Below are 224,833 nucleotides of genomic sequence, written 5' to 3'. Positions count from 1 at the left end.
GGAGTGCGCCAACTCAAAAGTGGTAATTCAATTACAGGCGGATACACCTTGGCCGGCGGGGTAACGATGGCCACTGGCTCTGTTGTTACCCTTGAAGCAGGACTTGCAGTTGCGGGCGTTACATCCGTTGTTCCCTTCGCTGGATGGGCCGCCGCCGCCCTTGTTCTCGTAGGAGTAGCCATCATTGCAGGAGGCCTCTACCTACACGCCAAGGCACATGAGCGCCTTCACAGCCCAATAGAACTGTGGGCAGCACGTAGTATCTTCGGCAACCGTATTAACGATGGAGAAATTCGCACTAAAATCATCTTGGACTATGAAAAAAAACTGCCTGCATTCCCATCGCTGCATGCAGAAATCAAAGCTTGGCATGACGAGCATTTTGGACCAAAGCTAATTTCAGCTGAGCAAGCTCTCACACTCGGCATAACCAAAGTCGATACAAGATGGAATCAAAACAATCACTGGTCTCCGCCAAACTGGACAGCTATCACACATAACGAAGTAGGCACATTTCAACCAACCGTTGAGTTCACAGTCCTGCTACCTGGCTTCAGGTTAGGCGTAAGCGAATGGTCAGGAAGCTTGAGCTCCCTCCATGATGACCAAGGAATGGACGTATTCCCAATTGCCCCGACCGGCCACATCGTAGGTGCCGGCCTGGTTCTGCATTTCGAGAACACGCTTACCAACCAAAAACATATCTCACTGCATCTAGCTTACAGCGCCAATCAAGGCCTGGACGAAGACAATGAGACCCTGTCAATTTTTCGTCTGGAGCGCTGATCATGGCAACCATCTGGATATTCAATTCAACGTCAGCTTCAGGGCATAAGCCCGCTATTGGCGGGCAAGTATCAAACTTATCAAAAAATACTTTATGCCTGCGAAATCCTTGGGTATCAGATTCTGTATTCATGGGGAAACTGTACTGCACAATGACCCTATCATTAATAATCGGCTTATATCCAAATCTATTTGATGGAGAATTTTTGGACTACTTTAAGTCCAACCCCATATTAATGTCCGGCTTCACACTCGCCCCCTTCACCTTCCTTCCCTTCCTTATCTATCGAATATATTTCATAAAACGCTTATCAAGTTTCTGCTTCAATCGTTCAACCCAAAAAATCTACTACCAACGTTTGAGCAAAGTACTCGTATTCGAATGGGCCAACACCGGAGGTGGCATCTTCAAGCGCACCGAATACGGCGGCTCCTCCTTCACCACCAGCTATGCCCTCGCCTTCGCCCCCCGCCGCGAAGACGGCAGCCTGCACCAAAAAGACTGCCTCTGGGTCGACAGCAACGAACCCACCGAACCCGGCGTCAAGCATGTGGCCGAAGTGTGGGAATACCTCCGCCACTTCATGGACCACGGCCCGAACAAACTCCCCCCGCCCGGTGAACCCAACTGGTGGCACAAGCCATTGCACGCCATCTGCCTGACCCCGGCAGAAGCCTGGCGCCACTATGCCCCCTGGCGAACCGGCGAGCCCGGTGAAATGCAGGGTAAAAAGAACTGGCAATTGCCGTTCTGGGCCGTGTTGTTCCCCTACAACCTCTCCGTAGCCATCTGTTGGTACGGCATCTGCCGCCTGTTCAACGTCCGAGCAGCGCCACCGCCACCCGAAGCATTTGAGGAGGCCCCAGCTCATTCAACCCAAAGGAAGCGTACATGAGCGACGCCTCCGTCAGTCGCGCCACCTCCGGCCCAGCCTGCAGCGCACGCACACCCATCCTGCCAGTGCGCTACGCCATCGTGCCACGCACCGCCGACGCCCCCGCCTGCCGCTATGCCGCTATGCCGATGCAGGCTTCAACCTGGCCTCTTTGCAAGCCAGCAACGATCATGACGCCTGGCTGGCGACGGCCGAATCCCAACACATCGATAACTCCTACAGCCTGGCAGCCGCCTTGGCCTGTTACGACCGCGACGAACGCACCTCCGCCCGCGGTCTGGAAATTTCACTGGCCTTGCTGATTCACCCGATGGGCCAGCCGACACCCGGCACCGAAGATCATGACCGACGCTTCAAACGCCTGGAGCAATGGCTGGACCAGCACGACAGCCCGCTTTACACCGCCTTGGCACCGTTCAACCCGTTCAAGGACAAAGCCGATTCGATCGGCACCTTGTTCGGCGCCAGCGACAACGTGATCGAAGGGCTGGCTGGTCGCTTCCCGGCCATGGCAGACATCACCGACCTCACCGCCCAGTCGGTCAATACCGTGGTGCTCAAGCGCCTGCGCGGGCAGACCCGCTGGGATGCCAGCCATGGCCTTCGGCGGCAGGTGCAGTTGGCAGCGCGTGAGGCCAATGCCGATAAAGCACTGGGGTTGTTGGCGGCGCGCTATCGCATCACCGAGCAGGCCATTACGGAAAATCCCTTTAGCCAGGAGGTGCAGCGGTATTTGAAGAGCGGCATGGCGCAGGTTGAAGAGATGAAAGCGTTGCGCATATCAGGAAGCCGCACGGTGTCCATCGAGCTGACCACCACTGCACGGGTGAAACCCAACTTCCTTGGGTTGCTCACTTCCGGGGGTGGGGGTGGTTTAAACGCGGGGATGCTGTGGTTCAACATCTTATCGCTCAAGACGGCCTACAACAGCCTGCAGAAGAGCGATGCACCGGAATACACCCTGGGGTTCGCTTCATCTGTTTTCGGGGTGATTGGTGCAGCGGCGGCGACATTGGTCAGCGTACGGGCAACGCAAAAGGCCGTCATGCTGAGATTAAGTGCCACAGCGCCGGGCATGGCCTTTGGCAATGGGATTATCAAGTTCTTGAGTAGCAATTTGTTTGCGCGTTTAGCCGGTTACCCGGCAATTGCATTTAGCTTGCTTTCTGATATCTCCAAAGCAAGGCGCCAGAGAGCGAACGGCAATCAAGCGGCTGCCGATTACACGTTGACTGGTGGTTTCACCATGGCTGTCGGTTCCGCTGTCGTCCTTGAAGCAGGACTTGCAATCGCGGGCGTGACATCGGTTGTGCCCTTTGCCGGATGGGCCGCAGCGGCCCTTGTCCTCGTAGGAGTAGCCATCATTGCAGGAGGCCTCTACCTGCACGCCAAGGCACATGAGCACCTTCACAGCCCAATAGAACTGTGGGCAGCACGTAGCATATTCGGTAATCGCATCAATGATGGAGAGTCGCACGCTGGCATCAACTTGGACTTTGACAAGAAACTTCCTGCTTTCACCTCACTGCAAACAGAAATTAAGGCTTGGCACAATGAACATTACGGACCCAAGCTACTATCCGCCGAGCAGGCCCTATCCCTCGGCATAACTAAAGTCGACACCCGATGGCATCAGAACAACCACTGGTCGCCGCCAAATTGGACAGCTATCACACATAACGAAGTAGCCACATCCCAACCAACCGTAGAATTCACAGTGCTGCTGCCTGCGTTCAGGCTAGGCGTAAGTGAATGGTCAGGAAGTTTGAGTTCCCTCCGTGACGACCAAGGAATTGACGTTTTTCCAATCAGCCCGACCGGCCACATTGTAGATGCTGGCTTAGTGCTACATTTCGAAAACACCCTAACCAACCAAAATCATGTCTCACTTCATCTAACCTACAACGCCAATCAAGGCCTGGACGAAGATAATGAGACCCTGTCAATTTTTCGTCTGGAGCGCTGATCATGGCAACCATCTGGATATTCAATTCAGGCTCAAGTTCAGGGCATAAGCCCGCTATTGGCGGGCAACTATCAAGCTTGTCAAAAACCACCTTATGCCTGAAAAACCCCTGGGTAACAGACTCAGTCTTTATGGGAAAGCTGTACTGTGCAATGACCATTGCGCTCGTTGTCTTCACCTACCCTTACTTACTAACCAGTGAAGCCTGGAACCCATACACCTTTAGTCATACCTTTATCCTCCTTACACTAATTACACCTTTCATCTTCCTCCCATTCTTAGCCTATCGAATATATTTCATAAAACGCCTATCAAGTTTCTGCTTCAATCGGTCAACCCAAAAAATCTATTACCAACGTCTGAGTAAGGTACTAATATTCGAATGGGCCAACACCGGAGGTGGTATCTTCAAGCGCACCGAATACGGCGGCTCATCGTTCAGCACCAGCTATGCCCTCGCCTTCGCCCCCCGCCGGGAAGACGGCAGCCTGCATCAAAAAGACTGCCTCTGGGTCGACAGCAACGAACCCACCGAACCCGGCGTCAAGCATGTCGCCGAAGTGTGGGAATACCTGCGCCACTTCATGGACCACGGCCCGGACAAACTCCCCCCGCCCGGTGAACCCAACTGGTGGCACAAGCCACTGCACGCCATCTGCCTGACCCCGGCCGAAGCCTGGCGCCACTATGCCCCCTGGCGAACCGGCGAGCCCGGTGAAATGCAGGGCAAAAAGAACTGGCAATTGCCGTTCTGGGCCGTTCTGTTCCCCTACAACCTCTCCGTCGCCATCTGCTGGTATGGCATCTGCCGCCTGTTCAACGTCCGAGCAGCGCCACCGCCACCCGAAGCATTTGAGGAGGCCCCAGCTCATTCAACCCAAAGGAAGCGTACATGAGCGACGCCTCCGTCAGCCGTGCTACCTCCGGGCCCTGTCTGCAGTTCACGCGTCCCCCCCTGACGGTGCACTACATGGCACCTTAAGCACCTTGGACTTCGGCAGTAAGGCAATTCCCTCAAAGACTGAGCCGACCTGCTACTTAACTAGAATCGATACAGCCAGAGCAAAAAGTGGCACTCTATTAATAAGTTTTCCACCAAACCAAGGCTTATCCGCCAACACTAATTCAACCTCAACCCTTCATGTCGAGAGGTAGCACTGTGGCCACAACATGGTTATTTAGCCCACACCAAAACACTTATATCCAACCAAAAATCCACGGACAGATCAGCAAAATAACCACTACATTAGCGCAGCTCAGAAATCCATGGGTTTCCGACTCAGTCTTCATGGCCAAGATGTATACCGCCACGATTTTAGCCATCGCGATTGTATCCTACACAGGATTTTTCACCCACTCAATCAATTACCAACAGGAAGGGGCATATGTATTTATTGCAATACAGCTCCTCGGACCATTTATTTTTACTCCATTCTTAGCCTACCGTGTTTTCTTAATAAAAAAACTTTCTGAAATATACCTCAACAGAGCCACCAAAAAAATCTATTACAAACGCATAAACACACTCATGGTTATTGATTGGAATAACACAAGAGGCGGTATTTTTAAACGCACAGAATTCGGCGGCTCCTCCTTCACCACCAGCTATGCCCTCGCCTTCGCCCCCCGCCGGGAAGACGGCAGCCTGCACCAAAAAGACTGCCTGTGGGTGGACAGCAACGAACCCACCGAACCCGGCGTCAAGCATGTCGCCGAAGTGTGGGAATACCTCCGCCACTTCATGGACCACGGCCCGGACAAACTCCCCCCGCCCGGTGAACCCAACTGGTGGCACAAGCCACTTCACGCCATCTGCCTGACCCCGGCAGAAGCCTGGCGCCACTATGCCCCCTGGCGAACCGGTGAGCCCGGTGAAATGCAGGGCAAAAAGAACTGGCAATTGCCGTTCTGGGCGGTGCTGTTCCCCTACAACCTGACCGTCGCTCTCTGTTGGTACTGTGTCTGCAAGCTTTTCAATGTCCGTGCAGCGCCACCACCGGCGGAGGCTTTCGAAGGTGGGCCCGCTAAGCCCGAATAGTCACCACCTGAAGTGGATAGGAAGAGAACGCTATGCGCCTGGATGGCAACGCGGCGAGACAGAATGAGGATAACGCCCAGATCAAAGGGCTGTAGGACGGCTCCTGGCCTATCGTCGGCAAGCCAGCGTCCACAGGTTCGGCACAAATCTCAAGAGTGGTGCAATACCTGTGGCGCTGGCTTGTCGGCGATGATTGGGCGCAGCGCCTGTCAGACGAACTTGGCCCGGGCCGCGTGCAGTTTCTTGTAGCTGTCGATCAGGCGCAGGTGGCGATCAAGGCCTTCGAGCTTCATGCTGGTCGGGGTCAGACCATGGAAGCGCACACTGCCGTCCACCGAACCCAATACCGCATCCATGCGCACATTGCCGAACATACGACGGAAGTTGGCTTCGTAGTCATCCAACTCCAGTTCGTCATCCAGCTGCACTTCCAGCACCACGTTCAGCGCCTGGTAGAACAGACCGCGGTCGACAGTGTTGTCGTTGAACTGCAAGAATGCCTCAACCAGCTCCTTGGCATCCTCAAAGCGTTTAACCGCGAGGCAGATCAGCAGCTTCAGCTCCAGAATGGTCAGTTGGCCCCACACTGTGTTTTCGTCGAACTCCACACCGATCAGCGTAGTGATGGTGGTGTAGTCATCCACATCGCAGTTGTCCAGGCGCTTGAGCAGCAGCTTCAGCGAGCGGCTGTCGAGGCTGTGCAGGTTGAGGATGTCAGCACGGAACGACAACGCGCGGTTGGTGTTGTCCCAGATAAGGTCCTCGACCGGGTAAATTTCCGAGTACCCCGGTACCAGGATGCGGCAAGCGGTGGCGCCAAGATTGTCGTACACCGCCATGTACACTTCCTTGCCCAGGTCTTCGAGGATACCGAACAGGGTCGCGGCCTCCTGCTGGTTGGAGTCCTCGCCGTGCCCGGAGAAGTCCCACTCGACGAATTCGAAGTCGGCCTTGGCGCTGAAGAAGCGCCACGACACCACGCCGCTGGAGTCGATGAAATGCTCTACGAAGTTGTTCGGCTCGGTCAGCGCGTGGCTTTCGAAGGTGGGTTGCGGCAGGTCGTTCAGGCCTTCGAAGCTGCGGCCCTGCAGCAGTTCGGTGAGGCTGCGCTCCAGCGCCACTTCCAGGCTCGGGTGGGCACCGAACGAGGCAAACACGCCACCCGTGCGCGGGTTCATCAAGGTCACGCACATGACCGGGAACTCGCCCCCCAGCGACGCATCCTTGACCAGTACCGGGAAGCCTTGCTCTTCCAGGCCCTGGATGCCAGCGAGGATCGCCGGGTATTTGGCCAGCACCTCTGGCGGCACGTCCGGCAGGCACAACTCACCCTCGAGGATTTCGCGCTTCACCGCGCGCTCGAAGATTTCCGACAGGCACTGCACCTGCGCCTCAGCCAAGGTGTTGCCCGCGCTCATGCCATTGCTGAGGAACAGGTTTTCGATCAGGTTGGACGGGAAGTACACCACCTGCTGGTCGGACTGGCGCACGAACGGCAGCGAACAGATGCCCCGCGCCGTGTTACCCGAGTTGGTGTCATACAGGTGCGAACCACGCAGCTCCCCGTCAGGGTTGTAGATCGCCAGGCAGTGCTCATCGAGGATCTCGGCCGGCAACGCGTCGCGCGGGCCCGGCTTGAACCACTGCTCGTTCGGGTAGTGCACGAACGGGGCGTTGGCCAGGTCTTCGCCCCAGAACTGGTCGTTGTAGAAGAAGTTGCAGTTGAGGCGCTCGATGAACTCGCCCAGCGCCGAGGCCAGCGCAGCCTCCTTGGTGGCGCCTTTACCGTTGGTAAAGCACATCGGTGACTGCGCATCGCGTACGTGCAGCGACCAGACGTTGGGCACAATGTTGCGCCACGAGGCGATCTCGATCTTCATCCCCAGCCCGGCGAGGATGCCCGACATGTTGGCAATGGTCTGCTCCAGCGGCAGGTCCTTGCCGGGGATATAGGTGCTGGTGTCCGACACCGGCATCAACAACCCCTGGGCATCGGCATCGAGGTTGTCGACCACTTCGATCACGAACTCAGGGCCGGTCTGCACCACCTTTTTTACCGTGCAGCGGTCGATGGAGCGCAGGATGCCTTGACGGTCCTTGTCGGAGATGTCCTCGGGCAGTTCGACCTGGATCTTGAAGATCTGGTTGTAGCGGTTTTCCGGATCGACGATGTTGTTCTGCGACAGGCGGATGTTTTCGGTGGGAATATCGCGGGTCTGGCAGTACAGCTTGACGAAGTAAGCCGCGCACAAGGCCGAAGACGCCAGGAAATAGTCGAACGGGCCGGGGGCCGAACCATCGCCTTTGTAGCGGATAGGTTGGTCGGCGATCACCGTGAAGTCATCGAATTTGGCTTCGAGACGGAGATTGTCGAGAAAATTGACCTTGATTTCCATGCGGGATTACCGTGATTTAAGCGTGCAAAACGAAATTGGCCGGCATTATCCGGGTTTTCGTTGCGCAAGTCCTGCTCAGCGCCACCCGCAGGCTTGATTTTTCGAAGCGGGCTTGCGTATTCCACCGAATTACTTGCCTGATCCTCTGAAGCTATCCCCGCCACCAGACCAGCGGTCATCCTCCTGTGCTAGCGTTTCTGCACCGGGGGACAACGTATTCCCCATGCAGAAACAACACAGCGACAACAACCGTGACGGGCAGGTGAAACCATGGAACTACGCATCAACCAGAAGACCTATCAGGTCGAGGCGGACGCCGACACGCCCCTGCTGTGGGTAATCCGCGATGACCTGGGGCTGACCGGCACCAAGTATGGCTGCGGCTTGGCTCAATGTGGCGCTTGTTCGGTGCTGGTGGACGGCAATGTGGTGCGCGCCTGCGTTACCCCCGTGGCCGGTGTGGTGGGGCGTGAGGTCACCACCATTGAGGCGATCGAGGCCGACCCCGTCGGTAAACGGGTAGTCACCGCCTGGGTCGAGCACCAGGTGGCTCAATGCGGCTATTGCCAGTCTGGCCAGGTCATGGCAGCCACGGCGCTGCTCAAGCACACGCCCAAACCTAGCGATGCGCAGATCGATGCAGCCATGGTCAACCTGTGCCGCTGCGGCACCTACAACGCCATCCATGCCGCCGTGCATGATCTGGCCCAGGGGGAGCAAGCCTGATGAACACGCCAGTCGATACGCCTGCCGAACTGCTCAGGCTGCAGCTGGGCGAAACGGTCAACCTGTCACGTCGGCGCTTTCTTGCGGGCACCGCAGTCGGTGCCCTGGTACTAGGTTTCGGCTTACCCATGGGTTCGGCCCGCGTGCAGGCAGCCGCCGCCGCGGCAACTGCGGAACGCGGCACCCAGGTGCCTGCTTTTCTGGAAATTCGCCCGGACGGCACGGTGCGCCTGCTGAGCCCCTTCATGGAAGGCGGGCAAGGCCCTTTCACCACCATGGCGCAGATTGTGGGTGAAGAGCTGGATGTCGACCCGGCCCATTTCGTGGTCGATAGCGCTCCACCAGGCGAAGCCTACGTGGTAATGGAGAACGGCATGCGCATCACCGGTGGCAGCATGTCGGTGCGCATGAGCTATCCGACCATGCGCCGCCTGGGCGCGCTCGCCCGGGGCATGCTGCTGCAGGCGGGCGCCGAACACCTGGGTGTACCGCTCGATGAGCTTTCCACCACGCCAGGTAACGTAGTACATACCACGAGTGGACGTTCCGTTCCTTACGGTGAACTGGCAGGTCGCGCCATGGACCTGCCGGTGCCCGACCCGGCCAGCGTCAAGCTGCGCGACCCCAGCCAGTTTCGCTGGATAGGAAAGCCCGTACGCCGCCTGGATGCCTATGACAAGTCCACCGGCAAGGCCCAGTACTGCATCGACATCAAGGTCGACGGCATGCTCCACGCTGCCGTGCAGCATGCACCGCGCCTGGGCATGACGGTCGGCAGCCTGCGCAACGAAGACCAGGTCAAGGCCATGAAAGGCGTACATTCGCTGCATCAGCTGCCAGGCGCCGTGGCCGTGGTTGCCGAACGCTGGTGGCACGCCAAGCGTGCAGTAGAGGCGATCCAGGTAGATTGGAAAGAACCGGCCGCCGACAGCAAAGTGCGACCGATGCCGGCCGATTTTTCCAGTGACGCCTGGCGCGAACACCTCGCGACGGTGCAAGGGCCGTCACGCGATGAAGAGAACGAAGGGGATATTGCCGGCGCCTTGGCCAATGCCAATACCAAGGTCGAGGCCAGCTACCACAACCAGTACCTGAATCATGCCCAGCTCGAGCCACCGTCCGCCCTCGCCCGCTTTAACCCGGACGGCAGCCTGGACGTCTGGCTGCCTAACCAGGCGCCGGACATGTTCCGTGACGACATTGCCAGGCGCACTGGCCTGACGCCTGCACAAATCAACCTGCATTCGCCGCTGCTGGGCGGCTTCTTTGGCCGCCACTTCCTGTACGACTCTGCCAACCCCTACCCGCAAGCCATTGCCCTGGCCAAAGCGGTTGACCGACCGGTGAAGCTTATCTGGAGCCGCGAGGAGGAGTTTCTACGCGATGTACTGCGCCCCGTCGCAGTGGTGAAGTTCCGCGCCGGGCTGGACGCAGACGGTATGCCTGTGGCGCTCGAAGCGGTAAGCGCCACCGAGGGCCCAACCGAGGCCCTTGCCGGCAAACAAGGGGAAAAGATCGACCCGACTGCGCTCGAGGGGCTGTCAGGCAAGTCCTACGCCATCGCCAACAAGCGCATCGCCCAGATCTATGTCAAAGGCCCGGCCATGCTCGGTTACTGGCGCTCGGTAGGTAACTCGCTGAACGACTTTTTCTACGAATCATTCCTGGACGAACTGGCGGACAAAGGTGGCAAGGACCCGTTTGAACTGCGCCTGCACCTGCTGCGCGACAACCCGAGACTGACCAACCTGCTGAACGCAGTGGCCGACTTGTCCGGCGGCTGGAAGCGCGGCCCGTTCACCGCCGAGGACGGCAGCAAGCGCGCACGCGGCGTGGCCATGGCGTCACCGTTCGGCTCGGAGGCTGCGGTCATTGCCGAGGTTTCAATCGATAACGGCCAGGTCAAGGTGCACGACATCTGGCAAGCCATCGACCCTGGCAGCATCGTCAACCCGGCGATCATCGAGCATCAGGTCAATGGTGCCGTCGCCCTCGGCCTGTCGCAGACGCTGGTGGAAGAAGCGGTGTACGTGGATGGCAAGCCGCGCGCACGCAATTACGACCTGTACCCGATCCTGCCGCCTTCGCGCATGGCCCGGGTGCATGTGCGCATTATCGAAAGCGGGGCGAAGATGGGCGGCATCGGCGAACCACCGTTACCCGCCGTGGCCCCGGCGGTGGCCAACGCGGTCGCGCAGCTCACCGGCCAGCGCGTGCGCAGTTTGCCATTGAGCCGCCACACCTTCAGCTGATCGCAAGGGACGCCTCATGACCCATCGTTTCGCAAGAACCGCCGGCTGGCTCGCGCTGCCGTGCCTGGTCGCGGCGGGCCTGCTGGCCTGGTATGTCACACGCGAACCTGCTTCGCCGTTTGCCGATGCGCAGGCCACTGTTGCCGACCCGGCGCTGGTCAGCCGCGGTGAATACGTGGCCCGGCTCAGTGACTGCGTGGCCTGCCATAGCCTGCCGGATGGCAAACCGTTCGCCGGCGGGTTGGAAATGGCCACCCCGCTGGGGGCGATCCACGCCACCAACATCACCCCTGACCGCGACAACGGTATCGGTAACTACACCTTGGCCGACTTCGACCGCGCCGTGCGCCAGGGTGTCGCGCCCGGTGGTCGGCGGTTGTACCCGGCCATGCCTTACCCGTCCTACGCCAAGCTCAGCGATGAGGACGTCAAGGCGCTGTATGCGTTCTTCATGCACGGTGTGCAACCGGCGCGGCAGGCCAACCTGGCCAGCGACATCCCCTGGCCGCTGAACCTGCGCTGGCCCATTGCCTTGTGGAACGGCCTGTTTGCCGCCACCAGGCCTTACACCGACAAGACCGGGCAGGATGCACAGTGGAACCGTGGCGCCTATATCGTCCAGGGCCCCGGGCACTGCGGCAGTTGCCACACGCCACGCGGCCTGGCCTTCAATGAAAAGGCGCTGGATGACAGCGGCAAGCCGTTCCTGTCCGGTGCACTGCTCGACGGCTGGTATGCACCCAGCCTGCGCGCCGACCACAACACAGGACTCGGGCGCTGGAGCGAGGCGGAGATCGCGCAGTTCCTGAAGACCGGGCGCAACCGGCATGCAGTGGTATTCGGTTCGATGACAGAGGCGTTCAACAACTCCACGCAATTCATGCATGACGACGACCTGGCCGCCATCGCCCACTACCTGAAGTCGCTGCCCGGCGACCCCAAACGTGACGGCGAGCCATGGCAATACCAAGCCGAATCGGTAGCTATACGGTTGGACAGCCCTGGAGCCCGCACCTACGTGACACGCTGTGCCTCCTGCCACGGCCTGGACGGCAAGGGCCAGGACAAGTGGATGCCGCCATTGGCCGGAGCGACCTCGGCACTGGCCAAGGAGAACGCCTCGGCAATAAATATCACACTAAATGGTTCGCAGCGGGTGGTGGCTGCTGGGGTGCCGGACGCCTATCGCATGCCGGCTTTCCGCGAACAGCTGAGTGATCAGGAGATTGCCGACGTGCTTGGCTTTGTGCGTACAGCCTGGGGCAACCAGGGTGGTGCGGTGGATGCGCAGGCGGTAGGCAAGCTGCGTGGGCATACCGACCCGGCCAGCAGCAGCCCCATCATCTTGCATATGCGTTGAATAGGAGAGGTACATGTACCGACACAAGGCTGCTCCCATAAAGACCGCGCAGCACTTGAGCTACTCTGTCACTGCCACCGCTCCAGGTTCTGTTTCAACCACTGCTCGGGCAAGGCCCCGCCAACGATCTTCGCCATCTCCCGCGCCAGCGCCTCACGCAGCGGTGGCCGGTTGCAGGGCGACTCTCGGGAGATTGCCAGGTACAACCCTTCACTGGACACGGGTGGCTGCAATACCTGCACAGTGGCTGCGATGCCCAACGTGCGCGCCAGCACCATGCCAGGAAACTGCTCGTACACCACGTAATCGCTGCGTTTGTGCATCAGCTTCTCGAACGCCTGTCTGGCACTGGGCACCGCTTCAAGGGTGAGATTGGCCGCGGCGTATTCATCGAACTGTTGGCCGTGGCTGTTGTTGACCAGAGTGCCACCCTTGCGGCCTTTGAGGTCGGCCCATTGCTGGTAGGCAAAGGCATTGTCCTGGCGCACCCAGATGACGCTGGGGGTACGCAAAAACGGCGGGGCGATGAAGTCCACATGCTGCCGGCGCGCTTCGGTCAGGAAGTACCCGGCCATCAAGTCGATCCGCCCGGTGCGCACTTCTTCCTGGGCTCGCGACCACGGCCCGGCGTAAACCACCTCTATGTCCAGCCCCAACTGCTTGCCCAGGTATTTGAGCAGGTCGGCATTGGCACCGATCAGTCGTTGAGGGTTCAGCGGGTCGCGCCACAGGTACGGGGGGTATTCCGGGTTGCCTGTGGCGGTCAGCCGTAGGCATGCATCATCCGCTGTTGCAGCCAGGGGCAGCAGTGACAGGCACATCAGGAGCAAGACGTGGCGAAAGCAACGCTCGATCATCTACGACCCTCGGCACATGAAACACCCGGCGATCCGGCGTAGTGGCCAAAGGCTGCCACCTGCCGTGGTCGCCTGCAGCTATCATCTGCGCGCTGTAGACAGTCTGGACCATCAGCAACCCGCAGACGAGCCTTTCATCGTCCCGTCGATAAATTTGCCGAAGGACACACAGTGAGCGCCTGCTCGGCCGGCGACAAACTGGGCTTTTCAGGCACCCTGCCGTCGCATCGCCAGGATCGCCGCGCCAAAACCGATAAAGGTGGTGCCCACCACCCTGTTCACCCAGCGCGACAGCGACGGCCGGGTCAGCACCCCCTTGGCCCGCGCAGCCAGGGCGGCATACGCACTTAGCGAAGTGAGCGACAAGGCCACGAAAATCCCGGTCAAGGTCAGGAACTGCGGCAATAGCGCAGCCCCTTGGTCGATGAACTGCGGAAACAGTGCTGTAAAGAACATGGTCGCCTTCGGGTTGGTCACTGCAGTGAGAAAGGCCGATTTGAACAGTTTCAGCGACGTAGGCCGCACCTTGGCCGCGCACTCTGCGGCACCCTGCTCCAGCATCGGGCTCTTCTTCAGCAGTTGGCGCGCCCCCAGGTAGAACAGATAGCCCGCCCCCAGGATCTTCACGGCATTGAACAGTACTTCAGAACTCGCCAGCAGTGCGCCTAGCCCCAGCATGGCTGCAGCCGACAAACAGAACAGGCCCGTGCCATTGCCCAGCGACGACCAGATCGCGCTGCGCTGGCCATGGGCAAGGCTGTTGTTGATAGCCATCAAGGTGGCTGGGCCGGGGCTGGCGATCGCGATGGCGGCGACCAGGGTGAATGCGAACAGCGAGTGAGAATCCATTTCAGGCTCGTCAGACAATCAGGTGAGGCTGCGTCTATTGAGCGCAGGTTCAGTCTGTATTCTGCCGCTTTGCCGCCTTCTTGACGATAGCCTTCATTCGCGTCGCCGCCCGCTGCACAGTGGCCATCTTCTCGGGGCGCTTCATGCCCCGCCATTTGCGGATTTCGTCACGGGTACGGCCACAGCTCACGCACAGCTCGCTGCTGAGCTGGCATAACGAGACGCAGGGGTTGTCGATGTCTTTGGCCATGCCACTACTCAGCCAGGCAGTTCTGCCCGCGCATGTTCGCCAGCGCTGTGGAACACCTGGCGCACTTCCTCGGCCTTGACCTTGGTTACCGACCTGGCTGCCAGCAACTCATCGACCACGCGCAAGCCCTGCTCCAGGGCTGTGGCGAGTTGATCAGCGTCGGAGGCGTCAGCGATATCACCCAGATAGGGAGCGATGAGGTACACGTAACGGTCCTGCAGCTTGAGCGCTTCCAGCGCGTCGAGGGCTTTCTGGAACCGATCGGCAGCGGCAGGGCTCATGCTCAATTTATCGAAATGAATCAGGCTCACACGGTCAGTGGCCATTATGACGAATCTCCGTTTCCTGGTGCGGCCAGGCCCGCAAGCAGCAGCACTTCTACGATGCTCGTATGTGTGGGCCCGGGTTATGGCCATCAGGGTACCAGAAGCCGAAGCAGAAAGGGCCACTGCCCCCAGAACTAAAAGTATTTGCCAAGTCGCGTAATGGACGCCCCACGACGTTATGGGGACATGAGCCGCTGTTTGCTGCACAGGATAATCCCGCCGGCAATCCACCCCGCCGAGGTCGTCATCGCGCTCGGCAGCCCACACAACAACAAGCCTGCGCGTTCAGGCAAGACACAACGGGGCCTCATCATTCATGGCAAAGGAACACATCCCCGAAACACTCGATCTTGGCGTCACAGACCCCTCGAAAACCGCAGAAGCCCGCCAGGACCGGCATTTCGAGGGCAAGCTTGACTGGATCGTCTTCGGTTTCACCAGCCTCCTGGCCATCGCGTTCGTGCTCTGGGGCTTCCTCAACCAGGCCAGCCTGGCCAGCAGCGCCTCCAGCGCGCAATCCTGGGTCATTCTCAATTTCGGCTGGTTCTTCGTGCTCACCTCCTCCCTCTTCGTGGTGTTCGTGCTGTGGCTGGCCGCAAGCCGTTACGGGCGGGTGCCGCTGGGCCGCGATGGCGAACAGCCAGAATTCCGCACGGTGTCCTGGGTAGCGATGATGTTCAGCGCCGGTATGGGGATCGGCCTGATGTTCTTCGGCGTGGCCGAGCCGCTGTCGCACTACATATCGCCGCCGCCCGGCTCGGCCAGCGGGCAGACCAGCGAGGCGATGCAGGTGGCAATGGCCACCACCCTGTTCCACTGGACCCTGCACCCTTGGGCCATGTACGCCATCGTTGGCCTGGTAATCGCCTACGGCACCTTCCGCCGTGGCCGCTCGCAGCTGATTTCTGCTGCCTTTCGGCCGCTGATCGGCAAGCACGCAAACGGCCCTCTCGGCCGCCTGATCGACATGATGGCGATCTTCGCCACACTGTTCGGCTCGGCCGCCTCGCTAGGCCTTGGCGCGTTGCAGATTGCCGGCGGCCTGGAATACAACGGCTGGATCGAAAGCCCGGGTAAACTGTTCTACATCTCGATCATCACCCTGCTGACCATTGCCTTCGTCACCTCGGCGGTGTCGGGCATCGGCAAGGGTATCCAGTGGCTGTCCAACACCAACATGGTACTGGCACTGGTGCTGGCAGTGTTCGTGTTCCTGGTCGGGCCGACGCTGCTGATGCTCAATCTGTTGCCGACCTCGCTCGGCATCTACATCAAGATGCTGCCGGAGATGATGGCCCGCACCAACGCCAGCGGCGGCGAGCAGATGAACAGCTGGCTGGCCGGCTGGACCGTGTTCTACTGGGCCTGGTGGATCTCCTGGACGCCTTTCGTGGGCATGTTCATCGCCCGCATCAGCCGCGGCCGCACCATTCGCCAGTTCGTGACCGGGGTGCTGCTGGTGCCAAGCCTGGTCAGCCTGGTGTGGTTCACCATCTTCGGTGGCGCCGCCATCGAGGCCGTGCGGGAGGGCGCCTTCCAGCTGGCCAACGGTGCGGTCAACAGTAACCACGCGCTGTACCAGTTGCTGGACAGCTACCCGCTGGCCTCGGCAACCTCGGTGCTGGTGATGATCCTGGTGGGCATCTTTTTCGTTTCTGGTGCCGACGCAGCCTCGCTGGTGATGGGCACGCTGTCGGAGCACGGCACCACCGCGCCATCGCGGCGCACAGTGATTTTCTGGGGCACGCTGACCGGTACGGTGGCGGCGATCATGCTGGCGATCGGCGACCCACGTAATCCTGGCGAGGCGCTGACCGGACTGCAGAACCTGACCATCGTCGTGGCCTTGCCATTCGTGGTGGTGATGGTACTGCTATGCCTGGCGCTGTACCGCGACCTGCGCAAGGACCCGATGATGCTGCGCCACCTGCGCGGCAACGAGCTGATCGAAAAGGCCGTGCTGTATGGGGCGGTGAAGCATGGAGAGGAGTTCTACATTGTAGTGCAGGAGAAGAAGGCATCGACCAAGACAGCGGCAGAGGCCGAAGTAACCAGCAACTGATTGCTTCAATCAGAAAACCACGGGCTGCCACGCAGCCCGATCACAGCACGAGGCCGCTGCTGCTGAAAACACAGGTCTGCTTCAACCTTTCAACGCCGCCTCTATCTTGGCCACATCGATCTTGCCCATCTGCATCATGGCCTCGAACGCACGTTTGGCCGCCGCTCGGTCGGGGTGGCTGATGGCTTCGATGAGGATGCGTGGAGTGATCTGCCACGAAATCCCCCATTTGTCCTTGCACCAGCCGCAAACGCTGGCCTCGCCGCCGTTGCCGATAATGGCATCCCACAAGCGGTCGGTCTCTGCCTGGTCCGCGGTACTGACCTGAAATGAAAATGCCTCACAGTGCTTGAAGGCCGCCCCACCATTGAGTCCCACGCAAGGAATGCCCATTACCGTGAAGTCCACGGTGATCACATCGCCCTGCTTGCCTGAAGGGTAATCGGCGGGTGCCTGGTGCACAGCGACCACCCGGCTATCGGGGAACGTTCGGGCATAGAAGTTCGCCGCCTCTTCAGCTTCGTGGTCATACCACAGGCAGATGGTGTTCTTGGCGGTCATGGTCTTGCTCCAAGATCGAAGGTGAGCCTTGAGTCTAGCCCCATAGCACCGGTGTACCGGTAACGCCTGACCAACTGATGCCAATGCATGGTTTAACCGCGACGACGCCGATTCAAAAAAAGGCGCCCCAAGCGGAGCGCCAAAAAATCCACCCAGACCAAAGGAGCAACGAGGTTGCCGAAGTGGAATCACAGAATTGACAACGGGTACTCCACGATCAGCCGCACTTCGTCCAGGTCCGACTCGAACGCCGTGGCCCGGGTGGTGGCCTGGCGAACCCGCAACGACAGGTCCTTGGCCGCGCCAGTCTGCACCACATACTTGACCTCGATGTCACGCTCCCAGCGTTTCTGGTCGGTCAGCGGGTTGCCCGCGACGTCGCGGCGCATGTAAGTGGCGTTGGCATTGGAGTAATCGGCATCGGTACCCTTGCCGTAACGTGTCATGAACGACAGCCCAGGTACGCCGTAGGTGGCCATGTTCAGGTCATAGCGCAGCATCCATGAACGCTCCTTGGGCGCGTTGAAGTCGCTGTACTGGATGGAGTTGTCGAGGAAGATCGAGTCGGACTGACGCAGGTAGTCGAAGTCGTCGTCGCCGTTGTTGCGCTGGTGAGTCAGGGCCAGGGTGTGAGCACCAAAGCGCACACCCAACTTGGCGCTCCAGATATCGTTGTCAAAGGCGCCCAGGCGCTGCTGCCCTTCATCTACAGCCTTGTAATAGTTGAAACCACCAATCAGGGCCAGCTCCCCGCTCAGCGGCCAGCTCAGGCTGGTGCCGACGTAGTACTGGTTCCACACGTCCTTGAGCCGGCTACTGAACAGGCTGACGCTGACATGCTCATTGAGCGTGTAGTCACCCCCGCCATAGGCGATCCACGGCGAATCGACCGGGCCGCCATAGAACGTGACGAAGTTCTCCCGCAGGTCGCTGGACATCGGTTGGCTCATGGCATGCAGACGCCCGGCTTGCAGGGCAAGGTCCTTGATGCTGGTGTTCTCCAGGGTCACCCCACGAAAGCTCTCCGGCAGCAGCCGCGAATCGCCAGCAGCCACCACCGGGTTGGCCGGGAACACATCGCCCACCTTCAGTACCGTGTCGAACAGTCGCACCTTGGCCGCGCCCCCCACCTTGGTGTATTCGTCACGTGCCTGGCCGTCGCGGTCAACCGGCAATACGTCGAAAGAACTGCGCCCGCCGTTGCGGCCGCCGCCAGTGTCGAGCTTAAGGCCAAGCATGGCAAACGCGTCCAGGCCAACACCTACGGTGCCCTGGGTGAAGCCCGACTCAAATCGGGTAATCACGGCGTGCCCCCAGGCTTCGGAGTAGCCGCTGTCAGGCTGTTTGCTCGGGCTGTGTGTCGGGGCCGCAGAATCGCGGTTATCGCGGTTGAAATAGAAGTTGCGATTAAGCACGCTGAGGGTACTGCCCGCCACGAATCCGTCCGGGCTTTCTTCTGCGGCAACAACCTGGCTGCCAACGCTGGCCAACGCCAGGCAAGCAGCCAATGTCAGGGGTGATCTACACGTCATCCGATAATCCTTGAACGTCGCATTTGTTGTTATGTCGGCGGGCCGAGATTGACGGCCCGCAGATAACGCCAAGGTGATCGGCGCATTACAATTGCGTCATCGGCAACGCAGCGCTCTGAGTGGAGTCCTGCAACATTCTGCAGATATTTCCGAGGTCAGGCAGTGAACCTGCTGACAAAAAAACGGTCTTTCGCTGACGGTCAACTCACCGACCGGTTCATCGGCCCAGCCACCGTGGCCTACTTTTTGTCCTGTTCCAGCGAATTCAGCGAAGACCCAACATGCCCGATTCCCGCCCAAATGCTTCCGCCCTCCCTGCCCTGCGCATCGGCCTGATTGCCGCCCTGGTGGGTATCGCCGCCCTCGCGCACGCTGAAGAGCCTGCCAGCGACGCACGCTGGGTCAGCGACAGCCTGAGCACCTACGTGCGCAGCGGCCCGACCGACGGGCACCGCATTGTCGGCACGCTCAAGTCCGGGCAGAAGCTGACCCTGCTCGGCAGCCAGGGCAATTACAGCCAGGTGCGTGGGCAGAACGGCGATGTGGTGTGGATCCTCAGCAACGACCTGCAGACGGTACCCGGGCAGAACGAACGCCTGCCATTGCTCGATGCCCAGGTTGCCGAACTGACCGGGCAGTTGAAGACCATCGACGACAACTGGAAGAACCGCGTGCAAGGGATGCAAGAAACACTTGATTCGCGCAAGCAGCTGATTGACGAGCTGGAGGCGCGCAACAAGGCACTGAACGAGCAACTCGATCAGAGCCAGTCGGACCTGCGCGATACCCAGGCCCGCCTGGGAGATGAGAACAAGCAGGTGATGATGCGTTACATGGTGTATGGCGGCAGCATCGCCGGTGCAGGCTTGCTGGCGGGGCTGATCCTGCCGGCACTGACCCGTGGGCGCAAGAAGAACGATCGCTGGTTCTGAGCTCGGCAAGGCGCTGGAACTGGAACGTGCAGGCCTGGCCGCAGGCCTTGCTATAGCGGAATAGTGGAGTCGTCCCTACAACAACCGTTCCAGTGCCTCCAGCACATACCCCGTGGCGCGCTCCACCTGCCCTTCCCGACAAGCAATCCCCAACTGCCGCCACAACCCCGGCCGCAGCGGTCGACGAGCAATGCGCCGGTCCAACTCGGCCGCCTCCCCCTCCTGCGGCAATAATGTCGCCCCATACCCGGCGCCGACCAGGCTCTTGATCGCATCGTTGTAATTCAGCTCGATCCGCGGCTCGGGGTACAACCCCGCCGCTGCAAACCACTCCCCGGTAACCCGCGACAGCTGGGTGGTGCTGTCGTTGAGAATCAACGCCCGTTGCGCCAGCCACACCGGAGTGATCCTGGCCGGTGGCTGCCAGTCGGCCGGCACATACGCCATAATCGGGTCGCGCCGCCAAGGGGTGACCGTCAATCCTTTACCGGCCACCTGCGGCAGGGCTACAAGGCCGATATCCAGTGTGCCCTCACGCAAGCGCGTGAGCGACGCCTGGGAGGTCAGCACCTGGACCTGCACATCGATCCCAGGGCGCTCCACACGCAGGCGCGCCAATGCCTGCGGCAGCAAATGGGCAATGGCACCGGTGGAGGCGCCCAGGCGCACACGCCCGGTCAACCCTTCGACCTGCCGGCGTACTTCGTCCAGCGCCAGGTCAGCGTCCGCCAGCAGGCGCCGGGCACGCCCCAGCAGTGTTTCACCGATGACGGTGGGCCGCACCTGGCCGCGGGTGCGGGTGAGCAACGGGGCGCCGATGCGCGCCTCCAGCTCAGCCACATGCAAGCTGATGGTGGGCGGCGCCAGGTTAAGCCGGCGGGCGGCCTCTGCAAAAGAGCCCAGGTCGCTGATGACCACCAATGTGCGGAGGCGGTCGAGGCTGATTTCGCGCATTGTCAGAGCCGGTCCTTTCGCGGGTAAACCCACAGGTTCACTACGCTTTTCAAAAAGTCATTCAGAGAACCTGAATATATTGATCATCATATTCAAATTTTCATTACCAAAGCTACGGGCGAGCATGGGCCATCTTTCCCCAACCGGACCCCGACCATGCATACCCCTGTTGTTTTCATCGACGGCGACCAAGGCACCACAGGCCTGCAGATCCATGCCCGCCTAAAGGGCCGTACCGATCTTCGCCTGTTGACCCTCCCCGAGGCCGAGCGCAAGGACCCGCAACGCCGCTGCGAAGCGATCAACAGCGCCGATATCGCCCTGCTGTGCCTACCCGACGACGCCGCCCGCGAGGCCGTGGCCGCAATCCACAACCCGCAAGTGCGAGTGATCGACGCCAGCTCTGCGCACCGCACCACACCTGGCTGGGTGTACGGCCTGCCGGAGCTGGACGAACAGCAAGCCGAGCGTATCGCGCAAAGCAAGCGTGTCAGCAACCCCGGGTGCTATCCCACCGGTGCCATCGCGCTGCTGCACCCGCTGGTCAAGGCCGGTTTGCTGCCTGCTGACTATCCGTTGAGCATCCACGCCGTCTCTGGTTACTCCGGCGGTGGTCGCGCGGCAGTTGAGCGGCATGAACAGCCCGGCGCCGCCAAAGCCCCTGCCCTACAGCTGTATGGCCTGGAGCTGGCGCACAAGCACGTACCGGAGATCCAGCAGCATGCGGGGTTGTCGGCGCGGCCGATGTTCATGCCCGGCTATGGCGCCTACCGCCAAGGCATCGTACTGAGCATTCCCCTGCAACTTCGCCTGCTGCCTGGACACATCAGCGCCGAGCAACTGCAAGCCTGCCTGGAACAGCATTACCAGGGTGCCCGCCATGTCCAGGTGATGCCCCTGCATCAGTGCGGCGCTGCGGCAAACCTCGATCCCGAGGCATTGAATGACAGCAATGACCTGCGCCTGGCGCTGTACGCCAACCCCGAACATGGCCAGGTGCTGCTCACCGCAGTGTTCGACAACCTGGGCAAAGGTGCCTCTGGTGCTGCCGTGCAAAACCTCGACCTGATGCTCGGTGCCTTACAGGCACACGGCTGATACGGCAAAACCGGTTAGACTGTACAACCCGCGCCAACACCGCGCGGGTTGTATTCTCATTCGCCGGAGCCCCCCCCAGATGTTCATCCTGAGCCGCCTCGACAGCGTGCCGCCCGAATCTTTCCAGAACCAGATCCGCGAGCTGGTCATTCACAATGTCGGCGAATTGAGCAGTGTCGCCATCGCCGTCGACAACCCGCTGTACCCGTTGTACCAGTACGGCGTCGGCATGGAAGTCCACCGGTACCTGCAAGCACTGGACGGCTCCCATGGCCTGGCCGTGGCGCTTACCCTGGCGCTGGATGCCGAAGCACCTGACCAGTTGCTGGGCTTTGCTCTTTCGCTGCCAGCCCAGGACGATGGGCAGGCCTGTGCATTGGCCTTTCTGGCCGTTTCCGCCAGCCATCGCCGCCAGGGCATCGCTCGTGCCCTGCTGGGCGACCTGCAGGCGCGCTATGCCTGTGTGGAGCTGAACGCCTTTGCCAAACAGGTGCCATGGTTCGAAGCGATGGGCATGCAAGTGGTGGCCGCCAATGGACCCCAGGTGCTGATGAGCAGTACCGGCCAGGCCAGTGGAGCGCTGATCGGGCGCCTGGACATTGCGCCGATCTATCAGACGGCTGAAGTGCTGCAGATTCACACCTATCTGCTCAACCAGCAGGGTGAGGATGCGATGATCGAAGCGGAGCAAATGCGCGATGAGCGGCTGGATGAACTGGCCGCTCAAGCCCGGGAATGTGTGCGTCAGCGCAAGACTGTGCATTGATTCAAGGGCCTGTTCGCGGGTATCAAGACCCGATGATTGCAATGACTCGGCGCGAACACTTGGAAAAGCCTCAGACAATGACAGCTTTGTCAATTGCCTTGTTACATTGAATGACTGTTCAACAATGATGGCCATATGGCATCATTCAAACAAAAAACATGCACGAGGGTGAGGCAAATCTACTAATCCGCAGCGCATCAAGAGCCTGGCGCCACCTCGGCGGCCCGGCTTTCCGGCCAGCTCCTGACGCCTGCACGCCACCGGCAAGGAGCTTTCCATGCAATTACGGAATTTGAAAATCGGCATTCGCGCTGCCAGCGTATTCGCCCTGTTGGGTATTCTGGTCCTGGTCATGGGCCTTATCGCACTTTACGAAACCCGCCAGATGGACAAGGCCACTGACGAGATCCGGCTCACCTGGATGCCCTCCGTGGTAGCACTGGGCGAGATCAGCAGCAACCTCGGGCGCGCCCGAGCCATCACCCTGCGCGCCGCGCTGGACGATAACCCCACCGAGCGCACACGCAACCTGCAGATGCTCGAAGGCATCAACGCCGAACTCCAGGGTGGTCTGAAGGACTACGCTGACACCCTCATCGCTGCCGACGACCCTGCTCTGTTCAACACATTCAATGACGCGCACCAGCAGTACCTCGAACTGCAGGTGAAAGTGCTGCAGAACATTGCCGCAGGGCGTATGGACGAGGCCAAGCAGCAGATCAGCGGCCCGCTCACCCAGCGTGCCGACAGCATGATGAAGGCTTTGGTGGCGCTGATCGACTACAACAGCAAAGGTGCCGAAGATGCCTCGCAGCGCAGCAGTGACGTAGCAGACGAAGCGTTCACGGCCATCATCTCTTCATTGCTTGTGATCATGCTTGCTCTAGCCGCTATTGCTATCGTGCTTACGCGCAGCATCGTGGCGCCCCTGGCCGATGCCGTGGCCGTCGCGGAACGGGTCGCGCTCGGCGACCTCACCCAGGAAATCCGGATTGTCGGCCGCGATGAGCCAGCCCTGCTGCTACGCGCTCTAAGCCGCATGCAAAGCAGCCTGCGCGATACCATTCGCAAGATTGCCGCTTCGTCCGACCAGCTGGCCTCAGCCTCGGAAGAACTGCACACCGTCACCGAAGACACCAGCCGTGGCCTGCACCAGCAAAGCGCGGAAATCGACCAGGCGGCCACGGCCGTCAACCAGATGACCGCAGCGGTCGAGGAAGTGGCAAACAATGCGGTCAGCACCGCCGACGCCTCGAAAGGCGCCGACCAGACCACCCGCGATGGCCGCGACCGGGTCAACCAGGCACTGGCATCCATCCAGCACCTGGTGGCTGACGTGAGCGACACCTCGGGCGAGATCGAACAACTGGCCAACAATGCCAACGAGATCAGCCGGGTTCTGGACGTGATTGGCGCGATTGCCGGGCAAACCAACCTGCTGGCACTGAATGCCGCGATCGAGGCTGCCCGCGCCGGCGAAGCGGGCCGTGGATTTGCCGTGGTGGCCGACGAGGTCCGCGCCCTCGCCCACCGTACACAGCAATCAACGGCGGAGATCGAGCAGATGATTGCTGGTATTCAGAACGGTACCGAGCGTGCGGTAACGGCAATGCACAGCAGCCAGGGGCGTGCCAGCGGTACGCTGGAAGTGGCACAAGGCGCAGGGCTGGCGTTGGAGGTGATTGCCGAGGCGATCGCCTCCATCAACCAGCGTAACCTGGTAATTGCCAGTGCTTCTGAGGAGCAGGCACAGGTGGCACGGGAGGTGGACCGTAATCTGGTCAACATTCGTGATCTGGCGATGCAGACGTCGGCGGGTGCCAATCAGACCAGTGCGGCAGCGCAAGACTTGTCGCGGCTGGCAGTGGACTTGAACGGGATGGTGGCGCAGTTCAAGGTCTGATCGGAAATGACAGGGGCTGCAAAGCAGCCCCTGTTACAGCAACGACAATCTATCAGTCGTTGACACTCACAACTCGCCCCGCCTTCTCGGCAGCCTTGCCGCGCGTCGCCAGGCAGTAATACAGCGGCACCGTCACCAGCAAGCCGAACAGCCACGACAAGTCGGCCCCTTCCACAATATTGGAATACGGCCCCACATACAGCGACGTGTTGGCAAAGGGCAACTGCACCAGGATGCCGCAGGCATAGGCAATGATCGCGTGGTGGTTGAAGCGGCCATAGATGCCGCCGTCAGCACTGAAGATCGAGGCGATGTCGTACTGGCCCTTCTTGATCAGATAGAAGTCGATCAGGTTGATCGAAGCCCACGGCACCAGCACCAGCAGCAGCGCCAGGATCAGGCCGATGAACTGGCCGATGAAGTCCGCCGAGGCATTCAGTGCCACCATCCCGCAGCCCACCAGAATGACCGAGGCCAGGATCACCCGTACCTTGACGCTCGGCGTCCACTCGGCCACGAAGGTCTGGATTGCGGTCACGATCGACAGCACCGCGCCATACAGGTTGAGGGCGTTGTGGCTGATGATGTTAAGCAGGAACAGCACCATCAGGATCGGGCCCAGCCAGCCGGTAGCCTGCTTCACCGCGTCCATTGCGTCAGTGCCTTGCGGGACACACAACACTGCCACTGCACCAAAGCTGAAGCACAGGATGGTACCCAGGGTGGCGCCCAGGTAGGTCGCCCAAAACGGTTTGGCAATGCCCACTTCACGCGGCAGATAACGCGAATAGTCTGACGTGTACGGCGAGAAGCTGATCTGCCAGATGGTGCCCAGCGACACGGTGGCGATAAAGCCCGACAGGTTGAACGCGCCGCGGCTGAAGAAGTCTGCCGGCAATTCCTGGATGAACATCATGATGAAACCGGCCAGCAAAGCCGAACCCATCACCCAGGTGCCGATGCGGTTGAGAATGTGGATGAAACGATAGCCGATCACGCCGATGGCAGTAGCGCTCAGGGCACCTATCACGATCGCGCCGGGCATCGGCACACTCGGGGCGATACCGTGGATGGTCTTGCCTGCCAGAACAATGTTGGAAATAAAGAAGCCGACATAGATCAGCGCGGTAAAGAACACGATCAGCAAGGCGCCGTAACGGCCGAACTGGCCACGGCTTTGCACCATTTGTGGAATGCCCAACTGCGGCCCCTGCGCAGAGGCCAGGGCGATGACCACGCCCCCGACCAGATGGCCCAGGACAATGGCTATCAACCCCCACAACAGGTTCAGGTGGAACACCTGGACCACCATGGCACCGGTGACGATGGGCAGTGGTGCAATGTTGGTACTGAACCAGAGGGTGAACAGGTCGCGCGCCTTCCCATGGCGCTCGGCAGGTGGAACGTAATCGACCGTGTGATTCTCGACAAACTGGTGCTGCGACGACGGTTGGGACATGGTTTTCAGCTCGAAAGGTCGTTTTTATCTTTGTAAGGAAACCGCATCTAGGCGGCCTCTCAGCTGCGGACCATATTATGGTATTCCAAACTTTTGACAACACTGATCCGCAGTAAAAAACGCCCGCTGATCCGCTTGCGCAACCCTGGCGGCAAACTACCTGATCGCTCAAGGCCACGATATACGTGGCCTTGAGCCGTCCATCGTGAAAAAGACGGGTTGAAAATTCCGCTTGCAAAATAGGTATTACGGTATACCATCAGACACATCAACGATAAAAACTGCGGACCACCGCAGCCCTTCAGAGGTACTCCCGATGATCGACGCAACTGTCTACAAGAACGTTCTGGGCTCCTTCCCGTCCGGCGTTACCGTCATCACCACCCAGGACGACGACGGCTCGGTCGTCGGCCTGACCGCCAGCGCCTTCTCCTCCCTGTCGATGGACCCGCCACTGGTGCTGTTCTGCCCCAACTACACCTCCGACTCCTACCCGGTACTGATCAAACAGAAGCGCTTTGCCATTCATCTGCTCTCGGGCGAGCAGCAGGCAGAAGCGTACGCGTTCGCCAAGAAGGGCAAGGACAAGGCCAGCGGTATCGAGTGGAGCCTGAGCGAACTGGGCAACCCGATCCTGGCCGGTGCAACCGCAGTGATCGAATGTGAACTGTGGCGTGAATACGAAGGTGGCGACCACGCCATCATGGTTGGCAAGGTGCACAACCTGATCGTCCCGGCAGAAGCACCACGGCCCATGGTGTACTGCCGCGGCAAAATGGCCAGCCTACCGGCCTTTGCCTGAAGCCTGCAATTCGACGCAGACCCCTGTGGGAGCGGGCTTGCCCGCGAACACCGGCGAAGCCGGTGCCACCCACCGCGTGTTCTGTTTCGCGGGCAAGCCCGCTCCCACACTGAAGCCCGCTTTACTGACGGGTAACAACAAGCGTTGAGGAAAAACCCATGAAATTTTCGTTGTTCGTGCACATGGAACGTTGGGATGAACAGGTCAGCCACCGCCAGCTGTTCGAAGACCTGACCGAACTGACCCTGATGGCCGAGAACGGCGGTTTCAGCACCGTGTGGATCGGCGAACACCACGCCATGGAATACACCATTTCGCCAAGCCCGATGCCACTGCTGGCCTACCTGGCCGCACGCACCGAGAAGATCCGCCTGGGCGCCGGCACCATCATCGCGCCGTTCTGGAACCCGATCCGCGTTGCGGGCGAATGCGCACTGCTCGACGTGATCAGTAACGGTCGTATGGAAGTGGGCCTGGCCCGCGGCGCCTATCAGTTCGAATTCGACCGCATGGCAGGTGGCATGCCCGCCACCGATGGAGGCAAGGCGCTGCGAGAGATGGTGCCCGTCGTGCGAAAGCTGTGGGAAGGCGACTACGCCCACGATGGCGAAGTCTACAAGTTCCCGACCTCCACCAGCGTACCGAAGCCGTTCAACGCCACGCCGCCTATGTGGATCGCCGCCCGCGACCCGGACTCGCACAACTTCGCCGTTGCCAATGGTTGCAATGTCATGGTCACCCCGCTGATGAAGGGGGACGAAGAAGTGCTGGACCTGAAGAACAAGTTCCAGGCCGCCCTGGACAACAACCCAGACGTGCCGCGCCCACAACTGATGGTGCTGCGCCACACCCATGTGCACAGTCCGGCTGATCCGGATGGCTGGAAAGTTGGCGCCCAGGCCATCTCGCGCTTCTACCGCACGTTCGATGCCTGGTTCGGCAACAAGACCACCCCGGTGAATGGCTTCCTGGAGCCGAGCCCGGAGTCGAAATTCGCCGAAGTGCCGGCGTTCAAGCTGGAAAACATCCGCAAGAACACCATGATCGGCACCCCGGAAGAAATCATCGCACGCATCAAGTACTACCAGGAACTGGGCGTCGACGAGTTCAGCTTCTGGTGCGACAACAGCCTGCCCCACGCCGAGAAGAAAAAGTCGCTGGAGCTGTTCATCAAGGAAGTGGTGCCGGCGTTCGCCTGAATTCCCATTGCCTGAAACATTGCGGGGCACAGCCCGCTCACGTGGCCTGCGTGAGCGGGCTTTTTTTGGGGTGTACGCCTTGAGTCTTGCGGAGTGGTCGAGATCGAGCGCCGCCCGCGCGGCGCATCGCGAGCTGCGCTCGCTCCTACGTTTGTTTCGGGCCAATTATTCCTGTGGGATTTGCGCGCGAACGCCTTGGCGCATGGCGCGATATCGCGTTGTACAAACAAGGCGGTCGCGCGCGCCTGTCACAGGCGTGACTGGCCCGAAACAAACGTAGGAGCGAGCGCAGCTCGCGATGCGCCGCGCGGGCGGCGCTCGATTTCGAATACACCACAACCCTCAAGGCATACCCGGCAGCCCCACCTTTCGTCCCCCCGCAAGAGAAATTTCCAGCCACCTCTTGCACAACAAATATTATGGTATACCATCAGACAACAAGAGCTGATAACCCTCACCAGGAGCCACCCATGAGTTTCGAAATCCGCAAGATCGTCACCTACTCCGAAGAGACCCGCATCGAAGGCGGCAAGGCCACCGACAAGCCGGTGACCATGGTCGGCCTGGCCGTCGTGATCAAGAATCCATGGGCCGGTCGCGGTTTCGTTGAAGATCTGAAACCGGAAATTCGCGCCAACTGCTCGGAGCTGGGTGCCCTGATGGTCGAGCGCCTGACTGCTGCCATTGGCGGCGCCGACAAGATCGAGGCCTACGGCAAGGCCGCCGTAGTCGGCGCCGACGGCGAAATCGAGCACGCCTCGGCCGTAATCCACACCCTGCGCTTCGGCAACCACTACCGCGAAGCAGTACAGGCCAAGAGCTACCTGAGCTTCACCAACAAGCGCGGCGGCCCAGGCACTTCGATCCAGATCCCGATGATGCAGAAGGACGACGAAGGCCTGCGTTCGCACTACATCACCCTGGAAATGCAGATCGAAGACGCCCCGCGTGCCGATGAAATCGTCGTGGTCCTGGGCGCAGCCGACGGCGGCCGCCTGCACCCGCGCATCGGTAACCGTTACATCGACCTGGAAGAACTGGCTGCCGAAAAAGCCAACGCTCAATAACAATAACCAAGACGGGCCGGGGCGTGGCGTGCTTACCCGCCGCGCCCGACCTTCAAGGAGCGCCCTCCATGATTCAGCCTGTCGCTGAACGCACACCTGGCGGCACCAGCTATCTGGCTGTCGGCCAGGGCCAACCCGTGGTACTGATCCACGGCGTGGGCCTGAACAAGGAAATGTGGGGCGGTCAGTTCGTTGGCCTGGCCAACGACTACCGCGTCATCGCCTACGACATGCTCGGCCACGGTCAAAGCCGCGTACCGGCTGCCGACACACCGCTGGAAGGCTATGCCGACCAGCTCGCCGAACTGCTTGACCACCTGCAAATCGCACAAGCCACCGTGATCGGCTTCTCCATGGGCGGCCTGGTTGCCCGTGCATTCGCCCTCAATTACCCGCAGCGCCTGGCTGCACTGGTCGTGCTCAACAGCGTGTTCAACCGTACCCCCGAGCAGAGTGCCGGGGTGATCGCGCGTGCTGCCCAGGCGGCGGAGCTGGGCCCCGACGCCAACGTCGATGCTGCCCTGGACCGCTGGTTCAGCCGTGAATACAAGGCTGCAAACCCGGCGCAGGTCGCCGCCATTCGCCAGGTGCTGGCAAGCAACGACCCGCAGGGCTACCACACCACTTATTCGCTGTTCGCCACCCAGGACATGTATCGCGCCAATGACCTGGGCAGTATCCAGGTGCCGACGCTGATCGCCACTGGCGAACTCGACTCCGGTTCGACCCCGGCCATGACCCGCCAGCTCGCCGCCTGTATTCCTGGTGCACAGAGTGTGGTCCTCGCCGAGCAACGGCATATGATGCCGGTGGAAGCACCGCGTGAAGTCAACAAGATGCTGCTGGACTTCCTCACCCAAGCCAGCACCCTCACCGAATCCGCCAAGGGGATTGTTGCATGACCCTCGTTCGTTTCCAGATGTGCATCGACGGCCAATGGCGCGATGCCCAGAGCGGCAAGACCTTCGACAGCCTCAACCCGGCCACCGCCCAGGCCTGGGCGCAGCTGCCCGACGCCGATGAAGCCGATGTGGAGCTGGCCGTTCAGGCCGCCCAGCGTGCCTTCGACAGCAAGGCGTGGCGCAGCATCACTGCCACCGCACGCGGCAAGCTGCTGCGTCGTCTGGGTGACCTGATTGCCGAGAACAAAGAGCACCTGGCCCAGCTGGAAAGCCGTGACAACGGCAAGCTGATCCGCGAAACCCGCGGCCAGGTCGGCTATCTGCCGGAGTTCTTCCACTACACTGCGGGCCTGGCCGACAAGCTCGAAGGCGGCACCCTGCCGCTGGACAAACCCGACCTGTTCGCCTACACCGTGCACGAGCCGATCGGCGTGGTTGCCGGGATCATCCCCTGGAACAGCCCGCTGTACCTCACCGCGATCAAGCTGGCCCCTGCCCTGGCTGCCGGCAACACCATCGTGCTCAAACCGTCCGAGCACGCCTCGGCGACCATCCTCGAGCTGGCCCGTCTGGCCCTTGAGGCCGGCTTCCCGGCCGGGGTGGTCAACGTGGTCACAGGCTTCGGCCCAAGCACCGGCGCGGCGCTGACCCGCCACCCGCTGGTGCGCAAGATCGCCTTCACCGGCGGTGCCGCCACCGCCCGCCACGTGGTGCGCAGCAGTGCCGAAAACTTCGCCAAGCTGTCACTGGAACTGGGTGGCAAGTCGCCGAACATCATCTTCGCCGACGCCGACCTGGACAGCGCCATCAATGGCGCCGTGGCGGGCATCTATGCCGCTTCCGGGCAAAGCTGCGTGGCCGGTTCGCGCCTGCTGGTGCAGGATGAAATTTTCGACGTATTCGTCGAGCGCCTGATTGCCCGCGCCAAGCGCATCCGCATCGGCAACCCGCAGGAAGACGCCAGCGAAATGGGCCCGATGGCCACCGCACAGCAGCTGGCTGTCGTCGAAGGCCTGGTGGCTGCAGCCAAGGCCGAAGGCGCCAAACTGCATATGGGCGGAAAGCGTGCCGACGTTGAAGGTGACGGCTGGTTCTACGAGCCCACCCTGTTCGAGTGCGACAGCAACGCGATGACCATCATGCAGGAAGAAGTGTTCGGCCCGGTCGCCGCGGTGATCCGCTTCAAAACCGAAGAAGAAGCCCTGGCCATAGCCAACGACTCGCAATTCGGCCTGGCTGCCGGCATCTGGACTCGCGATCTGGGCCGTGCCCATCGCCTGGCCCGTGACGTGCGTTCGGGGATCATCTGGGTCAACACCTACCGCGCCGTGTCGGCCATGGCACCGATAGGCGGCTTCAAGAACAGCGGCTACGGCCGCGAGAGCGGCATCGATTCGGTGCTGGCCTATACCGAGCTGAAGACCGTGTGGATCAACTTGTCCACCGCGCCGATGCCCGACCCGTTCGTGATGCGCTAGGAGGAACACAAGATGATCGAACCCGGCATCTACAAAGACGTGATGGGCTCCTTCCCGTCCGGCGTCACGGTAGTCACCACCCTGGACGCCGACGGCGGCATCGTCGGCATCACCGCCAGTGCGTTCAGCGCGCTGTCGATCGACCCGGCGCTGGTGCTGTTCTGCCCTAATTACGCCTCCGACACCTACCCGATCCTGCGCGACAGCAAGCAGTTCGCCATCCACCTGCTGTCCGCCGACCAGACCGCCGAGGCTTATGCCTTCGCAGGCAAGGGCAAGGACAAGGCCAAGGACATCGAGTGGCACCTGAGCGAGCTGGGCAACCCTCTGCTGGCCAAGGCCACGGCGATCATCGAGTGCGAATTGTGGCGCGAGTACGACGGCGGTGACCACGCGATCATTGTCGGTGCGGTGAAGAACCTGGTGTTGCCGGCCGAGCCGGTGACCCCGATGGTCTACCACAAAGGCAAGCTGGGCGCCCTGCCGCCTCTCGGCTGATATACCTTGAAGTTGGTGTTGGCCTCTTCGCGGGCTTGCCCGCTCCCACAGATTCCGGAACCTGTGAGAGCAGGCAAGCCCGCGAAGAAGCCAACACCGATGCCCCTGTTTTCAGGGGTCGCGCTAATCGTCTCACCCTCGGTTGCGGCCCCTGTTTTATGCCGGAGTACTGCACATGAGCAATGAAAAGTACGAAAAGGGTCTGAAAATCCGCACCCAGGTGCTGGGCGAGGACTACGTCAACCGCTCGATCCAGAACGCAGATGAGTTCACCAAACCGTTGCAAGAGCTGGTCACCGAGTATTGCTGGGGTCACGTCTGGGGCCGCGAAGGCTTGTCGCTGAAAGAGCGCAGCATGATAAACTTGGCCATGATTTCCGCGCTCAACAGGCCCCACGAGCTCAAGTTGCACATTCGCGGTGCCCTGCGCAATGGCCTGAGCCGTGAACAGATTCGCGAAATCCTGCTCCAGGTCGGCATTTATTGCGGCGTACCCGCGGCGGTGGACAGTTTCCGCCTGGCCCGTGAAGCGTTTGCCGAAGCCGATGCGGAGCCAACCCGTTAACAACGGGCTGTTCGAACCACTGCATGGAAAGCCTCGGTTCGGGGCATTCCGCGATGTTGGCGCAACAGCCTCATAAAGAGCGCACCTGATGAAACGCCAGCCACTCGACGACAGCTTCAAGGTCAACCGCAACCCCGTTACTCTGCGCGAAATCGTGCTCGACAAGCTGCGCACCGCAATCATGAACTTTCACCTGCTGCCCGGCGACCGCCTGGTAGAGCGCGACCTGTGCGACCGCCTCGGCGTCAGCCGCACTTCGGTACGCGAAGCGCTGCGTCATCTGGAGTCCGAAGGCCTGGTCGAGTTCGCCGACGCCAAAGGCCCGCGCGTGGCCATCATCACCCTGGAAGACGCGCGTGACATCTATGAGCTGCGCTGTGTGCTCGAAGGCCTGATCGTGCAGTTGTTCACCCTCAACGCCAAAGCCAAGGACATCCGTGCGCTGGAACGTGCGCTGGAAGTGAACCGCGAGGCACTGGAAGAAGGCGAGTTGCAACAGGTGCTGGATTCGGTACAAGGTTTCTACGATGTGCTGCTGGAAGGCTCTGGCAACCAGGTGGCGGCCCAGCAGTTGCGCCAGTTGCAAGCCCGCATCAGCTACCTGCGCGCCACCTCGGTATCGCAGGAAAACCGCCGTGGCGCCAGCAACCGCGAAATGGAAAAGATCGTCGAGGCCATCAAGGGCGGCGACCCGCTGGTGGCCCACCAGGCCTCGGTCGACCACGTCCGCGCCGCCGCCAAAGTGGCCCTGGACTACCTGCGCCAGAAGCAGGATGACAACGCCAAGGTGCGCGACATTGTCGAACCCCTGGCCCTGAAGGAACCACGCATAGGTCGCTGATCATGCCCAATGCCCCGCGCTACTGCCCGCACTGCACCACGGAACTGGCCCGGGGCATTCCCACAGGCGATACCCACGAACGCCTGCATTGCGCCGGCTGCGGTTACATCCATTACATCAACCCCAAGATCATCGCCGGCTGCATCATCGAGCGCGATGGAAAGTACCTGCTTTGTCAGCGCGCCATCCCGCCGCGCCCCGGCACCTGGACCTTGCCTGCCGGGTTTATGGAAGCTGGCGAAACCACCGAGCAGGCGGCGCTGCGCGAGGTATGGGAAGAAAGCGGCGTACGTGCGGACATCGTCTCGCCGTATTCGATCTTCAGCGTGCCAAAGATCAGCGAGGTGTACATCATCTTCCGTGCCATCGTCACCGAAGAGACCGGGCAGTACGGGCCGGAGACGCTGGCGTACAAGTTCTTCGAACCGGATGAAATCCCCTGGGATGAGATCTACTACCCGGCTATCCGGCAAATTCTCGAGCGCTACATCCTCGAGCGGCAGGCCGGGGTGTATGGCATTTACATGGGCAATGATGACACCGGCAAGGTGCACTTCATCCGCTAGCCTGTCCGGCCGCTTCGCGGGTGAACCTGCTCCCACTCGGATCGCGCAGTTGCAGAGGCTTGTGCAAGTGGCACAGGCCATCACAAAAGCCTCGCCAACGGTCTATTCTCGGTGCACCCTAAGGGCCTTGAGACAGAGGACCGGCAAAGCACATGGCTAGATGGCTAGACGGCGGCGGGCAAATGGCCGAACGCATCCGCAACCACGACTGGGCCAGCACTCCCCTGGGCCCGCTGGAACATTGGCCCGACGCCCTGAAAACCACGATGTCTCTGTGCCTGGCCTCGCGCTTTCCGCAGGCCGTGCTGTGGGGCCCGGACTTGATCACCCTGTACAACGATGCCTTCACCCCGATTCTCGGTCGCAAGCCCCTGGCCTTGGGCATCCCCTTCCGCGACGTGTGGCACGAAGCCTGGGATGAAATCAGCAGCATGGCGGACCGTGCGTTGGCCGGTGAAGCGGTGTACATCGAAGACTTCCCGCTGATGATCGACCGCAACGGAGGTTTGGAGCGGGCCTATTTCACCTTCTGCTACAGCCCGATTCGCGGCCATGATGGCGAGATACTGGGCATGCTCGACACGGTCACCGAAACCACCGCCAGCGTGGTCACCAACCAACGCCTGAACTTTCTCGATACCCTCGGGCGAGCCGTTACCGAGGCGGCCGAACCGGAGCACATCATGGCCATCACCACCCGCATGCTGGTCGAGCACCTCGGCCTGTCCGGCTGCGCCTATGCGGTGATGGACCCCGACGAGGACGGTTTCACCATCTGCGGCGATGCGGTGGCACCCGGCTCACCACGTCTGGTGGGCCACTATCACCTGCATGACTTCGGCCGCCTGGCGGTCAGCCGCCTGCGCAGCGGCCTGGCCCTGGTGATCAACGACAACCTGCGCGAACTGGCCACTGACGAGGCGGCGACGTTTCAGGCCATCGGCATTACGGCCACCATCTGCATGCCACTGATCAAGGGTGGCAGGCTGACCGCGCTGATGGCGATTCACGACCGCGTACCCCGGGCATGGACCGACTACGAGCAAGCACTTATCAGCGAAGTGACCGAGCGATGCTGGGCACACATACAACGGGCCCAGGCCCATGCCGAAGTGCGCGAAGCGATGGCGGCCCTTGAAGCGCTCAACACCACCTTGGAACATCGCGTCGAAGAACGCACCACTCAGTTGCTGCACACCGAGGCCGTGCTGCGCCAGGCCCAGAAGCTGGAAGCCATTGGCCAGCTGACCGGCGGCGTAGCCCACGACTTCAATAACCTGCTGACCATCATCCGCTCATCGCTGCACTTCCTGCAGCGCCCCAACCTGGCCGAGGAGCGCCGCGAGCGCTACCTCAAGACCATGTCCGACACGGTCGACCGTGGTGCCAAACTGACCGGCCAGCTACTGGCCTTCGCCGGCCGCCAGGCCCTCAGCCCGCAGGTGTTCGAGGCCGGGCCTCGGCTGGAGGCCATGGCCGACATGCTCGACACCGTCACTGGCGCGCGCATCCGGGTCGAGCTGCAGTTACCGCAAGCGCCCTGCCACATCCGCGCCGACCTCAGCCAGTTGGAAACCGCGGTGATCAACCTGATGCTCAACGGCCGCGATGCCATGGCTGGCGAAGGTGCCTTGCAGCTGCGCCTGCAGGCCGACCAGTGCCTGCCTGCCTTGCGCGGCCAGCCTTCGCTGCCTGGCCCGTTCGCGGCGATATCGGTGAGCGACAGCGGCGTCGGTATTGCCAGCGAATTGCTGGAGCGCATCTTCGACCCGTTCTTCACCACCAAGGCCCCAGGTGAAGGTACCGGGCTCGGGTTGTCGCAGGTGTTCGGTTTCGCCAAGCAATCCGGGGGCGATGTACAGGTGAACAGCATCCCCGGCCAGGGCACCACCTTTACCCTGTACCTGCCGCAGGAGGACTCACCTGCGGCCTTGCCCGAAGACGCCTCGGCCGGCAGCCAGCCGCAGGTACAGGGCGAGCGGCGACGAATACTGGTGGTAGAAGACAACCCCGACCTGGGCAGCTTCACGGCTCAGTTCCTCGAGGACCACGGCTACCAAATCAGCTATGCGCGGTCGGCAGAAGAAGCGTTGGCGCAGTTGACTGGCCCCGCAGGTGATTTTGATGCGGTGTTTTCCGATGTGGTCATGCCCGGCTTGGGTGGCCTGGCGCTGGCCCGCGAACTTCGCCGCCAGCGCCCGCAGTTGCCGGTGATCCTTACTTCGGGCTACAGCGAGGCGATTGCCGAAGGTGGGCACCAAGGGTTCACCTTTCTGGCCAAACCCTACTCGGCAGAACAGGTGTGCCAGGTGCTCGGAAAAGTACTCGGTCACTGACACCTTGCATCGCGATGGGCGATAAACGGCGCCGCGAAGCTCAAAACCACACTGCCAAGAGAAACCAACCCGGCCCCACGAAATCAGTTTATTTGCCCGACTATCAAGCCCAGGGCAACTGTAATCATCGCCATCCCCGACACCCGCCCGACCAGCTTTGCCGCTCCTGGCCGGGTGCTGAGCACAGCTTTGGCGCCATAGCCGACCAGCGTGTAGATCACCAGCGAACTGCATAGGTGGACCAGCCCCAGCAACAAGATCTGCAACGGCACGGGCCAGCTCGACTGCGGGTCGGTGAACTGCGGCAGCAGGGCCAGGAACAGCAGGAATACCTTGGGGTTCAGGCCGCTGACGCAAAACCCCTTCAACGCCCAGCGCGAGCCAGACTCCCCCGCGCCGCCCTGCCCGGCCGCCGGCAATGCCGGGCTGAGCAACAGGTTGCCGCCCAGCCACAACAAATAGGTGCACCCCGCCAGGGTCAGCAAGGTCAGCGCCAACGGGTGACCAGCCAGCAGGCTGCCAACCCCGGCCGCCACCACCAGCGTGGCCAGGAAATGCCCCGACAACATCCCCGCCACCGCTGGCATCACCCAGCGCCCGCGCATGCCGGCCGAGATGGCATAGGCCCAGTCTGCACCCGGGGTCATCACGAACAGCATCGACACAGCCCAGAACGCCGTCAGCACACTGATAGCCACTTGAATCTTCCTTATCTACTGCATTGGGATGTCGAAAGATTACGGATTTCGCTCGGGGATTTTCTTTCGTATATTTCCCCTTAGAATTCATGAATTGGAAGATTCTTCCCGATGGACAGAACTGATCGAAAAATCCTTGCCGAGCTGCAAAAAGACGGACGGTTGTCGGTAACCGAGCTGGCCGACCGCGTAGGACTCAGCCTGTCACCCTGCCATCGGCGCTTGAAGACACTGGAAGAGTCCGGAGCCATTCTGGGCTATCACGCACGGCTGGCACCGAGCGCCCTTGGGCTGAACTTTGCCGCGTTGGTATTTGTGACGCTACGCGAGGTGACCCGTCAGCCGGTGGCGGACTTTGAAACGGCACTGGCGCAGATCCCGCAGATTGTCGAAGCGCAGCGGCTGTTCGGCGACCCGGATTACCTGCTGCATGTGGTGGCCAAGGACCTGCCGGCGTTTCAGAAGCTGTATGACGAGCATCTGACCAGTATCCCCAATGTGAAACGCTTGAGCTCGACCTTGGTGATGAAGGAAGTGATTCAGGATCGGTTGTTACCCATGTAGCTGTTTCCTCTTGTGCCGGCCTCTTCGCGGGTAAACCCGCGCCTGCTGTAGGAGCGGGTTTACCCGCGAAGAGGCCTGCACAGGCAACCTTTCATCTGCCCTGAAAACGCGCACATCGCACCAACCCAGCCCACCGTGATCCGGTTGCCAACCCGCCGCCCCTCTACCCCAAGGCCTTCAGCCAGCTGGCACTCTCCTTGCTACCGTCACCCGCTTAAGCTTTTGTCAGCCTTAGGTTTTTTAAGGTTTATGGGTACATATTTACTAATTTCTCGTTATCCCCGCGCCCCTCATCATCGCTCCAACAAGAACGCGTCGCCCACCGCCGGCACGCCCCCGGGCAGTTCCCAATGCCCTACCTTGCCTTGGAGTCAGTCATGACCAGTGCAGCCAATTCGGCACCCCTGATAGAAAAACACACGATCGGCTACGTGCCCCCGCAAGACCGCCACGGAAAGGTAAGGGATCTATTCACGCTCTGGTTCGGCGGCAACATCGCGCCGTTGCCCATCGTCACCGGCGCGCTGGGCGTGCAACTGTTCCACCTGAACCTGGTATGGGGCATCGTCGCCATCCTTGTCGGCCACCTGGTTGGCGGGGTGCTGATGGCCCTGCACTCGGCCCAGGGCCCGCAAATGGGCATTCCACAGATGATCCAGAGCCGCGCTCAGTTCGGCACCCTCGGCGCGCTGCTGGTGGTGGTGATCGCAGGCGTCATGTACATCGGCTTCTTCGCATCCAACATCGTCCTTGCCGGCAAGTCACTGCATGGCGTGGTCGACGCCGTTCCGGTACCGGTGGGCATCGTCATCGGGGCGCTGGGCTCAGGCATCATCGGCATCATCGGCTACCGCTTCATCCACGTGCTCAATCGCATTGGCACCTGGGTACTGGGCATCGGTATCGTGGTCGGCTTCGGCTACATCTTCACCCATGTGCAGAGCGACGATTTCCTCACCCGTGGCAGCTTCAACCTGGCCGGTTGGCTGGCCACCGTGTCGCTGGCGGCGTTGTGGCAAATCGCCTTTGCGCCCTATGTGTCGGACTACTCGCGCTACCTGCCGGCAGATGTAAAAGTCAGCTCGACCTTCTGGACCACCTACCTGGGTTCGGCCCTGGGCTCAAGCCTGTCGTTCATCTTCGGCGCCGTGGCCGTGCTGGCGATCCCGGCCGGCATGGACACCATGGACGCGGTCAAGCTGGCCACCGGCACGCTCGGCCCGATCATGCTGGTGCTGTTCCTGCTCAGCGTGATCAGCCATAACGCCCTCAACCTGTATGGCGCTGTACTGTCGATCATCACCTTGGTGCAAACATTCGCCTACCGCTGGATCCCCACCGCCAAAAGCCGTGCAGTGCTGTCGCTGATCGTGCTGTCGGCCTGCTGCGTGGTAGCAGTGTTCGCGTCGGCAGACTTCATCGGCCATTTCGTTGACATGGTGCTGGTACTGCTGGTGGTGCTGGTGCCGTGGACGGCGATCAACCTGATCGACTTCTACGCCATTCACAAAGGCGACTACGACATCCAGTCGATCTTCCAGGTCGATGGTGGGATCTACGGGCGCTACAACCCGCAAGCACTGATCGCCTACGCTGTGGGGATCGTGGTGCAGATACCGTTCATGAACACCCCGCTGTACGTCGGGCCGATTTCCGAACACATCAACGGGGCTGACCTGTCGTGGCTGGTAGGGTTGGCGGTCACCTCGCCGCTGTACTGGTGGCTGGCGAGCCGTGACAGTGCCTACCGTCGTCGGCAGACCAGCGCCAAGTTGGCAGCGGTGGCTTAAGCTGCACTGGCCTGTTGATCCCGCAGACCTCTTGAAGGCGATATGTGTCGCCCTCAAGAGGCTCCTTGCCAATGCACCCGCCCTGTCAAAGGCTCATGTTTATCGACACGAACGCTGAACGGCCTGGTGCTGGCGAGAACATCGCCTGGTCGTTGCCCCCCCAGAAGAAGTTGTCGTACCAGACGTATTCGTATTCACGGTCAAACAGGTTTTTCACCTGCAGGTCGACGCTGGTCGACGAGGTGACACGGTAACTGACACTGGCGTCCACGACCACAAAACCGCCGTACTTACCCTGCTCGTTCAACTCGTCGATGTAGTAGCTGCCCTGCGCCCGCCCCTGCATACCGAACTTCCAGTCATCGTTGTACCGGTAGTCGACACCCACATTGCTGATGTAGCGGGGGGTGGAAAATACCTCTTTGCCGGACAATGACTGGCCGTTTGCAGCGTAGGCCTTGACCACCTTGGCCTCCTGGATCGCGTGGGACGCCCAAACCGTCCATTGATCGTCCAGCTGAGCACTGATCTGCATGTCCACACCACGCCGGCGTGTTTCGCCAAGGCCGACCGTGGTACCAGTGCTGGGCATGTTCGCGACTTCATCGGTCGCGTCCTGCTGCCAAAGCGCAACCCGCGCCTGAGCGCCCGGGAATGGCTGAAACTTGATGCCCACTTCCTTGCCGGTGTTGATCGACGGGTCGTACGAGGCTTGCCCAGGCACCCGATAAGCTGGCCCGCCAGAGCCCGTAAGGATCTGGAAAGTACGCCCCCAGTTGGCGTAAAGGTCGATCTCCGGCGTGAGGCTGTAAATTACGCTCAGCTTCGGCTGGCGGATCCAGCCATAATCCTGCAGGGATGCCTTGACGCCGCCGAGCGTCTCGCTGTTACCCGAAAACTTGTCGACGCGCATGGCAGGAATGATCTTCAGCGCGTCGGTCGGCTGAATGACCGCCTGCACATAACCGCCAATATTGCGCAGGGTGTAAGTGTCGTCGTTCTGCACACGTGCCGGCGTGGCGTCGAAATCGGTCGGGATCCCGTAGTTGTAGCGCAGGCGACGGTACTGGTTGTCCTGCTCCTCGTAGTTGATGCCGCCATCCAGCGTCAGCAGATCGTTAGCGCGCCAGGTCAGGTTGCTGAGCATCCCTCGCTGCTGTTCATCCCACTGCCGACGCTGGCGTGGCGCGTTGCCGGGCTGGTAATCGGTGAACGTGATGGTTCGATCATCGTTGTAGCTGTTGTAGTACAGCTTGCTGCTCAGGCTCAGGTCATCGTCAAGCTGCCAGTCGGCGTGCAGGCTCAACTGCTTCATGTCGCGATCGTCACCATCATTGGCGTTCTTGGCCGGCGATTGGGTACGGCTGGCGTGCAGTTGCTCGCGGGTGAGGAAGCCTGACTCTTGGGCCTGGTGGTGGTACAGGCGAGCGATCAGGCCGACACGGAAGTCTTGTTCGTCGTTGCTGACGAACCACTTGCCGCCGAGCGTGTATTTGTTGGATTCGCTGTGGTCGCGGTAACCGTTGCTGTCTTGCTTGGCGAGGATATAGTTCTGGGCGAAATTCCCCTCCTCGTGCCCGACCGCCAACTGCACTTCGCGCGTATCGAAGCTGCCGTAAGTCACACGGCTATCGACATAGTTTCCCCCCTGGCGGGTCGCGAAGTTGATGTTGCCGCCGATATTGTGCAGCCCATAGCGCGGATCGTTGGTACCGCGCACCACCTCGATGTACTCGATGTCCAGCGGGAAGATCATATCGATGAAGCGCTGGTTGCCACTGTTGACGTTGCTCGGCACACCGTCGATCAGGGTCTTGATGCCGTTGATGTAGCCCTCACCATTGAACGCGCGAAAAGTGACCTTGCCTGATTCGGCACCTTGCCCCGTTTCGGTCAGCTGGATGCCCGGCATCTGCCCCAACAACTGCCAGCTGTTCATCACATTTTTATCTCGCACCTGGTCGCCGCCCAGGACGTCGACCGACGTAAGCACATTTTCAGTGCTCAAGGCTGTACCGGCCGTTTGGGTGATATTCACTTCACCGAGGACGATGGTGGAGGTACCGGTCTGTTCGGCGAGGACTTCAGGTGTGAACATTGCCGTAAAGATGGCAAACGAGGCTGGGGTGAATCGCATGGAGGTTCCTGAGGCGGGGTTGAGTATGTTGGCGCACAGATAGAGGAGGCGAGATCTGCGTCTGCCTTAAGAAAAATATGTTATACCATAACAGTTAACTCGAGCGTATCGGGTTTTTGACCCGTTGATACTGACGCTCAACCTGCTCGACACGAACATTTTTATCAGCTCATCCGGTCGAGTCGGCGACCGTACGAACGCTATAGGCCTCCTTCCGGCAACAAGCTGCGATCAAACATGAACGCCCGGCCACCCTGCGGTGTGTACTGATACAGCTGCTGCGGCCTACCCAGCTTCGGTTGGTTCTTCTCCCCGGTGTCCCTCACCCACCCCAGCTCGCGCAAGCGCTCCAGGCGTTTGCGCAGCGAGGTGTTATTCACCGCCTGCCCCAAACACGCCTGCATCGCGCCTAATGCGTCCAGCACCGTGAACTTCTCTGCCAGCAGATACAGCGGCAAGCTGCTGTACACCGTCTTTGCCGCCAACCGATCGCGGGCGCGCTCCACCAGCAGGTTATGGTCGAACGGCAAGAGCACCTTGCGCGCCAATACGCTGTCCAAGTCGAAAAACGCCAATTGCTCACACTGGACGACCTCCCCCGGGTCCAGCAAGACCAGGTAATAGGTGCTGAGCGACCAGCCGCGCGGATCACGGAAGGCATTGCCCTCGGTGCCCACCTGTTCCATGTAGCAAGGCACAACCTGCGCTTTCTCGCGCAGCGCGCGTTCGGCAGCAGCTTCCAGGCTGATGTCAGGGGTACGGCCGTTGACGATCACACCGGGCAAGGCCCACTGGCCGGCATGGGGGTCGCGCTCACGACGGTGCAACAATACCTGCAGATGCTGCGCATCAGGGGCCAGACGCAGGGCCACGATATCGACGCTGGTCAGGACTTCAACTGTACTCACCGGGCTACTCCTTGTTTAGTGAGCCAATAATCCACCAGAGCTACTAAGTAAATCAACAATTGAACCTGTTATCTAGAACACTTGACACACTTATAGCACCAGATGAATTATATTGGTATTCCAGCAAGGAGAATCGCCATGAAGATCGCCAGTTTCGATGTCGACGCGCAGAACGGCTTCACCTCCAACGCGCCGCAGGAGCTTCCTGTTCCCGAAGGCGATGAAATTGCGGTTGACCTGAATACCATGGCATTGCGCGCCGACCTGCGCCTGGGCAGCAAGGATGCCCACCCGGCCAACGCCGCGTGGGTGGTCACCGACCCTGCACACATGCTACAGCCGCTGCAACTGGCCAACGCCGACCTTACCTGGGTCAGCCACTGCGTCCCCGGCACCCCGGGCTTCGAACTGCTACCCGGCCTGCCCGCCCCTATCGACTACGACTATTTCGTGTGGAAGGGGGTCGAACCCGATCTTCACCCATACGGCGCCTGCTACCACGACCTCGCCGAACGCCGTTCCACCGGGGTGATCGAGTACCTCAAGGTGCAGCAGGTAGGTGCAGTGATCGTTGGCGGTCTGGCCCTGGACTACTGCGTCAAGACCACCGCCCGCCAGCTGCGCCAGGCCGGCTTCCAGGTACTGCTGTACCTGCCAGCCTGCCGCGCGCTGACCCAGGCCGGCGCCATTGAGGCGTGCGGCGCCCTGGCCGCCGAGGGCGTGATCCTCTGCGGCGACGAGGCCGCCCTCGACCACCAGCTTGCCCTGATCAAGGAAGACCGCCCATGAGCAATAGTGTTTTCGGCCCACGCATTATCCAGAACCTGCTGGACACCGACTTCTACAAGATCACCATGATGCAGGCGGTGCTGCATAACTACCCCAATGCCGAAGTGGAATGGGAGTTCCGTTGCCGCAATGACGAAGACCTGTCCCCTTACCTGGCGGAGATCCGCTACCAGGTAGAACAACTGGCCGAGGTCACGGTCACCCACGACCAGCTGGCCTATCTGGAGAAGATCCCGTTCCTGAAACCGGACTTCATTCGCTTTCTCAGCTTGTTCCGTTTCAACCTGCGCTATGTGCAGGTGGGGCTGGACGGCGCCGGGCAACTGGCAATCCGCGTGCGTGGGCCATGGTTGCACGTGATTCTCTATGAAATCCCGCTGCTGGCGATCATCAGCGAGGTGCGCAACCGCTACCGTTATCGTGAGGTGATGCTCGAACAGGTCGGCGAACGGCTGTACCAGAAGCTTGACTGGTTGAAGGCCGAGGCCAGCGCCGATGAGCTGGCTGGCTTCCAGCTGGCAGACTTCGGTACCCGGCGGCGTTTCTCCTACCGGGTGCAGGAAGAGGTGGTGCACATCCTCAAGCACGACTTTCCGGGCCGATTTGTCGGCACCAGCAATGTTCACCTGGCTCGCGAATTCGAACTCAGGCCGCTCGGCACCATGGCGCACGAATGGTTCATGGCCCACCAGCAGCTCGGCCCGCGTCTGGTCGATAGCCAAGCCGCCGCGCTGGAATGCTGGGTGCGGGAGTACCGGGGGCTGCTGGGCATCGCCCTGACCGACTGCATTACCATGGACGCGTTCCTCGGCGATTTCGACCTGTACTTCGCCAAGCTATTCGACGGCTTGCGACATGATTCGGGCGACCCGCTGGCCTGGGCGGAAAAGGCCATTGCCCACTATGAACGGCTGGGGATCGACCCGAAAGGCAAAACCCTGATCTTTTCCGACGGGTTGGATTTTGCCAAGGCACTGGGGCTATACCGGGCGTTGCATAATCGGATCAATGTGAGCTTCGGCATTGGCACCCGGCTGACCTGCGACATACCGGGGGTGGAACCGATGAACATCGTGATCAAGATGACCGCCTGCAACGGGGCGCCGGTTGCGAAGATTTCCGACAGCCCGGGCAAGACACAGTGCCGGGATGAGAATTTCGTTGCCTATCTGAAACACGTCTTTCAGTTGAATTGAGGGTGTCTGTACTGGTCTCTTCACAGGCACACCCGCAGAGAGACCAGTACAATCAACCCACCTCCTGCATGGCAACACACAATTCAAGAAACCGCGAGGCAGCCCGCGAAGGCGTAGCCGCATGCGGCAACAGAATGGAAAAGCGCCGCACCAACGCCTGCGGCGCAACCTGCAGCCGGTGCAGCACCCCATCTTCGTGACGAATGGACATCGCCGAAACAAAGCCAACGCCCATCCCGGCCCGGACCGCCTCTTTTACCCCCTCAACGCCAGCAATCTCCAGCGCCACACGCATCGCCACGCCTTCACGGGCAAACGCCCGCTCGACAATCTGTCGCACGCCCGAGCCGCTTTCACGCAGTACCAACGGGTAATCGCCGAGCGCCGCCAGCATCTGCTGGTCACTGCCTGCCAAGGGATGCCCACGGGGCACAATCGCCACGATCTCGTCCTCGCGCCACGGCGTGACTTGCGTACCCAACGGCAACTCCTGCCCGGGCGGCCCCTCGATCAGGGCGATATCGACACTGTCCAGGGCGGCGACAATCTCCGCCGTATTGCCATGCGAGGTGCTGACCAGCACATCCGGATAACGCCCGTGAAAGTCGGCGATCAGGTAAGGCAGCAGGTAACTGGCGGGCGTGGTACTGGCGCCGATGCGCAAGGTGCCGCGCTCCAGCCCGCGCATGGCCTCGCGCAGCGCCTGGGCCTGGCGGAAGGTTTCGCGCAGGCGCTCGGCATGCGCCAGCAACTGCTCACCGGCCGCAGTCAGCCGCACACCGCGGCCGGCGCGTTGGTAAAGGGGTTCGCCAAACGCCTCTTGCAAGAGCTTGAGCTGGCCGGACACTGCCGGCTGCGACAGGTGCAGGGCTTGAGCCGCATGGCTGATGTTGCCGTGCTCGGCAACCGTGGCGAATGTTATCAGCTGTTCTGGGGTCATGATTCAAAAATATCAGCTAAGCGGATATTTGCCATCCTAAATTACGATTTTTTATAAGCTTATAACCAGATTAACGTAGGCCTTGTCGAAACACCTTTTCCGGAGGACTCACATGGCCACGGTTCCGTCCAACCCCGCCTTTGCCCCTACCCTCTCCACCCGAGGGCGGCTCAATGGCATCCTGTTCGTCGCGCTGTTCGCGGTCGCAGTCACGCAACTGGCGGCCATGCCCGCTATCGCCAACCTGGGCATCAGCCCGCTGATCGTGGGTATTGTCGCAGGTGCCTTGTATGGCAACGCGCTGCGTGACGGCGTACCGGCAAGCTGGGCAGCAGGTATCAATTTTTCCGCTCGCGGCCTGTTGCGCATTGCCGTGGCGTTCTTTGGTTTGCGGGTAAGCCTGCAGGAAATTGCCGAAGTCGGCTGGTCGGGGCTTGTCGTGTCGGTGCTGGTCGTCACCAGTACCCTGCTGATCGGCCTGTGGTGTGGCATGAAAGTGTTCAAGCTCGACCGCGATACCGCCTTGCTGACCGCCGCCGGCAGCGCCATCTGCGGCGCTGCCGCCGTGCTGGCATTCGAATCGGCGCTGCGCAGCGCCCCCCATAAAAGCGCCATGGCAGTCGGAAGCGTGGTGCTGTTCGGTACCTTGTCCATGTTCCTTTACCCACTGGCGATCAATGCCGGCTGGCTGCATCTGGATACCATGGGCGCCGGGCTGTTGCTGGGCGGCACTGTCCACGAAGTGGCTCAGGTGGTAGGCGCGGCCAGCAATGTCAGCCCCGAAGCCACGCACGTCGCCACCATCGTCAAGATGACCCGGGTCATGCTGCTGGTACCTGTACTGCTGGTGGTGGGCCTGTGGATCAGCCGTTCGCGCAAGGCTGGCCAGGCGCAGGGCAACGGGCGCATTGCCATGCCCTGGTTCGCTTTCGGCTTCCTGGCACTGGTCCTGGTGAATTCGCTACACGTGCTGCCTGGCAGCGTGACCCAGGCAGTTAACAGCCTGGACACCTTTGCCTTGACCATGGCCATGACCGCACTGGGAATGGAAACGCGCTTCAGCCAGATTCGCCAGGCCGGGCCACGGGCGCTGGCCACCGGGGCGATCCTTAACCTGTGGCTGGTTGGCGGGGGGCTGGCGATTACCCTGGGGGTGCAGAAGCTGTTGAGCTGACTGGAGACCGAGTCGGCTGCTTCGCGGGTAAACCCGCTCCTACAGGTGGGTGCTGCCCTGAAGACGGCAAGGCCCCTGTAGGAGCGGGTTTACCCGCGAAGCAGGCAGCTCGGTCTCAAGGTTTTTCCACGCCCCCCTCGTTGCCGCCCACATTTCTCGGTATGGTGGTGTCAAAGAAGGATGTTTTACCCGCACAGGAAAGACTTAGATGCCTCAACGCCATGTCATCAATGCATCCGTCAGCCCCAAAGGCAGCCTGGAAACGCTGTCACAACGTGAAGTGCAACAACTGAGTGAAGTCGGTACCGGTAGCCTTTACACGCTGTTCCGCCAGTGCGCCCTGGCAATCCTCAACACCGGCGCCCATGTCGACAATGCCAAGACCATCCTTGAGGCCTACAAGGACTTCGAGGTGCGTATCCACCAACAGGACCGCGGCGTGCGCCTGGAACTGCTCAATGCCCCGGCCGACGCCTTCGTCGATGGCGAAATGATCGCCAGCACCCGTGAAATGCTGTTCAGCGCCTTGCGCGACATCGTCTACACCGAAAGCGAGCTGGCCAGCCAGCGCATCGACCTGGAAAGCTCCCAGGGCATCACCGATTATGTTTTCCACCTGCTGCGCAACGCGCGCACCTTGCGCCCGGGCGTGGAGCCGAAGATGGTGGTGTGTTGGGGCGGCCACTCGATCAGCACCGAGGAATACCAGTACACCAAGAAGGTCGGCCACGAACTGGGCCTGCGCAAGCTGGATATCTGCACCGGCTGCGGCCCGGGCGTGATGAAAGGCCCGATGAAGGGCGCCACCATCGCCCACGCCAAGCAACGCATGCATGGCAGCCGCTACCTGGGCCTCACCGAGCCCGGCATCATCGCCGCCGAAGCGCCCAACCCGATCGTCAACGAACTGGTGATCCTGCCAGACATCGAGAAGCGCCTGGAGGCCTTCGTGCGTGTCGGCCACGGCATCATCATCTTCCCGGGCGGTGCTGGCACAGCGGAGGAGTTCCTGTACCTGCTGGGCATCCTCATGCACCCGGACAACCACGACCTGCCATTCCCGGTGGTGCTCACCGGCCCGCGCAGCGCCGAGCCTTATCTGCAACAGTTGCACGCTTTCGTCGGCGCCACCCTGGGTGAAGCCGCCCATCGCCTGTACGAAATCATCATCGACGACCCGGCGGAAGTCGCCCGGCACATGGTCGACGGCCTCAAAGCGGTCAAGCAGTTCCGCCGCGAGCGCAACGATGCCTTCCACTTCAACTGGCTGCTGAAGATCGAGGAGAGCTTCCAGCGACCGTTCGACCCGACCCACCAGGCCATGGCTGAACTGGACTTGCGCCGCGAGCTGCCGCCCCATGAACTGGCGGCCAACCTGCGCCGGGCGTTTTCCGGCATTGTCGCAGGCAACGTCAAGGACAAAGGCATCCGCCTGATCGAGGAACACGGGCCGTATCAGATCCACGGCGACAGCGCCGTACTGGACCCGCTGGGCCGGCTGCTGCAGGCATTCGTCGACCAGCACCGGATGAAACTGCCCGGCGGCGCGGAGTATGTGCCGTGCTATCAGGTGGCGACCTGACCACTCCGCTTTGCTGACGACGGGCATGGATGCCCGTCAAACGCGGGGGCCGGGTGACAGGAGCGCCTGTACGGATCACCCACATGGGTTTCATGAAAGCTCAGCCACCCAGGTGGCTCGCTCACTGGCGGAGTTCAACCATCGCCCGCTCGAAAAACCGAATGCTGTCGCGTCCCCCACGTTTGGACTGGTACAGCGCCACATCCCCCTGTTCGATTAACGCCGCCAGGCTCGCCGGCGGCTGATCGAACACGTTGGCACCAATGCTCAAGGTAACCGCCTGGGGCGTAGGCACAGTCTTGTCGGCGTAATGCTGGAACTGCTCACGCAGCCCACTTCCCAGTTCCATGACCCGTTCACTACTTGCGCCACTCAGCAAGATGACGAACTCATCCCCGCCCAACCGCGCCGCCAGCGAGCGCTCGGGCAGCGCCGTACGAATCATCTCGCTCAAGGCAATCAGCAATCGGTCGCCGGCTATATGCCCGTGCAGGTCGTTGACCAGTTTGAAGTTGTCGATGTCGATCAATAGCAATGCCCCGGGCTGCGCCGGGCTTACGTCCTTGAAGAAATGCCCCGCCCGCACCTCCAGCGCACGCCGGTTGTACAGCGCAGTCAGCGGGTCACGGGCTGCCAGCCGGGCAATGCGCTCTTCACGCCGGTAACGTACGGTGCCGGTCATCGACAAGGCAATCAGCATGATCGCCATCGCGCCTTCCACCAGCGAAACCTGAATGATCAGCCCGCCAAAGGTCGCCAGGTCAATCAGCGTGCCTGGCGTGATCGCGATGGCCGCCTTGGCCACATAGAACAGCCCATGGATCAGCAACACGTAGCGCAGTTGCACGGCGCCGACACTCAGCGATTTGCCATGTGGCCGCAGCAGGAAACTGGCCTTGAGCGTCAGCGAGGCCACCAACAACGAGTTGACCATCAACATCACCTTCGACCACTGCGGGCCCACGGGCAGCAGCAGCAAGGCGAACCAGACCACCACGATCATCAGCCAGGCGCGTGACAAGCGCTCCTGGGTGAAGCGCAGCACGCCGATCAGGAAAAACACGTGGGCCATCACCAGCAAGCCATTGGCGAACCAGATACCGATGAACAGCAAGCCGGCCCCGCGCAACAATGCCAGGGTGCTACCAACCGTAATCGTGGCGAAACCCGCACTCCAGTAAAGCAACGAGGTTTCGCGCACACTGCGCCATTCAATCGCCAGGTACAAGGCGGCCGCAGCGGCCAAAGCGACTGAAATAGTCAGCATCGTGGGTGGATCTAACGCCATATACGCATTGGCCTGTCTGGTTAACGGGAAAAGGCCCGACTGTATGCGATCGTGATCACGTTCAGAGGGGCCTTGCACGGTTGCCTGCACATTGTAATCCAGCCCCTGAAAAGGGCCGTGGGCAGCAATATCATAATGACATCAATGCGCGGTGCGCACCACTCTGGCCCTGTGGCTGGCTTGCCGGCGACAGGGCCAGTAGAGGCGACGTCAGAGCACCCGCTTGATCAATGGTTCCAACCGGCTATAGCGCAACCGACGCAGAAACTTGCGCACTTGCTTGGGATGTTCGGCCTTCTCCCCCAGCGCCTCTGCCGAACCGATTCTCGGCGCAAAGCGCCGCAGTTCGCTCAACTCCGCTTCCCGTGGCGCCAGCCATTGCCCCTGCGGGTCGTCGATCAGCAGGCCGTTCTCAAGGTCCAGGTTGAACCCGCGCGGGTTCAGGTTGTTGCCGGTCAGCAGCGAAAAACGCTGGTCGATCCACACGCCCTTGGCATGGAAGGTATGCCCGGGATCGTTCCAGATGCGTACTTGCAGCTGGCCACTGGCAATCGCGGCGTGGCGGCGGCGGGTGAAGGCGCGCAGGTTGTCCTCATACAGATAGGGCAATGCACCACTGGCACTGAACGGTTCGCCAGGGGCGATGTAGAAATCGTTGGCGGTACGGTCACCGACAATCAGTTCCACCCCAACCCCTCGCGCCAGGGCGTGGTCAAGTTCGCGCATCACGACCTGCGGCGGGTTGAAGTACGGCGTACTGATGATGATCTGCGTACGCGCCACTGCCAGCAAGGCGCACAGTGCCCGGTTCAGTGGATTGCCACGGCCCACACCCAGCAGCGGGATCACCTGCAGGCCCTGCCCCGTCACGCTGGCCGGTACCTCATAGGCCATGCGCCGCAGCCGTGCGCGCAAGCGCCGAATGTCGCCGCGCAAGCTGCGGGTAGAAGGTGGCGCCGGCAGGTCGAGGCGCGGTGTGGCAGTGTGATGCAGCAAACGATGCACCAGGCCGACCATGGCATCAGCCAGTGCCGGTGACTGGAACAGGTGGTAGCGGTCCAGGCGATAGCGGTCGAAACGGTGCAGGTAGACATTGTTCAGACTGGCACCGGTGTAGATCACGCAATCGTCGATGATGCTGCCTTTGAGGTGCAACACCCCGAACAGTTCGCGGGTCTGCACTGGCACGCCATGGATGGCGATATCCAGCCCGCGCAACTGGCGCTGGGCCTGGTACCAGGCAGCATTGCCCGGCTGACGCCCGGCCCCCAGCAGCCCTCGCCTGGCGCGGAACCAGTCGACCACGATGGTGATCTCCAGGCCTGGCCGCGCGGCTTTGGCCTGGTACAAGGCATCCAGCACTTCCTGGCCAGCCTCGTCCTCTTGCAGGTACAGCGCGACAATAACGATGCGCCGAGTCGCCGTACGGATGCGCTCGAACAGGCAGGCGCGGTAAGCCTTGGCATCGGGCAGCACCTGTATCGCTTCGGGGGGCATGGCGTAGCCTGACAAGCCCGCCAGCATGGATTCGGGGTTCACTGACGCTCACCTTCTCTGTGCAATCACTGTCGGCCCTGCCAGCCGGCGGGGCCATTCCTGGCCGCTGCATCCGGGGTGTATGATCGACCCCGCAACGACACATAACAACAAGAACCACGCGAGGCTCTGCTTTCTCACTGCCCCTGACCAACCAGGCCTCAGCTTGCACAGGAACAGCGCAATGGTCCACCCCGCTTCTGCAAACCTATCGCCGTCTATTGTAAAGGGTTGTTCGGCAAAGACCTTTGGCTTCCTGATTTTGCCCAATTTCACCACCATCGGCCTTGCGTCCGCGGTGGAGACCCTGCGCATGGCCAACCTGGCCGCGCGCAAGCCACTGTATCGCAGTGTGCTGATCGCCGCAGACGACGCGCCGGTGGTGGCCAGCAACGGCATGCGCGTGCTGCCCGACTACAACATCGCCAACGCCCCCGCGCTGGATGCCTTGCTGGTGGTCGGCGCCAACCCGATCGACCGAAGCCGTAGCAACCGCCCTCTGATCGACTGGTTGCGCCAACTGGCCCGCCAGCGCTTGCCACTGGGCGGTATCTGCACCGGTAGCTACCTGCTGGCCAAGGCCGAATTGCTCAAGGGTTACCGCTGCACCATCCACTGGGAAGACCTGCCGACGTTGCAGGCGCACTTCCCCGGTATCGTGATCTCCAGCCAGCTGTTCGAACTGGACCGCGACCGTTACACCTGCTCAGGTGGCGTGGCGGCCATGGACATGATGCTGCAACTGGTGGCCCGGGATACGGGCGGCCAGGACATCGCGGCCAAGGCCGCCGAACTGTTGCTGTGCGACCGCGTACGCGGTGAGCGTGAGCGCCAGCGTGTGCCGCTGCGCACCCTGCTCGGCAGCGCTCAGCCCAAACTGAGCCAGGTGGTGGCGATCATGGAGGCCAATCTGGAGGAACCGCTGGGGTTGGAGGAACTGGCCAGCCTCAACGAAGTGACCGTGCGCCAACTGGAGCGGCTGTTCCACAAGTACCTGCAGCGCACGCCCAGCCAGTATTACCTGGAGCTTCGGCTGTCGCGGGCGCGGGAGTTACTGCTGCGCAGTGACGTGCAAGTCCGTGAGGTAGCGCTGGCCTGCGGCTTCAGTTCGCCTGCGCATTTCTCCAAGAGTTATAGCCGGTTCTTCGGGCTGTCGCCTTTAGGGGAGCGGCGGCAGGCCTCTCTCCATTGAATGGGGTCATGTACTGGCTTGGCTGGCCTCTTCGCGGGCAAGCCCGCTCCTGCACGCACATCGGTGGTCCGACACAGGCCGTTGTAGGAGCGGGCTTGCCCGCGAAGGGGCCAGTGCAGGTCAACTAATCTTCAAGGGCCGCGTGCGCCGTCTCCCGACACATCAGCATGGCCACCAGCGCCACCAGTGCTGCCGCCAGCAAGTATCCTGCCGGGGCAAGCTTGCTGCCCGTCACCTGAATCAACCAGGTGGCAATGAACGGCGCAGTCCCGCCAAACAGCGAATTGGCCACATTGAAGCTCAGGGCAAACCCGCTGAAGCGCACCCGGGTCGGAAAGATTTCGGCCAGCAGGCACGGCAAGGTCCCGTCGTTCATCGCCAGCATCGCACCGAAAAGAATCTGGATGGCCAGAATCACCAGCAGCGGTTGCCCATCAAGCAGGCGGAACAACGGCACGGTCAACCCCAGGAACAACAGCGAGGCCACCACCAGCATGGTCTTGCGACCAAACTGGTCGGACAACCGTCCCATCAGGAAGATCAAGCCGATATAGGTGGCCAGCGACACCGTCGAGGCGATGAACGAGTCCCGCTCGCTCATGCCCATTTCACTGGACAGGTAGGTCGGCATGTAACTGAGCAACAGGTAGAACGCAACCGCATTCAGGCAGGTGACACCTATGCCGATCGCCAGGCTGCGCCGGTGCTGGCCCAGCAGTTCGCGCAGCGGCGTCGTGGCCATGCCGGCCTTGTTTTCCAGGCGCTGTTCCATCTCCAGGAACTTGGGCGTGTCCTGCAGGCTCATGCGGATATAGCGCCCTACCAGGCCGAACGGCGCCGCCAGCAGGAACGGCAGGCGCCAGCCCCACTCATGCAGGGCTTCACTGCTGAGCAGCTCATGCAGCACCGCGACGAACGCCGCACCGAACAACAACCCCGCCGCCGTGCTGGCCGGCACGATGCTGGTGTACAAGCCACGCCGCCCAGGCGGCGCATACTCGGCCAGGAACGCAGCGGCCCCGGCGTACTCACCCGAGGCGGAAAACCCCTGTACCAGGCGGATCAGCAACAGCAAGGCCGGCGCCCACAGCCCAATCTGCGCATAGCCCGGCAACAAGCCAATGCAGAAGGTAGATACCGACATGATCAGGATCGACCACGACAGCGCGTTGCGCCGACCGTGTCGATCGCCAAAATGGCCCCAGACGATGCCGCCCAGCGGGCGCACCAGGAACGACAGGGCGAATACCGCGAAGGTGGCCAGCAAACCGGTGGTCTTGTCAGTTTGCGGGAAGAAGGTGGCGGCGATGATGGTGGCCAGATAGCCGTAGGCGGCGTAGTCGAACCACTCGACGAAGTTGCCCATGAAGCTGGCCCGGGCGGCCTTGCGCAGCGCCTGGCGTTCGGCGTTGTGTGCGGGGCCGGCGATGGCGGACGGGTCAAGGGTGGTGCTGGACATGACGGGTACCCTCTGGTTCTTTTAATTGGAGGCAGGGTCTGGTGGTCATACGGGGATCTTGTTGTTGTCTGGGCCGGCCTCTTCGCGGGTGAACCCGCGCCTGCAAAAACGGTGAAATCCCCGCAGGAGCGGGCTTGCCCGCGAAGCAGCCGACGCCGATGCTTATTTGCGAATGATGTTGTGCTCCGGCCCATACGGGAACTTGGTGATGTTCTCGGCGCCGCTGTCGTTGACGATCAGGATGTCATGCTCGCGATAACCGCCAGCCCCCGGTCGCCCTTCAGGCAGCATGATCATCGGCTCGATCGACACCACCATGCCCGGCTCCAGCACGGTATCGATGTCCTCGCGCAGCTCCAGCCCCGCCTCGCGGCCGTAGTAATGGCTGAGCGTGCCGAACGAATGGCCATAGCCGAAGGTGCGGTACTGCAGCAGGTCGTGGCGCAGGAAAATCTCGTTCAGTTCGCGGGCGATATCGCTGCAGCGCATGCCCGGGCGCACCAGTTGCAGCCCGGCTTCGTGCACTTCGACATTGGCCTGCCACAGGCGCAGGTACTCGTCCGGGCAGTGGTCAAGGAACAGGGTGCGCTCCAGCGCAGTGTAATAACCGGCGATCATGGGGAAACAGTTGAGGCTGAGGATCTCGCCCTTGCCCACACGGCGGCTGGTGACCGGGTTGTGCGCGCCATCGGTATTGAGCCCGGACTGGAACCAGGTCCAGGTGTCCATCAGCTCGGCGTCCGGGAAGCGTTTGGCAATTTCGCGCACCATCGCCTGGGTGGCATGCAGTGCCACTTCGTACTCGGGCACCTGCTCACGCAGGGCCTCGACCACTGCCGCTCCGCCGATGTCGGCCACCTGCGCACCGTGACGGATAAGCGCCTGCTCCTCGGCCGACTTGATCATGCGCATACGCATGCACGGCGCAGCGATGTCCACCAGCTCGGCCTTGGGGTAGCAGGCGGCGAATTTGCCGTGGTTCTGCAGGTTCAGGTGGTCGTACTCCACGCCGATGCGCGAGGCCAGCGGCAACGCCTGCTGGATGGCGACGAAATAGTTGTCGCGCTGCCAGTCGGTGTAGACGATGTTGTCAGTGCCCACCGTGCGCCGCCAGGGTTGCCCGCCGTCGATATTGGCGCTGATCGAGACCACCTTGTCCTGGGTGATCACCAGCGCATAAGGGCGGCCAAACGAGCAGTAGAGGAAATCGCTGTAATAGTTGACGTTGTGATACGAGGTGAAGATTGCCGCCTCGATATCCTGCTCGGCCATATAGGCCCGCAGCCGGGCGTGGCGAGCAGCGTATTCCTGAGCGGAGAAGGTTGGTTGTACCTTGTCGCCATTGCGGATTTTCAGGGTCTTGGGCATTTGCATGGTCGGGGTTCCTTGTCGTTGTGAGCACGCTGTTCAGGCCGGCCGCCTGAGAAGCATTGCAACAGAACCGACGAGGACACTTTTGTATCTATCCGACCTGGAATTGGCGGGATGACCACTGGCCAAGGGGGCGCTGAGCGCCCCCCGCCAGGCAACGCTATTTCAGATCAAAGCGGTCCAGCTCCATGACCTTCTGCCAGGCGGCCACAAAGTCCCGGACAAACTTGTCACCGCCATCACTGCTGGCATACACCTCGCTCAACGCCCGCAACTGCGCATGCGAACCAAACACCAGATCGACCCGGCTACCGCTCCACTTCACCTGCCCGGTCTTGCGGTCGCGCCCTTCAAAGGTCTCGTTGTCCGCCGAGGTGGGTTTCCACTCCACGCTCATGTCCAGCAAGTTGCGGAAGAAGTCGTTGCTCAGCGTTCCCGGCTTGTCGGTGAACACGCCGAGGTTGCTGCCACCATGGTTGGCACCGAGCACGCGCAGGCCGCCGATCAGCACGGTCAGCTCCGGCGCGGTCAGGGTCAGCAACTGCGCCTTGTCCAGCAACAGTTTCTCGGCCTTGACGCTGTAACGTGCCTTGGTGAAGTTGCGGAAGCCATCGGCCAGCGGCTCCAGCACGGCGAACGACTCGACGTCGGTCTGCTCCTGAGACGCATCGACCCGGCCCGGGCGGAATCCTACGCTGCCGCTGTAACCGGCATCCTTGGCAGCTTTTTCGACTGCCGCGGTACCGGCCAGCACGATCAGGTCAGCCAGGGAAACCTTCTTGCCGCTGTTGTTGAACTCGGCCTGGATCTTCTCCAACACCGCCAGCACCTTGTCCACGCCCTGGTTTGCAGCCCAGTCCTTCTGTGGGGCCAAGCGCAAACGCGCGCCGTTGGCACCACCGCGCTTGTCGGAGCCGCGGAAGGTCGACGCGGATGCCCAGGCGGTGGAGACCAGTTCGCCCACGCTCAAACCCGAGGCCAGGATCCTGGACTTGAGGGTCGCGATGTCTTGCTCGCTGATCGTGGCTGGGTCGGCTTTGGGTAGCGGGTCTTGCCACAGCAACTCTTCATTGGGCATTTCCGGGCCCAGGTAGCGCGCCAGCGGGCCCATGTCGCGGTGGATCAGCTTGTACCATGCACGGGCAAAAGCATCCGCCAGCTGGTCAGGGTTTTCTTTGAAGCGGCGAGCGATTGGCTCGTAAATGGGGTCGAAACGCAATGCCAGGTCGGAGGTCAACATAGACGGTGCGTGCTTTTTACCGGGATCGTGTGCATCTGGCACCGTGCCTGCGCCTTTGCCGTCTTTCGGCCGCCACTGGTGCGCGCCAGCCGGGCTTTTGGTCAGCTCCCACTCAAAGTCGAACAGGTTATTCAGGTATTCGTTGCTCCACCGGGTCGGGGTGGAGGTCCAGGTCACTTCCAGGCCACTGGTGATGGTATCCCCGCCTTTGCCGGAGCCAAACGTGTTATGCCAGCCCAGGCCCTGCATCTCCAGGCCTGCCGCTTCCGGCTCGGGGCCGACGTTATCGGCGGGGCCGGCACCGTGGGTCTTGCCGAACGCGTGCCCACCGGCGATCAACGCCACGGTTTCCTCATCGTTCATGGCCATGCGGCCAAAGGTTTCACGGATGTCCTTGCCTGAGGCCACCGGGTCCGGGTTACCTTCCGGGCCTTCCGGGTTCACGTAGATCAGGCCCATCTGCACGGCGGCCAACGGGTTTTCCAGGTTACGCTCGGCTGACAGGTTGCGATTCTGCTCTTCGCCATGCTTGGCCGGCTCGGCCACCAGGTCACCCTGCCCTGGCGCCTGCGCCTTGGCCTGATCCTTGCCATAACGGGTATCGCCGCCCAGCCACTCCTTTTCCGAGCCCCAGTACACGTCTTCGTCCGGCTCCCACACATCGGCACGCCCGCCGGAAAAGCCGAAGGTCTTGAAGCCCATGGACTCGAGGGCAACATTACCGGTGAGTACGATCAGGTCGGCCCAGGAAATCTTGTTGCCGTACTTCTGCTTGATCGGCCACAGCAGGCGCCGGGCCTTGTCCAGGCTGACGTTGTCCGGCCAGCTGTTGAGCGGGGCGAAACGTTGCTGGCCAGAGCCCGCCCCCCCACGGCCGTCACCAATGCGGTAGGTGCCGGCGCTATGCCAGGCCATACGGATGAACAGCGGGCCGTAGTGGCCGAAATCGGCCGGCCACCAGTCCTGCGAGTCGGTCATCAGGGCGGTCAGGTCTTTCTTCAGGGCCTGGAAGTCGAGGCTCTTGAACGCCTTGGCATAGTCGAAGTCCGGGTCGGGGCTGGACTTGGAGGAATGCTGGTGAAGAATTCTCAGGTTGAGCTGGTCAGGCCACCAGTCACGGTTGGTGGTGCCGCCACCTGCGGTTTGATGGAACGGGCATTTCGATTCGTTCGACATCTGCGGGTACCTTTGGGTCGGTTATCCAGATTTCCGGTCTATGCCAGTGTTCTTTCAGCCGAGCGGGTGGGCTCGTACTACCCCTCATCAGGTGTACACGGGGCTTGCGAAGCTGTCACGCCGGGGGGCCACGGTCTTGCACACAGGTGCTGACGCGCTGCCCGGTCGCGGAATTCGCGGGGCCACGGGAAAGACTAGTCGAGCTTGGGCAGAGTTCTAATAGAGTGGCTGTTGGAGCCTGATAGGCTGGCTCTGTCAGGCACTGGCCTGTATCGGCCGCATCGCGATCAAGCCCGCGACCAGGCCGGCACATCCATACAAGGCACAAGGCCCGGCACCCTGCTTAAATACACAGCCATACCCTTTGCCCCGGACGCCGAGCCCTCATGAACCGCAACGACCTGCGCCGCGTCGACATGAACCTGCTGGTGCTGTTCGAAGCCCTGATGATCGAACGCAACCTGACCCGCGTCGGCGAAAAGCTGTTTATCACCCAATCCACCGTCAGCGCCGCCCTCGCCCGCCTGCGCGAGCTGTTCGACGACCCACTGCTGATTCGCAACGGCCGGGCCATGGAACCCACCCCACGGGCCCTGCAGATCTTTGCCGAACTTGGCCCGGCCATGGACGTGATTTCCGCCGCCATCAGTCGCGCCCGCGAGTTCGACCCGGCCAACAGCTGCAACGTGTTCCGCCTGGGGCTTTCTGACGATGCCGAGTTCGGCCTGTTTCCGGCCCTGCTGCAGGCCCTGCGCGAAGAGGCCCCGGAGATCAGCGTGGTAGTGCGGCGGGCCAACTTTCTGCTGATGCCCGGCCTGCTGGCCAGCGGCGAGATCTCGGTAGGCGTGAGCTATACCACCGACCTGCCGGCCACCGCCAAACGCCGCAAACTACGCGACATCGGCGTACGGGTGCTGCGCGCCGACGACCGCCCAGGGCCGCTGACCCTCGACGAATACTGCGCCCGCCCGCATGTGATGGTGTCGTTCTCCGGTGACATGAGCGGCAACATCGACCTCGATCTGGCCCGCATCGGTCGTTGCCGCAAGGTGGTGCTGGCGGTGCCGCAGTTCGGTAGCCTGCGTGCCCTGCTGCGCAACACCGAGCTGATCGCCACCGTGCCGGACTATGCCGCTTGTGCCCTCGCCGACGACGGCAGCCTGCGCGCCGACCCGGCGCCGTTCGACATCACCGAGGCCGAGCTGTCGATGGTCTGGAGCGGCGCCCAGGACAACGACCCCGCCGAGCGCTGGCTGCGCGACCGCATCCTGCAGTTCATGGCCACGCAGTGATGCCCTCTTCGCAGCGCAACGCTGCGCCTAACGGTCGTACAGCCTGAAGCACGCGGCTGCTATTTGCCGCGCTGCATCCACGCTGCACCGAGCCCGCTGAGGCAGATCACCAAAATCCCCACCAGGCTCAGGGTATCCGGCACCTGGCTGTACACCACGAAGCCGAGCAACCCGGCAAACACGATCTGGCAATAACTGAACGGCGCCAGCAACGCTGGCGCTGCATGGCGGAAGGCCTGGGTCAACAGCAGGTGCGCAGTCATGCCAAAGCCGCCCAGTGCCAGCATCAACAGAGCATGGTCCCAGCGCGGCACTTCCCAGAAGAACGGCACCAGCGCACTCATCGCCAAGGTGTTGCACAACCCTGCATAGAAGTTGCTGGTGGTCGGGCTGTCATGCGCCGCCAGAATGCGCGTCAGCAACTGATAGAAGCAGAAGCCCAATGCCGAACCGAACGGATACAGAATGGCCGGGGTAAACATCGCCCCACCCGGGTGCACCACTACCAGCACGCCAATAAAGCCCATCACCACCGCCACCCACTGCCCCACTGTCACTCGCTCTTTCAGCAGCGGCGCCGACAGCGCGGTGACCAGCACCGGGGCAAGGAAGTTGACGGCCGTGGCCTCCGCCAGTGGCAGGTACTGCAAGCCGGTCGTGAACAGCAGGCTGGTGCTCAGCAGGCTCAGGGCCCGCAAGGTCTGCAATACCGGCCGGCGGGTGCGCAACACGTTGAGCCCAGACTTGGGCAGGAAGATGCCGGCCATCAGCAACGTGTGCACCACATAACGCGCCCACACCACCATGACTATCGGGTACAGGCCACCCAGGAATTTGGACAAGGCATCGTGGCTGGCGAACAGGAACGTCGCCACCACCACCAACGCGATGCCGCGCAGGGGTTGGTTGACGCCGGACAGCGGTGTGCTGGAACTCATGGCTCTCTCGATGACGGCGCGGCAGCAAGCCGCGCCCGGGGAAGGATGCGCAGGCATTGCCCGGCGGATGTAACAGCTGGGATTCTAGAAGAGATGCCGCAGAATAAGGAAGTTCATTTGCCGCTTGCCCCGGCCAAGTGCAATTTCTGTTCGCTGATCGACCACTTTCCACCTGGCATGCATGGCCCGTGCACGGTTGATCGCTGACCATCGACCGACCCCTGCACCCGACAAGGAATTTACATGCAAAGGCTCACCACCCGCACCGGCCTGGACCTGCCCGCCATCGGCCTGGGCACCTGGCCAATGACCGGCAGTGAATGCACCCAGGCCGTGCGCCAGGCACTGGACGTGGGTTACCGACACATCGACACCGCCACCGCCTACGAAAACGAAGCGGCCGTTGGCCAGGCACTGCGCGACAGCGACGTGCCACGCGAGCAGATTCACCTGACCACCAAGGTCTGGTGGGACCGTCTGGAGCCCAAAGCCATGCGTCAGTCGCTGGAAGACAGCCTGCGCGCGCTGGGTACCGAACAGGTTGACCTGTTCCACATCCACTGGCCAGGCACAGACTGGGACCTGGCCCGCAGCATCGACACCCTGGTAGCCCTGCGTGACGAAGGCAAGGCGCGCCACATCGGCGTGGCCAACTTCCCATTGGGGTTATTGCGCCAGGTGGTGGAAACCCTGGGCGCGCCGTTGTCGGCGATTCAGGTGGAATACCATGTTCTGCTCAGCCAGCAACCTCTACTCGACTTCGCCCGCAGCCATGATTTGTTGCTCACCGCCTATACCCCGCTGGCACGCGGCCAGGCAGCGGCGCAGCCGGTGATCCAGGCGATTGCCCGCAAGCATGGCGTGCTGCCCAGCCAGGTAGCGCTGAAATGGCTGCTGGATCAGGACGGCGTGGCGGCGACCCCCAAAGCCAGCAGCCGCGAGAACCAGCTGGCCAACCTGGCCGCATTGACCGTACAGCTGGATGACGAAGACCGCGCAGCCATTGCCGGGCTGCCGAAAGACCAGCGCGTGGTCAGCCCGCCGTTTGCGCCGGACTGGAACAGCTGAGGCCGCCGCGCAAGTCACTATTCTTGCGTGATGACCTGCTTCAACCGCTCGCTCGCCGGTGCCGGCCGCCCGTAAAAGTAGCCCTGGAAGTGCGAACAGCCTTCCGCCGCGAGCCGGCGCATCTGCTCCTCCGACTCCACGCCTTCGGCCGTGGTCTTGATCATCAGGCTGTTGGACAGCTCGGTAATGGCGCGAATGATCGACATGGCCTCGCGGCTGTCGCACATGTCATGCACGAACGACTTGTCGATCTTGATCCGGTCGAAGGGGAACGAGCGCAGGTAGCCCAGCGATGAGTAGCCCGTACCAAAGTCATCCAGTGAAATGGACACGCCCAGGTCTTTCAGGGCGCGCAAGGTGCGCACGTTTTCCTCGCTGTTGCCCAGCAGCACCGATTCGGTAATTTCCAGCTCCAGTCGCTGCGGCGGCAGGCCAGAGTCGGCCAGCGCGAGGGCGACGGTATGCACCAGATCGCCGTTCTTGAACTGCACCGCCGACAGGTTGACCGACACCGTCTGCTCACCGTCCCAGCTGGCCGCCTCCTGGCAGGCCAGATTCAGCGCACGGTTGCCCAGCTCGTGGATCAACCCGGTTTCTTCTGCAATGGGGATGAAATCCATCGGCATGACCATGCCACGGGTCGGGTGTTCCCAGCGCAGCAGCGCCTCATAACCGGTAACGCTGCTGGTCTGATGATCGACTACCGGCTGGTAGTGCAGCTGCAACTGCCCCAGGTGCAGCGCTGTGCGCAGGTCGGTTTCCATCAGACGGCGCTGGCGGGCGGCAACGTCCAGTTCGACATCGAAGCATTCATAACGGTTACGGCCGTTACGCTTGGCCTGATACAGCGCCATGTCGGCATAGCCCAACAGCTGCTCCGCCTGGTCATTGTCATCAGGCGCGATGGCGATGCCGATGCTCACCCCCACCGCGAACTGATGCCCTTCGATCTGGAACGGCGGGCTGATGGCCTTGATCAGGCGTTGCGCGGTATTACATGCGGCATCCCGCCCCTCCAGGCCCGTCAGCACCACGGCAAACTCATCGCCACCCAGGCGGGCCAAGGTGTCGTGCTCACGCAGTTCGCGACGCAGACGCTTGCCCAACTCGCGTAGCAGCTTGTCACCGAAAGCATGGCCAAGGGAGTCGTTGATGTTTTTGAAGTTGTCCAGATCCAGGCACAGGGCAGCGGTCAGCTTGGCGTTTTCGCTGCCGCGCAACAGGGCCTGGCGTAACCGTTCGTGGAACAGCGTGCGGTTGGGCAGCCCGGTGAGCGCGTCATGGTGCGCCATGTGGTGGATCTGCGCATGGGCGGCCAGCTCTTCGGTGGCGTCTTCTGCCACGAACAACACGTAATCGGCCTGCCCCTCGCGGCTCTGGCTGAGCAGGGTACGGCTGCGCAGGGTGCGTGGACCACGGGCAGTGTCGACGCGGGTTTCGGCGGCGTGCCCCTTGGTACTGCGGGCACCACGCACGAATTGCTGCTCCAGGTAGTCACCGGCAGCCGGTGCCAGGCATTCCTTGGGCAACTGGCCGATCATGCTGCGCTGCGGCCCACCGAACAGGCGTTCGGCCTGCTGGTTGGCCAACAGGATGCGCTGGCTTTCCAGGTCCTGGACGATGACGCTCGCGGGAATGTTGGCAATGACCGAATCGAGGAACTGCGACAGCTTGGCCATCTCCTGGCTGTACTGCTCGGCCAGCTCTTTGGCCTGCAGCAGTTCGAGCTCCTGGCGGTGGCGTTCGGAAATGTCGCGGGTGACCTTGGCGAAACCCACCAGTTGCCCGGCATCGTCGTACACCGCTTCGATGACCACATGGGCGTGGAAGGCCGTACCGTCCTTGCGCAGGCGTGCGCCCGTTTCTTCAAAGCGTCCGGTGCTGCGCGCCTGCTCCAGGTTAAATGTCGGCAACCCGGCTGCGCGCTCGGCATCGGTGTAGAACACAGAGTAGTGCTGGCCGACGATTTCTTCGGCATGGTACCCCTTGGCGCGCTGGGCCCCGGGGTTCCAGTTGGCGACGATACCTTCAGGGGTAAGCAGGTAGATGGCATAATCCACCACGCTCTGGATCAATAGCCGGTACATGATGTCGGGGTTTGCTGCGAGCGACATGAACTTTACCTGAACTTTCGAAACGCATGAAAAGGGACCCCGGCAAGCGGCGGCCGGGTCTTGGAAAGCGATAATGGCATTATGCTTCCAATGAAAATTTTGTGAAGCAACTCACAAAAATGACGCTTCTCGTTATCAGGCCGAACGAAAGCGCACGCCCCCTCAATGGCGGGTGCCAGTCACCAGAAAATTGAGCAAGTCCGGCTCATCCCCCAAAGCGATAGCCTGCGCCGGCCGCGGCAGGCTCGCCAGCACTGCATTGCAGAAAGCCACGGCGGCCAGATCCTGTGCGTAGCAGCGCAGCAGCCAGTCGCCCTTGCCCCCCAGCAACTGCAACGCCACCGCCTGGCCGATGCCCTGGCGACGGTACTTCTTCAAGATGAACAGGTCGGCAAGCTCCTGCGCATCGATGCCAGGCAGTTCGCTGCGCTCGACCAGCACGAAGCCGGCGATGAACCCGTCTGCCAGCACCAGAAACGCGCCCCAGCCGTCGTCCTGCCAGTAACGTTGCAGGTGCTGCTCGTGGATGTAGAAGCGGCCATCCGCCTCGACGTCTTCCTGCTCCCAGTCGGAGGACTCGTAGCAATAGAACTGGTAGAGATTGCGGATCAGTGGAGCCTGGTCGATGGTGGTTGGCAGCAGCGCGAGGGGGAGCATGGTGTGGGGCCTGAGCAAAAGGACGATTCTAGATCACCAGGCCCTTGCAGCAAAAAGCCCGGGACCTCCCCGCACGGAAAGCCCCAGGCAAAATCACAGTGACACAACCTCGGGCTCAGCCCTCCTGCAACGCCCGCGGCCGATGGCTTCGCTCTTCGGCGTCAGGCGACTGGGCACCCTGCAAGCGGAAGTCGAACGACAGCTCGGCAAAGCGCTCGCCTTGCACGCCGCGGTCGCGCGCCGCCGCGGCATCCTCGACAAAACGCAGTTCGCCGATCAGCCCGTCACGGGTGGCATAGGCAAAGTCGTCCCACAGGTACTTGTCGCCTGCAAAGTTGATCTGCGTGGTCAGGTGGCGGTGCCCTGGAGCCGAGAGGAAGAAGTGCACGTGCGCCGGGCGCTGGCCGTGGCGGCCAAGCAGGTCCAGGCATTCCTGGGTTGGGCCTTGCGGGTCGCAGCCATACCCCGATGGCACGATCGAGCGCGCGCGGTAACGGCCCTCGGCATCGGTGATGATACGCCGGCGCAGGTTGAACTCGGACTGGGTCGAATCGAAGTACGAATAGGTGCCCTGGGTGTTGGCGTGCCACAGGTCGACGGTGGCACCGGCCAACGGCTTGCCGTTGGCATCGAACACCTGGCCCTGAAGGAACATCACCACGCCTGGGTCAGTGCCGTCGTCCATGCGCACTTCGCCCTGGGCCAGCGGCGCCCCGGCAACGTACAACGGGCCTTCGATGGTCCGCGGGGTGCCGCCGCCAAGGCCGGCTTCGGCATCCTTGGCATCCTGCAGCAGGTCGAGGAAGTGCTCGATGCCCAGGCCAGCAGCCAGCAGGCCCGCCTCATTACGGCCGCCCAGGCGGTTGAGGTAGTCGACGGCGTGCCAGAACTCGTCCTCGGTGATTTCCAGGTCTTCGATCAGCCGAGCGGTGTCCTGCAGCACGCGCAGAATGATCTGCTTGAAGCGCGGTTTTCCTTCGGCATGGTCCAGGCCAGCCACCTGGTTGAAGAAGGCTTGAATGTCGGCAGTGTGGGAAATTTTCACGGTCATCGTGCTTACCTCGTATTGTTCTTGTCAGGCATACAGGTGCGAATCAGCGATCGTCGCTGTGAATAGACGAGGGATGCCGACACAGGCCGTCGACCTCGATGTCCATGTACGGAAACAGCGGCAGCTGCATCAATGTGTCATGCAACGCCTCGACGCTGGGCACATCGAACACGCTGTAGTTGGCGTAATGCCCGGCAATGCGCCACAGGTGGCGCCAGGTGCCTTCACACTGCAGGCGCTGGGCCAGTTCCTTTTCATCAGCCTTGAGCTGGGCGGCCTTGGCCGGGTCCATGTCGACCGGCAGCTTCACGGTCATCTTTACGTGGAACAACATGGTTATCTCCTTGCTTGCTGATCAGCGACGGGCGAAACGCGCCAGGCGCTGTTCGTCCAAAGTCAGGCCAAGGCCTTGGGTATAGGGGATGTGCAGCTGGAAGTCGCGGTACTGCGGCGGCTCGTTGACAATTTCCTCGGTCAGCAGCAGCGGCCCGAACAGCTCCGTACCCCAGGTGAGCTGGCGCAGGGTGAGGAATGCATGGGCCGACGCCAGGGTGCCGATCGAACCTTCGAGCATGGTGCCGCCGTACAAGGCGATGCCGGCGGCTTCGGCGATCTGCGCAGTGCGCAGCACGGCGCGCGGGCCGCCATTCTTGGCGATTTTCAGGGCGAAGATGCTGGCGGCGCCGTCGGCGGCCAGGCTGAAGGCGTCCTCGACACTTTCGATTGACTCATCGGCCATGATCGGTGCCGGGCTGCGCTGGTTCAGGCGCACCTGGCCACCGCGGTTGATGCGCGAAATCGGCTGCTCGATCAGGTCGATGCCATTGTCGCCCAATACTTGGCAGGCGCGGATGGCCTGGGACTCGTCCCAGTACTGATTGACGTCGACCCGCACGCTGGCGCTGTCACCCAGCTCGCGCTTGATCGCGATCACATGCTTGAGGTCCTGCTCCACCGGGTTGGCGCCGATTTTCAGCTTGAACACGCGGTGCCGGCGAATTTCCAGCATGTGCTGTGCTTCGGCGATGTCGCGGGCGGTGTCGCCGCTGGCCAGGGTCCAGGCCACCTCCAGGCTGTCACGCACGCGGCCCCCCAGCAGTTCGCTGACCGGCAGACCCAGGCGTTTGCCGTGGGCGTCGAGCAAGGCGCTTTCGATGCCAGACTTGGCGAAGGTATTGCCCTTGGCCAGCTTGTCCAGCTTGAGCATGGCGGCATTGATGTTGTCTGCTGGCAGGCCGATCAGCGCCGGGGCGAGGTACGTGTCGATATTGGCCTTGATGCCTTCGGGGCTTTCGTAGCCATAAGCCAGACCACCGATGGTGGTGGCTTCGCCGATGCCTTCCACGCCATCGCTGCAGCGCAGGCGCAATACCACCAGGGTCTGCTGCTGCATGGTGTGCATCGCCAGCTTGTGCGGGCGAATGGTCGGCAGGTCGACGATAATTGCCTCTATGTGTTCAATCAGCGCGCTTGTCATTGTTGCCAGGTCCCGTCAGGTCGGGCTTTCAGTTGCAGGCCCGAGTGATGCGTTTACTTGATTGTTGAAGGATTGCGCGAGACCCTGACGACCGTCCAATATCAAATGAATCTCCCACCATACCCTGGAGGTCTGATGGAGCTGCGCCACCTGCGTTACTTCAAAGTCTTGGCCGAGACCTTGAACTTCACCCGCGCCGCCGAGCTGCTGCACATCGCCCAGCCACCACTGAGCCGGCAGATCAGCCAACTGGAGGACCAGCTCGGCACCCTGCTGGTGGTACGCGAACGTCCGCTGCGGCTGACCGAAGCCGGCCGCTTCTTCTACGAGCAGACCTGCACCGTGCTGCAGCAGTTGCAGAACATCAGCGACAACACCCGCCGCATCGGCCAGGGTCAGCGCCAGTGGCTGGGCATCGGCTTTGCGCCCTCTACCCTGTACACCGTGCTGCCGGAACTGATCCGCGAGCTGCGCCAGGACAGCGAGCTGGAACTGGGCCTGAACGAGATGACCACCTTGCAACAGGTGGAGGCGCTGAAAAGCGGGCGTATCGACATTGGCTTCGGGCGCATTCGCATCGACGACCCGGTGATTCACCAGCAGGTGCTGTGCGAGGACCCGCTGGTGGCCGTGCTGCCCAAGGGCCACCCCCTGGCGGGCAGCCCGCTCAGTCTGGCCCAGCTGGCTGGCGAAGCGTTCATCCTCTACCCGGCCAATCCCCGGCCCAGCTATGCCGACCACGTGCTGGCGCTGTTCGCCCACCACGGCATGAGCATTCGTGTCAGCCAGTGGGCCAACGAACTGCAGACCGCCATCGGCCTGGTAGCGGTTGGCGTCGGTGTGACCCTGGTGCCAGCATCGGTACAGCAGCAGCACCGTCCCGATATCGAGTATGTCGGCCTGCTTGATAGCGGCGCCGTCAGCCCCATCATCCTCAGCCGGCGCAAGGGTGATGTAAGCCCGATCGTGAAGCGGTGCCTGGCGTTGATCGAGCAACAGGCAATATGAACACACCATGCACCTTGTGGGGAGCGGGCGCGCCGGCGAACACGGGCAAAGCCCGTGCTATGCACCGGTTCTCCTGCTTCGCGGGCAGGCCCCACAGGGACTCTATAGCCCTGCCCCATTGCCTATGCGTGCCCCGTATACCCATCGGTATATGGATGTTCCCGATGATCTGTTTCATGCTCCGGCACGCGAATCGCGAAACGCCCGGGCTCAAGACAGTCAATCAAAAATCATCGGGAGTCGAACATGGCTGGACGTCTTAACGGCAAGGTGGCGCTGATCACTGGCGGTGCGGGTGGCTGCGGGCTAGCCGCATCGGAGCTGTTCGCGGTAGAAGGGGCAAGGGTAGGCATTGTCGACCTGCCCGGCAGCAAGGGCGCCGAAGTTGCAAGGCGATTGCGTGATGCAGGTTACCAGGCCATCTTCGCCGCCGCCGATGTCTCGGACGCACAACAAGTGAAGGCCGCGGTGGCGGCCGTAGAAGAGGCCTTCGGCCACATCACCGTGCTGATGAACCACGCGGGCATCCTGTCGGCCATGCCCTTCCTGGAAACCAGTGAAGAAGAATGGGACCGGATCATGGCCGTGAACGTGAAGAGCATGTTCCTGGTCACCGGCGCGGTGTTGCCGGGCATGCTCGCGGCCGGCGGCGGCAGTATCGTCTGCACTTCATCCATCTCGGCAGTGGTGGGCACGCCGATGGAGGTGCTGTATTGCACCAGCAAGGGTGCCACCCATATGTTCGCCCGGGCTATCGCTGTGGAGTTTCGCGACCGAGGCATTCGCGCCAATGCCATCTGCCCGGGCTTCATCGCCACCGCCCACGGCCTGCGCGAGATCGATATGTTGCGCAAACATGGCGTGGACGTCAGCGAACAGGCCATCGCTGCCGCCCAGGGGCGCTTGTGCCAACCCTCGGAAGTCGCCAGCGCAGCCTTGTTCCTGGCCAGTGACGACGCCAGTTTCGTAAACGGTGCGCACCTGTTTGCCGACAATGGCTACACCGCCCTCTGATTACAAGAACAACCGGCAGGAGAACGATGTGAGCACCTCTTCCAACAACATGCATATCAACGAATTCGGCCTTGAACACGCGCACTGGCGCAACTGGGCCGGTAACCAGTCCTGCATCCGTACAGCACGCGGGGCACCGGCCAGCGAGGACGAACTGTGCTCAATGGTCAGCCAGGCCAGCAGCAATGGCATGAACGTGCGCGTGGCCGGCTCGGGGCATTCCTTCACCCCAGTGGCACTGACCAATGGCCTGCACCTGACCCTGGCCAACATGAGCGGCGTACGCCATATCGACCACGAGAGGAAGCGCGTCACCGCTGCCGCCGGCACCACCATCAATGCCTTGGGCAAGACATTGCGTGCCGCCGGGTTATCAATGGTCAACCAGGGCGACATCGACAGCCAGTCGATTGCAGGCGCATTGACTACCGGTACCCACGGCACCGGTCTGACCCTCGGCAACCTGGCCTCGTCGATTGTCGGCATGAAGCTGGTGCAACCCAATGGCGAAATACTCGTGGTCGACGAAAGCACCCCTGACCTGCTACAAGCGGGTCGGGTGTCGCTGGGCGTACTGGGCATTGTTTCCGAACTGACCTTGCAGGTGACCGACAGCTTCAACCTGCACGAGCGCATCTGGCGCGAAGACTTCGAAAGCGTGATGGAAAAGCACGACGAACTGGCACGCAAACACCGCCACTTCAGCTTCTTCTGGTGCCCCTACGAGCAAAGCCGGCATTGCTATTGCCTACCCGATACCGCCGCCACCTCTACAAGCGGGCGCACCACCGATGTCTGCGAAGTGAAGGTCATGGACATCACCGGCCACCCGATCTGGGAAAGCGAGTTCGAGAAAGTGGCCTACAGCTCGGATGTGTACCCGATCGAGTACCTGCCCAACTTTCACGAGCTGGAATACGCTGTGCCGTTGCGCCACAGCAAGGAAGCGTTGCGGGCCGTGCGCAAGCTGATGCTGGAGGACTTCCCCAAGGCCATCTACCCCATCGAGTACCGCTTTACTGCCGGTGACGGGGCGTGGATGAGCCCATTCTTCGAGCAGGACAGCGTGACCATTTCAGTGTCCGGCCAGCCGGGTACCGACTACTGGGACTATCTGCGGGCGGTGGATCAGATCCTGCGTTCCTATGGCGCCAGACCGCACTGGGGCAAGCTGCATTTCCTGACGGGTGAAGATGTGAGTGCAATATACCCGCGTGCCGAGGACTTCCGTAAGCTGCGCCGCCAGCTCGATCCGCAAGGGATCTACCTCAGCGAGCACCTGAGTCCGCTGTTCAGGTGACCTGTACCTGATACAGCAAGGGGCTGCTTTGCAGCCCCTTGCTGTATCAGCCCTTGGCCAGATAATCGATAAACAGGCGAAACAGTTCGGCGTTGGATGAAATTTCCAGGCGCTGATAGATGTTGTGCTTGTGCACCTTTACCGTCCCATCGGAAATATTCAGCTGCCGCGCAATCGACGCATTGCTGTGCCCCTGTAACAACAACTTGGCGATAAGGCGCTGCGTTTCAGTCAGTTGCCCTTGCAAGATCTCTACGAAGGCGTCCTCCAGCACCACCCCCTCTGGTGCTGCGCGCAGGATATCAGCGTAACGCAATCGACAGTGCTGACCAAAAACCGAAGCCAGCAGCGGCGACATTGCAGCCAACAGGTCCATTTCTCCTGCACCGAAATCCCCGCTGCCGTGGTTGCGCATCAGCGAATAGACGATCGCCAACCGGGGCCGAAGGGGAATGATGAAGCCCACCTCATCCACCGCCGTCCCATAGTCGGACGACACGCAGGGGTGGATGTCCTTGGAAATGGCAAACCCTGAAGAGAAGAAGCAGTCAGGTGCCAGTTCGCTCATGCGCCATAGCCCGGCTGGGTGCTCGTTGACGCAAGCAACGTAGAACGGGTCAAGCAGGTAGCCGCCGCGCACGTAGGCGTTCAACGTACGCTCCGTGACCGTACGGTTGTACCCGTTATGCACCAGCAGTGCTGGTTGATTGAACTGGAACAGGTAGGCGCAACTCATGTCGAACGTCAGCTTGCTGCGCAGCCACGCATCCAGCGCCGGTCCCAGCTGTTCGCTGCCGATCGCCTCGATCACCGCTGCCAACTCGTTTGCCTCATCTTTTGTCATTGTTCACCACACGCTCATGCACCGAAGGCCTGCATGACCTTACCGCCTTGATCGGTTAAAAACACAAAATCCGGAGCGCCCAGGACGCTCCGGATTATGCGCATGACGCTTTTGCTCAGGACGGCTCGGCCACCCCCTTGCAGACACCTGCGGCAGCGTCCTGACGCCCCAACTCCTGCGCCTTGGGCACCGCCAGCCAACTGGCCAGCAGCATGGCGATCAGGCCGCCACTGAGTTTGCCTATCATCAACGGCAGTATCAGCGAGGGCTGGAAGTTGGCGGAGAAGGCCATGTGGTCGCCAAAGGTGAACGCGGCGCACACAGAGAAAGCGATCACCAATACCTTGTCCTTGGGCGGCATTTCGCTGACCAAGCGAAACATGGCCAGGATATTCGCCGAGGCCGCCAATACCCCGGCCGCACCGACACCAGACATGCCAAAGCGCGAGGCAACCCGTTCGATTGGCCGCGCCAGGAAGCGCTTGAGCAAGTGCACCATGGGGAACGCCCCGCACAGCATCAGGCCGATGTAGCCAGCAATTTCCAAGGCGCGAAACTGATCATCGGCATCGGCGATGATCGGCGCAAAACCCCAGCTGCCGAACAGGTGGCTGAACAGGCCGGTGAAGTACTGCACGATGGACGCTACCAGCACCAGAACCACGGCGATGTACATGAACTGGCCGAGCTTGAGGAACAGGTACACCATCAGTGTGGGGAAGTAGCGCAATGCTGCTGCCAGGGCAATGCAAAACAGGATCAACGGCATCAGGTTGCGCAGCAGCATTGCCCAGGTGAAGTGCAGTGCCTGGGTAGCGGCGCCAGTGGTAGCGATGTCCGGACGCACGCTCAGGCCAAGCGCCTGCATGGTCATGGCAATGATCATGATGCTCAGCGGAATGGTCAGCAGCCCGGCCATGATCCCCAGTGCCATGTACTTGTGGTCGGCCTTGCGCAGCATGGCCAACCCGACCGGAATGACGAAGATGATGGTGGCGCCGCACTGAAAGCCGGTGATCAGGCCTAGGATCCAGCCTTCCTGGCTTTGCGCCAGCGCTTTGGCTAACTGGTAGCCGCCCATGTCCGAGGCGATGAAGATGGGACCGGCGATGCCAGGGTCGGCCCCGATGGCCTGGAACAGTGGCGCGATCACATGACTGATACCAGCTGAAATGTACGGGATCGCCGCCATGATGCCGGCTACCGGGATAAAGATGGGGCCGATGCTGTGCAGGCCGGCGATGAACTCCTGGCCCAGTTCGCCTTCGGGGTTGTAGATGGATGCCAGGGCACCCAGTACCGCGCACACCATGATGACGTAGATGACATAGGTGCCGATGCTTTCCATTTGCCGCCTCATTTTTAGAGTTTTGGGTTGGCAGGACTGAAATGTAACGGGGCATCGTTGTTGTTATGGCTTGAGCATGGCGCGCCCCGTCGAGGGTTAAGCTATGCGGCAAGGTGCAGGGCTGTCCATATACCGGGAGGTATAGAAAATTGATCACCGCGTTACGCTAAGGATTTCCAGCTGATCACCGCGTAACCAGTCGATAAACCGTGCAAACAACTCCGATTGCGAGTTGATCTCAAGTTTCATGTACAGGTTCTTGCGGTGCATGCGCACGGTCTCCGGCGAGATACCCAGCTCCAGCGCGGTAGATTTCACCGAGTGCCCGCGCAAGATCATGTGCGCCACTTCCCGCTCGCGGTCGGTCAGCACCTGGCAGCCAAAGCTGTCGAACGCTGCCTGCAGGCTGCCACGCTCGGTTGATGCAGCGCCCGGTTCCAGGTTGTGCCGGGCATAACGCCCCAGCAGTTCGCGCACCATCGGCTCCAGCGCACGCAACAGGTCGACCTGCCCGGCATTCAGGCGCTTGCCGCTGCAGCCTTGGAACAGGCTCAGCGACAGCTTGCGGCCTGGGCTGAGGTCGACGATGTAGTAGCTGTCTTCACTGCAACCTGTACCCAGGTAATAGGCCTTGTAGTAGTCGCTTTCGAAGAAGTTGTCGGGGGCGATTTCCTGCAGGTGGTAGAAACCTTCGGCCAGGCCGCTTTGCACGGCAAGGCAGAAAGGGTCCAGCAGGTAGCCGGCACTGAAATAGCGCTCCAGCACGGCGGCCCGGTGCCGTTCGGGGATGCCTTGCTGGTACAGCAACTGCGGTGCCCGCCCCTGGCACTCAAGGCTGATCATCATCGACTCCACCTGCACCAACTGGCCGATGGCAGCGGCCACATACTCCAGCGCCTCGGGGGTTTCGCCATGGGCCAGGGCGCGTTGCAACGCCGCGTGCCACTGCTGCAGCGCGCCCATTGTGAGGGTAAGCGGGGTGTCGGGAGAGGCCTGGGTCATGCCCGGCAGTCTAGCCTGCCAGGCACGCCCGCGCACAGCCCTTTGCGCCAGGTTCATCGGCCTTGGTACAGGCCAAGTGCCGTGAGTTCACGCGCGGTTTCGAGGATGCACTGGCGCAGGGTCTCGACGATCTCGTCCACCTGTGCATGGGTGATGATCAACGGAGGCGACATCACGTTCAGGTGCATGATCGGACGCACCAGCAAGCCTTTTCCCTGCGCCTTGCTGTGGATCCGCTCGCCGATGTTCACCTCATCGGCGAACAGTGCCTTGCTGGCCTTGTTGGCGACGAACTCGACACAGGCCATCAGCTTCATGCAGCGCACATCCCCCACCAGCGGCAGCTCGCGCAGGCTCTGCAAACGTTGCTCAAGGTATCCCCCCACGTCCTTGACATGATCGAGCAGTTGCTCGCGCTCGATGATCTCGATGTTCTTCAGCGCCGCCGTGCAACACACCGGGTGGCCGCTGTAGGTGAAACCGTGGGTGAAGCAACGGCCCTTGCCCGGCTCGGCAATCACTTGCCAGATGCGCTCGGAAAAAATACACGCGCCCAGCGGCAGGTACGCCGAGGTCAGGCCTTTGGCGGTGGTGATGATGTCTGGGGTGACGCCAAACAGTTCCTCGCTGGCGAAGAAGGTGCCCAGACGCCCGAACGAGGTCACCACTTCGTCGGCGACGAACAGGATGTCGTAGGTCTGGCACAGCTGCCACATGCGCTGGAAGTAGCCCTCGGGCGGAATGATCACCCCGCCCGAGCCCATGATCGGCTCGGCGAAGAACGCCGCCACGTTGTCGGCACCCAGCGAAAGGATCTTGTCCTCGAACTCCGCTACCAGAAAGTCGAGGAACTCCGCCTCGTCCATGTCGTCTGGCGCGCGGTACGGGTTGGGGTTGGAGACGTGGTGGATCAGGTCGTGGTGGTAATCGAACTCCGGCACCCGGTCGGCGGCCTTGTTGCCAATCGACATGGTCAGGGTGGTGGAGCCATGGTAGGCGTTGTAACGGGCGATGATGTGCTTCTTGTGCGGCTTGCCGCGGCAGTTCTGGTAGTACTGGATCAGCCGGTAGGCCGTATCGACCGCGGTCGAGCCGCCCGTGGTGAGGAACACATGGTTCAAGTCACCCGGCGCCAGCTGCGCGAGCTTCTGGCACAGTTCGATGGCGACGTCGTTGGCCATGTCGGAGAACGGGTTGGAATAGGCCAGCTGGCGCACCTGGTCAGCGATGGCCACGGCCATTTCCTCACGGCCCAGGCCAATGTTGGTGCACCACATGCCGCCGACGGCATCGAGGAAACGGTTGCCATGGGTGTCGCGAATGTAGGCGCCCTCACCGGCGACGATGTTCAATGCACCTTGCTCGCGGTGCTCGTCGAACACATGGTAGCCGTGCATGTAGTGGGCCTTGTCGGCGTCCACCAGCGGGTCGTGGGCAATGGCGAATGCTTTGCTTGGGGTGGCCATGGGCAGCTCCTTGGCGGGAATCGTTGGGCGGTGTTCAGAAACCGGTCTTGACCGTGCTCCAGACCCGGGTGATGGCGCGCATGTCCTTCGGGCTCTGGGTTTTCTGTGCGAACAGCCGTTCGCGGGTGGGTGCGTCGGGGTAGATGGCCGGGTCCTGGCGAATGTCATCACGCACCAGCGCGGTAGCGGCAGCGTTGCTGTTGGCGTAGTGGATGTAGTTGGTGACCTTGGCCATGGTCTGCGGCTGCAACAATAACTCGATGAAGCGGTGCGCGTTGGCCGCGTGCGGCGCATCCTTGGGGATGTACAGGTTGTCGAACCAGATCAGCGAACCTTCCTGGGGGATGAAGAACGACAGTTTGATGTCCTTCTTCGCTTCCACCGCGCGGGCCTGGGCGGTGGCATAGTCACCGGACCAGGTCAGCGCCAGGCAGACATCGCCGTTGGGCAGGCTGGTGAGGTAATTCACCGAATCGAACTTGCGAATGTAGGGGCGGATGCCCAGCAGCAGTTGCTCGGCCGCCTTGAGGTCGGCAGGCGACGCGCTGCGTGGGTCCTTGCCCAGGTACTGCAGGGCCAGCGGAATGACCTCGGTGGGCGCGTCCATCAGGGTGACGCCGCAGTCGGCGAAGCGCGAGACGATCTTGGGGTCGAACAGCATGGCCAGCGAACCGATCGGCGCGTCGGGCATGCGCGCGGTGATCTTGTCGACGTTGTAGGTTACCCCCGAGCTGCCCCAGGTATAGGGCGCCGAGTACTTCAGGCCAGGGTCGTAGCCCTGCAGGTTGTTGACCACCTGCTGATCGAGGTTTTGCCAGCTAGGCAGTTGCTGCTTGTCCAGTGCCTGGAACACGCCGGCGCTGATCAGCGGGGGTACCAGCGCGGCATTGAGCATGACCAGATCGTAGCCGGAACGGCCGGTGAGCAGTTTGGTCTGTACCGTTTCGTAGCCATCAAAGGTGTCGTAGATGACCTTGATGCCGGTGGCCTTCTCGAAGTCGGCCAGGGTGGTTTCGCCGATGTAGTCGGTCCAGTTGTACAACCGTAACGTGTTACCGCTGTCCACCTCTGCCGCCTGGGCCAGGCTGGCGCCAGACGCCAGCAGCAGACCGCCCATCACCTTCAGTACCTTGCGCATGGCAACTCCATCGTGTGAGTGCTCCGGATCGAGCCGATGAGTTCACTATCGGTGGATTCGCCCAAGGGTGACATACCCCGAATGTGTGGGTAGCCGTATTTAGTGCTGCTCTCAGGGAACAACCGCTAATGCGTTGACTTAGCGAGGGCTCCAAAGGCTGGGCAACCTTCTGCAGGCTTACCGCCAGCCTTGAGAGCAGCGTGGGGTGTCAGCTGAGGGGGTACAACGCTTCATCGAACTGTGCCAGGCGCGGGAACACCAGAGGTTGGTCGTCCGAGAGCTGCTCCAGACGCTGCCGGTATTGCTGCAGAAAGTCCTGCCGCGCATCAGCACTGATGTACGGCACATGCCACGCCACGAACGGCGGCAGCACCTCGAACCCGACATAGGCCAGCGTGCCACGCAGAATCGGCCGCAGCATGTCTTCCAGCGGCCCGTGAATCGCGCCGTCGCCAAACATGTGCTCGCGCCCGCCCAGGGTCACGGTCACCAGCGCCCTCTTGCCGGCCAACCCGCCCTGGTCGTAGAAGCGCTTGCCGCCATAGCACACCCCCGACACCAGCACCCGGTCGATCCAGCCCTTGAGCATGGCCGGTGCCGAGAACCAGAAAATCGGGAAGTTCAACACCAGCAAATCGGCCCACAACAGTTTGTCCAGCTCCTGCTGGATGTCTGCGGCAAGGGCACCGCGCTTGACGCCCTGACGCTGCTCCAGCGCATACACGAGGTACTCGGGGTTCTCGCGCTGGGTAAAGTCATCGGCACTGGCCACCGGGTTCCAGCCCATCGAGTACAAGTCGCTGACCTGCACCTGATGGCCTTGGGCGCGAAAGGTTTCCACCGCCTGATCACGCAGGGCAGCCGTGAACGATTGCGGCTCGGGGTGAGCATGGACGATCAGTACATTCACAAGCATTCTCCTCACACAAAACAGGTTATCTTGCCGCAGTGGTTCAGCAGCACGCGCCTTCCTCCAGACCCAGGCGGCGCGTACGCTGGACAGTGTGCTCACGCATCATTCTGCCCGTGCATCAGTTCGCCGGCGCAGCGGGCAATGCGCTGGCAGGCATCGACCAGCGCCTCGTTGCTCAGCACCAGGCCCAGGCGAATATGCCCGGCAGCGCTAGGGCCGAATGCCTCGCCGGCGAGCACCGACACGCCCTGGCTGTCCAACAGGTAGTCGGCGAAGGCCTGGGCGCTAACGCCGGTTTCACGGATGTCGACCATCACGAACATGCCACCATCAGGCTTCAACGCCTTCAGGCCCGGGCAGCCGGCCAACTGCTCGCACACCAGGTCGCGCCGCTGGCGGTAGGCTTCGCGCATGGCGTCCAGTTCGGGCAACGGGTGCTCCAGCGCCACCATGGCGGCATCCTGGATGAAGTCCGGCAAACCGTAGAGCATGCACAGGGCGAGGTTTTCCAGATGCGTGGCCAGCGCTGTCGAACCAACCACCCACCCCATGCGCCAGCCGGTCATGGCATGCGATTTCGACAGGCTGTTCAGCGTTGCGGTGCGCTCGGCCATACCCGGCAGGCTGCCGGGGCTGACATGCTCGCCTTCATACAGCAGCTCGCTGTAGACCTCGTCAGAGATCAGCCACAGATCATGGGCAACGCACAGTTCGGCCAGCGCTTCCCAGGTGGCACGCGGCAGGCTCGCCCCTGAAGGGTTGTGCGGGCTGTTCAGGGCCAGGGCGCGGGTGCGCGGGGTAATGCACTCGGCGACGTCACGCGGGCACACGCGAAAGCCATTCTCGGGCTTGACCGGTACCGGCACCACCTTGGCGCCGCAGGCACCGAACACGGCCTCGTAAGTGACATACATCGGTTCGGCAACGATCACCTCGTCGCCTGGGTCGAGTATGCACTGGGCCACGCAGAACAACGCGCACTGGGCACCCGCCAGCACCGTCACCTGGTCGGCGCTCACCGCCTGGCCGCTGCGTTGCCGGTGACGGTTGGCGATGGCCTGGCGCAGCGCCAGCTTGCCGCGTACATCGGCGTAATGGGTATGGCCAGCGCGCAGGCTGTCGATGGCCGCCTCGACGATAGGCGCGGGCGTGTCGAAGTCCGGGTCACCCACCGACAGCAGCAGGATGTCCTTACCCTCGGCCTGCAGCGCCAGGGCGCGGTAGTGGATGTCCCAGGCCGCGGCCCCGTCGCCGGCGATGCGTTGGGTGAGCTTGGCGTAGCGCATGGCAATCTCCTTTCAATGGCAATTTCAGTCGACGAGCATCTTCGGGTTGGAACTGCCCCATACGGTGTACAAATCGGCGAGCAACGCGCCGTTGATTTCTTCCATCTCGGCCTGGGTGATTTCGCCCCCGGCCTGCTTGCCGAACAGCACCACTTCGTTACCCCCCTTCACATCAGGGAAGTCCGTGACATCGACCATCAACGTGTTCATCGACACCTTGCCCACGACCGGCACACGGTGGCCGTTGATCAGCACATGGCCCTTGTTGGTGAATACCCGGCGGTAGCCGTCGGAGTACCCGACCGTAATGTTGGCCAGGCGCGAATCACGGGCCAGGGTGAAGGTGCGGTCATAGCCCACGGTGTTGCCGGCCGGATAGCTGTGCACCGCCGCCACGCGCGATTTGAACTGCATTGCACGTTTGTACTCGGTACGCCCCGGCACGGTGTCGCCGAACAGCGCGCCCCCCGTTCGTACCATGTCCAGGCGCGCTTCCGGCACTTCCAGCGTAGCGAACGAGTTGGCGGCGTGCAGGGTGAGCTTGCTGCGGTCTAGCCTGGCGTGCTTGATCAACCAGTCGGTCTGCTCGTTGAATGCCGCCAGGCCCTTGCGTACATCGTCCTTGTCTTCCACGGCGAAGTGGGTCATCAGCGCAACCAGTTCGAGGTGCTTCTGGTCGGTGATCTGCAGCGCTTCACCGCGGCCGGACCAGGTGGCCATTTCCACCCCGTTACGGCTCATGCCGCTGGAGTTGAACGCCAGATGGATGCGCAGGGTCTTGCCATGGCGCGCGGCGATGGCATCGGCCTGGCGGGCGAACTCAGCGCTGCCCACCAGCTCTTCCATGTCGTACTGCAAGGCATCTTCCAGCTCGCTCAGGCTGGCCGCACGGACCCGCACCAGTTGCCCGGTGAAGCCGCTGGCGCGGACCACCCGGGCCTCCTCGTTGCTGGCCACCGCTACGCAGGGCACGCCCTGGGCGATGATCGACGGCATCACCAGACCGATACCATGGCCATAGGCATCGGCCTTGAGCACGGCGCACAGCCTGGACTTGCCAGCCAATTCAGCCTGCAGGGTGCGGATGTTGTGTTGCAGGGCGCTGGCACTGACCTCGACCCAGGCGTTGCTGTTTTGCACGGTCAGGGCGTTGGTGCCGTTGTCCATCGACAACGGGGGTGCCGCATACAGGGGGGCCTGGCCGGTGATCAGAAGTACCAGGGATGCAGCCAGAAGGGTACGGCGAAAGGGCATGGTGGTTACTCGTGTTCTTGTCGTTGTGCGCGCCTTAACAGACGCAGGTGTGTTTGAGTTCGATGAACGTCACGCCGGGTGTGGCGAAGCCGCTGGCCAGGTCGGCCTGCAACGCGTCCAGGTCGCGTGGCTGGTGCGTTGTGCAACCGAAGGCGCGGGCCAGGCCGATGAAATCCGGGTTGCGCGGTAGCACGCCGACCGGCTCGATATCCAGGCCGAGCATATCGTCGCGGATCTGGCCGAGGGCGTCATTGTTCCAAAGCAGTACCACCAGCGGCCGGTGCAGCTCCTCGACGGCAGTGGCCAGTTCCTGCGCGGTGTACAGGAAGCCGCCATCACCCACCAGTACCAGGCCGGGGCGGTGGTCGCTGGCGAACATGCCACCAATGCCGGCCGGCAGGCCGTAGCCGAGGGTGCCGTAGCCGGTGGGGTGTAGCCAGCTACGTGGTGCCCGGCTGGCGAAGGCGTAGTTGCCGGTATAGGCCAGCTGGGTCATGTCGCTACTGATGAAGGCATCGTCGGGCAGTACGGCGGCGATACGGTCCAGAATGGCCTGGTGCGTGGCCTGCAACGGGGCATGCCCACTGCGGATGGCCTGGCGCAGGTTGGCCACCGCCTCACTGGACTGAGCCGGGTCACGCTGAAGTGCGGGCAGGTGTTCGAGCAAACCGTCCACGGTTTGCCGGGCATCGCCCTGCAGGGCAATGGCACAGGGGTAGAAATCGTTGAACTTGCGCGGGTCGATGTCGACGCGCAGCAGCTCGCCGCGGATCGGCAGGCGCTCGCGCCAGAAGTCGGTGTCGGCCATTTCGGTGCCTACGGCAAGCACCACATCAGCCTGGCTGATCAACTGCCAGCCGGGTTCGACGCACAGGCTGGCGCCGGCATTGAGTGGCGCGTCTGGCGGCAGCAAGCCCTTGCCGGCCACGCTGGTGAACAGAGGCGCCGCCAGCCGTGCACTGAGTTGCTGCAACTGTTCAGCCGCGTGCAACGCGCCCCCACCGGCAATGATCATTGGCCGCTTGGCGGCGGCGAGCTTCAGGGCAGCCTGTTCGAGGGTTTCGCGGCACGGCTGGCCACGCCCCGGCCGGCGTACCACCTCATCACTCCAGTCCCGGCTGACCGATGCCGCCAGCACGTCCAGGGGCACCGAAATATGCACCGGGCGCGGTCGTTCGCTATCGAACACTGCCCAGGCACGCGCGATCAGCTCGGGCAAGTCGTCGCCCCGCAGGGCCACCGCAGAAAACGCAGTGATGGGCGCAGTCATCGCGCGCTGGTCCTGGGTTTCATGCAGGCAGCCCCAGCCCTTGCCCAGGCTGGCGGTGTGGTTGACGCTGGAAATCACCAGCATCGGCACCGAGTCGGCATAGGCTTGGCCGATGGGGGTGGCGACGTTGGTCACGCCGGGGCCGGTAATGACGAAGCACACCCCCGGCTTGCCACTGACCCGCGCATAGCCATCGGCCATGAAGCCGGCGCCCTGCTCGTGGCGGGTCAACACATGGCGAATGCCGCTGCCCGGCAGGCCACGGTACAGCTCAAGAGTGTGTACCCCGGGGATGCCGAACACGGTCTCCACGCCGTAGTTGGCCAACAACCGCACCAGCGCCTGGCCGGCAGTCAGGGTAAGGTCATTCATGTCGTTCTCCTTGCGCCTGGCCGAGGCGGATCAGCGCGTCGACCGCGGTGGTGCCATTGGCACCGACCATCAATGGGTTCACATCCAGCTCCAGCAACTGCCCGGCGTTTTCGCAGGCGTAATCGGCGACTGCGCGGATGGCCGAGACCAAGGCATCGAGGTTGGCGGCCGGACGGCCACGGAAGCCTTGCAGCAGGCCGGCACTGCGCAGGCTAAGCAGCGCCGCCCGGATGGCGCTGTCGGTAGTGGGCAGCAACAGGCTGACACTGTCCTTGAGCAGTTCGACCAGCACGCCGCCGGCACCGATCACCAGGGCCAGGGCAAAGTCGTGTTCACGCTTGATGCCCACTATGAGCTCGGCCAAGGGCGGCTCGGCCATGGGCTCGAGCAGTACCTGGTCGAACGCGACGTGCGGGGCGTAGGCAGCGATGCGCTGGCGCATCTGCACCAGTGCAGCTTGCAGGGCGCGGGCATCGCGCAGGTTCAACGCCACGGCGCCAGCTTCGGTCTTGTGCGGCAGCTGCGCGCTGACAGCCTTCAGTACCAGCGGGTAACCCACGCGGGCGGCGTCTGCCACGGCGCATTCGGGTGTACTCAGCACGCCCGCAGGCACGGGCAGGCCGAAGGCGCGCAGGGCCTGCTTGGATTGCCATTCGTCCAACAGTCGGCTTTCGCCCGTGAGGGCCTGGGGGCACAGCGGTACCCGCGCAGCCTCGCCCTGGTCCAGCAACCGCTGGCGGCTCCTTTGGTAAGCGACGATACGGCCCCAGGCCGCCAGTCCGTCTTCCACGCCCTGCAGGGCAGCGATGCCCCGTGCATGCAGGCGCTCACGCGCACTGGCAGGCAACAGTTCCGGGAAAGCCGAAGTGACGAAGCCGATCTTGCCGTGGCGTTCAACGGCATCGCAGTACAACCCCAGCAGCAGGTCGCATTCCTTGCGCTCGCCAGTGAACGCCGCCGGGTAGTCCAGCACCAGCATCGCCGCGCCCGCGGCGCCGCTCAGGGTGCTGTCGAGCATGCGTTGCAGGGCGGCCTCATCGCCCCAGATGGCAGTGGTGAAGTCCAGTGGGTTGACCAGGTTGGCATAGCGCGGCAACACCTCCGCCAGTGCCGCCACCTGCCCTTGCTCGAGCTTCGGCAGTTGCAACTGGTTGCGTTCGGCATAGTCGGCAATCAGCCCGGCATCGCCGCCTGAGCAGGCCAGCGCAACCAGCTCGCCATCTGCCGGCAAGCGTCCGCAAGCTGCGGCCTTGAGCGTTTCGACAAAGCTCACCGGGCCGCTGACGCGGATCACCCCCAGGCGCTGGAACAGGCTGTCGTACAACGCATCGGAGCCAGACAACGAGCTGGTGTGGCTGAGCGCCAGTTCAGCGCCGATCTGCGAAACGCCCGTCTTCAATGCAATGATCGGCGTGCCCTGCTGCAAGGCCTTGCACGCGGCGCGGGCGAAGCCCGGCACGTTCTTCAGGCCCTCCAGGTGCAGGCCGATGGCGGTTACCCGTGGGTCGTCGAGCAGTACATCCATCAGCTCGGCCACACCCAGTTGCGCCTGGTTGCCGACCGAGGCCATGTAGGCCACCGGCAGGGAGCGGTCGCTCATGGACAGGTTATAGGCGAAGTTGCCACTTTGCGTGAGGATCGCCACCCCCTTCTCCACCTGCTGGCCACCATGCGCCACCGGCCACAGGGCGGCACCGTGCAGATAGTCGAGCAAGCCATAGCAGTTGGGGCCGAGCAAGGCCATGTTGCCGGCGACGTCGAGCAGGCGTTGCTGCAACTGGTAGCCCTCCTCCCCGCTTTCGGCAAAGCCAGAGGCATAGCAGATGGCGCCGCCGGCCCCGCGAGCAGCCAGCTCGGCAACACACTGCAGGGTCAGCTCACGGTTGGTGGCGATGAATACTGCGTCCGGGGCGTAGGGCAAGTCGGCCACCCGTGCCACGCAGGGGATGCCTTCGAGGCTTTCATGCTGCGGGTTGACCAGCCACAGCTCACCGGCAAAGCCACCTTCGGCGCATCGCTTGAGCGCCCGCGCCATGCTGCGCCCGCCGATAAAAGCCAGGTGCCGGGGCGCCAGCAGGCGCTTGAGGTTGTCACGAATCGATTGCGACATGGGTGTTCTCCTGGCGCTCAGCGCAGCAGCGGGCGCAGCAGTTCGCGGGCGATGATATGCCGCTGGATTTCCGAGGTGCCCTCCCAGATGCGCTCGATACGCGCGTTGCGCCAGATGCGCTCAACCGGCCCTTCATCCATCAGGCCCATGCCACCGAAGATCTGCACCGCTTCGTCGGCGACCTTACCCAGCACTTCGCTGGCAAACAGCTTGGCCATGCCGGCCTCACCGTCGGTCATGTTGCCCTGGTCCATCTTCCAGGCGGTGTGCAGGGTGAGCATCTCGGCCGCGCGGATCTGCGTGGCCATGTCGGCCAGCTTGAACGACACCCCCTGATAGCTGCCGATGGCCTGGCCGAACTGCTTGCGGTCGGCGGCCCATTGCAGTGACAGGTCGAGGGCGCGCTGGGCCTGGCCCACGCAGTTGGCGGCGACCATCACCCGGCCGGCGGTAAGCCAGGCGTTGGCCACTTCCCAGCCCTTGCCGACTTCGCCCAGCACCTTGCTGGCCGGCACCCGGCAGTCGTCGAAGAACAGCTCGTAGGTGTGATAACCACGGTTGCTCACGCACTTGGGACCACGGCGGATGGTCATGCCCGGCGTACCCCGGTCGACCAGCAAGGCGGTGACCGCATTGCGCTTGCGCCCGTTGTGCTCGTAGGTGTCGGTGACAGCGAAGACAATGGCGAAATCGGCGTGGCCCGCGTGGCTGATGAAGTGCTTGCTACCGTTGATGACAAAGTCATCGCCCTGGCGCACGGCGCGGGTCTTGATGGCGTTGGCATCAGAGCCGGCGCCCGGTTCGGTGAGGGCGAAGCAGTCGATCTTCTCGCCCTGTACACACGGCAACAGGTAGTCGTTGATCTGCTCGTCCTTGCAGGCCATGAGGATTTTCGACGGCCGCGCAACGAAGACATGCAGCGCCCAGGACACCTTGGACAGCTCACGTTCGATCAGCGCCTGGGACAGGTAGTCCAGGCCGCCCCCTCCCACTTCCTCGGGCATGTTGAAGGCATAGAACCCGGCAGCGATGGCCTTGCCACGGATCTGCGCTGCCAGCTCGGGTGACACGGCGTCGGCGCAGTCCACTGCTTCCTCATGGGGCAGCAGCTCTTTGGCAACAAAGCTGCGTACCGCTTCCACCAACATTTCTTGTTCTTGGGTCAGTTGGAAATTCATCTGCGAAGGTCCTGATGAGGGTCGGGTATCGGATTACTGGCCGGTAAAACGGGGGGCGCGACGTTCCACCGAGGCTTGCAGGGCCTCGGCGCCATCCTGGCTGCGGCCACACAACAGGCCGGCGTGGCGCTCGGCTTCCAGCTGTTCAGCCAGCGTGCGCCGGGCACCGTCGCGTATCAGCCGCTTGGTTTGCGCATAGGCGAAGGTCGGGCCGTTGGCCAGGCGCCCGGCCAGCTCGGCGACGACGGCAGGCAACTGCTCGTCGGCACAGACTTCGCTGACCAACCCGGCGGCCAGGGCGCGATCGGCGCCCCACAACTCGTCGAGGAACAGCAGACGCTTGGCCTGCTCGCTACCGATCAGCCGTGGCAGGTGCCAGCTGGCGCCAGCATCGGGGCTGTAGCCCATGCTGGTGTAGCCGGCCTTGAAGCGCGCCGAGGCGGCGGCGATGCGCAGGTCGCAGCACAGGCTGAGGTCCATGCCACCACCCACAGCGGTGCCGTTGATGGCGGCGATGGTGGGTTTGTCGAGGCTGTGCAGGCGCAACATCAGGGCATGGGCAGTTTCGGTCCAGCCGTAGCTCTCCAGGGTGCCCGCCGCTTCGGCGGCTGCCCATTCGGCCAGGTCGGCGCCAGCGCAGAAGCTGCGGCCGCTGCCGGTCAGCACCACCACGCGAACGGTGGGGTCGCTGGCATGGCTGTCGAGCAAGGCGTGCAGTTGCTTGAGGGTGGGAATGTCCAGCGCGTTGCGCTGCTCGGGGCGGTTGAGGGTGATCCAGGCAACGCCAGCTTCGACCTTGCTCAACAGTGGCGACGACGGGGTAGTCATGGGGGCCTCGGTGTTGTTGTGATGGTTTTGGAGGGCTTGACGAGAGAGATACTAAACGAGTGTTCAGCAAGGCGGGATGGGCTGTTACAACTTCGCACAACTCGGTGTTTGGCGTTACACAAGGGTGTTCGTCATGACGGCTTTATGGCCTGTGAGATCGCGCGCCGCACAGGCGGCGCAAGACCTCACAGGTACTGAAAATGCAGCGACCAACACCTGCCGCCGACGAGCTACGGCATCAAACCCTTGGTGCGCTGGGCTCGAAGGCCCCCTGCCGGCGGCGGTTGACGAAGAAGTACGCCGCATAGCACAGGGCAATGAAGCCAAATCCCCAGTACAGTGACGGCCGCTGGGTTTCATCCAGCGCCAGGAACACGAACAGCGAACTGCACAGGGTGATGCACAGCAGCGGCACCAGTGGGTACAGCGGCGCCTTGTACTTCAGGTCCTGCACTTGCCCGCCGTCGCGCAGCCAGGCCTTGCGGAAGCGGTACTGCGCCAGGGCGATGACGATCCAGGTCACGGTGCCGGACATACCGCTCACCGCCATCAGCACCATGAACAGCGTGTCAGCCGCAACGAAGCTGGTCATCAGCGAGATCAGCGCAAAGCACAGGGTGATGCTCAGCGCCCGCAGCGGCACGCCACGCTTGCTCAGCGGCGACAGGCTTTTCGGTGCCATGCCAGTCTTGGACATGGCCCAGAGGATACGCGTGGAAGCATACAACCCGGAGTTACCCACCGAGAGGATGGCCGTGAGGATGACGAAGTTCATCAAGTCGGCGGCGTAAGGGATGCCGACCATGTCGAACACCTGCACGAACGGGCTTTCCATCAGCCCGGCCTGCTCGTGCGGCACAATGGCCGACAGCACGGCAATCGCCAGCACATAGAAGATCAGCACGCGGAACACCACGTTGCGCACCGCCCGCGGGATGCTCTTTTCCGGGTGCTCGGTCTCACCGGCAGCCACCCCCATGATTTCGCAGCCCTGGAAGGCATAGACCACGGTCATCATCACCGCGAACACTGCCGACAGGCCGTGGGGGAACAGCGACTCGCCCACCAGATTGTTCAGCATCGGTGCGGGTGCCCCACTGCTCAGAGGGATGGCACCGAAGATCACCAGCAGGCCAATGACGATGAAGCCGAGGATAGTTGCCACCTTGATGCCCGAGAACCAGTACTCGGCCTCGCCAAAGGCACGCGTGGCCAGGGCGTTGAGGCCGAACAGCACCACCACGAACAGTGCCGACCAGTACCAGATCGGCACCTCCGGGAACCAGCGGGTCATCAACATGCCGGCAGCGGTGAACTCCAGGCCTACGGTGGTGGCCCAGCTCATCCAGTACACCCAGCCGATCATGAAGCCGGTGGCCGGGCCAATGTACTTGGTGGCGTGGGCCTGGAACGAACCGGACACCGGCATCTGCACCGACAGCTCACCCAGGCAGACCATCACCAGGTACATCAGCAAGCCCGCGACCAGGTAAGCCAGGATCGCGCCCACCGGCCCCCCCTGATTGATGGTTACGCCCGAGCCCATGAACAGGCCGGTGCCAATAACCCCACCCAGCGACAGCATGAAGATGTGTCGGCTTTTCAGGGCGCGGGTGAGCTGGATCTTTTCAACGCTGTCAGTCATGGCACACCTCGCCTTTGCGGCCGGTGCGTGGGAGGGTTCGAATGAGGGGATGAGCGCTACGGCATGTCATTATTCTTGTCTCCAATAAGCCTCATGGACCGCGTGCAACACGGTTGCCATGGATTATTGGAAACGGATGTAAGGCGCCGTTGTACGAACGGATCGAAGATGTAAAAAGTCGTAAGTTTTTTGTACGTCACCTCTGGATCAACTGTTCCAGCGTGGCACTGGCCTGACCTAGCTGGGTGGTCAGCGGCTTGCCGAGGGCTTGCATGGCCTGTAGGTCATGCTGCCGGGCCGCCTCCTCCAGACCACGCAACACCGTAGCCAGCCCGCTAAACCCCAGGGAATCGCAACTGCCAGCAAGGCGGTGGGCCAGGTGCAGCACTTCGGTGAAGTCCTGGGCTGGCAGCGCCTCGGCCAGCGCCGTGGCGTGCTGCTGCAGTGACTGGCGCAGGACCTTCAGCAGGCCTTGCAACTTCTGCTCCCCCAGCAGTGAACGGTGGGTGTCGAGCAATGACCAGTCCATGTCTGCGCCAGCGCTGGCCACTTCAGCGGGCGCTACGTCAGCCAACGCCCTGCGCAGGTTGTCCAGCCGCAAAGGCTTGGCCAGTACGCCCTGCATGCCAGCGTCCAGATAACCCGCTACCTGGCCCGGTTGCACACCGGCCGTCAGCGCCAGGATCCGACTGTGGCGGTTCGGCCCAGGCGAGGTACGCAACTGTCGGCACAACGCCACCCCGCTCATGCCCGGCAAGTGCACGTCCAGCAGAACCAGGTCGAAGCGCCGCTGCGCGCATGCCTGCAGGGCTTGCCCGGCGTCTTCGGCAAAGCTTACCCGGTGACCGTCGCGCATCAGCAGGCCACCGGCAACCTCACGGTTCAGCGCAACGTCTTCGACCACCAGGATATCCAGGCTGGGCAAGGGCGAAGGGGCTGGTAAACCCGCCGAGACAGGCTGCCCGCGAGCCATGTCGAGTTCGAACCAAAAGCTGCTGCCCTGCCCTTGAACGCTCTCAAGGCCGATGCTACCGCCCAGTTTCTCCACCAGGTGCTTGCAGATCGCCAGGCCCAGGCCAGTGCCGCCATAGCGCTGCGTCACCGCTTCGCTGGCCTGGACGAAACGGTCGAAGATCTTCGCCTGAACGGCGGGCTCGATGCCGATACCGTTGTCACAGACCGACAGCCGCAAGCGCTGCGAGCATTCGTTACCGGCAAGCACCTGCACTGTAAGCTGTACCTGGCCGTGCTCAGTGAACTTGATGGCATTGGCCAGCAGATTGCTCAGCACCTGTCGCAGGTACTGCTCTGCGCCGTACTGGTACGCGGCCAGTTGCTCATCGACCTGCAGTTGCAGGGTGTCGGCATTCTCCATGGCCATGGGTTCGAGCAACGCCAGCACTTCCTGGCACAACTGACGCAAGGAAAACACCACCCGTTCGGCGCGGCTCTCGCCTTCTTCGAGCCGGGCGAAATACAGCACTTCGTTGAGAATCGCCAACAGCCCTTCGCCGGCCTTGTACAAGGCCTCGACACGCTGGCGGTCGGCGACCTCCAGGCGCCCGCCGCGCAGCAGTTCGGCCATGCCCAGAATACCGTTGAGCGGCGTGCGCAGTTCATGGCTCATGGTCGCCAAGAAGCGCGACTTGGCCAGGTTGGCAGCCTCGGCCTCGTCCTTGGCCCGAGCCAGGCTGGCCGTACGCCGCTCGACCATGGCCTGCAATTCGTCGCGTTTGTCCTGCAGTTCCAGGCGGTCACGCTCACGGCGCTCGATATCGCTGAGGATGGCGCGGCGCATATCGTCCAGGGCGTTGGCCACAGTGTCGATTTCGTCGGGGCGCGATGAGCGGCGGCGGCCAAGGCGCAAGGGCTCCTGCCACTGGCCGGCGCCAATGCGGCGGGCGAACTCGGCCATCACTTGCAGGTGGCGGGTGACCAGACGGTAGAACAGCCCTGACAACGCCACTGCCAGGCCGCACAGAAACACGCCCATCCATAGCAGGCTGGCAAGGCCCGTGGCGTAAAGCCGCCGGTGTACCGCACCAAGGTCGATGCTGACTTCCAGCTCCCCCAGATGCCTGACCGGCCCTGAGGGCGGCTGGTAGTCGAGGGGAAAGCGCTCGATGCGCAGCGGCCCTTGGGGGTCGGGCTCACCGCGCAACAGCGGGAAATCATCACTGAGCAGACGCACCCGCGCCACATCGGAAAAGTCCACCAGGCCGCGCAACTGAACATCCAGCTGCGCCTCGTCGAGGTCCCACAGGCTGCGTTCCAGGCTGGCCAGGTAGCCGGCACGGATCAACGCCATGCGTGCCTCTATATCCCGCATTTCGCGACGGTACTCGAAGTACAACTGCACGCCGCTGGCCAGCACCGTGAAGCACAAGCTGAACAGCAGGATGAACAGCAGCAGGCGACGCAGCAGGCCATCGGTGCGCAGGTGGATCATCGTGCATCCGCCGGCAGGTTGATCATGTCGCGGTAAGTGACCTCACTTTGCTCCAGCCAACGCGCGATCTCACCCGCCTGGTTCATCCGCTGCAACTGCGCATCAATTTCAGCCATGCGCTGGCTCAAGGGTGACTGTCGCGATACCGCCACCCGCAGGTAGTCCACGCTCAGTGCCGTGGGCAATGCGCGAATATCCTGCGCCCCGGGCAGGTGTTCGATGAACAGCAGCCCGGTGCGCCGCTCCTGAATCACATAGTCGATGCGCCCGCGGATCAGCTTGCCGAAGTTCTGCTGGCTGGACGATACCCGCTCGATGTTCTGGTGGCGGGCGACGAAGCGATCGAACTCGGCGCCATAGCTTTCACCGTACAGCAGGCCGCCGCGGTAACCCGCCAGGTCCTCCAGCTGCTGGAACTGCACCGGCCGCTTGCGGTTGTAGAACACGGCCACTTCCTCGCGCACCACCGGCTCTGTGGAAAAACGCATGCGCTGGTCACGCTGGTCACTGTTGTAGGCCAGCACCACGTCCACCCGCCCGGCGGCGGCGTCCATCAGGCAGCGCTTCCAGTTGCCCAGCACCACGGTTTGCACCTCGTAGCCCATGCGCGCGAACAGTTCGCGCACCACGGTCGGGGCCAGGCCACGCACCTGGTGGCCATCGCTCCAGGAAATGGGTGGGTACACCGGGTAGTCACAGTAACGCACCGGTTCACTGGCACTGGCGTGCAGGGTGGGCAACGTCAAGGCCAGCGCCAACCGCCAGGCGCGAGGAATCATGCTGCCACGCTGGCGGTGAACAGGTAGCCGGTGCCGTGAATGGTGATGATCAACTGCGGTTCGGCCGGGTCGTCATGCAGCTTGCGCCGCAGGCGGCCGACCAGCACGTCGATGGAGCGGTCGTTGGGCACCCACTCGCGGTTGCGAATCTGGTCCATCAGTTGGTCGCGGCTGAGAGTGTGGCCACTGTTGCGCAGGAACACGCTGAGCAACTGGAACTCGCCGTGGGTCAGCAGGGTTTGCCCGCCACGGGCGTCGATCAGGCGCCGGCGGTCGGTGTCCAGTGCCCAGTCGGCGAACTGCTTCAGTGATTGCGCACAGGCCGAGGTGGGGTGCGCCTCGCGGGCATGGCGCACGCGGCGGATCAGGTTTTTCGCCCGGGACACCAGCTCGCGGGGGTTGAGCGGTTTGATCACGTAGTCATCTGCCCCGCATTCCAGGCCAACGATGCGGTCGATGTCGTCATTGCGCCCGGTGACGAGGATGATGCCAACCTCCGAGCGCACCCGCAGTTCGCGGGTCAGGGTGAGGCCATCCTTGCCGGGCAGTCGGATGTCCAGCAGCACGAGGTCGACATCCTGGCTGGCAAGCAGGGCTTCGGCCCCTTCGGCAGTGTCGGCGCAGTGTACGTCGTAGCCTTCCTGGGACAGGTAAGCCTGCAGCAAGTCACGAATAAGCGGATCGTCATCGACGATCAATACCCGAGGCGTCATTGCGTGTTGTCTCTTTTTTATTGGTGTTGTTCTACACACTCGCGACAGCAGCGTACTCGTTACTGAACAGGCGATCAACAGCCCTCGGGCAGGCTGAAGCGCCTCCGGCCACCGGCCTGCAGGCCGTCGACCCAGGCCTCGCAGATGATCACGCCCTGCTCGGGGCTGAAGGTGCCGGGGTTCAGGCCCGACTCCAGCCACAGGCCGTCGAGCAAGGCGCTCAGGCTGATGGCCGCCAGGTCGGCATCGAAGCCCTGCCAGCCCTCCTCTTCGGCCAGTCTGGCCAGTAGCTGGCCAAGCTCGTTGCGGTACTCGCCATAGGAGTGGTCGTGCACCTGGTTGATCGCGTCGGCGGTCTTCACCGCGCCCCAGAAGGCCAGCCAGGCATCGAGCAATTGCGGGTCGAGCAGCTCGGCGCAGAACGAGGCACGAAAGAACGCGGACAGCCGCTCGCGGGCATTGGGCGCGGCCTGGGCCATGGCCTCACGCAACAGGCCCATCACCCTACCGGTGACGGCCATGTAAGCCTCTGCAACCAGTTCGTCCTTGCCCGCGTAATGGTGGCTGATCAGCCCGACCGAGACCCCGGCCTCGGCCGAGATCTTGCGGATCGAAGCCCCCTGGAAACCATGGCGTTTGAGGCACACCAGGGTCGCCTCGACCAGGTTGGCTTTGCGCAATTCCGGCAGCATGCGGTGGTAGCGGGCTTCCTGAGTCATCGGTGGGTCTCTGGTTAGGGGCTGGACTGAACGACTGTACAACAAGCCGGACTGCGTGATAAACCCTAAGCGCCACTGCCCGGCAGGGCCCCCTCACAACAACAAAAGCGGCTGCCATGAACGACCTGATCACACGCGAGCTGGACCAAGGCCTGCTGACCCTGGCCTTCAACCGCCCCGACAAGCTCAATGCCCTGAACACTGCCATGTACCAGCTGCTGGGCGACCTGTTGCTGGCGGCAGGTGAAGACCCCGCTGTCGATGCCATCATCATCACCGGTGGGCCGCACTGCTTCAGCGCTGGCAACGACCTTCGCGACTTCCTCGACAACCCGCCCAGCGACCTGGACAGCCCGGTGTTCCGCCTGATGCGGGTGGTCATGGGCCTGGACAAGCCGCTGATCGCAGCGGTCAGTGGTGCGGCGATCGGCATCGGGGCCACCCTGTTGCTGCACTGCGACCAGGTGCTGGTCAGCCGCTCGACCAAGCTGCGCATGCCTTTCGCACCGCTGGGTGTGTGCCCGGAGTTTGGTTCCAGCCTGCTGCTGCCGCGTGTGCTTGGCCAGGCCCGGGCGGCACGCTTGCTGCTGACCAATGCATTGCTGGATGGCGAACAGATGCTGGCCTGGGGGCTGGCCAATGAGCTGCATGAAAACGGCGAACAATGCCTGGACGCTGCCCGCACGCTGGCGCGGCAGATGCAAGGCTACCCGCAGGCGGCACTGCGTATCAGCAAGCGGCTGCTCAAGGACAGCCAGCGGGCGGAGCTTGAAGCCACGGTGGCGCGGGAAAGCCGACTGTTCATCGAGTGCTTGCGTACTGAAGAAGCGCGGGCAGTGCTGCGAGGGCTGATCAAGGATTGAAGGGGCTGGTGCGATCTTCATGGGCGCAACTGTCTTGCTTGAACGTTGTTGCACTAGTACCCGGTCATCTCCAGATACCCGCGCCCGCCCGCACTCCCGTTCAAGCGTACCGGCCCTTCCCAATACGGGAACCGTGTCTGCATCCACGCCTGCGGCTCCACGGCATCGACCTGCACATCCACGCCATGCTCCGGCACTTGCACCCGCCAACGCGTGGGCACCTGCTTGCCGTTTTTCTGCGCAGACCAGGCCAGGGCCTGCAGCTGGAACTGTGCCGCGTCCAGCGCCATCACCTCCCCGTGTGGCCCTACCCAGGTCCCGGCGCGATACGGTTCCCCGTGGGTCTCCCGAACCTGGAACAGCATCAGCTTGGCGCCACTGTCCAGGTGCAGGGAAAACCAGTCCCAGCCGGTCTGCCCGGGCGCCAGCGGCTGACTGCTCCATTCCCGGTCCAGCCAGGCCTGCCCGGTAACCGCGATGCACAGGCTGCCACGCTGGACCTGCCCCTGGACCTGGTAGAACGGCTGGCTGTAATAGTACGAAGCCTGGCCCTTGCCTGATTTTTCGCTGTAGCCCTGCTCCCCATGCAGCACCAAGGGAAGATCGCTGTGCAACTGCAAGTCATAGCGAAAACCGTCGCCACTTGCGGCCATCTGCAGCTGTTCAATACCGCCCTGGCCTTGTAACACCCAGTCATTGATCCATGCCCGAAACGGCTGGGCCTGCACGCCGGCCTGGCCGACACCACCCCGCGCCAGGGTTTCCGAAGCCTGATGGCCACCCGGCCCGGTCAGTGCTGCATGCCCCATCCACAGGTTCGGGCTGTTCCAGCCGGTGGTCTCCGGACCGGGGCGCAGGGCCGAGCGGAACAGTGTCCACTGGGCGCCCCAATCTCGGCCCTGGGCGTCCTTGAGGTTGGCGGTGACATACCACCACTCGATACGAAAGCCGTCGTGGGGACCGTGGTCATGCGGGAAGACCAGACGATGATCGCGGGTCACCTGGCTGAATTCGCCAGCCTGCTGCCCGAGCCCGGCATAGCTTTGCGGTGCTGGCTGATCACAGCCGCACAACAACAACCCGGTCAGCAACAGCCACGCATTAAGCTTCATCGGCCAACGGCCTCAACAGTTCGCGCGGCTGGCGGCGCGCCAGTTGCCACAGCGGCCAGGCGCAGGCCAGCAGGCTGGTGAACATGCCCAGCACGGTCAACTGCAGCAGTTGCATGGGGAACACATACAGCGGTAAGCGCCAGCCGAAGGCCTGCACGTTCACCACTGCGACCAGGCACCAGGCCAGCAACAGCCCAAGCGGGATTGCCAGCAACACGGTGAAGCTGCTTAGCATGAGTGTCTGCCCCAGGCTCAGCCAGACCAGTTGCATGCGCCGCACCCCCAACGCCCACAGCGGCGCCAACTGGCCCAGCCGGGCCTGGCTCAGGGTCAGCAGGTTGATGAACAACGCCACACCGGCCACGCCAAGGGTAAGGCTGTTGAGGGCTGCGGTGGCGGCAAAGGTGCGGTTGAACACGTCGGTCGACCAGCGTTTCAGGCGCGCCTGCTCGACCACCCGGCTGTCATCCAGGGCAAAGTGCTGTTGCAGCGCGGCCTTGAGCACCGGCACCCGTTCAGCGCTAAGGTCGACACTCAAGCCGGCCAGGGTTGCCTGTGGCCAGTGGGCGCGCAACCAGCCGGCATTGACCAGTACATGCCCCTTGGGGTTGCCGTAATCGGCATAGATCCCCACCACGGGCAAGGCTGGCGTGTCTACGGGCAGTTGCAGGTTGTCGCCCAGTTGCAGGTTCAGGCGCCTGGCCAACTGTTCACTGAGCATCACGGCTTGTCCGCTGGCCAGTCGCTGCCAGGCGCGCGAATGCTGTTCCAGCAATGGCCAGCGCGTTCGATAGGCGGGGTGATCGACAATGCCCTGCACTTGCACCGGCCAACCTTGCAGCTGCATGTCTGCACGCCAGCCGGGCAGGACCACGCTGGCCCCGGGCTGCTGCTTGAGCCACTCGACTATCTGCAAGCCTTGGGCCGTATCCCGTGGAGTGACATACAAGTCGGCGGAGAGGCGCAGGTCAAGCCAACCGACAAAGGTCTTGCGAAAACCCTCGGTCATGCTGCCCACGCCAACACTGGCAGCCAGCGCCAGCAAGAGGGCGACCAACGCAAGGCTCAGGGCTGGCAGCTGCTGGCGGCTGTCAGCCACGAACCATTGCGCCAAGGGCCGGTGGCAACGACGCGCCAGCCAGGCCAGTACCCGATCGAGCAACGCCGGCAACAGCAGCGCCGCCGCCAGCAGCAACCCTGCCAGCATGCCGAACGCGCTAAGCAAGCCAGCCCCGAAGACACCACAGCCCAAGGCCAGCAACAGCAGCAGGCCCGCTATCAGAGCCTGACGTTGCAACCACGGCCCCTGCGCCATTCGCCAGGCCTGGGGTTGCGCCAGCGCCAGCAAAGGCAATCGGGCAGCACGCATTACACTCTCCAGCCCCGCCAGCAATGCCCCGAGTACACTCACCAGCACACCCAGCAGCCACCACCCCGCCGGCAGGCTCAACGTGCCGGCGACCTGGGCGCCATACAGACCACGCAGGCTGGCGGCCACGTCGGGCAACAGCCACGCGGCCAATGCGTAACCACTGGCCACCCCGGCCAGCCCACCCAATGCCGCGAACAGGCCCAGCTCCAGCACCAGAGCACCCAGCAGGGTCTTCAGGCTGACGCCGCACGCGCGCAGGTTGCGGATCAGCCCACGGCGCTGCTCCAGCGCCAGACCGATCGCGGCGTGGGCGATGAACAAGCCGACGACGAACGCCAGCAGGCCGAGCGCGGTCAGGTTGAGGTGGAAACTGTCGGTCAGGCGCTGCAAACCGCCATCGTCCTGCTGCGGCTGCAGTTCAAGGTAGTGGGCGATATCCGCAGGCAACGGCCTGGACGTATCGGCCAGCAGCAGACGGGACAACTGCCCCGGTGCGTTCAGCAACGTCTGCGCGTGGCCGATGTCCACCACGATGACCCCAGGTGCCAGCGCAGGCTGCAAAACCAAAGGCGGCAGCAACTGCCCTTCACTGTCGCGGGGCGGCTGCCCCGGGCTTGTGCCCAGCTGACGCAAGGTATCTGGCCCAACCCAGGCTTGCCCGGGCGTGCCGATGAACGCTTGCAGGTCGAATGCCTGCACCTGCACCCCGGCAATGCTGCTGGCAGGCGGCAGGCTCAACGGCTCGATGCCGATCAGCCGCACACTGCGTGCGGGCTCGCCCGGCAAGCGCAAGCGCCCTTCCAGTACCGGCGAAACAGCCCAGCCCTGCCTGCGCAGTTGCACGTACAACGCCTGATCGAAGCGCTCGCCATTGCGCGCGATCAGTTGCGCCTGCAGCGGCCCGGTCAATACCGCGCTGGCCCGGGCATAGTCGCTGCGTGCCTGGCTGTTCAACGCCTGCACACCGGTCCACAAGGCCGTGGCCAGCCACAGGCCAGTGAAGATGCTGAAGCACTGCACACGATGGCGCCGCCAGTGGCTGAGCAGCGCCAACAGGGCCAGCGACAAAAGCTTCATCAGCCCTGCTCGGGCCGCACACGGCCGGCCTGCAGGTAGCAACGGTGCTGCAAACGCGCCGCCAGCCGCGGGCTGTGGGTCACCATCAGTACCCCGCTGCCGGCTTCGGCGACCAACTGCAGCAACAAACTCAGCACCTCGTCACTGCTGGCTTCATCGAGGCTGCCGGTCGGTTCGTCAGCCAACAGCCAGGCCGGGCGCCCGGCAAGCGCACGGCCGATGGCGACGCGCTGCTGCTGGCCGCCAGACAGTTGTTCCGGGTAACGCTCAAGCAGGTCCGCCAGGCCCAGGCGCTGCGCCAGGTAAGCCGCCCAATGCGGGTCATGCCGCCCGGCCAGGCGAGCCTGGAAAGTGAGGTTCAGGCCTACGTCCAGGCTACTGATCAGGTTGTACTGCTGAAATACCAGGCCGATCCCTTCCCGCCGCCACTGCGCCAAGGAAGCTTCCGAACGGCCGTCGAGCGGAACGTCGTCGATCAGAATCTGGCCGCTGTCAGCTCGGTCCAGGCCAGCCACCAGGTGCAGCAAAGTACTCTTGCCGCTTCCCGACTCGCCCATCAGCGCCAGGCTGCTGCCCCGCGCCAGGCGCACATCGACCCCCTGCAATATGGGGAGCGGGCCCTGGGGGGTGGGGAATGATTTGTAGAGTTTTTCGATGGCTAGCATCGAGTGGCCTTGATGGGTTGGGTGTCCCTTTAGGCATAGCAGGTTCGGCCAGGCCTGCTTCTGCACCGGCGCTCTTCTGGTCAGACGACGTGCTGCTGTAGCCGCCCCCTCGAATCGCTGGAGACACCCATCATTGGATCCACTAAAAACCGATAATCGCACAGAATTCACTTAATACGGGCAAAACTCATTGACCATTCACTACATGCGCAGCCTTAATGGATCCATTAAATAAAAACAAAACCCCGGAGAGCCTTCCATGTACCCCAAAAACACCTGGTACGTCGCCTGCACCCCCGATGAGATCGCCACCAAACCTCTGGGCCGGCAGATCTGCGGGGAAAAAATCGTGTTCTACCGCGCCCGCGAGAACCAAGTAGCCGCCGTCGAGGACTTCTGCCCGCACCGCGGCGCACCGTTGTCGTTGGGCTATGTCGAGGACGGCAACCTGGTGTGCGGCTACCACGGCCTGGTGATGGGTTGCGACGGCAAGACCGTGTCGATGCCGGGCCAACGGGTGCGTGGTTTCCCCTGCAACAAGACCTTTGCGGCCGTCGAGCGCTATGGCTTCATCTGGGTCTGGCCCGGTGACCAGGCGCAGGCCGACCCGGCGCTGATTCCGCATCTGGAATGGGCGGTGAATGATGAGTGGGCCTACGGCGGCGGGCTGTTCCACATCGGTTGCGACTACCGCCTGATGATCGACAACCTCATGGACCTCACCCATGAAACCTATGTGCACGCCTCCAGCATCGGCCAGAAGGAGATCGACGAGGCACCGCCGGTCACCACCGTGACCGGCGACGAAGTGGTCACCGCCCGGCACATGGAAAACATCATGGCACCGCCGTTCTGGCGCATGGCCTTGCGTGGCAATGGCCTGGCCGACGATGTACCAGTGGACCGCTGGCAGATCTGCCGTTTCACCCCACCTAGCCATGTGCTGATCGAAGTGGGTGTAGCGCATGCCGGCAAGGGCGGCTACCACGCCGAGGCACAGCACAAGGCGTCGAGCATCGTGGTCGACTTCATCACCCCGGAAAGCGATACCTCTATCTGGTACTTCTGGGGCATGGCGCGCAACTTCGCTGCGCACGACCAGACCCTGACCGACAACATCCGGGAGGGCCAGGGCAAGATTTTCAGCGAAGACCTGGAAATGCTCGAACGCCAGCAGCAGAACCTGCTGGCCCACCCCGAGCGCAACTTGCTGAAGCTGAACATCGATGCCGGCGGCGTGCAGTCACGCAAGGTGCTGGAGCGGATCATCGCCAAAGAGCGTGCGCCGCAGCCGCAACTGATCGCCACCAGCGCCACCCCTGCCTGAGGAACAGCCGACATGATCGATGCCGTAGTGGTATCCCGTAACGATGAAGCCCAGGGTATCTGCAGCTTCGAGCTGGCAGCGGCAGATGGCAGCTTGCTGCCGGCGTTCAGCGCCGGCGCGCATATCGACGTGCACCTGCCCGACGGGCTGGTGCGCCAGTACTCGCTGTGCAACCACCCCGAAGAACGCCATCGCTATCTGATTGGCGTACTCAACGACCCGGCTTCGCGGGGCGGCTCTCGTAGCCTGCACGAACAGGTGCAGGCCGGTGCCCGGCTACGTATCAGTGCGCCGCGCAACCTGTTCCCGCTGGCCGAGGGTGCGCAGCGCAGTTTGCTGTTTGCTGGCGGCATCGGCATTACCCCAATCCTGTGCATGGCCGAGCAGTTGTCCCACAGCGGCCAGGCCTTCGAGCTGCACTACTGTGCCCGCTCCAGCGAACGTGCGGCGTTTGTCGAGCGGATTCGCAGCGCGCCGTTCGCTGATCGGCTGTTCGTGCATTTTGACGAGCAGCCGGAAACGGCGCTGGACATCGCCCAGGTGCTGGGCAACCCGCAAGATGATGTGCACCTGTATGTATGCGGGCCTGGCGGGTTCATGCAGCATGTGCTGGACAGTGCGAAGGGGCTGGGCTGGCAGGAGGCCAACCTGCACCGCGAGTACTTCGCCGCAGCGCCGGTGGATGCCAGCAACGACGGCAGTTTCTCGGTGCAGGTGGGCAGCACGGGCCAGGTGTTCGAGGTGCCAGCCGACCGGACCGTGGTGCAGGTGCTGGAAGAGAACGGTATCGAGATCGCCCTGTCGTGCGAGCAGGGTATTTGCGGCACCTGCCTGACACGCGTGCTGCAGGGTACACCGGACCATCGCGATCTGTTTCTCACCGAACAGGAGCAGGCCTTGAACGATCAGTTCACGCCCTGCTGCTCGCGCTCGAAGACGCCGCTGCTGGTGCTGGATATCTGACTCGGCTTACGACGAGGGCAGGATGACTTTCATGCCCGCGTCTGCCGCTGGTCCACCAAAGGTTTCGGCATAGCGCAAGGTGGCATTGGCGTGCTCGCGCATGATCGCTTCAGCGCGGGCACCCTGGCGGTTGACCAGCGCGTCGAACACGGCGTGGTGCTGCATGTGGGCGAAGTTGAAGCGCCGGTACTCGCGGGCCAGATCGTGACGGTCCACCGCCAGTGCGGTGACCGAGGCGAACGGCAGGTGGTCGTTACGCGCCAGGGCAACGGCAATGGCCGGGTTGTGGCTGGCGTCGATGATCACCTGATGAAAACGCATGTTCAGGTCGTGATAAGCCTGCAAGTCGTCTTCGCTCACAAAGCCCTTGTCGAACAGCTGGTCGCCGTCGACCAGGCATTGTTGCAGCGCAGCGCGTGCCTGCACCGACAAGCCACGCTCTGCTGCCTGACGCGCAGCCAACCCCTCCAGCACACCACGCACCTCGACCGCACCCGCGATGTCGTCGGCGCTGACCGAGCGCACCTGAAACCCCCGGCCGCCAAAGCGCACCAGCAGGCCTTCCTGTTCGAGGGTGCGAAATGCCATGCGCACCGGCATGCGTGAAACGCCGAACAGTTCAGCGGTTGGGACTTCCATCAAGCGCTCGCCGGCCGCCAGCTCGCCCGAAGCGATCATCTTGCGCAACGCAACCAGCACCATCTGACCGGGTTTGCTCATCCAGGCGACTTCCAAAGACGTGAACGGGCATCTTAGCGCAAGCCGAGGGGTTGCTGCAGGCCTGTTGTAGGAGCGGGTTTACCCGCGAAGCAGGCAACGCGGGGCATGGCACCGGCTTTGCCGGTGTTCGCGGGTGAACCCGCTCCTACGGGGGGAGGCGCGCGCCAAGAAACCAACCTGTCTCAAGACATGCGCCGTAAATGTAGGAGCGGGTTTACCCGCGAAGCAGGCGACGCGGAACATGGCACCGGCTTTGCCGGTGTTCGCGGGTGAACCCGCTCCTACGGGGGGAGGCGCGCGCCAAGAAACCAACCTGTCTCAAGACACGCGCCGTAAATGTAGGAGCGGGTTTACCCGCGAAGCAGGCAACGCGGAACATGGCACCGGCTGCGCCGGTGTTCGCGGGTGAACCCGCCCCTACAAGGTCAGCGGATAGCTGACGATCAGGCGTGTCTGGTCGAGATCACTGTTGAAGCTGCGCCGGTTGGTCGCGTTGTTCAGCCGGATGTTGAGGTTCTTCAAAGCCCCGCTCTGGAAGGTGTAGTTCACCTCGGCATCGCGCTCCCACTCCTTGCCATTGCTGCCCGCCGCCGTGGTGGCGTTCTCGCCATGCCCGTACCGCACCATGGCCAGCAGCCCTGGCACACCGAGCGCGGCGAAGTTGTAGTCATAACGCACTTGCCACGAACGCTCGTCAGCATTGCTGAAGTTGCCGTTGAACATGTCGTTGCCCAGGGTTCGCCCACTGCTGCCGTAAACCGACATCCACTGACTGTCGCCACTGACCTTCTGCAACCCCAGGTACAGCGTGTGGCCAATGTGCGAAGCTGACAGCAAAGCGTAACCGGTGCGGCTCTGGATGTCGCCGATGCGCGCCTGTCCGTCATCCCGGTCGATGAAGTAGCCAAGGTTGGCCCCCAACGTCCACTCCCCTACCCGCTGACTGTGCAGCAGGTTGAAGTAGCTTTGCTGGTAGATGTCCTCCAACTGCGAGTGCCAGGCGCCGATCAGTGTTCGCTGCTGGTTGAAGCGGTACTCGGCGCCGGCGTAGTTGAAGCCGTCCGAGGTGACCCCGGGCGCGGCCCAGGCAGATAGGTCCTGCATGTCCGAAGAGTGGCGCAGGCTCACCTCGCGGTACTGGCCGGCCTGCAGGCTCAGGCCTTCGATTTCTCGCGAGTCGAGCATCGCGCCACGGAAGGTCTGCGGTAGCAGGCGACCATCGTCGTAGCGCAGCAGTGGAATATCCGGCAACAACTCCCCCACTTTCAGCTCGGTCGCGGAAATACGCAACTTCGCCGCCAGCCCTGCCCGACCGTAGTCGTCGGCCGCACGCCCGTCATCGTGCACCGGCAGCAGTTCTGAGCCGCTGGTACCGCGGCCGCTGTCCAGTTTCACGCCGAACAGGGCGATACCGTCCAGGCCAAACCCGATCAGCCCTGGGGTGTAGCCCGAGCTGAACTTGAAGATAAAACCCTGGGCCCACTCTTCAACCTTGCCCTTGGCGGCCCCCGGGTCGCGGAAATCACGGTTGAAATAGTAGTTGCGTAGTGTCAGCCCGCCCTTGGCTCCTTCAAAGAAGCCCCCTTCATCGGCCCAGGCCGGCAAACCGAGACCAAACGCCAGCGAAACTGCCAAGGCCGAACGGGCCAGCGTGCAAGTTGTATCCATCATTATTATTGTTCTCCGCTTTCAATAGGCGCAGCAGGCCGCCCCAGGCCAGCTTGACCCGGAGCAGGAAGTTGCATTCAGATACCCGGCCAGGCCGGGTTGCACTCAGTGACTCAGTGACTCAGTGCATCAGCAGGCAGGGTGGACGCCGGCTTGTTCATCGGGCGCAGCAACAGCAGGCAACCCGCGGCAAGCACGAACACGATGGCGAACACGCCATACAGATGCAGGGGTTGCCAGCCGCCATCGAGCAGCACGCCAGCCACGGTCGGCGACAGGATCGCGCCCATGCGACCGATGCCGATACCCCAGCCCACGCCGGTGGCGCGTACCGAGGCGTCGTAGACCACCGGCGACAAGGCATACAGCCCAGCCACGCAGCCGTTGGAAAACAGCCCGATCAGCAGCCCCAACGCCAGCGCCGCAGTGACCGAGGCACCATTGGCCACAAACAGCACCAGCAGCGCAGCGGTAATGAGCATGAACAACGCCAGCACGCGAGTCAGTGGCCAGCGCGAAGCCAGGCCGCCGATCAGCGCCGCGCCAAGGATGCCGCCCACGCTCAACAGCACGCCGCCGGTGATGCCTTGCTGGGCCGACAAGCCGGCGGCCACCAACAGTTTTGGCGTCCAGCTCATGACGAAGTAGAAGCCGAACATGACCAGGAAGAACAGCAACCAGATCACCAACGTGGTGCGGCGCATGGCCGGCGCCAGCAGTTGCCTGAAACCGCTGCTGGCACCCTCTGCCCTTGCGGCAACGGCCGGCAGTTGCGCCAATGCCGGTTGACCGAGGCGCACGGCCAGACGGTTGACCCGGGCCAGAGCATTGGCCGGCCGGCGCGCCAGCAGAAAGTCCAGCGACTCTGGCAGCCACAGCAGTACCAGCGGGATCACCAGTACGGTGACGATGCCGCCAAACAGAAATACCGAACGCCAGCCCCAATGCCCCAGCAGCCATACCGCCAGCAAACCGCCCAGGGTCGCGCCCAGCGCATAGCCAGTGGACTGCAGGCTCACCGCCAAGCCGCGCCAGCGTTTGCTGGCATATTCGCTGGCAATCACATTGCTGCTGGCCAGGATGCCACCGATGCCCAGCCCGGTCAGGCCACGCAGCAGCGCCAGTTGCAACGGGCTCTGACTCAGTGCCGAGAGCAGCATGCCGATACCGGACAGCGCCAGACACAGCAGGATCAGCGGGCGTCGGCCAAAGCGGTCAGCCCACGGCGCGATGAACAATGACCCGGCCGCCATACCGAACAAGCCGGCACTTAGCAGAAGCCCTACCTGCGCCCCGTTTAGGTTCCACTCGGCAGACACAGAGGCGGCGGTAAAGGCCATGACCAGCACGTCGAAGCCATCGATCATGTTGAGGATGATGCAAATACCAATGGCCAGGCACTGAAAGCGGCCCATCGGGTCGTTGTCCAGACGTTGCTTGAGATCGGTATTCATGGGGTCACCTGTCGGCCAGGCTTGGCCACAGGCGAGAGGAAAGATGCGCACGCGCAGGCGGAACCCTGACGGTTCAGTGCCGTTGGATAGCCATTCATGACTGGACCCTTTTTGTAATTGTTATCGCATACGGCAGGAGGGCTCCGGCCGTTGTCAGGCGCTAATCAACCAGATAATGGATCCATAGACAACATGACGAAAGCACTGAATCTCAATTTTTCCGCGGCCAATTTCAGTAAATAGCTGTGAGCACAATAATTTTTTCCATTTAAATCAACGATTTAATCTATAACAACATTAGAAACTTGATGTTCGGTTATCGCACAAAATCCAATTATGGATCCACAAAGTCATCGCAAACCAGACTTGTGCCACCCTCATCAATGCGCAATGAACAAATCTTCATGTTCCCCCTCAGCGCCCTGATCATGGGGCACACAGCCGATGCCAGCCAGCGGGCAGCCGGGGCTCGTCTTGAGGGGGCAGTACGGGTTGCGTAGCATCCGCGGCCCGATCGCGCGCGTACTGCTACCCCTCAGGATCGATTCACTGATGCCGCAACCTATCCCTCTAAAGGACCACGAAAAGGAAAGACACCTGGTCAACCGTCGGCTTCTGGCCTGCGCCGCCATGGTGTTCAGCCTGTGTGCCGTCCTGGTTGGCCGGCTCTATGTGCTGCAGGTGCTGCAGCACGACCAACAAACGGCCGTGTCGGAAAACAACCGCGTGCACGTGTTGCCCATCGCCCCCGAACGCGGGTTGATCTACGACCGCAACGGCGTGGTACTGGCCGACAACAAGCCCAGCTTCGACCTGACCATGACCCGCGAGCGGGCCGGCGGCGATTCGGCCAAAGTGCTCGACACCCTGACGCAGGTGCTGGGCCTGACCGAAGACGACCGTAAGCAGTTCGACAAGGACCTGCGCCGTGGCCGCAAACCGTTCGAGCCCGTGACCCTTATGGTGGGCTTGAGCGAGGAACAGATCGCCCTGGTCGCCGTGAACCAGTTCCGCCTGCCAGGCCTGGATGTAGAGCCGCAATTCATCCGCGAGTACCCACTGGCCGAGCATTTCGCTCATTCAGTGGGCTATGTGGGGCGCATCAACGAGAAAGAAGCCAAGACGCTCGACAGCACGGAGTACCGCGGCACCCAATCGATTGGCAAGACCGGCATCGAGCGCTTCTACGAAAGCCAACTGCATGGCCACGTGGGCTACGAAGAGGTCGAGACCAACGCTCAAGGGCGGGTGATGCGCGTGCTCAACCACAAGGACCCAACCCCAGGGCAGGACATAGTTTTAACCCTGGACGCCCATTTGCAGGTAGCCGCAGAAAAAGCGCTGGGTGACCGCCGTGGCTCGGTGGTGGTGCTGGACCCGGCCAATGGTGACGTACTGGCGATGGTCAGCAACCCCAGCTTCGACCCCAACCTGTTCGTCAAGGGCATCAGCTTCAAGCAGTATGCTGCGCTGCGCGACTCCATCGACCGCCCACTGTTCAACCGCGTCCTGCGCGGCCTGTATGCGCCCGGCTCGACCGTGAAGCCTGAAGTGGCCATCGCTGGTCTCGACAGCGGGGTGATCACCCCTGGCAGCCGGGTATTCGACCCGGGCTATTACGAGCTGCCCAACTATCACCACAAGTACCGCAACTGGAACCGCAGCGGCGACGGCTGGGTGGACATGTACACCGCCATCATGCGTTCCAACGACACCTACTTCTACGACCTGGCGCACAAGCTGGGCATCGACCGCCTGCACGACTACATGGCCGAGTTCGGCCTGGGCCAGAAGGTGTCGCTGGACATGTTCGAGGAGGCCTCCGGGCTGATGCCCTCGCCCGAGTGGAAGCGCGCTACGCGACGCCAGGCCTGGTTCCCGGGCGAGACACTGATCCTGGGCATTGGCCAAGGCTATATGCAGGTCACCCCCCTGCAGCTGGCCCAGGCTACCAGCCTGTTGGCAAGCAAGGGCGTATGGCACCGCCCGCACCTGGCCATGACCGTGGGCGGCGACACGCCGATCGACCCCCACCCCATGCCCGACATCGTTCTGCACGACAAGCATGCCTGGGACCAGGTCAACCAGGGCATGCAGATGGTCATGCACGACCCGCGCGGTATTGCCCGCGCCGCGGCCGCCGGTGCCCAGTACCGAATTGCCGGCAAAAGCGGTACCGCGCAGGTGGTGGCGATCAAGCAGGGTGAGCGTTACAACCGCAACAAGACCCTGGAGCGCCACCGCGACAACGCCCTGTTTGTCGGCTTTGCTCCGGCCGAGCATCCCAGCGTGGTAGTGGCGGTGATGATCGAGAACGGCGAGGCTGGGGGCCGAGTCGCAGGGCCGGTGGTGCGGGAGGTGATGGACGCCTATCTGCTGGATGAGCAAGGGCACCTGAAGCCGGAGTATGCGGGTGGCGCACCCACTCGGGGTGTGCCACACACCTGATTTTGCGGGGCCGCAGTGGAGACGGCCTTGGTCGCGAACGAGTCAGGATGCCGTGCGCGGCATCAGCTCATACGGGTGCTTCCACCCCGGCAGCGCCTGGATGCGGGCTTTCCAGGCCTCGATGTGGGTGAACTCTGCCAGCGGGATACCGGTGTCTTCTGGCATGAACACATACCCCGCCAACGACAGGTCGGCAATGGTCAACCGGCCACCGACCATGAATGGCGTCTTCGCCAGGTGCGCGTCGACAATACGGTAAGCCGCCTTGGCACGCTCGCGCAGGAACCTCGTGACATCGGTTTCACCGGTGTTCTTCAGGCAGAACAGAAAGCGCAGCATAGCGTAGTAGCTGGTGAACTTATGGTTGTCGAACAGCATCCAGCGCCAGATCTCGCGTTTTTCGTCTTCATCGCGGGGCCCGAACTGGCCGGTCAGTTCGGCAAGGTATTCCAGGATCAGCGCAGATTGGGTGAAGCGCTTGCCAGCGTGTTCCATCACCGGCACCTCGCCTTGCTCGTTCACCTCATCGCGCCAGGCTTGCTCACGGGTCTGGCCATGGAAAAAGTCGACGAACACCGGCTGCCAGTTCTGGCCGGTGAGTTCAAGCATGAGCGCAACCTTGTAGGCGTTGCCGGATTCGGCGAAGCAATGCAGCTTGTAGTCGGACATGGGCGAACCTTCAGTTTCCTTTGAATGATCGGCAGGGCCCTGTGCGGGCTTGCCCGTGAAGTGCCATCCACCCAAGCAAATCACGCGCATCCCGACGCGGTCAATCCATGACGCACTCCGCCGGCACCTTGAAAACCGTGAGTTCAGCCGCCTCGTCAGCGGCAGGTGCACTTTCCCTCTCGACACGCTCCACCCAAGAGCAGGGAACTACCTGAACGCCCCGGCCGTCTTAGACACTGAGTGGTTTATTTCCCTGTGCTTCACGCTACTGGAGAACACGACATGCGCCACCTACTGCTCGCCCCTGCGCTGCTGCTCCTGATGCCTGCCGGCGCTGCCCTGGCCCGCGTCGATGCGGGCGACGTCGCCACCTCGGCCGGTATTTCCGCTTCGCTGTATTCGACCTTCAAGGATGACAAACGGATCATCCCGGCCCGTGACGAACTTTCAGCGTTCGTCGCCAGCGGCGGTGCAATCCGTGGCGCCTATGTGGAATCGGCGCTTGAACAGGCCCGCAAGGACCACCCAGGGCTGCAGGCCAATGATGAAGAGCTGGCCCGGGCCATCCTGTCGCAAGATGACCCTGTGGCTGACCATTGAGTAAACCTGTACCGGCCCTTTCGCGGCGGTTCAACGCGACAGGGCCGGTACAGTGCCGCTTCACCCCCAGCCATCCATGCGCATGGTCGCCCTGACCAGGCGCTGCTCTTCCTGCTCGATCTCCTGCAAACTGTCGCGTATGCCGTAGATATGCTCACGCGCCGCCCGCTGCGCCTGCTCGGGCATTTGCTCCATCACCGCGCGATACAACCGCGCATGCTGCCGATCAATCTGGCGTTTCTGCGCTGGCCGGCAGTACAAATTGTTGACCGAAGCAAACACAGTGCTCAACGTCAGGTCACTGAGCGATTGCAGGGTATGCACCAGCACCGGGTTATGCGACGCCTCACTGATTGCCCGGTGAAAGGCATGGTCACGACGGGCATGCTCACGGGCATCGAGCGCCGGCGCAGCCTCGTGCGCAGCCAGCATTTCTTCATAGCGCCGGCGGATCAGCAGGCGGTCGACGTCGGTAGCGCGCAACGCAGCCAACCGCGCCGACTCAGCCTCCAGCAACGCCCGGACCTCCAGCAGGTCGAACAGCGTACGCGGTTGCGAACTGAACAGGTGCATCAAAGGCGTAGCACCCGCCTGCCCGGTGAGATCGGCGACAAACGAACCCCGCCCCTGTTCGGTGTCGATGATGCCGCGCCCGCGCAAAACGCGCAGTCCCTCCCGCAACGCCGAACGTGAACAGCCAAGCTTCTCCACCAGCCGCCGCTCCGATGGCAGCGCCTGCCCCACCTTGAGCACGCCCTCGACGATAAGCCGCTCGACCCGTTCGGCCACCTGATCAGCGACCTTGACCTTGCCTTCAGTACCCACTGCACACACTCCTGCTGGTAGGACCACTTTGACTTATAGCGCCAATCTAGCCGGACAGAGCCGTGAGTAACCAGCACTGTCCGAAGAAACTGGTAGGACCAGTCAACATCTCACTCGACCCCGGCCGCTAGCCCGCGCACGCTGCATCGGTGACCGCTTTGCCAACAACAATAAAAACCGTTGCCGAGTGAGCCGATGAATATCCTGTACGACGAACGCGTCGATGGCGTGCTGCCTGACGTGGACCGGGCCGCCCTGTTGCAGGCGCTGCGCGACGCCCTGCCGGACCTTGAAATCCTGCACCGCGATGAAGACCTCAAACCGTACGAATGCGACGGCCTGTCGGCCTACCGCACAGTGCCACTGCTGGTGGTGCTGCCCGAGCGCCTGGAACAGGTGCAGACGCTGCTGAAGCTTTGCCACCAGCGCGGCGTACCGGTGGTTGCGCGTGGCGCCGGTACCGGCCTGTCGGGTGGTGCCCTGCCGCTGGCCAAGGGCATCCTGCTGGTGATGGCACGCTTCAACCGCATCCTTGAGGTCAACCCGCAGGGGCGCTACGCCCGCGTGCAGCCGGGCGTACGCAACCTGGCCATCTCCCAGGCCGCCGCACCCCATGGCATGTACTACGCACCAGACCCTTCCTCGCAAATTGCCTGCTCGATCGGGGGCAACGTCGCCGAAAACGCCGGTGGCGTGCACTGCCTCAAGTACGGCCTGACCGTACACAATGTGCTCAAGGTGGAAATCCTCACAGTCGAGGGCGAACGCCTGAGCCTGGGCAGCGATGCGTTGGACAGCCCCGGCTTCGACCTGCTGGCATTGTTCACCGGCTCCGAAGGTATGCTCGGTATCGTCACCGAAGTCACTGTCAAGCTGCTGCCCAAGCCCCAGGTGGCGCGGGTGATACTGGCCAGTTTCGAATGCGTCGAGGACGCCGGCCGGGCAGTCGCCGACATCATCGCTGCCGGCATCATTCCCGGTGGCCTGGAGATGATGGACAACCTGGCGATCCGCGCCGCTGAAGACTTCATCCATGCCGGTTACCCGGTGGACGCGGCGGCGATCCTGCTGTGCGAACTGGATGGCGTGGAAGCCGATGTACACGACGACTGCCAGCGCGTCGCCGCCGTGCTGACGCAAGCCGGGGCCCGCGAGGTGCGCCAGGCCTGCGACGAAGCCGAGCGTGTTCGCTTCTGGGCCGGACGCAAGAACGCCTTTCCGGCCGTGGGGCGCATCTCGCCGGACTACTACTGCATGGACGGCACCATTCCGCGCCGCGAGTTACCACGGGTGCTCAAGGGCATCAGCGACCTGTCCGCGGAGTACGGCCTGCGGGTGGCCAACGTGTTCCACGCAGGCGACGGCAACATGCACCCGTTGATCCTGTTCGATGCCAACCTGCCCGGCGAGCTGGAGCGTGCCGAAGCGATCGGCGGCAAGATTCTGGAGCTATGTGTGAAGGTGGGCGGCAGCATCACCGGTGAACACGGCGTGGGACGCGAGAAGATCAACCAGATGTGCGCGCAGTTCAACAGCGACGAAATCACCCTGTTCCACGCGGTGAAGGCCGCCTTCGACCCTCAGGGCCTGCTCAACCCCGGCAAGAACATTCCCACCCTGCACCGCTGCGCCGAATTCGGCGCCCTGCACGTGCACCAGGGGCAACTGCCCTTCCCCGAGCTGGAGCGCTTCTGATGAGCATGGACCGCGACATGAGCCAGACGCTGTTGGAGCAGGTCAACCAGGCGCTGAATGAAGGTACGCCGCTGCGCATCCAGGGCAGCAACAGCAAAGCGATGCTCGGCAACCCGGTGGCGGGCGAAGTACTCGACACCCGCAACCACCGCGGCATCGTCAGCTACGACCCCACCGAGCTGGTACTCACGGCCCGCGCCGGTACCCCTCTGCGCGAGATCGAGGCAGCCCTGCACGAGGCTGGCCAGATGCTGCCCTGCGAGCCACCCCACCTGGGCCCCGAGGCCACCTTGGGCGGCATGGTCGCGACGGGGTTGTCTGGCCCTCGACGGCCGTGGGCCGGGTCGGTGCGCGACTTTGTACTGGGTACACGGGTGATCACCGGCCACGGCAAACTGCTGCGCTTTGGTGGCGAGGTGATGAAGAACGTCGCCGGCTACGATGTGTCACGCCTGATGGCGGGCAGCTTCGGATGCCTGGGGCTGCTGACCGAAGTTTCGCTGAAAGTGCTGCCACGGCCGCGCCTATGCCTGAGCCTGCGCCTGCCGATGGGGCGCAATGAAGCGCTGGCCGAGCTGGCCGAATGGGGCCAGCAACCGCTGCCGATCAGCGCCGCCTGCCATGACGGCGAAACGCTGTACCTGCGCCTGGAAGGCGGCGAAGGGTCGGTGCAGTCGGCACGCCAGCGGCTGGGGGGCGAAACACTCGATAACCGCTTCTGGAGCGACCTGCGCGAGCAGCGCCTGGCGTTCTTTACCGACGCCGCCCCCCTGTGGCGCCTGTCCGTACCCACCATCACCGGCGAGCTGAAACTGCCCGGCCAGCAACTGATCGACTGGGGTGGTGCCCAGCGCTGGCTCAAGACCCGCGCACCAGCGCAGGCCATTCGCGACCAGGTGGCCAAGGTGGGTGGCCACGCCACCTGCTACGCCCCCGGTGCAACCAGCAGCCCGCCATTGCCGGTTGCACTGATGCGCTACCACCGCGCCCTCAAGCAGCAACTCGATCCCCAGGGGGTGTTCAACCCTGGCCGCCTGTACCCGGACCTGTGAGGCCAGACCATGCAAACCAACCTTAGCGAACCATCGCGCCGCCTGGCCCGCGCCGACGAAGCAGAACGCATCCTGCGCACTTGTGTACATTGCGGTTTCTGCACAGCCACCTGCCCCACTTACCAGTTGCTGGGCGACGAGCTGGACGGCCCGCGCGGGCGCATCTACCTGATCAAGCAGATGCTCGAAGGCGAGCCGGTCACCGCCAGCACCCAACTGCACCTGGACCGCTGCCTGACCTGCCGCAATTGCGAAACCACCTGCCCATCCGGGGTGAAGTACCACGATCTGCTGGACATCGGCCGCGCGGTGGTTGAGCAGCAAGTGCCACGCCCGCTCGGCCAGCGCCTGTTGCGCCTGGGCCTGCGTGCGGTGGTGCCGCGCCCGGCACTGTTCAAGGCCCTGACCCGCAGCGGCCAAGCGCTGCGCCCGCTGCTACCGGCCTCAGTCAAACGCAAGTTGCCGGCGCAGGTCACCCCACCCGGCCAGCGTCCGGCAGTGCGCCATGCGCGCCGGGTACTGATGCTGGAAGGCTGCGTGCAACCGGCCCTGTCACCCAATACCAATGCCGCTGCTGCGCGGCTGCTCGACCGCCTGGGCATCAGCGTGCAACCGATCCGGCAAGCCGGATGCTGTGGCGCGGTGGACTATCACCTGAATGCCCAGGAGCAAGGCCTGCAGCGGGCACGGCGCAATATCGACGCCTGGTGGCCCGCCATCGAAGCGGGTGCCGAGGCTATCGTGCAGACCGCCAGCGGCTGCGGCGCGTTTGTCCGCGACTATGGCCACCTGCTGGAAAAAGACCCTCATTACGCTGCCAAGGCCGCCCGGGTCAGCGCCCTTTCCCGCGATCTGGTGGAAATCTTGCGCGATGAGCCGATCGAACAATTGGCCCTGTGCGCCGAACAGCGCCTGGCCTTCCACTGCCCATGCACCCTGCAGCACGCCCTGAAGCTGGGCGGTGCGATAGAAGCGTTGCTGACGCGGCTCGGCTTTACCCTGACCTCAGTGCCCGATGGCCACCTGTGCTGCGGCTCGGCGGGGACCTATTCGCTGACCCAGCCTGAACTGTCACTGCAACTTCGCGACAATCGTCTGAATGCGCTGGAAAGCGGTAAGCCGCACCTCATTGCCACAGCCAACATAGGCTGCCAGGCCCACCTCGACGGGGCTGGACGCACGCCCGTGCGCCACTGGATCGAAATTGTCGAAGCCGCCTTGAACCCGGAGCCCGCCCATGCTTAGCAAATCCGTCATCGGCCAGACCGAAATCGCCCGCATACTGACCGCCGCCCGCCAGGAAGCCCAGGCCCGGCAATGGAGCGTGACCATCGCCGTGGTCGACGACGGCGGCCACCCACTGGCTCTGGAACGTCTGGACGGCTGCGCACCGGCCAGTGCCTACATCGCGCTGGAAAAGGCCCGCACCGCCGCACTGGGGCGCAAAGAGACGCGGGATTATGAAGAGATGGTCAATGGCGGCCGTACGGCATTCGTGACCGCGCCCCTGCTGACCAGCCTGGAAGGTGGCGTACCGCTGCGGGTGAAAGGCCAGGTGGTGGGCGCCATCGGTGTATCAGGCGTCAAATCCGAACAGGATGCCCAAGTGGCCAAGGCTGGGGCTACCGCCTTGTAGATCCTGCGATTCGCCCCCGCCTCAGCACCTTAAAGGCATTTCCTACACGAGCCTCAGAAGCGCCTTACTTGATGTCCCTACCCAGAGAAAACATGATCGGCGCTGGAGGACGCAAGGTCGCGATCCAGAGGAGGCTCCGCATGCACCCGTACGCCCGCCCCATCGCCGAACTGCGCAGCAGTCTGCGCGAAATGTTGGCCCATGACATGACCAACCCCGACGACGACCCGCATTTGTCGGGCGTCATGTTCTTCTGCGCCACCGATGAACATTCACGGCAATTGATCGAACGTATCGAGTTGCTGGCCAGCGAGGTGTTCTTCGACGCGAACGGGCGGGCCATTTCAGAGCATATGAAGGCTTCGACGGTAGAAGGCGTGCGCATCAAGCGCAACCGCAACGCGCCGGAAGATGAAACCGTGATACGCATTTCCCTGGCAGAAAAAGGCTATATCACTGTCAGTACCGCCCGGTTCTGAGCGGTTGACGTGGCATCATCGCAGCCTGTGACAAGCACCTGAGTCGCAGCCAATCCGCTATCCTGAGCAATCCTCCGCTCCGGACCCGCCCATGGAACTGCACATTCGCCTGGAGGGCCGCAAAGGCCTGGCCGATCAGCTTTACCAGCAACTGCGCGACGGTATCGACAGCGGCCACCTGGCCGCCGGCTCCCAACTGCCGCCCACCCGTCTGCTGGCTGAACAACTGGGCGTATCGCGCAAGACAGTGGCCGAGGCCTATTCGCGGCTGACCTACGATAACCTGCTCAACGGCGTGGTCGGCCGTGGCACATTCGTCACCCCACGCCATCCGCTGCGCAGCAACGAATCAGCCACCATCCCCCTGGCCGGCGCCGCATCCCTCGAGCGCTGGCAGCAGCGCGCCACCGTGCTCAGCCAACGCCAGTTGCAGGCGCCATCGCGCTATGACTTCGTCGGTGGTGCTTCGAGCAAGGCACAGTTCCCGTTCGACCAATGGCGCAGTTGCCTGAACTACGCCCTGCGCCGTAGCCAGCGCCACGCCGAGCGACAATTCCCGGCCCAGGGCTTGCCGGAACTGCGCGAAGCCATTGCCCACCACATCGCCTACTCACGCGGGGTGCACTGCAGCGCAGCCGACCTGCTGGTATGCAACGGCGCCCAGCAAGCGCTGGACCTGATCGCCCGGGTGCTGGTCGAACCGGGCTGCCAGGTGGCCATGGAAGATCCTGGCTACCCGCCGGCACGGCAATTGTTCCTGGCCCTGGGTGCACGCCTGCAATCGGTGCCAGTGGATGATGAGGGCCTGTGCGTGGAACAGATCGCCGAAGGCACCCGGCTGATCTACGTAACACCCTCACACCAGTTCCCACTGGGCATGCCGATGAGCGAGCCACGCCGGCATGCCCTGCTGGCGCGGGCCGCCGAGCTGGGTGCACTGATCATCGAAGACGACTACGACTGTGAATTCCGCTACCACGGGCCAGCCTCGGACGCGCTGCAGCGCCTGGACCGGCATGGGCTGGTCGCCTATGTCGGGACCTTCTCCAAGACCTTGCTGCCCGAGCTGCGCCTGGGTTATGCCGTATTGCCGCCTGCCGTACTGCAGGCCGCTTGCGTGGCCAAGCACCTCAGCGATTGGCACAGCCCTACCCTGCTGCAGTGGGCGCTCGCGCGCTTCCTTGGCGAAGGCCACCTGAACAAGCACATCCGCCGCTGCCACGAGGTCTACAGCGCACGCCGCGAGCGCATCCTGGCGCGCCTGGGCGGCGATCTGGCACCGTGGTTCCGCACCATCCCGGCCAGCGCCGGCTTCCACCTCAGTGCCTTGGCTACACCTGGGGTGGATGTGGAGCTGCTGGCCAATCTCGCGCGCAAGGTAGAAGTCGGCCTGTATTCACTGGCGCCATTCTTCAGCGAGGCGCCGGTACGGCCGGGGCTGTTGATGGGCTTCGGCGCCATCGAACTGCTGGATATCGACCCGGCGCTGGACCGGGTGCGCGATACCCTGCAACGCCTCAGTTGATTGCTGCGGCCTTGCCTGTTGCAGTCGGGCGGGCAATGGCTGCCGTATAGCCGCGCGGGTTGAAGCACGCGGTCACCAGCAGCATTGCCAGCACGGTCACGGTCAACAGCGTCCAAGAAGCCTGGAAGTCGCCACTGACATCCCGCAACCAACCGGTGATATACGGCACGATGCCGGTGATGATAAAGCCGATGCCCTGTACGAACGCCGCCAGGCTGCCGGCCTCGGCAGGCGTTTTCAGGTGTTCCAGGGTCAACGTCAGGCACTGGCTGAAACAGGCACCCAAGCCAAAGCCGATCATGGCTACCCAAAACCCGGAAGCCGCCGTAGGTATCAGCAGAAGCCCCAGGAAGCCCGCCAGCTGGATCGTCAACGCCAACCACAGCCCTGGACGCCTGTCTGTCCAACGTCGCAGCAGCAGCGGCAAGCCGAGCGCACCGAGCACCTGGAAGACGGTCATCAAGCCCACCAGGTCGGCGCCGCCCTGGGCGCTGCCGCCGTGTTCGATGTGGTAAGCCGGCAACCAGGCCACCATGCTGGTATAGCCGCCATTGATCAGGCCGAAGTACAAGGCCAGCAACCACGCCCGGCGGGTGCCGAACCAGTGCCCGCCTGCGACCCCAGACAGCTTTGGCGCCTCCTGCCTTGGCCGCAGCACGGCCCAGGCCAGCACCGCCAGCACGGCCGGGACAGCCCAAACGCCCAGGCCCGCCTGCCAGTAACCGAAATGGCCGCTGATGTGTGGACCGAGTACTGCAGCCAAGCCGCCGCCGCTCATCAACGCCGCCGAGTACAGCCCCATTGCCCCGGCCAGACGCCCGGGGAACCAGCGGTTGACCAGCCCCGGCATCATGCCCTGCACCACCGCCACGCCCAGGCCGGCGACCAGCGCACTGGCGATCAGCGCCCAGGCACTGTCCAGTTGCAGGCGCCACAGGCAGGCCAAGGCAATCGCGGCCAGGCCTGCAAGCATGCCACCATGCTCGCTGACCCAGCGTCGCAGCCACGGTTGCAACAGGGGCACCAGGCCCATGCACAGCACCGGTAGCGCCGTCAGCAGGGCGGCCTGCTGGTAACCCAGGCCGGTGCTGGCGCGCATGGGTTCGAGTAACGGGCCGATACTGGTCAGGATCGGCCGCAGGTTCAACGCCAGCAGGATCACCAGCAACAGGTTCAATGCAGCTCTCATTGTGAATCGGTTCTCTTGAAGCAGGAACTGGCCATTATCCCGGCTCGGCTGGCTTGGCAGAAATGAAGAGATTGGATGCAGGTCAGTGGCCACCTGAATGGGCGATTGGCCTCCCGCTTATGCGCAAAATTGGCTATCGGGGTGACCAATGAGCGGCGCTACAGTAGCGCCATACCCACCCCGCACTTTGGAGACTGCCATGCACAACCGTATCGAATGGGCCAGACACGCGCCGCAAGCCTACAAAGCCATGGTCGGCCTGGAGCAGGCCCTGGCCAACAGCGGCCTTGAAAACTCGCTGCTGGAGCTGATACGCCTGCGCGCGTCGCAGATCAACGGCTGCGCCTACTGCGTCAACCTGCACGCCAACGATGCACGCAAGGCCGGTGAGACCGAAGCACGCTTGCAGACCCTGTGCGTGTGGCAGGAAACCAGCTACTTCACGCCGCGTGAACGTGCTGCGCTGGCCTGGGTCGAGAGCCTGACCCGCTTGCCAGAGCAGGGCGCGCCGCAGGCGCAATATGAAGCCCTGCGGGAACACTTCGAGCCAGCCGAGGTGGCCAACCTGACTTTGGCAATTGCCACCATCAATGCCTGGAACCGGTTCGGCGTCGGCTTTGCCATGGTGCCGGCCTGATCCTTTCGGGTGGCCTGTGCAGGCCTGTTCGCGGGCAAGCCCGCTCCCACAGGTACAGCGCAGCCGTCAAGGTCACTCGTTACCTGTAGGAGCGGGTTTACCCGCGAACACCGGCAGAGCCGGTGCCATCCACCGCGTTGGTTTCTTCGCGGGCAAGCCCGCTCCTACAGGGACAGCGCAGGTTTCAAGGTCACTCGGCACCTGTAGGAGCGGGTTTACCCGCGAACACCGGCAGAGCCGGTGCCATCCACCGCGTTGGTTGCTTCGCGGGCAAGCCCGCTCCTACAGGGACAGCGCAGGTTTCAAGGTCACCCGGCACCTGTAGGAGCGGGTTTACCCGCGAACACCGGCAGAGCCGGTGCCATCCACCACGTTGGTTGCTTCGCGGGCAAGCCCGCTCCTACAGGGACAGCGCAGGTTTCAAGGTCACCCGGCACCTGTAGGAGCGGGTTTACCCGCGAAAGGGCCGGCACAGACGACACATCAACGGCCGGCCAGCCGCGCCCGGTAGCTCCCAGGGCTCTGCCCGGTCCACTTCTTGAACGCCCGGTGGAAGGCACTCGGTTCCTGAAACCCCGCCTGCTCGGCAATTTCGGCAATGCTCAACGTGCCTTCGCGCAGCCGCTCGAAGGCCATGGCCCGGCGCACTTCATCCTTGATCTGCTGGTACGAACGCCCTTCCCGCTCCAGCTGCCGGCGAAAGGTACTGGCACTGATCCCCTGCTGCTGCGCCAGCGCGGCCAATGTCGGCCACTGCCCATAGCGCAATGCCCGCAGGTGCCGATACACCTCAGCCACCAGCCCATTCTGATTGCGAAAGCGGATCACCAGGCCCTGCGGCGCGCTGCGCAGGAAGGTCTTCAAAGCCGCCCGGTCCTGCACCACCGGCAGGCGCAGGTAAGCACTGTCGAACTCCACCTCGGTGCGTCCGCTGCCCAGGCGCAGGTCCGGCCCCCACAGCAGCAAGTCGTCCTCCTGGGCCGGGCGCGACACTGCGAGCTCCGTGCGGTCGATGGCAATCCGCCGCCCGGCCAGCCAGCACAGCATGCCGATCATCAGCACCAGGTAGGTTTCCTCGGCATAGACCCGGGTCAAGGGGTCGGCAATGTTCGACTGCACACTGATCAGCGCCCGCCCGCCACGTACCGTCAGGCTGCCATGCAGGTCACGCAGGAACAGGCCGAAGCCCCCCATGCACTGGCGCAAGGCCTTTTCCAGGTTCGGCTCGAGGATCAAACCCCGACAAATCAGGGCGAAACTGCCCAGCGGCATGCCATGGCTGTCGAGGCCAAAGAACTCATCGTCAAGGCGCTGGATCAACGCCAGCCACAGCTGGGCGAACGCCTTGGCCGGCACCCGTGCCTGAGGCTGATCGAGCAGCTGCGGGGCGATGCCCACCGCAAGCAGCTGGGCATCACGCTCGGCGGGGGTGTCGCGCAAAGCGTGGAGCATGGCGTTGAGAAAGTACACGGCGACTGAATCGCTTTCGCGCATGGCGGTTTTCGCTGTCTATGCTGAGTGGCAAAAAGTGCCAGGTTCTTTGAACAGATCCGGCATAGGCTGCAACAGAGCCTTTGCCTAGACTCGAACCCACTTCGGGGCCGCCGACCATTCTCGCAGAGCCTGGCCCGGTCCCGCCACGCCTTCGCAATCGGAGCCCTTATGAGCAGCGCAGAAATCTACGTCGTCAGTGCCGTCCGTTCAGCCATTGGTGGCTTCGGCGGTTCCCTCAAGGACCTGCCACTGGCCGACCTGGCCAGCGCCGTGACCCGCGCCGCCATCGAGCGTTCGGGCCTGGCCGCCGAGCAAGTCGGCCACCTGGTGATGGGCACGGTAATCCCCACCGAACCGCGTGACGCCTATCTGGCACGGGTAGCGGCAATGAACGCCGGCATCCCCAAGGAAACGCCGGCATTCAACGTCAACCGCCTGTGCGGCTCTGGCCTGCAGGCCATTGTCTCTGCGGCCCAGGGCCTGTTGCTGGGCGACACCGACGTGGCCGTCGCGGCCGGCGCCGAATCCATGAGCCGTGGCCCTTACCTGCTGCCACAAGCGCGCTGGGGTGCACGCATGGGTGATCTGCAAGGCATCGACTATACCGTCGGCGTGCTGCAGGACCCGTTCCAGCACTTCCACATGGGCATTACCGCCGAGAACGTTTCGGCCAAACACGGTATTACCCGCGAAATGCAGGACGAATTGGCCCTGACCAGCCAGCGCCGCGCTGCTCGGGCCATTGCCGAGGGCCGCTTCGCCAGCCAGATCGTTGCGTTGGAGCTGAAAACCCGCAAGGGCAGCGTGCAGTTCAGTGTCGACGAGCATGTGCGTGCTGATGTAACCGCCGAGCAACTGGCCGGTATGAAGCCGGTATTCAAGAAAGACGGTACCGTCACCGCCGGCAACGCCAGCGGTATCAACGATGGCGCCGCCGGCCTGGTGTTGGCCACAGGTGACGCGGTACGCCGCCTGGGCCTGAAGCCACTGGCACGCCTGGTGGGCTATGCCCACGCCGGGGTGGAACCTGAGCTGATGGGCCTGGGGCCGATCCCCGCCACCCGCAAAGTGCTGGAAAAAACCGGCCTGAACCTACAAGACCTGGATGTGATCGAGTCCAACGAGGCCTTCGCCGCCCAGGCCTGTGCCGTTGCCCGCGAGCTGGGCTTCGACCCGGAAAAGGTCAACCCCAACGGCTCGGGCATTTCCCTGGGCCACCCGGTGGGTGCCACCGGTGCGATCATCGCCACCAAGGCCATCCATGAGCTGCAGCGCATCCAGGGCCGCTACGCCCTGGCCACGATGTGTATCGGCGGTGGCCAAGGTATCGCCGTCGTGTTCGAGCGCGTCTGAGGGAGGCTGACACATGAGCATTGAACAGATCGCCGTGATCGGCGCTGGCACCATGGGCAACGGCATTGCCCAAGTGTGCGCAATTGCCGGCTACCAGGTGCTGCTGGTGGATGTTTCCGATGCAGCGCTTGAGCGCGGCGTGGCCACCTTGAGCAAGAACCTTGAGCGCCAGGTCAACAAAGGCACCCTCGACGCCGACAAAGCCGCAGCCGCCAAAGCCCGCATCCGCACCAGCACCGACTACACCCAGCTCAGCACTGCCCACCTGGTGATCGAGGCGGCTACCGAGAACCTGCAGCTCAAGCAACGCATCCTGCAGCAGGTGGCAGCCAACGTCGCCGCCGACTGCCTGATCGCCACCAACACCTCGTCGCTGTCAGTGACTCAACTGGCCGCGAGCATCGAGCACCCCGAACGCTTCATTGGTGTGCACTTCTTCAACCCGGTACCGATGATGGCGCTGGTGGAGATCATTCGTGGCCTGCAGACCAGCGACCACACCTACGCCCAAGCGCTGGTGGTGACCGAAAAAGTCGGCAAGACCCCGATCACCGCCGGCAATCGCCCGGGCTTCGTGGTCAACCGCATCCTGGTGCCGATGATCAACGAGGCAATCTTCGTACGCCAGGAAGGTCTGGCCAGTGCAGAGGACATCGACACCGGCATGCGCCTGGGCTGCAACCAGCCGATCGGCCCGCTGGCCCTGGCCGACCTGATTGGGCTGGACACCCTGCTGGCGATCATGGAGGCCTTCCATGACGGCTTCAACGACAGCAAGTACCGCCCTGCTCCACTGCTCAAGGAAATGGTCGCGGCCGGCTGGCTGGGGCGCAAGAGCGGTCGCGGTTTCTTCACCTACTGAGGACCAAGCGCCATGCCCCCGGTCAATGCCGCAATGCGCTGTGCCAACTTTGAGGAGCGACGTGACCGGGCCATGGCATTGTTTGCCGAAAAGGGCTTTGGCCAGGTCAGCATGCGCGAGCTGGCGGCCCATGTGGGGCTGACCGCCGGCTCGCTGTACCATCACTTCCCCAGCAAGCAGGACCTGCTGTACGACTTGATCGAAGAGTTGTACGAAGAGCTGCAAGCCACGCTGGACCAGGCCCGTCGGGCCATGGCCCGTGGGGCATCGGCGTTGAGCTGCCTGATTGCTGCGCACTGGCAGCTGCATGCCGAGCGGCCGCTGCAGTTTCGGCTGGCCGAGCGGGATTTGTGTTGTTTGAGTGAGGCGCAACAGGCGCACCTGGCAGCGTTGCGCAAGCGTTATGAGGCAGGATTGCTGCGCCTGATCGCACCGCAAGCGAAACTGCCGGGGCAAGCGTTGGACGCCACAGCGCATGTACTGGCGACGCTTCTCAACCAACTGCCGGGGTTACTTAAAGCAATGCCTGAAGAGCAGGGGTTGGAGCTGATGGAAAACTTGCTGGTCGGCGGGATTGAGCGGACGCTGCGATAGCCTGCCATGGCCTCTGCGCGGGCTTGCCCCGCGAAGAGGCCGGATGCCTCAGCGCAACAGCGACTGGATCTGCTCGTGCAAGGTATCCAGGTCAAACGGCTTGGCCAGGATAGGTGCCTTGCGGGTGATCGGGCTACCAGACTCGAGAATCTCCGCCGGGTAGCCGCTGATGAAGATCACCTTCAGGTCTGGCCGCAACTTCACCGCGGGCTCGGCAATATCCACGCCCGAGATCCCCCCCGGCAAACGGAAGTCCGTCACCATCAGGTCCAGGTGCGGTTTGCTGGCCAGGATGGCAAACGCCTGCTCGCCATCTTCAGCCACCAGGACGTGGTACCCCTCACCCGCCAGGTAATCGCGCAAAATCATGCGAATCGCCGGTTCATCCTCGACGACCAGAACCACATCTTGTGCATCTTCACTCATGTTAACGCCTTGAAATACTTACAGTTGGCCATCAGACCCCAGGCTTACACAGAGGTTGCCCGAGCCTGGTCGTTTTGTTCTTTGAATGTTGCCAGCGGCAATTGCAGGGTGAATGTGGCACCCTTGCCCTCCTCGCTTTCAACCTGTATCCGGCCACCGTGCGCCTGGACGATCTGCTCGGAGATGTACAACCCCAGGCCCAGACCTCCGCTGGCCTGCTGGGCAGCGACCCGCTCGAACTGCTGGAAGATCCGCTGCTGATTGACGGCGCTGATACCGATGCCGTGATCCTGTACCTGCACCCAGGCCATGCCGTCCTGCTCGAACACCCGTACCTGCACCGGATTGCGCTCGCCGTAACGCATTGCATTGGACAACAGGTTGGCCACTACTTGTTCAATCCGGAATTCGTCCCACTCCCCCTTCAGCGCTTCGCAACGCTGCAATTCGATGTGGGTGTCCAGCGCCATGGCCTGCGCCGTGAAGTTTTCCACCAGCCCACGCACCAGTTGGCCCAGGTCAAACAGTTTGGGCCGCAGCGACAATTTACCGGTACGGATGCGCGAAACATCAAGCATGTCCTCGACCAACCGGATCAGACTGTTGATCTGCCGTTCGTCGCGCTCGACCATGGCCTGCAGCTTGTCGACACTGAACGCGTCCAGGTTGCCCCGTGCTAGGTGCATCTTGCGCAACTGGGTTTCCAGGATCAGGCCATTGAGCGGCGTACGCACCTCGTGGGAGACGATCGACATGAAGTCGTCACGCATGCGCACGGCATGCTCCAGCTCACACCGCGCCACCTGCAGCTGGCTGAGCAGCAGCTCCTGTTCCTGGCGGCTCTGCTCCAAGGCTTCCAACTGCCGGCCAAGTACCTTGCGCTGGCGGAACAGGTCGACGAACACCGAGACCTTGCTTTTCACTGCCAGGGTATCGAGCGGCTTGTGCAGAAAGTCCACGGCCCCGCTCTCGTAGCCCTTGAAGGCATAATTCATCTCGCGGCCCGCCGCACTGACGAAGACGATCGGGATATGCTTGGTCTTGTCGGTGCCGCGCATCAGCTCGGCCAGTTCGAAACCGTTCATGCCCGGCATCTGCACATCGAGAATGGCCAGGGCAAACTCGTGCTCGAGCAGCAACGACAACGCAGCCTCGGCAGACTGGGCCTGGTGCACCTCACGGTCCTCGCCCTGGATCAGGGCGTCGAGCGCAAGCAGGTTTTCCGGCAAGTCGTCGACAATCAGCAGTTTGGCGATGGTGTGGCTTAGCATGCGCTGTATTCCAAGGTCGCGAGCAACTGCCCGATACCGCTCAGAGTAAGGATATGGTCGGGCTGGTGCAGGGCCAGAGCAGCCTCCGGCATCAGGGCAACCTGTGCGTCACGAGGGTCCTGGACGATCGTGCGCCCCCCATTGTTCTTGATGTAGGCAAGGCCCCTGGCGCCGTCTTCGTTGGCCCCGGTGAGCAGCACACCCAGCAAGCCGTCGCCATAGGCATCGGCCGCCGAGATGAACAGGAAGTCAATCGCGGGGCGCGAGAAATGCACCGGTTCTTCCTGGCTCAGCGACAGCGTCAGGTCGCGCTCCACCGACAAGTGGTAACCCGGCCCCGCCACATAGATCTGCCCGCTGCGGATCCTCTCCTTGTCACGTGCCTCGCACACCGGTCGATGCAGCCGCCGCTGCATCACGCCAGCCAGCTGGCTGTGGCGATCGTCCGGCAGGTGCAGCACGCAGAGCACCGGTATGGCGAACGCCGATGGCAACGTGCCGAGCACCTGGAACAATGCCGCCACGCCACCCGCCGAGGCGCCGATCACCACTGCACGTACGCCGTTCATGATTTACGGAAGATCCGTTGGGGCTTGACCAGCGGCTCGAAACGTTCGCTGTAGGCCGAAAAGTCCACCGACTCCTTGCTACCCAACACCAGGAAACCCCGGTGGCAGAGCGATTCATGGAACAGGCCCAGCGCCCGATCCTGCAGGTCCTTGTTGAAGTAGATCAGCACATTGCGGCACGACACCAGTTGGGTCTCGGAGAACACGCTGTCGGTGGCCAGGCTGTGGTCGGCGAAGGTCACGTTGTCGCGCAGGCTGCTGTCCATGATGGCGTTGCCATAGGCGGCGGTGTAGTACTCGGCAAAGTCACGACGGCCACCGGCCAGACGGTAGTTTTCCTCGTATTCGCGCATGCTCTGCATCGAGTAGATGCCCTGCTTGGCCTTGTCCAGCGAATGCGGGTTGATGTCGGTGGCGTAGATGATGGTGCGTTCAAGCAGCCCTTCCTCACGCAACAGGATGGCCATGGAATACACCTCTTCCCCCGTGCTGCACCCCGCGATCCAGACCTTGATCGAGGGCCAGGTACGCAGCAGCGGCACCACTTCGTTGCGCACGGCAAGGAAGTGGTCAGGGTCACGGAACATCTCGCTGACCGGGATCGTCAGGTACTGCAGCAACTGCATGAACATGCCCGGGTCGTGCAGCACGCGCTCCTGCAACGCAGACACCGTCAGGCAATCGAACTGACGCAGCGCGTGGAGAATCCGGCGCTTGATCGAAGCACCGGAATAATTGCGGAAATCGTAGCTGTACTTGAGGTAGATCGCCTCGATCAGCAGCCGGATCTCGATGTCGGTGTTGCGTTCGCTAGTCAAATTCGCTCCAGTTGCGGCAGCCAGACACGGATCAACGAGAACAGGCGGTCCAGGTCGATCGGCTTGGCCAGGTAATCATTGGCACCGGCTTGCAGGCAACGCTGCTGGTCATCCTTCATGGCCTTGGCGGTCACGGCGATGATGGGCAGTTTGCGCCAGCGCGGTTGCTGACGGATCAGGCGGGTGGCCTCGAAGCCGTCCATCTCCGGCATCATCACGTCCATCAGCACCAGATCGATGTCGTCGTGCTGCTCTAGGCGCTCGATGGCTTCGCGCCCGTTGCGGCCGATTTCGACGATGGCGCCCTTGTGCTCCAGGGCACTGGTCAGGGCGAAGATATTACGCACATCGTCGTCCACCAGCAGCACCTTGCGGCCCTCGAACACCTTGTCGCGGCTGCGCGCGGTCTTGAGCATGCGTTGACGTTCGTTGGACAACTGCGATTCGACCTTGTGCAGGAACAGCGTTACTTCGTCGAGCAGGCGCTCCGGCGAACGTGCGCCCTTGATGATGATCGAGCGTGAATACTTGAGCAGGTCGGCTTCTTCCTCGCGGGTGAGGTTGCGGCCGGTATACACGATCACCGGCGGGAAGGCGCGAATATCCTCGGCTGTCATGCGTTTGAGCAGCTCGTTACCGAGCATGTCTGGCAGTTTGAGGTCGATAATCATGCAGTCGTAGATGTTCTGGCGCAACAGCGCCAGGGCATCCTGGGCCATGGCCACGGCCGTGATCTCGACATCGTCGTCGCCGATCAGCCGGGCGATGCTCTCGCGCTGCAGGTCGTCGTCTTCCACCAGCAGGATGTGCTTGAGCTTTTGCGTAAGCTTGGCTTCCAGGCGAGCGAACACCTCCTTGAGCTCCTCGCGACTGGTGGGTTTGACCGCATACCCCACCGCCCCCATGTGCATGGCCGCCTCGACGCGGTCTTCCACCGAAATGATATGCACCGGGATATGGCGAGTGCCGGCCTGCTCCTTGAGGCGCTGCAGGACAGTCAGGCCCGAGTGGTCGGGCAGGCGCATGTCCAGCAGGATCGCATCCGGAATGTACTGGGCCGCCAGCTCGAAGCCTTCGTCGGCGCCATGGGCCACCAGGCAGCTATAGCCCAGTTCATGGGCCAGGTCGAAGAGGATGCGGGCAAAGTTGGGCTCGTCTTCGATCACCAGAATGCAACGGGTATCGAAAGGTGCGCGCTCGCGGTCGTCGGCAAAGGCCGGTGCCGGGCGCATGACCGCGGCAGCCAGCGGCGCTTGCGGTGCAGGCGGCAACGCATCGACAGCCGGGCGCAGGCTTTGCGGCTCGACGTCTTCGGCCTCGGCGGCATAGCGCTCCGGCAGAATCAGGCTGAATACACTGCCCTGCCCAGGGCTGCTATCGACATTGATCTGGCCACCGAGCAAATGCGCCAGGTCACGGGAGATCGACAGGCCCAGGCCAGTGCCGCCATAGCGGCGATTGCTGGTGCCATCGACCTGGTGGAAGGCGCCGAAGATCGCCTGCTGCTGATCGGCCGCAATGCCGATGCCGGTGTCACGGACTGCGAACACGATACCGCTGTCAGCCTGGAAGCTGACGTTCATGCTGACCTGACCACGCTCGGTGAACTTGATGGCGTTGGACAGCAGGTTCTTGAGGATCTGCTCCAGGCGCTGACGGTCGGTGAACAGCGTGGTCGGTACCTGCGGCTCGACCTTGACCTCGAAGGCCAGCCCCTTGTGACCGGCAAGTGGCTGGAACATGCCGCGCAAGCCTTCGACCAGGCGCTCGACCTGGGTGGTCTCGGGCCGTACTTCAAGCTTGCCGGCCTCGACCTTGGCGATATCGAGAATGTCGTTGATAAGGTTAAGCAGATCGTTGCCAGCCGAGTAGATGGATTCGGCGAACTTGACCTGCTCTTCGCTGAGGTTGCCCTCACCGTTCTCAGCCAACAACTTGGCCAGGATCAGCGAGCTGTTGAGCGGCGTTCGCAGCTCATGGGACATGTTGGCGAGGAATTCGGACTTGTACTTGCTCGATCGCTGCAGGTCGTCGGCACGGGCCTGCAGCTCCAGTTGCGCCTGGCTCAGCTCATCGTTCTTGCGGTCCAGCGCTTCGGTGCGTTCTGACAACTGCTCGTTGGTCTGCTCGAGTTCGGCCTGTTGGGTCTCCAGATGGGCCTGCGACTCCTTGAGCACCCGTGACTGCTCTTCGAGCTCTTCGTTGGCAGTCTTGAGTTCTTCCTGCTGTACCTGCAGCTCTTCGTTGAGTTGCTGGGTTTCGGCCAGCACTTCCTGCAGGCGCTGACGATAACGGGCACTCTCGATCGACATGCCCAGGTTGCCGCCGACCCGCTCCAGCAGCTCTTCATCCCGCTCTTGCAAGGGGCGCAGGAAACCCAGCTCGATCACCCCGTTGATCTGCCCGTCTTCGGTCGCCGGCATCAGCAGCGCACTGCGCGGCAAGCCACTACCCAGGCCGGAACTGAGGCGATAGAAGTCTTCGGGCAGGTCGTCCAGGCGCAGCAAGCGGCCTTCGCGGACCGCCTGGGCCAACAGGCCATGGTGGTCCGGCTCGACTTGCTCGCGGGCCTGCTCTTCGGCACCCAGGCCATAACAGGCCACGCGCACCAGCCGGCCATGCTCGTCGCGCACGTACACGGCGCCCACCACGCTGCCCAGATAAGAGGCAAAAAAGCGCAGGATGTTCTCGCCAAGCATGGGCAAGGTCAGCTGCCCGAGCACCTGCTGCGCCAGCTGGGTCTGGCCGGTGCGCAACCAGGCCTGGTGCTCCAGGCGCTGCGCCGAGCGTTGCTGGGCCTGCAGGTTTTCATCATAGCTGGCCGAAAGTGCCAGCAGGTCACGACGGCCCAGGTAAGCCAGCAATGCGCTGAGGCCGACAATGAACAGCACGAAAGACGAGATCGCCATCACAGTGACGGAACTGACTTTCTCGTTGCGGGCCATGCGCAGTTGCTGTTCGGTACTGATCAGATCATCGAATTCCTTGCGGATTTCATCAGTGATGCGCTTGCCCCGGCCGTTGCCGATCAAGGTCTGGTAATCGCCCTGGCTGCGGCGCAGGTTGATCATCTGGTTGCCGAAGTCGTTCCAGGCCTGCTGCAAGGCGATCAGCCGATCGATGCGGTCGACCTGTTGGGGGTTGTCCTCGACCATGCCGCGCAGGCTCTGCAGGCTGCCGAAAATGCGTGGCTTGGCCACTTCGTAGGGATCAAGGAAGCGCTCGTCGCCTGTGATCAGGAAGCCGCGCATGCCCGTTTCCATGTCGATCGACAGCTTGACCGTATCGTTGGCATTGCCGATCACCCGGTCGGTGTGCTCGACCCACTGCATGGCCGAAAGCAGATAGTTGATCACCGCGACGAAGGCCACGGCCCCCAGCAGGCCAACCCCCAGGGGAAGGCCGATGTTGCGGCTCAACAGCTTGCGAAAGCTTCGCTGGTCCATCGAGGCTGCTTGAATCATGAGAAAACGCCCGAGCTAGAAAAGTCCATTGAAAAGAGTGGCCGATCAGTCGTTATTGTTATCCGCCACTGCACTGTCCTGATAAGCGAGTCTAACCAGCTTTGACAGGTCTGGCAGGGCATTGAGCCAGTATTTGAAGGTTGCGTTCGGCAATCGTTCCATCTATTTGCATGGAGCGGTATCCTCGGGAACTTCTGATGCCGCGCGGTGCACAGATTAAAGACACTCATTTGTACAGGATTTGAACCATGCACCTTCTGGTAGTCGAAGACGACGACATCGTACGCATGCTGATGGTCGAAGTGCTCGACGAGTTGGGCTACAAGGTCATCGAGGCAGAAGACGCCACAGCCGCCCTGCGTGTACTTGAAGACCCCAGCCAGGCGCTGGCACTGATGATGACCGATGTGGGGCTGCCGGACATGCGAGGTGAAGAGCTGGCGGGAAAAGCGCGCGAACTGCGGCCACTATTACCGGTGCTGTTCGCCAGCGGCTACGCCGACAGTTTCAATGTACCGGAGGGCATGCACCTGATCGGCAAGCCCTTCAGCATCGACAAGTTGCGGGACATGGTGGTGGGTATTCTGGGTAACCCTTGAGCACGGTGTCGCCTGTTTCGCCTGCAGGAGCGGACTTGCCCGCGAAGAGGCCGGCACAGGCGACCCACCTCACAGCGCTCTGCGCAGCAGATAGGTATCCATGATCCACCCCTTGCGCGCCCGCTCTCGCGCACGCACTTCCAATATCTGTGCCTTCACCGCCTGCAACGGCCCGGCAATCAGCACTTCATCCTCCGTCCCCAGGTACGCACCCCAATAGATGTTCAACGCCGGGTCATCGAGCCCGGCAAAGGCGCACTGCCCGTCGAGCATCACCACCACATTGTCGATTGGCCCCTGCCCAGCCAGGCGCCGCCCCGGCAGCACAGTCAGGGGCTCGCCGATGCGGTTGAGCGGCACCTGGTGCCGCGCCGCCAGCGCCTGCACACTGCTGATGCCAGGGATGACCTGCAAACGCAGCGTCACGCCGCGCTCGCGGACCAGGTCGAGGATACGCAGGGTGCTGTCGTACAGGGTGGGCTCGCCCCACAGCAGGAAGGCGCCAATATCATCAGGGGCCATTTCTTCGCCGATCAGCCGGGCATAAAGCGCTGCACGCTGACGGTGCCAATCATGCACAGCCCCCACATAGTCCTCGGCCTGAGCCTCGCGACGTGGGTCATCCACCTGCACCAAGCGATATCCGCCTTCGGGTCGGTACCGCTCAAGGATCACCTTGCGCAAGCGCACCAGTTCATCCGTTTCCGGGCCCTTGGCAAGGACGAAGAACAGCGTGGCGCGTCGCAGCGCCTCCACCGCCTCGTAGGTAACCTGGCGTGGATCGCCTGGCCCAATGCCTATCAACAGTATGTTGGCATTCATTTATCTACCTTATACCTTGTACATCAGCAACTGGTGGACCTGATAGTATTTCAAAACAAAGGAAAACCATACGCTCGGGGACCTTGTCTGAAATGCAGGTTCCCGGTAATGCACCTTACAACACACACGATACGCGCTGCCCTGATTGTGGCCGGCCTGTCGACGGCCGCATGCGCTTCGCTTGCTCCACCGAAAGCATTGAACGTATTAAGCCCTCAAGATTCTATTCAACGCTTCGTCATACGCGCGGACACCCAATACCCTCGTGGGCCAAACTCCTCCGACGAACCGGTACTGTCGAAACAGTTAATGACAGAACAAGATAACGCTATCAACCACTGGCGAAATGCCTCAGGCGGTACCATCCCTGTTTTTCTGAATGGTGACGTGACGGAGTTCGGCCACGGCAGCGAATGGGGCGTGATGTTCCAACACCTGGCGACGGTGCCCGGCACTTACTGGAGTTTGGGAAACCACGATTATCAGAACAATGTTGGCAAGTGCGCCAACAACGGCTGCGCACGAGACTCCATCCAGCACCTTGAGGCCGCGGTGAGAGGATGGCAGGTTGACGCATTCCACATAACAGATGAAGACCGGCCTGACTACAGACGCTGGACCGGAAGCTACGGTTACAGCAAAACCATTGGCAGCATCATGTTCATCCAGCTTAACGACCACTATAACTACACCAACAGTTTTTCCAGCAACAGCAGCCCACTTCACCCCAGAGAGGTCCGTTTCGAAATTACCTCTTCACTCGCCTGGCTTGAGCAGCAGATGGAGGTGGCAAACAAAAATGGCAAATATATTGTCATCAACATGCATCGCTCGCCCGGGGATGCCACATTCGGATCGGCAGCCGACAGGAATCGGTTTTACAACCTGGTCAAACAATACCGGGTCCTGAGTATCTTCCATGGCCACCACCACAACGTCGGAGTCAAGCAACCCATTGGCGACACGCCAGTATATGACGCTGGGGCAAGCTTCCGGCGAGGGTTCCTCACGGCCGAGCTGGACGAGGGGCGAGGCCGTTTGGTTGTCAATGTCGTCACCAACAACGACACCGATAACGCCACGCCGACCACGATTCCCTTGCACCTGCTCCCGCCCCCGCCGACATTCAAATTCAGTACCCAGCCAGGCGGTAATGCAATCAGCGGACTGCTTATGTACGAAAACAGGCCGCGGGACGTTCGCCTACCGTTCGTGGAAATCTCCTTGAATGGCCAACCCTTCACTCGCCACAACTTGTCCAATAACGCCACACCGCTTTATGATCTGCGCCCTGACACACGGTACGAGTACACCATCAAGATATATCAAAGCGAAGGCCAGGCGCCTGATCGCGAGGACAAAGGAACATTTACAACGCCTGCTCTTGAAAAAGCCCCTACTGATTTGTGCGTAGAGAACATCAACGGAATCTCAGGCACCATGACGTTAAAATGGAAGGACCCAAATCCTAACTTCCGGATCCCTTATTACATTCAGGTGGAAGCGACCGAACCCGACAAGCCGTTGTGGGTCGTACGAAGCGTGGCAGACGACAACCGCAGTACTACACAGACAATCTTCTTCGGCCTCTATGGTCGAGACCCCTTTGCGATGAACTATAACGTCTATTACTGGAGCTCGAGCGAGGGGCACAGCCCCTTGGCACAACTGGCAGGCAAGGATATTTTCAAGTCGGGCTGCCGGTATTAAAAACTGCGCCACATGGCAAAGTACCACTGCGCAGGATACAGGCTTGGGCACTTCTTCACACGACGAGGTGTCCTCACCTGCATTCCCGCGCGCCAGCAGTATTGAATGCGTTGCTCTGGGATGTCTAGAACAGCGAGAAATTGTAACTTACAATGACCCGCGTCTCATCCATGTCACGCGCCCACTTTTCATAGTTACTGCGGTAGGTGGAGTTACGCAGGCGTACGCTGACATCCTTGAAAGTGCCACTTTGCACCTGGTACTTGAACTCGGTGTCGCGTTCCCACTCCTTGCCTTCGGCACGGCTGCCCGGCACCTTGATATTGTCGCCGTTGATGTAACGGGTGAAGAAGGTCAGGCCGGGCACACCCAGCGCCTTGAAGTCGTAGTCGTAGCGTACTTGCCAGGAGCGCTCCTGGGCAGCGGCGAAATCATTGACCTGGGCGTAGTTGACCAGATACGGGTTGCTGCCATCCAGGTACGGCATGGCGCTATTGCCATACATGCGTTGCCAGCCGGCGCTGATCTTGTGGCCACCGACGCTGTAGCCAAACATGCCGCTGAAGGCGCGATGGTCGATTTCGCCCGCACGGGCATTGCCGATGTCATCACTTTTGATCAGCCGTAAGTCAGCCGACAGGCTGCCCACCGCCAGCGGTTGACTGGCCACCAGCCCGAGAAAGTGCTGGCGATAGATGTTCTCCAGCCTGGCCACTTGGTACTGAGCGCTGAAACGCTCGTTGAAGCGATAGTCGACACCGGCCAGGTCGAAGTGGTCGGCTTCGGTACCGCAAGCATAACGCTTGTTCTTGCAATGCACGCGGATGTCCTGGCGGTCGGTGGAATCCCGAGCCGTGTATTTGTCCAGGCGAGCCAGGGTGAACTTCAGGTCGTGCAGTTCTTCGGAGGTGAGCATGGCACCCTGGAACAGGGTCGGGAGCAGACGGCCATCGTTGTACTTGAGCAACGGCACATCCGGCATCATTGAGCCGTACTTCAGCACAGTACTGGAGACCTTGACCTTGGCCGCCAGGCCCATCTTCGCATACTGGTCGGCCGAGTGCCGGGGATCGTGACCGGACGAGGGCAGTAACCCACTGTTACTGTCGGCCGGGCTGGAATCCAGTTTGAAGCCGAACATGCCCAGCGCATCCACACCGAAACCTACCGGGCCTTGCGTATAACCCGATTGCACATTGAGGATGAAGCCTTGTGCCCACTCTTCGCGCTTGGATGCGCCCTGGCTGGAACTGCTGTAACCGTCCCGGAAGTCCCGGTTGAAATAGACATTGCGTGCTTCGACCCTGGCACTGCTGTCTTCAAGAAACCCGGCAGCCTGGGCGTTGACACCGGCACACAATAGAAACAGGCCGGTAACACGGCGCCCGGGAGCGAGGGGGAAAGGGGAAAACATGCGAGGAAACATCCAGAATGAAGACGAGTTAACAACCTGTGGCACAGGCTGGCCACGGCACTGCGGCAGGTCCGAACATGGGTCGGCCATCATCTGAAATGATCGCGCAAAGGCTCTGGTGCGGGCCATTGGACCATGGTCTAGGCATCCGGTCGCGCAACCGCAGAAAAACTGAAAAATATCGCCCGCAAAACTGGGAAAGTTCCCGGATTACTTACAAAAAGTTAGCAGTTTACCCAGTAGCCATGAATGACTACACTCGATATCAGCGAACAGTGGAACCCACCTGCGTGGCCGGCGTTTTTACTCTTCTTCAATGTTCGTCACGCCCTGCCACGACTGACGTACAGGAGTGATTACAGTGTCCAGACTTGCAGAGTTTCGTGCTGCCGAAAAAGCGCTCCAGGAACAGATGGCGCAACTGGAAGCGTTGAAAAAGGATGCCGGCCTCAAACGCGAAATCGAATTCGAGCAGAAACTAGTCGGCCTGATGAAAAGCTATGACAAGAGCCTGCGCGATATCATCGCCATCCTCGACCCGAAAGCTGTGGCCCGCACTTCCAGCACACCGCCCAAGCAACAACGCCGCCCGCGGGTGGTCAAGGTCTATCAGAACCCGCACACTGGCGAGCGAATCGAGACCAAAGGCGGCAACCACCGCGGCCTCAAAGCCTGGAAAGAACAGTATGGGGCCGCCACAGTAGAAAGCTGGGTACGCTGATGAAATGTGCACACAGGCTTCACACTTTTTTCACAAGGACTGGCTCAGTATCGAAACAGCTAAAGGATTAGCGACCCCATCACGCGCCCGCACATGCGGGCCTCTAATTTCAGCGCCCTGCCTTTGCAGGGCGCTTTCATTTGCGCAATCGTCGCACTGCCGTATCATGGCCAGCCTGTCTGTTTTGCCGGCGCCTTGCGCCCGGCCCCGTCTCAGGAGTTCCCATGAGCCTGCACGATCTGCAAACCCTGCCTGGCGTCACCGCACAACCCGACGCCGCCACCGCCCAGTTCGTCTTCAACCACACCATGCTGCGGGTCAAGGACATCGAGAAGTCGCTGGACTTCTACACCCGCGTGCTGGGCTTCCGCCTGGTGGACAAGCGTGACTTCCCTGAAGCCGCTTTCAGCCTGTACTTCCTGGCCCTGGTCGACCCGGCACAGATCCCCGCTGATGACAACGCCCGCCACCAGTGGATGAAGTCGATCCCCGGCGTGCTGGAGCTGACCCACAACCATGGCACCGAAAACGATGCCGAGTTCGCCTACCACAATGGCAACACCGATCCACGCGGCTTTGGCCATATCTGCATTTCGGTACCCGACGTACGCGCCGCTTGCGCGCGCTTCGAGGAACTGGAAGTACCGTTCCAGAAACGCCTGCAAGACGGGCGCATGAACCACCTGGCCTTCGTCAAGGACCCGGACGGTTACTGGGTCGAAGTAATCCAGCCAACCGAGCTCAAAGGCTGAGCGTTCGTCGCGGCGCGTTCGTCGGGCCGGGAACTCCCGGCCTCTTGCTGTGGTATACGAAGGTAACTGCTTCACATGCCACAGCGAGGTAAGGACGATGCAATCTCTTCACTGTGAATACCGCGAGCACACCATCACCGCCAGCGTGATGCCCCACCCCGACTCACCCCTGCCCTATGCCGCCGGCTGCCTGATCACGGCCCCTGATGGGCACACCAGCAAGCGCATGTCGATGCCAATGCAGTTCTTCTCCGACCTTGAGAATGCGCAGCATGTGTCACTGGCCCACGGCCGTGCACTGGTCGACAAGCAGCTCGATGGCGGGAACAAGGTGTTCTGACCCTGGATTCGCCAGCCCCCTTCGCAGTTGAAACCGTGAAGGGGGCCGGGGCAACTAGATAGCGCGCGCGTACGCCACAGCCGCATCCACCTGCTCCTGCGATGGCCTTACCCCGGTGTACAACACGAACTGTTCCAGCGCCTGCAACGCTATGACCTCCAGCCCAGTGATCACCGGCTTGCCCAACGCCTGAGCCCGACGAATCAGCGGCGTCTGCGCCGGCATCGCCACCACATCGAACACCCGCTCCGCCGCCGCGATGGCGTGCTCGGGAAACGCCAGCTCATCTGCCTCCTGCCCGCCTGCCATACCGATCGGCGTCACGTTTACCAGCATCGGCGGGCAGATATCGCCAGGCTCAGGCATCCAGCGATAACCACAGACATCCGCCAACTGACGCCCGGCCTGCTCGTTGCGTGCAACGATAATGCCTTCGGCAAAGCCGGCATCGCGCAAGGCGCTGGCCACGGCCTTGGCCATGCCCCCGCTACCTCGCAGGGCAAACGCAGTGCCCGGATCGACCTGGTGCTGCACCAGCAATTGGCGCACGGCCAGGTAATCGGTGTTGTAAGCCTTCAGGTGGCCATTGCAGTTGACAAGGGTATTGACCGACTCAATGGCCGCCGCCGAGGGATCGATTTCATCGACCAAAGCCATGCAGGCTTCCTTGTAGGGCATCGACACCCCACAGCCGCGAATACCCAAAGCGCGGATCCCTGCCACCGCCGCCGGCAGGTCATCGGTGCGCATGGCCTTGTAGTAGAAGTCCAGGCCCAGCTGCTGGTACAGGTGGTTGTGAAAGCGCACACCGAAGGTCCCCGGGCGACCGGCCAGAGAGATGCAAAGCACGGTGTCCCGGCTTGGAGTTGTCGGCATAACAGGCTCCTTAGTCATGACTGAAACGTTTATCCAGCGTAACAGAGTCAGCCACTGGTCGCCCCTGACACAACCTTTACCGCTTCACTGTGCTCGGTTGACAAACAACGGAGTCAAAGTAACAAGGCCGGACGTGGTAACGGTTGATAGAACCAATGATCACTATCGAGGAAGTTAATTTCAAACAGCCCCGGCTGCTGCGTATGGTGAAGCCATGTTTCACAGGAGGTCCCCATGGCCACTATCCAGATCATGTCCGTTGTCGGTAGCGCCGTTCCCGCCTCACTGCGTGAGCAGGGCCTGCTGGCGTGCTGGTACCTGGTTCGCAACGGTGAAGCCGTCAGCGGCCCGATGCCGACGCTCGCCTCAGCCCGGGCACTGGCCGAACAGTTGCAGCCAGGCACCTTGGCTGCCTGACCCGAATTTGTTGTGCGTTGCTCCCTAAGCCCTGTTGCCCGCCAAACTGGCGGGCTTTTTTTTGTTCTTCACGGATTGCCGGGGTTGCCACCTCGTGTTCGGCCGCTACTGCCCAGCTGACTGGTCAGCACCATGACCTTGCCCTGCAGCCGGCCCACGGTCATCACCAGCTCGTTTCGTTCCTTGGTCAGCAGATCAGCTTTTGCCTGCGCCTCTCTTCGGGCGTCCCGTTCGATATCCAGGAGTTCTGTCAGACGACGGATGACTGCAATCTCGGCATTGTCCATCGCACGGTCGACTGCATCGCGGGACAACCACTTGCGCAGCCAAAGAAACGCACCTAGCAGTACAGTCCCCGTACCGCCCAACCAAGTGACGGTGCCCGGGCCGAGGTCGGTCGGATCCATGTGAACCTCATTACAGATGATGGTGTGATCAGCCCTGGAGAAAAATGTCTCGATAGCTTTCCTTGTTCGCGCGTTTAATTTAGCCTACAGCTAACATTACTACAAGAGCAGATTTAGCCGTGCGCACATTTAGCAGCAAGCTAAACACTGGCATGCTTCACCCCATGGACATTTACCAAATTCGCAAGCACAACCTGGTGAAACTGATCGGCAGCCAGAGAAAGGGCACCTGCGCAGAGCGCTGGGGGATGGCGCCTGCACACCTGAGCCAGATTCTTTCCGACAAGACCGTGAAAAACCTGGGCGATGACGTGGCCCGCCGCATCGAGGGCATCGAAGGCTTGCCACGGGGCTGGTTCGACGCACTGTCACCAGGCGAACACGTGCAAGCGGCAGTCGAGTCAGGTGACAACAAGCTCTCCGCAGCCGACCTGGTCAAGCAGATGCTTGCCCGAAGCGGCAAAGGGATTTCTGAAGAAACCCGGCAAAGGCTGCTGGCAGCTGCGCAAGAGCCTGCAGATGCCACGCTGCTGAAAGCCGAGCCGCTTCGCCCCGGCCTGGTCGGTGACGAAGTGTGGATTGCCCACTATGACGTGCGGGCTGCCATGGGCGGCGGCCAGATACCCCACGACTACCCCGAGATGTTCAAGGACGTTCGCGTCAGCCCCAGCCACCTGCGCGAGCTGGGCGTAGAGTTCAGCGAGCACTATCACCTGAAGATGGTGACCGGCTGGGGTCAGTCGATGGAGCCAACCATCAGGCACCGCGACCCGCTGATCGTCGATGTCAGCATCCGAGAGTTCGTCGGCGATGGCATCTACTTCTTTTCCTGGGGCGACCACATCTACATCAAGCGGTTACAGATCGCGGACGAGGACCACTTCGAAATGATCTCCGACAACTCGCGGCACAAAGATCGCATGATTCGTCGGGAAGAGACCTACATACAGGCCAGGGTCCTCCTGGTGTGGAATGCCCACCTGGTATAAACCGAAGCCCGCCCTGACCGGCGGGCTTTTGCTGAAGTTCAGAAAGGAGACGCCTCCTCGACCTGCACCTCGCAGTCGCGCTCGACGACAAAATCATCACGCTCTTCCACGCTGCTGCGCGCCCATCGCACCGTCACGCTAGCGTCATCATTAAACGTCAGCTGCAACTCGGGCGTTTCCCGCAACTGGCCCATCACCTCCTCCCATTCCGCTTCACCGTCGTTATCCAGGCGGTGCACCACTACCCAACGCTGCGTCTGCGCGAGCGGGTGGTTGATCATTGACGATACCCGCAGGCTAAGCCGCTCTATTCCAGTCATTTCCTGGCGCTGTTGAGGTTCCGACTGCATGTGCCTAGACATATTCTTATCCTGATAGCTGTATATTCGTACAGTGCTCAGCGAAAGCTTATCTCACCGCCAAATACAGCGTAAAGCCCCACCGCTAAAAATTTCGCCAATAGGTAACATACCCCCAAAGCGAAATTATTTTAGCCCAAAGCTATTGATTTGATTTTAGCCGTGGGCTAACGTTGTGTTCAGCAGCCATTTGCACGGCTGCTCTACCACTCAAACCCTTTCGCCAGGAGTTCCCCATGGCCGTAGATATCAGCAACCTCACCATTGCCACACCGGTAGCCGTCTCCTCAACCAATCCCGTTGCCCTGGAGCTAAACGGTGCTGAAGCGATTGCCCGCTTTCCCAGCATCGTGACGGTGCTCAGCGATGGCTCGATCCAGTTCTCAGCCCCCACCAAAGGTGCTTCGAGCAAAAGCACCCACAGGACACGCTGCGAATGGACAGAAACGCAGGACTGGACGCTGGCTAGCGCCCAGAATCACTGGAATCGCCAGACCATGACGCTGACCAAGGTCAACTCCGCGCAGAAGGTGGTCATTGCCCAAATGCACGTACGCGGGGATGACGGCCCGCCGGTAAAGGTGTTCTGGAACAAGGGCAACATCACCCTGGGGTTTCGGCGAACCTTCAACCAGACCGACCCGGTGAACTCCACCGTATTGAAGGGGGTGCCACTGGGTGCGACGTTCCACATCGCCATTCACACCACGTCTGAAGGCGTGGTAACCGTGACGGCCGAATGCAACGGGGTAACCGCCTCGTCGGGCAATTTGCAGCTCGACAGCACCTGGGCTTCACACCTGTTCGAGTTCCACGGCGGGGTCTACAACCAGGTCGATTACACCGACGCAACACCCGTCGAGGACGGCTCAATCTGCATCATCAGCGAGCTCTCGCTCATCCACCGCTGAACGTCGATGCCCGGCCCTGCTATCACAAGCGCCTCATGGCGTCGCATAAATGCAAAAACCCAGCGCGGGGCTGGGCTTCTATCAGTTGGGCTGAACAGTACTTCTGCCAGCCTTTACACACTTTACTGGCAGTTACTCCAGTGCGCGCTTGTGATAACTATAGCGCTCGGCGTTGGATGCCCGCGATGGGTCCGGCGGGCCTGGTCTCTGCCTGCCTCGAAAGGGCCGAGTCTGCGCGCAATCGTCGCGATCCTCGGGCTGCTCCCTTTTACCTTCCGAGTCTTGACCGCCTGGTGGACCATCTGGCCTGTCTAATACGGTTCAGCCAGTTTCAGCGACTTTGGCCCAATAAAACCGAGACGCTTTCGGGCGGTTTTAGACAGCTTTACTCCCCCATCCAAGCGTTCTGCCAACCAAGATCTGTCCTAGTCGTCAGCTACATCCACCTCCCACAGTCCGCTGTCGACCCATAGCTGCCGGGGACGAAAGGCAGTGTTCGGCCAGAATCGAACATTTGGTACGGGTTGCAGATATCGTACAGACGCTACTCAAGGGCTATACAGACCTGTTTGAACCAGGCGGCAAAGGTTGGCCAACTTTCGTTTGTGCTTCCGTTGTGTGACCAGTACCGGACAACACCAGCCCGCGATATGCAGAAGTAGTCGCTGTTGTCTTCAATGAAAGGCAACCAATCTCGAGGAACGCCTTGGGCCCAGGCGGCTTCGGTAATTTCAAAGATATCCAGATGGCTGCATCCCCCCAAAATCACCGCTGGTTCAAATGCGGCGTTTGCGACATCGCTGCCACCTTTCAGGAAGCGGATGTATTCATCGGGAAAGCGAAAATTGAGCCTGCTCTCTGCGTCAGCAATTTCAGCATCCGTTGGAATACGGAAAGGATTGTCTGTCATTCGTTCAAGTCCGAGTGTTGATCACCATCGTGCGGTGGGCGATAGCTTAGTCAATCAGAGTATGTAGATGTCCGCTTTGGGTCGTTAGCGGTCACTCGCGAATGGCTGCAACCGACCCAAAGCGGTCGGCCACGGTCTATCTTTTAAGACTTGAGTCAGATTGATCGAGGCCTTGATGCATGAATTCTCTCTGGATCGCAGTGGCCATTTTTGGGTGCTTGGTTGCCGCCTCGCTTCTCATGATGCAGTGGTACCCAAAGCTGGCATCCCACCACAGAGACGAAGACACAAATACAGTGATTCGCCTGGTAGCTAACATTTTTGTGGTTATGACATCGCTGGTCTTTGGATTGATGATCAATTCTGCCAAAAATACCTTCGAGTCCATTGACGCTAACTTTCATGGGTATGCAACCAGCATGATCATATTTGATCGGACACTGCGGGGCTATGGCGAATCGGCACAAGACACCCGCAACCGACTGGTCACCTATCTTGAGCACGCTATCGAGACGCCATACCGGGGGGACGAGGCGCTGCAACATCGTAACAGCGAGGCAGCTAAATACTTGGATGACATAGGGAAATCTTTGGCTGCCATAAAGCCGCCGGACCGCTACCATGAAACTATGCTTCAGGATATTCGTCAGCAATATCATTCGCTTATCGAGCAACGCTGGAGGATCGTCGAGCAGTCAGAGGGGGCAATTCCCGGCCCACTCATTGGGATGCTGGTTGCGTGGTTGACGCTCATTTTCGCCAGTTTTGGATACCGAGCGCCACGTAATTCAATGGTGACAGGAATGTTCGTCGTTTCTTCAATGCTTATCGCGGCCTCCGTGTATCTGGTATTGGATATGGACGTACCATTTCACGGTCCTATCCAGATATCCGACGAGCCTCTGCGCAGGGCGCTCGCCGTAATGCAGCTTTAAGGAAGCAGGGCGCGCCTGTGTTCTGGATGATGTCCTCGTGGCGGACCACATCAAAGTTCGATATTGGCCGATAGCTACCCCTGGAGAATTTCTGCAATGGGTCATAGCGGCGGCTTTCAACGCGCTGTGCAGTGCATTTCCGGCTCCTGATAGCCCCACACCACGATGGCCTCGCCATGGTGCTCCCATAAACTCTCATTTTGTCCCTGGTAGCGCGCGCCGCTTGCGGTCTGTTCTAGGTACATCAGCGAACTGCGGTCACCGAACTCGACGATGGCCGTGGGCGGCTCGGTGCGGAAGAAGCGGGCAACCACTTCCTTGGCCGGGTTGCCGTCACACTGGTAGAACACCGGGCCGGTGGCCTCGACCAGCCGGTAGCGCGCCTGCAGTTCGGCGATGCGCAGGCGGTAGCTGTCGGCGATGCAGGCGGGCTGGTCCGCGCTTTTCCAGCAATCGTTGCGGCCTTTGATCCAGCCCCGTTGCTCGGTCTTGAGCACCGGCGGATGTTCATTGCCGGCCTTCTGCTGCGCGGCTGTGTAGACCTCGGCCATTTTCCGGTCCAGTGCCGAGAGCGGCTCGCTCTGGCAGATCTGTTGTTCGATGCTGCCGGCCTCGACCTGAGTGCAGTTGAAGGCAGGTCCCGCAGCTTGGGTGTGCGACAGAGGCAGGGTGAGCAGCAGGGGAAGCCAGTGCTTCATGGGAACCACCATTAGCGATTCAGAATACTGGGCTCAGTCTAGCTCTGCGCTGAATGACGTGGCCGGTGGCCTAGCTTTTCGGCGGCTAATGACTGCTGTTGGCCGGAAGCTGCCCTTCATTGCAGGCAGCTAACGACCCATAGTTGCCCTTCAGGATGAGTATCTAAGCGCCCAAAGCAAGTTCGGCGGCCTATGGTTTTGGCTCCTGGGCCAGCGACGGCATTTAAAATCCCAACGCTCCTAACAAGAGTACGCCGAGCAAAGGGCCCTGAACCTGGGCGACCGCCCTGAGAAGTTAAAGTGGTTCCGTATGAGCAATACTGTGGTCGATACACGGTATCAACGCCCTCACCAGATCACGCACTTTCAGGGATAGGTGTCGTCGGCGTCCTCCCTCAACTTACGTATGTGAGCATGGGCTATAGACCTCCAGCACATCAACCATGTCATTCAAAATCAAGGTAGACGGACCAGCTGGAGCAATCGTTGTCTTCCTTACTTTTACTCCGGAAGGCCTTTGGAAGTTTATCTCCGGCCCGCTGAAGCTTTGCTGTCCATCACTGTGCAAGTAATCAAACATTCGGCTTTTGAAGCGAGTGTTGATCTCATCTCGGTCTGCTTGCAGTGGTCCCAGCATGTATGCGTCAGAGGCCGTAAAAGCAAAAAAAATGCCATTCGCAGCTCTTCCGCCCGGGACGGTTGAGCAGAGGACATCTTTGGATCTGAGAACGCGGTCCAGTACATACTGGCCATTGACAAAATGGGCCATCACCAGAGCATCCGGTGTGACGATGCCAATTCCCTTTTCAGGCTTGCACCCGGGAGCGCTGCCGTATGGATGAAGGCACCAGTTCATTCTCGAAGAGTCGATGATGGTGTTCAATTTCAAGTCTTGTTTCATCTGGTGCCTAGCCTCAGGACTCTCATACTGGTAAACGCTACCTGAACAGGCGGTGATGGTTAGTGGCACTGCTAACACAAGCAGAATGCGCAGCATGGTGATCCTTCGGTGGGTCATAAAGACCTTATGATGCCAAGCATCTGTAAAAATATGAACCATCCTGCTCGCCTGCCTCGAATCGGACCAAAAAGACCGGCAATATCCGTTTGGGTCGATGGCGGGCTGTAGCGATCGGCTACTACCGACCCATAGTGGACACTTGCCTCAATACTAGTCGCGCCCAGGGGCCGGGAATTGAGTACCGTACGATCAGATCAGAGCCGCAGCCAGTGCGCGCAAAGGATCTAGTTTCGATGCTTGACAGCAGCACTGCATGTGATGGGGAAGTTGACCGAATTGGCAATAAAACACTCATGGTGAGCATCGTCATGGAGACGTTTTGCCAGATCCAGATCCGATTCGTTGCTAATGATGACCGAAGGCCTTAACTCTGCGTTCTTGAAATGGCCTTTGCGCTGGCCGTCAGCTTCAACCATCCGGCCCATCGGGTGGTCGACGTATTCCAATACGTTCACATTGTTGACTGCGCACAGATGAAGATACCAAAGCTTGTGACAAGCCGAGATCGAGGCCAGCAACATGTCTTCCGGGTTCCAGCGTTCGGGATTTCCGCGAAAGGCAGGGTCGGCGGAGCCAAGGATAGGTGCTTTGCCTGGAGCTTCCACATTGAAGTCTCTCTGGTATGCCGTGTAGCTGGCAGTGCCATCACCCGTGTTGCCTATCCAATTTACGGTGACAGCATAACTGTGTTCTTTCATGCTCACTCCTGTGACGAAAGATGGCCGGAAAAACTCCGCGCTGCTTGGGCACAGTTATTGTGCACTCGCTGGGTGGTTTTCCACTAGTCCTGCATTTTCAGCGACGCATGAGAAAGTCGTGCACAAGCAACGAACCGGGAAGAGGACAGCTGCCAATTTCTGGTAGGTCGATAGCGGAAAACCGCAACTGACCGCAATCAACCCATTGCAGACATCTTGGTCAAGGCCGCTGCGCGGCCCCAACATAGCCATCACGCCTTGGCAGCAGGCCGTACACGGAAACTGACGCCCATACGGTTGAAAGCGTTCATTGCGGCAATCGCCGTTGTCAGGTCGACCAGATCCTTTTCTGCAAATACCGCCGATGCGGCTGCATATGCTTCATCAGAGACGTGAGTTTCACTTACCCGCGTGACTTCCTCAGCCCAGGCCAATGCCGAGCGCTCTTGCTCCGAGAACAGATACTGCGCCTCATGCCACACCGGTATCAGCAGCAGTTTGTCCACCGACATGCCTTCTTTGATCAAATCACGTGAATGCAGATCAATACAATGTGCGCAACCGTTGAGTTGAGAAACCCTGAGAAAAACCAGATGGATCAATGGAGCCGGCAGGTCTGTCCCAGTGGTTACGAAATGATGCAGTCCCCCGAGGGCCTTGGCGGCGCCGGGCGATGCTGCAAACCAATTGAGGCGACTCATAGGCGTTGTCCTTGCAAAGCGTTAGTGACACTGGAGAAGAAAGCCTGTACCTCACCGTATCCACGCTCTCTAGCAGCATCCAGGGACGCCTTTCCCTTGGCAGTACCTTCAACGCTGAAGTAATGCACTTGGTTGAGGCCGATGGTCGCAAGGACGGCGGTCAGGTAGGGGCGCAGAAAGTCGGGCTGTCGGGCACTCGGCCCATTGATGTAGCCACCGGAAGCAATGGCGACATAGACCGGTCGATCCACCAACGTACCGACCTTCCCTCCGCTGGTGCTCAGGAACGTCTTGCCCACGCGCACTACATGGTCAATCCAGGCCTTGAGCGGGGCGGGCACGCTGTAGTTGTGCATTGGAGTGGCAATCAGCAGTACGTCGCACTCCTGCAATTGATTGATGAGTGCGTTCGAACGGTTCAGCGTCCCCTCTTGTTCTCCCGCTGAGACCGCTCGCTGATTGGCCAGAGTCTGAGCGTATGAGGCATCGACTGGAGCTAATGTGTGGAGATCGAAATCCGTCACTTCGATACCGCGTCTGCCAGCATGGAGGGCCAAGGCAAACAGAATTTGTTGGGACAGTTTGAGACTTTCCGAACTGTCACCATTGGGGCTGGCGACCAGGCGAAGAACTCTCAACGGAACAATTGGCTGCTTCTGGGAAGTCATGTAATTGCCTCAGTTTGATAACGGCGAGAGTCATGGTGCGTCGAACTGTTTTTGAAAGCGCAGTGCACTGTTATGCAGGCCTTCACGGGAGTAGAAGCGTTGGGCTCGGGCGTTGGCCAAACCGGTATCAAGCACAAGGCGGGCACAGCCACTGGCGCGCGCCAACCGCTCCAAGGCCTTCAATAACCGCGCTCCCCATTGATGACCTCGCTGGGTTTCAGCGGTTATGAGATCGTCGACATACAGAAATGTGCCGTAGACCAAATTCTCCTGGAGGCGGTAACCAGCCAGCGCCACCAGACTGCCTGAGTCGAAGGCACCAACCAGAAGATATCCCTCGGTGCGCATACGCTCGACACGACAGATGAAGTCGGCTTCGCTAGCCAGGTGAGGGCGCAATTGCTGCATCACCGGAAACGCGGCGTGCAGGTCGTGAGAGGTATCCAGAGGGCGCAGGTTGGCGTCAGCCAGATCAAGCACGCTGGGTACAAATTGGTGAGGAGTGAGTGTCATGAAAGCCAGCCTCTGCCAGTAGGTGATGGCGCTATCTTGAACTAGGATTAGCCCACTTGATTGAGCCAAGAAATGGAATATGAACTAGGCCATGACGAATTCTTCTTCGCCTCCTTTCGCGCCTCTGGATGAGCTATCCAGCTCTCCTTTGTATCGTCAGCTCTACCACCGAGTGCTGACCGCTATCGCTGCCGGCACCCTGTCTCCCGGTGATCGCTTGCCGTCCGCGCGTGCCATGTCAAAGGAATTAGGTGTTGCGCGCGGCACCGTCGAACTTGCCTATTCTTTACTGACCAGTGAGGGCTACCTACTGGCGCTCGGGCAGAGAGGCACAGTGGTCAATCCCGAGTTGCGCACGCCTGAAAGGGCGGTCAGCGCAATGCCCCCTACGCTGGAGGTTACAGACGATTCTGACTCCATACGTCGACCGCTCCAGCTTTTGCCGTTCCAGATGGGTGTGCCCGCAATGGATGCATTTCCGCGAAAGATATGGGCACGTCTCGGTGCTCGATATCTACGCGGCATGCGTCTGGGCGATCTGGATTATCCGGCGCCCCACGGTCTGCCGGCATTGCGCAGCGCCATCGCCTCGTATTTGCAGATGTCCCGAGGTATCGATTGCGGTGCCCATCAGGTATTTATCACGAGTGGTTGGCGAAACAGCCTGTCCTTCGTCGCTCAGACGTTGTTGCAGTCATGCGAGCGCGCGTGGGTGGAAGACCCGGGTTATCCCATTACGCGCCAGGTACTTCGCCAGTTCGGGATGGACTTGGAGGCAGTCCCGGTTGATGGTGATGGTATGAATGTGGAACAGGCTATCGCTACGTCCAAGCCTGCGCAGGTAGCCACGGTTACACCGGGGCATCAGAGCCCGCTGTCAATGGCCTTATCGCTGCCTCGACGGCAGCTGCTCCTGGATTGGGCGGCCCGCACCGGCGCCTGGATTGTCGAGGACGACTACGACAGCGAGTATCGCTATGTCAGTCGTCCGCTTCCGGCGCTCGCCAGTCTGGATCGCAATGGGAGGGTTCTGTATGCCGGCACATTCAGCAAGGTGCTGTTTCCCGGTATCCGCCTGGCTTACTTGGTGGTGCCCCAGGCGCAGGTAGCGGCGTTTGAACGCGTGGGTCGGACGTTATTTTCCGCCGGTTCACCATCGATTACCCAGGCCCTGGTGGCGGAGTTCATCGCAGAGGGTCATTTCACCCGCCATATCCAGCGCATGCGCCGGCTCTATAACGAACGACGAGTGATGACCATTGAAGCGCTGGAACGAAGTTTGCCGAAGCACATTCAGGTTGATCGCTCCCCAGGCGGCATGCATTTGCTGCTGCGTCTACCAGAAGAGACAAGCGACACGGCCCTGGCCGAGCAATTGTTGGCAAGGGGCATGTCGGTACAGGCATTGTCGCGCTGGTATTTATCGTCTCAACGTCATTCGGGGCTGCTGCTGAGCTTTACAAACTGCGCCACGGCTGCCCAAAGCGAGCAGCTTGGCGCTTTGATCAGCAAGATGCTCAGTTGAGGTTGGCCTTGGTCAAACCGAATGCCTCATCGGACGAACCCGGGATCGCCTGAAAGGCCACGTTCAGGCGATTCCAACCATTGATCGCGACGATCAGGAACGTCAAATCCGACAAGTCCTGTTCCGAAAAGTGTTCACGCACCTTCGCATACAAGCTTTCAGGAATGCCATGGGGTGGCAACTGGGTCAGAGCTTCGGCCCACTCCAGCGCGGCGCGCTCGACAGGCGAGAACAGCTGCGACTCACGCCAGACGGCAACGTGGTGAAGACGCAACTCGCGCTCGCCATGAATCTTGGCCTCTTTCACATGCATGTCCACGCAGAACGCACAGCCATTAAGCTGGGACGCCCGAAGCATGACGAGGTGAGCAAGCTCGGCCAGTAGCGGCTTTTTACTCAGGTGCAGGGTAAGGTCCACCAACTTGTTGGACGCCTGGGGGGACAGTTTGAAGTAATCGATACGGCTTTTCATGGGTAGTTGCTCGCAGTGGAAAGGTGTTGTCGGTGCCCACTGTAGTGATGCATGGCCCTGCCTGACAGAACCAAGATTGCGACTTCGAACTAGGCCATATTGACTCGACGGATAGTTGTCCCGTCCTGATTAGCGCTGACTTCGGAGGCCGCCCCTGGCCGTTGATTTGAATCGCCACAGGTATCCTGGACACCTCGAACGGCTGCGAAGGGTCGAATGCGGTCAGGTGCGGTTTGCGGCTATCGACCCAGGCTGTGTGAAAACGTCCGGTGCGCAGCCTGGACCCGATGCGGACGATCATGGCGTTGGGTTCGGTGGGGCCTGGAGTTGTTCGTCATGAGGTTTTTGGCGCTTGCCAGATCGAGCGCCGCCCGCGCGGCGCATCGCGAGCTGGCGCTCGCTCCTACGTTTTTTTCGGGCCAATTGTTCCTGAGGATTTTGCGCGCGAACGCCTTGGCGCATGGCTCGATAGCGCGTCGTACAAACCAGGCGGTCGCGCGCTCCCGCACAGGCGTTATTGGCCCGAAAAAAACGTAGGAGCGAGCGCCAGCTCGCGATGCGCCGCGCGGGCGGCGCTCGATCTGGCAAGCGCGATGCTGCTGGAGCAGAACGACAAATGGTGCCTGCAACGGCGTTACATGCAGTTGGAGGCCTTTGAGGCAGTCAGCGATAATCCACAGGCCAAGCTGTCGGCCGTGATCAACTACACGGCGAACTCAGCGGCCAGAACCATGATGAGTTACACCACTTCCCGGGACACGATCCTCGACGGAGTCGCCATTCACCTTCCAGCCTTCTGGCTAGTCACCACGAATCCGGCATTCATCGCAGGGCAGCTTGGCCACTCGGTGCAGGTGCTTCTCTCGACCTACGCCAAATGGCTGAATTCCGCCAACGACTGGGCTGAACTGGCGAAACTGGAAAAGAACGTTGTGGGTACAGAAGGGGTGCAGGATTAAATATCGTTCACCTTGCGCCCTTTAGTCATAAGGCATTCGACAGCAAATCAGCCATACTCCAGAATGCATCGGTTTTAAGGGGGAAAACCCTTGCACAGCCAACGACATACAAACTTTTAGTGAGCCTCAACGTGAAAACATCCCTGTCTATCCTCAGCCTGCTGCTGTTGCTCACAGGTACCGCGACCCTTCCGTCGACTGCTGCTGCACAACCCCCGGCCCAGGTTCAACGAGACCCGTCCAAACTGCATCTGGCTTCAGGCAGCGCCCTGCTGATCGACCTGAACAGCAACAAGGAGCTGTATTCAAGCCACGCGGACCGCGTAGTGCCAATCGCTTCGGTCACCAAACTGATGACGGCGATGGTGGTGCTGGATGCCAAGCTGCCCATGGATGAAATGCTCACCATGACCATCGCCAACAACCCGGAAATGAAAGGCGTGTACTCGCGCGTGCGCCTGGGCAGCCAGCTGGACCGCCGCGAAACCCTGCTGATTACCTTGATGTCGTCGGAAAACCGTGCGGCCAACAGCCTGGCCAACGCCTATCCCGGCGGCTATCCGGCGTTCATCAAGGCAATGAATGCCAAAGCCCGCAGCCTGGGCATGGCCCACACCCGCTATGTTGAGCCGACCGGCCTGTCGACGCAGAACGTCTCCACTGCCCGCGACCTGGCCAAGCTGCTGATGGCCTCGCGCAAATACCCGATGCTGAGTGAGCTGTCGACCACCCGCGAAAAGACCGTGGCCTTCCGCAAGCCCAATTACACCCTGGGCTTCCGTAACACCGACCACCTGGTGAACAAGAGCAACTGGGATATCAAGCTGACCAAGACCGGCTTCACCAACGAAGCCGGGCACTGCCTGGTACTGCTGACCCGCATGGACAACCGCCCGGTGGCCATGGTCATTCTCGATGCCTTCGGCAAGTACACCCACTTCGCCGATGCCAGCCGCATGCGTCAATGGCTGGAAACCGGTGCCGCCAAGCCGGCACCGGCAGTGGCCATGCAGTACAAGGCAGAGCGGCAAAACAAGGGGCGGTTGGCGGTCGAATAACCGCCATATCCTGGAACGTGTGGGAGCGGGTTTACCCGCGAATACGGTAGCGGCGGCAACGGTGAACGGCGGGTGGAAATTGGCCACCAGTCCCGGCCATTTCGCGGGTGAACCCTCCCCTACAGGCGACCGCGCAGGCTTTTCAAATTTTGAGCAAGATCACTGTCAGGCCGTAGCACTGACCATCCCGCCCGCACTGCTGCCGCCCTCTTGCTGCAACAACTCCAGCAACTGCGCCGTGGCCGCCATGATCTGCCCGTTGAGGGTGGCAACGCTCGCCTGCTTGGCACCAACCGCTGCCGCCTTGGAAGCCTCGTCCATCTTCCTGTCCTGCAATGCAGCCAACTGTTTCTGCTCTTCTGCCAGTTGCTTCTGCAGATCCTTGATCAGTTGACGCAGCTCGGCCACCGCCACCGACTCGCCACTGCTTTGAGTGTCGGCGGATTGCGCCTGGCTACCCGCCGACACCTTCATGCTGTCACTGCTGACGCTCACCGGCCCCGCCGCCTCACCGGCCTGTTTCGCCTGCTCGCGCTCGGTGGCTGCGTTCGCGCTAAGCGTCTGCGCTGAAACGCCATTGATCATCAGGTTGCTTGCCGTGATGCCGCTCATGTCGATCCCTTGCCTGAAAGACTGGTCCTTGCCGTAACCACCACATCGGCCGCCTCGCGCTGTTCTTTAGCCCGCTTAAATTCCCCCCCGGTTGGCTCGTTCCAACTCATGTACTTGCGCAGGGGCCGGAGCCCCGGCGGGCGTCATATTCGACCATTCAGGGAATCGCAGCCATGAGCCAGTCCTCACAGCAGGAAACCATCAAAGACATGATCGGCGTGGGCTTCGGCCCTTCCAACCTGGCCTTGGCCATCGCCCTGGAAGAACTCGCCGAATCCCGGGGCCATGCGCTCGACGCAGTGTTCATCGACAAGCAGCAAGACTACCACTGGCACGGCGAGACCTTGGCTACCCAGAGCGAGTTGCAGATCTCGTTCCTCAAGGACCTGGTGTCGCTGCGCACCCCGACCAGCCCTTACAGCTTCGTCAACTACCTGCACCAGAAGCAGCGCCTGGCCGACTTCATCAACCTCGGCACCTTTTACCCCTGCCGCCTGGAGTACAACGACTACCTACGCTGGGCCGCCGAGCATTTCGCCTCCCAGGCGGTGTATGGGCAGGAGGTGTTGCGCATCGAACCGTATGTGCATGCAGGCCGGGCCCAACACCTGCGCGCGATCACGCGTGACAGACGAGGCCGCGAATACAGCCGCCCCACTCGCTCGGTGGTGGTGGGCAGCGGTGGCACGCCGAAAATCCCGGAAAACTTCGGTGCCTTCAAGGACGACCCACGAGTCTTCCACCACTCGCAGTACCTGAGCAGCCTGACCAAACTGCCGTGCACGGCTGGCAAACCCATGCGCATTGCCGTGATCGGCTCAGGCCAGAGCGCCGCCGAGGCGTTCATCGACCTCAACGACAGCTACCCGTCGGTCAAGGTCGACATGATTCTGCGCGGCTCGGCCCTCAAGCCCGCCGACGACAGCCCTTTCGTCAATGAGATTTTCTCGCCGGACTATACCGACCTGGTCTACAACGAACCGGCCGAACAGCGCAGCAAACTGCTGGGCGAATACCACAACACCAACTACTCGGTGGTCGACCTCAACCTGATCGAGCGCATCTACGGCATCCTCTACCGGCAGAAGGTTGCCCATCAGCACCGCCACAACGTGCTGTGCCGGCGCCAGGTGGAAGCGGTGGTGGCCACCCGCGAAGGCCTGGAGCTGACCCTGCGCGACCTCGCCACCGGCCAGCAGCAAACCCACCGCTACGATGCCGTTATCCTCGCCACCGGTTACGAGCGCCGCTCGCACCGCGAATTACTCGCGCCGCTGGCCGATTACCTGGAGGACTTCAGCGTCGACCGCAACTACCGCGTACTGGCCAGCCCGGACCTGCAAGCCTCGGTGTACCTGCAGGGCTTCTGCGAAAACAGTCACGGCCTGAGTGACACCCTGCTTTCGGTCCTGCCGGCACGCGCTGCGGAAATTGGCCGAGCGCTGTACCAGGACTTGGAGCAGTTGCACGAAAAGCCCCAAGCAGCCGTGGCACTGACCCGCGCCTGACCCCTCTCTACAAACAGCCTTCAAGGCCGGACTGGTGCCTCGTGCGCAGTCCGGCGTTTGTGCTTTGAAACATTTGCTTTCATTTTAACCCGCAGGTTTTCGATTCTCATTCGTCCTTATCAGTACAGCACTCTTTGGTTGGCACACGCTCGACCACCCATGGCAGAAGACCGTCTGATGGCCCAATCACCGAAAAAATCCAAATCCAGGCTGTGGTTCCTGGTCCACAGCTGGCTCGCCTTGCCCATCTGGTTCTTTGTCCTGATCGTCTGCTTCACCGGCATGCTCGCCGTGGTCAGCCAGGAAATCGTCTGGCTCGCCGATCCGGCTGTGCGCGCCAACAAGCCAGACGCGGACACCGAGCGCATGAGCTTTCAGCAGGTTCTGGAGGCCTTGAACAAGGCCGAGCCGGACATGGTGGTGGAGCGCCTGAGCCAGCCGGATGGTTCGCACTTCTCGGTAAAAGCCAATGTCACCCTGCCTGACGGCACCAGCCCGACGCTGTACGTAAACCCCTACACCGGAACCATTCAGGGCAAGACCCCGGACTTCAACTTCGAAGCCTTCACCCGCGCCCTGCACGGCTGGTGGCTGGTGCCGTTCACCAACGGTTTCAGCTGGGGCTGGTACCTGGTCTCGCTGCTCGGCCTGCCGATGCTGGCCTCGCTGGTCACCGGCCTGGTGGTTTACAAGAAGTTCTGGAAGGGCTTCTTCAAACCTGTACGCACCGGCCACGGGTCGCGGATTTTCTGGGGTGACCTGCACCGTCTGTCCGGGGTGTGGTCAATCTGGTTCATTGCGGTCATTTCCGTCACCGGCACCTGGTTCCTGATCCAGGCGATCCTGTCCGACAACCACATCACCCTTTCCAGCCGGCCCAACGTGCCAGTGATCGCCCGTGAACAGGTGCCACAAACGCCAGATGGCAGCCCCGCCTCGCGCATCGATCTGGATGAAGCGGCACGCCTTGCCAGGCAGGCGATCCCGGGGCTGGAAGTGAGCGCCATCTCGCTCCCCGCCACCGCCTACAGCCACGTCACGCTGTCAGGCCCGGGCTGGTACCCGTTGATGTTCCAGAGTGCGTCGGTAAATCCGTACACACGCAATGTCGACAGCCAGTTCCTGATCAGCGACCGCTCGGCCCTGGAGTTCGTCACCGAGTCCATGCGCCCGCTGCACACCGGCGACTTTGGCGGCTTGCCGATCAAGCTGGTGTGGTTCTTCTTCGGCCTGATCCTCACCCTGATGGTGCTCAGCGGCCTGCTGATCTGGACCAAACGCACCGCCCAGGCCACCGCCGCAGCCCTCAAGCGCAACGAGCGCGCACCGCGTGCGTTACGCAGTGAAACCACCGTGGAGGCCCACACATGAGCCAGGCCAAGGCCCTGCCCACCAGCCGGCTGAAGCAGCTTTGGCTGAAGTGGCGTTTTCACCTGAACATTCTGCTGATCCTGATTCCGCTGGGCTTCATGCCCAAGTACTTCGCCGACGCCAGGTTGTTTCGCGGTGACGCTGGCCTTGGCGCCAACCTGATCAGTGACATTCAGGTCGGCCCCTACAGCCTCGACCTTGCCGAACTGCGTGACGAGGCGCCACGCGCCGACGGCCCGGCCGGCTACTTCAAATCGTTCAATGCATCGCTGTGCAAGGCCTGCATAAAGGACGTCAAGGCAGCCTACCTGCGCATCGGCAAGCCACGCAGCCTGCGCGCCGCCGGCACCCTTTTCTTCGGTGCACCGTACAGCATGGGTACCTCGTTGCCGATCCCACCGCGCACCAAACCCGACGCGCACATCTGGATCACCCTGGAAGGCTGGGACGGCACCCTGCACCAGGCGTCGATCCCCCTGACCAAGGCATCGCCAGCCACTGTGGCATGGCTCGAGAAACAAGGAGAAAACAAATGAATCACCTGATGCGCACTCTGGCGTTGCCCGTCCTGGTACTGGCCGCCGGCCCTGCGCTGGCGCACAACCCGATGTGCGAATGCGAAGAACTGGCCAGCGGCCAGGTCAAGTGTACCGGCGGTTTCTCAGACGGCAGCGGTGCCCCCGGGGTGACCCTGGATGTGATCGGTTATGACGAAGAGGTGCTGGTCGGCGGCAAGCTTGGCGACGACTCGACGCTGACCTTCAAGCGCCCGGACGGCGAATTCTACGTGCTGTTCGATGCTGGCCCCGGGCACGTGGTGGAAGTGGACTACGCCGATATCGCCCAGCCATGAGCCGCGCCCACGTCATTCGCCCGGCCGGTGCCGGGCACGAAACCCTGTACGTGCTGCTGGCAAGCTTGCTGATCGTGGTGCTCGCCGCCAGCGTGGTCCTGCTGCGCGGTGAGCGCGAGGACGAACAGGCCATCGCCAGCCACCAGATCGACGCCCGCCGCGACCTCACCGCCGCCGAGCAAGGCCTTTACACCGACCTGCGGGTAGCCTTCGACGAGATCCAGCTCCTGCGCGAAGAAAACGCCGTCACGCCCAGCGTAAAGGCCCTGGCCGAAGAAGGCCTGCCGCCGTTCGTGGTCGACGCCGGCAGCCAAAGCCGTGGCGGCCACCAATGGTCATGGCTGGAGCCCGGCGCCTACCTGGGCCGCAGCCAGGCCCCGGAAGTGGCCGGCAGCCTGCTGCTGATCCTGCCACCCGACAGCACAGGCCAAGCCGATGTCTGGCTGCGCCGCGACAGCGCCGCCGTGATCCCGGACGACCTCGGCCAGGCCGCCCTGATCGCCGCTGGCTGGCAACAAGTGGTCAGCCACTACGACGCCGGGGTCACCCGCGAACACCGTCACTGAACCCAAGGACTCGCCCATGTTTCGCTCCGCCCTCGCCCTGCTCCTGGCCCTTGCCCTGCCGGCACTGGCCCTGGCCGATAACAGCAAGCCGCTGCGTATCGGCATCACCCTGCACCCCTACTACAGCTACGTGAGCAATATTGTCGGCGACAAGGCCGAGGTGGTTCCCCTGATTCCGGCGGGCTTCAACCCGCACGCCTACGAGCCGCGGGCCGAGGACATCAAGCGCATCGGCACCCTGGACGTGGTGGTGCTCAACGGTGTTGGCCATGACGATTTCGCAGACCGCATGATCGCCACCAGCGAAAAACCCGACATCGCCACTATCGAAGCCAATCAGAACGTGCCGTTGCTGGCGGCCACCGGCATTGCCGCGCGCGGTGCCGGCAAGGTGGTCAACCCGCACACCTTCCTGTCGATCAGCACCACCATCGCCCAGGTGAACAACATCGCCCGTGAACTGGGCAAACTCGACCCGGACAACGCCAGGCTTTACACGCAAAACGCCCGTGCCTACGCCAAGCGCCTGCGCGCCCTGCGTGCCGACGCCCTGGCCAAGGTCACCGAAGCCCCTGGCGCAACGTTCCGGGTCGCCACCATCCATGCTGCCTATGACTACCTGGTGCGCGACTTCGGTCTGGAGGTGACGGCCGTCGTCGAGCCTGCCCATGGCATCGAGCCCAGCCCGGCACAGCTGAAAAAGACCATCGACCAGCTCAAGGCACTGGACGTGCGGGTGATCTTCTCGGAAATGGACTTCCCGTCGGCCTATGTCGAAACCATTCAGCGTGAGTCCGGCGTGCGCCTGTATCCGTTGACGCATATCTCCTACGGCGATTACACCAAGGACAAGTACGAGGTGGAAATGAAGCGCAACCTCGACACGGTAGTCCGCGCCATTCAGGAGAACCGCGCATGACCGCTGCCGCCAAGCTGGTGACCGCCTGCGGGCCGCGCATCGAATTCGCCGGCATCGACCTGACCTTGGGCCGCACACGCATCCTCGAACAGGTCAGTTTCAGCGTGGCAGCAGGCAGCGTGCACGCCATCGTCGGCCCCAACGGCGGCGGCAAGAGCTCGTTGATCAAGACCCTGCTCGGGCAGATGCCACACCAGGGCCAGCTGACCCTGCATTGGCCAGGTGAGCGCGAAGTGATTGGCTACGTGCCGCAAGCACTGGAGTTCGACCGCGGCCTGCCAATGACCGTGGACGACTTCATGGCCGCCATGTGCCAGCGCCGCCCGGCCTTCCTCGGCCTGTCGCGGCGCGTGAAGCCAGCCATTGATGCAGCCTTGGTTCAGGTTGGCATGCTCGACAAGCGCACGCGGCGCATGGGTGCACTGTCCGGCGGTGAGCGCCAGCGCGTGCTGCTGGCCCAAGGCCTGATCCCCGAGCCGCAGTTGCTGGTGCTGGACGAGCCGATGTCGGCCCTCGATGAAGCCGGTATCCAGGTGTTCGAACAGTTATTGCAGGGCTGGCGCCAGGCCGGCACTACCGTTCTGTGGATCGAGCATGACCTGGAAGCCGTGTTGCGTCTGGCGGACCGGGTAACAGGCCTTAACCGCCAGGTGCTGTTCGATGCGCCGCCTGCCCAAGCCCTGACCCCGGAGCGCCTGCTTGGCCTGTTCTCCGTTCACCCGCGTAGCGAGAGCCTTGCCTGATGAGTTTTGAATTCTTTCGCCAAACGGTCCAGGACTGGGCCACTGCCGGCTATCTGCCCGAGGCGCTGGCCTACGGCTTCGTGGTCAACGCCCTGTTGGCCGGCCTGATGATCGGCCCGGTGCTAGGCGGCCTGGGCACCTTGGTGGTGGTCAAGCGCTTTGCCTTCTTCTCCGAAGCGGTCGGCCATGCGGCGCTGACCGGCGTGGCCATCGGTATCCTGCTGGGTGAGCCCTATACCGGCCCTTACGGCAGCCTCTTCGGCTACTGCCTGCTGTTCGGCATCCTGCTCAACTTCCTGCGCAACCGCACCGGGCTGTCACCGGACACGCTGATTGGCGTGTTCCTGTCGGTGTCGCTGGCGCTGGGCGCCAGCCTGCTGCTGATGCTGGCGGGCAAGATCAACGTGCACATCCTCGAGAACGTACTGTTCGGCTCGGTGCTGACCGTTAGCGCCCAGGACCTGCTTGTGCTGGGCATCGTCGCGGTGCTGGTACTGGCCTTGGCCCTGCCGCTGTACAACCGCATCATGCTGGCCAGTTTCAACCCGCAGCTGGCGGCTGTGCGCGGGGTAGCGGTAAAGACCCTGGACTATCTGTTCGTGGTGCTGGTCACGTTGGTGACCGTGGCTGCGGTAAAGGTGATCGGGGCCATCCTGGTCGGTGCGCTGCTGGTCATCCCGGCCGCCGCCGCTCGCCTGGTCAGCCAGTCGCTCAAGGGCTTTTTCTTCCTGTCGGTGCTGATTGCCACCATCAGCACCCTGTTCGGCATCCTGCTGCCGATCGTTTTCGACCTGCCAGTACCCTCAGGGGCCGCGATCATCCTGGTCGCCGGCATCTGCTTTGCCCTGGCCGCCCTGGCCCGCGCCCTCGTTCCCCGCCTGCAAGGAAACCCGGCATGAACTTCAAACACCTGACCCTGGCGCTGGCCCTGGCCGGCCTGCCGTCGCTGTCTTTTGCCACACAAGTGCTGACCACCCTGCCCGTCACCCACAGCCTGGCCAGCGCCCTGCTCGACGGCACTGCAGTACAGCTAAAACGTGCGGCGCCGGCCAACCTGCCGGCCAGCCGCCAGCCGTCGTACTTCAGCGGGCGCGGTGGCGCCAGCCTGGAGAAAGCCGCACAGCAGGCCGACGCGGTGATCGGCGTGCGTTCGATCTGGCGAGACGACCCGCTGTACCCAATGGCCCGGCGCAGCAACATCCGCATCGTCGAAATCGATGCCGCACGGCCGGTGGACGGTGCGCTGCCAGGGATTGCGGTCTCGGGTGATGACGCCTATGGCGCCTACCCCTGGCTCAACCCGACCAACCTGGGGCGTATGGCCGATGTGGTGGCCAACGATCTGGAGCGCCTGGCCCCAAGTGACAAAGCGAAGATCCAGGGCAACCTGGCGGGCCTCAAACGCCAGTTGCTGGAGGTTTCGGCCAGCAGCCAGACACGCCTGGCCAAGGTCGACAACCTGACTGTGGTGAGCCTGTCCGACCGGCTGGGTTACCTCGCCAGCGGGTTGAATCTGGACGTGGTGGAGCAGCCGCTGCCGGCCGAGTGGGATGCTGCCGCGCTCAAGGCGTTGGAGGAAAATCTTAAAGCGCAGGATGTCGCGTTGGTGCTGGACCACCGCCAGCCGGACGCGGCGGTGGCCGAAGTGATCAAGGCAGCCGGAGCCAAGCTGGTGGTGGTGGAGAGTGACCCTGACGATGCGTTTGCAGGGTTGAAGGCCAGTGTCGACCAGGTGGTGGGGGCATTGGGCGAAAGCTGATGGTGCCTGCGCCGGCCTCTTCGCGGGTAAACCCGCACAGGGACCTCACTGCCTTCCGAGCCAATGGTATCCCTGCAAAGGCCTTGAGGTACTGCACTGACCTCATGGTCAGTGCTAACCCTGTGGGAGCGGGTTTACCCGCGAAGAGGCCGGCAGAGGCAACACATGACTAACGCTTCATGCACCGCTGATAACGCTCATCCACCCGCCCGGCAAACCATGCCGTGGTCAGCTTGCGGGTAATCTTCGGGCTCTTCAGCTCGATGCCCGGTAGCACTGCGCGGGGCACCGGTTTGCCGGCTTTGGCATCCGCCAGGGCAAACACCCCGCTGTACAGCTTGCTGTCTTCGAACGCCAGGCTGTCACCCTCCTCCAACTGGCTTCGGATCTGCGGGTTACGCAGCCCCAGCTTCACCCCCAGCTTGCGCGCGGCCAGCTCGGTGCTTCCCGGCATGATCGCCCCCGGCGCCACCAGGTCGCCGTCCAGTGCCAACTTCACCCCCGTGACCTTGCTCAATGCCGCCTGGAATGCCGCATTGCGGCTGGCGTACCAGCCCGCGTTGAAGTCGGCAAACCGGTAAAGCTGACGCTCGTAGTTGGCCGGGTAGCCCAACAGGTGGGCAATACCGAAATACATGCCGCCGCGCCGGCTGAACACTTCCTGGCGAATCGTGCCTTCATGGCTGTAGGGGTAATCCCTTGCATGCTTTTCGGCGAAGTCGATGCTGACCTGCATCGGCCCGCCGGTGTGCACCGGATTCAGCCCGTCCAGCAAGGTCTTGCCCAGCGGCAGGCGTGCAACGACTTCGTCGTACAGTTCACTCAACTGCTTTTCGCTGCGCACCGTCTGCAACCGCTGCTGGTAGCTCTTGCCGTTGCCCGACGGCGTCTTCAGCGCACCGTCGACCAGCAGTTTGGGAATATGCAGGCGCGCAGCGCGGCGGTCGATCTCCTGGCGCGCGATACGCCCAAGGTTGGGCACCTGCGGGTCCGCAGTGAAGGTCGACTCCTGTTCGGTCACCGCCAGCACTGCGCACAGGTTGCTTTTACTGGGCGCTATGCGCTGGGCTTCGAAGGCTGCCTGGATATCCTTGGCCCAACCCTCGCGGTCCTTGACCTGGGCGGGTAACAGCCGCAACAGCTGCGCACGGACTTTCGCCGGGTCCGCTTCGGGCGCTTCTTCGCGGCGCCCGGCACAGCCTTGCAACAGCACCAGGGCCATCACCGAAATGGCCAGTAACCGGCCGTTCAGGGCTGTTCACCGACCAGATAGGTTTTGCTGATGTGGCGGAACTGCGGGTGCCCGGCACTGCCCATCAATTCGAACAACACCATCTCGCGGGTCACCACCTGCGCGCCGGCGGCACGCATGCGCGCCAGGCCTGCGGCCTTGCTGGCCGGGGTGCGGCTGTCGCAGGCATCCTCGACCACGAACACTTGCTTGCCCAGCGCCAGCAGGCCAAGCACGGTTTGCAGCACGCAAACATGGGTTTCCATGCCGCAGACGATCACTTGATCGCGCGCCATCAGGCTGGCTGGCAGGCACTCGGCGGCCACGCAGGAAAAGTGACTTTTCTCCACCACGTCGGCTGTCGGGGCTGCGGCCAGCAGTTCGGCCAGGGTATGGCCCAGGCCTTTGGGGTACTGCTCGGAAATCACTGTCGGCAGCGCCAGCTCGGCAGTCGCCGCCAGCAACCAGCGGGCCCGTGCCCGAGTGCCTTCGGGATCGCTCATGGCACTGATGAGTTTTTCCTGGATGTCGACGACCAGCAGCGTGGCCTTGAGTGGATCGATCAGCATTGCCTGCCTCTTGCCTGGGAAAAACCCTAGCCTCCCCCAGGCAAGCGGTGACGTCAATCAGGCGGACAGCCGAAGCGGCTGCAGTGACGCGGTAAGCGCAGCGAGCACACGGTCTTCCTGCTCATGGATGAAGAAATGGCCACCTGGGAACATCTGCAGCGAGAACGCGCCGTGGGTTTCATTGCGCCATGCCCGCAGTTGCTCATCACTGGCCCGGTCATCCACGCCACCCAGCACATGCAGGGGGCACTGCAACGCCGGTCGCTGGCGGTATGCATAAGTGCCGCACAACAGAAAATCGGCACGCAAGGTCGGCAAGGTCAGGCTCATCAGCTCCGCGTTGGCCAACACTTCCTCAGGCGTGCCCTGCAGCTCGCGCAACTCGCTGATCAGCTCAGCGTCGCTCTTGGGCTCGCGCCAGTTGTTGCCGTCGTAGTCTTCACGCCGGGTAGGTGCAGCGGTGCCGCAGGCGAACAAGGCCAGCGGCGCCGGGCAGCCCAACGCCTGCAGCTCATGGGCCAGCTCGAAGGCCAGCAGTGCACCCAGGCTGTGGCCGAGCAGCGCATAAGGAGCACTTGCCGCCAGCCGCTGCTCGCTGGCCAGTTGCCGGGCCAGACCTTGCATGTCGGTGTGCAGCGACTCGCCCATGCGCGCACCCCGCCCGGGCAACTCTACCGGGCGCACCTGCAACCAGGCCGGCAGCTTGCGCCGCCAGCGGCTGTAGACCATGGCGCTGGCCCCGGAGTACGGCAGGCACAGCAGGTTCAGCACGGTCACTGGGCGGCAGCTTCGGCCATTTTCTGGCGCAGGCTCAGCGGGCGCATGTCGGTCCAGACTTCATCGATGTAGGCCAGGCAGTCCTTCTTCAGGCCGCTTTTGCCCACGGCTCGCCAGCCGTTGGGGATGGCTTTGTAGTCGGGCCAGATCGAGTACTGCTCTTCGTGGTTGACCACTACCTGGAACTGGATATCGTCGCGGTCGAAAACGGAAGTCATTGCCTGTCTCCTTAAATGATGATGCCGCTGCGCGCCTGGCGCAGAGTGGCTTTCAAATAGACGTAGCAAGCGGTGTAAAAATTAACGGAATTGACTCGCTCCCATGCGGGCTCGGCCGGTGCCGGTATCAACGCTCAGGTACCACGCAACAGGTCGTGCGTATCGAGCAACCGGAACGCAACCTGCGGATTACGCTCCAGCCCACGCCGGATCGCCGCCGGGATAGACTGCCGGGTCTTGCGGCACAGCCCGGGCTGGTCGTCCAGTTCGATGACGATGCCGCGCATGGTCCGTACCTCGTTGTAACCGGGGGTGATGTGCACGCGGATGCCGAGGTTTTCGTACAGGCGCTGCTGCAGACGTTGGAGGTCTTCCAGATCCTTCAGGTTTTCCAGGCGTTCGAGCAGGCGTTTTTCCTCCTGCCGGGTCAGCAGGAGGATACGCTGGGCCGCCTGCGGATGGTCGGCCAGCTGTTCGCGGCCGCAGTCGCAGGCGCCAGGGGGGCAAGGTTGGCGTAAAGGAACAGGGGTACTCATAGGGCAAGCATAGCCTGTACCGACGGTCAGAGCTGCGCCAGCCGCGCACGCAGGAAGCTGACAAAACCCTGCACCGGCCGCGCCACCTGCCGGTGCTGCGGATACACAGCCGACAGCTGCAGCGCGGGCGGACGCCACCCATCCAGAACCGTCACCAGTTGCCCCTCCGCCAACGCCTGCCCAACGATAAAGGTCGGCAGGTAAGTAACCCCCATCCCGGCAATCGCAGCGCCCCGCAGCAACTCGCCATTGTTCGCCCGCATGCGCCCGGTCACCTGAATTGCCTGGGCTTTACCACCTTTGTGGAACTGCCACTGCACCTGCCGCGAATGCCCATAGGGCAGGCAGTCATGTGCGGCGAGCTCATCCGGTTTTTCCGGCACTCCCCGTGCTTGCAAATACGCCGGGCTTGCACAGTAGACGCGCTCGACACTGGCGATACGCCGGGCGATCAGGCTGGAGTCCTCCAGTGCACCAATCCGCAGCGCCAGATCATAGCCTTCACCAATCAGGTCCACGGCGCGGTCGCTCAGGTCTACCTCCACATCGACCTGGGGGTGCAGTTGCAGAAACTCGGTCAGCAGGCAGCCCAGGTGCGCCATGGCAAACGACAGCGGCGCACTGAGGCGCAAGGTGCCGCGCAGGACCTGGGCCTGACCGCTGATGTCGTGCTCGACCTGCTGCACTTCACCCAGCAAGCGCAGGGCCGACTGGTAGTAGTGCTGCCCCAGTGGCGTGGCATCGAGGCGCCGGGTGGAGCGGTTGAGCAGACGCACGCCCAGGCGCTCTTCAAGCTGCATCAGGCGCCGGCTGACCGATTGCTTGGACATGCCCAGACGGTCGGCGGCAGCAGTGAAACTGCCGGCCTCCATCACCTGGGCAAAGATCCGCATGTCTTCGTAAGGGTTCATTGTCTCGCTCTTGCTGACAGTCAAACACTTTATAGCGGCTTTTTCCCACGAGTGCATCTGCCTAATCTACGCACAAGTCGCAGCGATGGCCCCACAGGCCAGGCAAGACGCCCACTACCAACACTTGTACAGAAAAGGATTCGCTCATGAACATTGTCCACAAAGCCCTCACCACTTCACTCCTGGCCCTGTCCGTTTCCAGTGCCTTCGCCGCAGGCAGCCCAGGTGTCGAACAACACACCCAGGCCTTCCTCGAAGCCCTGGAGAAAGGGGGTGGCAAGCCGCTGGAACAGCTCACCCCGAACGACGCCCGCGCAGTACTGACCGGCGCCCAAGCCTCGGTCAAGGTCGACCTCTCAGGCATCGAAGTGAAGGAACGCACCATTGAGGCCAACGGCCAGTCGATCAAGCTGCAAGTGGTACGCCCGACCAATGTCAAAGGTGATCTGCCGGTGTTCATGTTCTTCCACGGCGGCGGTTGGGTGCTGGGCGACTTCCCGACCCACCAGCGACTGATCCGCGACCTGGTGGTCGGCTCGGGTGCAGTGGCGGTCTATGTGGACTACACCCCGTCACCAGAAGCGCACTACCCGACGGCGATCAACCAGGCGTACGCCGCGACCCGCTGGGTGGCCGAGCATGGCAAGGAGATCGGCGTGGATGGCAAGCGCCTGGCTGTAGCCGGCAACAGCGTCGGCGGCAACATGGCGGCGGTGGTTGCACTCAAGGCCAAAGAAGCCGGCACCCCTGCCCTGCGCTTCCAGTTGCTGCTGTGGCCGGTGACCGATGCCAGCTTCGAGACAGCGTCGTACAAGCAGTTTGCCGAAGGACACTTCCTGACCACCGGGATGATGAAGTGGTTCTGGAACAACTACACCCTTGATGCAAAGGCACGGGCGCAGATTTACGCCTCGCCGCTGCGGGCGTCCGCCGAACAGCTGAAGGGCTTGCCACCGGCCCTGGTGCAAACGGCTGAGTTCGATGTGCTTCGGGATGAAGGTGAGGCGTATGCCCGCAAGTTGAACGCGGCGGGCGTGACAGTAACCTCGGTGCGCTACAACGGAATGATTCATGACTATGGGCTGCTCAACCCGTTGAGCCAAGTGCCGGCAGTAAAGGCGGCGCTGCGGCAGGCGGGCAACGAACTTAAAGTGCATCTGCAGTGAGGCGATGAGCAAAAGACCCGCCTGGGCGGGTCTTTTGCTTCTATTTGCGGAAACGGCCCGCAGGCTTCAATGAATCTGCCATCGGTGCGGCAGGTCCGGCCCTTTCGCGGGTAAACCCGCTCCTACACAGGCCACCACAACCGTCAAATTTTGTGGTGGCCTGTGTAGGAGCGGGTTTACCCGCGAAAGGGCCGGCAAATCCTGCTCAGGGCTCAAACCCTTCCACAATGATCACCTCAGCCTTCGCCACTCCTTGGCGATGGCTGCATGCCTCTTGGTACAGCGCGGAGCGGTAACAGGCGACGGCCTGCGCGTACGAATCGAACTCGATCACCACGCTACGCTGAGGTGTAGCCCTCCCTTCCATCGCCTCGCTGCGCCCGCCACGGGCCAGGAAGCGACCGCCGAATGCCTTGAAGGCAGCCGGGGCGCGCTGGGTGTACTGCTGGTATTGCTCGGGGTCGGTCACGTCCACATGGGCGATCCAGTAGGCCTTCATGTGCTGCTCTCCTGTTACGGCGATATTTGTGTATGATGGTATACCATAAAATTCACCCCACCACAGTGAGCGTGCACCATGGCTTTCAACACCATCGAGGAACTTCTCGAGGACTACCGGCAAGGCAAGATGGTCCTGCTGGTGGATGACGAGGACCGGGAAAACGAAGGCGACCTGCTGATCGCCGCAGAGCGTTGCGACGCCCAGGCCATCAACTTCATGGCCCGCGAGGCGCGCGGGCTGATCTGCCTGACCTTGACCGACGATCACTGCCAGCGCCTTGGCCTGGAGCAGATGGTTCCGGCCAACGGTAGCGTGTTCAGCACCGCGTTCACCGTGTCGATCGAGGCGGCCACCGGGGTCACCACCGGCATTTCCGCCGCTGACCGGGCTCGCACCGTGGCAGCAGCGATGGCCCCCAACGCTCGCCCCGAAGACCTGGTACAACCTGGCCACATCTTCCCCCTGCGCGCCCGCGAAGGCGGCGTGCTGACGCGTGCTGGCCACACTGAAGCCGGCTGCGACCTTGCACGACTGGCCGGTTTCAGTCCGGCCTCGGTCATCGTTGAAGTGCTGAACGACGACGGCACCATGGCCCGCCGCCCCGATCTGGAGGTGTTCGCCGCCCGGCATGGCATCAAGATCGGCACCATCGCCGACCTGATCCACTACCGTCTGAGCACCGAGCAGACCATCAAACGCATCGGCGAGCGCGAGCTACCGACCGTGCATGGCACCTTCCGCCTAGTCACCTATGAAGACCGCATCGAAGGTGGCGTGCACATGGCCATGGTCATGGGCGACATTCGCCGCGAACAACCCACCCTGGTGCGGGTGCATGTGATTGACCCGCTGCGCGACCTGGTCGGTGCCGAATACGCAGGCCCCGCCAACTGGACGTTGTGGGCGGCGCTGCAGAAGGTGGCCGATGAAGGTGCTGGCGTCGTGGTGATCCTGGCCAACCACGAATCCTCCCAGGCCTTGCTTGAGCGCGTGCCACAACTGACCCACCCTGTGCGGCCCTATCAACGTGGCCAGTCCAAGGTGTATTCCGAAGTGGGTACCGGGGCGCAGATTCTGCAGGACCTTGGCGTGGGCAAGCTGCGTCACCTGGGGCCACCGCTGAAATACGCGGGGCTGGCGGGCTATGAGCTGGAGGTGGTGCAGAGCATCCCGTTCGACCCGGGGATGGATGGCTGAGAACACACAAGCAATTGATTTAGCGGGGCCCTGTAGGAGGGGGTTTACCCGCGAATGCGAGGGTGACACCACCGACGCATTCGCGGGTAAACCCGCTCCTACAGGGCCCTTGGTGCTTTTGACAGGGCGGAGTGATGGCCGGTCGGCCCATACCTCTTGCCAAAATCTTGGAATACCATAATATGATATCCCGTAGACCTTGAGTCTACAGGCCGGCATCTACAATTAAAAACGGCCACCAGAACACTTTGTTTTAGCTGCTCCCCGAACACTATTGGCGGGCGCACCAAAAGCCCCGCCTCGAATAACAAAAGCAACGAGGGCGTAACCATGCTGTTAAGCAAACGTGTAACCGCAGTGCTGTCTGCCAGCCTGCTGACCCTGGCATGTCAGGCCACCCAGGCCGCCGACAGCCTCAACTTCGTCAGCTGGGGCGGTACGACCCAGGACGCCCAGAAAGAAGCGTGGGCTGTACCGTTTACCAAAGCCACGAACATCAAGGTCGTGCAGGACGGCCCCACCGACTACGGCAAGCTCAAAGCCATGGTCGAGAGCGGTAACGTGCAGTGGGACGTGGTCGACGTCGAAGCCGACTTTGCCCTGCGTGCCGCCAGCGAAGGCCTGCTCGAACCCCTCGACTTCACCCAGATCAAGCGCGACAAGATCGACCCACGCTTCGTCTCCGATCATGGCGTCGGCTCATTCTTCTTCTCCTTCGTGCTCGGCTACAACGAAGGCAAGCTCGGCGCCAACAAGCCGGTGGACTGGACCGCGCTGTTCGACACCAAGACCTACCCCGGCAAGCGAGCCCTGTACAAATGGCCCAGCCCAGGCGTGCTGGAACTGGCCCTGCTGGCCGACGGCGTAGCCCCCGACAAGCTGTACCCGCTGGACCTGGACCGCGCCTTCAAGAAGCTCGACACCATCAAGAAAGACATCGTCTGGTGGGGCGGTGGCGCCCAGTCTCAGCAGTTGCTGGCCTCGGGTGAAGCTTCGCTCGGCCAGTTCTGGAATGGCCGCGTCTACGCCCTGCAGCAAGACGGTGCACCGGTGGGCGTGAGCTGGAAGCAGAACCTGGTCATGGCCGACTTCCTGGTCATCCCCAAAGGCGCCAAGAACAAGGACGCGGCGATGAAATTCCTGGCCAACGCCAGCAGCGCCGAAGGCCAGGCCGAATTCGCCAACAAGACCGCCTACGCGCCGGTCAACGTCGACAGCGTGGCCAAACTGGACAAAGACCTCGCGCCAAACCTGCCAACTGCCTACGCCCAGGACCAGGTCACCCTCGACTTCGCCTACTGGGCCAAAAACGGTCAAGCCATCGCGGCCCGCTGGAATGAGTGGTTGGTCAAATGAAAGTCGCCATCAACGCCCTGCACAATGCGCAAGGTGCCCCCACGGGTGCCGGCGCCCCGGGCACCATCCCGCGCCGCGCAAGCCTGAGCCAGCGCTGGAAAGGCAGCCGCAACCTGCTGCCCGCCCTGCTGTTCCTTGGCGTGTTCTTCTTCGCGCCACTGATCGGCCTGTTGCTGCGCGGGGTGCTGGAACCCACCCCGGGGCTGGGTAATTACGAGCAGCTATTTGCCAACTCGGCCTACGCGCGTGTGCTGTTCAACACCTTTTCGGTGGCCGGCGTGGTTACCCTGATCAGCGTGCTGCTGGGCTTCCCGCTGGCCTGGGCGATCACCCTGGTGCCCAAGGGCTGGGGCCGCTGGCTGCTGAACATCGTGCTGTTGTCGATGTGGACCAGCCTGCTGGCGCGCACCTACTCGTGGCTGGTGCTGCTGCAAGGCTCGGGGGTGATCAACAAGGCGTTGATGGCCACGGGCATCATCGATGCCCCGCTGGAAATGGTGCACAACCTCACCGGCGTGGTGATCGGCATGAGCTACATCATGATCCCGTTCATCGTGCTGCCACTGCAGGCGACCATGCACGCCATCGACCCGATGGTGCTGCAGGCAGGTTCGATCTGTGGCGCCAGCCCGTGGACCAACTTCTGGAAGGTGTTTCTGCCGCTGTGCCGGTCGGGGCTGTTCTCCGGGGCACTGATGGTGTTCGTGATGTCGCTCGGTTACTACGTCACCCCGGCGCTGCTGGGGGGTGCGCAGAACATGATGCTGCCCGAATTCATCATCCAGCAGGTGCAGTCGTTCCTCAACTGGGGCCTGGCCAGCGCTGCCGCCGCACTCCTGGTAGCGATCACCCTGGTGCTCTTTTACCTGTACCTGAAGCTGCAGCCGGAATCCCCGGTTGGCAACGCGAGGTAAACCGCCATGCTCCTGTCTCCCAATGCCATGGGCCGCCCGCTGCGTACGGGCCTGTACCTGACCACCGGGGTCATCGCGGCCTTCCTGCTGCTGCCGGTGGTGTTCATCGTGTTGCTGTCATTCGGCTCGTCACAGTGGCTGGTGTTCCCGCCACCGGGCTGGACCTTCAAGTGGTATGGCCAGTTCTTTTCCAACCCGGAGTGGATGGAGGCCGCGCTGGCCAGCCTGAAGGTGGCCATGCTGACCACGGTCGCCGCCGTGCTGCTGGGCCTGCCCACCGCGTTCGCCCTCGTGCGTGGCCGCTTCCCGGGCCGCGAACTGCTGTACGGGCTCTTCACCATGCCGATGATCGTACCGCTGGTGATCATTGCCGTGGCGGTGTACGCGCTGTTCCTCAAGCTTGGCTACACCGGCACGCTGTTTGCGTTCGTGGTCAGCCACGTGATCGTCGCCCTGCCGTTCACCATCATCTCGATCATCAACTCGCTGAAACTGTTCGACCAGTCGATCGAAGACGCCGCGGTGATCTGCGGCGCCTCGCGCCTGCAGGCCATCTTCAAGGTGACCTTCCCGGCCATTCGTCCCGGCATGATCGCCGGTGGCCTGTTCGCCTTCCTGGTGTCATGGGATGAAGTGGTGCTGAGCGTGATGATGGCCAGCCCCGACCTGCAGACCCTGCCAGTGAAGATGTGGACCACCCTGCGCCAGGACCTCAGCCCGGTGATCGCCGTGGCCTCGACCCTGCTGATTGGCCTGTCGCTGCTTGTCATGTTCATTGCCGCCGCCTTGCGCCGGCGCACCGAAACCAACGCCTGAGCGCGCGGAGATAACAACAATGAGTGCAGTGATCAAAGACAACGCGCACGGCAAGGCCCTGGTCAGCCTGCGCGGCCTGAACAAGCACTACGGCGACTTCACCGCCGTGGACAACCTCGACCTGGAGATCCAGGACGGCGAGTTCCTGACCTTCCTCGGTTCCAGCGGGTCGGGCAAGTCCACCACCCTGTCGATGCTGGCCGGCTTCGAAACACCGAGCAGCGGCGAGATCCTGGTCGACGGCCAGTCGCTGGTCAACGTGCCACCGCACAAGCGTGACATCGGCATGGTGTTCCAACGGTACTCGCTGTTCCCGCACCTGAATGTGCGTGACAACATCGCCTTCCCACTGGCCATTCGCAAACTCGGCGCTGCCGAAACCGCCAAGCGCGTCGACGCCATGCTCAAGCTGGTGCAACTGGAACAGTTCGCCCACCGCAAACCCTCGCAAATGTCGGGCGGCCAGCAGCAGCGCGTGGCGATTGCCCGGGCGCTGGTGTACGAACCACGTATCCTGCTGATGGACGAGCCGCTCGGCGCGCTGGACAAGAAACTGCGTGAAGACCTGCAGGACGAACTGCGCCAGTTGCATCGCCGCCTGGGCATCACCATCGTCTATGTCACCCACGACCAGGAAGAAGCCATGCGCCTGTCACAGCGCATCGCCATTTTCAGCCACGGCAAGATCGTCGGCCTGGGCACCGGTTACGACCTGTACCAGAACCCACCGAATGCCTTTGTCGCATCGTTCCTGGGCAACTCCAACTTCCTGCGGATCAAGGCCAGCAGCAACGGCGCGGGCAGCTTCGAAGGCCAGCCAGTGGCCATTCGCTTGACCCCGGGGCTGACCGCCTCGCAGGATGCACTGATCATGGTGCGCCCGGAAAAAGCCGTGGCCCTGACCGCTGAGCAGGCCACGCGCGAGCCGCTGCCGGCGGGTTGGAACGAGGTCAGTGCCAAGGTTGGTGAAGTGCTGTTCCTGGGTGAAAGCCAGACCTGCCATGTGGTAACTGCAGGGGGTACCGAGTTGACCGTGAAGGCACTGTCGGCGGCGGGCATGCCGATGCAGCCGGGCGACAACGTGAAGGTGCGCTGGGCAGTGGCCGACGCTTGCATTTATACCGAATGGGCCGAGAGTGACCTGAGCAAGTCGGCCGGGGCGCATTAACGCTCTTCTGCGTTGCAGCGCCTGCCAGATCGAGCACCGTCCGCGCGGCGCTCGACCTGACAGGCGCTGCACGATTGGAGGCGTACACCCCGTCACATTATCATCACGCCATTGTCGTAATCTGCCGGCCAACTCTATGCCACAGGCCACCCGGCATGCTCCGCCTGCTTGTCTTGCTGCTCACCCTGCTACCACTCGCGACCTTGGCTGAGCCCCTGCACCTGCGCGTGCAAGGCTCCAACACCATCGGCGCGGCCTTGCTGCCGGCGCTGGTACAGGGGCAATTGCGCGCGCAGCAGGCCACAGCCATCGAACAACAACCGGGCAAGGTTGCCAACGAGTGGGTGATTACCGCCCGCGACGTGCACGGCCAGCCCTTGCGCATCGACATTGCCGCCCACGGCTCAAGCACCGGCTTTGTCGCACTGGGCCGTGGCGAAGCGGACCTGGCCGCTGCCTCGCGGCCGATCAACGACAGTGAAGTCCGCCAGTTGCAGGCGCTGGGTGACCTGCGCGCAGCTGGTGCCGAACATGTGATCGGACTCGACGGCGTCGCAGTCTTCGTCCACCCCGACAACCCAATTCCCCAACTGAACACTCGGCAACTGGCGCAAATTTTTTCCGGGCAGATCCAGCGCTGGGAACAACTGGGCATACCTGGCGGGGCCATTCACCTGTATGCCCGAGACGACCGTTCCGGGACTTTCGAGACCTTCAAGGCACTGGTGCTGGAACCCCAGCACGGCGAGCTTTCGGCCAAAGCCAGGCGCTTCGAGTCCAGCGACGAACTGGCGGAGCGCGTGGGTAACGACCGCCAGGCCATCGGTTTCAGCAGCTTAGCCGCCGTACACGGGGCCAAGGTGCTCGCGGTGGCCGAGGGCGACGCGCCGGCCATGCTGCCGGAGCGCGCACGGGTGGCCAGCGAGGACTACCCGCTCTCGCGGCGCCTGTACTTTTACCTGCCAGCCAACCCCAAGCCCCAGGCCAAGGCCCTGGCCGATTTCGCTCAGAGCCCGGCCGGCCAGGCGATCATCGCCCAGCAGGGTTTCGTTTCGCAGCAGGTCAAGGCCGTGTCTGTTGCCCCCCAACGTGACATGCCACCGCGCTATCGTACCTTGGCCCGGCAAGCGCAGCGCCTGAGTGTGAACTTCCGTTTCCAGGAAGGAAGCGCCAGCCTGGACAACAAGGCCCTGCGCGATGTGCAGCGGGTGGCAGAGTACCTGCGCCAGGCCGGGAAGCTACAGGGCAAGGCAGTGCTGGTTGGGTTCGGCGACCCCAAGGAAACCCCCGGGCGCGCAGCCCTGCTCTCCCGCCTGCGCGCGCAAGCGGTGCGCCGCGAACTCGCGCGCGGAGGGGTGGAGGTGATGCAGGTGACCGGGATGGGCGATGAATTGCCAGTGGCCGGGAATGACCTGGAGCAAGGCCGGCTGCGCAACCGGCGGGTCGAAGTGTGGGTGTATTGATCCGGCCCTGTACACATCCCTGTAACAGCCTTTTTGCTGCAAAGAGGCCCGAACAAGGGCCCCATCGCAGCACAAGGCTGCTTCTACAGGCTGTACAGCAGGCTCCGCGTTATCAGCGGGTGACTGTGCGCATGGTCACGAACTCTTCAGCCGCCGTCGGGTGCACGCCGATGGTTTCGTCGAACTGCTGCTTGGTCGCACCGGCTTTAAGCGCAATGCCCAGGCCCTGAATGATCTCGCCAGCGTCAGGACCGACCATGTGGCAGCCCAGCACCTTGTCGGTCTCGGCATCGACCACCAACTTCATCAGGGTCTTTTCCTGAATGTCGGTCAGGGTCAGCTTCATGGCCCGGAAGCGGCTTTCGAATACCTGCACCTTGTGCCCGGCCTCCAGCGCCTGCTCTTCGGTCAGGCCCACGGTACCGATTGGCGGCTGGCTGAACACCGCAGTGGGGATGTTCTGGTAATCCACCGGGCGGTATTGCTCGGGTTTGAACAGGCGCCGCGCCACGGCCATGCCTTCAGCCAAGGCCACTGGAGTCAACTGCACACGGCCGATCACATCGCCAATGGCAAGTATCGAGGGCGCGGTGGTCCGGTACTGCTCATCAACCCGGATGTAGCCGCACGCATCCAGCTCGACGCCGGTGTTTTCCAGGCCCAGATTGTCCAGCATCGGGCGCCGGCCAGTGGCATAGAACACACAGTCGGCTACCAGCTCGCGGCCGTCCTTGAGCGTGGCCTTGAGGCGGCCATCTTCGAGCTTGTCGATGCGCTGGATGTCGGCGTTGAACTGCAAGTCGAGGCCGCGCTTTTCCAGCTCTTCCTTCAGGTGGGTGCGCACCGAGCCATCGAAGCCGCGCAGGAACAGGTCGCCACGGTACAGCAGTGAGGTGTCGGCACCCAGGCCCTGGAAGATGCCGGCAAATTCGACGGCGATATACCCCCCGCCTACCACCAGCACGCGGCGCGGCAGGCTCTTGAGGTAGAAAGCTTCGTTGGAGGTGATGGCCAGTTCCTTGCCGGGGATGTCCGGTACCTGCGGCCAGCCACCGGTAGCGATGAGGATGTGTTCGGCGGTGTAGCGCTGACCGTCCACTTCCACTTCATTGGCACCCGTCAGACGCGCGTGGCCCTGCAACAGGGTCACCCCGCTGTTGACCAGCAGGTTACGGTAGATACCGTTGAGGCGCTCGATTTCCCGATTCTTGTTGGCAATCAGGGTGCCCCAGTCGAAATGCCCCTCTTCCAACGTCCAGCCGAAACCCGCGGCCTGCTCCAGCTCATCGGCAACGTGCGCGCCGTACACCAGCAGCTTTTTCGGCACACAACCGACGTTGACGCAGGTCCCCCCCAGGTAGCGGCTTTCAGCCACTGCCACTTTGGCGCCAAAACCGGCAGCAAAACGCGCTGCGCGTACACCACCGGACCCGGCGCCAATCACGAACAGATCAAAATCGAAGGCCATGTATTCACTCTCCTAGGCAGGCGTCCAGCATACCGCCGTTGGCCGCAGCAAACAAAAAAGCCACCCCGAAGGATGGCTTTGAGGCCAGCAGGGCTTGTCAGTAAGCCTTGCCAGTCTTGTAGTAGTTCTCGAAGCAGAAGTTGGTCGCGTCGATGTAGCCTTCGGCACCACCGCAGTCGAAACGCTTGCCTTTGAACTTATAGGCAATCACGCAGCCATCTTTGGCCTGCTGCAGCAGGGCATCGGTGATCTGGATTTCACCGCCTTTGCCTGGTTTGGTATTGGCGATGATGTCGAAGATATCCGGGGTCAGGATGTAACGGCCGATGATCGCCAAGTTCGAAGGCGCGTCTTCCGGAGCCGGTTTTTCGACCATGTTGGTCACACGGAAAATGTCGTCGCGGATCATTTCACCGGCGATCACACCATACTTGTTGGTTTCCTGCGGGTCGACTTCCTGGATGGCGACGATCGAGCAGCGGTACTGTTTGTACAGCTTGACCATCTGCGTCAGCACGCCGTCACCTTCCGGGTTGACACACAGGTCATCCGCCAGCACCACCGCGAACGGCTCGTCGCCGATCAGTGGGCGGCCAGTGAGGATGGCGTGGCCGAGGCCTTTCATTTCGGTCTGGCGCGTGTACGAGAACGAGCACTCGTCGAGCAGACGACGAATACCGACCAGGTATTTTTCCTTGTCGGTGCCCTTGATCTGGTTCTCCAGCTCGTAGCTGATGTCGAAGTGGTCTTCCAGGGCCCGCTTGCCGCGCCCGGTAACGATGGAGATCTCGTTCAGACCAGCATCCAATGCTTCTTCAACGCCATACTGGATCAGTGGCTTGTTGACCACCGGCAGCATTTCCTTGGGCATGGCTTTGGTAGCAGGCAGGAAGCGAGTGCCGTAGCCGGCTGCCGGGAACAAGCATTTTTTGATCATATACGTCCTTACAAGAGGCTAGGCCTGTGGAATTCGGCGCAGTCTAATCAGGCGGCAGTCACCTTACAATGCCTCCCGATAACGACCATTGCCATCATAGAGATATCCCAGTGTAGATAGTTCCGGGGGATCGTGAATATTGCTGTCATACATGACCGTTGGATGACAGGCAAATCAGCGTGCCTGAGGCGGCCTCGTCGACGGGTTCACCGGCGAAAAGGCCGCCACCGGCTTACATCAACTCCCCGTCCCTTGTCCGATCAGCACCCCATCAACCTGCTGACCATACAGGTTCACCCCATCATTGGCATGAAACTTCACCCGCGTTTTCTCGATGGATCCCTCCACCAGCCGCGGGTCCTGTGGCCGCTCGTGGCGGTTGATCCACGCCGCCACGTCCCAGGCCTGCTGGTCGCTGAGGCTGCCGGGCTTGCCCAGCGGCATGTTGTACTTGATGAACGACGCAGCGGTGTTGATGCGGTGCATGCCAGCACCCCAGTTATAGGAGTCCTTGCCCCAAAGCGGCGGCATTACGTACTCGCCTGCGACCTTTTGCCCTTCACCGTTATCGCCATGGCAAATCGCGCATTGTTCGCGGTAAACCTGCTGGCCGCGCTTGAAGTCATAACCGCCCTTGGGTTGTGCCACCTCCGGATAACCACGCCCGACACTCTCCACACCGGTCGGTGCCTTGGTCGACAGCCAGTATGAATACACTGCCAATGCCGTCATCTGCGGGCTGTCAGCGGCCGGTGGCTTGCCGTTCATGCTGAACTGGAAACACCCCTGGATACGCTCGGCGAAGGTGTTGACCTTGTCATTTTTCTTGCGATACGCCGGGTACATCGGGTAGGCGCCCCACAGCGGCGCCGAATGCGCCAACCGCCCCTGATCGAGGTGGCAGTTACTGCAGTTCATGCCATTGCCCACAGCCTCGGGCATCAATCGGCGGGTATCGACAAACAAGGCATGGCCTTCACGCACCATCTTGCCAAAGGCATTATCGGGCAATTCACTCTCTGCGGGCGGCACGAACTGCGGTGCCGCCTGCACAGCGGGAACCTTCAACTGCGACTGGTCTTCCATGGCGATCGGCGTGGCCTGGGCGCTGCCCACGGTCAGCAGCAACAAGACTGGAATCATGGTTTTCATGGCGTGACCTCCTGGCTGGCGGGGCGAGCGAAGAACTCGGCAACGGCCTTGACCTCCTCATCGGTCATGGCCTTGGCCACGCCGACCATCAGCTGATTGGGGTCATTGCTGCGGCTGCCGTCACGCCAGGCGTTGAGCTGTGCCACCAGGTAACTGGCGGGCTGGCCGGCCAAGGGCGGGAAGTGTTCGCCCACTCCGCCGCCTCCCGGCCCATGGCATTGCACGCAGCCAGGAATCTGCCGACTCCAGTCGCCGTACAGGGCCATGCGGGTGGCAGGGTCATTGGCAATCTGCTGCCGGCGCAGGTCGCCAGCGGGCGCTGCCGGCAAGCTGGCCAGGTAGGTACTGACGGCCTTGATTTCATCGTCGCTCAAGGCCTTGGCCAAGGGCTCCATCACTGGCTGCTTGCGGCTGCCGTTGCGCCAGTCATGCAACTGCTTGGCAAGGTAACCGGCCGGAAGCCCGGCCAACCGTGGAAAGCCGGCGGCGGCAATGCCCTTGCCATCCGGGCCATGGCAACCAAGGCAGGCCATGGCAGCGGGGTTGGCTCCCCCCTGGGTGAAGACCTTCTGACCGTCAGCGGCATGTGCCGTGGGCCAGATCAGGATCAGCAGGCTGCCGATCATCACGCGTCTCAACGGTGTCATCACGAATCTCCTTTTCTTTTGTTATATGTTTAGGCTTAAAACATATAAGCAGAGAAAGGAAGACCCTTTGCCTCAGATCAACTTCCGGAGATGCATTCGGTTGCGGCAGTGCGCACATCCCCAAGGCGCAGTGGGAAGTTATTCAGCCGCTCGTGCAGTTTGATGCTGCTGCCGCTGCCCCGCTTGTCGATATCCACCAGCGCCGCCGGGCCCGCACTTGATGCGATTTTCTGCGGTACGATCAGCCGCAGGCCGTCACCACGCTGCTCTTCGGTCAGCGGGTCACGCGTATCGGCCAGCTTCTGCTTTACGCAATCGGCATAGGCACGCGGGCTCTTGCCAGAGATCACGTCCAGCGTTTCATGCGATTGTTCCAGCTCCGCGACACTCACGCAGCCACCCAGCGCCACCGACAACGCCGCCACCATCCACTTCATTTGCAGCACCTCTGCCTTCAAGAATTCGCTTCGACCACATCCAGGCGGTTTTGCTCCCTGCTTTGGCAGAATTATCCACGCCTGGTGATCAGCGCGGCAGTGTAACGGCACATCGTGGTATCTTTTGCTTTTGCAGATCCAAACCTTGCGGAGCATCACATGAAATTCGTACACCAGCGCGAGCACCTCAACGAGGACGATATCGTCGTCATCGAGTGCTCCCAGCGCTGCAATATCCGCCTGATGAACGACGCCAACTTCCGCAGCTTCAAGAACGGCGGCCGTCATACTTACCACGGCGGCCATTTCGAGAAGTTTCCGGCGAAGATAACCGTACCCAGCACCGGCTTCTGGAACATCACCATCGATACCGTGACCACTCGCCCGATCTCGGTCACCCGCAAGCCAACCCTGACCCACAAGATCAAGATCATCCGTCGCTCGTCGTCGAAACTCAGATAAGGCCACCATGACCCAGACCATCAAGTACGTCATCAAATACAAGCTCGACGGCCAGCGTCGCTGGGATTTCGCGTTGATGCCCGATGCCTCGCAAGAGCAAGCCCTCGAGGCCCTGCGCAAGATCCACGGCGAAGACGCCGACAAAATCAGCGACATTCAGGTCAGCAAGGCCCTGTAAGACTCGCCGCAAGTCCCCGCCGCACCGCTCGCCCCACGCAAGGAGAATCGCATGAGCCATTGGCCCGACCGCCGTATCCTCGACCTGCTGGGCATCGAGCTGCCCATTCTGCAGGCCCCCATGGCGGGGGCCACCGGCTCAGCCATGGCCATTGCCGTGGGCCTGGCAGGTGGCCTGGGCGCCCTGCCCTGCGCCATGCTCAGCGGCGAACAGGTGCGCGCCGAGATCGCCGCATTCCGCGCTGGCTGCCCGGGGCACCCGTTGAACCTGAACTTCTTCTGCCACCAGCCACCAGCGCCCGATGCCGAACGCGATGCACGCTGGAAGCAGGCACTTGAGCCCTATTACAGCGAAGTGGGCGCCGATTTCGCAGCGCCCACCCCGGTGTCCAACCGCGCGCCTTTCGACGAGCAGAGCTGCCAACTGGTCGAAGCCTTGCGCCCGGAGGTGGTGAGCTTCCACTTCGGTCTGCCCAAGGCCGAGCTGCTGCAGCGGGTAAAGGCCAGCGGTGCCAAGGTACTGTCCAGCGCCACGACCGTGGAAGAAGCAGTCTGGCTGGAGCGCAATGGCTGCGACGCGATCATTGCCATGGGTTATGAAGCCGGTGGCCATCGTGGCATGTTCCTCAGCGATGACATCACCAGCCAGATAGGCACCTTCGCTCTGGTACCGCAGGTGGCCGATGCCGTCGGCGTGCCGGTGATTGCCGCCGGTGGTATCGGCGACCACCGCGGGCTGTTGGCGGCACTGGCCCTGGGCGCCTCGGCAGTGCAGATCGGCACGGCTTACCTGTTCTGCCCCGAGGCCAAGGTGTCGCCAGCGCATCGCCGGGCGCTGGACAGCGCGCCTGCCAGCGACACCGCGCTGACCAACCTGTTTACCGGCCGCCCGGCGCGCGGCATCAACAATCGCATCATGCGCGAGCTAGGGCCGATGAGCGAACTTGCACCGCGCTTTCCGCTGGCGGGTGGGGCATTGATGCCTTTACGGGCGATCACCGACCCGCAGGGTAATAGTGACTTCAGTAATCTTTGGTCGGGGCAGGCATTGCGGCTGGGGCGGCACATGCCAGCAGGTGAGCTGACCCGGGAGATCGCCGGGAAGGCACTGGCAGTGATCGGCCACCAGGCATTCTGACAGGCAGGCTAGGCCTCTTCACGGCAACTGGTTTATCGCTATATAGTTATGGCTATAACGATAACCTCAAGGATCTGTCTTCATGCGCTTGCGCTCACCCCAGTTGACCTTCACAGCCCTGCTCAGCCTGCTGGCCTTCAACACGGCCTGGGCCGACGAAGTCCAGGTCGCGGTCGCAGCCAACTTCACAGCTCCTGTCCAGGCCATCGCCAAGGCCTTCGAAAAAGACACTGGCCACAAACTGGTCGCGGCCTATGGCGCCACCGGGCAGTTCTATGCGCAGATCAAGCATGGTGCTCCGTTCGACGTGTTCCTCGCCGCTGACGACACCACCCCCAAGAAGCTTGAAGCAGAAAAGGAAACCGTACCCGGTTCGCGCTTTACCTACGCCATCGGCACCCTGGCCCTGTGGTCTGCGAAGGAAGGCTACGTAGACGCCAAGGGTGAAGTGCTGAAGAAGAACGCATATAAACACCTGTCCATCGCCAACCCGAAAGCTGCTCCTTACGGCCTGGCCGCCACGCAGGTACTGGACAGGCTGAAGCTCACCGAGGCCACCAAAGGCAAGATCGTCGAAGGCCAGAACATCACCCAGGCCTTCCAGTTCGTCTCCACCGGCAACGCCGAGCTGGGCTTCGTCGCCCTGTCGCAGATCTACAGGGATGGCAAGGTGGCCAATGGCTCGGCCTGGATCGTGCCGTCCGACCTGCACGACCCGATCCGCCAGGACGCTGTCATCCTCAACAAAGGCAAGGACAATGCGGCCGCCAAGGCACTGGTCGAATACCTCAAAGGCCCCAAAGCCGCAGCGGTGATCAAATCCTATGGTTATGAACGCTGATGCCACTGGATGCCAGTGACCTGGGAGCCATCTGGCTGACCGTAAAACTGGCCAGCCTGACCACCCTGATCCTGCTGGTTATCGGCACACCCGTCGCCTGGTGGCTCGCGCGCACGCGCTCATGGCTGCGCGGGCCGGTGGGGGCGGTGGTGGCACTGCCGCTGGTACTGCCACCTACGGTGATCGGCTTTTACCTGTTGATCGCCCTCGGCCCGCATGGCTGGCTCGGGCAGGCCACCCAGGCGCTGGGCCTGGGCACTGTGGTGTTCAGCTTCACAGGCCTGGTGATTGGCTCGACGGTGTACTCCCTGCCGTTCGTGGTACAACCACTGCAGAATGCCTTTGGCGCAATCGGCCAGCGGCCCCTGGAAGTCGCCGCCACCCTGCGCGCCAGCCCATGGGACACTTTCGTTCATGTGGTGCTGCCGCTGGCCCGCCCTGGCTTCGTCACTGCCAGCATCCTCGGCTTTGCCCACACGGTCGGCGAGTTTGGCGTCGTACTGATGATCGGTGGCAACATCCCCGACAAGACCCGCGTGGTTTCAGTGCAAATTTTCGATCACGTCGAAGCCATGGAGTACTCGCAAGCCCACTGGCTGGCCGGTGCCATGCTGGTGTTCTCTTTCCTGGTGCTACTTCTGCTGTACGCTGGACGCCGCGGCAAAACTGGCTGGAGCTGAAATGACCGCATCGATTGTGGCGCGCCTGAAACTGGCGCGCGACGACTTTACCCTGGACGTCGACCTGCACCTGCCCGGGCGCGGCATCAGCGCGCTGTTCGGCCATTCTGGCTCCGGCAAGACCAGCTGCCTGCGCTGCCTGGCCGGGCTGGAACGGGCCGCCAGCGCCTATATCGAGGTCAACGGCGAAGTCTGGGAAGACAGCACCCGTGGCCACTTCCAGGCACCGCACCTGCGTCCGGTGGGCTATGTGTTCCAGGAGGCCAGCCTGTTCCCGCACCTGTCGGTGCGCGGCAACCTTGCGTTCGGCTGGCGCCGGGTAGCGCCCGCTGAACGCAAGGTCAGCCTCGACCAGGCTTGCCAACTGCTGGGTATCGGCCACTTGCTGGACCGCCGCCCGGCAACCCTGTCTGGTGGCGAGGCGCAGCGGGTGGGTATTGCCCGCGCCCTGCTCAGCAGCCCACGGTTGTTGTTGATGGACGAGCCGCTGGCAGCCCTCGACGGCCCGCGCAAGCGCGAGATACTGCCCTTCCTGGAGCGCCTGCATGACGAACTGGACATCCCGCTGATATATGTTAGCCACGCCCAGGATGAAGTCGCGCGGCTGGCCGACCACCTGGTGTTGCTGGAACAAGGCCGGGCGATCGCCAGCGGCCCGATCGGCGAAACCCTGGCTCGCCTCGACCTGTCGCTGGCCCAGGGCGACGATGCCGGGGTAGTGTTCGAGGGTATGGTGGTAGGGCACGACTCGCACTACGGCCTGCTTGACCTGCGCCTCCCCGGCAGCAGCGGGCCGCTGCTGCGCATCACCCACGCGGCACAGGTGATGGGCAGCACCCTGCGCGTCAAGGTGCAGGCCCGGGACGTCAGCCTGGCACTGGCGGCGGACAGCGCATCGAGCATCCTCAACCGCCTGCCGGTACGTGTGCGCGAGAGCCGCCCGGCGGCCAACCCGGCGCATGTGCTGGTCAGCCTGGATGCCGGGGGCAATGCCTTGCTTGCACGCATCACCCGCTTCTCGGCAGACCAGCTCGGCTTGCACACAGGGCAGGTACTGTTCGCCCAGATCAAGTCGGTGGCCCTTTTGGGTTGAGCATCCTTCGCGCGCGTATTGTCCATTGAGCTGTGACCCGATCGAGGCCTGCAGCCCATGCCCGACTGCCCCCTGCCGCGCACCCTGCACTACGTTGACGACAGCCAGCCGGGCCTGACCCGTCGGCGCTGGCGCGACCGTTTCATCTATCTGGATGCCGATGGCCAACGGGTACGCGACAGCGACACCCTCTCGCGCATCGCCGCACTGGTGATTCCCCCGGCCTACACCGATGTGTGGATCTGCGCCGATCCGCAAGGCCACCTGCAAGCCACTGGCCGCGATGCCCGTGGCCGCAAGCAGTACCGCTACCACGCGCAGTGGCGCGAACTGCGCGACCAGCACAAATACGGGCGCATGCTTGCGTTCGCTCAGGCCCTGCCAAAGCTGCGCGCACAGCTGGAAGCTCACCTGGCGCGGCCAGGGCTGGACCGGGAAAAGGTAATGGCGCTGGTAGTGAGCCTGCTGGACCACACCCTGATTCGGATTGGCAACCAGCGCTACCTGCGCGATAACAAGTCGTATGGACTGACCACCCTGCGCAATCGCCATGTGCAGGTCAAAGGCAGCAACATTCGCTTCCAGTTCCGCGGCAAGCGCGGCGTCGAACACAACGTCACCCTCAACGATCGGCGCCTGGCCAACTTGCTCAAACGCTGCATGGAACTGCCTGGACAGGCGCTGTTTCAGTACCTGGATGAAAACGGCCAGCGCCATAGTGTCGGCTCCAGCGAGGTCAATCAGTTTTTGCAGCAGTTGACCGGCGCCGACTTCACCGCCAAGGACTATCGCACCTGGGCCGGCAGCAGCCTGGCATTGCACCTGCTGAGGCCCTTGGCCTGGGAGCCGGAGAGTGAAGCCAAGCGTCAGGTCGCCGCGATAGTCCGCCAGGTAGCCACGCGCCTGGGCAATACGCCGGCAGTGTGCAGGCGCTGCTACATCCACCCGGCAGTCCTGGAGCACTATACGTTGGGGCGCCTGGCCAATTTGCCGAAAAACCGTGTGCGCAAAGGCCTGGACCCGGAGGAAGTGGCCTTGCTGTTGTTTCTTCAGGCTCTCGAGGAACAGGAGGACCATTAAGCTTGTCTATTCAGCCCATGATGCGAAGAAATTTCCCATTAGCCGCCAACCCCCCTATTCTTGGCAGCGAGCGCCTTGGCCGACAAACCGTTGACGGTTTGCTTTGGCACCTGCAACTGAAGACACGCAACAGAATTTGTCTGTCGGGGAATTAATATCCGCCGAAAGCGTCTTTAATGAGAAGGAAGAGGGACAAGCTCCCGCCGCCGGGGCAACTAGCCCTGCGGATTTTTATATCACCAAGGAGAACTACATGCTGATACTCACCCGTAAGGTTGGCGAAAGCATCGTCATCAACGATGACATCAAAGTCACCATTCTGGGCGTCAAAGGGATGCAGGTGAGGATTGGTATCGATGCACCGAAAGATGTTCAGGTCCATCGAGAAGAGATCTTCAAACGCATCCAGGCCGGTAGCCCGGCGCCGGAGAAGCACGAAGACTCCCACTGAGCCTCCCCCCGAGGGGCATGGATGCGCTCGACCGCCAGTCTCAGGTGCGCAGCAACTGATGCACAGTGGCGATCATCTCATCCATGTCGAACGGCTTGTCGAATATTGCGGCAAACAGGGCCGGGCATCCTTGGCTGGCCTGTGCGCCGCTCATGAGGATGACCGGCAACTCGCTTAACGCCGGGTCCTCGCGGATGGCACGCGCCAACTCCTCACCGTTGAGTAGCGGCATCATGTAGTCGGTAATCACCAACTGCACGCGCTTTTCCTTCAAAGCCTCCAGTGCTTTGCTGCCATTGCTCGCCTTTTCCACCAGGAAACCTTCGTCCTCAAGGGCAAAACCGAGGATATCGGCGATCAGGTATTCGTCATCGACAATCAGGATGGTATTCATCAGCTCGTCCGTCACCCGCTCCCCTGCGGCATCGGCGTTCCCGAGAGCACACCACAGGCACCTTCGAACGCCTTGCGCAAGGTAATGCCTTGCGGCCCGATCAGCAGCTCGTGCAAGGCCGGGTCATGATGGCTGTCACGTACTTTGAGGACCGACAGCATGCGCCGTAGTTGCGAGTCCAGTTCGACAAAGCGCATCAGCATAAGGTTGTCGACGATACTCGACAGGTCCGGTGCGGGGGCGCTTATTTCCGCGCCGAAGATGTCGCGCATCTCCCAGGTCAGGATCACACTGACATCGCGCGCGCGCAACTCACCCGCCAGCGCGCGGAAAAACGCATTGAGCCGCGTCGAGTCAATTGCCAGCCGGCTGAATGCACCAAGGCTGTCGATCACCACGCGCTTGCTGCCCTGCGCCGCCACACGCTCCAGCAGCCGCGCGCCAACCTGGTCCAGCAAGCCCTCGGTGGTCGGCTGCCAGCACAGTTGCAAGCTACCACCCTGCTCCATCGCGGCAAAATCGTAACCGAGCGAAGCGGCCTTGCTGCGCAGACGTTCGGGCGTTTCGTAAAAACCGAAATGCAACCCCGGCGCCTGCGGGGTGCTGGCACCGAGAAAGGCCAGGCCCAATGACGTCTTGCCACTTCCTGAAGGCCCCATCAACAGGCTGACTGACCCAGTGGCCAAGCCCCCGCCAAGCATTTCATCGAAGGCTGGCACACCACTGCTGACACGCGCCAAGGTGCCGCTGCCCAACTGGCTGGGGTGGCTGAACAGGGCTTCCAGGCGAGGATAGACCTGCATGCCGGACTCATCGATAAGGCATTCGTGACGCCCCGACAACGCGCCACTGCCACGGGTCTTGCGCAACTGAACATGGCGCACGGCGCGGCTGCCCACCAATTGCTCACCCAGTTCGATCACGCCATCGACCATGGTGTGTTCCGGGCTGCCTTCGTCCAGCCGGGCACTGGTCAACAGCAGAACGGTGCAGCCGGCGAAGGCTGCATGCCCCTGCAGTTCAGAGACGAACTTTTTGGTGTCCAGCGCGGTTTCCGCACGTACCCGGGCATTGAGCACACCGTCGACGATCAGCAGGCTGGCCTGTTGCCGGGCGATTTCCTGGCGCAATAACCGCACCACCGCTTCCAGCCCGTCCTGCTCAAGGGTATCAAAGGCACTGACGAACTGGATTTGGTCGCCGACCAGCGCCGGATCGAAGAAGTCCAGCGTGGACAGGTACTGGAACAAGCGTTCATGCGACTCGCTCAGCAAGGTGGCCACCAGCACCCGACCACCGCCCCGCACATGGCCGCAGGCCAACTGATTGGCGAGGATGGTCTTACCAGCCCCCGGTGGCCCCTGGATAATGTAGGAGGCGCCAGCTACCAGGCCACCCTTGAGCAACGCGTCGAGCCCGTCGATCCCCGTTACCAGTCGCTTCAGTGCCTGTGCCATGTTGTCTACCTGTCGAGTGGGCTATCCGTCTGGTCCTGATACATTGGCAAGTACAGTTGCATGCAAGTTCCCCAGCCAGGCTCGCTATCGACACAAATGGCGCCGCCGCTTTGCCGGGCGAAACCATAGACCTGGCTAAGCCCCAGGCCGGTACCCTTGCCAAAAGGCTTGGTGGTGAAAAACGGCTCGAAGATACGCGGCAGTATTTCTGTGGGTATACCTTCGCCGCTGTCTTCCACCTTGAAGCGCACGAAGCTGCCCTTGAGCCCTTCAACTTCGCCGAGCAGCTCGACCACATCGACAGTCAGGCTGATCCGGCCATGCCCCTCGATGGCGTCACGGGCATTGAACAACAGGTTGAGCAACACCATCTGCAGTTGCCCGGCATCCACCTCGATCAGCGGCAGGTCCGGTTGCAGCAATACCTCCAAGTCAATTGAGCCTGGCAAAGCATGCTCAAGCAGGCCACGCGTAGCGGTAACCAAGTCTGAAGGGGCAACGCTGGCCACATCGAGCTTGCGGTGCCGGGCAAAGCTGAGCAGTTGCTGGGTCAGTTCGGTGCCGCGCTGGCTGGCATCGAGGATGTGCTGCAACATGCGCTGGGCGCGTGCCGGGTCCTGGGTGGCCAGCGCCAGGCGCGCCGAGCTGATGATGATGGTCAACATGTTGTTGAAGTCGTGCGCCAGACCACCGGTCAACTGGCCGAGGGCTTCAAGCTTCTGCGCCTGGAACAGCTGGGCGCGCACTGCGTCCAGCTGCAGCGCCGACTCGCGACGGTCAGTGATATCGCGTGTCACCTTGGCCAGGCCTATGATCTGGCCATTTTCATCACGGATCACATCCAGTGCAGCCAGGGCCCAGAACTGCGTGCCGTCCTTGCGCACCCGCCAGCCTTCGTCCTGCGCCACACCCTGCTCCAGCGCCTGGCGCAGCAACTGATCGGGGCGGCCATCCGCACAATCCTGTGGGGTGAAGAACAACGAAAAGTGCTTGCCGATCACTTCATCGCCACGGTAACCCTTGATCCGTTGCGCGCCGGCGTTCCACGACACCACATGGCCGGAGGGGTCGAGCATGTAGATGGCATAATCCACCACCGACTGAACCAGCTGTTCATAACGATGGGCAGGCATGACGGGAGATTCGAGACAGTCAGCTGGAACCATGCAAACTCCACTGGCACAGCAGGAGGGAGGAAATGAACGTAGCCCGGAGTGTCTGCCAGTAGACAGTTGAACCACTACAGGCAGTCAGCGTTCCGGCTCGGACAGCACCGGGCCGATGCGCCGTGGCATGGCCACTTTCAGCAACCACAGGCTAAGCAGCATGATCATACCACCGCCGGCCAGGGCCAACATACGCTGCTGCTGTGAGTGCTCTGCATCGAAGCCCAGCAACAGCAGATACCCGCCCAGGCTGATCAGGCTGATGTAAAGAAAAGCACCCAGCACGAGCACCTGCGCGAACAGCAGCCGCCAGAACAACCGTGGACGCACCATGTCTTCGCCAACTCCACCCTGCGTCATTGCGGAACACCCACGGGGCCATTTACCGGGCAACAGTTGCGTGATGATGGCAAGGTGTCAATTGCCCGTTTGATCGACCCCTCTATCTGTTGATCATAGGTGCTGCAGTTGACTCAACTATAACAATGGGTTATAAAGCGCGCTTGATTGCGAAGCCCTTCTGCTTAGAAGCGAGCTGGTCGTTGCGACCCCTTCAAGCGTGCGAGTGTGGTGGAATTGGTATACACAGCAGACTTAAAATCTGTCGGCGTGAGCCTTGCGGGTTCGAGTCCCGCCACTCGCACCAAACTTCGTTGAAAAGGCGCCCTTGCGGCGCCTTTTTGCTGCCTGACGGCAATGTCTTGCGCAGCTGCTAAAGTGGAGCTTGTACTCGTCCACTGGAACGCCGCCATGCGCTACTCCCTGTTCGATGGTCAACGCGACATTATTATCCTGATCGCCCGCATACTGCTGATGATCCTGTTCGTCTTGTCCGGCTGGGCCAAGCTGACCGGCTTCGATGGCACGGTAGGCTATATGACCTCACTCGGCGCCCCTGCACCGATGCTGGCGGCAGGGATTGCCGTCATTATGGAGTTTGTCGTCGCAATCCTGTTGATCCTCGGTTTCTACACGCGACCGCTGGCGTTCCTGTTCGCACTGTTCGTGCTGGGCACCGCGTTGCTTGGCCACCCGTTCTGGAACATGGTCGACCCCGAGCGCAGCGCCAACATGACCCAGTTTCTGAAAAACCTCAGCATCATGGGCGGCCTGCTGTTGCTGGCGGTAAGCGGGCCCGGCCGGTTCTCGGTGGATGGTCGCTGAGTCAGTCGTCGCAATCGTCGAACCAGGCTGGGTGATCGCGCTCTTCGTCATCAAGGTCGTCCAGCGTTTCTTCGTCCTCCTCCACTTCATCCTCGGCGCCCTGGGCATCTGCCTCGGGCGCCACGTCGTCGTAGAGGAATTCGTGGTCGAGCAGGTGATCGTGCTCGGGTTCGTGCAGGTCGTCTTCGTCGCGCATGCTGGCTCCTGGGATAATGGCAGGCCTGTATAGGCTGATCAGGGTGCCGGGTCAATGCGTTGTCGCTTAATCCTGGGTTAACCGGCACGGCGCAGCCTGCAAGCTCTCCCTTCAAACGTCTTTTGCCCGCCTTTCATGGCGGGCTTTTTTATGGTTCTTCACGAAATGCCGACATCCGGATTGGCACACTGACCCTGCTCCGTACGTTCTTGCAGCCCGCCGCATCATTGCCGCGGGCTTTTCTTTTTTCCGCACATGCCAGTCAGGCATACGCAGGCATTTTATGGGCGCGTCCACCACGACCATGACCTGAAGCAGTTTTGCCTGGGCAGGCAAGGTCTATGCTGTCCCGGCGATACCCCAAGCTCACATCGGATAGACACGGAGGCTCTTATGAAAGCTGCTGTCGTTGCACCAGGCCGTCGCGTGGACGTGGTAGAGAAAACCCTGCGCCCTCTCGAACACGGCGAAGCGCTGCTGAAGATGCAGTGCTGCGGTGTGTGCCACACCGACCTGCACGTGAAAAATGGCGACTTTGGTGACAAGACCGGTGTAGTACTGGGCCACGAAGGTATTGGCGTGGTCCAGGAAGTTGGCCCGGGCGTCACCTCGCTCAAGCCAGGCGACCGAGCCAGCGTTGCCTGGTTCTACCAGGGTTGCGGACATTGCGAATATTGCAACAGCGGCAACGAAACCCTGTGCCGCGACGTGAAGAATTCCGGTTACACCGTGGACGGCGGCATGGCCGAGGCCTGCATCGTCAAGGCCGACTACTCGGTTAAAGTGCCCGACGGCCTCGACTCCGCTGCCGCCAGCAGCATTACCTGCGCCGGCGTCACGACCTACAAGGCAGTGAAAATCTCCAACGTCCGCCCCGGCCAATGGATCGCCATCTACGGGCTCGGCGGCTTGGGCAACCTGGCCCTGCAATATGCCAAGAACGTGTTCAACGCCAAAGTCATCGCCATCGACGTCAACGAAGAGCAACTGCGCTTCGCCAGCGAGATGGGCGCGGATCTGGTGGTCAACCCGCTCAACGAAGATGCTGCGAAGGTCATCCAGGCCAAAACCGGCGGCGCACATGCTGCCGTCGTTACTGCTGTGGCCAAAGGCGCGTTCAACTCAGCCGTCGATGCCTTGCGCGCTGGCGGGCGACTGGTGGCCGTCGGGCTTCCGTCGGAGTCCATGGACCTGAATATTCCCCGCTTGGTGCTTGATGGCATCGAAGTGGTGGGCTCGCTGGTGGGTACACGCCAGGACCTGCAGGAAGCCTTCCAGTTTGCCGCTGAAGGCAAAGTGGTGCCCAAGGTGACGCTGCGACCGATCGAGGATATCAACCAGATCTTTGACGAGATGCTGGAGGGCAAGATCAAAGGCCGGATGGTGATCCAGTTCGAAGGCTGACAGGCCGACCGAGATAATTTGGAACCACCGCAAAGCCCGTAGAGGACCACCTACGGGCTTTTGCCTTTTCAATAGTCAATGGAACAGACCATGACCGTCGACTGGCACGCTGGGCCGTTTACCCGTACCACTCAACTGGACGAGCATTACCGTAGCACGCAGAAGGTTCGTCAGTTTCTGCTCAGCGAGTGCGGGGCGGCATTCAAGTTCGACCGAGGATTCATGCTTTGGATCAAAAGTGGCACCCCATCAACCATGGGTGACGTCGCGGATGAGTGGCTACGCAGGTATGGGGGACACTCTGTATCTGAAGGCTGGAGACAGCCTTTGGCTGCAGCCGTGGCTTTCAACATCTTGTCCAACGATTCAACCATGCTGGAATAATCCATTTCCTGACTCCCTTGCTGCTGGAATTGGCTTGCGTTCAACCATAGACCGCGAACATTTCAATATTTGATGAGTAAACCTGGAAATTTCACCCATCCTTCATGCTGAAGACCAACGCCTGCAAGCTGTGGTTCAAGAAAAGTGCTCAACCTGTAACGGCGAGCCTGTGCATATTGAGGAGCTAGGTATGTCCATTCGAAGCTTGGCGAAGAACCTGCCGCCGGACCCTTCACGGGAAGGCTGGGTCATCGGATGGGGGGTCCTGAGAGACCGACATCCATGGCATTTCGTCGACGTTTATGCCGACCAGAAAACGGCCATGGCAGAGGCGCAGCGCAGAGGAGATGGCTACGTGGTGGAATTCGGCTCGCACCGCCTGGGGACGCATGAGTTTATCTGCGGTGTCACCTTACCTGAAGGCTGATGCTCGAACATGACGCAGGCCTTGAAAAACACGGCGCACTATATCGACGGCTACTTGATGAAAAATCCGTAAGTGCTCCATGAACCCCACATTCAAAGCGCTTACCTGATGCCCGATGCTGTGCTCCCGATTTCCTTCTGGAGCCAGCCCTGCATGATGCGCCCCGACAGCAAAGTCGAAAAAGTCTACCTCTACCCCAAGCCTGTGGACTTTCGAAAGTCCATCGACGGCCTTACTGCCTTGGTAGAACTGGATATCAAAGTCGCCGTGTTCGACCCCGTGCTCTTCGTCTTCCTCAACAAGGCGCGTAATCGGATCAAAGTGTTGTACTGGGAGCGCAACGGCTTCTGCCTCTGGCTCAAGCGCCTGGAAGCCGAGCGCTTCAAAATGTCGCCTGAGCCCAGCGACGAAGCGATTGTCCTGACCGTCCAAGAACTCAATTGGCTGCTCGACGGTTTCGACCTTTGGCGCAACCGTCCCCATCAGGTTTTGACTCCGCGCTACGTCGCCTGACCCGGTATAATCCGCGGCATGATTTCCGTGCCCGACAATCTCCCAGACGATCCTGCCCTGCTCAAGCAATTATTGCTTGAGAGCTATGCTGCCCGTTTGCGCGAGCAGGAAGTCAATCAGGCCCACATCGTCCAAATTGACGATCTGAAAGAGCAAATCAAGTTATGGCGTGACCGTTTCTTTGGCCGCAAGTCCGAGCAAACCGTCGATCCCAAAACGCCGCAACTGGCCATGTTCGATGAAGCGGAAAATGACCCTCTGCTGGCTGTAGTCGATGATGCCGATGAAGAAGTCGTTGTCCCGGTCAAGCGCCGTGGCAAGCGCAAGCCACTGGCGGCTAATCTGCCACGTATCGAAGTTATCCATGAGTTGCCCGAACACGAACTGACCTGCGCCTGCGGTTGCCGTAAGCATGTCATCGGCGAAGAAACCAGCGAGCAGCTCGATATCGTGCCGATGCAGATCCGCGTACTCAAACACGTGCGCAAGATCTATGGCTGCCGTGGTTGCGAGACTGCTCCTGTCACTGCTGACAAGCCCGCCCAGTTAATCGAAAAAAGCATGGCCAGCCCAAGCGTGCTGGCCATGCTGCTGACGACCAAGTACGTCGATGGCTTGCCGCTACACAGGTTTGAAAGTGTGCTGTCCCGCCACGGCATCGAGGTTCCACGACAAACCCTGGCGCGTTGGGTGATCCAGTGCAGTAAATACTTCCAGCCGCTGTTGAATCTGATGCGTGATCGGCTGCTGGAAAGTCCGGTGATTCATTGCGATGAGACCCGCGTCCAGGTGTTGAAAGAACCGGATCGAGACCCGACCAGCCAATCCTGGATGTGGGTGCAAGCCAGTGGCCCGCCTGATCGACAAGTTGTGCTGTTCGACTACACCACCAGCCGTGCGCAGGAAGTACCATTGCGTCTGTTGCAAGGCTATCGCGGCTATGTGATGACCGACGATTATGCGGGTTACAACGCTTTGGCGTTGCAGCCCGGTATCGAGCGACTGGCATGCATGGTTCACGCGCGCCGCAAGTTCGTCGAAGCACAAAAGGTGCAGCCCAAGGGTAAGACCGGACGAGCCGATGTGGCGCTGACGATGATCAATAAGCTGTATGACATCGAGCGCGACCTCAAGGAGGTCAGCGACGAACAGCGGTTCATCGGTCGCCAGGAAAGAAGCTTACCGATCCTCGGTCAGCTGAAAAGCTGGCTGGACAAGACGTACGCCCAGGTGACGCCGCAAAGCGTATTGGGCAAGGCGGTGCATTACCTGGCAAACAACTGGAGCCGCCTGGAACGGTATGTCGAAGCGGGCCATTTGCCAATCGACAACAACCTGGCAGAGCGTGCGATAAAACCGTTTGTCATTGGGCGCAAGGCTTGGCTGTTCAGTGACACGCCCAAGGGCGCCACGGCAAGTGCGCAGATATACAGCTTGGTCGAGACCGCCAAGGTCAACGGCCAGGAGCCCTATACGTGGCTGCGCCACGTACTTGAGCGCCTGCCGTATGCGTCGTCGGTCTCAGACTACGAAGCCTTGCTGCCATGGAACTGCTCGCCAGAGATACCACGGTAAGCTGAGGCCCTATCTTTTAGAAGGTGGGGTTCATGGATCGCACTCAAAAATCCAGAAAAGGAGGCGCTGATCAGCGAGGATGACGGGCCAGACCGATGATGCCTACTCTGCCGGATCGCTGGAAGTGTGGCGACGCAGCGATTTAAGACACAGCGTTTTCGCTGATGACAGTTGGAAGTCGCCGCCTGCCCTCCGGCGCTGCGCGCCTGGCCGCTATTTCGAGGCAGCCAGAAAGCCTGCGGCAGGCACACCTTCAGCGGCGACACGTCGGGCCCGGCCAACGCCCCACGCCAGCGCCCTGGTCATCGACTCGCCAGGGCGAGAATCGAAGGCCTCCTCAAGGATAGCCATGCCACCAGGGGCGTACACCCCGATGAACATCTGCGTTCTGCCTGTCCGCGACAGTCGCGTCTGGACATCAATGTATGTCCCATCGTCGAGTGTCTCGTCGTGAGTTCGGTGATGAAGCGTCGGGTCAGCCCAGGCCCAGAAAACATCACCGCGTATTCTCATGAGGCGCTCCTACGACTTTAGTTGTAGTCAGGTGGTTTATTGCCACCATAGCGAACGTGCAGTTTTACGCAAATTCGTCTGACTCATCTGTGAGCTGAATCGGACAATCGGCTATTCAGCAGCCCCGCCAGAGACTCAGCGCTTGTCGTGAAGCTCCGGCGGCCATGCGAAGAGATCAGTTAACCATTCGCCGCTCCCGGCCAGCCGGCCTGATGCAAGGCTTTGAGCAGCGTCTCACAATCCAGTCCCGGTACTGCATGGCCGTTGCCTTCGGCGGTGTCAGCGGCTAGTAAGGCGTTGATGATGGCTTCTTCCACCGCTTCGGTGGCGGCAAGAAACAACTCGCTGATATGGTCGTTGTTGACCATGCTAAGGTTGTCGGTGGTCGGCGCGCGCTTACTTTCGTAAGCTGCTGGCGGCACATGATTACCGGTGGAGAAGGCGACGAAAATGTCACCGCTGTGGTCTTCGTTACCTCCACCGGTGCGGGCGAGACCGATGCTGGCGCGTTGTGCCAGGCGCGTACATTGGTGTGGCAGCAACGGCGCATCGGTGGCCAGGCAAACGACTATCGAACCCATGCCCGGGTGCGGTAGCGAAGCCTTGAGGAACGGGGAGTCAGCCTGTTCCATGTAGCGTCCCACCGGATAGCCGTCGACGCGCAGTTCGTTACGGATGCCGTGGTTCGCCTGGACAATGGCGCCAACAGTCCAACTGCCCTGAGTGCTACTCAGGCGCCGCGATGCAGTGCCGATACCGCCCTTGAACTCGTGGCAGATCATGCCGCTGCCACCACCGACCGCGCCCTCGATAACGGGCCCAATTACAGCATTACTCAGGGCTTCGGCCACATGCTCGTGCTTCACATGAAAACCGTTGATGTCGTTGAGCAGCCCGTCATAGGTCTCCAGCACCACCGGCATGTTCCAGTAGATACGGCCGTCATCCGGTTGTTGTTCACGGTCCAGCACAATCAGTGCATCGCGCACCACACCCAGGCTGTGGGTGTTGGTGAAGGCGATGGGACTGGTCAAAAGACCCGCTTCGCGAATCCACTCCAGACCGGTTGCGTCGCCGTTGCCGTTCAACACATGGACGCCGGCAAAGCACGGTTGCTGGCTGGTGGAACCGACACGCGGCTCGATGATTGTTACCCCAGTCAGGATGTCGCGGCCGTTGGCGGTGCGTCCTCGCACATTGCTGTGACCGACCCGAACGCCCGGCACATCGGTGATGGCGTTGAGGGGACCGGGTTGCAGTTGGCCGAACTGAATATTCAGGTCACGGGCACGTGGCTTCATCGTGTCTTTCATGATCTCTCGCTCTTGTTTTGGTTTGTTTCATGACTGGGGTTTGGTCAATCATCAGCAGAACCGGGTCTGCCAATTAATTGCCTGTCTTGACTGTGTTCCACGCACGGGTCCGAATGCGCTCCAGCTTCAGCGGCAGTGGCTCCAGGGGAAAAAGCGTGGACAGCACATCCTTGGACGGATACACCCCAGGATTGTCGCGGATCTTCTTCTCTACAAGCGCAGTGGCATCCTTGTTCGCGTTCGGATAGCTCAGGTAGTTGGATGACTCAGCAATGACTTCGGGGCGCAACATGTAGTTGATGAAGGCCAACCCTTGCTCCGGGTTCGGCGCATCGTTGAGCTGCACCATACTTTCCACCCACACCGGGGCACCTTCGCGTGGAATGCTGTAGACAAGGTTTCGATGGTTGCCAGCCAGCTCGGAGGCTTTCTGCGCGTCGGAGACACCGCCCGCCCAGCCCAGCACAACGCAGACGTTGCCATTGGCGAGATCAGAGATGAACTTGGAAGAATCGAAGTAGGCAATATGGGGGCGCAGCTTCAACAGCAGTTCCTGAGCTTTTTTGTAATCGTCCGGGTTATGGCTGTTGTATGGCAGTCCAAGGTAGTGCAGTGCGATAGGAATAACCTCGCCAGGCGCGTCCAGCATGGCCACACCGCATTGACGGAGTTTGGCTAGATTTTCTTCCTTGAAAATCAAGTCCCAGGAATTGACTGGCGCATCGGGGCCGAGTAGTGACTTAACCTTGTCCGCGTCATAGCCGATGCCAGTGGTCCCCCACAAATAAGGGGCAGCGTAGCTGTTTCCGGGATCATTGCTCTGCAACTTGGCGAGGACGTCGGGATCGAGATGGGACCAGTTGGGTAACTTGGAGCGATCCAGTCTTTTCAGCACGCCGGCTTTGATCAGGTTCGGTAGCAGGTCGGCACTGGCAACCACAACGTCATAACCACTGCGGCCAGCCATCAGTTTGCTTTGCATGACCTCACTGTTGTCGAACACGTCGTACACCGCGCTGACGCCTGCTTCTTTCTGGAAGTCTTTCACCGTGTTCGGGGCAATGTAGTCATACCAGTTGTAGATATGGACACTTGGCTTTTGAGCGTCACCGGCCTCGGCGCAAACCAGGCCAAAACTGAACAGAGAGACCAGCGCGAATTGCATGTAACGAATCCGTTTCATGGGGATGCTCCGGAGCGTTAGCGCTGAGTCCAGAGACACGAGCACTGCTCCTGCTAGTTTGTGAATTACTGTTGTGGCAGGGTCGAAACAGGCGTTAAGACGGAACAATCGTTGTGTTGCAGTTGCGTCCCACAACTGATTCAGGGGATCAGGAGTTCACGTCGACTATCATCATGCTCACTCTGCTCGCCGGTCAGGAACAGGCGGCGGTCACTGAGGTACTCATATTCGTGGCGGGCGGTGCGCAGCAGGTCGAGATCTAATTCCACCACCTGCCGACACTCTGCGCGGCCCGCTTCGAACAGCGTGCGCCCGAAGGGATCGATAGCGGCGCTGCCGCCGGCAAAAACGAGCCCTTCGTCGCCGTCGCCCACCCGATTGACCATCACCGCGAATGCCTGGTTTTCCTGAGCGCGAGCCATGATTGCAGTGCGGTGGACAGGGCCGTAAGGATCCATGTTACCGTTAGTGACCAATATGAGCTCGGCGCCGAGTTGGCCGAGCGCCCGAGCACTTTCCGGAAACTCAATGTCGTAGCAAATCAGGATACCGACACGGATGCCCTTCCACAGTGCGGTGACATAGCGGTCTCCTTGTTGGAACAATCCGCGCTCTGACGGCCAAAGGTGAGTTTTGCGATAACTCAATGCGATCCCTTGCGGGGTGACCAGCAAGGAGGTGTTGTAAACGGTGCCGGAGTCGTTCTCAGCCAGACCAATCACCGCTGAGACGTTTCGTTCGTGTACGGCGCGTTGCACGGCCTGCACACTCGGCCCGTTAACGGGCTCGGCGATTTCGGCGAGCTGTTGGGCGCTGGCAAATCCCATCAGCTGGGTCTCTGGAAAAATCAGCAGATCGGTATCCACGGCGCAGGTAGCGATGGCCTGCAATGTACGTTCCAGGTTATAAGCGGTATCGCCATCGCGACCGGAGAGTTGTACAAGTTCAATCTTCATCGGTGATCCTTTCACGTGTATGTTGGCTCAATCGCCACACTGAACAGCACCCGCCAGGGCTGAAACGAAGTATGGAGAGCCATAAAACGGAAAGTAATTACTTCGATGGGGTAACCCCGTATGGGTAGAAACGGGAGCATTACACTGCAGGACATGGCTTGGCACCAGGCCATCGGCAGACTAATCGAGGCACTTGACCGCCCTAATTTCTGGCTGGCTCTGGTGCGTCAACTGGATAGATACATTCCGGTGGACAGTTGGGTCGTGCTGATATTCAGCAATGGTCGCCCGCAGGTGCTCGCAGAATGCCCAGGCAAGGATGGCGGGCCAGATCCGCTTTTTCAGGACTACCTCAAAGGCCTGTATCTGCTCGACCCCTTTTATCTCGCCAACCGGGAAGCACCGCAGAGCGGTTTGTTTTGGCTAGCCGACGTGGCGCCGGAGTGCTTCGAGCAAACCGACTATTACCAACGCTACTTCCGCCTCAATGTCGTTGCCGACGAAGCACATATCAACGTCCAGCTCGACACGGAGCGCACCCTCAGCCTCTCGCTGGGAAGTGAGTGTCTCTTCAGTGCAGAGCAGACCGCCCTACTCACTCTCATCCAGTCCTGGGTTGCCGCCCTGATGCGTCAGCGCATGGCATTCGAGCGGGAAGCGCTGGAGCAGAACACGTCGCCGGCACCCAGCTGGCAGAGCTGGCTGGACTCTACTGACCAGCAGTTGGATACGCCGCTTTCCGCCCGTGAACTGGAAGTTGGCCGGCTTATGCTTAGCGGCTGCTCGAACAAGGAGATCGCGCGCAAGCTGGCGATTTCCGCAGAGACTGTGAAGGTCCATCGCAAGCACATGTACAGCAAACTCGGCATAAAATCTCAGTCCGAGCTGTTCTCATTGTTTTTGAACGCACAGAACTGAACTCGTTTTCTCATGATGGCTTCAAGTTCTAAGACAATCGGCCTCGTTGCGTTCCACAGGCCCGGCGGCGCAACTCAATGTTGGCCAGGCGCCGGGCCTGGTAAGGGCCGCTGACGTAGGAGAACGACAGGGTTTCTGCCGCCTCACCACGCTCAGCAATCACCCAATCACTGATCGAAACCTCGGGGGAAGACCGGTAAGCGACTGAGGATGGTCCTGGAAATGAACGAAGTGAGCAACAACCTAAGCCTGCTGCTCGATAAGGTTACGCGACACACCAGCCAGCACCTTTCGCCGTTCTTCATCCAGTTCCGCGATATCCGACCGAAGGCCGTATCAGAGATCAACGACCTTAGCGAGGCAAGCGTACTGCCGGGCCACTCGAAAGAGGGAGATCGCAAAGCCCTCGAAAGGCTGAAGTTTCAGAACTCCACCCCGAAAGTTTCGGAACTCGTGGCTTTTTTCGTCCCACAAAGAAAAACCCCGCAGACGTTAATCTGCGGGGCTTTCGAATGGTGGAGGCCGAGGTCGGAATCGAACCGGCGTAGACGGATTTGCAATCCGGAGCATAACCACTTTGCTACTCGGCCTCAAAGGTCGGATCTAGCTGCTTGCGCTTTGCTATCTCCTTGAAACGCTGAACCTTTTTCAAAGTTTGCTGCGTTTCGATGGGCGCCATTATGTCTTCATTCCTTTAACCTTGCAACCCCCTGAACGAAAAAAAATTTCAACGGGTTCAAGGTGTTAGCGCAGGCGGCTGAGTTTACTCCACAAGCCTACCACCGCGTTCTCCACAGTACCGCTGGCGGCCATGCCAATACGCTCCTGCAGGCTCTTGCGTTCGGCATAGTGCAAGTGGAACAGGTTGGCGTTGCGTGCGCGTTCGCTCAGGTACTCGTCACTAGTCTGCAACTCGTCAACCAGCTTGCGATTCAAGGCGGCCACGCCCAGCCAGACTTCGCCAGTGGCCACTTCGTCGATGTGCAACTGCGGACGATAGCGGGAGACGAAATCCTTGAACAACTGGTGAGTGATGTCCAGGTCTTCCTGAAACTTCTCCCGGCCCTTCTCGGTGTTTTCGCCAAAGACGGTCAGGGTGCGCTTGTACTCGCCAGCAGTCAGTACTTCGAAGTCGATGTCGTGCTTTTTCAGCAGGCGGTTGACGTTGGGCAACTGCGCCACCACGCCAATAGACCCCAGTACGGCGAATGGGGCACTGACGATCTTCTCGCCGATGCAGGCCATCATGTACCCACCGCTGGCAGCCACCTTGTCGATGCACACGGTCAACGGGATGCCCGCCTGACGAATACGCGCCAGTTGCGATGCAGCCAAGCCGTAACTGTGCACCAGGCCACCGCCGCTTTCCAGGCGCAGTACCACTTCGTCACGCGCGGTGGCGAGCGTCAGCAGTGCGGTGATTTCGTTGCGCAGGCTTTCGGTGGCCGAGGCTTTGATGTCGCCATCGAAGTCCAGCACGAATACCCGGCTCGTGTCCTCGGCCTTGCCCTTCTTCTGCTGCTTTTCTGCCTTCGCCTGCTGCTTGCGCAGGGCCTTGAGCTGGGCCTTGTTGAGCAGGCCGGACTCCAGACGCTCACGCAGGTCCTTGTAAAAATCGTTCAGCCGGGTGACCTGTAATTGCCCGCCTGATTTGCGCCGACCTTTGCCACGCAGCCCGGCGATGGCCGACAGCACCACCAGTATGGCGATGACCAGGGTGGCGGTTTTGGCGAGAAAGCTTGCGTATTCGGCAAGAAACTCCACGTTGACTCCTTAAATACCTGCGCCACTACGGCGCGTCACTGTTGCAAGCATACCGTTGCGTCTGTGGTGCTGCCAGCGGGTGTAAACGCTGGCAACACCTTTCAAACAACCTTTTCAAACGCTTGTATGTTTTTTCGTTGACAGCCCGTGAGCCGCATCCTAACCTCGCAGCAACCTCCAACAGGCCGGAACCTTTCGTGGGCAATCTCTACCTGATTCGACATGGCCAAGCCTCCTTCGGTGCCGATGACTACGACGTCCTCTCGCCCGTGGGCGTGCGCCAGAGCCAGGCTCTGGGTGAACACCTGGCCCAGTTGGGCGTGCGGCTGGACCGCTGCGTGGCTGGCGACCTGCGCCGCCAGCAGGATACCGCGCGGCTGGCGCTGCAGGCGCTGCACGCCAATGGCTGCCCGGTGCCGGCGGTTGAGACCGACGCGGCATTCAATGAGTTCGATGCCGACGGTGTGATCCGTGCCCTGTTGCCCGACCTGCTGCCGGAAGAGCCCGATGCCCTGCATGTGCTGCGCAATGCCGCACAGCACCGCAGCGAGTTTCAGCGTCTGTTCGCGTTGATGGTGCAGCGCTGGCACGATGGCGAGCATGCCGATAATGGCCTGGAAACCTGGCATTCGTTTACGTCACGCGTACAAGGGGGCCTGCAACGCGTACTGGACACCGCCGGCAGCGGCGATCATGTTGCTATCTTCACCTCGGGTGGCACCATTGCCGCCCTGCTCCACCTGGTTACCGGTATTACCCCCAGCCAGGCGTTCGCGCTGAACTGGCAGATCATCAACACGTCGCTCAGCCAGTTGAAGTTTCGCGGCCGCGACGTGGCACTGGCTTCCTTCAACAGCCAGGCCCATGTGCAGCTGTTGAGGGCGCCGGAGCTTGTCACCTACCGATAAGCCCGGCTTGTTGTGTCCCTGCGGGGACGTGTAAATCACTCTATAAGGAATGCGCCATGACCTCCGTAGCTGATGCCGTCAAAAAGATGCAAGAGAAATTCAACCCATCCGCTGCCGCCGGCCTGGACCTGGTGTTCGGCTTCAACATCACCGACGAAGACAAGCACTACGCGCTGATCGTCAAGGACGGCACCTGCGACCTGCAGGAAGGCGAAAACCCGGATGCCAACTGCACCCTGGTGATGGACGCCGAAACGCTGAAGGGTATCGTCAGCGGCGAAACCGACGGCATGCAGGCCTTCATGGGTGGCAAGCTGCGGGTTGAGGGCGACATGATGCTGTCGATGAAACTCAGCGAGCTGTTCCCGTCCTGAGGGCTGGGAATACCGGATGATCGAAAAACCGAAGCCTGACGGCTTCGGTTTTTTTTGCCCTGCATTCGGTGCAGTGATCCACCAGCAACACCCTCACCTATTTGGCACATGGGACGATTGTTCCAACCCTGGCGGACCATTAGATTACCCAATAGTACTTGCTATCGAGAATAAGGAAGACGCATGACGCTCACCGACCAGTCCACCCAGGTACGCCCCGGCGAAGAACTCGACGCGGCCGTCATCGACCCTTACTTCAAAGCCAATATCCCCGGCCTGCACGGCCTGCCGAGCATCAGCCAGTTCCCTGGCGGCGCTTCCAACCTCACTTATCTGGTCAGCTACCCGGACCGCGACTTCGTGCTGCGCCGCCCCCCCTTCGGTCAAAAGGCCAAGTCGGCCCATGACATGGGGCGCGAGTTCCGCATCCTCAACCAGCTCAACAGCGGCTTCCCCTATTGCCCCAAGGCCTACGCACACTGCACTGACACCCGCCTGATCGGCGGCGAATTCTATGTGATGGAAAGGGTCAAGGGCATCATCCTGCGCTCGGACATCCCGGCCGAACTGAACCTGGACGCCAGCCGGACCGAAGCCCTGTGCAAAAGCTTCATCGACCGCCTGGTCGAGCTGCACCAGGTGGACTACAACGCCTGCGGCCTGGCCGACCTGGGCAAGCCAGAGGGCTACGTGCAGCGCCAGATCGAGGGCTGGATCAGCCGTTATGAAAAAGCCCTGACACCGGATGCGCCACACTGGGAAAAGGTAACCGCCTGGCTGCACGAAAAAATGCCCGCCGACCACCCGCGCCCAGGCATCGTGCACAACGACTACCGTTTCGACAACGTGATCCTGGATGCTGACAACCCCATGCGCATCATCGGTGTGCTGGACTGGGAGATGGCCACCCTGGGCGACCCACTCATGGACCTGGGCAACTGCCTGGCCTACTGGATCGAAGCCGGCGACCCGGCGCCAGTGCAACTGATGCGCCGCCAGCCAAGCAACGCGCCGGGCATGCTCAGCCGCCGCCAGTTCGTCGATTACTACGCCGAGCGCGCCGGCATCCGTCTGGACAACTTCGATTACTACTATTGCTATGGCCTGTTCCGCCTGGCAGGGATCGTTCAGCAAATCTACTACCGCTACTACCACGGCCAGACTCAGGACAAGCGTTTCGCCCAGTTCATTCACATGAACCGTTTGCTGGAACAAATGACCTTGCAGGTCATCGCCAAATCCAGCTTCTGAGCACAGCCCACGACGACGGATAACAAGGAAAACAGCATGTCCAAGACCCACCTGTTCGACCTCGACGGCAAGATTGCCTTTGTTTCCGGCGCCAGCCGAGGCATCGGCGAGGCCATCGCCCACTTGCTCGCGCAACAAGGGGCCCATGTGATCGTTTCCAGCCGCAAGCTTGAAGGGTGCCAGCAGGTGGCCGATGCCATCATTGCGGCCGGCGGCAAGGCTACGGCTGTGGCCTGCCACATTGGTGAGCTGGAACAGATTCAGCAGGTGTTCGCTGGCATTCGCGAACAGTTCGGGCGACTGGATGTGCTGGTCAACAACGCTGCCACCAACCCGCAATTCTGTAATGTGCTGGACACTGACCCAGGGGCGTTCCAGAAGACCGTGGACGTGAACATCCGTGGCTACTTCTTCATGTCGGTGGAGGCTGGCAAGCTGATGCGTGAGAACGGCGGCGGTAGCATCATCAACGTGGCGTCGATCAACGGTGTTTCGCCCGGGCTGTTCCAAGGCATCTATTCGGTGACCAAGGCGGCAGTCATCAACATGACCAAGGTGTTCGCCAAGGAGTGTGCGCCGTTCGGTATTCGCTGCAACGCGCTACTGCCGGGGCTGACCGACACCAAGTTCGCTTCGGCACTGGTGAAGAACGAAGCCATCCTCAACGCCGCCTTGCAGCAGATCCCGCTCAAGCGCGTTGCCGACCCCAAGGAAATGGCGGGCGCGGTGCTGTACCTGGCCAGCGATGCCTCCAGTTACACCACCGGCACCACGCTCAATGTCGACGGTGGCTTCCTGTCCTGATCAGGCTTTGACGGCGACCAAGGTGTAGCTCAGGGGCAGGCGTGCAGGCTGCTCGCGCAGGCGATATTCACCGTCTTCGCCCCTGACCATCTGCCCCGGCAGCGCCTCCCAAGGGATGCTCTGGTGCTCGACCAGCGCTGTCAGTTGCAGGCCGTGGGCCAGCAAGGCGGTGATCACTTCACCCAGGCCGTGGTTCCATTCGTGGGTTTCGGTGTGGGCCAGGCGTTGATCGGTTTCGACGTAGGTCTGGTCGGTGTGCCACACCGTTGGCGATTCGTGCTCAAAGTACGGATATTCGAGCTGCAGGCGGTCCTGATGATCTTCGTTGACGGCCATCAGCATCGGGTGCCCGTCGCGAAGGAACAGGCGCCCGCCTGGTTTCAGCAGTGCCGCGACGGTGCGCGCCCACGGCTCGATGCGAGGCAGCCAGCAGAGCGCGCCAATACCGGTGTAGACCAGGTCGAAATTACCCGCCGGCAGCACCTTGTCGGCGGCATAGACGTCAGACTCGACATACTGGATGGGCAGCGCGCAACGCTCGGCCAAAGCCCGTGCCTCGGCCAGCGAAGCCTTGGAATAATCCAGGCCGCAAACCTTGGCGCCAAGGCGCGCCAGCGAGAGGGTGTCGGTGCCGATGTGGCACTGCAAATGGACCGTCTCAAGCCCGTCGATGTCGCCGAGCAGTGGCAGGTCGAAGCGTACGGTTTCGGACAAGTGCCCGTGTTGCTGGACCAGGCGTTCGACTTCATAGTCCTTCGAAGCGGCGTGCAACGGGGCACGCTCATCCCAGCTGATGCGGTTGAGTTGCAGTGAGCGGTCCATGGAATCGTCCTTGTGTGGAAGCGCCTTATGCTAGCTGTCACCGCACACCCTGCAACACAGCTGTCTTGATAAAAAGTGTAAAGCCTGCGCGCCCTCTGCTGTGGCAACAACTGCCTTGCTCATTACCCTGAATAGGCGGGCCCTTGCAGGAGTGGTGATAAAGCCAGCACAGGCGCCAGCCGTTACAGGCAGGTTGCAGCAGCAGCCCGGCGTTGCAGGGCCACGCCGTCGTTCTGCTTCGCGTAGTAATCCACACGCGTTCCGCCCGACTGCGGGTAAACGTCCACGAACGCTTCGGCCTCACGGGTATACACGGTGAACCCGCCCTGCTTGCGCTGTTCCAGGTAGCCGCTGGCGTCATCACCGAACACCTTCTCTTCCTGCCAACTGAACTGGATGCACTGGGCAACCAGCGCTGGTGCCTTGTGCGAGTCGAGCTGCGCAGTCGGCTTGCCGCCACGCGCGGTTTCCATGGTCGCAGAAGCACAACCGGCCAGCATCAGCACCGCAGCCAACGGCAGAATCGCACGCATGTTTCATCCTCGGAGTCGCAAAAAAGAAGGCGACTCTAGCACTGGCAGGCATTCCGAGTGAATTGCCGCGCACTTGCCGCTGTCGCAGATAAAACATGCCATCACGAGGAACGCATCATGAAACTGCACTATCTGCTACTCGCCGCCCTGCCTTGCCTGCCCCTGAGCGTCAGCGCCGCCCCCTCGAGCGAAGAAAGCATCACCGCCCCCGAAACCCACAACCGTGAACTAAGCGTCGGCGACAAGGCCCCGGACCAGTACAAACGCGATGACCAGGCCATCCAGGATTGGAAAGCCAAAGGCCTGCCAGAACCGGAAAAGGAAAGCCACTGGGTGCGCATGGGTAAGCATTATGTGCTGGTGCAGATCACCAATGGCGTGGTGCTGGCGATTCAACCGGCATCCTGATTCAACACGCCCTGGCCAAGGCGACCCATTGCAGAGCACCTCGCCGCCGGCCAAGCATGGCCAGAACGTATTGATACGCTTGGAACGATCAATGCCGGTCAGCGCCACAGCCCGTTCTTTCAGGCGGACGCCTTGGCGCTGATCACTTGAAGCACAATTTTTTTGCCCGCCCGGGAAACCAAATCGATCGGTCCCAGTCTTAAAAGGTGCCCCGTAAACCTATGCGGATCAAGGACCTATATCGTGCTCACGCGTCTTGCAAGCCTTTCTCTGGTTGCTGTTGTCCTGCTGACCGCAGGTTGCCATAGCCATCGCTACCATGATGACGACGGCTGGCGTGACCGCGACCGTGACCATCGCCACCACCATCGCCATGACCGCGACGACGATGACGATCGGCAATACCGCGGTGACCGCTACTACCGCTGAAGCGTCCTTTCAGCCCTGACCTGCCGCCCGTTGCGCGGCGACTTATCCTGATGATTCCTTTGAGGTTCGTATCATGCGTCTGACTCTGCCTTCCCTTGCCCTCGGCCTGCTGCTGTGCCAGGGCGCTTTCGCCGGTGACGGTACTGCCGCCATTGGCGGCGGCCTGGGGGGTGTCCTGGGCAACGTTGTTGGTCAACAGCTCGGCGGCAAGACCGGCGCGGCCATCGGTGCCGGCGTTGGCGGCGCAGCCGGTAGCGCTGTCGGTGCGCGCAAGGGCAACCGCACCGAAGCCGCCATCGGCGGTGGCCTGGGCTCGGCCGGCGGCTCGCTGCTGGGCGGCGCAGTAGGCGGCAGGACCGGTTCGACCGTGGGTGCCGGCCTGGGCGGCGCAGCCGGTGGTGCCCTCGGCAACCATCTGGGCGACGACAACCGCGGCAGCAAGAAGCACCGCCGCCACCGTCACTGACCCCGTGACCAGAGGGCCGCATAGCGGCCCTTTTTGTTGCAGCACATCAACACCCCCTTCACTACAAGCAGGCACACTGACTGCTACTGTCTATCGTGTCCCCGTGTGAAGGAACACCCCCTCCCCATGAACCATGAGTTGCTCTGGGTCCTCGGCCTGCTGGCCATCGTGATTACCCTGTTCGTCATCAACCGCCCACGCATGGACGTGGTCGCGCTGCTGGTGATTCTCGCCCTGCCACTACTCGGCATCCTTACCGTGGAACAGGCCCTGGCCGGGTTCAGCGACCCCAACGTGGTGCTGATCGCCGCCCTGTTCGTGATTGGCGAAGGCTTGGTGCGCACCGGCATTGCCTATCGCATCGGCGAATGGATGAGCGAGCGGGCCGGCAATAGCGAGGCACGCCTGCTGGTACTGCTGATGGTGGCGGTGGCCGGGCTGGGATCGATCATGAGCTCCACCGGTGTGGTGGCCATTTTTATCCCGGTGGTACTGAGCATCGCTGCACGCCTGCAGCTTTCACCCAGCCGCCTGATGATGCCACTGGCTTTTGCCGGCCTCATCAGTGGCATGCTCAGCCTGGTCGCCACACCGCCCAACGTGGTGGTGCACAGCGAGCTGGTCCGCCATGGCGAAGCGGGGTTCAGCTTCTTCAGCTTTACCCCGTTCGGCCTGGTGGTGCTGGTGCTGGGCATTGGCTACATGCTGCTGACCCGGCACTGGCTCAACGGTGAAGTGCGCAAGGATGGCCGGGTGGAAAGCCGCCGCACCTTGCTGGACCTGGTACTGGACTACAAGCTCAATGGCCGTGAACGGCGCCTGCGCATCCGCCCTCACTCGCCGCTGATCGGCCACAACCTCGGCGAACTGGAACTGCGCACCAGACACGGCGCCAACGTGATCGGCATCGAGCGCCAGCACAAGTTCACCACGCGCGTGATCGCTGCCGACTCGGGCACCGTGTTGCATCAGGGCGACGTGCTGCTGCTCGACCTGTTCGCCAAGCATGACGACCTGCGCAGCCTGTGCCAAACCATGCAACTGGAGCCGTTGCACTTCAAGGCCGCCTACTTCATCGACCAGTCCCAGGATTTGGGAATGGCTGAGGTCTCGCTGCCGCCCGGCTCACAGTTGATCGGCAAGAGCATCCTTGAGCTGGCGTTTCGCACCCGCTATGGCCTCAACGTGGTCGGCCTGCGCCGCGATCAGGCCGCTATCGAAGAGCAACTGCTGGAAGAAAAGCTGCGCCTGGGCGACACCCTGCTGGTAGTCGGCCCGTGGAAGGCGGTACGCCAGTTGCAAAGCAAGCCCAAAGACTTCCTGGTATTGAGCCTGCCCGCCGAGATCGACCTGGTCGCACCAGCCCGCACCCGCGCGCCGCAAGCAGTACTCAGCCTGGCAGTGATGGTCGGGCTAATGGTTAGCGGCGCCGTACCCAATGTCATTGCTGCGCTGATCGGCTGCCTGCTGATGGGCGCAGGCCGCTGCATCGACATGAACAGTGCCTACCGCGCCATCCACTGGCAAAGCCTGGTGCTGATCGTCGGCATGCTGCCCTTCGCCCAGGCGCTGCAGAAAACCGGCGGCATCGACCTGGCGGTAGGTGCGCTGGTAAACGTGCTGGGTGGTGCCGGCCCCAGCGCCATTCTTGCCTGCCTGTTCGCCGTCACTGCAGTGATCGGGCTGTTCATTTCCAACACCGCCACCGCAGTATTGATGGCTCCGGTGGCTGTCAGCACTGCGGCGCAGCTGGGCATGTCGCCCTACCCGTTCGCCATGACCGTAGCGCTGGCCGCGTCGGCGGCGTTCATGACGCCGGTGTCATCACCGGTCAACACGCTGGTGCTTGGGCCGGGGCAATACCGCTTCGCTGACTTCGTCAAGGTTGGCGTACCGTTCACCGTCCTGGTGATGCTGGTTACCGTCGTGATGGTGCCGTGGTTCTTTGGACTGTGATGAAAGTAACCAGAAATAGAGGCAATTTGACATTATCGCAACCAATCGCGGCAGATTGACATCAACCACCCTGACCCAACACACTGCGGGTAATTGCCCCAGGTGCTGTATCGCGTTGTCCTGGATTTCGTTTCCGCTTGCCGGTCGAGTTCATGGTTTTTCCAGCCCAATCGCGCGTGTTGCCTTATGTCGTTGTACTTGGCGTGACCTTCGCCCTTACCCTGGGCGGTATTTTGGCACGCCCGATCGAATCGCTGTCGCTGTTCTGGCCAGTCAATGCGGTACTGGCCGGCGTACTGCTGCGCTACCCCCGTCAAGCCACGTTTACGGGCTTCAGCCTGGTGTGGCTGGCCATGGTTGGGGCCGACCTGCTGTGCGGCAGCGCTTGGGTGCCGGCGCTGTGGCTCAACCTGTGCAATCTTGCCGTGGTGGTCACCCTCTGGCAGCTGCTGTCGCGCTTGCCACGCATGCACCGGCGCATGCGCAGCCCATATGGCGTACTCCGCGTGTTCGCCGCCTGCGCCGCCGCTGCCGCGGTAGCGGCCAGCATGGCAGCGGCAATGGCCGCACCGTGGTTCCAACAGTCGTTGCGCGCCACCTGGCTAGCCTGGTTCAGCGAACAGTTCTCGACCGGCGTGCTGGTGCTGCCGGTGCTGCTTACAGCGCCCTCGGTGCGGGCCTTGATGCGCGGCGGCGCGCAGCCCATCCGCCTGGCGCCGTTGCTGGTGCTGCTGGCCTCGCTGGCATTCAGCATCGCATTTGGTGGCCCTGGGGCCATTGCCTTCCCGATTGCCGCGTTGCTGTGGTGTGCCTGGACCTACTCACCGTTCCTGGTTTCATTGCTGACGCTCACGGCCGGCAGCACGCTGATCGTGGCCGTGGCGCAAAACCTCATGCACTTCAGCGTGCCGCAGAGCGAGCCAGGGGTTACCACGCTGATGTCGGCGCGCCTGGGCATCGCCATGCTGGTGCTCGGGCCGCTGGTGGTGGCTTGCGTCAGCCAGGCCAACCGTAGCCTCATGGCCCGTCTGGCGCACCAGGCCACCGTCGATCACCTCACCGGTGCGCTCACCCGCAGCGCCTTCACGCAGCGCGCCAATGCGCTGCTGGAGAGCCGTCAACAGCACGCCCAGGCGCTGCCTCTGACCCTGATGATGCTGGACATCGACCACTTCAAGTCGATCAACGATGCCCACGGACATGCAGTCGGTGACCAGGTGCTGCGCCAATTCGCCAGCACCCTGCAGGACCAGCTGCACAACGACGAGCTGTTAGCACGCCTGGGTGGCGAAGAATTCGTTGTCATGCTGCCGGGACTTGCGCCAGAGCGGGCCGCATTCACCGCCGAGCGCCTGCGCCGCGCCATACAGGACCTGCACGTGGTGCAGGCCGACCAGCGCCTGCAGATTACCGTGAGTATCGGTGTGGCAGGCTGCAACGCGAACATGCCGGCCCCCGGCCTGGAGGAACTGCTGGCGAGTGCCGACCAGGCTCTGTACCGGGCAAAGGCCCATGGCCGCAACCGCGTCGAACAGGCCGAAGCACAACGCCTGGTGATTTGAACTAGCCAGCCAGCAAGTCCCACGACAGCTTGGCGATCAGCACACACAACAGCACCAGGAACAGCCCGCGGACAAAACCGGCCCCCTTGCGTACCGCCAGCCAGGTACCGGTCAGCGCGCCAAGAATGTTACACACCGCCATGGGCAAGGCGATGGCGTACAGCACGTTGCCGGTCGGCACGAAGAACACCAGCGCCGCCAGGTTGGTGGCAATGTTCACCACCTTGGCCGAAGCCGACGCGTGCAGGAAGTCCAGGGCAAAGAAGCGGATGAACAGGAAGATCAGAAAGCTACCGGTGCCGGGGCCGAACAGGCCATCGTAGAAGCCGATAGCGCCGCCGATCAGCACTGCCAGGCATTGCTCCTTGCGGCCGATCTGCGCAGGTTTGTGCAAGGTGCCGAAGTCCTTCTTGCAGAAGGTGTAGATAGCCATCAGCACGATCAGCACCAGCACTGCCGGGCGCATCACGCTGGGCGGTACCAGCGACACCGTTGCGGCCCCGGCGAACGACATGACAAAGGCACTGAGTGCCGCCGGCACGATCAACCCCCAATCCAGCGTCACTTTACGGATAAACGAGCGGGCCGCGAAAGCCGTGCCGAACACGGACGCCAGCTTGTTGCTGCCGAGCAATGCCGCCGGTTGCGCGGTGGGCAACACGTTGAACAAGGCCGGGATCTGGATCAGCCCGCCGCCACCCACCGCGGCGTCGATCAACCCAGCGGCGAAGGCGAACACAGAAAGCACAGCAATATCCATCATGACGCGGTTCCAGGCAGTGAAGACGCCTGCAAGGCTAATCAAAGTGGCGCACTTGTGTTGAAATGCCATATTGCGATAACTGCAACAAGGAGCAGGCAATGGCATTGGACATGCTGCGGGAAATCCAGGCGTTCGTCAGCGTCGCACACAAGCGCAGCTTCGTTGCTGCCGCCCGCGCGCTGGGGCGTTCACCCAGTGCAGTTACACGCGCGGTACAAACCCTGGAAGACAATGCGGGAAGCAAATTGCTCAACCGCAACGCCAACGCCGTAACCCTGACCGAGGCCGGCGAGCGCTTGCTACCGCATGCCGAACGCTTGCTGGATGTGCAACGCGATGCTGCCGATGAACTGGCCGCGCTCAGTGGCAGCGCCCAAGGCTGGATTCGCTTTGCCGCGCCGCAACTGCTGGGAGAGCTTGTGCTACCACAGGTGCTTGCCGAGTTTTCCCGCTGCCACCCCCAAGTGACCCTGGACGTCCAGTACAGCGACGAAGCCCTCGACCCGCTGCAAGGTAAATTCGATTTCGTGGTGCGCGGTGCCTTCCCGCAATCGAGCGAGCTGATTGGCTACCCGCTTTGGCCCTACCAGCGCCACCTGTATGCAAGCCCGGCCTATCTGGCCCTGGCTGGCACACCGCAACACCCGGAAGACCTGGATGGACACACCTTGATCCTGCATACCGCGCCACGCATCCTCAAGGCCTGGCACTTCTGCCACGATGGCCAGATCACCAGCCTGCGCCCCAGGCCCAGGCTTCGCCTGGGCTCAGGAGGCGCGGTATACCACAGCACACTGGCCGGCGCCGGCATCGCCCGCCTTGCAGCCTGGGTCGGCGAAACACAGGTCAAGGCCGGCCGCCTGGTGCGGGTGTGTCCACAGTACCGCCTGACATCCAGCAGCGGCCAGGACCCACAGATGCACGCGGTATACCCTGCCGGCGAGTTGCCGGCGCGGGTACGTGACTTGCTGGCAGCCCTGCGACGAGCTGGCTCGCCTAGCTGAAACAGGCCATGAAACGACTGTTCAATTTCTGCTCAATTTAACAGAGCCCGCCGCGGGTCTGGCTTGCAGCACTTTATCCACAGACCTACCCACGTTTTTTGTGGACAGAATTCCCAGCGTAAAGAACGACTTATCGCACAAGCAGAAATGCCGAATCGGCCAACTTGAGCCGCTCGATCCGCTCCTGCCTTGAGAATGACGTGCACCTACCGCTGATTCAGCAGTGCAATGACAATGGATTACCGGCCATTTGCCAATAGATTGGGCCCGTCGCTTGAAGTGGACGGGCCGCGCAGGGGAAAACGCAGTTGAACTCAGCTTGGCGGAATGGTGCCAAGAATACCAATCAGAATGGTCAGCAGCAGAAAACCACCCAGGAACAGCGCCAGCTTGCCCATTGGAACCTCTACAGTTGTGATGCGGGAATGGGCATATTGTCGAGCTTGGGCTGATACGGTTACAGATTCAGGTTTATGGAAAAAAAGCGGATCAGATGCGATGCGCGGATGCCGCCGGGCTGATTCAGCCGCAGTGGTTGACAGATCGTGTCCCAGGAAGTGGTGTAACTCATCATGGCTCTGGCCACTGAGTTTGCCGTTTAGTTGATCACGGCCGACAGCTTGGCCTGTGGATTATCGCTGACTGCCTCAAAGGCCTCCAACTGCATGTAACGCCGTTGCAGGCACCACTCGTCGTTCTGCTCCAGCAGCATCGCGCCTACCAGCCGTGTGATTGCAGGATCGTTGGGAAAGATGCCCACGACGTCGGTGCGGCGTTTGATCTCCGCGTTAAGCCGCTCCAGTGGGTTGGTGCTGTGTAATTGCTGTCGGTGCGCTTTTGGAAACGCCATGTGAGCCAGCACTTCATCCTCGCAGCCGTCCATGAGTGTCGCGATCTTGGGGTATTTTTCGCGTAGCTGATCAGCGACCAAACGCCATTGCTGATGGCATTCGGCACGGCTGTCCTGGGCGAAGACCGTGCGCAGTAGGGCCGCCACCATGGTGCGCTGACCTTTGCCGACGTGGGCCATGGCATTACGCATGAAATGCACACGGCAGCGCTGCCAAGTCGCGTTGAAGACCTTGGATACAGCTGCTTTCAGGCCTTCGTGGGCGTCGGAGATGACCAGCTTCACGCCCCGCAAGCCACGTCGCATGAGGCTGCGCAGGAAGTCTGTCCAGAACGGCTCAGCCTCTGACGGCCCAACCCGCATGCCCAGGACTTCGCGGCCACCGTCGGTGTTCACGGCCACGGCGATTATTACGGCGACCGAGACGATGCGTCCGGCCTCCCGCACCTTGACGTAGGTGGCATCGATCCAGAGATAGGGCCAGTCGCCCTCCAGCGGGCGGTCAAGGAAGGCGTGAACGCGCTCATCGATCTCACCAGCTAGCCGTGAGACCTGGCTTTTGGAGATGCCGGTCATGCCCATGGCTTTGACCAGCTCGTCCACTGAGCGTGTTGAAACGCCTTGGATGTAGGCCTCCTGGATGACTGCCGCCATGGCTTTCTCAGCGGTGCGTCGAGGTTCAAGGAAACCAGGGAAATAGCTGCCTTGGCGCAGCTTGGGAATCTTAAGGTCGACGTCGCCTGCGCGGGTTTGCCAAAGACGATCGCGGTAGCCATTACGGCTATTTGTCCGGTCTGGGCTTTTGACATCGAAGCCCGCGCCGCACAGGCCTTCGACGTCGAACTCCATCATGCGCTGGGCAACGAACTGGATCATTTGCTTGAGCAGATCAGCGTCTGCCCCTTTCTCAACCAACTCGGTCAATGCGATAGTGGGCTTGGTCATCGTGGTTTCTCTGGTGAGTGTTTGGTCTTCGCAAACTCAACGTTAGCCAAGAACCACGATGACCATCCTCTTTCGCCCGCAGGGCGCCTTCGGCTGGTTCAGTTACACCACTTCCCGGGACACGATCGGTTGACACTGAGCACGTCTCGCCGCGGGCCGGCAATTGATACACGAAGTTTCTAAACACGCCTCCAGGCTTGCGCAGTACCTGCGCCGGGTACGCTGCCCCTCGAAAGCTCTTGAACCCAGCCAATACGGTAGGCTGAACTTGCCTGGGAGGACACGATCTGAAACACGGTTTGTAGGATTGTTTACCGCAATCTGTAGGAAATGGCGTGGCAATGAGTCTTGCCTGTATGAAACATCAGTTTCTCAGGCAAATTCGAGCTGCTACGGTCCATTTTTCCTACAACGGCACGGAAGCCTACAGCGTGAGAAATGCATGGACTCGTTCAAAACCTCTGCACTAAAGCTGCAGAAGAATCTGCTAGACCTGCGCGTTGAGTGTGATCGCCTGAGAGGTGAAGGCAAGGACAAGGAAGCGGATCAACTCGCTGGGCCGATCGCGCGGCTTGAGGCGGCTATTCGGCAATTGCCGGATAGCCTGAAGCCCGACACCTTGCAGTGACCTGAGCACGCAATTGTCCTGCTCCACGGGCTGGCTTGCCCATCACCTCGCAGGAGCAGTCTTGCGCAGCGAAGAGGCCAGTAAGGCAATCGACTGTATTAGGCAGTTATCGCTTCTTCGCAGCGCAAGTTAGCTTCTTGAACCGGGCTGGCACCGGGTCATCTACCCCCGCCAGAACAACTTGATCGTGTAACCCATGATCAAGCGCTCCTCATCTATATCCGCCCGGCAGTTGGAACGCGCCATCTGCTCGGCCAGATGCTCCCACCACTCGGGTGCACATAGCCTCCAGAACTGCTCGCAGATCGCACAACAGTTCGATAATCGCACAAATTCAGCCAAACCCTCTCTACTGTTGCCCTATCTTGCGGCACGCTATAGCGAAAGTCAGCAAGCCAAATCACGTGCTGACAGGCCCATCGCTTCACGCGCTCCGGCCAGCCCGACAACCACAACTCCAGGAACAACCAGGAGCTCGCCTTGATCAATAAAACGTACGAGTCCATCGCCAGCGCGGTGGAAGGGATCACCGACGGTTCGACCATCATGGTCGGTGGCTTCGGCACGGCTGGCATGCCGTCCGAGCTGATCGATGGCCTCATTGCCACCGGTGCCCGCGACCTGACCATCATCAGCAACAACGCCGGCAACGGCGAGATCGGCCTGGCCGCCCTGCTCATGGCAGGCAGCGTGCGCAAGGTGGTCTGCTCGTTCCCGCGCCAGTCCGACTCCTACGTGTTCGACGAGCTGTACCGCGCCGGCAAGATCGAGCTGGAAGTGGTCCCGCAGGGCAACCTGGCCGAGCGTATCCGCGCCGCAGGCTCCGGCATCGGTGCGTTCTTCTCACCGACCGGCTACGGCACCCTGCTGGCCGAGGGCAAGGAAACCCGTGAGATCGACGGCCGCATGTACGTGCTGGAAATGCCGCTGCACGCCGACTTCGCACTGATCAAGGCGCACAAGGGTGACCGTTGGGGCAACCTGACCTACCGCAAGGCCGCCCGCAACTTCGGCCCGATCATGGCCATGGCTGCCAAGACCGCCATTGCCCAGGTCGACCAAGTCGTCGAACTTGGTGAACTGGACCCGGAACACATCATCACCCCGGGTATCTTCGTCCAGCGTGTGGTCGCCGTCACCGGTGCTGCCGCTTCTTCGATTGCCAAAGCTGTCTGAGGCCTGCCATGACCATCACCAAAAAGCTCTCCCGCACCGAGATGGCCCAACGCGTGGCCGCAGACATCCAGGAAGGCGCGTATGTAAACCTGGGCATTGGCGCACCGACCCTGGTGGCCAACTATCTGGGCGACAAGGAAGTGTTCCTGCACAGCGAGAACGGCCTGCTGGGCATGGGCCCAAGCCCTGCGCCGGGCGAGGAAGACGATGACCTGATCAACGCCGGCAAGCAGCACGTCACCCTGCTGACCGGTGGGGCCTTCTTCCACCATGCCGACTCGTTCTCGATGATGCGTGGCGGCCACCTGGACATCGCTGTACTGGGCGCCTTCCAGGTGTCGGTCAAGGGCGACCTGGCCAACTGGCACACCGGCGCCGAAGGTTCGATCCCGGCCGTAGGCGGCGCAATGGACCTGGCCACCGGCGCCCGCCAGGTGTTCGTGATGATGGACCACCTGACCAAGACCGGCGAAAGCAAGCTGGTGCCCGAGTGCACCTACCCGCTGACCGGCATTGCTTGCGTCAGCCGCATCTACACCGACCTGGCGGTGCTGGAAGTGACACCTGAAGGGCTGAAAGTGATCGAGATCTGCGCGGACATCGATTTTGACGAGCTGCAGAAACTCAGTGGCGTGCCTCTGATCATGTGATCCGGGCAGCCTTAGGCTCTTTACGAAAAGTCTTGAGACGCAGGTCAGGCAAGGCGAAAACAGCCGAGGAACGGCCGGGGTCGCGCCCGACTGTACTGGAGTACATGAGCATTCCGAGGCTGTTTTCAACGCAGCATGAACCAGTATCAAGGCATTTCGTACAGAGCCTAGGGCTTTCCATGCCCTCTGCGGCACTATCGATAGTGCCGCACAAGCGCCGCGAGCAGAGAGCAAGCGGTGCTTGAGGCCGCCCTTCCAGCCGCTTCGGAGCCGATAGACGAGAACGCTCGGAGAGGTCAACCCAATGAGCTATCGAGCAGGGGCCAGATAGCGGCGTAAAAAATCCCTCCCACGACTTTACGCCTTTTTTACTCGACATTACCGTAAAGCAGGCAATACTGCCGGCACTGTCCCAACGAGCTCCCTCAATGCCGCTTCCTGCATTGCGTTTCATCGCCTTCATTATTGGTGTATTCCTGATCACGTTGGCCGTCAGCATGGTGATTCCGATGCTGACGCTGCTGGTGTACGACCGCAGCGACGACCTCGGTGCATTCGTCTGGTCGAGCCTGATCGTTCTATGCGCCGGCCTGCTCATGGTAGCCCGCGGCGTCCCCGACACACCGCAACTGCGGACCAGGGATATGTATCTGCTCACGACGGCAAGCTGGGTCATCGTGTGCGCGTTTGCGGCGCTGCCGATGGTGTTCATTCGACACATCAGTTACACGGACGCGTTCTTCGAGACCATGTCGGGAATCACCACCACCGGCTCGACCGTGCTGACTGGCCTGGACAGTGCATCACCGGGGCTGCTGATATGGCGTTCCCTGCTGCACTGGCTGGGAGGCATTGGATTTATCGGCATGGCCGTGGCGATCCTGCCACTGCTGCGCGTGGGTGGCATGCGACTGTTCCAGACCGAGTCTTCGGATTGGTCTGACAAAGTGACGCCGCGCTCGCATGTGGCAGCCAAGATGATCCTGCTGGTCTACCTGGGCCTGACTGCATTGGGGACAGGGGCATTGTGGGCTGCCGGCATGACCCCGTTCGAAGCCATCAATCATTCGATGTCGCTGGTTTCAACCGGTGGTTTCTCTACCTCGGATGCCTCGCTGGGCCATTGGGAGCAGCCAGCGGTGCATTGGGTAGCGGTGGTCATCATGATACTCGGCAGCCTGCCCTTCACGCTGTATGTCGCCACGCTGCGTGGCCATCGAGGCATCCTGCTCAAGGACCATCAAGTTCGCGGTTTCATTGGTTTTCTCGTCTTCGTCTGGCTCACCGTCGGAACCTGGCTCTGCCTGCACAGCGATCTGGCCTGGTGGGATGCGTTTCGTATCGTTGCGGTGAATGTGACCTCGGTAGTAACCACAACAGGCGTTGCCGTGGGTGATTACACGCTCTGGGGCAGCTTCGCCATCATGCTGTTCTTTTACCTGACGTTTGTCGGCGGGTGCTCGGGCTCTACCGCTGGCGGTTTGAAAATATTCCGTTTCCAGGTGGCCGCTGCCTTGCTTGTCAGCAGCCTGAAACAGTTGATCCATCCACGGGCAACGATCTCGAAGAAATACAATGGGCACCCCATCGATGAAGAGATCGTTCGCTCACTGCTGACGTTCTCGTTCTTCTTCTCCGTCACCATCGCAATCATCGCCCTTGGCCTCTCCCTGATAGGGCTCGACTGGATGACGGCACTGAGTGGGGCTGCCACTGCCGTGTGCAACGTCGGTCCAGGCCTGGGCACGCTTATCGGCCCTGCAGGGAATTTCGCCTCCTTGCCGGACGCAGCGAAATGGTTATTGACGATCGGCATGCTGCTGGGACGGCTCGAAATCCTCACCGTTCTGGTACTGGTCTCGCCAGCCTTCTGGCGATTCTAAGGCGGAGGTCATCCAGCCAATCAGCCATAAAATTGGGCAGGGACGGCATATTCGTTCTAGGTTTACTGGCGCAGGAATAACAACAACAAGCGGAGAACGACGCCATGAACCGAGCCCTTCGCCTGGCATTGGCCAGCACCTTGTTTACTGTCTGTGCGGCTGCCCAGGCTGCACCGACCTTCATCAACATCCTCACAGGCGGTACCAGTGGTGTCTATTACCCGGTAGGCGTAGGCATTTCACAGATCTACAGCCACGGCATCGAGGGCAGCAAGACCACGGTGCAAGCCACCAAGGCCTCGGTAGAGAACCTCAACCTGTTGCAAGCCGGTCGAGGGGAGTTGGCATTCGCGCTGGGGGATTCGGTGGCAGATGCCTGGAAGGGCGATGCAGAGGCTGGATTCAAAACGCCCTTGAAGAAACTCCGCGCCATCGCCGGCACCTACCCGAACTACATCCAGATCGTCGCCAGCAAGGAGTCGGGGATCACCTCCCTGTCAGACCTCAAAGGCAAGCGTATCTCGGTTGGGGCACCCAAGTCCGGCACCGAACTGAATGCCCGCGCCATCTTCAAGGCCGCAGGGCTTACCTACCAGGACATGGGAAAAGTTGAATACCTGCCCTATGCGGAGTCCGTCGAACTGATCAAGAACCGTCAGCTTGACGCCACGCTGCAATCCTCAGGGCTCGGTCAAGCGGCTATCCGAGACCTGGCCGCGACCTTGCCGGTGGTGTTCGTGCCTATCCCTGCCGACGTGGTGACCCGCATTGGCAACAACGCCTACCAACCCGCCACCATTCCTGCCAACACCTATGATGGTCAGAATGCGGACGTATCAACGGCGGCCATCAACAACATCCTCGTCACCCGCGCCGACATCGGCGATGACCTGGCCTATAAGATGACCAAGCTGATATTCGAGAACCTTCCACGCCTGGTCACGGCCCACGCTGCAGCGAAGGATATCCAGCCGGAAAATGCCGCCAAGAACCTGCCCATTCCGCTGCATCCAGGAGCAGAGAGGTATTTCAAGGAGAAAGACCTGCTCCCCTGATGATATCCCCAAGCAATGGAGCAGCGTATGAGTGATACCGCGCAAGGTCTTCACGCCAGTACCGATCGCTGGCCTGCCGCGCTTTTTGCCGTGGCATTGGTCTTTTCGGTTTTCCAGATCGCCACAGCGGCATTTCCCCTGATTTCCACCCAAGTACTGCGTGCAGTACACGTGGGGTTCCTGTTGCTGGTGGTGTACCTGAGCTATTCATTCGTTGGCCACCGTCGACCGTGGCAACCCCTTGCCTGGCTGCTGGGCCTTGCGGGAATGGCGACGGCTGCATACCAGTGGTACTTCGAAGGGGACCTGATTCAACGCTCCGGCGAGCTGACCACCAGCGACCTGATCGTGGGGCTGTTGCTTATTGGTTTGGTCTTTGAAGCCGCACGGCGCGTGATGGGCATAGCGTTGCCCATCATATGCGCGCTGTTTCTGGTCTATGGATTGCTTGGCCAATACTTGCCAGGCGAACTCGCGCATCGAGGCTACGGCCTCGATCAGATCGTCAATCAGTTGGCATTCGGCACCGAAGGGCTGTATGGCACACCGACCTATGTCTCAGCCACCTACATCTACCTGTTCATCCTGTTCGGCGCATTTCTTGAGCAGGCGGGCATGATTCGTCTGTTCACCGATTTCGCCATGGGGCTGTTCGGCCATCGCAGCGGGGGGCCGGCCAAAGTGTCAGTTTTCTCCTCGGCACTGATGGGTACCATTACCGGCTCGGGGGTGGCCAACGTCGTCACCACCGGACAGTTCACCATTCCGCTGATGAAGCGCTTCGGCTACAAACCTGCATTTGCCGGTGGCGTAGAGGCGACCTCCAGCATGGGCAGCCAGTTGATGCCGCCAGTGATGGGCGCCGTGGCGTTCATCATGGCCGAGACGATCAACGTGCCCTACGCCGAGGTGGCGAAAGCCGCGCTCATCCCAGCGTTGCTGTACTTCGGCTCGGTCTACTGGATGGTCCACCTGGAGGCTCGGCGCAGCCATCTGCATGGCTTGCCTCGCGAACAGTGCCCGAGTGCCTGGGATGCGTTGCGACAACGTTGGTTCCTGCTCGTACCCCTGATGGTCTTGGTCGCGCTGTTGTTTTCCGGGCGAACGCCTTTGTACTCGGGAATGGTCGGCCTGGCCCTGACCGCCATCGTCATCCTTGGCTCGGCCATCATCCTGCGCGCTCAAAAAACCTGGCTACGCGCGGCTTTCTGGGTTGCACTCGGGATACTGTGTTCAGGTTTTTTCCGCATGGGGATCGGGGTGATCCTGATGGTCATTGCCGGCCTGGCCATTGCGTGCTGCTTCGTCCAGGGCGGTCGCGCCACCCTGCACGCATGCGTCATGGCCCTCGCGGAGGGTGCCCGTCATGCAGTGCCGGTGGGTATTGCCTGCGCGCTGGTCGGCGTCATTATCGGCGTCATCTCGCTGACCGGCCTGGCCACCACCTTTGCCGGATACATTCTTGACCTGGGACGGGACAACCTGTTCCTCTCGCTGGTGTTGACCATGCTCACCTGCCTGGTACTGGGTATGGGCATCCCGACCATACCCAACTACATCATCACCAGCTCCATTGCCGCCCCGGCCCTGCTGGAGCTCGGGGTTCCGCTGATCGTCTCGCACATGTTCGTGTTCTATTTCGGCATCCTGGCCGACCTGACGCCGCCCGTGGCATTGGCGTGCTTTGCAGCTGCCCCGATTGCCAAGGAAAAAGGCCTGTTGATCAGTTTCTGGGCGGTGCGCATTGCCTTGGCCGGTTTCGTTGTGCCCTTCATGGCGGTCTATGACCCGGCGTTGATGATGCAAGGTGAAGGCATGGGCAGCACGCTGTACATGGTGATCAAGGCGGCGTTCGCGGTTGCCCTTTGGGGATGTGCGTCGATCGGGCATTTGCGTGCCCCCATGCCCTGGTGGGAGCGCCTGCTGGCGTTCACTGCTGGCGTGTCATTGATACTTGCCCTGCCCATCAGCGATGAGGTCGGTTTTGTTTTGGGTGCGGCAGTGCTGGGTTGGCACTACTGGCGAAGCCGACCGGCCTCTGGACACCCCGCATGATCAGCCTTTGCGTTGGGCTGGCCGGTGTGGTGTGGGTCAGCCTGCCACTGCACGAATTTACCCTCGCGTGGCAGCACAGTATCGAAAAGGTCCGCTGGGAGGAGGATTACCAAGTGACCCCGGCGGGCCTGGTACTGGTAGAGGCACGGGTCAAAGGCAGCGGGGCCGGCATGGAGATTCCGGACGACGCTCAACTGCGCAACGGCACTTGGCACTATCGTCGTCATCTACCACCGCTGCAGCCCTTGCACGCCGGGCGAACGCCCGAGGCTGGCGACTATCAGGTCTGCACGACAACCGGGTGCCAGCCGCTGTCCCATTGGTTAGGACCGCCGAGCGAACGCATTGCTGCAGTAGACTTCTGGGCCTGTGAAAATCCGCCTTTGGACAGCAGGCGAACCGCCCTGCCCTGACTACGCCAGGGCAGGGCCGAATCCAGTTCAGCCCACCACGTGCAAGTATTGCAGGTGGCGTTCGTACTGATCCAGGATGTCACCAATCACATCGTCGCGGCTCCACCCCATGATGTCGTAGTCCTGGCCCCCTTCTCGCAGATGCACTTCCGCACGGAAATACTTGCGCGCATCGCCACCGTCTTCGGTGTCCTGCATGACGAAGCTTGGCGTATTGAAGGCCCGTGGCCGCACCTCGTAGAGGAAACGCCCTTCACCGGCATGGGAGAGCTCCAGGGATACCCGTCCATCATCGCGCTCATTCACGCTCACCTCGTAGCCTTGCTTACGCAACTCCTGGGCGACCTCTTCGCAGGCAGGCCTCACCACCTCGGCGATAAAGCGGGTGACATGAACCCGGCGCGGCATCAATGCGATGTTGCGCAGTCTCCGCTGCCAGCCGCCGTGTGGGTGACGGGTATGGCGTGGGCCTGGCAACGCTTGATTGCGCAACCCGCGGCGGGTCGCATCAAGACTCAGCGCCTTGAACAAGCCCCAAATCGCAACCAGCAAGATGACCGCGAACGGCAGAGCGCTCGCAATGGTCGCGGTCTGCAGCGCCTTGAGGCCGTTCGCCAGCAGCAACGCGATCGCCACTGCGCCGATGCAGATTGACCAGAAGATACGTTGCCACAGGGGTGAATGACCTTTTCCGGAGGAGGCGAGCATATCCACGACCAGCGCACCAGAGTCCGCCGAGGTCACAAAGAACACGACCACCATAAGCACCGCGACCAACGAAATGATGCTGGAGAACGGGAAATGCTCCAGGAAAGCAAACAAGGCGAGGGAACTGTCTTCACTGACCACAGTAGCCAGATCCTTTACACCATCGTTGAGGATCATATGGATTGCCGAGTCGCCGAACACCGTCATCCACAGCAAGGTGAAACCCGCCGGTACGAACAGTACGCCGCAGACGAATTCCCGGATGGTCCGCCCTCGCGAAATACGTGCGATGAACAAACCCACGAAGGGCGACCAGGACAACCACCAGCCCCAGTACAGCAAGGTCCAGCCACCGATCCAGTCGGTGGGCTCGTAAGCGTAGAGATTGAAGGTTTTATTGACGATGTCCGAAAGGTAGGCGCCGGTATTCTGTACATAGGTCTGCAGCAGGAACACCGTAGGCCCAAGCAGCAGCACGAACAGCATCAGAATCACCGCCAGGCTCAGGTTGAGCTCGGACAGGATGCGAATACCTTTGTCCAGGCCGCTGGCCACTGAAAGCGTCGCCAATGCACAGGTGGCGGTGATGAGGATGACTTGCACGGTGGTGTTTACCGGCAAACCGAACACATGATGAAACCCGCTGTTGATCTGCAATACCCCATAACCCAGCGAGGTCGCCACACCAAACACCGTACCGAGGATGGCAAAGACATCCACGGCATGCCCTATAGGGCCATAGATTCGCTCACCAATCAGCGGATAGAGTGCCGAACGCAAGGTCAACGGCAGGCCGTTGCGGAAACTGAAGTAGGCCAGGATCAGCGCGACGATGGCATAGATCGCCCAGGCATGCAGACCCCAGTGGAAAAAGGTGATTTTCATGGCTTCGCGCGCCGCGGCGACGGTGCCAGGATCGCCCACGGGCGGTGTGGAGAAATGCATGACCGGTTCGGCCACGCCGAAGAACATGAGGCCAATCCCCATACCTGCCGAGAACAGCATGGCAAACCAACTGCTCTTGCGGTAATCCGGCTCACTGTGGTCAGGGCCTAGCTTGATGTCGCCATAGCGGCTGACGGCCAGAAACACCACACTGATCAACACCAGCGCTACAACAAGAATGTAGAACCAGCTGGCATTGGTGATGATCCATCGCTGGACTTGCTCGAACAGTGTCTGGGCGTGCTCCTGAAATGCCGTGGCGTACAAGACCAGCAGAAAGATAAGTATCGCACTGGTGTAGAAAACGGGTGGGTTAAGGGTGCTCCTGGGTTTGGGGGCTGCAGTCATAGCGGCAGTTCTCCTTGCAAGGCGATGAGCACAGCGTGCCTGAGCACGACGATATTTACCAAGGCTAGCAGTTGGATAAATTCCCGTTTGCCAAGCCTCGTATGCTCGGAAATAACCACAAACCCTAACGTCTGCAGGAAAAAATCTCAAACCGACACGCCTTTGGAGTGAATGGTTTGGCGCTTTTTGTTCATCTGAGAGTGGTTATTCGGTAGACTAGCGGACGGGTGCCAGCTGCACGGTGCAGTGAGGCAGGTTAAAGAACAGCGCAGGTCGGGCCGCCATGCGGGAGCACCTGCGCCTATGCATAAAAAAGAATTACCTCGCGCCCAAGACCTGGCCGAGCGAGCCTTCGCCAACCTTGAACGCTTTTTGCACATTGAAGCGGTCAGCGGCATCGTTCTGTTGATTGCCGCAGTCGCTGCATTGATCTGGGCGAATTCCCCGGCTGCCGACAGTTATGAAGCCCTTTGGCATACGCCGTTGACGTTCGGCGTGGGCTCGCATGTCTATTCGCAGTCCCTGCACTTCTGGATCAATGATGGCTTGATGACCATCTTTTTCCTGGTCGTGGGCATGGAGATCCGCCGCGAGATCCACGAGGGCGCGCTGTCCAGCCTGCGCCAAGCCACGCTCCCCATGGCAGCCGCTGTCGGCGGCGTAGCCGTGCCTGCACTCCTCTACCTGAGTTTTGGTCACGCGCCAGCAGACCAACAAGGTTGGGCAGTGCCAACGGCGACGGATATCGCCTTTGCGGTGGGCGTACTGGCACTGCTCGGCAAGTCGATCCCGTCCAACGTACGTGTGTTTCTCCTCGCCCTGGCAATCATCGATGACATCATCGCAGTCCTGATCATCGCGTTTTTCTATTCAGGCGGCCTTGATTACACCGGTTTCGGCGTTGCACTGATCGGCCTGCTCATGGTGATCGGGCTTCAGAAGATCGGTGTGGGTTCAGCCTTCGCCTATGTCATTCCTGGCGCGATCGTCTGGCTGGGCATCTTGTTGACCGGCGCCCACCCGACTCTCGCAGGTGTTGTGCTAGGCCTGATGACACCTGTCACCGCAATGCCCATGCGTGAGCGCCCGCTGGATGCCATTACCCGCTTCACCGGCGAATTGCTGGGGCGCGCCAAGGCGCCTGAGCAAGATGCCAGCGACCTCATTGATCCTTTGAAACGGCTGCGCCTGGCCCAGCGCGAACTGCTGCCGCCGGTAGTGCGCATGCAAGGCACCCTGCACCCTTGGGTAGCCTACGGCATCATGCCCGTGTTTGCCTTGGCCAATGCCGGGGTAAGCCTTTCGGGTGTCGACCTGTCCGCTGAAGGCCCCCAGTGGGTCATGATCGCCGTCGCTGTCGCCCTGGTCGCAGGAAAGCCCTTGGGCATCGTCAGCGTCAGCTGGCTGATGGTCCGCCTGGGCTGGTGCGAGCTTCCCTCCGAGGTCAACTGGCGTAGCATCATGCTGGTCGGGCTGCTGGCCGGCATCGGTTTCACCATGTCGATCTTCATCGCCAACCTCGCTTTCGTCGACCCTGGCTCACTCGGGGCAGCGAAACTCGGCGTGCTATCCGCATCATTGATCGCGGCCGTGCTGGGTTTGGCCTGGGGGATGTGGAGCATGCGCAAGGCAGCGCCTGCTACCAAAGCAAGTTCGGCCACCTAGCCACATTCTGGCACTGGCGGTCCGTTGCATGTGGGCAAACGGATCGCCACGCCTGGCACGACTACAACCTGTGTCGGGTAGGCCTGCCAGGGAAAACACGCCATACTCACGGCTTTCCAAGTCAGCCATGTGTGGACCATGCCCGAACCTACCCGTCCTGCACCTTCACTCTCCCGCCGTTCAAGCTGGCGAGAATGGCGTCAGCGACTGGCGTTCTGGATCGGGGCATTGCTGGTGGGGCTGGTTGCGCTGGCATTCGCCTGGCTTGCCGACGCGGCGTTCGCTTCGTTCAAGCGCTTGCTGGAATGGGCACCCTGGTCACCTCTTCTCATCACTCCGCTTGGTTTCGCGCTCCTGGCTTATCTGACGCAACGGTGGTTTGAAAACGCCAAGGGTAGCGGCATTCCCCAAGTCATAGCCGCCCTGGAAATGCCCTCTCGCCGCCTGCGCGCCCGATTACTCTCGCTCCCTGTGGCTGCCGCCCGCATGAGCCTGACGTTGGGCGCCCTGCTGGTCGGCGGTTCGGTTGGCCGGGAAGGCCCGACCGTCCACATCGGCGCCGCTGTGCTCTATTCCTTTGGCCGACGTTTAGGCCTGCACGGCCGGCGCACCATCGCTGGCCTGGTGCTCGCCGGAGGCGCCGCGGGTATTGCGGCAGCCTTCAATACACCGTTAGCGGGGGTAGTCTTTGCCATTGAGGAATTGAGCCGCACGTTCGAGCAACGTTTCAGCGGCTTGGTGCTCACTGCGGTGCTGATCGGTGGGGTCGTCACGCTGGGGCTGATGGGCCATTACGCCTATTTTGGAGAAATCAGCGGTCGAATGCCGGTGGGCTGGGGCTGGAGCGTCGTGCCTGCCTGTGCTGTGCTGGGCGGGCTGCTGGGTGGTTTTTACGCCAAGCTTGTGCTGCCCACCGACAAGGGCCTACTCGGCCGGGTCTGTACGTTACGCGGACGCTATCCGGTGCGCTTTGCTGCCATCTGTGGCTTGCTGCTGGCCACGTTGGGGCTCGTCTCTGGCAATCATGTATTCGGCACCGGGTACGAAGAAACGCGTGCGTTGCTGGAGGGGCAGCCAATCACGGACACAAGCTTTCTCCTGTGGAAGTTTCTGGCCAACGTCGCGTCCTATCTTTCCGGGATTCCTGGCGGGCTCTTTTCGCCTTCGCTGAGCATCGGCGCCGCCTTTGCGCCCCTGTTGAGCTTGCTGCCCGATGTTGATCCCCAGGCAGGCGCTCTACTTGGTATGGGCGCATACCTGGCCGGTGTGACACGCTCGCCACTGACCGCCTCGGTCATCGTGCTTGAACTGACACACAGCCCGGACCTGGCCATTCCCATGTTGGCAGCGACACTGATGGCGGCGGCCATCTCTGGATGGGTGTCTCCGGTCTCGCTTTACCATGCCTTGGCCAAGCAGATTACCGACAAGCTTCATGCTGCCGCGTCTTCTTCCACAGAACCCGCCGCTAGCCAAGCGAGCGCTACTGAAAAACCTTGAGCGGCACCAAGCCTGCCCTGCCAGAGGTTAACGGTAGTCAGGTAGCGGAACTGTCCGGGGGAGATGGGGCTCCCGATGGCGTTCCCATGGTCGGCTTTTCTATACCCCAAAAACGCAAAAAGCCCTGAATAATCAGGGCTTTGAATATGGCGGAAGCGTAGAGATTCGAACTCAACAAAATGGCGAAAGCTGGGCTGAAGGCCTTGATTTCTGTGGGCTGGAGCGCGCGCTTGTGAGCGTTTTTGTTCCCAGAGTGTTCCCAAGGTGGGTGTGCACGTCGCCCTGCCAGGGTGCTTCCCCATAGGGAATCGCCGTTTAAGGTTGACCCATCAAAAAAAGGTAATTTTGGTAATTGATCCTTGGAAATGCTCTGTAGGCCACGTAAATCAAGGGCTGTAGGGATTTTGAAAAAGGTAATTTTTTGGTAATTGAAAGGTAATCGGATTACCTCTGTGACTGGTTGTGTAAGGGAAAAACAATACCCTTTAAAATCAAGCACTTATGGAAAAATTACCTTTCTCCTTACCTTTAATTACCTTTTTTGGTAATCGCTCAAACCCTTGCCCCATAAGGCTTGCAGGGGTGTTACACCCCCCTCCTAACCGAAATTACCTTTTTTTGATGGGTCCTCCTAAATATGGAAGGAAGCGAGCCCTATGCCCGCGAGAATAGGCCTTGCTGCAGGGATTCGCAGAAGCGCGCCCTCCCCTATACCTACCCGGCCGCCCAGTAACTGCGCTGAGCTGGTGGTCGTGCAGGTGCGCAGAAATTCCGACACGTTTAGCCCGCAGGCGTGGCGGGGGGACGAGAGCGCGCGCCGGGGTAAGATGAGTGATGACTTGAGAGAGGTGTAGATTTCTGCGGAACGCAGTTAACCTAAAGATCTTTCACTGGAGGAGTGGGGACGATGGATGAGGTGATACCGGCACTGGGGCTTGAAGCCTTCAATTGCCCGACGTGTGGTGCCTTCGCCCACATGACGTGGCGCGATCTGTCCTTTTACGGAACTATGACCACTACCGGCATACGTGCGGCCAGTTGTGCAAAGTGTGATGGAAGAAGCTTTTGGCTGGTAAACGCCGCCCGAATGATTTTGCCTAACAGAGGGGCGGCGCCACTTCCCGTACCGGATATGCCGGCAGATGTGCGGGCGGATTATGAGGAAGCTGCTGATATTTTCACTCGTTCACCACGTGCTTCGGCAGCCCTTCTCCGCCTTGCTTTGCAGAAGTTGTGTGTTCACCTAGGAGAAAAGGGCGAAAAGATCGACGTCGATATCAGAGAGCTTGCTCGTAAAAATGTGCTGCCTCAGCTACTCATCAAGGTGGCTGATACGGTAAGGATCACAGGAAACAACGCGGTTCACCCTGGCGAGATGGCACCAGAGGACGTTGACCTGGTCGCATCTAAAATGTTCTTGATGCTTAACCTTATTGTTAATAAGGGTATTACAGAACCAAAAGAACTAGCTGCTCTGTATGAGATGGTTCCCGAAGGTGCAAGAGCAGCAGCCGAAGGGAAAGATGCGAGAGCACGTGACAAAGCACCCATCGCGGAATGAAATCACGCGAACACTCCAACGCAAAAAGCCGCCCGAGGGCGGCTTTTTGTTCTCTCTGGCTTACATTGACGTGCCGGTAGGTAACTCATATTGCGCAAAGCGAATTACTTCCTCACCAAGCCATTCATTGATCTGCAACAGCCTTGCCTGCTCTGGCTCCAGCTCGTTCATGGCCCATACTTGAGTGGCGTCAAGAACCGAACCGAAGCCGCCTGCGTTCTGTGGGACCACGCCCATCAACTGCGGCGGGATGCGTAGCATAGCCAACTGATCGTCGCGGCTGATGTTCTTGATCGCGCCAAAGTCATCCTTTGCCGCCACCTCGCTGATCGGGATCAGCTGAATGCCATCCTTCTTGCCGTTTGGCGCGTACATGAAAAGGTTGCGGAAGTTGCCCGGACCTTTGCTGCTTTTCATTGCCGTGCGCAGATCGTCGACGAAGTCTTCATTCTGAGCTGCGTCGGTCATGTAAAGGATGAACCCCGCATGGCTCCCGTTCTGGTAGTACTTCCGGCGGAACAACGTGGCCGACTCGTTGAGCAGCGCGGCCTGCAGCGCCGGCAACCACTCCGGCAGGCCATACACCTCCTGGTTGATATCAGCCACCCGAAGGTGGCAGATGCTGCCTGCCCTGAACTCATGCTCGTCACGCCAACCGCGCACTTGGTAGTAGGTTTCCAGATCCGCCCCCCGGCGCATGTATTTCGCCAGGCAAGGCCGAAGCCCCATCGCCCGGCCCAGCATGTTGTCGCGCTTTTCCAGGTAAAGATTGCCTGACCACCCCAGATCCATGACGATCTGCTCGAACGCCTGGCGAGTCAGCAGCCTGTGGGGAATGAATGTCCGGGCCAAAGCGTTGCGCTTGAAGATCAATCCGGACTGAAGGTAAACACTCGCCTTCGACGATCGGGCCAGTCCATCCAACGAAACCGGCGGTTCATACCATCGGCCGTTGCTGTAGCACTCCAGATAATCCAGGATCTCACGCCCATCCAGGACCGGTACTGGATCGCCGAAGGTGAAAGCCTCGGCACGGGCGTTGTGGTTGGCGAGCAGCTCGCCGGCAGGCCCCGGCGCGGCGCCGGCCAGATCGATGTTACCCATCAGAAGATCTCCATGATGCGGGTATTGGTTGCTGTTTGGCCTTCAAGCGGCTCGTTATGCAATGCGTGGAAAAGAGCCCAGGCCAAGTCGGCGTGTCCAGTGGCTGCGTTCCGGCCTGCTGTGTAGGTAAATTGGCGACCACCAGGTGTAATGGTTTTGCGAATGGCCATGAGGGACTGCGCTACGTCTGTTGCACCGGCATCGAACTCCAACCGCCCTTTGCTGATGACGTCCCACGCCTTCATGACCAGGCGGGTTTTAACCTCGGGGCTGTAAGTGAAAGTGCGCAGTGCTGGGAAGAATTGGCGCACCAGCTGGGCCACGGCGCTGCCCATACCCGTAGTGTCGATACCGATATAGGCGACGTTGTATCGCCTGGTGATTTGGCGGATCGTCTCGGCCTGCGAGTTGAAGTCCATCCCACGGAACTGGTGTTTCTCCAACAGGAAGAACTTGCCGCCCGGCACCAGCGGTGGCGCAAGCACCACCAGGCCGGCCGAGTCGCCAGTTTCTGCCGGGTCATACCCCACCCAAACCGGGCGTTCCCCGTATGGCCTGGCAGAGAATGGGCTGTAACCGGGCCAATCCCAGCTTTCCACCATGCAAGGCTGCAACATGCTGAGCGGGAAAATGCTCGCCCCATCGTCCACAAACTGGCACATGAGCAGGTTCTGGAAAGCCGCTGCGTCGTACTCCAGGCGCAGCTCTTCCAGGTCAAACAGGTCGCAACCTCTGGCTTCGGCGTCCATGATGGTGACGATCTGCCGCCAGATCTTGTCCTCGCACAGCCGACCTTGCTGCAGCGCTTCGTGGGTAACGTCCAGTTGGATGTGCTGGGCAGTAGGCTTGCCCTTGTTGATGCGTTCACCGGTCCACCAGGTGTAGGCCGGGTGCGCCATGCTGCTTGGCGTCGAAAAGTAGGTTTTCCGCCATTTCTTGTGCAACGCCATGCCCGAGGCCACTTTGTTGATCTCGGCGAAGCCATGGACCCAGAAAAATTCGTCAAAGTAGAAGTTACCCGACCGGCCCTGTGCAGTACGGAAGTTGGTACCGAGGAAGTGGAGCTCTGCGTTGTTCCAGAGCACGATGGGGTCACCGGTCAGCTTTATGCCCAGCACCTCGTTAAGGAATGCCTGCATGTACGTCTTGAACTGGTGGGCTTGGGCCTTGCTGGCCGACAGGAAGATCTGGTTTCGACCGGTTGTGATGGCATCGATCAGCGCTTCCCGGGCAAAGTAGAACGTGGCGCCAATCTGCCGGCTTTTGAGGATCATCCGGGTGCGCTGGTTGCCGGCGCGGTACCAGTCGAGCTGATAGTCGAAACAGCTGTCGCGGAACGCGTCGACCAGCTTCTCGATCTGCTCCTCGTCCAATTCGTTGCGCTTGGGCTGCTTCTTCGGTCCCTCGTTTCGCTTGGCGATATCCGGGTTGAGGTCCGTTTCGGTACCGCCGCCCTGGTACCGCTGAATGCGTGCCTGTCGCTCCAGCTGGCGGTGGAGCAGGTCAATCTCTTTGAAATCCGTGCCTGACTTCGGGTCCTTGATGAGCAATTGCACCAGGCGCGCCTCTGTCGCGGCTTGAATCCGCTCCAGCGGTGTCGCCCGATCCCACTCGTCGCGGGCTTTCCAGCTGTGCAAGGTTTTTTCTTTCTCGCCGATCAGCTCGGCAATCTCGCACACGCGATACCCCTGCCAATACAGGTGTTTGGCGTGGCGACGATGATCTGTGGGTAGGTCGACTGTAGAGTTCATGGCGCCGATGCTGCCGCTCACGCGCGCGTTCACCCACTGGTGCCCCCTGTAGCCCGCAGGCCTACAAGTGCAGCGCGTTGCCGTATAGCAGCCCGCTGCGGACCATGCCCCTCATCGCAAGGCACAACGCCACCGCACTGAGGACAGCCCGCATGGCAGCAAGCAAGAAATTCCGCAGCAAGTTCTTCCGCGTCGCCGTTGAAGGCGCAACCACTGATGGCCGCACCATCGAGCGCCAGTGGCTGGTGGATGCTGCCGAAACCTACAACGTCAATACCTACGGTGCTCGCGTTTGGCTGGAGCACTACCGCAGCGCTCTGCCGGACGGCCCGTTCAAGGCATACGGCGACGTCGTTGCACTGAAAACCGAAGAAGTCGAGATCGCCGGCAAGAAGAAGTTGGCGCTGTTCGCCCAGATCGAGCCTACCGCCGACCTGATCGCCCTGAACAAAGCCCGCCAGAAGATCTACACCAGTATCGAGATCCGCCCGAAATTCGCCGACACCGGTCGTGCGTACCTGGACGGCATTGCGGTAACCGACACCCCGGCCAGCCTGGGCACCGAGATGCTCACCTTCAGCGCCCACCATCCCGACGCTAGCCCACTGAAGTCGCGAAAAAATGACCCGGACAACCTGTTCTCCGAGGCCATCGAGATCGCACTCGAATTCGAGGAAGTCACCGACAGCGAGAGCAAGGTCGCCGGCCTGTTCTCGCGGGTGATGGAAGCCCTCGGCAAGAGCAAGGACAAAGCCGTCAAGGATGACGCCCAGTTCTCCGAGCTGACTGAGGCCATCGAGGCTCTGGCCACGCACGCCAAGGAACAGGGCGAAGCGTTCACTGAAGAAGTGGCTGCCCGTACTGACCTGGTCGAGAAGGTCACCAAGCTGACCACCGACTTCAACGACCTGGTCAAGCGCCTGGGCGATACCGAAGACCACAGCCAGAAACCGCGCCCACCGGCTACCGGTGGCGACGGCAAAGTGCTGACCCCGTTCTGATCCCACCCAGCCCAAACACCCGGAGAACACTCAATGCGTAACGCAACCCGCATCGCTTTTACTGCCCTGGCCGCGCAAATTGCGCTGGTCAACGGGGTGGCCAGTGCCACCGAAAAATTCAACGTCGCGCCGACCGTGCAGCAGACCCTGGAAAAGGCCACCCAGGAGTCCTCGGCCTTTCTGAAAGCGATCAACATCATCGGCGTCGATGAACAGCAGGGCGAAGCCTTGCTCGCAGGCGTTAATGGTCCGGTGGCCAGCCGAACCAACACCGGCGCGGGTAACCGTCGCAATCCGGCCAACATCGCCGAGATGTCCAAGGACAGCTACAACTGCGTACAGACCAACTTCGATACGTCGTTCCCTTACGCGCTACTCGATGCCTGGGCCAAGTTCCCGGAATTCCAGGTGCTGCTGACCAACGCTATTGTCGAGCGGCAGGCACTCGACCGCATCATGATCGGCTTCAACG

General features: G+C 61.5%; 212 protein-coding genes, 2 tRNA genes and 3 pseudogenes (2 of these 217 running past the window's edge). 116 read left to right on the top strand and 101 right to left on the bottom strand.

Features of this window, described 5'->3' with window-relative positions; all coding sequences use genetic code 11:
* The 5 genes and pseudogenes from QCL51_RS10470 to QCL51_RS10450 all read left to right on the top strand — a co-directional run.
* Window positions 1–786 carry the 3' portion of a T6SS effector BTH_I2691 family protein gene (locus QCL51_RS10470; protein ID WP_338444888.1) on the top strand. Its footprint begins 2,205 nt before the window's first position, so only the last 786 of its 2,991 coding nucleotides appear in the window; its start codon lies off the left edge, out of view; the stop codon is at window positions 784–786.
* A 2-nt stretch (window positions 787–788) separates the two neighbouring features.
* The gene (locus QCL51_RS10465; protein ID WP_103469767.1) at window positions 789–1,682 is read left to right on the top strand and encodes a DUF6708 domain-containing protein; all 894 of its coding nucleotides are present in this window, start codon (window positions 789–791) and stop codon (window positions 1,680–1,682) included.
* 139 nt (window positions 1,683–1,821) lie between these two features.
* Window positions 1,822–3,648 (top strand): annotated as a pseudogene (locus QCL51_RS10460) (T6SS effector BTH_I2691 family protein); the annotation flags it as partial.
* Window positions 3,649–3,650: 2 nt separating this feature from the next.
* A complete protein-coding gene (locus tag QCL51_RS10455; protein ID WP_031321994.1) occupies window positions 3,651–4,544 on the top strand; it encodes a DUF6708 domain-containing protein in 894 nt (297 codons plus the stop codon).
* A gap of 263 nt (window positions 4,545–4,807) precedes the next feature.
* Window positions 4,808–5,686 carry a DUF6708 domain-containing protein gene (locus QCL51_RS10450; protein WP_103444839.1) on the top strand — a complete coding sequence of 293 codons (879 nt, stop codon included), beginning with the start codon at window positions 4,808–4,810 and terminating at the stop codon, window positions 5,684–5,686.
* Window positions 5,687–5,895: 209 nt separating this feature from the next.
* On the opposite strand, the gene QCL51_RS10445 is transcribed toward QCL51_RS10450, so the two are convergent.
* On the bottom strand, window positions 5,896–8,082 hold the full coding sequence (locus QCL51_RS10445) for an OsmC domain/YcaO domain-containing protein (protein ID WP_103469768.1): 2,187 nt from the start codon (window positions 8,080–8,082) through the stop codon (window positions 5,896–5,898).
* Window positions 8,083–8,352: 270 nt separating this feature from the next.
* Here QCL51_RS10445 and QCL51_RS10440 point away from each other — a divergent pair, with 270 nt between their 5' ends.
* The 3 genes from QCL51_RS10440 to QCL51_RS10430 are packed head-to-tail and all read left to right on the top strand — an operon-like array spanning window position 8,353 to window position 12,420.
* A complete protein-coding gene (locus tag QCL51_RS10440; RefSeq protein ID WP_021782012.1) occupies window positions 8,353–8,808 on the top strand; it encodes a (2Fe-2S)-binding protein in 456 nt (151 codons plus the stop codon).
* Window positions 8,808–11,060 carry a molybdopterin cofactor-binding domain-containing protein gene (locus tag QCL51_RS10435; RefSeq protein WP_021782013.1) on the top strand — a complete coding sequence of 751 codons (2,253 nt, stop codon included), beginning with the start codon at window positions 8,808–8,810 and terminating at the stop codon, window positions 11,058–11,060. Before QCL51_RS10440 ends, QCL51_RS10435 begins: the two co-directional genes overlap by 1 nt.
* A gap of 16 nt (window positions 11,061–11,076) precedes the next feature.
* Complete coding sequence (locus QCL51_RS10430) at window positions 11,077–12,420, top strand: cytochrome c (protein ID WP_103444264.1); 1,344 nt, start codon at window positions 11,077–11,079, stop codon at window positions 12,418–12,420.
* A 68-nt stretch (window positions 12,421–12,488) separates the two neighbouring features.
* On the opposite strand, the gene QCL51_RS10425 is transcribed toward QCL51_RS10430, so the two are convergent.
* The 4 genes from QCL51_RS10425 to QCL51_RS10410 form a co-directional block, all read right to left on the bottom strand.
* Window positions 12,489–13,277 (bottom strand): transporter substrate-binding domain-containing protein, encoded by a 789-nt coding sequence (locus QCL51_RS10425; protein ID WP_021782015.1) that lies wholly within the window; start codon window positions 13,275–13,277, stop codon window positions 12,489–12,491.
* Between the two features lie 207 nt (window positions 13,278–13,484).
* A complete protein-coding gene (locus tag QCL51_RS10420; RefSeq protein WP_028697728.1) occupies window positions 13,485–14,126 on the bottom strand; it encodes a LysE family translocator in 642 nt (213 codons plus the stop codon).
* Between the two features lie 49 nt (window positions 14,127–14,175).
* Window positions 14,176–14,376, bottom strand: coding sequence for a DUF1289 domain-containing protein (locus QCL51_RS10415; protein WP_021782017.1), 201 nt, complete (start codon window positions 14,374–14,376; stop codon window positions 14,176–14,178).
* 8 nt (window positions 14,377–14,384) lie between these two features.
* Entirely contained in the window at window positions 14,385–14,702 is a 318-nt protein-coding gene (locus QCL51_RS10410; protein WP_021782018.1) for a hypothetical protein, read from the bottom strand.
* A gap of 316 nt (window positions 14,703–15,018) precedes the next feature.
* Between QCL51_RS10410 and QCL51_RS10405 the strand changes: the two genes are divergently transcribed.
* A complete protein-coding gene (locus QCL51_RS10405; RefSeq protein ID WP_021782019.1) occupies window positions 15,019–16,764 on the top strand; it encodes a BCCT family transporter in 1,746 nt (581 codons plus the stop codon).
* Window positions 16,765–16,845: 81 nt separating this feature from the next.
* Here the strand turns inward: QCL51_RS10405 and QCL51_RS10400 are convergent, their stop codons facing one another.
* Together QCL51_RS10400 and QCL51_RS10395 are read right to left on the bottom strand one after the other, a co-directional pair.
* Entirely contained in the window at window positions 16,846–17,325 is a 480-nt protein-coding gene (locus QCL51_RS10400; RefSeq protein ID WP_021782020.1) for a VOC family protein, read from the bottom strand.
* A gap of 188 nt (window positions 17,326–17,513) precedes the next feature.
* Window positions 17,514–18,857 carry an OprD family porin gene (locus QCL51_RS10395; RefSeq protein WP_279934831.1) on the bottom strand — a complete coding sequence of 448 codons (1,344 nt, stop codon included), beginning with the start codon at window positions 18,855–18,857 and terminating at the stop codon, window positions 17,514–17,516.
* A 281-nt stretch (window positions 18,858–19,138) separates the two neighbouring features.
* Between QCL51_RS10395 and QCL51_RS10390 the strand changes: the two genes are divergently transcribed.
* Window positions 19,139–19,789: a TIGR04211 family SH3 domain-containing protein gene (locus QCL51_RS10390; RefSeq protein ID WP_103444262.1), complete on the top strand. Its 651-nt coding sequence runs from the start codon at window positions 19,139–19,141 to the stop codon at window positions 19,787–19,789.
* A gap of 75 nt (window positions 19,790–19,864) precedes the next feature.
* On the opposite strand, the gene QCL51_RS10385 is transcribed toward QCL51_RS10390, so the two are convergent.
* Window positions 19,865–20,743 carry a LysR family transcriptional regulator gene (locus QCL51_RS10385; protein WP_053870436.1) on the bottom strand — a complete coding sequence of 293 codons (879 nt, stop codon included), beginning with the start codon at window positions 20,741–20,743 and terminating at the stop codon, window positions 19,865–19,867.
* 156 nt (window positions 20,744–20,899) lie between these two features.
* Here QCL51_RS10385 and argC point away from each other — a divergent pair, with 156 nt between their 5' ends.
* The 3 genes from argC to QCL51_RS10370 all read left to right on the top strand — a co-directional run bounded on the left by argC (window position 20,900) and on the right by QCL51_RS10370 (window position 24,510).
* On the top strand, window positions 20,900–21,841 hold the full coding sequence (argC, locus tag QCL51_RS10380; protein ID WP_103462371.1) for an N-acetyl-gamma-glutamyl-phosphate reductase: 942 nt from the start codon (window positions 20,900–20,902) through the stop codon (window positions 21,839–21,841).
* A gap of 79 nt (window positions 21,842–21,920) precedes the next feature.
* Complete coding sequence (locus QCL51_RS10375) at window positions 21,921–22,607, top strand: GNAT family N-acetyltransferase (RefSeq protein WP_338444824.1); 687 nt, start codon at window positions 21,921–21,923, stop codon at window positions 22,605–22,607.
* 277 nt (window positions 22,608–22,884) lie between these two features.
* Window positions 22,885–24,510, top strand: coding sequence for a methyl-accepting chemotaxis protein (locus QCL51_RS10370; protein ID WP_338444823.1), 1,626 nt, complete (start codon window positions 22,885–22,887; stop codon window positions 24,508–24,510).
* Between the two features lie 52 nt (window positions 24,511–24,562).
* Here the strand turns inward: QCL51_RS10370 and QCL51_RS10365 are convergent, their stop codons facing one another.
* The gene (locus QCL51_RS10365; RefSeq protein WP_021782027.1) at window positions 24,563–25,969 is read right to left on the bottom strand and encodes a cytosine permease; all 1,407 of its coding nucleotides are present in this window, start codon (window positions 25,967–25,969) and stop codon (window positions 24,563–24,565) included.
* Between the two features lie 316 nt (window positions 25,970–26,285).
* Between QCL51_RS10365 and QCL51_RS10360 the strand changes: the two genes are divergently transcribed.
* The 10 genes from QCL51_RS10360 (at window position 26,286) to QCL51_RS10315 (ending at window position 36,223) form a co-directional block, all read left to right on the top strand.
* Window positions 26,286–26,771, top strand: coding sequence for a flavin reductase family protein (locus QCL51_RS10360; protein WP_010954485.1), 486 nt, complete (start codon window positions 26,286–26,288; stop codon window positions 26,769–26,771).
* Between the two features lie 158 nt (window positions 26,772–26,929).
* On the top strand, window positions 26,930–27,970 hold the full coding sequence (locus tag QCL51_RS10355) for an LLM class flavin-dependent oxidoreductase (RefSeq protein ID WP_338444822.1): 1,041 nt from the start codon (window positions 26,930–26,932) through the stop codon (window positions 27,968–27,970).
* A gap of 470 nt (window positions 27,971–28,440) precedes the next feature.
* Window positions 28,441–29,037, top strand: coding sequence for an amino acid synthesis family protein (locus QCL51_RS10350; protein WP_003256068.1), 597 nt, complete (start codon window positions 28,441–28,443; stop codon window positions 29,035–29,037).
* A gap of 68 nt (window positions 29,038–29,105) precedes the next feature.
* A complete protein-coding gene (locus QCL51_RS10345; protein ID WP_325950749.1) occupies window positions 29,106–29,939 on the top strand; it encodes an alpha/beta fold hydrolase in 834 nt (277 codons plus the stop codon).
* Entirely contained in the window at window positions 29,936–31,417 is a 1,482-nt protein-coding gene (locus QCL51_RS10340; RefSeq protein ID WP_338444821.1) for an aldehyde dehydrogenase, read from the top strand. The genes QCL51_RS10345 and QCL51_RS10340 overlap by 4 nt, the downstream gene beginning before the upstream one ends.
* A 12-nt stretch (window positions 31,418–31,429) precedes the next feature.
* Entirely contained in the window at window positions 31,430–31,915 is a 486-nt protein-coding gene (locus tag QCL51_RS10335; RefSeq protein WP_028697722.1) for a flavin reductase family protein, read from the top strand.
* A 175-nt stretch (window positions 31,916–32,090) separates the two neighbouring features.
* On the top strand, window positions 32,091–32,480 hold the full coding sequence (locus QCL51_RS10330) for a carboxymuconolactone decarboxylase family protein (RefSeq protein ID WP_003256073.1): 390 nt from the start codon (window positions 32,091–32,093) through the stop codon (window positions 32,478–32,480).
* An 88-nt stretch (window positions 32,481–32,568) separates the two neighbouring features.
* Complete coding sequence (locus tag QCL51_RS10325) at window positions 32,569–33,321, top strand: GntR family transcriptional regulator (RefSeq protein ID WP_010954490.1); 753 nt, start codon at window positions 32,569–32,571, stop codon at window positions 33,319–33,321.
* Between the two features lie 2 nt (window positions 33,322–33,323).
* Entirely contained in the window at window positions 33,324–33,887 is a 564-nt protein-coding gene (locus QCL51_RS10320; protein WP_028697721.1) for an NUDIX hydrolase, read from the top strand.
* A 152-nt stretch (window positions 33,888–34,039) separates the two neighbouring features.
* On the top strand, window positions 34,040–36,223 hold the full coding sequence (locus QCL51_RS10315) for an ATP-binding protein (RefSeq protein WP_338444820.1): 2,184 nt from the start codon (window positions 34,040–34,042) through the stop codon (window positions 36,221–36,223).
* 83 nt (window positions 36,224–36,306) lie between these two features.
* Here the strand turns inward: QCL51_RS10315 and QCL51_RS10310 are convergent, their stop codons facing one another.
* Window positions 36,307–36,921: a LysE family translocator gene (locus QCL51_RS10310; protein WP_338444819.1), complete on the bottom strand. Its 615-nt coding sequence runs from the start codon at window positions 36,919–36,921 to the stop codon at window positions 36,307–36,309.
* Between the two features lie 111 nt (window positions 36,922–37,032).
* Between QCL51_RS10310 and QCL51_RS10305 the strand changes: the two genes are divergently transcribed.
* Window positions 37,033–37,485, top strand: a complete 453-nt coding sequence (locus tag QCL51_RS10305; protein ID WP_014590636.1) for an Lrp/AsnC family transcriptional regulator — start codon at window positions 37,033–37,035, stop codon at window positions 37,483–37,485.
* A gap of 377 nt (window positions 37,486–37,862) precedes the next feature.
* Window positions 37,863–39,275 carry a cytosine permease gene (locus tag QCL51_RS10300; RefSeq protein ID WP_252458673.1) on the top strand — a complete coding sequence of 471 codons (1,413 nt, stop codon included), beginning with the start codon at window positions 37,863–37,865 and terminating at the stop codon, window positions 39,273–39,275.
* A gap of 85 nt (window positions 39,276–39,360) precedes the next feature.
* On the opposite strand, the gene QCL51_RS10295 is transcribed toward QCL51_RS10300, so the two are convergent.
* Entirely contained in the window at window positions 39,361–41,412 is a 2,052-nt protein-coding gene (locus QCL51_RS10295; protein WP_279934833.1) for a TonB-dependent receptor, read from the bottom strand.
* Window positions 41,413–41,612: 200 nt separating this feature from the next.
* Window positions 41,613–42,320 carry an NUDIX domain-containing protein gene (locus QCL51_RS10290; protein WP_021782036.1) on the bottom strand — a complete coding sequence of 236 codons (708 nt, stop codon included), beginning with the start codon at window positions 42,318–42,320 and terminating at the stop codon, window positions 41,613–41,615.
* A 138-nt stretch (window positions 42,321–42,458) separates the two neighbouring features.
* Between QCL51_RS10290 and QCL51_RS10285 the strand changes: the two genes are divergently transcribed.
* Both QCL51_RS10285 and pncB read left to right on the top strand, forming a co-directional pair.
* The gene (locus tag QCL51_RS10285; protein ID WP_021782037.1) at window positions 42,459–43,109 is read left to right on the top strand and encodes an isochorismatase family protein; all 651 of its coding nucleotides are present in this window, start codon (window positions 42,459–42,461) and stop codon (window positions 43,107–43,109) included.
* On the top strand, window positions 43,106–44,305 hold the full coding sequence (gene pncB, locus QCL51_RS10280) for a nicotinate phosphoribosyltransferase (RefSeq protein ID WP_338444818.1): 1,200 nt from the start codon (window positions 43,106–43,108) through the stop codon (window positions 44,303–44,305). Before QCL51_RS10285 ends, pncB begins: the two co-directional genes overlap by 4 nt.
* 52 nt (window positions 44,306–44,357) lie before the next feature.
* On the opposite strand, the gene QCL51_RS10275 is transcribed toward pncB, so the two are convergent.
* On the bottom strand, window positions 44,358–45,245 hold the full coding sequence (locus tag QCL51_RS10275; protein WP_021782039.1) for a LysR family transcriptional regulator: 888 nt from the start codon (window positions 45,243–45,245) through the stop codon (window positions 44,358–44,360).
* Between the two features lie 112 nt (window positions 45,246–45,357).
* Here QCL51_RS10275 and QCL51_RS10270 point away from each other — a divergent pair, with 112 nt between their 5' ends.
* Together QCL51_RS10270 and ppnN are read left to right on the top strand one after the other, a co-directional pair.
* Window positions 45,358–46,419 (top strand): YeiH family protein, encoded by a 1,062-nt coding sequence (locus QCL51_RS10270; protein ID WP_103444260.1) that lies wholly within the window; start codon window positions 45,358–45,360, stop codon window positions 46,417–46,419.
* Between the two features lie 208 nt (window positions 46,420–46,627).
* Window positions 46,628–48,001, top strand: a complete 1,374-nt coding sequence (ppnN, locus tag QCL51_RS10265; RefSeq protein ID WP_338444817.1) for a nucleotide 5'-monophosphate nucleosidase PpnN — start codon at window positions 46,628–46,630, stop codon at window positions 47,999–48,001.
* 121 nt (window positions 48,002–48,122) lie between these two features.
* On the opposite strand, the gene QCL51_RS10260 is transcribed toward ppnN, so the two are convergent.
* Complete coding sequence (locus QCL51_RS10260) at window positions 48,123–49,268, bottom strand: GGDEF domain-containing protein (protein WP_338444816.1); 1,146 nt, start codon at window positions 49,266–49,268, stop codon at window positions 48,123–48,125.
* 231 nt (window positions 49,269–49,499) lie between these two features.
* The gene (gene pssA, locus QCL51_RS10255; RefSeq protein WP_338444815.1) at window positions 49,500–50,828 is read right to left on the bottom strand and encodes a CDP-diacylglycerol--serine O-phosphatidyltransferase; all 1,329 of its coding nucleotides are present in this window, start codon (window positions 50,826–50,828) and stop codon (window positions 49,500–49,502) included.
* A gap of 181 nt (window positions 50,829–51,009) precedes the next feature.
* Here pssA and QCL51_RS10250 point away from each other — a divergent pair, with 181 nt between their 5' ends.
* Window positions 51,010–52,017: a GlxA family transcriptional regulator gene (locus tag QCL51_RS10250; protein WP_103444257.1), complete on the top strand. Its 1,008-nt coding sequence runs from the start codon at window positions 51,010–51,012 to the stop codon at window positions 52,015–52,017.
* 124 nt (window positions 52,018–52,141) lie between these two features.
* On the opposite strand, the gene QCL51_RS10245 is transcribed toward QCL51_RS10250, so the two are convergent.
* The 3 genes from QCL51_RS10245 to katG all read right to left on the bottom strand — a co-directional run bounded on the left by QCL51_RS10245 (window position 52,142) and on the right by katG (window position 57,263).
* Window positions 52,142–53,476 (bottom strand): MFS transporter, encoded by a 1,335-nt coding sequence (locus tag QCL51_RS10245; RefSeq protein ID WP_274148266.1) that lies wholly within the window; start codon window positions 53,474–53,476, stop codon window positions 52,142–52,144.
* Between the two features lie 162 nt (window positions 53,477–53,638).
* Window positions 53,639–54,850, bottom strand: coding sequence for a M24 family metallopeptidase (locus tag QCL51_RS10240; RefSeq protein ID WP_020191657.1), 1,212 nt, complete (start codon window positions 54,848–54,850; stop codon window positions 53,639–53,641).
* A gap of 157 nt (window positions 54,851–55,007) precedes the next feature.
* Window positions 55,008–57,263 carry a catalase/peroxidase HPI gene (gene katG, locus QCL51_RS10235; RefSeq protein WP_338444814.1) on the bottom strand — a complete coding sequence of 752 codons (2,256 nt, stop codon included), beginning with the start codon at window positions 57,261–57,263 and terminating at the stop codon, window positions 55,008–55,010.
* A gap of 386 nt (window positions 57,264–57,649) precedes the next feature.
* Between katG and QCL51_RS10230 the strand changes: the two genes are divergently transcribed.
* Window positions 57,650–58,555, top strand: a complete 906-nt coding sequence (locus QCL51_RS10230) for a LysR family transcriptional regulator (protein WP_021782048.1) — start codon at window positions 57,650–57,652, stop codon at window positions 58,553–58,555.
* Between the two features lie 59 nt (window positions 58,556–58,614).
* Here QCL51_RS10230 and QCL51_RS10225 read toward each other — a convergent pair whose 3' ends face one another.
* Window positions 58,615–59,493 (bottom strand): DMT family transporter, encoded by an 879-nt coding sequence (locus QCL51_RS10225; RefSeq protein WP_010954509.1) that lies wholly within the window; start codon window positions 59,491–59,493, stop codon window positions 58,615–58,617.
* Window positions 59,494–59,736: 243 nt separating this feature from the next.
* Between QCL51_RS10225 and QCL51_RS10220 the strand changes: the two genes are divergently transcribed.
* Window positions 59,737–60,561 carry an aldo/keto reductase gene (locus QCL51_RS10220; RefSeq protein WP_338444813.1) on the top strand — a complete coding sequence of 275 codons (825 nt, stop codon included), beginning with the start codon at window positions 59,737–59,739 and terminating at the stop codon, window positions 60,559–60,561.
* A 17-nt stretch (window positions 60,562–60,578) separates the two neighbouring features.
* Here QCL51_RS10220 and QCL51_RS10215 read toward each other — a convergent pair whose 3' ends face one another.
* The 5 genes from QCL51_RS10215 to QCL51_RS10195 all read right to left on the bottom strand — a co-directional run bounded on the left by QCL51_RS10215 (window position 60,579) and on the right by QCL51_RS10195 (window position 65,860).
* Entirely contained in the window at window positions 60,579–62,675 is a 2,097-nt protein-coding gene (locus QCL51_RS10215) for an EAL domain-containing protein (protein ID WP_338444812.1), read from the bottom strand.
* A gap of 162 nt (window positions 62,676–62,837) precedes the next feature.
* Complete coding sequence (locus QCL51_RS10210; protein ID WP_021782051.1) at window positions 62,838–63,332, bottom strand: GNAT family N-acetyltransferase; 495 nt, start codon at window positions 63,330–63,332, stop codon at window positions 62,838–62,840.
* Between the two features lie 115 nt (window positions 63,333–63,447).
* Window positions 63,448–64,383 carry a catechol 1,2-dioxygenase gene (gene catA / locus QCL51_RS10205; RefSeq protein ID WP_338444811.1) on the bottom strand — a complete coding sequence of 312 codons (936 nt, stop codon included), beginning with the start codon at window positions 64,381–64,383 and terminating at the stop codon, window positions 63,448–63,450.
* A gap of 43 nt (window positions 64,384–64,426) precedes the next feature.
* Window positions 64,427–64,717, bottom strand: a complete 291-nt coding sequence (catC, locus tag QCL51_RS10200; RefSeq protein WP_338444810.1) for a muconolactone Delta-isomerase — start codon at window positions 64,715–64,717, stop codon at window positions 64,427–64,429.
* 21 nt (window positions 64,718–64,738) lie between these two features.
* A complete protein-coding gene (locus tag QCL51_RS10195; protein ID WP_103469777.1) occupies window positions 64,739–65,860 on the bottom strand; it encodes a muconate cycloisomerase family protein in 1,122 nt (373 codons plus the stop codon).
* A gap of 135 nt (window positions 65,861–65,995) precedes the next feature.
* Between QCL51_RS10195 and catR the strand changes: the two genes are divergently transcribed.
* From catR to QCL51_RS10180, 3 genes are all read left to right on the top strand, one after another.
* Entirely contained in the window at window positions 65,996–66,868 is an 873-nt protein-coding gene (gene catR, locus QCL51_RS10190; RefSeq protein WP_003256113.1) for an HTH-type transcriptional regulator CatR, read from the top strand.
* 246 nt (window positions 66,869–67,114) lie between these two features.
* Window positions 67,115–67,882: an SDR family NAD(P)-dependent oxidoreductase gene (locus tag QCL51_RS10185; RefSeq protein ID WP_103444253.1), complete on the top strand. Its 768-nt coding sequence runs from the start codon at window positions 67,115–67,117 to the stop codon at window positions 67,880–67,882.
* 28 nt (window positions 67,883–67,910) lie between these two features.
* Window positions 67,911–69,182: a D-arabinono-1,4-lactone oxidase gene (locus QCL51_RS10180; protein WP_017148266.1), complete on the top strand. Its 1,272-nt coding sequence runs from the start codon at window positions 67,911–67,913 to the stop codon at window positions 69,180–69,182.
* A gap of 46 nt (window positions 69,183–69,228) precedes the next feature.
* Here the strand turns inward: QCL51_RS10180 and QCL51_RS10175 are convergent, their stop codons facing one another.
* The 17 genes from QCL51_RS10175 to QCL51_RS10095 all read right to left on the bottom strand — a co-directional run bounded on the left by QCL51_RS10175 (window position 69,229) and on the right by QCL51_RS10095 (window position 90,496).
* Window positions 69,229–70,026 (bottom strand): helix-turn-helix transcriptional regulator, encoded by a 798-nt coding sequence (locus QCL51_RS10175; RefSeq protein ID WP_064493064.1) that lies wholly within the window; start codon window positions 70,024–70,026, stop codon window positions 69,229–69,231.
* Between the two features lie 115 nt (window positions 70,027–70,141).
* On the bottom strand, window positions 70,142–71,374 hold the full coding sequence (gene eutH / locus QCL51_RS10170) for an ethanolamine utilization protein EutH (RefSeq protein WP_103444252.1): 1,233 nt from the start codon (window positions 71,372–71,374) through the stop codon (window positions 70,142–70,144).
* 153 nt (window positions 71,375–71,527) lie between these two features.
* A complete protein-coding gene (locus tag QCL51_RS10165) occupies window positions 71,528–72,376 on the bottom strand; it encodes a helix-turn-helix transcriptional regulator (RefSeq protein WP_103463137.1) in 849 nt (282 codons plus the stop codon).
* 53 nt (window positions 72,377–72,429) lie between these two features.
* Window positions 72,430–73,842, bottom strand: a complete 1,413-nt coding sequence (locus QCL51_RS10160) for an aminotransferase (protein ID WP_021782057.1) — start codon at window positions 73,840–73,842, stop codon at window positions 72,430–72,432.
* Between the two features lie 34 nt (window positions 73,843–73,876).
* Complete coding sequence (locus tag QCL51_RS10155) at window positions 73,877–74,980, bottom strand: polyamine ABC transporter substrate-binding protein (protein ID WP_338444809.1); 1,104 nt, start codon at window positions 74,978–74,980, stop codon at window positions 73,877–73,879.
* A 208-nt stretch (window positions 74,981–75,188) separates the two neighbouring features.
* Complete coding sequence (locus QCL51_RS10150; RefSeq protein ID WP_103462358.1) at window positions 75,189–75,890, bottom strand: NAD(P)H-dependent oxidoreductase; 702 nt, start codon at window positions 75,888–75,890, stop codon at window positions 75,189–75,191.
* Between the two features lie 98 nt (window positions 75,891–75,988).
* Window positions 75,989–77,179, bottom strand: a complete 1,191-nt coding sequence (locus QCL51_RS10145; protein WP_021782060.1) for a pyridoxal phosphate-dependent aminotransferase — start codon at window positions 77,177–77,179, stop codon at window positions 75,989–75,991.
* 24 nt (window positions 77,180–77,203) lie between these two features.
* Complete coding sequence (gene alr / locus QCL51_RS10140) at window positions 77,204–78,433, bottom strand: alanine racemase (protein WP_103469781.1); 1,230 nt, start codon at window positions 78,431–78,433, stop codon at window positions 77,204–77,206.
* Window positions 78,434–78,467: 34 nt separating this feature from the next.
* Window positions 78,468–80,075, bottom strand: coding sequence for a 5-guanidino-2-oxopentanoate decarboxylase (locus tag QCL51_RS10135; protein ID WP_103444249.1), 1,608 nt, complete (start codon window positions 80,073–80,075; stop codon window positions 78,468–78,470).
* Window positions 80,068–82,185 (bottom strand): acetate--CoA ligase family protein, encoded by a 2,118-nt coding sequence (locus tag QCL51_RS10130; protein ID WP_330509209.1) that lies wholly within the window; start codon window positions 82,183–82,185, stop codon window positions 80,068–80,070. Before QCL51_RS10130 ends, QCL51_RS10135 begins: the two co-directional genes overlap by 8 nt.
* Before the next feature lie 17 nt (window positions 82,186–82,202).
* Window positions 82,203–83,363: an acyl-CoA dehydrogenase family protein gene (locus tag QCL51_RS10125; protein WP_330509207.1), complete on the bottom strand. Its 1,161-nt coding sequence runs from the start codon at window positions 83,361–83,363 to the stop codon at window positions 82,203–82,205.
* 33 nt (window positions 83,364–83,396) lie between these two features.
* Window positions 83,397–84,191 (bottom strand): enoyl-CoA hydratase-related protein, encoded by a 795-nt coding sequence (locus QCL51_RS10120; protein ID WP_330509205.1) that lies wholly within the window; start codon window positions 84,189–84,191, stop codon window positions 83,397–83,399.
* Between the two features lie 238 nt (window positions 84,192–84,429).
* Window positions 84,430–85,836 carry an amino acid permease gene (locus QCL51_RS10115; protein ID WP_021782066.1) on the bottom strand — a complete coding sequence of 469 codons (1,407 nt, stop codon included), beginning with the start codon at window positions 85,834–85,836 and terminating at the stop codon, window positions 84,430–84,432.
* 196 nt (window positions 85,837–86,032) lie between these two features.
* Entirely contained in the window at window positions 86,033–88,285 is a 2,253-nt protein-coding gene (locus QCL51_RS10110) for a hybrid sensor histidine kinase/response regulator (protein ID WP_021782067.1), read from the bottom strand.
* On the bottom strand, window positions 88,282–89,064 hold the full coding sequence (locus QCL51_RS10105; RefSeq protein ID WP_279934839.1) for a transporter substrate-binding domain-containing protein: 783 nt from the start codon (window positions 89,062–89,064) through the stop codon (window positions 88,282–88,284). Before QCL51_RS10105 ends, QCL51_RS10110 begins: the two co-directional genes overlap by 4 nt.
* Window positions 89,061–89,777, bottom strand: a complete 717-nt coding sequence (locus tag QCL51_RS10100; protein WP_103444245.1) for a response regulator — start codon at window positions 89,775–89,777, stop codon at window positions 89,061–89,063. Before QCL51_RS10100 ends, QCL51_RS10105 begins: the two co-directional genes overlap by 4 nt.
* Window positions 89,778–89,851: 74 nt before the next feature.
* Window positions 89,852–90,496, bottom strand: coding sequence for a TetR family transcriptional regulator C-terminal domain-containing protein (locus QCL51_RS10095; protein WP_014756232.1), 645 nt, complete (start codon window positions 90,494–90,496; stop codon window positions 89,852–89,854).
* Window positions 90,497–90,612: 116 nt separating this feature from the next.
* Here QCL51_RS10095 and QCL51_RS10090 point away from each other — a divergent pair, with 116 nt between their 5' ends.
* Window positions 90,613–91,359, top strand: coding sequence for an enoyl-CoA hydratase-related protein (locus QCL51_RS10090; protein ID WP_325950732.1), 747 nt, complete (start codon window positions 90,613–90,615; stop codon window positions 91,357–91,359).
* Window positions 91,360–91,412: 53 nt separating this feature from the next.
* Here QCL51_RS10090 and QCL51_RS10085 read toward each other — a convergent pair whose 3' ends face one another.
* The 3 genes from QCL51_RS10085 to QCL51_RS10075 are packed head-to-tail and all read right to left on the bottom strand — an operon-like array spanning window position 91,413 to window position 95,585.
* Complete coding sequence (locus QCL51_RS10085) at window positions 91,413–92,471, bottom strand: lipocalin-like domain-containing protein (RefSeq protein ID WP_319298106.1); 1,059 nt, start codon at window positions 92,469–92,471, stop codon at window positions 91,413–91,415.
* On the bottom strand, window positions 92,461–94,920 hold the full coding sequence (locus QCL51_RS10080) for an FtsX-like permease family protein (protein ID WP_325950731.1): 2,460 nt from the start codon (window positions 94,918–94,920) through the stop codon (window positions 92,461–92,463). The genes QCL51_RS10085 and QCL51_RS10080 overlap by 11 nt, the downstream gene beginning before the upstream one ends.
* Window positions 94,920–95,585, bottom strand: a complete 666-nt coding sequence (locus tag QCL51_RS10075) for an ABC transporter ATP-binding protein (protein WP_103462348.1) — start codon at window positions 95,583–95,585, stop codon at window positions 94,920–94,922. The genes QCL51_RS10080 and QCL51_RS10075 overlap by 1 nt, the downstream gene beginning before the upstream one ends.
* A 259-nt stretch (window positions 95,586–95,844) precedes the next feature.
* Between QCL51_RS10075 and QCL51_RS10070 the strand changes: the two genes are divergently transcribed.
* Both QCL51_RS10070 and QCL51_RS10065 read left to right on the top strand, forming a co-directional pair.
* Window positions 95,845–96,912, top strand: a complete 1,068-nt coding sequence (locus QCL51_RS10070) for an aromatic ring-hydroxylating dioxygenase subunit alpha (RefSeq protein ID WP_014860002.1) — start codon at window positions 95,845–95,847, stop codon at window positions 96,910–96,912.
* 12 nt (window positions 96,913–96,924) lie between these two features.
* Window positions 96,925–97,875, top strand: coding sequence for a PDR/VanB family oxidoreductase (locus QCL51_RS10065; protein ID WP_274102591.1), 951 nt, complete (start codon window positions 96,925–96,927; stop codon window positions 97,873–97,875).
* Window positions 97,876–97,881: 6 nt separating this feature from the next.
* On the opposite strand, the gene QCL51_RS10060 is transcribed toward QCL51_RS10065, so the two are convergent.
* From QCL51_RS10060 to QCL51_RS10050, 3 genes are all read right to left on the bottom strand, one after another.
* Window positions 97,882–98,595, bottom strand: coding sequence for a GntR family transcriptional regulator (locus QCL51_RS10060; protein ID WP_103444238.1), 714 nt, complete (start codon window positions 98,593–98,595; stop codon window positions 97,882–97,884).
* Window positions 98,596–99,012: 417 nt separating this feature from the next.
* The gene (locus QCL51_RS10055) at window positions 99,013–100,266 is read right to left on the bottom strand and encodes an OprD family porin (protein ID WP_021782073.1); all 1,254 of its coding nucleotides are present in this window, start codon (window positions 100,264–100,266) and stop codon (window positions 99,013–99,015) included.
* Between the two features lie 110 nt (window positions 100,267–100,376).
* Window positions 100,377–101,717: an MFS transporter gene (locus tag QCL51_RS10050; RefSeq protein ID WP_021782074.1), complete on the bottom strand. Its 1,341-nt coding sequence runs from the start codon at window positions 101,715–101,717 to the stop codon at window positions 100,377–100,379.
* A gap of 552 nt (window positions 101,718–102,269) precedes the next feature.
* On the opposite strand from QCL51_RS10050, the gene mrdA reads away from it, so the two are divergent.
* Window positions 102,270–104,165: a penicillin-binding protein 2 gene (gene mrdA / locus QCL51_RS10045; protein WP_021782075.1), complete on the top strand. Its 1,896-nt coding sequence runs from the start codon at window positions 102,270–102,272 to the stop codon at window positions 104,163–104,165.
* Between the two features lie 42 nt (window positions 104,166–104,207).
* Here mrdA and QCL51_RS10040 read toward each other — a convergent pair whose 3' ends face one another.
* Window positions 104,208–104,834: a glutathione S-transferase gene (locus QCL51_RS10040; protein ID WP_274102592.1), complete on the bottom strand. Its 627-nt coding sequence runs from the start codon at window positions 104,832–104,834 to the stop codon at window positions 104,208–104,210.
* A gap of 282 nt (window positions 104,835–105,116) precedes the next feature.
* On the opposite strand from QCL51_RS10040, the gene QCL51_RS10035 reads away from it, so the two are divergent.
* A complete protein-coding gene (locus tag QCL51_RS10035; RefSeq protein ID WP_003256154.1) occupies window positions 105,117–105,434 on the top strand; it encodes a DUF2388 domain-containing protein in 318 nt (105 codons plus the stop codon).
* 60 nt (window positions 105,435–105,494) lie between these two features.
* Here QCL51_RS10035 and glcC read toward each other — a convergent pair whose 3' ends face one another.
* Window positions 105,495–106,259, bottom strand: a complete 765-nt coding sequence (gene glcC, locus QCL51_RS10030; protein WP_021782078.1) for a transcriptional regulator GlcC — start codon at window positions 106,257–106,259, stop codon at window positions 105,495–105,497.
* Window positions 106,260–106,454: 195 nt separating this feature from the next.
* Between glcC and glcD the strand changes: the two genes are divergently transcribed.
* From glcD to QCL51_RS10000, 6 genes are all read left to right on the top strand, one after another.
* Window positions 106,455–107,954, top strand: a complete 1,500-nt coding sequence (gene glcD / locus QCL51_RS10025) for a glycolate oxidase subunit GlcD (protein ID WP_103444233.1) — start codon at window positions 106,455–106,457, stop codon at window positions 107,952–107,954.
* Window positions 107,954–109,006: a glycolate oxidase subunit GlcE gene (gene glcE, locus QCL51_RS10020; protein WP_103469786.1), complete on the top strand. Its 1,053-nt coding sequence runs from the start codon at window positions 107,954–107,956 to the stop codon at window positions 109,004–109,006. Before glcD ends, glcE begins: the two co-directional genes overlap by 1 nt.
* A 9-nt stretch (window positions 109,007–109,015) precedes the next feature.
* On the top strand, window positions 109,016–110,251 hold the full coding sequence (glcF, locus tag QCL51_RS10015) for a glycolate oxidase subunit GlcF (RefSeq protein WP_338444808.1): 1,236 nt from the start codon (window positions 109,016–109,018) through the stop codon (window positions 110,249–110,251).
* Window positions 110,244–110,642: a heme-binding protein gene (locus QCL51_RS10010; RefSeq protein WP_103444232.1), complete on the top strand. Its 399-nt coding sequence runs from the start codon at window positions 110,244–110,246 to the stop codon at window positions 110,640–110,642. The genes glcF and QCL51_RS10010 overlap by 8 nt, the downstream gene beginning before the upstream one ends.
* Before the next feature lie 140 nt (window positions 110,643–110,782).
* Entirely contained in the window at window positions 110,783–111,121 is a 339-nt protein-coding gene (locus QCL51_RS10005) for a hypothetical protein (RefSeq protein WP_021782083.1), read from the top strand.
* A gap of 91 nt (window positions 111,122–111,212) precedes the next feature.
* Window positions 111,213–112,646 (top strand): PLP-dependent aminotransferase family protein, encoded by a 1,434-nt coding sequence (locus QCL51_RS10000; protein WP_103444231.1) that lies wholly within the window; start codon window positions 111,213–111,215, stop codon window positions 112,644–112,646.
* Here the strand turns inward: QCL51_RS10000 and QCL51_RS09995 are convergent.
* A complete protein-coding gene (locus QCL51_RS09995; protein WP_103444230.1) occupies window positions 112,639–113,835 on the bottom strand; it encodes a CynX/NimT family MFS transporter in 1,197 nt (398 codons plus the stop codon). The genes QCL51_RS10000 and QCL51_RS09995 overlap by 8 nt on opposite strands.
* A 199-nt stretch (window positions 113,836–114,034) precedes the next feature.
* Between QCL51_RS09995 and QCL51_RS09990 the strand changes: the two genes are divergently transcribed.
* Window positions 114,035–114,472 carry a carboxymuconolactone decarboxylase family protein gene (locus QCL51_RS09990; protein WP_103444229.1) on the top strand — a complete coding sequence of 146 codons (438 nt, stop codon included), beginning with the start codon at window positions 114,035–114,037 and terminating at the stop codon, window positions 114,470–114,472.
* Between the two features lie 483 nt (window positions 114,473–114,955).
* On the opposite strand, the gene QCL51_RS09985 is transcribed toward QCL51_RS09990, so the two are convergent.
* On the bottom strand, window positions 114,956–115,966 hold the full coding sequence (locus QCL51_RS09985; RefSeq protein ID WP_021782087.1) for an AraC family transcriptional regulator: 1,011 nt from the start codon (window positions 115,964–115,966) through the stop codon (window positions 114,956–114,958).
* A 168-nt stretch (window positions 115,967–116,134) separates the two neighbouring features.
* Here QCL51_RS09985 and QCL51_RS09980 point away from each other — a divergent pair, with 168 nt between their 5' ends.
* Genes QCL51_RS09980 through QCL51_RS09970 form a run of 3 tightly spaced genes read left to right on the top strand, consistent with a single transcriptional unit; the run spans window position 116,135 to window position 118,775 of the window.
* Complete coding sequence (locus tag QCL51_RS09980) at window positions 116,135–117,319, top strand: acetyl-CoA C-acyltransferase family protein (protein ID WP_003256172.1); 1,185 nt, start codon at window positions 116,135–116,137, stop codon at window positions 117,317–117,319.
* Between the two features lie 13 nt (window positions 117,320–117,332).
* Window positions 117,333–118,181 carry a 3-hydroxybutyryl-CoA dehydrogenase gene (locus QCL51_RS09975; protein WP_274119447.1) on the top strand — a complete coding sequence of 283 codons (849 nt, stop codon included), beginning with the start codon at window positions 117,333–117,335 and terminating at the stop codon, window positions 118,179–118,181.
* A gap of 12 nt (window positions 118,182–118,193) precedes the next feature.
* Window positions 118,194–118,775 (top strand): TetR/AcrR family transcriptional regulator, encoded by a 582-nt coding sequence (locus tag QCL51_RS09970; RefSeq protein WP_021782089.1) that lies wholly within the window; start codon window positions 118,194–118,196, stop codon window positions 118,773–118,775.
* A 48-nt stretch (window positions 118,776–118,823) separates the two neighbouring features.
* Here QCL51_RS09970 and QCL51_RS09965 read toward each other — a convergent pair whose 3' ends face one another.
* From QCL51_RS09965 to QCL51_RS09945, 5 genes are read right to left on the bottom strand one after another with little or no spacing between them, the layout of a single operon-like run.
* Window positions 118,824–119,201, bottom strand: coding sequence for a response regulator (locus QCL51_RS09965; RefSeq protein WP_003256176.1), 378 nt, complete (start codon window positions 119,199–119,201; stop codon window positions 118,824–118,826).
* A gap of 44 nt (window positions 119,202–119,245) precedes the next feature.
* The gene (locus QCL51_RS09960; protein WP_021782090.1) at window positions 119,246–120,472 is read right to left on the bottom strand and encodes a hybrid sensor histidine kinase/response regulator; all 1,227 of its coding nucleotides are present in this window, start codon (window positions 120,470–120,472) and stop codon (window positions 119,246–119,248) included.
* Window positions 120,466–121,041, bottom strand: coding sequence for a chemotaxis protein CheB (locus tag QCL51_RS09955; RefSeq protein ID WP_103444227.1), 576 nt, complete (start codon window positions 121,039–121,041; stop codon window positions 120,466–120,468). Before QCL51_RS09955 ends, QCL51_RS09960 begins: the two co-directional genes overlap by 7 nt.
* The gene (locus QCL51_RS09950; protein ID WP_021782092.1) at window positions 121,038–121,859 is read right to left on the bottom strand and encodes a protein-glutamate O-methyltransferase CheR; all 822 of its coding nucleotides are present in this window, start codon (window positions 121,857–121,859) and stop codon (window positions 121,038–121,040) included. Before QCL51_RS09950 ends, QCL51_RS09955 begins: the two co-directional genes overlap by 4 nt.
* Window positions 121,856–125,323, bottom strand: a complete 3,468-nt coding sequence (locus QCL51_RS09945; RefSeq protein WP_028697709.1) for a response regulator — start codon at window positions 125,321–125,323, stop codon at window positions 121,856–121,858. Before QCL51_RS09945 ends, QCL51_RS09950 begins: the two co-directional genes overlap by 4 nt.
* Window positions 125,324–125,571: 248 nt before the next feature.
* Between QCL51_RS09945 and QCL51_RS09940 the strand changes: the two genes are divergently transcribed.
* Window positions 125,572–125,922, top strand: coding sequence for a response regulator (locus tag QCL51_RS09940; RefSeq protein WP_279934842.1), 351 nt, complete (start codon window positions 125,572–125,574; stop codon window positions 125,920–125,922).
* Window positions 125,923–125,991: 69 nt separating this feature from the next.
* Here the strand turns inward: QCL51_RS09940 and cobF are convergent, their stop codons facing one another.
* Window positions 125,992–126,744: a precorrin-6A synthase (deacetylating) gene (gene cobF / locus QCL51_RS09935; protein ID WP_021782095.1), complete on the bottom strand. Its 753-nt coding sequence runs from the start codon at window positions 126,742–126,744 to the stop codon at window positions 125,992–125,994.
* 108 nt (window positions 126,745–126,852) lie between these two features.
* On the opposite strand from cobF, the gene QCL51_RS09930 reads away from it, so the two are divergent.
* Window positions 126,853–128,454, top strand: a complete 1,602-nt coding sequence (locus tag QCL51_RS09930) for a metallophosphoesterase (protein WP_279934843.1) — start codon at window positions 126,853–126,855, stop codon at window positions 128,452–128,454.
* 124 nt (window positions 128,455–128,578) lie between these two features.
* On the opposite strand, the gene QCL51_RS09925 is transcribed toward QCL51_RS09930, so the two are convergent.
* A complete protein-coding gene (locus QCL51_RS09925) occupies window positions 128,579–129,868 on the bottom strand; it encodes an OprD family porin (RefSeq protein ID WP_021782097.1) in 1,290 nt (429 codons plus the stop codon).
* 361 nt (window positions 129,869–130,229) lie between these two features.
* Between QCL51_RS09925 and QCL51_RS09920 the strand changes: the two genes are divergently transcribed.
* The 3 genes from QCL51_RS09920 (at window position 130,230) to QCL51_RS09910 (ending at window position 131,681) form a co-directional block, all read left to right on the top strand.
* Window positions 130,230–130,589 (top strand): histone-like nucleoid-structuring protein, MvaT/MvaU family, encoded by a 360-nt coding sequence (locus QCL51_RS09920; protein WP_021782098.1) that lies wholly within the window; start codon window positions 130,230–130,232, stop codon window positions 130,587–130,589.
* Between the two features lie 224 nt (window positions 130,590–130,813).
* Window positions 130,814–131,341 (top strand): lactoylglutathione lyase, encoded by a 528-nt coding sequence (gene gloA, locus QCL51_RS09915; RefSeq protein ID WP_021782099.1) that lies wholly within the window; start codon window positions 130,814–130,816, stop codon window positions 131,339–131,341.
* A gap of 97 nt (window positions 131,342–131,438) precedes the next feature.
* Window positions 131,439–131,681 (top strand): hypothetical protein, encoded by a 243-nt coding sequence (locus QCL51_RS09910; protein ID WP_021782100.1) that lies wholly within the window; start codon window positions 131,439–131,441, stop codon window positions 131,679–131,681.
* 54 nt (window positions 131,682–131,735) lie between these two features.
* Here QCL51_RS09910 and QCL51_RS09905 read toward each other — a convergent pair whose 3' ends face one another.
* Window positions 131,736–132,557 carry a shikimate 5-dehydrogenase gene (locus QCL51_RS09905; RefSeq protein WP_176682411.1) on the bottom strand — a complete coding sequence of 274 codons (822 nt, stop codon included), beginning with the start codon at window positions 132,555–132,557 and terminating at the stop codon, window positions 131,736–131,738.
* A gap of 234 nt (window positions 132,558–132,791) precedes the next feature.
* Here QCL51_RS09905 and QCL51_RS09900 point away from each other — a divergent pair, with 234 nt between their 5' ends.
* On the top strand, window positions 132,792–132,974 hold the full coding sequence (locus QCL51_RS09900) for a hypothetical protein (protein WP_021782102.1): 183 nt from the start codon (window positions 132,792–132,794) through the stop codon (window positions 132,972–132,974).
* A 68-nt stretch (window positions 132,975–133,042) separates the two neighbouring features.
* Here QCL51_RS09900 and QCL51_RS09895 read toward each other — a convergent pair whose 3' ends face one another.
* Window positions 133,043–133,381 (bottom strand): hypothetical protein, encoded by a 339-nt coding sequence (locus QCL51_RS09895; protein WP_021782103.1) that lies wholly within the window; start codon window positions 133,379–133,381, stop codon window positions 133,043–133,045.
* A 164-nt stretch (window positions 133,382–133,545) separates the two neighbouring features.
* On the opposite strand from QCL51_RS09895, the gene QCL51_RS09890 reads away from it, so the two are divergent.
* Entirely contained in the window at window positions 133,546–134,370 is an 825-nt protein-coding gene (locus QCL51_RS09890) for a S24 family peptidase (RefSeq protein ID WP_330509182.1), read from the top strand.
* A 38-nt stretch (window positions 134,371–134,408) separates the two neighbouring features.
* Here QCL51_RS09890 and QCL51_RS09885 read toward each other — a convergent pair whose 3' ends face one another.
* Window positions 134,409–134,732, bottom strand: a complete 324-nt coding sequence (locus tag QCL51_RS09885; protein ID WP_274148302.1) for a DUF1654 domain-containing protein — start codon at window positions 134,730–134,732, stop codon at window positions 134,409–134,411.
* Between the two features lie 233 nt (window positions 134,733–134,965).
* Here QCL51_RS09885 and QCL51_RS09880 point away from each other — a divergent pair, with 233 nt between their 5' ends.
* A complete protein-coding gene (locus tag QCL51_RS09880; RefSeq protein WP_021782106.1) occupies window positions 134,966–135,640 on the top strand; it encodes a polysaccharide lyase family 7 protein in 675 nt (224 codons plus the stop codon).
* 544 nt (window positions 135,641–136,184) lie between these two features.
* Here QCL51_RS09880 and QCL51_RS09875 read toward each other — a convergent pair.
* Window positions 136,185–136,550 (bottom strand): SMI1/KNR4 family protein, encoded by a 366-nt coding sequence (locus tag QCL51_RS09875; protein WP_021782107.1) that lies wholly within the window; start codon window positions 136,548–136,550, stop codon window positions 136,185–136,187.
* A gap of 179 nt (window positions 136,551–136,729) precedes the next feature.
* Here QCL51_RS09875 and QCL51_RS09870 point away from each other — a divergent pair, with 179 nt between their 5' ends.
* Window positions 136,730–137,485, top strand: a complete 756-nt coding sequence (locus tag QCL51_RS09870) for a DUF4239 domain-containing protein (RefSeq protein WP_021782109.1) — start codon at window positions 136,730–136,732, stop codon at window positions 137,483–137,485.
* A 116-nt stretch (window positions 137,486–137,601) separates the two neighbouring features.
* Here the strand turns inward: QCL51_RS09870 and QCL51_RS09865 are convergent, their stop codons facing one another.
* The 6 genes from QCL51_RS09865 to QCL51_RS09840 form a co-directional block, all read right to left on the bottom strand.
* Complete coding sequence (locus QCL51_RS09865) at window positions 137,602–138,183, bottom strand: MliC family protein (protein WP_028697706.1); 582 nt, start codon at window positions 138,181–138,183, stop codon at window positions 137,602–137,604.
* A 400-nt stretch (window positions 138,184–138,583) separates the two neighbouring features.
* Window positions 138,584–139,180, bottom strand: coding sequence for a hypothetical protein (locus tag QCL51_RS09860; protein WP_135192335.1), 597 nt, complete (start codon window positions 139,178–139,180; stop codon window positions 138,584–138,586).
* A gap of 248 nt (window positions 139,181–139,428) precedes the next feature.
* A complete protein-coding gene (locus tag QCL51_RS09855; RefSeq protein ID WP_028697705.1) occupies window positions 139,429–139,902 on the bottom strand; it encodes an OsmC family protein in 474 nt (157 codons plus the stop codon).
* Window positions 139,903–140,153: 251 nt separating this feature from the next.
* Window positions 140,154–140,603: a carboxymuconolactone decarboxylase family protein gene (locus QCL51_RS09850; RefSeq protein WP_028697704.1), complete on the bottom strand. Its 450-nt coding sequence runs from the start codon at window positions 140,601–140,603 to the stop codon at window positions 140,154–140,156.
* Window positions 140,600–141,271, bottom strand: coding sequence for an NAD(P)H-dependent oxidoreductase (locus tag QCL51_RS09845; RefSeq protein ID WP_103462332.1), 672 nt, complete (start codon window positions 141,269–141,271; stop codon window positions 140,600–140,602). Before QCL51_RS09845 ends, QCL51_RS09850 begins: the two co-directional genes overlap by 4 nt.
* A gap of 30 nt (window positions 141,272–141,301) precedes the next feature.
* Window positions 141,302–141,784 (bottom strand): GNAT family N-acetyltransferase, encoded by a 483-nt coding sequence (locus QCL51_RS09840; RefSeq protein WP_028697702.1) that lies wholly within the window; start codon window positions 141,782–141,784, stop codon window positions 141,302–141,304.
* Window positions 141,785–141,875: 91 nt separating this feature from the next.
* On the opposite strand from QCL51_RS09840, the gene QCL51_RS09835 reads away from it, so the two are divergent.
* Window positions 141,876–143,309: a PLP-dependent aminotransferase family protein gene (locus QCL51_RS09835; protein ID WP_021784219.1), complete on the top strand. Its 1,434-nt coding sequence runs from the start codon at window positions 141,876–141,878 to the stop codon at window positions 143,307–143,309.
* Here the strand turns inward: QCL51_RS09835 and QCL51_RS09830 are convergent.
* Entirely contained in the window at window positions 143,302–143,781 is a 480-nt protein-coding gene (locus QCL51_RS09830) for a carboxymuconolactone decarboxylase family protein (RefSeq protein WP_021784220.1), read from the bottom strand. The two genes, QCL51_RS09835 and QCL51_RS09830, sit on opposite strands and share 8 nt — an antisense overlap.
* 812 nt (window positions 143,782–144,593) lie before the next feature.
* Between QCL51_RS09830 and QCL51_RS09825 the strand changes: the two are divergent.
* Both QCL51_RS09825 and pbpG read left to right on the top strand, forming a co-directional pair.
* Window positions 144,594–144,740, top strand: a pseudogene (locus QCL51_RS09825) (integrase); the annotation flags it as partial.
* Between the two features lie 131 nt (window positions 144,741–144,871).
* Window positions 144,872–145,798 carry a D-alanyl-D-alanine endopeptidase gene (pbpG, locus tag QCL51_RS09820; protein ID WP_021784223.1) on the top strand — a complete coding sequence of 309 codons (927 nt, stop codon included), beginning with the start codon at window positions 144,872–144,874 and terminating at the stop codon, window positions 145,796–145,798.
* Between the two features lie 165 nt (window positions 145,799–145,963).
* Here pbpG and QCL51_RS09815 read toward each other — a convergent pair whose 3' ends face one another.
* Entirely contained in the window at window positions 145,964–146,410 is a 447-nt protein-coding gene (locus tag QCL51_RS09815) for a hypothetical protein (protein ID WP_021784224.1), read from the bottom strand.
* Between the two features lie 173 nt (window positions 146,411–146,583).
* Between QCL51_RS09815 and QCL51_RS09810 the strand changes: the two genes are divergently transcribed.
* The 9 genes from QCL51_RS09810 (at window position 146,584) to QCL51_RS09770 (ending at window position 154,129) form a co-directional block, all read left to right on the top strand.
* Entirely contained in the window at window positions 146,584–147,918 is a 1,335-nt protein-coding gene (locus QCL51_RS09810) for a SidA/IucD/PvdA family monooxygenase (protein ID WP_338444807.1), read from the top strand.
* A 177-nt stretch (window positions 147,919–148,095) separates the two neighbouring features.
* Window positions 148,096–149,289, top strand: a complete 1,194-nt coding sequence (locus QCL51_RS09805; RefSeq protein ID WP_338444887.1) for a PepSY domain-containing protein — start codon at window positions 148,096–148,098, stop codon at window positions 149,287–149,289.
* On the top strand, window positions 149,286–149,825 hold the full coding sequence (locus QCL51_RS09800; RefSeq protein ID WP_021784227.1) for a hypothetical protein: 540 nt from the start codon (window positions 149,286–149,288) through the stop codon (window positions 149,823–149,825). The genes QCL51_RS09805 and QCL51_RS09800 overlap by 4 nt, the downstream gene beginning before the upstream one ends.
* Entirely contained in the window at window positions 149,822–150,142 is a 321-nt protein-coding gene (locus QCL51_RS09795) for a hypothetical protein (protein ID WP_021784228.1), read from the top strand. The genes QCL51_RS09800 and QCL51_RS09795 overlap by 4 nt, the downstream gene beginning before the upstream one ends.
* Window positions 150,139–150,708, top strand: coding sequence for a DUF6162 family protein (locus QCL51_RS09790; RefSeq protein ID WP_338444806.1), 570 nt, complete (start codon window positions 150,139–150,141; stop codon window positions 150,706–150,708). Before QCL51_RS09795 ends, QCL51_RS09790 begins: the two co-directional genes overlap by 4 nt.
* A gap of 16 nt (window positions 150,709–150,724) precedes the next feature.
* A complete protein-coding gene (locus QCL51_RS09785; protein ID WP_021784230.1) occupies window positions 150,725–151,627 on the top strand; it encodes a metal ABC transporter substrate-binding protein in 903 nt (300 codons plus the stop codon).
* Window positions 151,624–152,370 carry a metal ABC transporter ATP-binding protein gene (locus QCL51_RS09780; RefSeq protein ID WP_021784231.1) on the top strand — a complete coding sequence of 249 codons (747 nt, stop codon included), beginning with the start codon at window positions 151,624–151,626 and terminating at the stop codon, window positions 152,368–152,370. The genes QCL51_RS09785 and QCL51_RS09780 overlap by 4 nt, the downstream gene beginning before the upstream one ends.
* The gene (locus QCL51_RS09775; RefSeq protein WP_021784232.1) at window positions 152,370–153,269 is read left to right on the top strand and encodes a metal ABC transporter permease; all 900 of its coding nucleotides are present in this window, start codon (window positions 152,370–152,372) and stop codon (window positions 153,267–153,269) included. The genes QCL51_RS09780 and QCL51_RS09775 overlap by 1 nt, the downstream gene beginning before the upstream one ends.
* The gene (locus QCL51_RS09770; protein ID WP_338444805.1) at window positions 153,266–154,129 is read left to right on the top strand and encodes a zinc ABC transporter substrate-binding protein; all 864 of its coding nucleotides are present in this window, start codon (window positions 153,266–153,268) and stop codon (window positions 154,127–154,129) included. Before QCL51_RS09775 ends, QCL51_RS09770 begins: the two co-directional genes overlap by 4 nt.
* Before the next feature lie 169 nt (window positions 154,130–154,298).
* On the opposite strand, the gene QCL51_RS09765 is transcribed toward QCL51_RS09770, so the two are convergent.
* The 6 genes from QCL51_RS09765 to QCL51_RS09740 form a co-directional block, all read right to left on the bottom strand.
* Window positions 154,299–155,351: a DUF1615 domain-containing protein gene (locus QCL51_RS09765; protein ID WP_338444804.1), complete on the bottom strand. Its 1,053-nt coding sequence runs from the start codon at window positions 155,349–155,351 to the stop codon at window positions 154,299–154,301.
* 26 nt (window positions 155,352–155,377) lie between these two features.
* A complete protein-coding gene (locus QCL51_RS09760; protein WP_338444803.1) occupies window positions 155,378–155,929 on the bottom strand; it encodes a hydrolase in 552 nt (183 codons plus the stop codon).
* Window positions 155,930–155,986: 57 nt separating this feature from the next.
* A complete protein-coding gene (locus tag QCL51_RS09755; protein WP_101195979.1) occupies window positions 155,987–156,706 on the bottom strand; it encodes an alpha/beta fold hydrolase in 720 nt (239 codons plus the stop codon).
* The gene (locus QCL51_RS09750; RefSeq protein WP_003256222.1) at window positions 156,703–156,924 is read right to left on the bottom strand and encodes an MbtH family protein; all 222 of its coding nucleotides are present in this window, start codon (window positions 156,922–156,924) and stop codon (window positions 156,703–156,705) included. The genes QCL51_RS09755 and QCL51_RS09750 overlap by 4 nt, the downstream gene beginning before the upstream one ends.
* 134 nt (window positions 156,925–157,058) lie before the next feature.
* Complete coding sequence (locus tag QCL51_RS09745; protein WP_338444802.1) at window positions 157,059–157,460, bottom strand: hypothetical protein; 402 nt, start codon at window positions 157,458–157,460, stop codon at window positions 157,059–157,061.
* Between the two features lie 26 nt (window positions 157,461–157,486).
* Window positions 157,487–158,371, bottom strand: a complete 885-nt coding sequence (locus QCL51_RS09740) for a LysR family transcriptional regulator (RefSeq protein ID WP_028697654.1) — start codon at window positions 158,369–158,371, stop codon at window positions 157,487–157,489.
* Between the two features lie 146 nt (window positions 158,372–158,517).
* Here QCL51_RS09740 and QCL51_RS09735 point away from each other — a divergent pair, with 146 nt between their 5' ends.
* Window positions 158,518–159,537: an alpha/beta hydrolase gene (locus QCL51_RS09735; protein WP_103444207.1), complete on the top strand. Its 1,020-nt coding sequence runs from the start codon at window positions 158,518–158,520 to the stop codon at window positions 159,535–159,537.
* Window positions 159,538–159,742: 205 nt separating this feature from the next.
* Here QCL51_RS09735 and QCL51_RS09730 read toward each other — a convergent pair whose 3' ends face one another.
* Window positions 159,743–160,036, bottom strand: a complete 294-nt coding sequence (locus tag QCL51_RS09730; RefSeq protein WP_003256229.1) for a DUF1330 domain-containing protein — start codon at window positions 160,034–160,036, stop codon at window positions 159,743–159,745.
* Window positions 160,037–160,114: 78 nt separating this feature from the next.
* Here QCL51_RS09730 and ribBA point away from each other — a divergent pair, with 78 nt between their 5' ends.
* The 6 genes from ribBA to QCL51_RS09700 all read left to right on the top strand — a co-directional run bounded on the left by ribBA (window position 160,115) and on the right by QCL51_RS09700 (window position 166,953).
* Window positions 160,115–161,236: a bifunctional 3,4-dihydroxy-2-butanone-4-phosphate synthase/GTP cyclohydrolase II gene (gene ribBA / locus QCL51_RS09725; RefSeq protein WP_021784241.1), complete on the top strand. Its 1,122-nt coding sequence runs from the start codon at window positions 160,115–160,117 to the stop codon at window positions 161,234–161,236.
* A gap of 330 nt (window positions 161,237–161,566) precedes the next feature.
* Window positions 161,567–162,592: an ABC transporter substrate-binding protein gene (locus tag QCL51_RS09720; protein WP_274148307.1), complete on the top strand. Its 1,026-nt coding sequence runs from the start codon at window positions 161,567–161,569 to the stop codon at window positions 162,590–162,592.
* Window positions 162,589–163,506, top strand: coding sequence for an ABC transporter permease (locus tag QCL51_RS09715; RefSeq protein ID WP_338444799.1), 918 nt, complete (start codon window positions 162,589–162,591; stop codon window positions 163,504–163,506). Before QCL51_RS09720 ends, QCL51_RS09715 begins: the two co-directional genes overlap by 4 nt.
* Before the next feature lie 6 nt (window positions 163,507–163,512).
* On the top strand, window positions 163,513–164,322 hold the full coding sequence (locus QCL51_RS09710) for an ABC transporter permease (RefSeq protein WP_021784244.1): 810 nt from the start codon (window positions 163,513–163,515) through the stop codon (window positions 164,320–164,322).
* Between the two features lie 19 nt (window positions 164,323–164,341).
* Complete coding sequence (locus tag QCL51_RS09705) at window positions 164,342–165,490, top strand: ABC transporter ATP-binding protein (RefSeq protein WP_021784245.1); 1,149 nt, start codon at window positions 164,342–164,344, stop codon at window positions 165,488–165,490.
* A gap of 155 nt (window positions 165,491–165,645) precedes the next feature.
* Window positions 165,646–166,953 carry a phosphate ABC transporter substrate-binding/OmpA family protein gene (locus QCL51_RS09700; protein WP_338444797.1) on the top strand — a complete coding sequence of 436 codons (1,308 nt, stop codon included), beginning with the start codon at window positions 165,646–165,648 and terminating at the stop codon, window positions 166,951–166,953.
* Between the two features lie 112 nt (window positions 166,954–167,065).
* On the opposite strand, the gene gorA is transcribed toward QCL51_RS09700, so the two are convergent.
* The 5 genes from gorA to QCL51_RS09675 all read right to left on the bottom strand — a co-directional run bounded on the left by gorA (window position 167,066) and on the right by QCL51_RS09675 (window position 171,594).
* The gene (gene gorA, locus QCL51_RS09695) at window positions 167,066–168,421 is read right to left on the bottom strand and encodes a glutathione-disulfide reductase (RefSeq protein WP_338444796.1); all 1,356 of its coding nucleotides are present in this window, start codon (window positions 168,419–168,421) and stop codon (window positions 167,066–167,068) included.
* Window positions 168,422–168,518: 97 nt separating this feature from the next.
* Window positions 168,519–169,358, bottom strand: coding sequence for a UTP--glucose-1-phosphate uridylyltransferase GalU (galU, locus tag QCL51_RS09690; RefSeq protein ID WP_014590484.1), 840 nt, complete (start codon window positions 169,356–169,358; stop codon window positions 168,519–168,521).
* Window positions 169,359–169,595: 237 nt separating this feature from the next.
* The gene (locus QCL51_RS09685; protein ID WP_338444795.1) at window positions 169,596–170,510 is read right to left on the bottom strand and encodes a c-type cytochrome; all 915 of its coding nucleotides are present in this window, start codon (window positions 170,508–170,510) and stop codon (window positions 169,596–169,598) included.
* Entirely contained in the window at window positions 170,507–171,157 is a 651-nt protein-coding gene (locus tag QCL51_RS09680; protein WP_021784249.1) for a c-type cytochrome, read from the bottom strand. The genes QCL51_RS09685 and QCL51_RS09680 overlap by 4 nt, the downstream gene beginning before the upstream one ends.
* A gap of 77 nt (window positions 171,158–171,234) precedes the next feature.
* Window positions 171,235–171,594, bottom strand: coding sequence for a hypothetical protein (locus tag QCL51_RS09675; protein WP_021784250.1), 360 nt, complete (start codon window positions 171,592–171,594; stop codon window positions 171,235–171,237).
* 159 nt (window positions 171,595–171,753) lie between these two features.
* Here QCL51_RS09675 and QCL51_RS09670 point away from each other — a divergent pair, with 159 nt between their 5' ends.
* From QCL51_RS09670 to csrA, 8 genes are all read left to right on the top strand, one after another.
* A complete protein-coding gene (locus QCL51_RS09670; RefSeq protein WP_003250918.1) occupies window positions 171,754–172,056 on the top strand; it encodes a DUF1883 domain-containing protein in 303 nt (100 codons plus the stop codon).
* 7 nt (window positions 172,057–172,063) lie between these two features.
* Window positions 172,064–172,234, top strand: a complete 171-nt coding sequence (locus tag QCL51_RS09665; protein ID WP_021784251.1) for a hypothetical protein — start codon at window positions 172,064–172,066, stop codon at window positions 172,232–172,234.
* A gap of 51 nt (window positions 172,235–172,285) precedes the next feature.
* Window positions 172,286–173,371, top strand: coding sequence for a nitronate monooxygenase family protein (locus tag QCL51_RS09660; protein WP_021784252.1), 1,086 nt, complete (start codon window positions 172,286–172,288; stop codon window positions 173,369–173,371).
* 82 nt (window positions 173,372–173,453) lie between these two features.
* The gene (gene modA / locus QCL51_RS09655) at window positions 173,454–174,212 is read left to right on the top strand and encodes a molybdate ABC transporter substrate-binding protein (protein WP_338444794.1); all 759 of its coding nucleotides are present in this window, start codon (window positions 173,454–173,456) and stop codon (window positions 174,210–174,212) included.
* Window positions 174,212–174,892, top strand: coding sequence for a molybdate ABC transporter permease subunit (gene modB / locus QCL51_RS09650; protein WP_103444200.1), 681 nt, complete (start codon window positions 174,212–174,214; stop codon window positions 174,890–174,892). The genes modA and modB overlap by 1 nt, the downstream gene beginning before the upstream one ends.
* 1 nt (window position 174,893) lies before the next feature.
* Entirely contained in the window at window positions 174,894–175,985 is a 1,092-nt protein-coding gene (gene modC, locus QCL51_RS09645) for a molybdenum ABC transporter ATP-binding protein (protein ID WP_323601289.1), read from the top strand.
* Window positions 175,986–176,042: 57 nt separating this feature from the next.
* Window positions 176,043–177,065: a DNA topoisomerase IB gene (locus tag QCL51_RS09640; protein ID WP_021784256.1), complete on the top strand. Its 1,023-nt coding sequence runs from the start codon at window positions 176,043–176,045 to the stop codon at window positions 177,063–177,065.
* Between the two features lie 253 nt (window positions 177,066–177,318).
* On the top strand, window positions 177,319–177,516 hold the full coding sequence (csrA, locus tag QCL51_RS09635) for a carbon storage regulator CsrA (RefSeq protein WP_012051904.1): 198 nt from the start codon (window positions 177,319–177,321) through the stop codon (window positions 177,514–177,516).
* 40 nt (window positions 177,517–177,556) lie between these two features.
* Here csrA and QCL51_RS09630 read toward each other — a convergent pair whose 3' ends face one another.
* From QCL51_RS09630 to QCL51_RS09615, 4 genes are all read right to left on the bottom strand, one after another.
* A complete protein-coding gene (locus QCL51_RS09630) occupies window positions 177,557–177,910 on the bottom strand; it encodes a response regulator (protein WP_103470283.1) in 354 nt (117 codons plus the stop codon).
* Between the two features lie 11 nt (window positions 177,911–177,921).
* Window positions 177,922–179,367 carry an ATPase domain-containing protein gene (locus QCL51_RS09625; protein ID WP_103444197.1) on the bottom strand — a complete coding sequence of 482 codons (1,446 nt, stop codon included), beginning with the start codon at window positions 179,365–179,367 and terminating at the stop codon, window positions 177,922–177,924.
* A gap of 5 nt (window positions 179,368–179,372) precedes the next feature.
* Window positions 179,373–180,533 carry an ATP-binding protein gene (locus QCL51_RS09620; protein WP_103469806.1) on the bottom strand — a complete coding sequence of 387 codons (1,161 nt, stop codon included), beginning with the start codon at window positions 180,531–180,533 and terminating at the stop codon, window positions 179,373–179,375.
* 84 nt (window positions 180,534–180,617) lie between these two features.
* A complete protein-coding gene (locus QCL51_RS09615) occupies window positions 180,618–180,893 on the bottom strand; it encodes a hypothetical protein (RefSeq protein ID WP_028697657.1) in 276 nt (91 codons plus the stop codon).
* Window positions 180,894–181,094: 201 nt separating this feature from the next.
* On the opposite strand from QCL51_RS09615, the gene QCL51_RS09610 reads away from it, so the two are divergent.
* Window positions 181,095–181,179 (top strand) — tRNA-Leu (locus QCL51_RS09610).
* Window positions 181,180–181,283: 104 nt separating this feature from the next.
* Window positions 181,284–181,697 carry a DoxX family protein gene (locus tag QCL51_RS09605; protein WP_021784521.1) on the top strand — a complete coding sequence of 138 codons (414 nt, stop codon included), beginning with the start codon at window positions 181,284–181,286 and terminating at the stop codon, window positions 181,695–181,697.
* A gap of 1 nt (window position 181,698) precedes the next feature.
* On the opposite strand, the gene QCL51_RS09600 is transcribed toward QCL51_RS09605, so the two are convergent.
* Window positions 181,699–181,893 carry a hypothetical protein gene (locus QCL51_RS09600; protein ID WP_021784522.1) on the bottom strand — a complete coding sequence of 65 codons (195 nt, stop codon included), beginning with the start codon at window positions 181,891–181,893 and terminating at the stop codon, window positions 181,699–181,701.
* A gap of 393 nt (window positions 181,894–182,286) precedes the next feature.
* On the opposite strand from QCL51_RS09600, the gene adhP reads away from it, so the two are divergent.
* The 5 genes and pseudogenes from adhP (at window position 182,287) to QCL51_RS09575 (ending at window position 186,196) form a co-directional block, all read left to right on the top strand.
* Window positions 182,287–183,297: an alcohol dehydrogenase AdhP gene (adhP, locus tag QCL51_RS09595; protein ID WP_047603476.1), complete on the top strand. Its 1,011-nt coding sequence runs from the start codon at window positions 182,287–182,289 to the stop codon at window positions 183,295–183,297.
* A 90-nt stretch (window positions 183,298–183,387) separates the two neighbouring features.
* Window positions 183,388–183,591, top strand: a pseudogene (locus QCL51_RS09590) (DUF6434 domain-containing protein); the annotation flags it as partial.
* Between the two features lie 280 nt (window positions 183,592–183,871).
* A complete protein-coding gene (locus QCL51_RS09585) occupies window positions 183,872–184,108 on the top strand; it encodes a hypothetical protein (RefSeq protein ID WP_003250935.1) in 237 nt (78 codons plus the stop codon).
* Between the two features lie 153 nt (window positions 184,109–184,261).
* Complete coding sequence (tnpB, locus tag QCL51_RS09580; protein ID WP_019437365.1) at window positions 184,262–184,621, top strand: IS66 family insertion sequence element accessory protein TnpB; 360 nt, start codon at window positions 184,262–184,264, stop codon at window positions 184,619–184,621.
* Window positions 184,622–184,639: 18 nt separating this feature from the next.
* Entirely contained in the window at window positions 184,640–186,196 is a 1,557-nt protein-coding gene (locus QCL51_RS09575) for an IS66 family transposase (RefSeq protein ID WP_232893739.1), read from the top strand.
* 213 nt (window positions 186,197–186,409) lie between these two features.
* Here QCL51_RS09575 and QCL51_RS09570 read toward each other — a convergent pair whose 3' ends face one another.
* The 4 genes from QCL51_RS09570 to QCL51_RS09555 all read right to left on the bottom strand — a co-directional run bounded on the left by QCL51_RS09570 (window position 186,410) and on the right by QCL51_RS09555 (window position 190,161).
* Window positions 186,410–186,709: a hypothetical protein gene (locus QCL51_RS09570; protein WP_103462319.1), complete on the bottom strand. Its 300-nt coding sequence runs from the start codon at window positions 186,707–186,709 to the stop codon at window positions 186,410–186,412.
* Between the two features lie 179 nt (window positions 186,710–186,888).
* Window positions 186,889–188,010, bottom strand: a complete 1,122-nt coding sequence (locus QCL51_RS09565) for a P1 family peptidase (RefSeq protein ID WP_028697658.1) — start codon at window positions 188,008–188,010, stop codon at window positions 186,889–186,891.
* Between the two features lie 85 nt (window positions 188,011–188,095).
* A complete protein-coding gene (locus tag QCL51_RS09560) occupies window positions 188,096–189,205 on the bottom strand; it encodes a polyamine ABC transporter substrate-binding protein (protein WP_274101793.1) in 1,110 nt (369 codons plus the stop codon).
* A 140-nt stretch (window positions 189,206–189,345) separates the two neighbouring features.
* Entirely contained in the window at window positions 189,346–190,161 is an 816-nt protein-coding gene (locus tag QCL51_RS09555) for a carbon-nitrogen hydrolase family protein (RefSeq protein ID WP_021784529.1), read from the bottom strand.
* A 120-nt stretch (window positions 190,162–190,281) separates the two neighbouring features.
* Between QCL51_RS09555 and QCL51_RS09550 the strand changes: the two genes are divergently transcribed.
* Entirely contained in the window at window positions 190,282–191,079 is a 798-nt protein-coding gene (locus tag QCL51_RS09550) for a helix-turn-helix transcriptional regulator (protein WP_021784530.1), read from the top strand.
* Window positions 191,080–191,595: 516 nt separating this feature from the next.
* On the opposite strand, the gene QCL51_RS09545 is transcribed toward QCL51_RS09550, so the two are convergent.
* Together QCL51_RS09545 and sohB are read right to left on the bottom strand one after the other, a co-directional pair.
* Window positions 191,596–191,669 (bottom strand) — tRNA-Cys (locus QCL51_RS09545).
* Window positions 191,670–191,823: 154 nt separating this feature from the next.
* A complete protein-coding gene (sohB, locus tag QCL51_RS09540) occupies window positions 191,824–192,843 on the bottom strand; it encodes a protease SohB (RefSeq protein WP_323601287.1) in 1,020 nt (339 codons plus the stop codon).
* Window positions 192,844–193,040: 197 nt separating this feature from the next.
* On the opposite strand from sohB, the gene QCL51_RS09535 reads away from it, so the two are divergent.
* The 4 genes from QCL51_RS09535 (at window position 193,041) to QCL51_RS09520 (ending at window position 196,180) form a co-directional block, all read left to right on the top strand.
* Window positions 193,041–193,751, top strand: a complete 711-nt coding sequence (locus tag QCL51_RS09535) for a histidine phosphatase family protein (RefSeq protein WP_014756055.1) — start codon at window positions 193,041–193,043, stop codon at window positions 193,749–193,751.
* Window positions 193,752–193,807: 56 nt separating this feature from the next.
* A complete protein-coding gene (locus tag QCL51_RS09530; RefSeq protein WP_003251077.1) occupies window positions 193,808–194,125 on the top strand; it encodes an SCP2 sterol-binding domain-containing protein in 318 nt (105 codons plus the stop codon).
* A 183-nt stretch (window positions 194,126–194,308) separates the two neighbouring features.
* On the top strand, window positions 194,309–195,376 hold the full coding sequence (locus QCL51_RS09525) for a phosphotransferase family protein (protein WP_103469810.1): 1,068 nt from the start codon (window positions 194,309–194,311) through the stop codon (window positions 195,374–195,376).
* A gap of 36 nt (window positions 195,377–195,412) precedes the next feature.
* Complete coding sequence (locus QCL51_RS09520; protein ID WP_021782185.1) at window positions 195,413–196,180, top strand: SDR family oxidoreductase; 768 nt, start codon at window positions 195,413–195,415, stop codon at window positions 196,178–196,180.
* Here the strand turns inward: QCL51_RS09520 and QCL51_RS09515 are convergent, their stop codons facing one another.
* Both QCL51_RS09515 and QCL51_RS09510 read right to left on the bottom strand, forming a co-directional pair.
* Window positions 196,181–197,002, bottom strand: coding sequence for a class I SAM-dependent methyltransferase (locus QCL51_RS09515; protein WP_103462318.1), 822 nt, complete (start codon window positions 197,000–197,002; stop codon window positions 196,181–196,183).
* Between the two features lie 182 nt (window positions 197,003–197,184).
* Window positions 197,185–197,535, bottom strand: a complete 351-nt coding sequence (locus QCL51_RS09510) for a hypothetical protein (protein WP_021782183.1) — start codon at window positions 197,533–197,535, stop codon at window positions 197,185–197,187.
* Between the two features lie 117 nt (window positions 197,536–197,652).
* Here QCL51_RS09510 and QCL51_RS09505 point away from each other — a divergent pair, with 117 nt between their 5' ends.
* From QCL51_RS09505 to QCL51_RS09485, 5 genes are all read left to right on the top strand, one after another.
* On the top strand, window positions 197,653–197,943 hold the full coding sequence (locus tag QCL51_RS09505) for an RcnB family protein (RefSeq protein WP_103462317.1): 291 nt from the start codon (window positions 197,653–197,655) through the stop codon (window positions 197,941–197,943).
* Between the two features lie 243 nt (window positions 197,944–198,186).
* Window positions 198,187–198,372: a hypothetical protein gene (locus QCL51_RS09500; protein WP_004577263.1), complete on the top strand. Its 186-nt coding sequence runs from the start codon at window positions 198,187–198,189 to the stop codon at window positions 198,370–198,372.
* Window positions 198,373–198,445: 73 nt separating this feature from the next.
* Window positions 198,446–198,838, top strand: a complete 393-nt coding sequence (locus QCL51_RS09495) for a glycine zipper domain-containing protein (RefSeq protein WP_103462316.1) — start codon at window positions 198,446–198,448, stop codon at window positions 198,836–198,838.
* Window positions 198,839–198,964: 126 nt separating this feature from the next.
* Window positions 198,965–200,794: an SLC13 family permease gene (locus tag QCL51_RS09490; RefSeq protein ID WP_101196151.1), complete on the top strand. Its 1,830-nt coding sequence runs from the start codon at window positions 198,965–198,967 to the stop codon at window positions 200,792–200,794.
* A 137-nt stretch (window positions 200,795–200,931) separates the two neighbouring features.
* Entirely contained in the window at window positions 200,932–202,356 is a 1,425-nt protein-coding gene (locus QCL51_RS09485; RefSeq protein WP_021782179.1) for a GGDEF domain-containing protein, read from the top strand.
* A gap of 1 nt (window position 202,357) precedes the next feature.
* Here QCL51_RS09485 and QCL51_RS09480 read toward each other — a convergent pair whose 3' ends face one another.
* On the bottom strand, window positions 202,358–203,119 hold the full coding sequence (locus QCL51_RS09480) for a TSUP family transporter (protein ID WP_021782178.1): 762 nt from the start codon (window positions 203,117–203,119) through the stop codon (window positions 202,358–202,360).
* A gap of 98 nt (window positions 203,120–203,217) precedes the next feature.
* On the opposite strand from QCL51_RS09480, the gene QCL51_RS09475 reads away from it, so the two are divergent.
* Window positions 203,218–204,123 (top strand): LysR family transcriptional regulator, encoded by a 906-nt coding sequence (locus QCL51_RS09475; protein WP_101196152.1) that lies wholly within the window; start codon window positions 203,218–203,220, stop codon window positions 204,121–204,123.
* Between the two features lie 598 nt (window positions 204,124–204,721).
* Here the strand turns inward: QCL51_RS09475 and QCL51_RS09470 are convergent.
* Window positions 204,722–205,918 (bottom strand): IS256 family transposase, encoded by a 1,197-nt coding sequence (locus QCL51_RS09470; protein ID WP_016391483.1) that lies wholly within the window; start codon window positions 205,916–205,918, stop codon window positions 204,722–204,724.
* Window positions 205,919–206,360: 442 nt separating this feature from the next.
* Here QCL51_RS09470 and QCL51_RS09465 point away from each other — a divergent pair, with 442 nt between their 5' ends.
* The 7 genes from QCL51_RS09465 to QCL51_RS09435 all read left to right on the top strand — a co-directional run bounded on the left by QCL51_RS09465 (window position 206,361) and on the right by QCL51_RS09435 (window position 213,778).
* Window positions 206,361–206,546 carry a hypothetical protein gene (locus QCL51_RS09465; protein WP_103469814.1) on the top strand — a complete coding sequence of 62 codons (186 nt, stop codon included), beginning with the start codon at window positions 206,361–206,363 and terminating at the stop codon, window positions 206,544–206,546.
* Window positions 206,547–207,026: 480 nt separating this feature from the next.
* Window positions 207,027–207,722 carry a 3-oxoacid CoA-transferase subunit A gene (locus QCL51_RS09460; RefSeq protein WP_010954768.1) on the top strand — a complete coding sequence of 232 codons (696 nt, stop codon included), beginning with the start codon at window positions 207,027–207,029 and terminating at the stop codon, window positions 207,720–207,722.
* An 8-nt stretch (window positions 207,723–207,730) separates the two neighbouring features.
* Window positions 207,731–208,372 carry a 3-oxoacid CoA-transferase subunit B gene (locus QCL51_RS09455; RefSeq protein ID WP_021782175.1) on the top strand — a complete coding sequence of 214 codons (642 nt, stop codon included), beginning with the start codon at window positions 207,731–207,733 and terminating at the stop codon, window positions 208,370–208,372.
* Between the two features lie 428 nt (window positions 208,373–208,800).
* Complete coding sequence (locus QCL51_RS09450; protein WP_101196153.1) at window positions 208,801–210,255, top strand: TrkH family potassium uptake protein; 1,455 nt, start codon at window positions 208,801–208,803, stop codon at window positions 210,253–210,255.
* 104 nt (window positions 210,256–210,359) lie between these two features.
* On the top strand, window positions 210,360–211,310 hold the full coding sequence (locus QCL51_RS09445; RefSeq protein ID WP_338444791.1) for a TAXI family TRAP transporter solute-binding subunit: 951 nt from the start codon (window positions 210,360–210,362) through the stop codon (window positions 211,308–211,310).
* 27 nt (window positions 211,311–211,337) lie between these two features.
* The gene (locus QCL51_RS09440) at window positions 211,338–213,365 is read left to right on the top strand and encodes a TRAP transporter permease (RefSeq protein WP_031322023.1); all 2,028 of its coding nucleotides are present in this window, start codon (window positions 211,338–211,340) and stop codon (window positions 213,363–213,365) included.
* Complete coding sequence (locus tag QCL51_RS09435) at window positions 213,362–213,778, top strand: DUF1850 domain-containing protein (protein ID WP_021782171.1); 417 nt, start codon at window positions 213,362–213,364, stop codon at window positions 213,776–213,778. The genes QCL51_RS09440 and QCL51_RS09435 overlap by 4 nt, the downstream gene beginning before the upstream one ends.
* 27 nt (window positions 213,779–213,805) lie before the next feature.
* Here QCL51_RS09435 and betT read toward each other — a convergent pair whose 3' ends face one another.
* A complete protein-coding gene (gene betT, locus QCL51_RS09430; protein ID WP_021782170.1) occupies window positions 213,806–215,779 on the bottom strand; it encodes a choline BCCT transporter BetT in 1,974 nt (657 codons plus the stop codon).
* Window positions 215,780–216,082: 303 nt separating this feature from the next.
* Between betT and nhaA the strand changes: the two genes are divergently transcribed.
* Window positions 216,083–217,444, top strand: a complete 1,362-nt coding sequence (nhaA, locus tag QCL51_RS09425) for a Na+/H+ antiporter NhaA (RefSeq protein ID WP_021782169.1) — start codon at window positions 216,083–216,085, stop codon at window positions 217,442–217,444.
* Between the two features lie 138 nt (window positions 217,445–217,582).
* Window positions 217,583–218,944 carry a chloride channel protein gene (locus QCL51_RS09420; protein ID WP_031322022.1) on the top strand — a complete coding sequence of 454 codons (1,362 nt, stop codon included), beginning with the start codon at window positions 217,583–217,585 and terminating at the stop codon, window positions 218,942–218,944.
* A gap of 37 nt (window positions 218,945–218,981) precedes the next feature.
* On the opposite strand, the gene QCL51_RS09415 is transcribed toward QCL51_RS09420, so the two are convergent.
* Window positions 218,982–219,443: a hypothetical protein gene (locus QCL51_RS09415; RefSeq protein WP_338444790.1), complete on the bottom strand. Its 462-nt coding sequence runs from the start codon at window positions 219,441–219,443 to the stop codon at window positions 218,982–218,984.
* A 408-nt stretch (window positions 219,444–219,851) separates the two neighbouring features.
* Here QCL51_RS09415 and QCL51_RS09410 point away from each other — a divergent pair, with 408 nt between their 5' ends.
* The gene (locus QCL51_RS09410; RefSeq protein ID WP_338444789.1) at window positions 219,852–220,505 is read left to right on the top strand and encodes a DUF4145 domain-containing protein; all 654 of its coding nucleotides are present in this window, start codon (window positions 219,852–219,854) and stop codon (window positions 220,503–220,505) included.
* 60 nt (window positions 220,506–220,565) lie between these two features.
* On the opposite strand, the gene QCL51_RS09405 is transcribed toward QCL51_RS09410, so the two are convergent.
* Together QCL51_RS09405 and QCL51_RS09400 are read right to left on the bottom strand one after the other, a co-directional pair.
* Window positions 220,566–221,609, bottom strand: a complete 1,044-nt coding sequence (locus tag QCL51_RS09405; RefSeq protein WP_338444788.1) for a phage portal protein — start codon at window positions 221,607–221,609, stop codon at window positions 220,566–220,568.
* On the bottom strand, window positions 221,609–223,360 hold the full coding sequence (locus QCL51_RS09400; protein ID WP_338444787.1) for a terminase ATPase subunit family protein: 1,752 nt from the start codon (window positions 223,358–223,360) through the stop codon (window positions 221,609–221,611). The genes QCL51_RS09405 and QCL51_RS09400 overlap by 1 nt, the downstream gene beginning before the upstream one ends.
* Before the next feature lie 152 nt (window positions 223,361–223,512).
* On the opposite strand from QCL51_RS09400, the gene QCL51_RS09395 reads away from it, so the two are divergent.
* Together QCL51_RS09395 and QCL51_RS09390 are read left to right on the top strand one after the other, a co-directional pair.
* Window positions 223,513–224,361 (top strand): GPO family capsid scaffolding protein, encoded by an 849-nt coding sequence (locus QCL51_RS09395; protein WP_338444786.1) that lies wholly within the window; start codon window positions 223,513–223,515, stop codon window positions 224,359–224,361.
* Window positions 224,362–224,394: 33 nt separating this feature from the next.
* Window positions 224,395–224,833, top strand: partial view of a phage major capsid protein, P2 family gene (locus QCL51_RS09390; protein WP_338444785.1) — the 5' end (the start) only. The gene runs 632 nt beyond the window's last position; 439 of the gene's 1,071 nt are visible here — the first part of the coding sequence; the start codon lies at window positions 224,395–224,397; its stop codon lies beyond the right edge, outside the window.

The organism is Pseudomonas sp. LTR0 (assembly GCF_036630035.1).
In the GTDB taxonomy this organism is placed as follows: domain Bacteria; phylum Pseudomonadota; class Gammaproteobacteria; order Pseudomonadales; family Pseudomonadaceae; genus Aquipseudomonas; species Aquipseudomonas putida_Y.
This window is presented reverse-complemented; position numbering and strand designations above follow the sequence as displayed.

Excerpts from the sequence above, each read along its gene's own strand:
- QCL51_RS10465 (WP_103469767.1), top strand. The coding sequence starts at position 789 with ATGGCAACCATCTGGATATTCAATTCAACGTCAGCTTCAGGGCATAAG.
- QCL51_RS10455 (WP_031321994.1), top strand. The coding sequence starts at position 3,651 with ATGGCAACCATCTGGATATTCAATTCAGGCTCAAGTTCAGGGCATAAG.
- QCL51_RS10445 (WP_103469768.1), bottom strand. The coding sequence starts at position 8,082 with ATGGAAATCAAGGTCAATTTTCTCGACAATCTCCGTCTCGAAGCCAAA.
- QCL51_RS10440 (WP_021782012.1), top strand. The coding sequence starts at position 8,353 with ATGGAACTACGCATCAACCAGAAGACCTATCAGGTCGAGGCGGACGCC.
- QCL51_RS10435 (WP_021782013.1), top strand. The coding sequence starts at position 8,808 with ATGAACACGCCAGTCGATACGCCTGCCGAACTGCTCAGGCTGCAGCTG.
- QCL51_RS10430 (WP_103444264.1), top strand. The coding sequence starts at position 11,077 with ATGACCCATCGTTTCGCAAGAACCGCCGGCTGGCTCGCGCTGCCGTGC.
- QCL51_RS10425 (WP_021782015.1), bottom strand. The coding sequence starts at position 13,277 with ATGATCGAGCGTTGCTTTCGCCACGTCTTGCTCCTGATGTGCCTGTCA.
- QCL51_RS10420 (WP_028697728.1), bottom strand. The coding sequence starts at position 14,126 with ATGGATTCTCACTCGCTGTTCGCATTCACCCTGGTCGCCGCCATCGCG.
- QCL51_RS10415 (WP_021782017.1), bottom strand. The coding sequence starts at position 14,376 with ATGGCCAAAGACATCGACAACCCCTGCGTCTCGTTATGCCAGCTCAGC.
- QCL51_RS10410 (WP_021782018.1), bottom strand. The coding sequence starts at position 14,702 with ATGGCCACTGACCGTGTGAGCCTGATTCATTTCGATAAATTGAGCATG.
- QCL51_RS10405 (WP_021782019.1), top strand. The coding sequence starts at position 15,019 with ATGGCAAAGGAACACATCCCCGAAACACTCGATCTTGGCGTCACAGAC.
- QCL51_RS10400 (WP_021782020.1), bottom strand. The coding sequence starts at position 17,325 with ATGACCGCCAAGAACACCATCTGCCTGTGGTATGACCACGAAGCTGAA.
- QCL51_RS10395 (WP_279934831.1), bottom strand. The coding sequence starts at position 18,857 with ATGACGTGTAGATCACCCCTGACATTGGCTGCTTGCCTGGCGTTGGCC.
- QCL51_RS10390 (WP_103444262.1), top strand. The coding sequence starts at position 19,139 with ATGCCCGATTCCCGCCCAAATGCTTCCGCCCTCCCTGCCCTGCGCATC.
- QCL51_RS10385 (WP_053870436.1), bottom strand. The coding sequence starts at position 20,743 with ATGCGCGAAATCAGCCTCGACCGCCTCCGCACATTGGTGGTCATCAGC.
- argC (WP_103462371.1), top strand. The coding sequence starts at position 20,900 with ATGCATACCCCTGTTGTTTTCATCGACGGCGACCAAGGCACCACAGGC.
- QCL51_RS10375 (WP_338444824.1), top strand. The coding sequence starts at position 21,921 with ATGTTCATCCTGAGCCGCCTCGACAGCGTGCCGCCCGAATCTTTCCAG.
- QCL51_RS10370 (WP_338444823.1), top strand. The coding sequence starts at position 22,885 with ATGCAATTACGGAATTTGAAAATCGGCATTCGCGCTGCCAGCGTATTC.
- QCL51_RS10365 (WP_021782027.1), bottom strand. The coding sequence starts at position 25,969 with ATGTCCCAACCGTCGTCGCAGCACCAGTTTGTCGAGAATCACACGGTC.
- QCL51_RS10360 (WP_010954485.1), top strand. The coding sequence starts at position 26,286 with ATGATCGACGCAACTGTCTACAAGAACGTTCTGGGCTCCTTCCCGTCC.
- QCL51_RS10355 (WP_338444822.1), top strand. The coding sequence starts at position 26,930 with ATGAAATTTTCGTTGTTCGTGCACATGGAACGTTGGGATGAACAGGTC.
- QCL51_RS10350 (WP_003256068.1), top strand. The coding sequence starts at position 28,441 with ATGAGTTTCGAAATCCGCAAGATCGTCACCTACTCCGAAGAGACCCGC.
- QCL51_RS10345 (WP_325950749.1), top strand. The coding sequence starts at position 29,106 with ATGATTCAGCCTGTCGCTGAACGCACACCTGGCGGCACCAGCTATCTG.
- QCL51_RS10340 (WP_338444821.1), top strand. The coding sequence starts at position 29,936 with ATGACCCTCGTTCGTTTCCAGATGTGCATCGACGGCCAATGGCGCGAT.
- QCL51_RS10335 (WP_028697722.1), top strand. The coding sequence starts at position 31,430 with ATGATCGAACCCGGCATCTACAAAGACGTGATGGGCTCCTTCCCGTCC.
- QCL51_RS10330 (WP_003256073.1), top strand. The coding sequence starts at position 32,091 with ATGAGCAATGAAAAGTACGAAAAGGGTCTGAAAATCCGCACCCAGGTG.
- QCL51_RS10325 (WP_010954490.1), top strand. The coding sequence starts at position 32,569 with ATGAAACGCCAGCCACTCGACGACAGCTTCAAGGTCAACCGCAACCCC.
- QCL51_RS10320 (WP_028697721.1), top strand. The coding sequence starts at position 33,324 with ATGCCCAATGCCCCGCGCTACTGCCCGCACTGCACCACGGAACTGGCC.
- QCL51_RS10315 (WP_338444820.1), top strand. The coding sequence starts at position 34,040 with ATGGCTAGATGGCTAGACGGCGGCGGGCAAATGGCCGAACGCATCCGC.
- QCL51_RS10305 (WP_014590636.1), top strand. The coding sequence starts at position 37,033 with ATGGACAGAACTGATCGAAAAATCCTTGCCGAGCTGCAAAAAGACGGA.
- QCL51_RS10300 (WP_252458673.1), top strand. The coding sequence starts at position 37,863 with ATGACCAGTGCAGCCAATTCGGCACCCCTGATAGAAAAACACACGATC.
- QCL51_RS10295 (WP_279934833.1), bottom strand. The coding sequence starts at position 41,412 with ATGCGATTCACCCCAGCCTCGTTTGCCATCTTTACGGCAATGTTCACA.
- QCL51_RS10285 (WP_021782037.1), top strand. The coding sequence starts at position 42,459 with ATGAAGATCGCCAGTTTCGATGTCGACGCGCAGAACGGCTTCACCTCC.
- pncB (WP_338444818.1), top strand. The coding sequence starts at position 43,106 with ATGAGCAATAGTGTTTTCGGCCCACGCATTATCCAGAACCTGCTGGAC.
- QCL51_RS10275 (WP_021782039.1), bottom strand. The coding sequence starts at position 45,245 with ATGACCCCAGAACAGCTGATAACATTCGCCACGGTTGCCGAGCACGGC.
- QCL51_RS10270 (WP_103444260.1), top strand. The coding sequence starts at position 45,358 with ATGGCCACGGTTCCGTCCAACCCCGCCTTTGCCCCTACCCTCTCCACC.
- ppnN (WP_338444817.1), top strand. The coding sequence starts at position 46,628 with ATGCCTCAACGCCATGTCATCAATGCATCCGTCAGCCCCAAAGGCAGC.
- QCL51_RS10260 (WP_338444816.1), bottom strand. The coding sequence starts at position 49,268 with ATGCTGACTATTTCAGTCGCTTTGGCCGCTGCGGCCGCCTTGTACCTG.
- QCL51_RS10250 (WP_103444257.1), top strand. The coding sequence starts at position 51,010 with ATGGTCCACCCCGCTTCTGCAAACCTATCGCCGTCTATTGTAAAGGGT.
- QCL51_RS10245 (WP_274148266.1), bottom strand. The coding sequence starts at position 53,476 with ATGTCCAGCACCACCCTTGACCCGTCCGCCATCGCCGGCCCCGCACAC.
- QCL51_RS10240 (WP_020191657.1), bottom strand. The coding sequence starts at position 54,850 with ATGCAAATGCCCAAGACCCTGAAAATCCGCAATGGCGACAAGGTACAA.
- katG (WP_338444814.1), bottom strand. The coding sequence starts at position 57,263 with ATGTCGAACGAATCGAAATGCCCGTTCCATCAAACCGCAGGTGGCGGC.
- QCL51_RS10230 (WP_021782048.1), top strand. The coding sequence starts at position 57,650 with ATGAACCGCAACGACCTGCGCCGCGTCGACATGAACCTGCTGGTGCTG.
- QCL51_RS10225 (WP_010954509.1), bottom strand. The coding sequence starts at position 59,493 with ATGAGTTCCAGCACACCGCTGTCCGGCGTCAACCAACCCCTGCGCGGC.
- QCL51_RS10220 (WP_338444813.1), top strand. The coding sequence starts at position 59,737 with ATGCAAAGGCTCACCACCCGCACCGGCCTGGACCTGCCCGCCATCGGC.
- QCL51_RS10215 (WP_338444812.1), bottom strand. The coding sequence starts at position 62,675 with ATGTCGCTCGCAGCAAACCCCGACATCATGTACCGGCTATTGATCCAG.
- QCL51_RS10210 (WP_021782051.1), bottom strand. The coding sequence starts at position 63,332 with ATGCTCCCCCTCGCGCTGCTGCCAACCACCATCGACCAGGCTCCACTG.
- catA (WP_338444811.1), bottom strand. The coding sequence starts at position 64,383 with ATGACCGTGAAAATTTCCCACACTGCCGACATTCAAGCCTTCTTCAAC.
- catC (WP_338444810.1), bottom strand. The coding sequence starts at position 64,717 with ATGTTGTTCCACGTAAAGATGACCGTGAAGCTGCCGGTCGACATGGAC.
- QCL51_RS10195 (WP_103469777.1), bottom strand. The coding sequence starts at position 65,860 with ATGACAAGCGCGCTGATTGAACACATAGAGGCAATTATCGTCGACCTG.
- catR (WP_003256113.1), top strand. The coding sequence starts at position 65,996 with ATGGAGCTGCGCCACCTGCGTTACTTCAAAGTCTTGGCCGAGACCTTG.
- QCL51_RS10185 (WP_103444253.1), top strand. The coding sequence starts at position 67,115 with ATGGCTGGACGTCTTAACGGCAAGGTGGCGCTGATCACTGGCGGTGCG.
- QCL51_RS10175 (WP_064493064.1), bottom strand. The coding sequence starts at position 70,026 with ATGACAAAAGATGAGGCAAACGAGTTGGCAGCGGTGATCGAGGCGATC.
- eutH (WP_103444252.1), bottom strand. The coding sequence starts at position 71,374 with ATGGAAAGCATCGGCACCTATGTCATCTACGTCATCATGGTGTGCGCG.
- QCL51_RS10165 (WP_103463137.1), bottom strand. The coding sequence starts at position 72,376 with ATGACCCAGGCCTCTCCCGACACCCCGCTTACCCTCACAATGGGCGCG.
- QCL51_RS10160 (WP_021782057.1), bottom strand. The coding sequence starts at position 73,842 with ATGGCCACCCCAAGCAAAGCATTCGCCATTGCCCACGACCCGCTGGTG.
- QCL51_RS10155 (WP_338444809.1), bottom strand. The coding sequence starts at position 74,980 with ATGCGCAAGGTACTGAAGGTGATGGGCGGTCTGCTGCTGGCGTCTGGC.
- QCL51_RS10145 (WP_021782060.1), bottom strand. The coding sequence starts at position 77,179 with ATGCGCTACGCCAAGCTCACCCAACGCATCGCCGGCGACGGGGCCGCG.
- alr (WP_103469781.1), bottom strand. The coding sequence starts at position 78,433 with ATGCCCTTTCGCCGTACCCTTCTGGCTGCATCCCTGGTACTTCTGATC.
- QCL51_RS10135 (WP_103444249.1), bottom strand. The coding sequence starts at position 80,075 with ATGAATGACCTTACCCTGACTGCCGGCCAGGCGCTGGTGCGGTTGTTG.
- QCL51_RS10130 (WP_330509209.1), bottom strand. The coding sequence starts at position 82,185 with ATGTCGCAATCGATTCGTGACAACCTCAAGCGCCTGCTGGCGCCCCGG.
- QCL51_RS10125 (WP_330509207.1), bottom strand. The coding sequence starts at position 83,363 with ATGAATTTCCAACTGACCCAAGAACAAGAAATGTTGGTGGAAGCGGTA.
- QCL51_RS10120 (WP_330509205.1), bottom strand. The coding sequence starts at position 84,191 with ATGACTACCCCGTCGTCGCCACTGTTGAGCAAGGTCGAAGCTGGCGTT.
- QCL51_RS10115 (WP_021782066.1), bottom strand. The coding sequence starts at position 85,836 with ATGACTGACAGCGTTGAAAAGATCCAGCTCACCCGCGCCCTGAAAAGC.
- QCL51_RS10110 (WP_021782067.1), bottom strand. The coding sequence starts at position 88,285 with ATGATCCACCTGCGCACCGATGGCCTGCTGCGTCGCCTGCTGCTGTTC.
- QCL51_RS10105 (WP_279934839.1), bottom strand. The coding sequence starts at position 89,064 with ATGATTCCTCGCGCCTGGCGGTTGGCGCTGGCCTTGACGTTGCCCACC.
- QCL51_RS10100 (WP_103444245.1), bottom strand. The coding sequence starts at position 89,777 with ATGACGCCTCGGGTATTGATCGTCGATGACGATCCGCTTATTCGTGAC.
- QCL51_RS10095 (WP_014756232.1), bottom strand. The coding sequence starts at position 90,496 with ATGACTCAGGAAGCCCGCTACCACCGCATGCTGCCGGAATTGCGCAAA.
- QCL51_RS10090 (WP_325950732.1), top strand. The coding sequence starts at position 90,613 with ATGAACGACCTGATCACACGCGAGCTGGACCAAGGCCTGCTGACCCTG.
- QCL51_RS10085 (WP_319298106.1), bottom strand. The coding sequence starts at position 92,471 with ATGAAGCTTAATGCGTGGCTGTTGCTGACCGGGTTGTTGTTGTGCGGC.
- QCL51_RS10080 (WP_325950731.1), bottom strand. The coding sequence starts at position 94,920 with ATGAAGCTTTTGTCGCTGGCCCTGTTGGCGCTGCTCAGCCACTGGCGG.
- QCL51_RS10075 (WP_103462348.1), bottom strand. The coding sequence starts at position 95,585 with ATGCTAGCCATCGAAAAACTCTACAAATCATTCCCCACCCCCCAGGGC.
- QCL51_RS10070 (WP_014860002.1), top strand. The coding sequence starts at position 95,845 with ATGTACCCCAAAAACACCTGGTACGTCGCCTGCACCCCCGATGAGATC.
- QCL51_RS10065 (WP_274102591.1), top strand. The coding sequence starts at position 96,925 with ATGATCGATGCCGTAGTGGTATCCCGTAACGATGAAGCCCAGGGTATC.
- QCL51_RS10060 (WP_103444238.1), bottom strand. The coding sequence starts at position 98,595 with ATGAGCAAACCCGGTCAGATGGTGCTGGTTGCGTTGCGCAAGATGATC.
- QCL51_RS10055 (WP_021782073.1), bottom strand. The coding sequence starts at position 100,266 with ATGATGGATACAACTTGCACGCTGGCCCGTTCGGCCTTGGCAGTTTCG.
- QCL51_RS10050 (WP_021782074.1), bottom strand. The coding sequence starts at position 101,717 with ATGAATACCGATCTCAAGCAACGTCTGGACAACGACCCGATGGGCCGC.
- mrdA (WP_021782075.1), top strand. The coding sequence starts at position 102,270 with ATGCCGCAACCTATCCCTCTAAAGGACCACGAAAAGGAAAGACACCTG.
- QCL51_RS10040 (WP_274102592.1), bottom strand. The coding sequence starts at position 104,834 with ATGTCCGACTACAAGCTGCATTGCTTCGCCGAATCCGGCAACGCCTAC.
- QCL51_RS10035 (WP_003256154.1), top strand. The coding sequence starts at position 105,117 with ATGCGCCACCTACTGCTCGCCCCTGCGCTGCTGCTCCTGATGCCTGCC.
- glcD (WP_103444233.1), top strand. The coding sequence starts at position 106,455 with ATGAATATCCTGTACGACGAACGCGTCGATGGCGTGCTGCCTGACGTG.
- glcE (WP_103469786.1), top strand. The coding sequence starts at position 107,954 with ATGAGCATGGACCGCGACATGAGCCAGACGCTGTTGGAGCAGGTCAAC.
- glcF (WP_338444808.1), top strand. The coding sequence starts at position 109,016 with ATGCAAACCAACCTTAGCGAACCATCGCGCCGCCTGGCCCGCGCCGAC.
- QCL51_RS10010 (WP_103444232.1), top strand. The coding sequence starts at position 110,244 with ATGCTTAGCAAATCCGTCATCGGCCAGACCGAAATCGCCCGCATACTG.
- QCL51_RS10005 (WP_021782083.1), top strand. The coding sequence starts at position 110,783 with ATGCACCCGTACGCCCGCCCCATCGCCGAACTGCGCAGCAGTCTGCGC.
- QCL51_RS10000 (WP_103444231.1), top strand. The coding sequence starts at position 111,213 with ATGGAACTGCACATTCGCCTGGAGGGCCGCAAAGGCCTGGCCGATCAG.
- QCL51_RS09995 (WP_103444230.1), bottom strand. The coding sequence starts at position 113,835 with ATGAGAGCTGCATTGAACCTGTTGCTGGTGATCCTGCTGGCGTTGAAC.
- QCL51_RS09990 (WP_103444229.1), top strand. The coding sequence starts at position 114,035 with ATGCACAACCGTATCGAATGGGCCAGACACGCGCCGCAAGCCTACAAA.
- QCL51_RS09985 (WP_021782087.1), bottom strand. The coding sequence starts at position 115,966 with ATGCGCGAAAGCGATTCAGTCGCCGTGTACTTTCTCAACGCCATGCTC.
- QCL51_RS09980 (WP_003256172.1), top strand. The coding sequence starts at position 116,135 with ATGAGCAGCGCAGAAATCTACGTCGTCAGTGCCGTCCGTTCAGCCATT.
- QCL51_RS09975 (WP_274119447.1), top strand. The coding sequence starts at position 117,333 with ATGAGCATTGAACAGATCGCCGTGATCGGCGCTGGCACCATGGGCAAC.
- QCL51_RS09970 (WP_021782089.1), top strand. The coding sequence starts at position 118,194 with ATGCCCCCGGTCAATGCCGCAATGCGCTGTGCCAACTTTGAGGAGCGA.
- QCL51_RS09965 (WP_003256176.1), bottom strand. The coding sequence starts at position 119,201 with ATGAGTGAAGATGCACAAGATGTGGTTCTGGTCGTCGAGGATGAACCG.
- QCL51_RS09960 (WP_021782090.1), bottom strand. The coding sequence starts at position 120,472 with ATGCTAAGCCACACCATCGCCAAACTGCTGATTGTCGACGACTTGCCG.
- QCL51_RS09955 (WP_103444227.1), bottom strand. The coding sequence starts at position 121,041 with ATGAACGGCGTACGTGCAGTGGTGATCGGCGCCTCGGCGGGTGGCGTG.
- QCL51_RS09945 (WP_028697709.1), bottom strand. The coding sequence starts at position 125,323 with ATGATTCAAGCAGCCTCGATGGACCAGCGAAGCTTTCGCAAGCTGTTG.
- QCL51_RS09940 (WP_279934842.1), top strand. The coding sequence starts at position 125,572 with ATGCACCTTCTGGTAGTCGAAGACGACGACATCGTACGCATGCTGATG.
- cobF (WP_021782095.1), bottom strand. The coding sequence starts at position 126,744 with ATGAATGCCAACATACTGTTGATAGGCATTGGGCCAGGCGATCCACGC.
- QCL51_RS09930 (WP_279934843.1), top strand. The coding sequence starts at position 126,853 with ATGCACCTTACAACACACACGATACGCGCTGCCCTGATTGTGGCCGGC.
- QCL51_RS09925 (WP_021782097.1), bottom strand. The coding sequence starts at position 129,868 with ATGTTTTCCCCTTTCCCCCTCGCTCCCGGGCGCCGTGTTACCGGCCTG.
- gloA (WP_021782099.1), top strand. The coding sequence starts at position 130,814 with ATGAGCCTGCACGATCTGCAAACCCTGCCTGGCGTCACCGCACAACCC.
- QCL51_RS09910 (WP_021782100.1), top strand. The coding sequence starts at position 131,439 with ATGCAATCTCTTCACTGTGAATACCGCGAGCACACCATCACCGCCAGC.
- QCL51_RS09905 (WP_176682411.1), bottom strand. The coding sequence starts at position 132,557 with ATGCCGACAACTCCAAGCCGGGACACCGTGCTTTGCATCTCTCTGGCC.
- QCL51_RS09900 (WP_021782102.1), top strand. The coding sequence starts at position 132,792 with ATGGCCACTATCCAGATCATGTCCGTTGTCGGTAGCGCCGTTCCCGCC.
- QCL51_RS09895 (WP_021782103.1), bottom strand. The coding sequence starts at position 133,381 with ATGGATCCGACCGACCTCGGCCCGGGCACCGTCACTTGGTTGGGCGGT.
- QCL51_RS09890 (WP_330509182.1), top strand. The coding sequence starts at position 133,546 with ATGGACATTTACCAAATTCGCAAGCACAACCTGGTGAAACTGATCGGC.
- QCL51_RS09885 (WP_274148302.1), bottom strand. The coding sequence starts at position 134,732 with ATGTCTAGGCACATGCAGTCGGAACCTCAACAGCGCCAGGAAATGACT.
- QCL51_RS09880 (WP_021782106.1), top strand. The coding sequence starts at position 134,966 with ATGGCCGTAGATATCAGCAACCTCACCATTGCCACACCGGTAGCCGTC.
- QCL51_RS09875 (WP_021782107.1), bottom strand. The coding sequence starts at position 136,550 with ATGACAGACAATCCTTTCCGTATTCCAACGGATGCTGAAATTGCTGAC.
- QCL51_RS09870 (WP_021782109.1), top strand. The coding sequence starts at position 136,730 with ATGAATTCTCTCTGGATCGCAGTGGCCATTTTTGGGTGCTTGGTTGCC.
- QCL51_RS09865 (WP_028697706.1), bottom strand. The coding sequence starts at position 138,183 with ATGAAGCACTGGCTTCCCCTGCTGCTCACCCTGCCTCTGTCGCACACC.
- QCL51_RS09860 (WP_135192335.1), bottom strand. The coding sequence starts at position 139,180 with ATGCTGCGCATTCTGCTTGTGTTAGCAGTGCCACTAACCATCACCGCC.
- QCL51_RS09855 (WP_028697705.1), bottom strand. The coding sequence starts at position 139,902 with ATGAAAGAACACAGTTATGCTGTCACCGTAAATTGGATAGGCAACACG.
- QCL51_RS09850 (WP_028697704.1), bottom strand. The coding sequence starts at position 140,603 with ATGAGTCGCCTCAATTGGTTTGCAGCATCGCCCGGCGCCGCCAAGGCC.
- QCL51_RS09845 (WP_103462332.1), bottom strand. The coding sequence starts at position 141,271 with ATGACTTCCCAGAAGCAGCCAATTGTTCCGTTGAGAGTTCTTCGCCTG.
- QCL51_RS09840 (WP_028697702.1), bottom strand. The coding sequence starts at position 141,784 with ATGACACTCACTCCTCACCAATTTGTACCCAGCGTGCTTGATCTGGCT.
- QCL51_RS09835 (WP_021784219.1), top strand. The coding sequence starts at position 141,876 with ATGACGAATTCTTCTTCGCCTCCTTTCGCGCCTCTGGATGAGCTATCC.
- QCL51_RS09830 (WP_021784220.1), bottom strand. The coding sequence starts at position 143,781 with ATGAAAAGCCGTATCGATTACTTCAAACTGTCCCCCCAGGCGTCCAAC.
- QCL51_RS09815 (WP_021784224.1), bottom strand. The coding sequence starts at position 146,410 with ATGAGCGGCATCACGGCAAGCAACCTGATGATCAATGGCGTTTCAGCG.
- QCL51_RS09810 (WP_338444807.1), top strand. The coding sequence starts at position 146,584 with ATGAGCCAGTCCTCACAGCAGGAAACCATCAAAGACATGATCGGCGTG.
- QCL51_RS09805 (WP_338444887.1), top strand. The coding sequence starts at position 148,096 with ATGGCCCAATCACCGAAAAAATCCAAATCCAGGCTGTGGTTCCTGGTC.
- QCL51_RS09800 (WP_021784227.1), top strand. The coding sequence starts at position 149,286 with ATGAGCCAGGCCAAGGCCCTGCCCACCAGCCGGCTGAAGCAGCTTTGG.
- QCL51_RS09795 (WP_021784228.1), top strand. The coding sequence starts at position 149,822 with ATGAATCACCTGATGCGCACTCTGGCGTTGCCCGTCCTGGTACTGGCC.
- QCL51_RS09790 (WP_338444806.1), top strand. The coding sequence starts at position 150,139 with ATGAGCCGCGCCCACGTCATTCGCCCGGCCGGTGCCGGGCACGAAACC.
- QCL51_RS09785 (WP_021784230.1), top strand. The coding sequence starts at position 150,725 with ATGTTTCGCTCCGCCCTCGCCCTGCTCCTGGCCCTTGCCCTGCCGGCA.
- QCL51_RS09780 (WP_021784231.1), top strand. The coding sequence starts at position 151,624 with ATGACCGCTGCCGCCAAGCTGGTGACCGCCTGCGGGCCGCGCATCGAA.
- QCL51_RS09775 (WP_021784232.1), top strand. The coding sequence starts at position 152,370 with ATGAGTTTTGAATTCTTTCGCCAAACGGTCCAGGACTGGGCCACTGCC.
- QCL51_RS09770 (WP_338444805.1), top strand. The coding sequence starts at position 153,266 with ATGAACTTCAAACACCTGACCCTGGCGCTGGCCCTGGCCGGCCTGCCG.
- QCL51_RS09765 (WP_338444804.1), bottom strand. The coding sequence starts at position 155,351 with ATGGCCCTGGTGCTGTTGCAAGGCTGTGCCGGGCGCCGCGAAGAAGCG.
- QCL51_RS09760 (WP_338444803.1), bottom strand. The coding sequence starts at position 155,929 with ATGCTGATCGATCCACTCAAGGCCACGCTGCTGGTCGTCGACATCCAG.
- QCL51_RS09750 (WP_003256222.1), bottom strand. The coding sequence starts at position 156,924 with ATGACTTCCGTTTTCGACCGCGACGATATCCAGTTCCAGGTAGTGGTC.
- QCL51_RS09745 (WP_338444802.1), bottom strand. The coding sequence starts at position 157,460 with ATGAGTACCCCTGTTCCTTTACGCCAACCTTGCCCCCCTGGCGCCTGC.
- QCL51_RS09740 (WP_028697654.1), bottom strand. The coding sequence starts at position 158,371 with ATGAACCCTTACGAAGACATGCGGATCTTTGCCCAGGTGATGGAGGCC.
- QCL51_RS09735 (WP_103444207.1), top strand. The coding sequence starts at position 158,518 with ATGAACATTGTCCACAAAGCCCTCACCACTTCACTCCTGGCCCTGTCC.
- QCL51_RS09730 (WP_003256229.1), bottom strand. The coding sequence starts at position 160,036 with ATGAAGGCCTACTGGATCGCCCATGTGGACGTGACCGACCCCGAGCAA.
- ribBA (WP_021784241.1), top strand. The coding sequence starts at position 160,115 with ATGGCTTTCAACACCATCGAGGAACTTCTCGAGGACTACCGGCAAGGC.
- QCL51_RS09720 (WP_274148307.1), top strand. The coding sequence starts at position 161,567 with ATGCTGTTAAGCAAACGTGTAACCGCAGTGCTGTCTGCCAGCCTGCTG.
- QCL51_RS09715 (WP_338444799.1), top strand. The coding sequence starts at position 162,589 with ATGAAAGTCGCCATCAACGCCCTGCACAATGCGCAAGGTGCCCCCACG.
- QCL51_RS09710 (WP_021784244.1), top strand. The coding sequence starts at position 163,513 with ATGCTCCTGTCTCCCAATGCCATGGGCCGCCCGCTGCGTACGGGCCTG.
- QCL51_RS09705 (WP_021784245.1), top strand. The coding sequence starts at position 164,342 with ATGAGTGCAGTGATCAAAGACAACGCGCACGGCAAGGCCCTGGTCAGC.
- QCL51_RS09700 (WP_338444797.1), top strand. The coding sequence starts at position 165,646 with ATGCTCCGCCTGCTTGTCTTGCTGCTCACCCTGCTACCACTCGCGACC.
- gorA (WP_338444796.1), bottom strand. The coding sequence starts at position 168,421 with ATGGCCTTCGATTTTGATCTGTTCGTGATTGGCGCCGGGTCCGGTGGT.
- galU (WP_014590484.1), bottom strand. The coding sequence starts at position 169,358 with ATGATCAAAAAATGCTTGTTCCCGGCAGCCGGCTACGGCACTCGCTTC.
- QCL51_RS09685 (WP_338444795.1), bottom strand. The coding sequence starts at position 170,510 with ATGAAAACCATGATTCCAGTCTTGTTGCTGCTGACCGTGGGCAGCGCC.
- QCL51_RS09680 (WP_021784249.1), bottom strand. The coding sequence starts at position 171,157 with ATGACACCGTTGAGACGCGTGATGATCGGCAGCCTGCTGATCCTGATC.
- QCL51_RS09675 (WP_021784250.1), bottom strand. The coding sequence starts at position 171,594 with ATGAAGTGGATGGTGGCGGCGTTGTCGGTGGCGCTGGGTGGCTGCGTG.
- QCL51_RS09670 (WP_003250918.1), top strand. The coding sequence starts at position 171,754 with ATGAAATTCGTACACCAGCGCGAGCACCTCAACGAGGACGATATCGTC.
- QCL51_RS09665 (WP_021784251.1), top strand. The coding sequence starts at position 172,064 with ATGACCCAGACCATCAAGTACGTCATCAAATACAAGCTCGACGGCCAG.
- QCL51_RS09660 (WP_021784252.1), top strand. The coding sequence starts at position 172,286 with ATGAGCCATTGGCCCGACCGCCGTATCCTCGACCTGCTGGGCATCGAG.
- modA (WP_338444794.1), top strand. The coding sequence starts at position 173,454 with ATGCGCTTGCGCTCACCCCAGTTGACCTTCACAGCCCTGCTCAGCCTG.
- modB (WP_103444200.1), top strand. The coding sequence starts at position 174,212 with ATGCCACTGGATGCCAGTGACCTGGGAGCCATCTGGCTGACCGTAAAA.
- modC (WP_323601289.1), top strand. The coding sequence starts at position 174,894 with ATGACCGCATCGATTGTGGCGCGCCTGAAACTGGCGCGCGACGACTTT.
- QCL51_RS09640 (WP_021784256.1), top strand. The coding sequence starts at position 176,043 with ATGCCCGACTGCCCCCTGCCGCGCACCCTGCACTACGTTGACGACAGC.
- csrA (WP_012051904.1), top strand. The coding sequence starts at position 177,319 with ATGCTGATACTCACCCGTAAGGTTGGCGAAAGCATCGTCATCAACGAT.
- QCL51_RS09630 (WP_103470283.1), bottom strand. The coding sequence starts at position 177,910 with ATGAATACCATCCTGATTGTCGATGACGAATACCTGATCGCCGATATC.
- QCL51_RS09625 (WP_103444197.1), bottom strand. The coding sequence starts at position 179,367 with ATGGCACAGGCACTGAAGCGACTGGTAACGGGGATCGACGGGCTCGAC.
- QCL51_RS09620 (WP_103469806.1), bottom strand. The coding sequence starts at position 180,533 with ATGGTTCCAGCTGACTGTCTCGAATCTCCCGTCATGCCTGCCCATCGT.
- QCL51_RS09615 (WP_028697657.1), bottom strand. The coding sequence starts at position 180,893 with ATGACGCAGGGTGGAGTTGGCGAAGACATGGTGCGTCCACGGTTGTTC.
- QCL51_RS09605 (WP_021784521.1), top strand. The coding sequence starts at position 181,284 with ATGCGCTACTCCCTGTTCGATGGTCAACGCGACATTATTATCCTGATC.
- QCL51_RS09600 (WP_021784522.1), bottom strand. The coding sequence starts at position 181,893 with ATGCGCGACGAAGACGACCTGCACGAACCCGAGCACGATCACCTGCTC.
- adhP (WP_047603476.1), top strand. The coding sequence starts at position 182,287 with ATGAAAGCTGCTGTCGTTGCACCAGGCCGTCGCGTGGACGTGGTAGAG.
- QCL51_RS09585 (WP_003250935.1), top strand. The coding sequence starts at position 183,872 with ATGTCCATTCGAAGCTTGGCGAAGAACCTGCCGCCGGACCCTTCACGG.
- tnpB (WP_019437365.1), top strand. The coding sequence starts at position 184,262 with ATGATGCGCCCCGACAGCAAAGTCGAAAAAGTCTACCTCTACCCCAAG.
- QCL51_RS09575 (WP_232893739.1), top strand. The coding sequence starts at position 184,640 with ATGATTTCCGTGCCCGACAATCTCCCAGACGATCCTGCCCTGCTCAAG.
- QCL51_RS09570 (WP_103462319.1), bottom strand. The coding sequence starts at position 186,709 with ATGAGAATACGCGGTGATGTTTTCTGGGCCTGGGCTGACCCGACGCTT.
- QCL51_RS09565 (WP_028697658.1), bottom strand. The coding sequence starts at position 188,010 with ATGAAGCCACGTGCCCGTGACCTGAATATTCAGTTCGGCCAACTGCAA.
- QCL51_RS09560 (WP_274101793.1), bottom strand. The coding sequence starts at position 189,205 with ATGAAACGGATTCGTTACATGCAATTCGCGCTGGTCTCTCTGTTCAGT.
- QCL51_RS09555 (WP_021784529.1), bottom strand. The coding sequence starts at position 190,161 with ATGAAGATTGAACTTGTACAACTCTCCGGTCGCGATGGCGATACCGCT.
- QCL51_RS09550 (WP_021784530.1), top strand. The coding sequence starts at position 190,282 with ATGGGTAGAAACGGGAGCATTACACTGCAGGACATGGCTTGGCACCAG.
- QCL51_RS09530 (WP_003251077.1), top strand. The coding sequence starts at position 193,808 with ATGACCTCCGTAGCTGATGCCGTCAAAAAGATGCAAGAGAAATTCAAC.
- QCL51_RS09525 (WP_103469810.1), top strand. The coding sequence starts at position 194,309 with ATGACGCTCACCGACCAGTCCACCCAGGTACGCCCCGGCGAAGAACTC.
- QCL51_RS09520 (WP_021782185.1), top strand. The coding sequence starts at position 195,413 with ATGTCCAAGACCCACCTGTTCGACCTCGACGGCAAGATTGCCTTTGTT.
- QCL51_RS09515 (WP_103462318.1), bottom strand. The coding sequence starts at position 197,002 with ATGGACCGCTCACTGCAACTCAACCGCATCAGCTGGGATGAGCGTGCC.
- QCL51_RS09510 (WP_021782183.1), bottom strand. The coding sequence starts at position 197,535 with ATGCGTGCGATTCTGCCGTTGGCTGCGGTGCTGATGCTGGCCGGTTGT.
- QCL51_RS09505 (WP_103462317.1), top strand. The coding sequence starts at position 197,653 with ATGAAACTGCACTATCTGCTACTCGCCGCCCTGCCTTGCCTGCCCCTG.
- QCL51_RS09495 (WP_103462316.1), top strand. The coding sequence starts at position 198,446 with ATGCGTCTGACTCTGCCTTCCCTTGCCCTCGGCCTGCTGCTGTGCCAG.
- QCL51_RS09490 (WP_101196151.1), top strand. The coding sequence starts at position 198,965 with ATGAACCATGAGTTGCTCTGGGTCCTCGGCCTGCTGGCCATCGTGATT.
- QCL51_RS09480 (WP_021782178.1), bottom strand. The coding sequence starts at position 203,119 with ATGATGGATATTGCTGTGCTTTCTGTGTTCGCCTTCGCCGCTGGGTTG.
- QCL51_RS09475 (WP_101196152.1), top strand. The coding sequence starts at position 203,218 with ATGGCATTGGACATGCTGCGGGAAATCCAGGCGTTCGTCAGCGTCGCA.
- QCL51_RS09470 (WP_016391483.1), bottom strand. The coding sequence starts at position 205,918 with ATGACCAAGCCCACTATCGCATTGACCGAGTTGGTTGAGAAAGGGGCA.
- QCL51_RS09465 (WP_103469814.1), top strand. The coding sequence starts at position 206,361 with ATGGACTCGTTCAAAACCTCTGCACTAAAGCTGCAGAAGAATCTGCTA.
- QCL51_RS09455 (WP_021782175.1), top strand. The coding sequence starts at position 207,731 with ATGACCATCACCAAAAAGCTCTCCCGCACCGAGATGGCCCAACGCGTG.
- QCL51_RS09450 (WP_101196153.1), top strand. The coding sequence starts at position 208,801 with ATGCCGCTTCCTGCATTGCGTTTCATCGCCTTCATTATTGGTGTATTC.
- QCL51_RS09445 (WP_338444791.1), top strand. The coding sequence starts at position 210,360 with ATGAACCGAGCCCTTCGCCTGGCATTGGCCAGCACCTTGTTTACTGTC.
- QCL51_RS09440 (WP_031322023.1), top strand. The coding sequence starts at position 211,338 with ATGAGTGATACCGCGCAAGGTCTTCACGCCAGTACCGATCGCTGGCCT.
- QCL51_RS09435 (WP_021782171.1), top strand. The coding sequence starts at position 213,362 with ATGATCAGCCTTTGCGTTGGGCTGGCCGGTGTGGTGTGGGTCAGCCTG.
- betT (WP_021782170.1), bottom strand. The coding sequence starts at position 215,779 with ATGACTGCAGCCCCCAAACCCAGGAGCACCCTTAACCCACCCGTTTTC.
- nhaA (WP_021782169.1), top strand. The coding sequence starts at position 216,083 with ATGCATAAAAAAGAATTACCTCGCGCCCAAGACCTGGCCGAGCGAGCC.
- QCL51_RS09420 (WP_031322022.1), top strand. The coding sequence starts at position 217,583 with ATGCCCGAACCTACCCGTCCTGCACCTTCACTCTCCCGCCGTTCAAGC.
- QCL51_RS09410 (WP_338444789.1), top strand. The coding sequence starts at position 219,852 with ATGGATGAGGTGATACCGGCACTGGGGCTTGAAGCCTTCAATTGCCCG.
- QCL51_RS09405 (WP_338444788.1), bottom strand. The coding sequence starts at position 221,609 with ATGGGTAACATCGATCTGGCCGGCGCCGCGCCGGGGCCTGCCGGCGAG.
- QCL51_RS09400 (WP_338444787.1), bottom strand. The coding sequence starts at position 223,360 with ATGAACTCTACAGTCGACCTACCCACAGATCATCGTCGCCACGCCAAA.
- QCL51_RS09395 (WP_338444786.1), top strand. The coding sequence starts at position 223,513 with ATGGCAGCAAGCAAGAAATTCCGCAGCAAGTTCTTCCGCGTCGCCGTT.